Source organism: Nonomuraea sp. NPDC049637, assembly GCF_040675235.1.
Taxonomy (GTDB): Bacteria; Actinomycetota; Actinomycetes; order Streptosporangiales; family Streptosporangiaceae; genus Nonomuraea.
This window is the reverse complement of the sequence record NZ_JBFAOM010000002.1, coordinates 281770-488341: the sequence shown is the minus strand read 5'-3', so window position 1 is coordinate 488341 and position 206572 is coordinate 281770. Positions and strand designations below refer to the sequence as shown.

193 protein-coding genes, 4 tRNA genes and 1 riboswitch (1 of these 198 cut by a window edge) are annotated in these 206572 nt (G+C 72.0%); of the genes, 117 read left to right on the top strand and 80 right to left on the bottom strand.

Translation table 11 applies throughout. The features are described 5' to 3' along the window. Nucleotides 1-83: 83 nt before the first annotated feature. The 3 genes from AB0J71_RS04750 to AB0J71_RS04740 form a co-directional block, all read right to left on the bottom strand. Nucleotides 84-752: a rhomboid family intramembrane serine protease gene (locus tag AB0J71_RS04750; protein ID WP_364412742.1), complete on the bottom strand. Its 669-nt coding sequence runs from the start codon at nt 750-752 to the stop codon at nt 84-86. A 70-nt stretch (nt 753-822) separates the two neighbouring features. Further along, the gene (locus AB0J71_RS04745; RefSeq protein ID WP_364412739.1) at nt 823-2010 is read right to left on the bottom strand and encodes an MFS transporter; all 1188 of its coding nucleotides are present in this window, start codon (nt 2008-2010) and stop codon (nt 823-825) included. A gap of 772 nt (nt 2011-2782) precedes the next feature. Then, nucleotides 2783-3292 carry a TetR/AcrR family transcriptional regulator gene (locus tag AB0J71_RS04740; protein WP_352318933.1) on the bottom strand — a complete coding sequence of 170 codons (510 nt, stop codon included), beginning with the start codon at nt 3290-3292 and terminating at the stop codon, nt 2783-2785. A gap of 53 nt (nt 3293-3345) precedes the next feature. Between AB0J71_RS04740 and AB0J71_RS04735 the strand changes: the two genes are divergently transcribed. Continuing rightward, entirely contained in the window at nt 3346-4509 is a 1164-nt protein-coding gene (locus AB0J71_RS04735; RefSeq protein WP_352318935.1) for a cysteine desulfurase family protein, read from the top strand. Here the strand turns inward: AB0J71_RS04735 and AB0J71_RS04730 are convergent. After that, a complete protein-coding gene (locus tag AB0J71_RS04730) occupies nt 4502-5554 on the bottom strand; it encodes a DUF695 domain-containing protein (RefSeq protein WP_364412736.1) in 1053 nt (350 codons plus the stop codon). The genes AB0J71_RS04735 and AB0J71_RS04730 overlap by 8 nt on opposite strands. 67 nt (nt 5555-5621) lie before the next feature. On the opposite strand from AB0J71_RS04730, the gene mnmA reads away from it, so the two are divergent. After that, nucleotides 5622-6683: a tRNA 2-thiouridine(34) synthase MnmA gene (mnmA, locus tag AB0J71_RS04725; protein ID WP_352318938.1), complete on the top strand. Its 1062-nt coding sequence runs from the start codon at nt 5622-5624 to the stop codon at nt 6681-6683. Here mnmA and AB0J71_RS04720 read toward each other — a convergent pair. Further along, nucleotides 6680-7312, bottom strand: coding sequence for an MBL fold metallo-hydrolase (locus AB0J71_RS04720; RefSeq protein WP_352318940.1), 633 nt, complete (start codon nt 7310-7312; stop codon nt 6680-6682). The two genes, mnmA and AB0J71_RS04720, sit on opposite strands and share 4 nt — an antisense overlap. A 24-nt stretch (nt 7313-7336) precedes the next feature. Between AB0J71_RS04720 and AB0J71_RS04715 the strand changes: the two genes are divergently transcribed. The 8 genes from AB0J71_RS04715 to gatB all read left to right on the top strand — a co-directional run bounded on the left by AB0J71_RS04715 (nt 7337) and on the right by gatB (nt 18221). Continuing rightward, nucleotides 7337-8329 carry a methionine synthase gene (locus tag AB0J71_RS04715; protein ID WP_352318941.1) on the top strand — a complete coding sequence of 331 codons (993 nt, stop codon included), beginning with the start codon at nt 7337-7339 and terminating at the stop codon, nt 8327-8329. Between the two features lie 14 nt (nt 8330-8343). Further along, complete coding sequence (locus AB0J71_RS04710) at nt 8344-8763, top strand: hypothetical protein (protein WP_352318943.1); 420 nt, start codon at nt 8344-8346, stop codon at nt 8761-8763. Between the two features lie 73 nt (nt 8764-8836). Beyond that, nucleotides 8837-11029 carry an NAD-dependent DNA ligase LigA gene (ligA, locus tag AB0J71_RS04705; RefSeq protein ID WP_364412734.1) on the top strand — a complete coding sequence of 731 codons (2193 nt, stop codon included), beginning with the start codon at nt 8837-8839 and terminating at the stop codon, nt 11027-11029. A gap of 230 nt (nt 11030-11259) precedes the next feature. Continuing rightward, a complete protein-coding gene (locus AB0J71_RS04700) occupies nt 11260-13332 on the top strand; it encodes an EAL domain-containing protein (protein WP_364412731.1) in 2073 nt (690 codons plus the stop codon). Nucleotides 13333-13401: 69 nt separating this feature from the next. Then, complete coding sequence (locus AB0J71_RS04695) at nt 13402-14847, top strand: ATP-binding protein (RefSeq protein WP_352318949.1); 1446 nt, start codon at nt 13402-13404, stop codon at nt 14845-14847. 97 nt (nt 14848-14944) lie between these two features. Continuing rightward, the gene (gene gatC, locus AB0J71_RS04690) at nt 14945-15244 is read left to right on the top strand and encodes an Asp-tRNA(Asn)/Glu-tRNA(Gln) amidotransferase subunit GatC (protein ID WP_101787882.1); all 300 of its coding nucleotides are present in this window, start codon (nt 14945-14947) and stop codon (nt 15242-15244) included. Continuing rightward, the gene (gene gatA, locus AB0J71_RS04685) at nt 15241-16731 is read left to right on the top strand and encodes an Asp-tRNA(Asn)/Glu-tRNA(Gln) amidotransferase subunit GatA (RefSeq protein ID WP_364412728.1); all 1491 of its coding nucleotides are present in this window, start codon (nt 15241-15243) and stop codon (nt 16729-16731) included. The genes gatC and gatA overlap by 4 nt, the downstream gene beginning before the upstream one ends. A 2-nt stretch (nt 16732-16733) precedes the next feature. Continuing rightward, nucleotides 16734-18221 carry an Asp-tRNA(Asn)/Glu-tRNA(Gln) amidotransferase subunit GatB gene (gene gatB / locus AB0J71_RS04680; protein ID WP_364412750.1) on the top strand — a complete coding sequence of 496 codons (1488 nt, stop codon included), beginning with the start codon at nt 16734-16736 and terminating at the stop codon, nt 18219-18221. A 272-nt stretch (nt 18222-18493) separates the two neighbouring features. Here the strand turns inward: gatB and AB0J71_RS04675 are convergent, their stop codons facing one another. The 3 genes from AB0J71_RS04675 to AB0J71_RS04665 are packed head-to-tail and all read right to left on the bottom strand — an operon-like array spanning nt 18494 to nt 21475. Next, nucleotides 18494-20017 (bottom strand): tripartite tricarboxylate transporter permease, encoded by a 1524-nt coding sequence (locus AB0J71_RS04675; RefSeq protein ID WP_364412725.1) that lies wholly within the window; start codon nt 20015-20017, stop codon nt 18494-18496. A 1-nt stretch (nt 20018) separates the two neighbouring features. Further along, nucleotides 20019-20504 (bottom strand): tripartite tricarboxylate transporter TctB family protein, encoded by a 486-nt coding sequence (locus AB0J71_RS04670; RefSeq protein ID WP_352318955.1) that lies wholly within the window; start codon nt 20502-20504, stop codon nt 20019-20021. Further along, nucleotides 20504-21475, bottom strand: coding sequence for a tripartite tricarboxylate transporter substrate binding protein (locus AB0J71_RS04665; RefSeq protein ID WP_352318957.1), 972 nt, complete (start codon nt 21473-21475; stop codon nt 20504-20506). The genes AB0J71_RS04670 and AB0J71_RS04665 overlap by 1 nt, the downstream gene beginning before the upstream one ends. A 145-nt stretch (nt 21476-21620) precedes the next feature. Between AB0J71_RS04665 and AB0J71_RS04660 the strand changes: the two genes are divergently transcribed. The 3 genes from AB0J71_RS04660 to AB0J71_RS04650 all read left to right on the top strand — a co-directional run bounded on the left by AB0J71_RS04660 (nt 21621) and on the right by AB0J71_RS04650 (nt 25932). Further along, nucleotides 21621-23186 carry a sensor histidine kinase gene (locus tag AB0J71_RS04660; RefSeq protein ID WP_364412723.1) on the top strand — a complete coding sequence of 522 codons (1566 nt, stop codon included), beginning with the start codon at nt 21621-21623 and terminating at the stop codon, nt 23184-23186. After that, a complete protein-coding gene (locus AB0J71_RS04655; protein ID WP_352318960.1) occupies nt 23183-23845 on the top strand; it encodes a response regulator in 663 nt (220 codons plus the stop codon). Before AB0J71_RS04660 ends, AB0J71_RS04655 begins: the two co-directional genes overlap by 4 nt. A 200-nt stretch (nt 23846-24045) precedes the next feature. After that, complete coding sequence (locus AB0J71_RS04650; protein ID WP_364412720.1) at nt 24046-25932, top strand: VanW family protein; 1887 nt, start codon at nt 24046-24048, stop codon at nt 25930-25932. On the opposite strand, the gene AB0J71_RS04645 is transcribed toward AB0J71_RS04650, so the two are convergent. Beyond that, nucleotides 25929-27026, bottom strand: coding sequence for a PQQ-dependent sugar dehydrogenase (locus AB0J71_RS04645; protein ID WP_364412717.1), 1098 nt, complete (start codon nt 27024-27026; stop codon nt 25929-25931). The two genes, AB0J71_RS04650 and AB0J71_RS04645, sit on opposite strands and share 4 nt — an antisense overlap. Nucleotides 27027-27142: 116 nt before the next feature. On the opposite strand from AB0J71_RS04645, the gene AB0J71_RS04640 reads away from it, so the two are divergent. The 6 genes from AB0J71_RS04640 (at nt 27143) to AB0J71_RS04615 (ending at nt 35010) form a co-directional block, all read left to right on the top strand. Continuing rightward, nucleotides 27143-27961 (top strand): 2-hydroxyacid dehydrogenase, encoded by an 819-nt coding sequence (locus AB0J71_RS04640; protein ID WP_352318966.1) that lies wholly within the window; start codon nt 27143-27145, stop codon nt 27959-27961. Between the two features lie 235 nt (nt 27962-28196). Beyond that, entirely contained in the window at nt 28197-30812 is a 2616-nt protein-coding gene (locus tag AB0J71_RS04635; RefSeq protein ID WP_364412714.1) for a sensor domain-containing phosphodiesterase, read from the top strand. A gap of 207 nt (nt 30813-31019) precedes the next feature. Beyond that, complete coding sequence (locus AB0J71_RS04630; protein WP_352318970.1) at nt 31020-32759, top strand: acetolactate synthase large subunit; 1740 nt, start codon at nt 31020-31022, stop codon at nt 32757-32759. Further along, on the top strand, nt 32752-33276 hold the full coding sequence (gene ilvN / locus AB0J71_RS04625; protein WP_352318972.1) for an acetolactate synthase small subunit: 525 nt from the start codon (nt 32752-32754) through the stop codon (nt 33274-33276). The genes AB0J71_RS04630 and ilvN overlap by 8 nt, the downstream gene beginning before the upstream one ends. A 23-nt stretch (nt 33277-33299) precedes the next feature. Further along, nucleotides 33300-34283 carry a ketol-acid reductoisomerase gene (ilvC, locus tag AB0J71_RS04620; RefSeq protein WP_352319077.1) on the top strand — a complete coding sequence of 328 codons (984 nt, stop codon included), beginning with the start codon at nt 33300-33302 and terminating at the stop codon, nt 34281-34283. Nucleotides 34284-34386: 103 nt separating this feature from the next. Beyond that, nucleotides 34387-35010, top strand: a complete 624-nt coding sequence (locus tag AB0J71_RS04615; protein WP_352318974.1) for a class I SAM-dependent methyltransferase — start codon at nt 34387-34389, stop codon at nt 35008-35010. Nucleotides 35011-35111: 101 nt separating this feature from the next. On the opposite strand, the gene AB0J71_RS04610 is transcribed toward AB0J71_RS04615, so the two are convergent. Next, a complete protein-coding gene (locus AB0J71_RS04610; RefSeq protein WP_364412711.1) occupies nt 35112-35804 on the bottom strand; it encodes a YoaK family protein in 693 nt (230 codons plus the stop codon). Nucleotides 35805-35929: 125 nt separating this feature from the next. Between AB0J71_RS04610 and map the strand changes: the two genes are divergently transcribed. Both map and AB0J71_RS04600 read left to right on the top strand, forming a co-directional pair. Further along, nucleotides 35930-36697: a type I methionyl aminopeptidase gene (gene map / locus AB0J71_RS04605; RefSeq protein WP_352318978.1), complete on the top strand. Its 768-nt coding sequence runs from the start codon at nt 35930-35932 to the stop codon at nt 36695-36697. 214 nt (nt 36698-36911) lie between these two features. Continuing rightward, nucleotides 36912-37181 carry a hypothetical protein gene (locus AB0J71_RS04600; RefSeq protein WP_352318980.1) on the top strand — a complete coding sequence of 90 codons (270 nt, stop codon included), beginning with the start codon at nt 36912-36914 and terminating at the stop codon, nt 37179-37181. 492 nt (nt 37182-37673) lie between these two features. On the opposite strand, the gene dacB is transcribed toward AB0J71_RS04600, so the two are convergent. Together dacB and AB0J71_RS04590 are read right to left on the bottom strand one after the other, a co-directional pair. Then, nucleotides 37674-39218 carry a D-alanyl-D-alanine carboxypeptidase/D-alanyl-D-alanine-endopeptidase gene (gene dacB, locus AB0J71_RS04595; RefSeq protein ID WP_364412708.1) on the bottom strand — a complete coding sequence of 515 codons (1545 nt, stop codon included), beginning with the start codon at nt 39216-39218 and terminating at the stop codon, nt 37674-37676. 116 nt (nt 39219-39334) lie between these two features. Further along, nucleotides 39335-39886: a DUF1707 and FHA domain-containing protein gene (locus AB0J71_RS04590; protein ID WP_352318983.1), complete on the bottom strand. Its 552-nt coding sequence runs from the start codon at nt 39884-39886 to the stop codon at nt 39335-39337. Nucleotides 39887-39974: 88 nt separating this feature from the next. Here AB0J71_RS04590 and AB0J71_RS04585 point away from each other — a divergent pair, with 88 nt between their 5' ends. From AB0J71_RS04585 to AB0J71_RS04575, 3 genes are read left to right on the top strand one after another with little or no spacing between them, the layout of a single operon-like run. Continuing rightward, the gene (locus AB0J71_RS04585) at nt 39975-40487 is read left to right on the top strand and encodes a helix-turn-helix transcriptional regulator (RefSeq protein ID WP_364412705.1); all 513 of its coding nucleotides are present in this window, start codon (nt 39975-39977) and stop codon (nt 40485-40487) included. Further along, on the top strand, nt 40484-41164 hold the full coding sequence (locus AB0J71_RS04580; protein ID WP_364412702.1) for an ABC transporter ATP-binding protein: 681 nt from the start codon (nt 40484-40486) through the stop codon (nt 41162-41164). The genes AB0J71_RS04585 and AB0J71_RS04580 overlap by 4 nt, the downstream gene beginning before the upstream one ends. Next, entirely contained in the window at nt 41161-43716 is a 2556-nt protein-coding gene (locus AB0J71_RS04575) for an FtsX-like permease family protein (RefSeq protein WP_364412699.1), read from the top strand. The genes AB0J71_RS04580 and AB0J71_RS04575 overlap by 4 nt, the downstream gene beginning before the upstream one ends. On the opposite strand, the gene AB0J71_RS04570 is transcribed toward AB0J71_RS04575, so the two are convergent. Together AB0J71_RS04570 and AB0J71_RS04565 are read right to left on the bottom strand one after the other, a co-directional pair. After that, nucleotides 43676-45037 (bottom strand): MFS transporter, encoded by a 1362-nt coding sequence (locus AB0J71_RS04570; RefSeq protein ID WP_364412697.1) that lies wholly within the window; start codon nt 45035-45037, stop codon nt 43676-43678. The two genes, AB0J71_RS04575 and AB0J71_RS04570, sit on opposite strands and share 41 nt — an antisense overlap. Before the next feature lie 79 nt (nt 45038-45116). After that, a complete protein-coding gene (locus AB0J71_RS04565) occupies nt 45117-45941 on the bottom strand; it encodes a hypothetical protein (protein WP_352318993.1) in 825 nt (274 codons plus the stop codon). Between the two features lie 297 nt (nt 45942-46238). On the opposite strand from AB0J71_RS04565, the gene serA reads away from it, so the two are divergent. Next, nucleotides 46239-47828 (top strand): phosphoglycerate dehydrogenase, encoded by a 1590-nt coding sequence (gene serA / locus AB0J71_RS04560; protein ID WP_352318994.1) that lies wholly within the window; start codon nt 46239-46241, stop codon nt 47826-47828. A gap of 350 nt (nt 47829-48178) precedes the next feature. After that, nucleotides 48179-48307 carry a hypothetical protein gene (locus tag AB0J71_RS04555; RefSeq protein WP_352318996.1) on the top strand — a complete coding sequence of 43 codons (129 nt, stop codon included), beginning with the start codon at nt 48179-48181 and terminating at the stop codon, nt 48305-48307. An 8-nt stretch (nt 48308-48315) separates the two neighbouring features. On the opposite strand, the gene AB0J71_RS04550 is transcribed toward AB0J71_RS04555, so the two are convergent. Genes AB0J71_RS04550 through AB0J71_RS04535 form a run of 4 tightly spaced genes read right to left on the bottom strand, consistent with a single transcriptional unit; the run spans nt 48316 to nt 52147 of the window. Next, complete coding sequence (locus AB0J71_RS04550; RefSeq protein ID WP_352318998.1) at nt 48316-49176, bottom strand: ROK family protein; 861 nt, start codon at nt 49174-49176, stop codon at nt 48316-48318. Next, on the bottom strand, nt 49173-50336 hold the full coding sequence (locus AB0J71_RS04545; protein WP_352319000.1) for a sugar ABC transporter permease: 1164 nt from the start codon (nt 50334-50336) through the stop codon (nt 49173-49175). Before AB0J71_RS04545 ends, AB0J71_RS04550 begins: the two co-directional genes overlap by 4 nt. Beyond that, on the bottom strand, nt 50333-51052 hold the full coding sequence (locus AB0J71_RS04540) for an ATP-binding cassette domain-containing protein (protein WP_364412694.1): 720 nt from the start codon (nt 51050-51052) through the stop codon (nt 50333-50335). The genes AB0J71_RS04545 and AB0J71_RS04540 overlap by 4 nt, the downstream gene beginning before the upstream one ends. Continuing rightward, nucleotides 51053-52147: a sugar ABC transporter substrate-binding protein gene (locus tag AB0J71_RS04535; protein ID WP_364412691.1), complete on the bottom strand. Its 1095-nt coding sequence runs from the start codon at nt 52145-52147 to the stop codon at nt 51053-51055. A gap of 100 nt (nt 52148-52247) precedes the next feature. Here AB0J71_RS04535 and AB0J71_RS04530 point away from each other — a divergent pair, with 100 nt between their 5' ends. The 3 genes from AB0J71_RS04530 to AB0J71_RS04520 all read left to right on the top strand — a co-directional run bounded on the left by AB0J71_RS04530 (nt 52248) and on the right by AB0J71_RS04520 (nt 55444). Continuing rightward, the gene (locus AB0J71_RS04530; protein ID WP_352319006.1) at nt 52248-53465 is read left to right on the top strand and encodes an ROK family transcriptional regulator; all 1218 of its coding nucleotides are present in this window, start codon (nt 52248-52250) and stop codon (nt 53463-53465) included. Between the two features lie 109 nt (nt 53466-53574). Then, complete coding sequence (locus AB0J71_RS04525; protein ID WP_364412688.1) at nt 53575-54702, top strand: histidine kinase; 1128 nt, start codon at nt 53575-53577, stop codon at nt 54700-54702. A gap of 40 nt (nt 54703-54742) precedes the next feature. Next, on the top strand, nt 54743-55444 hold the full coding sequence (locus AB0J71_RS04520; protein ID WP_364412685.1) for a response regulator transcription factor: 702 nt from the start codon (nt 54743-54745) through the stop codon (nt 55442-55444). Here AB0J71_RS04520 and AB0J71_RS04515 read toward each other — a convergent pair. Then, nucleotides 55417-56079, bottom strand: coding sequence for a DUF2306 domain-containing protein (locus tag AB0J71_RS04515; RefSeq protein ID WP_364412683.1), 663 nt, complete (start codon nt 56077-56079; stop codon nt 55417-55419). The two genes, AB0J71_RS04520 and AB0J71_RS04515, sit on opposite strands and share 28 nt — an antisense overlap. A gap of 192 nt (nt 56080-56271) precedes the next feature. Here AB0J71_RS04515 and AB0J71_RS04510 point away from each other — a divergent pair, with 192 nt between their 5' ends. Next, complete coding sequence (locus tag AB0J71_RS04510) at nt 56272-57264, top strand: NAD(P)-dependent alcohol dehydrogenase (RefSeq protein WP_364412680.1); 993 nt, start codon at nt 56272-56274, stop codon at nt 57262-57264. Here AB0J71_RS04510 and AB0J71_RS04505 read toward each other — a convergent pair. Beyond that, nucleotides 57248-57811 carry a C40 family peptidase gene (locus tag AB0J71_RS04505; RefSeq protein WP_364412677.1) on the bottom strand — a complete coding sequence of 188 codons (564 nt, stop codon included), beginning with the start codon at nt 57809-57811 and terminating at the stop codon, nt 57248-57250. The genes AB0J71_RS04510 and AB0J71_RS04505 overlap by 17 nt on opposite strands. Before the next feature lie 30 nt (nt 57812-57841). Next, nucleotides 57842-58002, bottom strand: a riboswitch (cyclic di-AMP (ydaO/yuaA leader). Nucleotides 58003-58101: 99 nt separating this feature from the next. On the opposite strand from AB0J71_RS04505, the gene AB0J71_RS04500 reads away from it, so the two are divergent. Next, nucleotides 58102-59148 carry a 3-isopropylmalate dehydrogenase gene (locus AB0J71_RS04500; RefSeq protein WP_352319018.1) on the top strand — a complete coding sequence of 349 codons (1047 nt, stop codon included), beginning with the start codon at nt 58102-58104 and terminating at the stop codon, nt 59146-59148. Between the two features lie 200 nt (nt 59149-59348). After that, entirely contained in the window at nt 59349-60446 is a 1098-nt protein-coding gene (locus AB0J71_RS04495) for a branched-chain amino acid aminotransferase (protein ID WP_352319020.1), read from the top strand. A gap of 19 nt (nt 60447-60465) precedes the next feature. Here the strand turns inward: AB0J71_RS04495 and AB0J71_RS04490 are convergent, their stop codons facing one another. Next, nucleotides 60466-61017 carry a Uma2 family endonuclease gene (locus AB0J71_RS04490; protein WP_352319022.1) on the bottom strand — a complete coding sequence of 184 codons (552 nt, stop codon included), beginning with the start codon at nt 61015-61017 and terminating at the stop codon, nt 60466-60468. A 72-nt stretch (nt 61018-61089) separates the two neighbouring features. After that, a complete protein-coding gene (locus AB0J71_RS04485; RefSeq protein WP_352319024.1) occupies nt 61090-61737 on the bottom strand; it encodes an O-methyltransferase in 648 nt (215 codons plus the stop codon). A gap of 133 nt (nt 61738-61870) precedes the next feature. On the opposite strand from AB0J71_RS04485, the gene AB0J71_RS04480 reads away from it, so the two are divergent. Then, complete coding sequence (locus tag AB0J71_RS04480; RefSeq protein WP_352319026.1) at nt 61871-62515, top strand: thioredoxin domain-containing protein; 645 nt, start codon at nt 61871-61873, stop codon at nt 62513-62515. Between the two features lie 196 nt (nt 62516-62711). Next, complete coding sequence (gene cimA, locus AB0J71_RS04475) at nt 62712-64289, top strand: citramalate synthase (protein WP_352319028.1); 1578 nt, start codon at nt 62712-62714, stop codon at nt 64287-64289. Nucleotides 64290-64320: 31 nt separating this feature from the next. Here the strand turns inward: cimA and AB0J71_RS04470 are convergent, their stop codons facing one another. Genes AB0J71_RS04470 through AB0J71_RS04455 form a run of 4 tightly spaced genes read right to left on the bottom strand, consistent with a single transcriptional unit; the run spans nt 64321 to nt 66837 of the window. After that, a complete protein-coding gene (locus tag AB0J71_RS04470; RefSeq protein ID WP_352319030.1) occupies nt 64321-64728 on the bottom strand; it encodes a PIN domain-containing protein in 408 nt (135 codons plus the stop codon). Then, a complete protein-coding gene (locus AB0J71_RS04465; protein WP_364412674.1) occupies nt 64713-64973 on the bottom strand; it encodes a type II toxin-antitoxin system prevent-host-death family antitoxin in 261 nt (86 codons plus the stop codon). The genes AB0J71_RS04470 and AB0J71_RS04465 overlap by 16 nt, the downstream gene beginning before the upstream one ends. Continuing rightward, nucleotides 64970-65710 (bottom strand): response regulator transcription factor, encoded by a 741-nt coding sequence (locus AB0J71_RS04460; protein WP_364412672.1) that lies wholly within the window; start codon nt 65708-65710, stop codon nt 64970-64972. The genes AB0J71_RS04465 and AB0J71_RS04460 overlap by 4 nt, the downstream gene beginning before the upstream one ends. Beyond that, nucleotides 65707-66837, bottom strand: coding sequence for a sensor histidine kinase (locus AB0J71_RS04455; RefSeq protein ID WP_364412670.1), 1131 nt, complete (start codon nt 66835-66837; stop codon nt 65707-65709). The genes AB0J71_RS04460 and AB0J71_RS04455 overlap by 4 nt, the downstream gene beginning before the upstream one ends. Nucleotides 66838-67074: 237 nt before the next feature. On the opposite strand from AB0J71_RS04455, the gene AB0J71_RS04450 reads away from it, so the two are divergent. Continuing rightward, a complete protein-coding gene (locus AB0J71_RS04450) occupies nt 67075-67725 on the top strand; it encodes a hypothetical protein (RefSeq protein ID WP_364412667.1) in 651 nt (216 codons plus the stop codon). Here the strand turns inward: AB0J71_RS04450 and AB0J71_RS04445 are convergent. Continuing rightward, nucleotides 67722-68579, bottom strand: a complete 858-nt coding sequence (locus AB0J71_RS04445) for a phosphotransferase (RefSeq protein ID WP_364412664.1) — start codon at nt 68577-68579, stop codon at nt 67722-67724. The genes AB0J71_RS04450 and AB0J71_RS04445 overlap by 4 nt on opposite strands. Nucleotides 68580-68663: 84 nt before the next feature. On the opposite strand from AB0J71_RS04445, the gene AB0J71_RS04440 reads away from it, so the two are divergent. Then, nucleotides 68664-69395: a PIG-L family deacetylase gene (locus AB0J71_RS04440; RefSeq protein ID WP_352319042.1), complete on the top strand. Its 732-nt coding sequence runs from the start codon at nt 68664-68666 to the stop codon at nt 69393-69395. Between the two features lie 5 nt (nt 69396-69400). Here the strand turns inward: AB0J71_RS04440 and AB0J71_RS04435 are convergent, their stop codons facing one another. Beyond that, nucleotides 69401-71032: a heparinase II/III family protein gene (locus AB0J71_RS04435; RefSeq protein WP_352319044.1), complete on the bottom strand. Its 1632-nt coding sequence runs from the start codon at nt 71030-71032 to the stop codon at nt 69401-69403. A 139-nt stretch (nt 71033-71171) separates the two neighbouring features. Between AB0J71_RS04435 and AB0J71_RS04430 the strand changes: the two genes are divergently transcribed. Then, nucleotides 71172-71768 (top strand): HD domain-containing protein, encoded by a 597-nt coding sequence (locus AB0J71_RS04430; protein WP_352319046.1) that lies wholly within the window; start codon nt 71172-71174, stop codon nt 71766-71768. Here the strand turns inward: AB0J71_RS04430 and AB0J71_RS04425 are convergent. From AB0J71_RS04425 to AB0J71_RS04395, 7 genes are read right to left on the bottom strand one after another with little or no spacing between them, the layout of a single operon-like run. Beyond that, nucleotides 71765-72106, bottom strand: a complete 342-nt coding sequence (locus tag AB0J71_RS04425) for an antibiotic biosynthesis monooxygenase (RefSeq protein WP_352319047.1) — start codon at nt 72104-72106, stop codon at nt 71765-71767. The genes AB0J71_RS04430 and AB0J71_RS04425 overlap by 4 nt on opposite strands. 25 nt (nt 72107-72131) lie before the next feature. Then, nucleotides 72132-72698, bottom strand: a complete 567-nt coding sequence (locus tag AB0J71_RS04420; RefSeq protein WP_364412661.1) for an alkaline shock response membrane anchor protein AmaP — start codon at nt 72696-72698, stop codon at nt 72132-72134. Then, on the bottom strand, nt 72695-73342 hold the full coding sequence (locus tag AB0J71_RS04415; protein ID WP_364412658.1) for a DUF6286 domain-containing protein: 648 nt from the start codon (nt 73340-73342) through the stop codon (nt 72695-72697). The genes AB0J71_RS04420 and AB0J71_RS04415 overlap by 4 nt, the downstream gene beginning before the upstream one ends. Next, the gene (locus tag AB0J71_RS04410) at nt 73339-73707 is read right to left on the bottom strand and encodes an Asp23/Gls24 family envelope stress response protein (protein ID WP_352319052.1); all 369 of its coding nucleotides are present in this window, start codon (nt 73705-73707) and stop codon (nt 73339-73341) included. Before AB0J71_RS04410 ends, AB0J71_RS04415 begins: the two co-directional genes overlap by 4 nt. Then, nucleotides 73704-73892 carry a hypothetical protein gene (locus AB0J71_RS04405; protein WP_352319054.1) on the bottom strand — a complete coding sequence of 63 codons (189 nt, stop codon included), beginning with the start codon at nt 73890-73892 and terminating at the stop codon, nt 73704-73706. Before AB0J71_RS04405 ends, AB0J71_RS04410 begins: the two co-directional genes overlap by 4 nt. A 30-nt stretch (nt 73893-73922) precedes the next feature. Continuing rightward, a complete protein-coding gene (locus tag AB0J71_RS04400; RefSeq protein WP_364412655.1) occupies nt 73923-74246 on the bottom strand; it encodes a hypothetical protein in 324 nt (107 codons plus the stop codon). Then, a complete protein-coding gene (locus tag AB0J71_RS04395; protein ID WP_352319057.1) occupies nt 74243-74734 on the bottom strand; it encodes an Asp23/Gls24 family envelope stress response protein in 492 nt (163 codons plus the stop codon). Before AB0J71_RS04395 ends, AB0J71_RS04400 begins: the two co-directional genes overlap by 4 nt. A gap of 154 nt (nt 74735-74888) precedes the next feature. Here AB0J71_RS04395 and AB0J71_RS04390 point away from each other — a divergent pair, with 154 nt between their 5' ends. Together AB0J71_RS04390 and gltX are read left to right on the top strand one after the other, a co-directional pair. After that, nucleotides 74889-75665 carry a fumarylacetoacetate hydrolase family protein gene (locus AB0J71_RS04390; RefSeq protein WP_352319059.1) on the top strand — a complete coding sequence of 259 codons (777 nt, stop codon included), beginning with the start codon at nt 74889-74891 and terminating at the stop codon, nt 75663-75665. Further along, complete coding sequence (gene gltX / locus AB0J71_RS04385; RefSeq protein ID WP_364412652.1) at nt 75658-77031, top strand: glutamate--tRNA ligase; 1374 nt, start codon at nt 75658-75660, stop codon at nt 77029-77031. Before AB0J71_RS04390 ends, gltX begins: the two co-directional genes overlap by 8 nt. On the opposite strand, the gene AB0J71_RS04380 is transcribed toward gltX, so the two are convergent. After that, complete coding sequence (locus tag AB0J71_RS04380; RefSeq protein ID WP_364412650.1) at nt 76925-78175, bottom strand: MATE family efflux transporter; 1251 nt, start codon at nt 78173-78175, stop codon at nt 76925-76927. The genes gltX and AB0J71_RS04380 overlap by 107 nt on opposite strands. 54 nt (nt 78176-78229) lie before the next feature. Between AB0J71_RS04380 and AB0J71_RS04375 the strand changes: the two genes are divergently transcribed. Next, nucleotides 78230-78772, top strand: coding sequence for a PadR family transcriptional regulator (locus AB0J71_RS04375; protein ID WP_352319063.1), 543 nt, complete (start codon nt 78230-78232; stop codon nt 78770-78772). Nucleotides 78773-78842: 70 nt separating this feature from the next. On the opposite strand, the gene AB0J71_RS04370 is transcribed toward AB0J71_RS04375, so the two are convergent. Next, entirely contained in the window at nt 78843-80813 is a 1971-nt protein-coding gene (locus AB0J71_RS04370; RefSeq protein WP_364412647.1) for a M3 family metallopeptidase, read from the bottom strand. Between the two features lie 166 nt (nt 80814-80979). On the opposite strand from AB0J71_RS04370, the gene AB0J71_RS04365 reads away from it, so the two are divergent. The 4 genes from AB0J71_RS04365 to AB0J71_RS04350 all read left to right on the top strand — a co-directional run bounded on the left by AB0J71_RS04365 (nt 80980) and on the right by AB0J71_RS04350 (nt 82481). Further along, nucleotides 80980-81051: transfer RNA gene (locus tag AB0J71_RS04365), tRNA-Gln, on the top strand. Between the two features lie 601 nt (nt 81052-81652). Next, complete coding sequence (locus tag AB0J71_RS04360) at nt 81653-82231, top strand: hypothetical protein (protein ID WP_364412644.1); 579 nt, start codon at nt 81653-81655, stop codon at nt 82229-82231. A gap of 82 nt (nt 82232-82313) precedes the next feature. Next, nucleotides 82314-82389: transfer RNA gene (locus tag AB0J71_RS04355), tRNA-Glu, on the top strand. A gap of 19 nt (nt 82390-82408) precedes the next feature. Continuing rightward, nucleotides 82409-82481, top strand: a tRNA-Glu gene (locus tag AB0J71_RS04350). Between the two features lie 132 nt (nt 82482-82613). Here the strand turns inward: AB0J71_RS04350 and AB0J71_RS04345 are convergent. Next, nucleotides 82614-84329, bottom strand: coding sequence for a hypothetical protein (locus AB0J71_RS04345; protein ID WP_352319069.1), 1716 nt, complete (start codon nt 84327-84329; stop codon nt 82614-82616). 58 nt (nt 84330-84387) lie between these two features. Next, a complete protein-coding gene (locus AB0J71_RS04340) occupies nt 84388-85104 on the bottom strand; it encodes an IclR family transcriptional regulator (protein WP_352319070.1) in 717 nt (238 codons plus the stop codon). Nucleotides 85105-85167: 63 nt separating this feature from the next. Between AB0J71_RS04340 and leuC the strand changes: the two genes are divergently transcribed. The 4 genes from leuC to AB0J71_RS04320 all read left to right on the top strand — a co-directional run bounded on the left by leuC (nt 85168) and on the right by AB0J71_RS04320 (nt 87761). Further along, entirely contained in the window at nt 85168-86553 is a 1386-nt protein-coding gene (leuC, locus tag AB0J71_RS04335; protein WP_352319072.1) for a 3-isopropylmalate dehydratase large subunit, read from the top strand. A gap of 15 nt (nt 86554-86568) precedes the next feature. Further along, nucleotides 86569-87156, top strand: a complete 588-nt coding sequence (leuD, locus tag AB0J71_RS04330) for a 3-isopropylmalate dehydratase small subunit (RefSeq protein WP_364412641.1) — start codon at nt 86569-86571, stop codon at nt 87154-87156. Further along, the gene (locus tag AB0J71_RS04325) at nt 87135-87362 is read left to right on the top strand and encodes a hypothetical protein (protein WP_364391513.1); all 228 of its coding nucleotides are present in this window, start codon (nt 87135-87137) and stop codon (nt 87360-87362) included. The genes leuD and AB0J71_RS04325 overlap by 22 nt, the downstream gene beginning before the upstream one ends. A 99-nt stretch (nt 87363-87461) precedes the next feature. Further along, nucleotides 87462-87761 (top strand): HU family DNA-binding protein, encoded by a 300-nt coding sequence (locus AB0J71_RS04320; RefSeq protein ID WP_125637152.1) that lies wholly within the window; start codon nt 87462-87464, stop codon nt 87759-87761. Between the two features lie 65 nt (nt 87762-87826). Here AB0J71_RS04320 and AB0J71_RS04315 read toward each other — a convergent pair whose 3' ends face one another. Next, nucleotides 87827-88036, bottom strand: coding sequence for a hypothetical protein (locus tag AB0J71_RS04315; protein WP_352324833.1), 210 nt, complete (start codon nt 88034-88036; stop codon nt 87827-87829). A gap of 53 nt (nt 88037-88089) precedes the next feature. Continuing rightward, on the bottom strand, nt 88090-88725 hold the full coding sequence (gene cofC / locus AB0J71_RS04310) for a 2-phospho-L-lactate guanylyltransferase (RefSeq protein ID WP_364412638.1): 636 nt from the start codon (nt 88723-88725) through the stop codon (nt 88090-88092). Nucleotides 88726-88859: 134 nt separating this feature from the next. On the opposite strand from cofC, the gene AB0J71_RS04305 reads away from it, so the two are divergent. The 3 genes from AB0J71_RS04305 (at nt 88860) to AB0J71_RS04295 (ending at nt 91688) form a co-directional block, all read left to right on the top strand. Next, the gene (locus AB0J71_RS04305) at nt 88860-89516 is read left to right on the top strand and encodes a lysophospholipid acyltransferase family protein (protein ID WP_352324831.1); all 657 of its coding nucleotides are present in this window, start codon (nt 88860-88862) and stop codon (nt 89514-89516) included. A 4-nt stretch (nt 89517-89520) separates the two neighbouring features. Beyond that, nucleotides 89521-90531 carry an NAD(P)H-dependent glycerol-3-phosphate dehydrogenase gene (locus tag AB0J71_RS04300; RefSeq protein WP_352324830.1) on the top strand — a complete coding sequence of 337 codons (1011 nt, stop codon included), beginning with the start codon at nt 89521-89523 and terminating at the stop codon, nt 90529-90531. Between the two features lie 62 nt (nt 90532-90593). Next, nucleotides 90594-91688 (top strand): D-alanine--D-alanine ligase family protein, encoded by a 1095-nt coding sequence (locus AB0J71_RS04295; RefSeq protein ID WP_352324829.1) that lies wholly within the window; start codon nt 90594-90596, stop codon nt 91686-91688. Here the strand turns inward: AB0J71_RS04295 and AB0J71_RS04290 are convergent. Together AB0J71_RS04290 and AB0J71_RS04285 are read right to left on the bottom strand one after the other, a co-directional pair. After that, a complete protein-coding gene (locus AB0J71_RS04290) occupies nt 91671-92105 on the bottom strand; it encodes a DUF3515 domain-containing protein (RefSeq protein ID WP_352324828.1) in 435 nt (144 codons plus the stop codon). The genes AB0J71_RS04295 and AB0J71_RS04290 overlap by 18 nt on opposite strands. Nucleotides 92106-92126: 21 nt before the next feature. After that, nucleotides 92127-92360, bottom strand: a complete 234-nt coding sequence (locus AB0J71_RS04285) for an Lrp/AsnC ligand binding domain-containing protein (RefSeq protein ID WP_125637145.1) — start codon at nt 92358-92360, stop codon at nt 92127-92129. 47 nt (nt 92361-92407) lie between these two features. Here AB0J71_RS04285 and AB0J71_RS04280 point away from each other — a divergent pair, with 47 nt between their 5' ends. The 3 genes from AB0J71_RS04280 (at nt 92408) to thiD (ending at nt 96042) form a co-directional block, all read left to right on the top strand. Further along, complete coding sequence (locus AB0J71_RS04280) at nt 92408-93376, top strand: thiamine-phosphate kinase (RefSeq protein WP_352324827.1); 969 nt, start codon at nt 92408-92410, stop codon at nt 93374-93376. A 230-nt stretch (nt 93377-93606) separates the two neighbouring features. Further along, the gene (locus tag AB0J71_RS04275) at nt 93607-95214 is read left to right on the top strand and encodes a hypothetical protein (RefSeq protein WP_364412634.1); all 1608 of its coding nucleotides are present in this window, start codon (nt 93607-93609) and stop codon (nt 95212-95214) included. Between the two features lie 30 nt (nt 95215-95244). Continuing rightward, nucleotides 95245-96042 carry a bifunctional hydroxymethylpyrimidine kinase/phosphomethylpyrimidine kinase gene (gene thiD, locus AB0J71_RS04270; protein WP_364412631.1) on the top strand — a complete coding sequence of 266 codons (798 nt, stop codon included), beginning with the start codon at nt 95245-95247 and terminating at the stop codon, nt 96040-96042. Between the two features lie 99 nt (nt 96043-96141). Here the strand turns inward: thiD and rpmB are convergent, their stop codons facing one another. Further along, a complete protein-coding gene (rpmB, locus tag AB0J71_RS04265) occupies nt 96142-96327 on the bottom strand; it encodes a 50S ribosomal protein L28 (RefSeq protein WP_043618345.1) in 186 nt (61 codons plus the stop codon). A gap of 199 nt (nt 96328-96526) precedes the next feature. Between rpmB and AB0J71_RS04260 the strand changes: the two genes are divergently transcribed. The 8 genes from AB0J71_RS04260 to mutM all read left to right on the top strand — a co-directional run bounded on the left by AB0J71_RS04260 (nt 96527) and on the right by mutM (nt 104539). Beyond that, a complete protein-coding gene (locus AB0J71_RS04260) occupies nt 96527-98071 on the top strand; it encodes a DAK2 domain-containing protein (RefSeq protein ID WP_352324824.1) in 1545 nt (514 codons plus the stop codon). 101 nt (nt 98072-98172) lie between these two features. Then, nucleotides 98173-100353: an ATP-dependent DNA helicase RecG gene (gene recG / locus AB0J71_RS04255; RefSeq protein ID WP_352324823.1), complete on the top strand. Its 2181-nt coding sequence runs from the start codon at nt 98173-98175 to the stop codon at nt 100351-100353. Nucleotides 100354-100747: 394 nt separating this feature from the next. Then, on the top strand, nt 100748-101314 hold the full coding sequence (rsmD, locus tag AB0J71_RS04250) for a 16S rRNA (guanine(966)-N(2))-methyltransferase RsmD (protein ID WP_352324822.1): 567 nt from the start codon (nt 100748-100750) through the stop codon (nt 101312-101314). Between the two features lie 14 nt (nt 101315-101328). Next, nucleotides 101329-101805: a pantetheine-phosphate adenylyltransferase gene (gene coaD, locus AB0J71_RS04245; RefSeq protein WP_352324821.1), complete on the top strand. Its 477-nt coding sequence runs from the start codon at nt 101329-101331 to the stop codon at nt 101803-101805. 72 nt (nt 101806-101877) lie between these two features. Further along, complete coding sequence (locus tag AB0J71_RS04240) at nt 101878-102429, top strand: YceD family protein (protein WP_364412628.1); 552 nt, start codon at nt 101878-101880, stop codon at nt 102427-102429. A gap of 1 nt (nt 102430) precedes the next feature. Next, on the top strand, nt 102431-102610 hold the full coding sequence (gene rpmF / locus AB0J71_RS04235) for a 50S ribosomal protein L32 (RefSeq protein WP_033409409.1): 180 nt from the start codon (nt 102431-102433) through the stop codon (nt 102608-102610). Nucleotides 102611-102865: 255 nt separating this feature from the next. Then, nucleotides 102866-103585, top strand: a complete 720-nt coding sequence (rnc, locus tag AB0J71_RS04230) for a ribonuclease III (RefSeq protein ID WP_352324836.1) — start codon at nt 102866-102868, stop codon at nt 103583-103585. A gap of 108 nt (nt 103586-103693) precedes the next feature. Then, nucleotides 103694-104539 carry a bifunctional DNA-formamidopyrimidine glycosylase/DNA-(apurinic or apyrimidinic site) lyase gene (gene mutM / locus AB0J71_RS04225; RefSeq protein ID WP_364412625.1) on the top strand — a complete coding sequence of 282 codons (846 nt, stop codon included), beginning with the start codon at nt 103694-103696 and terminating at the stop codon, nt 104537-104539. On the opposite strand, the gene AB0J71_RS04220 is transcribed toward mutM, so the two are convergent. Beyond that, a complete protein-coding gene (locus AB0J71_RS04220) occupies nt 104487-105641 on the bottom strand; it encodes an MFS transporter (RefSeq protein ID WP_352324817.1) in 1155 nt (384 codons plus the stop codon). The genes mutM and AB0J71_RS04220 overlap by 53 nt on opposite strands. A gap of 94 nt (nt 105642-105735) precedes the next feature. Between AB0J71_RS04220 and AB0J71_RS04215 the strand changes: the two genes are divergently transcribed. The 6 genes from AB0J71_RS04215 to AB0J71_RS04190 all read left to right on the top strand — a co-directional run bounded on the left by AB0J71_RS04215 (nt 105736) and on the right by AB0J71_RS04190 (nt 114364). Then, nucleotides 105736-106638 carry a LysR family transcriptional regulator gene (locus tag AB0J71_RS04215; RefSeq protein ID WP_364412622.1) on the top strand — a complete coding sequence of 301 codons (903 nt, stop codon included), beginning with the start codon at nt 105736-105738 and terminating at the stop codon, nt 106636-106638. Continuing rightward, nucleotides 106635-106943: an acylphosphatase gene (locus AB0J71_RS04210; RefSeq protein WP_352324815.1), complete on the top strand. Its 309-nt coding sequence runs from the start codon at nt 106635-106637 to the stop codon at nt 106941-106943. Before AB0J71_RS04215 ends, AB0J71_RS04210 begins: the two co-directional genes overlap by 4 nt. A gap of 190 nt (nt 106944-107133) precedes the next feature. Then, nucleotides 107134-107328 carry a hypothetical protein gene (locus AB0J71_RS04205; RefSeq protein ID WP_026214481.1) on the top strand — a complete coding sequence of 65 codons (195 nt, stop codon included), beginning with the start codon at nt 107134-107136 and terminating at the stop codon, nt 107326-107328. A gap of 161 nt (nt 107329-107489) precedes the next feature. Then, on the top strand, nt 107490-111191 hold the full coding sequence (gene smc, locus AB0J71_RS04200; RefSeq protein ID WP_364412619.1) for a chromosome segregation protein SMC: 3702 nt from the start codon (nt 107490-107492) through the stop codon (nt 111189-111191). 67 nt (nt 111192-111258) lie between these two features. Continuing rightward, nucleotides 111259-112434, top strand: a complete 1176-nt coding sequence (gene ftsY / locus AB0J71_RS04195) for a signal recognition particle-docking protein FtsY (RefSeq protein ID WP_352324838.1) — start codon at nt 111259-111261, stop codon at nt 112432-112434. Between the two features lie 253 nt (nt 112435-112687). Then, nucleotides 112688-114364: a tetratricopeptide repeat protein gene (locus AB0J71_RS04190; RefSeq protein WP_364412616.1), complete on the top strand. Its 1677-nt coding sequence runs from the start codon at nt 112688-112690 to the stop codon at nt 114362-114364. Nucleotides 114365-114500: 136 nt separating this feature from the next. Here AB0J71_RS04190 and AB0J71_RS04185 read toward each other — a convergent pair whose 3' ends face one another. From AB0J71_RS04185 to AB0J71_RS04175, 3 genes are read right to left on the bottom strand one after another with little or no spacing between them, the layout of a single operon-like run. After that, entirely contained in the window at nt 114501-115295 is a 795-nt protein-coding gene (locus AB0J71_RS04185; RefSeq protein ID WP_352324840.1) for an ABC transporter ATP-binding protein, read from the bottom strand. Next, nucleotides 115292-116335, bottom strand: a complete 1044-nt coding sequence (locus AB0J71_RS04180) for an iron chelate uptake ABC transporter family permease subunit (RefSeq protein WP_364412613.1) — start codon at nt 116333-116335, stop codon at nt 115292-115294. The genes AB0J71_RS04185 and AB0J71_RS04180 overlap by 4 nt, the downstream gene beginning before the upstream one ends. Next, nucleotides 116332-117360, bottom strand: a complete 1029-nt coding sequence (locus AB0J71_RS04175) for an iron ABC transporter permease (protein ID WP_352324842.1) — start codon at nt 117358-117360, stop codon at nt 116332-116334. The genes AB0J71_RS04180 and AB0J71_RS04175 overlap by 4 nt, the downstream gene beginning before the upstream one ends. Nucleotides 117361-117457: 97 nt before the next feature. Between AB0J71_RS04175 and AB0J71_RS04170 the strand changes: the two genes are divergently transcribed. Further along, entirely contained in the window at nt 117458-118438 is a 981-nt protein-coding gene (locus tag AB0J71_RS04170; RefSeq protein ID WP_352324843.1) for an iron-siderophore ABC transporter substrate-binding protein, read from the top strand. Between the two features lie 5 nt (nt 118439-118443). Here AB0J71_RS04170 and AB0J71_RS04165 read toward each other — a convergent pair whose 3' ends face one another. After that, nucleotides 118444-119517 carry a PLP-dependent cysteine synthase family protein gene (locus AB0J71_RS04165; protein ID WP_352324844.1) on the bottom strand — a complete coding sequence of 358 codons (1074 nt, stop codon included), beginning with the start codon at nt 119515-119517 and terminating at the stop codon, nt 118444-118446. A 249-nt stretch (nt 119518-119766) separates the two neighbouring features. Between AB0J71_RS04165 and AB0J71_RS04160 the strand changes: the two genes are divergently transcribed. Beyond that, complete coding sequence (locus tag AB0J71_RS04160; RefSeq protein ID WP_352324845.1) at nt 119767-120354, top strand: sigma-70 family RNA polymerase sigma factor; 588 nt, start codon at nt 119767-119769, stop codon at nt 120352-120354. On the opposite strand, the gene AB0J71_RS04155 is transcribed toward AB0J71_RS04160, so the two are convergent. Continuing rightward, nucleotides 120351-121286 (bottom strand): sensor histidine kinase, encoded by a 936-nt coding sequence (locus AB0J71_RS04155; protein WP_364412610.1) that lies wholly within the window; start codon nt 121284-121286, stop codon nt 120351-120353. The two genes, AB0J71_RS04160 and AB0J71_RS04155, sit on opposite strands and share 4 nt — an antisense overlap. Before the next feature lie 172 nt (nt 121287-121458). On the opposite strand from AB0J71_RS04155, the gene AB0J71_RS04150 reads away from it, so the two are divergent. From AB0J71_RS04150 to AB0J71_RS04140, 3 genes are read left to right on the top strand one after another with little or no spacing between them, the layout of a single operon-like run. Beyond that, nucleotides 121459-121764, top strand: coding sequence for a hypothetical protein (locus tag AB0J71_RS04150; RefSeq protein WP_352324847.1), 306 nt, complete (start codon nt 121459-121461; stop codon nt 121762-121764). A gap of 46 nt (nt 121765-121810) precedes the next feature. After that, a complete protein-coding gene (locus AB0J71_RS04145; RefSeq protein WP_352324848.1) occupies nt 121811-122569 on the top strand; it encodes a polysaccharide deacetylase family protein in 759 nt (252 codons plus the stop codon). Between the two features lie 21 nt (nt 122570-122590). Then, entirely contained in the window at nt 122591-123241 is a 651-nt protein-coding gene (locus tag AB0J71_RS04140; RefSeq protein WP_352324849.1) for a DUF2461 domain-containing protein, read from the top strand. Between the two features lie 3 nt (nt 123242-123244). Here AB0J71_RS04140 and AB0J71_RS04135 read toward each other — a convergent pair whose 3' ends face one another. Together AB0J71_RS04135 and typA are read right to left on the bottom strand one after the other, a co-directional pair. Continuing rightward, a complete protein-coding gene (locus AB0J71_RS04135; protein ID WP_352324850.1) occupies nt 123245-125683 on the bottom strand; it encodes a hypothetical protein in 2439 nt (812 codons plus the stop codon). Nucleotides 125684-125982: 299 nt separating this feature from the next. Continuing rightward, entirely contained in the window at nt 125983-127833 is a 1851-nt protein-coding gene (gene typA, locus AB0J71_RS04130) for a translational GTPase TypA (protein WP_352324851.1), read from the bottom strand. Between the two features lie 278 nt (nt 127834-128111). Between typA and AB0J71_RS04125 the strand changes: the two genes are divergently transcribed. The 8 genes from AB0J71_RS04125 to AB0J71_RS04090 are packed head-to-tail and all read left to right on the top strand — an operon-like array spanning nt 128112 to nt 137505. Further along, nucleotides 128112-128519 carry a hypothetical protein gene (locus AB0J71_RS04125; RefSeq protein ID WP_352324852.1) on the top strand — a complete coding sequence of 136 codons (408 nt, stop codon included), beginning with the start codon at nt 128112-128114 and terminating at the stop codon, nt 128517-128519. Beyond that, nucleotides 128516-129739 carry a divalent metal cation transporter gene (locus AB0J71_RS04120; protein ID WP_352324853.1) on the top strand — a complete coding sequence of 408 codons (1224 nt, stop codon included), beginning with the start codon at nt 128516-128518 and terminating at the stop codon, nt 129737-129739. The genes AB0J71_RS04125 and AB0J71_RS04120 overlap by 4 nt, the downstream gene beginning before the upstream one ends. Further along, nucleotides 129736-130527 carry a hypothetical protein gene (locus AB0J71_RS04115; protein WP_352324854.1) on the top strand — a complete coding sequence of 264 codons (792 nt, stop codon included), beginning with the start codon at nt 129736-129738 and terminating at the stop codon, nt 130525-130527. The genes AB0J71_RS04120 and AB0J71_RS04115 overlap by 4 nt, the downstream gene beginning before the upstream one ends. A gap of 55 nt (nt 130528-130582) precedes the next feature. Next, on the top strand, nt 130583-131329 hold the full coding sequence (locus AB0J71_RS04110; RefSeq protein WP_352324855.1) for an AMP-binding protein: 747 nt from the start codon (nt 130583-130585) through the stop codon (nt 131327-131329). A gap of 52 nt (nt 131330-131381) precedes the next feature. Continuing rightward, entirely contained in the window at nt 131382-133796 is a 2415-nt protein-coding gene (locus AB0J71_RS04105; protein WP_364391541.1) for a LuxR C-terminal-related transcriptional regulator, read from the top strand. A 56-nt stretch (nt 133797-133852) separates the two neighbouring features. After that, on the top strand, nt 133853-134281 hold the full coding sequence (locus tag AB0J71_RS04100) for an AMP-binding protein (protein ID WP_352323973.1): 429 nt from the start codon (nt 133853-133855) through the stop codon (nt 134279-134281). 37 nt (nt 134282-134318) lie between these two features. Then, a complete protein-coding gene (locus AB0J71_RS04095) occupies nt 134319-136742 on the top strand; it encodes a LuxR C-terminal-related transcriptional regulator (RefSeq protein ID WP_364412607.1) in 2424 nt (807 codons plus the stop codon). A 37-nt stretch (nt 136743-136779) separates the two neighbouring features. Continuing rightward, entirely contained in the window at nt 136780-137505 is a 726-nt protein-coding gene (locus tag AB0J71_RS04090; protein ID WP_352323971.1) for an alpha/beta fold hydrolase, read from the top strand. 221 nt (nt 137506-137726) lie between these two features. On the opposite strand, the gene AB0J71_RS04085 is transcribed toward AB0J71_RS04090, so the two are convergent. Together AB0J71_RS04085 and AB0J71_RS04080 are read right to left on the bottom strand one after the other, a co-directional pair. After that, complete coding sequence (locus AB0J71_RS04085; protein ID WP_364412604.1) at nt 137727-139160, bottom strand: aldehyde dehydrogenase; 1434 nt, start codon at nt 139158-139160, stop codon at nt 137727-137729. 127 nt (nt 139161-139287) lie between these two features. Then, nucleotides 139288-142311 carry a M14 family zinc carboxypeptidase gene (locus AB0J71_RS04080; protein ID WP_352323969.1) on the bottom strand — a complete coding sequence of 1008 codons (3024 nt, stop codon included), beginning with the start codon at nt 142309-142311 and terminating at the stop codon, nt 139288-139290. Between the two features lie 203 nt (nt 142312-142514). Here AB0J71_RS04080 and AB0J71_RS04075 point away from each other — a divergent pair, with 203 nt between their 5' ends. Further along, nucleotides 142515-143411 carry a hypothetical protein gene (locus AB0J71_RS04075; RefSeq protein WP_352323968.1) on the top strand — a complete coding sequence of 299 codons (897 nt, stop codon included), beginning with the start codon at nt 142515-142517 and terminating at the stop codon, nt 143409-143411. Here AB0J71_RS04075 and AB0J71_RS04070 read toward each other — a convergent pair. Then, entirely contained in the window at nt 143393-144706 is a 1314-nt protein-coding gene (locus AB0J71_RS04070) for a GH1 family beta-glucosidase (protein WP_352323967.1), read from the bottom strand. The genes AB0J71_RS04075 and AB0J71_RS04070 overlap by 19 nt on opposite strands. A gap of 88 nt (nt 144707-144794) precedes the next feature. Here AB0J71_RS04070 and AB0J71_RS04065 point away from each other — a divergent pair, with 88 nt between their 5' ends. Continuing rightward, nucleotides 144795-145433 carry a TetR family transcriptional regulator gene (locus tag AB0J71_RS04065; RefSeq protein ID WP_352323966.1) on the top strand — a complete coding sequence of 213 codons (639 nt, stop codon included), beginning with the start codon at nt 144795-144797 and terminating at the stop codon, nt 145431-145433. Between the two features lie 5 nt (nt 145434-145438). Here AB0J71_RS04065 and AB0J71_RS04060 read toward each other — a convergent pair whose 3' ends face one another. After that, a complete protein-coding gene (locus tag AB0J71_RS04060; protein ID WP_364412601.1) occupies nt 145439-146362 on the bottom strand; it encodes an aldo/keto reductase in 924 nt (307 codons plus the stop codon). A gap of 80 nt (nt 146363-146442) precedes the next feature. Here AB0J71_RS04060 and AB0J71_RS04055 point away from each other — a divergent pair, with 80 nt between their 5' ends. The 7 genes from AB0J71_RS04055 to AB0J71_RS04025 all read left to right on the top strand — a co-directional run bounded on the left by AB0J71_RS04055 (nt 146443) and on the right by AB0J71_RS04025 (nt 155033). Then, a complete protein-coding gene (locus AB0J71_RS04055; RefSeq protein ID WP_352323964.1) occupies nt 146443-146802 on the top strand; it encodes a MerR family transcriptional regulator in 360 nt (119 codons plus the stop codon). 36 nt (nt 146803-146838) lie between these two features. After that, nucleotides 146839-148263, top strand: a complete 1425-nt coding sequence (locus tag AB0J71_RS04050; protein WP_352323963.1) for a penicillin-binding transpeptidase domain-containing protein — start codon at nt 146839-146841, stop codon at nt 148261-148263. A gap of 69 nt (nt 148264-148332) precedes the next feature. Next, on the top strand, nt 148333-150687 hold the full coding sequence (locus AB0J71_RS04045; RefSeq protein WP_364412598.1) for a LuxR C-terminal-related transcriptional regulator: 2355 nt from the start codon (nt 148333-148335) through the stop codon (nt 150685-150687). A gap of 358 nt (nt 150688-151045) precedes the next feature. After that, the gene (locus AB0J71_RS04040; RefSeq protein ID WP_352323961.1) at nt 151046-151819 is read left to right on the top strand and encodes an AMP-binding protein; all 774 of its coding nucleotides are present in this window, start codon (nt 151046-151048) and stop codon (nt 151817-151819) included. Between the two features lie 125 nt (nt 151820-151944). Further along, nucleotides 151945-153240, top strand: coding sequence for an ABC transporter substrate-binding protein (locus AB0J71_RS04035; RefSeq protein WP_352323960.1), 1296 nt, complete (start codon nt 151945-151947; stop codon nt 153238-153240). A 54-nt stretch (nt 153241-153294) separates the two neighbouring features. After that, nucleotides 153295-154176 (top strand): sugar ABC transporter permease, encoded by an 882-nt coding sequence (locus AB0J71_RS04030; protein ID WP_352323958.1) that lies wholly within the window; start codon nt 153295-153297, stop codon nt 154174-154176. Beyond that, the gene (locus tag AB0J71_RS04025) at nt 154173-155033 is read left to right on the top strand and encodes a carbohydrate ABC transporter permease (protein ID WP_352323956.1); all 861 of its coding nucleotides are present in this window, start codon (nt 154173-154175) and stop codon (nt 155031-155033) included. Before AB0J71_RS04030 ends, AB0J71_RS04025 begins: the two co-directional genes overlap by 4 nt. Nucleotides 155034-155047: 14 nt before the next feature. Here AB0J71_RS04025 and AB0J71_RS04020 read toward each other — a convergent pair whose 3' ends face one another. Beyond that, a complete protein-coding gene (locus AB0J71_RS04020) occupies nt 155048-156034 on the bottom strand; it encodes a winged helix-turn-helix domain-containing protein (protein ID WP_364412595.1) in 987 nt (328 codons plus the stop codon). A 59-nt stretch (nt 156035-156093) separates the two neighbouring features. Here AB0J71_RS04020 and AB0J71_RS04015 point away from each other — a divergent pair, with 59 nt between their 5' ends. Further along, the gene (locus AB0J71_RS04015) at nt 156094-157407 is read left to right on the top strand and encodes an MFS transporter (RefSeq protein WP_364412593.1); all 1314 of its coding nucleotides are present in this window, start codon (nt 156094-156096) and stop codon (nt 157405-157407) included. Here AB0J71_RS04015 and AB0J71_RS04010 read toward each other — a convergent pair. Beyond that, nucleotides 157370-158341 carry a LacI family DNA-binding transcriptional regulator gene (locus AB0J71_RS04010; protein ID WP_352323975.1) on the bottom strand — a complete coding sequence of 324 codons (972 nt, stop codon included), beginning with the start codon at nt 158339-158341 and terminating at the stop codon, nt 157370-157372. The two genes, AB0J71_RS04015 and AB0J71_RS04010, sit on opposite strands and share 38 nt — an antisense overlap. An 81-nt stretch (nt 158342-158422) precedes the next feature. On the opposite strand from AB0J71_RS04010, the gene AB0J71_RS04005 reads away from it, so the two are divergent. Continuing rightward, nucleotides 158423-159595 carry an MFS transporter gene (locus AB0J71_RS04005; protein WP_364412590.1) on the top strand — a complete coding sequence of 391 codons (1173 nt, stop codon included), beginning with the start codon at nt 158423-158425 and terminating at the stop codon, nt 159593-159595. Between the two features lie 14 nt (nt 159596-159609). Further along, nucleotides 159610-160275 carry a hypothetical protein gene (locus AB0J71_RS04000; protein ID WP_352323952.1) on the top strand — a complete coding sequence of 222 codons (666 nt, stop codon included), beginning with the start codon at nt 159610-159612 and terminating at the stop codon, nt 160273-160275. Here the strand turns inward: AB0J71_RS04000 and AB0J71_RS03995 are convergent. Together AB0J71_RS03995 and AB0J71_RS03990 are read right to left on the bottom strand one after the other, a co-directional pair. Beyond that, nucleotides 160247-160783: a cysteine dioxygenase family protein gene (locus AB0J71_RS03995; protein WP_352323951.1), complete on the bottom strand. Its 537-nt coding sequence runs from the start codon at nt 160781-160783 to the stop codon at nt 160247-160249. The genes AB0J71_RS04000 and AB0J71_RS03995 overlap by 29 nt on opposite strands. Nucleotides 160784-161160: 377 nt before the next feature. Then, nucleotides 161161-162021, bottom strand: coding sequence for an amidohydrolase (locus AB0J71_RS03990; RefSeq protein ID WP_352319460.1), 861 nt, complete (start codon nt 162019-162021; stop codon nt 161161-161163). Nucleotides 162022-162262: 241 nt separating this feature from the next. On the opposite strand from AB0J71_RS03990, the gene AB0J71_RS03985 reads away from it, so the two are divergent. Next, entirely contained in the window at nt 162263-163246 is a 984-nt protein-coding gene (locus tag AB0J71_RS03985; RefSeq protein WP_352319462.1) for a LacI family DNA-binding transcriptional regulator, read from the top strand. Here the strand turns inward: AB0J71_RS03985 and AB0J71_RS03980 are convergent. Both AB0J71_RS03980 and AB0J71_RS03975 read right to left on the bottom strand, forming a co-directional pair. Further along, nucleotides 163188-164519, bottom strand: coding sequence for an aromatic amino acid lyase (locus AB0J71_RS03980; protein WP_364412587.1), 1332 nt, complete (start codon nt 164517-164519; stop codon nt 163188-163190). The two genes, AB0J71_RS03985 and AB0J71_RS03980, sit on opposite strands and share 59 nt — an antisense overlap. 11 nt (nt 164520-164530) lie before the next feature. Next, nucleotides 164531-164911 carry a phage holin family protein gene (locus AB0J71_RS03975; RefSeq protein WP_352319465.1) on the bottom strand — a complete coding sequence of 127 codons (381 nt, stop codon included), beginning with the start codon at nt 164909-164911 and terminating at the stop codon, nt 164531-164533. A gap of 115 nt (nt 164912-165026) precedes the next feature. On the opposite strand from AB0J71_RS03975, the gene AB0J71_RS03970 reads away from it, so the two are divergent. Further along, nucleotides 165027-165302: a hypothetical protein gene (locus tag AB0J71_RS03970; protein WP_352319467.1), complete on the top strand. Its 276-nt coding sequence runs from the start codon at nt 165027-165029 to the stop codon at nt 165300-165302. A gap of 7 nt (nt 165303-165309) precedes the next feature. Here AB0J71_RS03970 and AB0J71_RS03965 read toward each other — a convergent pair whose 3' ends face one another. After that, nucleotides 165310-166083: an FAD:protein FMN transferase gene (locus AB0J71_RS03965; RefSeq protein WP_352319469.1), complete on the bottom strand. Its 774-nt coding sequence runs from the start codon at nt 166081-166083 to the stop codon at nt 165310-165312. A 50-nt stretch (nt 166084-166133) separates the two neighbouring features. Next, the gene (locus AB0J71_RS03960; protein WP_364412584.1) at nt 166134-166844 is read right to left on the bottom strand and encodes a hypothetical protein; all 711 of its coding nucleotides are present in this window, start codon (nt 166842-166844) and stop codon (nt 166134-166136) included. A 52-nt stretch (nt 166845-166896) separates the two neighbouring features. Between AB0J71_RS03960 and AB0J71_RS03955 the strand changes: the two genes are divergently transcribed. The 4 genes from AB0J71_RS03955 (at nt 166897) to AB0J71_RS03940 (ending at nt 171067) form a co-directional block, all read left to right on the top strand. After that, nucleotides 166897-167289 (top strand): OsmC family protein, encoded by a 393-nt coding sequence (locus AB0J71_RS03955; protein WP_352319472.1) that lies wholly within the window; start codon nt 166897-166899, stop codon nt 167287-167289. 286 nt (nt 167290-167575) lie between these two features. Beyond that, nucleotides 167576-168499, top strand: a complete 924-nt coding sequence (locus tag AB0J71_RS03950; RefSeq protein WP_364412581.1) for a nucleoside hydrolase — start codon at nt 167576-167578, stop codon at nt 168497-168499. A gap of 41 nt (nt 168500-168540) precedes the next feature. Continuing rightward, nucleotides 168541-168617, top strand: a tRNA-Lys gene (locus AB0J71_RS03945). An 80-nt stretch (nt 168618-168697) separates the two neighbouring features. Beyond that, nucleotides 168698-171067, top strand: coding sequence for a helicase-associated domain-containing protein (locus AB0J71_RS03940; protein ID WP_364412579.1), 2370 nt, complete (start codon nt 168698-168700; stop codon nt 171065-171067). On the opposite strand, the gene AB0J71_RS03935 is transcribed toward AB0J71_RS03940, so the two are convergent. Together AB0J71_RS03935 and AB0J71_RS03930 are read right to left on the bottom strand one after the other, a co-directional pair. Further along, nucleotides 171068-171628, bottom strand: a complete 561-nt coding sequence (locus AB0J71_RS03935; RefSeq protein WP_352319477.1) for an NADAR family protein — start codon at nt 171626-171628, stop codon at nt 171068-171070. A gap of 41 nt (nt 171629-171669) precedes the next feature. After that, nucleotides 171670-172518, bottom strand: coding sequence for a DUF4429 domain-containing protein (locus AB0J71_RS03930; protein ID WP_352319479.1), 849 nt, complete (start codon nt 172516-172518; stop codon nt 171670-171672). Nucleotides 172519-172549: 31 nt separating this feature from the next. On the opposite strand from AB0J71_RS03930, the gene AB0J71_RS03925 reads away from it, so the two are divergent. Further along, complete coding sequence (locus AB0J71_RS03925) at nt 172550-173134, top strand: HD domain-containing protein (protein WP_352319481.1); 585 nt, start codon at nt 172550-172552, stop codon at nt 173132-173134. On the opposite strand, the gene AB0J71_RS03920 is transcribed toward AB0J71_RS03925, so the two are convergent. Further along, nucleotides 173122-173841, bottom strand: coding sequence for a FadR/GntR family transcriptional regulator (locus AB0J71_RS03920; protein ID WP_352319483.1), 720 nt, complete (start codon nt 173839-173841; stop codon nt 173122-173124). The genes AB0J71_RS03925 and AB0J71_RS03920 overlap by 13 nt on opposite strands. Nucleotides 173842-173979: 138 nt before the next feature. Between AB0J71_RS03920 and AB0J71_RS03915 the strand changes: the two genes are divergently transcribed. Genes AB0J71_RS03915 through AB0J71_RS03895 form a run of 5 tightly spaced genes read left to right on the top strand, consistent with a single transcriptional unit; the run spans nt 173980 to nt 180385 of the window. Beyond that, nucleotides 173980-175584, top strand: a complete 1605-nt coding sequence (locus AB0J71_RS03915; RefSeq protein ID WP_364412576.1) for an ABC transporter substrate-binding protein — start codon at nt 173980-173982, stop codon at nt 175582-175584. After that, nucleotides 175581-176543, top strand: a complete 963-nt coding sequence (locus AB0J71_RS03910; RefSeq protein ID WP_352319486.1) for an ABC transporter permease — start codon at nt 175581-175583, stop codon at nt 176541-176543. The genes AB0J71_RS03915 and AB0J71_RS03910 overlap by 4 nt, the downstream gene beginning before the upstream one ends. Next, on the top strand, nt 176540-178471 hold the full coding sequence (locus AB0J71_RS03905) for a dipeptide/oligopeptide/nickel ABC transporter permease/ATP-binding protein (RefSeq protein ID WP_364412573.1): 1932 nt from the start codon (nt 176540-176542) through the stop codon (nt 178469-178471). The genes AB0J71_RS03910 and AB0J71_RS03905 overlap by 4 nt, the downstream gene beginning before the upstream one ends. Further along, nucleotides 178464-179456 (top strand): ABC transporter ATP-binding protein, encoded by a 993-nt coding sequence (locus tag AB0J71_RS03900; protein ID WP_364412570.1) that lies wholly within the window; start codon nt 178464-178466, stop codon nt 179454-179456. Before AB0J71_RS03905 ends, AB0J71_RS03900 begins: the two co-directional genes overlap by 8 nt. Then, on the top strand, nt 179453-180385 hold the full coding sequence (locus AB0J71_RS03895) for a dihydrodipicolinate synthase family protein (RefSeq protein WP_352319492.1): 933 nt from the start codon (nt 179453-179455) through the stop codon (nt 180383-180385). The genes AB0J71_RS03900 and AB0J71_RS03895 overlap by 4 nt, the downstream gene beginning before the upstream one ends. 7 nt (nt 180386-180392) lie before the next feature. On the opposite strand, the gene AB0J71_RS03890 is transcribed toward AB0J71_RS03895, so the two are convergent. The 3 genes from AB0J71_RS03890 to AB0J71_RS03880 form a co-directional block, all read right to left on the bottom strand. Next, a complete protein-coding gene (locus tag AB0J71_RS03890) occupies nt 180393-182057 on the bottom strand; it encodes a catalase (RefSeq protein WP_352319493.1) in 1665 nt (554 codons plus the stop codon). An 85-nt stretch (nt 182058-182142) separates the two neighbouring features. Next, nucleotides 182143-183087, bottom strand: coding sequence for a sugar kinase (locus tag AB0J71_RS03885; protein WP_352319495.1), 945 nt, complete (start codon nt 183085-183087; stop codon nt 182143-182145). Further along, nucleotides 183084-183839: an IclR family transcriptional regulator gene (locus tag AB0J71_RS03880; RefSeq protein ID WP_352319496.1), complete on the bottom strand. Its 756-nt coding sequence runs from the start codon at nt 183837-183839 to the stop codon at nt 183084-183086. The genes AB0J71_RS03885 and AB0J71_RS03880 overlap by 4 nt, the downstream gene beginning before the upstream one ends. A gap of 122 nt (nt 183840-183961) precedes the next feature. On the opposite strand from AB0J71_RS03880, the gene AB0J71_RS03875 reads away from it, so the two are divergent. From AB0J71_RS03875 to AB0J71_RS03865, 3 genes are read left to right on the top strand one after another with little or no spacing between them, the layout of a single operon-like run. Next, nucleotides 183962-185212 (top strand): extracellular solute-binding protein, encoded by a 1251-nt coding sequence (locus AB0J71_RS03875; protein WP_364412567.1) that lies wholly within the window; start codon nt 183962-183964, stop codon nt 185210-185212. Beyond that, nucleotides 185209-186099 carry a sugar ABC transporter permease gene (locus AB0J71_RS03870; protein ID WP_364412564.1) on the top strand — a complete coding sequence of 297 codons (891 nt, stop codon included), beginning with the start codon at nt 185209-185211 and terminating at the stop codon, nt 186097-186099. Before AB0J71_RS03875 ends, AB0J71_RS03870 begins: the two co-directional genes overlap by 4 nt. Continuing rightward, the gene (locus AB0J71_RS03865) at nt 186096-186917 is read left to right on the top strand and encodes a carbohydrate ABC transporter permease (RefSeq protein ID WP_364412561.1); all 822 of its coding nucleotides are present in this window, start codon (nt 186096-186098) and stop codon (nt 186915-186917) included. The genes AB0J71_RS03870 and AB0J71_RS03865 overlap by 4 nt, the downstream gene beginning before the upstream one ends. On the opposite strand, the gene AB0J71_RS03860 is transcribed toward AB0J71_RS03865, so the two are convergent. Beyond that, entirely contained in the window at nt 186888-187994 is a 1107-nt protein-coding gene (locus AB0J71_RS03860) for a winged helix DNA-binding domain-containing protein (protein WP_364412558.1), read from the bottom strand. The two genes, AB0J71_RS03865 and AB0J71_RS03860, sit on opposite strands and share 30 nt — an antisense overlap. A gap of 50 nt (nt 187995-188044) precedes the next feature. Further along, a complete protein-coding gene (locus tag AB0J71_RS03855) occupies nt 188045-189175 on the bottom strand; it encodes an alpha-hydroxy-acid oxidizing protein (RefSeq protein ID WP_352319504.1) in 1131 nt (376 codons plus the stop codon). A gap of 81 nt (nt 189176-189256) precedes the next feature. Between AB0J71_RS03855 and AB0J71_RS03850 the strand changes: the two genes are divergently transcribed. Beyond that, nucleotides 189257-190924: a protein kinase gene (locus AB0J71_RS03850; RefSeq protein ID WP_364412555.1), complete on the top strand. Its 1668-nt coding sequence runs from the start codon at nt 189257-189259 to the stop codon at nt 190922-190924. Between the two features lie 13 nt (nt 190925-190937). On the opposite strand, the gene AB0J71_RS03845 is transcribed toward AB0J71_RS03850, so the two are convergent. The 3 genes from AB0J71_RS03845 to AB0J71_RS03835 form a co-directional block, all read right to left on the bottom strand. Continuing rightward, on the bottom strand, nt 190938-194192 hold the full coding sequence (locus AB0J71_RS03845; RefSeq protein ID WP_364412552.1) for a serine/threonine-protein kinase: 3255 nt from the start codon (nt 194190-194192) through the stop codon (nt 190938-190940). A 105-nt stretch (nt 194193-194297) separates the two neighbouring features. After that, nucleotides 194298-194852: a GNAT family protein gene (locus tag AB0J71_RS03840; RefSeq protein ID WP_352319509.1), complete on the bottom strand. Its 555-nt coding sequence runs from the start codon at nt 194850-194852 to the stop codon at nt 194298-194300. A gap of 12 nt (nt 194853-194864) precedes the next feature. Beyond that, nucleotides 194865-195374: a shikimate kinase gene (locus tag AB0J71_RS03835; protein ID WP_364412549.1), complete on the bottom strand. Its 510-nt coding sequence runs from the start codon at nt 195372-195374 to the stop codon at nt 194865-194867. Nucleotides 195375-195412: 38 nt separating this feature from the next. Here AB0J71_RS03835 and AB0J71_RS03830 point away from each other — a divergent pair, with 38 nt between their 5' ends. Together AB0J71_RS03830 and AB0J71_RS03825 are read left to right on the top strand one after the other, a co-directional pair. After that, a complete protein-coding gene (locus AB0J71_RS03830; protein ID WP_352319513.1) occupies nt 195413-195694 on the top strand; it encodes a hypothetical protein in 282 nt (93 codons plus the stop codon). A 13-nt stretch (nt 195695-195707) separates the two neighbouring features. Then, nucleotides 195708-196091 (top strand): ChaB family protein, encoded by a 384-nt coding sequence (locus AB0J71_RS03825; protein WP_352319515.1) that lies wholly within the window; start codon nt 195708-195710, stop codon nt 196089-196091. A gap of 5 nt (nt 196092-196096) precedes the next feature. On the opposite strand, the gene AB0J71_RS03820 is transcribed toward AB0J71_RS03825, so the two are convergent. Together AB0J71_RS03820 and AB0J71_RS03815 are read right to left on the bottom strand one after the other, a co-directional pair. After that, nucleotides 196097-197923 carry a transketolase gene (locus tag AB0J71_RS03820; protein WP_364412547.1) on the bottom strand — a complete coding sequence of 609 codons (1827 nt, stop codon included), beginning with the start codon at nt 197921-197923 and terminating at the stop codon, nt 196097-196099. A 259-nt stretch (nt 197924-198182) separates the two neighbouring features. Further along, nucleotides 198183-198563 (bottom strand): helix-turn-helix domain-containing protein, encoded by a 381-nt coding sequence (locus tag AB0J71_RS03815; RefSeq protein WP_352319519.1) that lies wholly within the window; start codon nt 198561-198563, stop codon nt 198183-198185. Nucleotides 198564-198693: 130 nt separating this feature from the next. Between AB0J71_RS03815 and AB0J71_RS03810 the strand changes: the two genes are divergently transcribed. The 3 genes from AB0J71_RS03810 to AB0J71_RS03800 all read left to right on the top strand — a co-directional run bounded on the left by AB0J71_RS03810 (nt 198694) and on the right by AB0J71_RS03800 (nt 201576). Further along, a complete protein-coding gene (locus AB0J71_RS03810) occupies nt 198694-199101 on the top strand; it encodes a RidA family protein (RefSeq protein WP_352319520.1) in 408 nt (135 codons plus the stop codon). Nucleotides 199102-199173: 72 nt separating this feature from the next. Continuing rightward, complete coding sequence (locus tag AB0J71_RS03805; RefSeq protein WP_352319522.1) at nt 199174-200889, top strand: ATP-binding protein; 1716 nt, start codon at nt 199174-199176, stop codon at nt 200887-200889. A gap of 171 nt (nt 200890-201060) precedes the next feature. Further along, nucleotides 201061-201576, top strand: a complete 516-nt coding sequence (locus tag AB0J71_RS03800; protein ID WP_352319523.1) for a GNAT family N-acetyltransferase — start codon at nt 201061-201063, stop codon at nt 201574-201576. A gap of 232 nt (nt 201577-201808) precedes the next feature. On the opposite strand, the gene AB0J71_RS03795 is transcribed toward AB0J71_RS03800, so the two are convergent. Beyond that, nucleotides 201809-202813, bottom strand: coding sequence for an SDR family oxidoreductase (locus tag AB0J71_RS03795; protein WP_352319525.1), 1005 nt, complete (start codon nt 202811-202813; stop codon nt 201809-201811). A gap of 8 nt (nt 202814-202821) precedes the next feature. Further along, on the bottom strand, nt 202822-203088 hold the full coding sequence (locus AB0J71_RS03790) for a hypothetical protein (RefSeq protein ID WP_352319527.1): 267 nt from the start codon (nt 203086-203088) through the stop codon (nt 202822-202824). Between the two features lie 54 nt (nt 203089-203142). Between AB0J71_RS03790 and AB0J71_RS03785 the strand changes: the two genes are divergently transcribed. From AB0J71_RS03785 to AB0J71_RS03775, 3 genes are read left to right on the top strand one after another with little or no spacing between them, the layout of a single operon-like run. Further along, the gene (locus AB0J71_RS03785) at nt 203143-204150 is read left to right on the top strand and encodes a DNA topoisomerase IB (RefSeq protein ID WP_352319528.1); all 1008 of its coding nucleotides are present in this window, start codon (nt 203143-203145) and stop codon (nt 204148-204150) included. A gap of 45 nt (nt 204151-204195) precedes the next feature. Next, the gene (locus tag AB0J71_RS03780) at nt 204196-204444 is read left to right on the top strand and encodes a BON domain-containing protein (protein ID WP_352319530.1); all 249 of its coding nucleotides are present in this window, start codon (nt 204196-204198) and stop codon (nt 204442-204444) included. Then, complete coding sequence (locus tag AB0J71_RS03775; RefSeq protein WP_352319532.1) at nt 204437-205177, top strand: metallophosphoesterase; 741 nt, start codon at nt 204437-204439, stop codon at nt 205175-205177. Before AB0J71_RS03780 ends, AB0J71_RS03775 begins: the two co-directional genes overlap by 8 nt. 11 nt (nt 205178-205188) lie before the next feature. Here AB0J71_RS03775 and AB0J71_RS03770 read toward each other — a convergent pair whose 3' ends face one another. Then, nucleotides 205189-206572: the 3' portion of a SpoIIE family protein phosphatase gene (locus AB0J71_RS03770; RefSeq protein WP_364412544.1), read on the bottom strand. Its footprint extends 398 nt past the window's final position; only the last 1384 of its 1782 coding nucleotides appear in the window; the start codon falls outside the window, past its right edge — the gene reads right to left on this strand; its stop codon occupies nt 205189-205191.

The following is a 206572-nucleotide window of genomic DNA, read 5'->3' as shown; positions in this document are numbered from 1 at the left end:
TGTGTGGGTCGGGGGCGGGGCCGCCCCCGCGCCGCGGGGCGGGCCGCCCCCCCCCCGGCCCCCCCCCCCCCGCCTCCGCCGTCTCAGGCCGACGCGGCGGGCGCGGTCCGGGCGCCGGCCGCCTTCAGCGCCCATCCCGCGAGGACGCCCGCCAGCAGGGCGAAGCCGTGCAGGTCCAGCAGCGCGCACAGGACGACGGCGGCCACCGCGGCGACCGCGGGGAACAGCGGGGCGGGGACCCGGTCGCGGTGCGCCACGAGCTGGAAGCCGGCTCCGGCCAGGACGACCATCAGCACGACGCCGGCCGTGCCGGACGCCGACAAGGCCCAGGCCCCTGAGAGGACCGCGTAGAACGCGCCCAGCGAGCGTTCCAGGGGGCCGGCGGCGGCCACGGCGAGGCCGCCGGCCAGGCCGCAGAGGGCGACCGAGTTGCCCGCGCCGGGGTCGTTCATGAGGTAGCCGGCGGCCTCGCCCGCGACCGCGCCCGAGACGTACAGCAGGAGCCAGCGCCCGGGGCCGAGCGCGCGCTCGGCGACGTAGCCGAGCACCGCGAGGAACGCCAGGTTGAACAGGGTGCCGAACACGCCGCCGTCCTGGACGACGAGCGCCGTCCCCAGCCGCCACCACTCGCCGCCGGAGATCGCGGCCGGATCGCGCATCCACGCGGCCTCCAGCCCCGGGACGGCGAACTGCAGAAGACTCGGAACCGCCGTGCCGACGAGGACGACCGCGGTGACATATGGCTTGAACACCGCCTAAGCCTCGCACGCCCTCCATGAATCGGACATGGACGGATGTACGAGGCTTGGCATGACAAATGTCCTACGCGGCGACCTTCACCGGCTCCCGCACGGGAACGGCGTCGAACACCGGCACCTCCCGCCTGGGCAGGAACCGCGACGCCACGGCGATCAGCACGCCCAGGAGGACCGCGATGCCGAGCGCGCCGCGCAGCGAGGTGGCGTCCGACAGGAAGCCGATCACCACCGGGCCGAGCAGCAGGCCCGCGTAGCCCATGGCGCCCGCCTGGGCGATGGCCGGTCCGGGTGTGTCGGTCGCGGTGCCCGCCAGGGAGAGCGTCAGCGGCGCGATCGTCGCCACGCCGAGCCCGACGAAGAACATCGCCAGCACCGCCACCAGCGCCGCCGGCGCCATCAGCACGACCGTGAAGAACCCGGCCGTGGCCACGCCGGACACGCCCAGCATGCCGCGCACCCCGAACCGGGAGCGCAGCCGGTCACCGGTGAGCCTGGCCAGCAGCATGCCGGCCTCGAACACCGGGTAGCCGAGCGCGGCCAGCGCCTCCGGCGCGCCGAGCTCGTTGCGCATGTACAGGCCGTTCCAGTCGGCGACCACGCCCTCGACCATGAAGGCGAAGAACATGATCGCGCCGAGCAGGTAGACGATCGCCGGCATGCGGTGCCGGGCCGTGCGCGCCGACTCCGTCGCCGGGGTCTCCGGCAGGTACGTACGGCCGATCAGCAGCGCGACCGGCAGCGAGACCAGGGCGACCAGCGCCAGGTTGGCGGTGAACGACAGGCCGGCGGCGATCGACAGGCTGCCGAGCGCGCCCGCCGAGATGGCGCCCACGCACCAGCCGGCGTGCATGCCGTTCATCAGCGGCCGGCCGTACGCCTGCTCGACGGTGGAGCCCTGGGCGTTCATGGCGACGTCCACGGTGCCGAAGGCCATGCCGAAGAACGTGGCGGCCACGATCAGGAGGGGCAGGTTTGGGGCGAAGGCGACGGCCAGCAGGCCGACCGCGGTGAGTGGGGCGCCGATCCGCAGAACCGCCCTGCTGCCCGCGCGGGCCATGATCCGTCGCATGGACTGCATGGTCACGAGGGCCCCGAGGCCCCATGCGAGGAGCACCGCGCCGACCGTGGACTCGGACAGGCCGAGTTTGTCGGTCAGGGCGGGGATGCGCACGGTCATCGTGCCCACCATCAGGCCGCCGAGGACGAAGGTGAGGATCGCCCCGTAGCGGGCCGTCCTCAGGTCGCGGGTCATAAGGCACACCTCTCACAAACTCGTTATTGCGTCACAAATCAGGCGCTCCCCTGGTGGGGGCGCCCAGGAGATCTGGGGGGATGAACACTCGAAGGGACAAAGACCGCCGGTCGGCACCGGTCCGGCCCGCCGCCCCGGCTCACGGCCCGCCTCCCGAGTGCCCGGTTGTGCGGGGACAAAGCGACTTGGGCGGTCCATGGGCCTGCTGGGGCGTCGGCGGGCCGAGGTCTGGTCGACCGGCCTCGGCCGTTGGACGGGGTGGTTCGGGGCCCTGGGGTGCGTTGAGGCGCGGCTCAGGGCGGCGAGTGGTCGGTGTAGGTGAGCGGGTGGCCGGCCGGCGCCGGTCTGGGGCGGCTCGTGCTGCCTGGTGAGCGACCCGGGCGCTCGATCATCGCCCGCGTCATGGCCCCGCGGCGGGCCCTGACGGTCAGGACGGTCGGTTCCACCGCCCGGCCGCCGTCCGCGCCCTCCGGCCTACCGTCTGCCTGACGGGGGCCTGCGCGTCCGGCCTGCCCAGCCCGTACGGACCCGTCTGACGGGGACGGCGGGCGCCGCCGAGGCGCTCGGTCCGGACGGGAAACGGGCGAGGCCCCCGGGACAGGGGTCGTGGGAGCACGGGATCGTCATCGCGAGACCGCCCTCCCATCCGTTCCGGCCGACACAGCAGAGAACCGCGGAAGCTTCGTGATCGAAGCTCCGACACCTGAACCACGAGTGACCCCGGCACATTCCCGTGACCAGGGTGACTCGCGACACACGCGGGCCGGCCGGTTCAGCCGGGTTTGAGCAGCGCTCTCAGCCGGGCCTCGAGGGCGCGCAGGTCCGCTTCCGAGTTGAGCTGCGGGTCATGGCTGGCCACGTCCCACAACCCCTCGCAGGCCAGGCGGACGATCTGCGCGGCCAGCGGGTCGGGCTCGTCGCCCAACCCCTCCCGGTGCCATCGCGACATCGCCTCACGCAGCGGCGCGAGCAGGAAGAGGTTCCCCGACGCGCCCGTCACGACCGCCCATCGTCGCAGCCGCCCCGAGCGCACGGCGATCAGCGTGGCGCCGAGGTACCGCTCGGTGTACGTGCCGTCCGGCTGCGCGGCCATCAGGTCGTCGAACTCTTCGATCAGCCGTTCGACCATGCCCTTGATCAGGGCCTCTTTGGTGCCGAAGTGGTAAAGAAGGCCGCCCTTGCTCACTCCGGCCCGGTCGGCCACGGCGGACAGCGTCAGCGCGGCCGACCCCTGGTCGCACAGGAGGTCTTCCGCCGCGTCCAACAGCTCGTCCCTTCGCATGCCTCAACTGTACCGTCCGGACGGTACAGTGGCAAACGAGATACCCTGATCTGGTGACACGACCGTCGGCCTATCTTGATCATGCGGCGACCACGCCCATGCTGCCCGAAGCGATCGAGGCCATGACGGAGCAACTCAAACGCGTCGGCAACGCCTCCTCGCTGCACGCCGCGGGCCGTCAGGTGCGCAGGGTCGTCGAGGAGTCCCGCGAGAGCATCGCCGACGCCCTGGGGGCCCGGCCGAGCGAGGTCGTGTTCACCTCGGGCGGCACCGAGGCCGACAACCTGGCCATCAAGGGCCTCTACTGGGCGCGCAGGCCCCGGCGGCGCATCCTGCTCAGCTCCGTCGAGCACCACGCCGCGCTCGACCCGGCCGCGTGGCTGGCCGAGAGCCAGGGCGCCGAGGTGGAGCTGCTCGACGTCGACGAGTACGGCCGGGTGCATCCCGACACGCTGCGCGCCGCCATCGAGCGCGACCCCGACGACGTCGCCATGATCAGCGTCATGTGGGCCAACAACGAGGTGGGCACGGTCCAGCCGGTCCACGTGCTGGCGGCCGTCGCCCACGACCACGGCGTCCCGTTCCACACCGACGCGGTGCAGGCGATCGGGCAGCTCCCGGTGTCCTTCGCCGACTCCGGCGCCGACGCCCTCACGCTGACCGGCCACAAGGTCGGCGGCCCGATGGGCGTGGGCGCGCTGCTGCTGACCAGGGGGCTGACCCCGGTGTCGGTGCAGCACGGCGGAGGTCAGGAGCGCGACGTGCGCTCCGGCACCCTCGACGCGCCCGCCATCGCGGGCCTGGCCGCCGCCGTGCGGACCGCCGTGAAGGAGCAGGAGGCCCTGGGCCGCCGCCTGACGGCGCTGCGCGACGAGCTCATCCAGCGCGTCCGCCAGGCCGTCCCCGACGTCGTGCTCAACGGCGACCCGACCGGCCGGCTGCCCGGCAACGCCCACTTCTCCTTCCCCGGCTGCGAGGGCGACGCGCTGCTCATGCTGCTCGACGCCAAGGGCGTGGAGTGCTCGACCGGCTCGGCCTGCTCGGCGGGCGTGGCGCAGCCCTCGCACGTGCTGCTCGCGATGGGCGCCGACGCGGCGGCCGCACGCGGCTCGCTCAGGTTCACCCTGGGCCACACCTCGACCGCCGCCGACGTCGACCGCCTGATCGAGGTGCTGCCGGCGGCCGTCGAGCGGGCCCGCAGGGCCGGGCTCAGCTGAGGAAGGGGGAGACCGCGGCCCAGGCGGGGTCGTGGCCCACGTCGACCCGCGGCTCGCCCTCCTCCCAGCTCACGATCAGCTCCTTGGCGTGGATCGCCGCGTCGGAGGCCGGGTCGGCGTAGACGTGGACGACCCGCCGGCCGGCGGCGCTCAGGTGCGCGGCCAGCAGGGCGTCGTCGCGCAGTTTGAGCAGGCGGGCGGCCAGGCGCTCCTCGAAGTCGCGCAACGCCTTCAGCGAATCGCCGACGGGCAGGCCGTCGGCGTCGCGGTGGGCGTACGGAAGCGTGATCTCGATGTGCTGGTCGAGCAGCGGGTGGTCGACGGGCCGCAGCGGGAAGCGCGCGGTGGCCACCAGCGACGCGCCCTCGCCGGTCCGGCCTTCGAGCAGCAGCCACTCCTCGCCCTGGTGACCCGAGGCCAGGTCGGCGACCACGGCGGGCAGGTGGACGGCGGCGACCGCGTCGATCGGCTGGAAGGTGGCGGGTGTGATCTCGCCCACCCACCTGGCGACGTCGTCCTCGCCCAGCAGCCAGTCGAGGGCGAGCAGCGTCGCCTCCAGGCGGGTCTCCTCGTCGAGCTCGCCGAAGATCGGGTGGTGGGCGGTCACGTCGACGCGCGGCTGGTTGCGCGGCACGCGCAGCCCGAAGACCAGCTTGTCGAGCGCGAACTCGAACCCGCCCACGTCGAGCGTCAGCTCCAGCGCCTGCGGGTTGGCCTGCCGGGACGGATGAAACTCCCACAGCAGGTCGGCCGGCGGCGCGGCCCTGGCCCAGCGGTGGGCGAGCGAGCGCAGCTCGGCGTCGCCGGCCGCGGTCACCACCAGGGCGTGCGCGGCGTTCCTGCCGGGCGCCACCTCCCAGACCAGGCCGGGGTCGATCGCGGCCACGGCGGGGGCGACCAGCTCCTCGATGCCGTCGGCCGTGCCCGCCGCCACCAGCGAGTCGAGCCGCGGCCTGGCCTCCTGCCACCACGCCCAGAACGCGGCCACGCCGTCGCCGGGCCGGCCGGCCTCTTCCTCTTCGTCCTTGCGCCCGAACAGTCGCATGCGCTGAATCCTTCCAGACGGAGCCGATGGCCGCGCACTCCCCGCCGGACAGTACGCTGGAACGGTCATGGGACTGCGTGTGCTTGCCGCCATGTCGGGCGGCGTCGATTCCGCCGTGGCCGCCGCCCGGATCGCCGAGGCCGGTCACGACGTCACTGGTGTGCATCTGGCCCTGTCGGCCAACCCCCAATCCCACCGCACGGGCGCGCGGGGCTGCTGCACGATCGAGGACTCCCGCGACGCGCGGCGGGCCGCGGACGTGATCGGCATCCCGTTCTACATCTGGGACATGGCCGAGAGGTTCCAGCGCGACGTGGTGGAGGACTTCGTGGCCGAATACGCCGCGGGCCGCACACCCAACCCGTGCCTGCGCTGCAACGAGAAGATCAAGTTCGAGGCGGTGCTCGACCGGGCGCTCGCCCTCGGCTTCGACGCCGTCGCCACCGGCCACCACGCCAAGCTGTCCGACGGCGTGCTGTCCCGGAGCGTCGACCAGGGCAAGGACCAGTCGTACGTGCTGGGGGTGCTCACCCGTGAGCAGCTCAGCCACGCGATCTTCCCGCTCGGCGGCTCCACCAAGGCCGAGGTGCGCGAGGAGGCCGCGCGGCGCGGCCTGACCGTCGCCGACAAGCCCGACAGCCACGACATCTGCTTCATCGCCGACGGCGACACCCGCGGCTTCCTGGCCGGCCGGCTCGGCGCCGAGGAGGGCCCGATCGTCGACCAGGAGGGCGCGGTGGTGGGCACCCACCAGGGCGCCCACGGCTTCACGGTCGGCCAGCGCAAGGGCCTGCGCATCGACCGTCCGGCCGCCGACGGCAGGCCGCGCTACGTGTTGTCGATCGAGCCGGTCTCCAACACGGTCACGGTCGGCCCGCGCTCGGCGCTGGAGGTCACCTCGATCTCCTGCGTGCGCCCGGTCTGGAACGGCCCGTCCCGCCTCGACGACCTCACCGTGCAGCTCAGGGCCCACGGCGAGGTCTACGGCTGCCGCTTCGAGGAGGAGGCGGGCGGCGGCCTGCGCATCGACCTCGACCGCCCGGCCACCGGCGTCGCGGCGGGCCAGGCGGCCGTGCTCTACTCCGGCGACACGGTCATCGGCTCGGCCACCATCGTCTCGGCCGCCTAGGGGAGCGTCACCGACTCGCCGACCCTGAGCCGGCGCATGTCGGCGCCCTGCTTGTCCGACTCCAGCTCCAGGTAGGTGTCCACCAGCGACAGGCCGATGTCGTTGAGCAGGCCGTCGTGCGTGGAGAAGGCGCGGGCCGGGCGCAGCGTGCGCAGGTACTCGACCATCTCGCTGAGCTTCATCCAGGGGGCGTTGGTCGGCGCGAGGAGGGTGGGCACCTCGACGCCGGGCAGGGTGAGCGCGTCGCCGGGGTAGAACACCTCGTCGTCGAGCATGAACCCGACATTCTGCACGATGGGCGCATCGGGGTGGTTCTTGCTGTGCCACTCGCCGAACGCCTTCACCCGGAAACCGGCCGCGTCGAAGTCGTCGCCGTGCCGGACCACCTGGACCTTGACCGGCACGTCGGTCAGCTGGGCCGCGACGCCCTCGCACGTCCAGACCTCGACCCCGGCGGGCGCGGCCTTCAGCTTCTCGATGTCGAAGTGGTCGAAGTGCTGATGGGTGATCAGGACCGCGTCGACCCCGTCGAGCACCGGCTCCTGCGAGAAGGTGCCCGGATCGATGACCAGGACCTTGCCGTTCTTCTCAAGGCGTACGCAGGCGTGCGTGAGTTTGGTGAGCTCCATCCGGCAGAGCCTACGCTTGTGCCCATGTCTACGTGGGAAGCCACCGGGGTCGGGTCGCATCCGGGTGAGGATCATCTTGAGGCGATCCGTGTCGTGTTCGGCGAGTTGCCCGGCCTGCCGTACCTGCCGGAGCTGCCGGCCCGCGGGGTCGGCGCCGACATGGTCGGCAGGACGGCCGGGCTGCTCATCGACCTGCCGGTCGAGGTGCAGCCGTCCGGGTGGCGGCTGGCCGACCGGCCGGGCCGCGACCATCAGCGGGCCGTCGATCACCTGCGCCGCGACCTCGACGGGCTGGAGGAGGTCGCGCACGACTACTCAGGGCCGCTCAAGCTGCAGGTGTGCGGGCCGTGGACGCTGGCCGGGTCCCTTGAGCTGAAGTACGGCGACAAGATGCTCTCCGACGCCGGAGCCGTGCGCGACCTGGTCGCGTCGCTGGCCCAGGGGGTCGCCGACCACTGCGCCGAGGTGCGGCGGCGGCTGCCGGGCGTCACCGAGATCGTGCTGCAGCTCGACGAGCCGGGGCTGCCGGGCGTGCTGGCGGGCACGGTCCCGACCGCGTCCGGGTTCGGGCGGCTGGCGGCGGTCGAGGAGTGGCGGGTGGAGGAGTCGCTGCGGCTGTTCCCCGACCCGGTGGTCCACTGCTGCGCGCCCGGGGTGCCCTACGCGCTGCTGCGGCGGGCCGGGGCGCGCGCGGTGTCGGTCGACGCGTCGCTGCTGCGCCGCAGGGACGACGACCAGCTCGGCGAGCTCTTCGAGGCCGGGGCCGGCCTGCTGCTCGGCGTCGTGCCGGGCAGGGACGTCGCGCTGCCCGACACCGGGGTGGTCGCCAGGCCCGCGGTGGAGCTGTGGCGGCGGCTCGGGTTCGCCCCCGACGGGCTGGCCGCCAAAGTCACGCTGACGCCCGCCTGCGGCCTGGCCGGAGCCTCGCCCCGCTACGCGCGGGCCGCCCTGGCGGCGTGCAGGAAGGCCGCCCAGGTGCTCAAGGACGATCCGGCAAGCGGGCTGCAAGGCGGCTGAGTAGCGTCCTTGCCATGATTGCTCGCGTTCTGGCCGCCGGTGCCGCCATGCTGATCGCGTCCGCCTCGATCGCCGTCCCCGCCCGGGCCTCGGTCAACCCCGAGATCTGGAGCTGGGGGTCCATCTACTCCGCCGACCGGGCCGGGAAGGCCAAGGGCAAGGTCCTGCTCGACCGGCCGGGGTTCGTGGTCAGCGGCAGGCTGTACGACTTCCCCGGCCGTGCCGGCTGCTCGTGGCTGCAGCTGCGCTGGGTCAAGGACGGCGGCGGCGACGGGCGCAAGACGTACCGCAACTGCTCGGGCACCAAGCCGCTGGAGTTCTCGCTCAAGACCGGCTACATGCTCTCCGTCGAGGGCAGGGTCTGCCGGGGCACGGCAAGGAAGATCACCGGTAACTGCTCGGTCTGGGAAGGCGTCTGGGCCCAGGGCGGATGACCGGGGGAGTCGTTCCTGTCGGAGCCCGGCGGTAGCGTTTCCTCAGCGTGTCCGACGTGGAAGGAGACCCAGCGTGAGCGAGCGTGACACCGAGGTCGGGGGCGTGCCCGTGGCCGCGCTCAAGCGGCATGCGGAGCTGAGCGAGCTGGTCGAGGACGCGCGCTGGCGCTACTACGTGCTCGACCAGCCGACGGTCAGCGACGCGCAGTTCGACGAGTGGTTCCGCGAGCTGCTCACGCTGGAGCAGGCCCATCCTGAGCTGCAGACCCCCGACTCGCCCACCCAGAAGGTGGGCGCGCCGGTCTCGGGCGACTTCGCCAAGGTCAGCCACCTCAACCGCATGGAGAGCCTCGACAACGCCTTCAACCAGGCCGACATGGCCGCCTGGATGGCCCGCGTCGAGCGGCTGGCCGAGCGCGACCCGGGGCCCTACCTGTGCGAGCTGAAGATCGACGGGCTGGCCATCGCGCTCGTCTACCGCGACGGCAAGCTGGAGCGCGGCGCCACCCGGGGCGACGGCCGGATCGGCGACGACGTCACGGCCAACGTGCGCACGATCAAGGGCGTGCCCCACCGGCTCAAGGGCGAGGGCGTGCCGAGCCTGGTCGAGGTGCGCGGCGAGGTCTACATCCCGGTCGAGGGCTTCAAGCAGCTCAACGAGCAGCTCGTGGAGCAGGGCAAGCCGCCGTTCGCCAACCCGCGCAACTCGGCGGCGGGCACGCTGCGGCAGAAGGACGCGCGCGTCACCGCCCAGCGCCCGCTGCGCATGCTCGTCCACGGCATCGGCGTCTGGGAGGGCTCGGCCGTGCCGCGCGCCCAGTCGGAGGTCTACGAGCGGCTGCGGGAGTTCGGGCTGCCGGTCAGCGACCTGTTCAAGGTGGTGCCCGGCCTCACCGAGGTCGACGAGTTCATCGAGCACTACCGGGTGCACCGGCACGATCCGGCGTACGAGATCGACGGGGTCGTGGTCAAGGTCGACGACTTCCGCACGCAGCGGGAGCTCGGGTCCACCTCGCGGGCCCCGCGCTGGGCGATCGCCTACAAGTACCCGCCGGAGGAGGTCAACACCAAGCTGCTCGACATTCAGGTGGGGGTGGGCCGCACCGGCCGGGTCACGCCGTACGCGGTGATGGAGCCCATCGTGGTCGCGGGCTCGACCGTCGAGCGGGCCACCCTGCACAACGCGGCCACGGTGATCAAGAAGGGCGTGCTCATCGGCGACACCGTGGTGCTGCGCAAGGCGGGCGACGTCATCCCCGAGATCGTCGGCGCGGTCACGGCGTTGCGCGACGGCTCCGAGCGGGAGTTCGTCATGCCGACCCACTGCCCCGAGTGCGGCACTGAGCTGGCCTACGAGAAGGAGGGCGACGCCGACCTGCGCTGCCCCAACGCCCGCAGCTGCCCCGCCCAGATCCGTGAGCGCCTCTACTTCGCGGCCGGCCGGCGCGCGCTCGACATCGACGGGCTGGGTTACGTGGCGGCGACCGCGCTCACCCAGCCGGTGCCGCCGCAGGAGCCCGTCCTGCGCACCGAGGCCGACCTGTTCGACCTGACGATCGAGCAGCTCATGCCCATCCGGTCGGTCGTCCGCGACCAGGACACCGGCCTGCCCAAGCTCGACCCCGAGACCGGCGAGCAGAAGGTCGTCTCGCTGTTCGCCAACCTCGACGGCGGGCCCAGTCAGGCCGCCCGCACGCTGGTCGACGAGCTCGCCCGCGCCAAGTCGGCGCCGCTCGCGCAGGTGCTGGTCGCGCTGTCGATCCGGCACGTCGGCCCGCCGACGGCCCGCGACCTCGCCGACTCCATGCGGTCGATCGACGCCATCATGAACGCCTCGGAGGAGGAGCTGGCCTCGGTCAAGGGCATCGGGCCGCGGGTGGCGGCGACGATCCGGGAGTGGTTCGAGGTCGACTGGCACCGGGAGATCGTCGAGCGCTGGCGGCGGGCCGGGGTGCGGATGGACGACGGCCCCGCTCCGGAGAAGACGGAGCCCCAGATCCTGGAGGGGCTGACGTTCGTGGTCACCGGGACGCTGGAGTCCTACACTCGCGACACCGCGTCCGAGGCGCTGACCAGCCGGGGCGGGAAGGTGGCCGGATCGGTGTCGAAGAAGACGTCCTTCCTGGTGGCGGGGGAGAACGCCGGGTCGAAGTACGACAAGGCGGTCAGCCTGAAGGTGCCGATCCTCGACGAGCAGGGGTTCGAGCTGCTGCTGAAGGAGGGGCCGGAGGCCGCGGCGCGCGTGGCGGTGGTCGAGGAGACGTAGCGGGGCCCCGGCTCGCCCTTGCGGCGGGGCTGGTGTTCCGTGGCCCCGCGGATGCGCAGCCGGCGGGCTGGGGATCAGAGTCGTGTACGGACTGTCGATGGCCGCGCTACCCATAGTGGTTTTTGGGTATATGTCGGAAAGGAGAAGTGACGGAACGTACGCGCTTGGTTTCGCGAAGTGGGGTGAAGGTCGTACCCTCCCATAGTGACCTAATGGGGGTTCTGTTACCGATGACTGACCCAACCGACACCCGTGACACCGGTCCACGCGTCGGCACGCCGCTCTGGGCGTTCCTCGCGGGCATCACCGTGATCGGCTTCACCGCGCTGATCGTGGCCATGCTCAGGCTGGATCCGGCCGCGCTGGCGGAGCTCGCCCGTACCCCGTTGTTCTGGGTGCTGGCGGTGCTGGTGATGCTGGGCGAGCTGCGGCCCGTCATGGTGTCCTCGGCGACCGCGGTCGGCGGCACGTACCCGTCCACCATGTTCACCTTCGCGGTGCTGCTGCACTTCGGGCTGTCCACCGCCGTGCTGATGCAGGCCGTCGCCATCGCCATGAACGGCGTCGTGACGCGCAAGGCGTGGCACCGGGTCATGTTCAACGTCGCCCAGTCCACCCTCGCGCTCACCGCGGCCGCCGTGGTGCTCGGGCTGTTCGGCGTCGTGCCGGGCCCGGCCCTGCCGTGGACGCCCAGCGGGGGCGACCTGCCGGCGATCGCGCTGGCCGGGGTGGCCTACTTCGCCACCAGGGCCGCGCTCGTGTCCGGGGCGGTCGCCCTGCACGAGCGGCGTTCGATCGTCCGCGTGCTGCGGGTCACCGCCGGGCCGCAGGGGCTCGTCTACACCGCGCTGCTGGGCCTCGCGCCGCTGGTCGTCGTGGTGATGGACCATTCGCCCGGCCTGGTGCCGCTCTTCGTCGCCCCCCTCGCCGCCGTCTACTTCACCGCCACGCTGTCCATGCGCCGCGACCACCAGGCCATGCACGACGAGCTGACCGGCCTGCCCAACCGCAAGATGCTCATCGTCAGCACCGAAGAGGCGCTGGCCGAGTCCCGCCACGACGAGCGGGTCGGGCTGTTCCTCCTCGATCTCGACCGGTTCAAGGAGGTCAACGACACGATGGGCCATCCGGTGGGCGACCGCCTGCTGCAGATGGTGGCCCATCGGCTCACCCACTCCGTGCGTCCGGGCGACGTGGTGGCCAGGCTCGGCGGTGACGAGTTCGCCGTGCTGCTGCCCTCGATCCGCGACGCCAACGCCGCCAGGGAGGTGGCCGCCAGGCTGCGGGCCGCCCTGACCGAGCCCGTCCGCCTGGAGGGCATGAGCTTCGACCTCGACGGCTCGGTCGGCATCGCGCTCTTCCCCGACCACGCCCCCGACTTCGAGCTGCTGCTGCAACGCGCCGACGTGGCCATGTACCTGGCCAAGGAAGGGCGTACCGGGGTAGAGCTCTACCAGCCCGACAAAGACCGCAACTCGCCCGAACGGCTCAACCTGCTGGGCGACCTGCGCCGCGCCATCGACAACCGCGAGCTGCAACTGCACTACCAGCCCAAGGTCAGCCTGGCCGGCGGCGCGGTGACCGGGGTGGAGGCCCTGCTGCGCTGGTGCCATCCGGTGCACGGGCCGATCCCGCCGTCGGACTTCGTGCCGCTGGCCGAGCAGACGTACCTGATGCGCCAGCTCACCGAATACGTCATCGAGGCCGCGCTCGAACAGGCCGCCCGCTGGTGGCACACCGGCCTGCAGGTGCAGATCTCGGTCAACATCTCCGCCCGCGACCTGCTCGACGCGGCGCTGCCCGAGCAGCTGGAGGTCGGCCTGACCCGGTACGGCCTGCCGCCCGCGGCCATCCAGCTGGAGGTCACCGAGCGCATCCTGACCGGCGACCAGGCCTACACCCAGGAGACCATCAAGGCGCTGGCCGCGCTCGGCGTCCCGCTGTCCCTCGACGACTTCGGCACCGGCTACTCCTCGCTGATCAGGCTCCAGCGCCTGGCGGTCTCCGAGGTCAAGATCGACGCCTCGTTCGTCCGCCGCATCGCCGAGTCCGACGACGACGACCGCATCGTCCGTTCGATCGTCGACCTGGTGCGCTCGCTCGGCCTGCGCTCGGTGGCCGAGGGCGTGGAGTCCGACGACGTCGCGTTGCGGCTGGCCGAGATGGGCTGCGACCTGGGCCAGGGCTGGCTGTTCTGCCAGCCCATGCCGGCCGCCGAGGCCACCGCCTGGCTCAGGGGCCGCTGCGAGGCGGCGCCGGCCATCGAGTTCGGCTACCAGTCCGAGGTCACCCAGACGGCCTGAACGATTACAGGAGTCGACTTCGTCGAAGTACACTTCGTCGAAGTACACTTCGATGTCTCTGGGGGCGTCTTGATCCCGAAGCCTGAACGGATCTTCGCGCGCGACTTCGAGTGGGAGGCTCTGACCGACTTCGTCGAGCGTTCCGGTCCCCGGCCCCGGCCCCGGCTCGGCGTCGTCAGCGGCAGGCGCCGCCAGGGCAAGACGTTCCTGGTCGAGTCGCTCGCGCGCAAGACGGGCGGCTTCTATTTCGGCGCGACAGAGGGCACCCCGACGGAGTCGCTGAACCTCTTCGCCGCCGCTCTGGCCCGGTACGTGGGGGCCTCGGCGCCGTTCCGCTTCACGACCTGGGACGAGGCGATCGGCCAGCTCTTCGCCGTCAGCGCCGAGCGCCGCGCTCTCATGGTGATCGACGAGTTCCCCTACCTCAGCAAGGCGTCGCCGGCCCTGCCCTCGATCATCCAGCAGGCCATCGACCGGGCCGTCTTCGACGAAGTGCCGGCGTCCCTGCTGTTGTGCGGCTCGGCGATGTCGGTGATGGGCCGGCTCCTGGCAGGCGACGCGCCGTTGAGGGGGCGGGCTTCCATGGAACTCGTGGTCCGGCCGTTCGACTACCGCCTCGCCGCACGGTACTGGGGGATCACCGATCCGCAGCTGGCCGTGAAGGTGCACGCGATCGCCGGCGGGACGCCCGCGTACCTGCCCCTGGCCAATGACGACAGGCCGGACGGCCTGGCCGACTTCGACGCCTGGGTGCAGCGCACGGTGCTCTCGCCCTTGACCCCGCTCTTCAAGGAGGCCCGCTATCTCCTCGAAGAGGAGGCGGAGGTGCGGGACGCCGCCATGTACAAGTCCGTGCTGGCGGCCGTGGCCACCGGGAACGGCACCCGGGGCGGCATCGCGAGCTATGTGGGGCGCAAGGCGTCCGACATCGGCCATCACCTCAACGTGCTGGAGGACAGCAACCTGCTGCGCAGGGAGGTGGACGTCTTCCGCTCCTCGCGGTCGGTCTACCACGTGTGCGAGCCGCTCATCCACTTCTACGAGGTTGTGATGCGACCCCAGTGGGGGCCGCTGGAGAGCGGCCGGGCCGAGTTCGTGTGGCAGGACGGCCGGGCCGGTTTCACCGACCAGGTGCTCGGCCCGCACTTCGAGGAGATGTGCCGTCAGTTCCACCTGCTGGAACTCGACGCCCTGGGAAACTCGCCCGGCGAGATCGGCGCGGGAACCGTCGTCGATCCCGTACGGCACGAGCAGATCCAGATCGACGTTGCGGTCTTCGCGCCGGCGATGCGCGGCGAGCGCAGGCGGGTGTTGTCGCTGGGTGAGGTGAAATGGGGCAAGGTCATGGGGCCCCGGCACGTCGCCCGGCTCAGGAGGGCGCGAGACCTGCTCGACGCCAAGGGATTCGACGTGCGGGACGCCAAGCTGGTCTGCTACAGCGGGGCCGGATTCGAGGCCGCGCTGGCCCAGGAGAGCGACGTGCTGGCGATCGGCCTGGACGAGCTCTACGGATGAGTGTGTTTCCGCCGGGTTAAGGGTTCGGGCCTGCGGCGTCAAGCCCCCTAGGATGGCAGTGTCCCAAACTCCATCCACGAAACGGGTTCAACGACTCATGTCCGCCATAACCCGCGACGAGGTCGCGCACCTGGCCCGGTTGTCCAGGCTGGCGCTCACCGACGACGAGCTCGACCACTACGCCACCCAGCTCGATGCCATCATCGAGTCGGTCGCGAAGGTGGCTGAGGTCGCCGCCGAGGACGTGCCGCCTTCGTCGCACGCGCTTCCGCTGACCAATGTCTTCCGTGCCGACGAGGTGCGACAGTCCCTCACGCCCGAGCAGGCCCTTTCCGGCGCTCCCGCCGTCGAGGACGACCGCTTCCGTGTGCCGCGCATCCTCGGGGAGGAGGCATGAGTCTGATCCGCAAGACCGCCGCCGAGCTGGGCGCGATGATCGCCGCGGGTGAGGTGTCGGCCGCCGAGGTGGCCGAGGCGCACCTCGACCGCATGGCCGAGGTGGAGCCCAAGGTCCAGGCGTTCCTGCACGTCGACCGGGAGACGACCCTTGAGCAGGCACGGGCGGTCGACGCCCGGCTGCGTGCGGGCGAGAAGCTCGGGCCGCTGGCCGGGGTGCCGGTCGCGCACAAGGACATCTTCGCCACCCGCGACATGCCGACCACGGCCGGGTCCAAGATCCTCGAAGGGTGGCGGCCGCCGTACGACGCGACCGTGACCGCGCGCCTGCGCGAGGCCGGGCTGGTCATCCTCGGCAAGACGAACCTCGACGAGTTCGCCATGGGCTCCTCCACGGAGAACTCCGCCTACCACCCGACCCGCAACCCGTGGGACCTGGACAGGATCCCGGGCGGCTCGTCCGGCGGGTCCAGCGCGGCCGTCGCCGCGTACGAGGCGCCGCTGTCCACCGGCACCGACACCGGCGGCTCGATCCGGCAGCCCGCCGCCGTCACCGGCATCGTGGGCATGAAGCCCACCTACGGCGGTTCGTCCCGGTACGGGCTGATCGCGTTCGCGAGCTCGCTCGACACGCCGGGGCCGTTCGCGCGGAACGTGCTCGACGCGGCGCTGCTGCAGGAGGCGTTCTCCGGGCACGACCCGATGGACTCCACGTCGGTCGACGCGCCGGTCCCGAGCGTCGTCGAGGCGGCCAGGAACCCCGACGTGTCCGGCATGCGCATCGGCGTGGTCAAGGAGTTCGCCGGCGAGGGCTACCAGCCGGGCGTGCTGGCCCGCTACCACGAGGTCGTCAAGCTGCTGGAGTCGCTGGGCGCCACGGTCGTCGAGGTGTCCTGCCCGTCGTTCACGACCGCGCTGCCGGCGTACTACCTGATCGCGCCGTCGGAGTGCTCGTCCAACCTGGCCCGCTTCGACGCCATGCGTTACGGCCTGCGCGTCGGCGACGACGGCACCCGCAGCGCCGAGGAAATCATGGCGCTGACCAGGGCGGCCGGGTTCGGTCCCGAGGTCAAGCGGCGCATCATGCTGGGCACGTACGCGCTGTCCAGCGGCTACTACGACGCCTACTACGGCCAGGCGCAGAAGGTGCGCACGGTCATCTCGCGCGAGTTCGAGGCGGCCTACGAGCAGGTCGACGTGCTGGTCTCGCCGACCACGCCGACCACGGCGTTCCGGCTGGGCGAGCGCACCGACGACCCGATGGCGATGTACCTCGCCGACCTGTGCACCATCCCGTCCAACCTCGCGGGCAACGCGGCCATCTCGGTGCCGTGCGGCCTGGCCGACGAGGACAACCTGCCGGTCGGCCTGCAGATCATGGCCCCGGTTCTGGCCGACGACCGTTGTTACCGCGTCGGCGCCGCCGTCGAGAAGGCCCTGGAGAGCCGCTGGGGCGGCCCGCTGCTGAAGGAGGCCCCGTCGCTATGACCATGGTCTATGACGAAGCGCTCGACAGGTTCGAGCCGGTGCTCGGGCTGGAGACGCACGTCGAGCTCGGCACCAAGTCGAAGATGTTCTGCGGTTGCAAGACCACCTTCGGCGCCCCGGCCAACACCCAGGTCTGCCCGACCTGCCTGGCGCTGCCCGGCTCGCTGCCCGTGGCCAACGCCATGGCCATCGAGTCGACGATCCGCATCGGCCTGGCGCTGAACTGCTCGATCGCCGAATGGTGCCGCTTCGCCCGGAAGAACTACTTCTATCCGGACATGCCGAAGAACTACCAGATCTCCCAGTACGACGAGCCGCTCTGCTTCGACGGCTACGTCGACGTCGAGGTCAACGGCGAGACCGTGCGCATCGAGATCGAGCGCGTGCACCTGGAGGAGGACACCGGCAAGTCCACCCACGTGGGCGGCGCGACCGGCCGCATCCACGGGGCCGACTACTCGATCGTCGACTACAACCGCGCGGGCATCCCGCTGGTGGAGATCGTCACCAAGCCCATCCCGGGCACCGACCGGCTCGCGCCGGAGGTGGCCAAGGCGTACGTCACCGAGCTGCGCGAGATCATGCGCTCGCTCGGCGTGTCCGACGTGCGCATGGAGGAGGGCTCGCTGCGCTGCGACGTCAACGTCTCGCTCATGCCGCGCGGGTCGTCGGAGTGGGGCACCCGCACCGAGACCAAGAACGTCAACTCGCTGCGCAGCGTCGAGCGGGCGGTGCGCAGCGAGATCGAGCGCCAGGCGGGGGTCCTCGCCGAGGGCGGCAAGATCATCCAGGAGACGCGGCACTTCCACGAGGACACCGGCACCACCACGTCCGGGCGGTCCAAGGAGGAGGCCCAGGACTACCGGTACTTCCCGGAGCCCGACCTGGTGCCGATCGAGCCCGACCCGGCGTGGGTGGCCGAGCTGAAGGCGGCGCTGCCCGAGCTGCCGTCGGTCAAGCGCAAGCGGCTGCAGGCCGAGTGGGGTCTGTCCGACCTCGACATGCAGGCCATGCACAACGCCGACGCGATCGACCTGGTCGAGGCCACGGTCGCGGCCGGCGCCCCGGCGGCCGACGCGCGCAAGTGGTGGATGGGCGAGCTGGCGCGGCGCGCCAACGAGAGCGGCGTCGCGCTGGGCGAGCTGCCCATCACGCCGGCCCAGATCGCCAGGGTCACCGAGCTGGTGGCCTCGGGCGCGCTCAACGACAAGCTCGCCCGGGAGGTGCTCGAAGGCGTGCTGGCCGGTGAGGGCACGCCCGACGAGGTGGTCGCGGCGCGCGGTCTGCAGATCGTCAACGACGAGGGCGAGCTGTCGGCGATCATCGACCAGGTGCTGGCCGACAACGCGGACGCGGCCGAGAAGGTGCGGTCCGGGAAGATCGCCGCCGCCGGTGCGCTGGTGGGCGGCGTGATGAAGGCCAGCCGCGGCAAGGCCGACGCGGCCCGCGCCCGGCAGCTCATCCTGGAGAAGCTGGGCGTCTCGGAGTAGGTCCGGCACATCTGCGGGACCCTGGCGGTCCCGCGGATCCGTGCCCGTCGGCGGGGCCCGTGGTGGTCCCGCTGTCCCGGAGCCGTCGGCGGGGCCCGTGGTGGTCCCGCCGTCCCGGAGCCGTCGGCGGGACCCCTGGTGGCCCCGCCGATCCGGACATATCGGCGGGGCCACCGAGGAGGCGCGCTCGCGGGCGCCGTGCCTGCCGCGCGTCCTGCCGCGGAAGGCGGGTCCCAAGAACCACCGGGCGACGTTCCCGGTGGGCGGGCCGGTCAGTCCTCGCGTGACACGGGTGTGACCGCATCGACGCCCCGGCGTGCCATCAGCCGCCGAAACACCGGCGTGAGCAGCGCGAGCAGGGCCAGGGCGAGAAGCACGGCGGCGATCGGGCTGCGAACCAGCACGCTGACGTCGCCCGCGCCGATGGCGAGCGCGCGGCGGAGCTGGATCTCGGCCATCGGCCCGAGGATCATGCCGATCACCGCGGGCGCGACGGGCAGGCCGAAGCGGCGCATGGAGAACCCGAGCAGACCGAGGACGTACAGGACGAACAGGTCCACGACGGTGCCGTTCAGGGCGTAGACGCCGAGCGCGGCGAACAGCACGATCCCGGCGTACAGGTACGGCCGGGGGATGCGCAGGACGCGGGCCCACAGGGGAGCCAGCGGCAGGTTCAGCACCAGCAGCATCGTGTTGCCGACGAACAGCGAGGCGATCATCGCCCACACCAGGGCCGGGTTGTGGTCGAACAGCTGGGGGCCCGGCTGCAGCCCGTACTGCTGGAAGGCGGCCAGCAGGATGGCGGCCGTGGCCGACGTGGGCAGGCCCAGCGTGAGCAGCGGGACCAGGGTCCCGGCGGCCGAGGCGTTGTTGGCCGCCTCCGGGCCCGCGACGCCCTCGATGGCGCCCCTGCCGTACTCCTCCTTGGCCACGCCCTTGGCCAGGCGTTTCTCGGCCGCGTACGACAGGAACGTGGGGATCTCCGCGCCCCCGCCGGGCAGCGCGCCGAACGGGAACCCGAGCGCGGTCCCGCGCAGCCACGGCAACCAGGAGCGCCGCCAGTCGGCGCGGCCCATCCACGCCCGGCCCACGGGCACCACCTCGGGCGCGGCGTGGCGCAGCCGGGAGGCCACGTACAGGGCCTCGCCGACCGCGAACAGGCCGACCGCGACGATCACCACGTCGATGCCGTCGAGCAGCTGCGGGACGCCCAGCGTGAGCCGCGCCTGACCGGTCTGCTGGTCGATGCCGATCAGCCCGATCACCAGCCCCAGCCCCAGGGAGGCCAGCCCGCGCACGACCGAACGGGACAACACCGACGACACGGCGGTGAAGGCCAGGATCGCCAGCGCGAAGTAGTCCTCGGGGCCGAACGAGATCGCGAAGCTCACCACGGCGGGCGCGGCCACCACCAGCAGCGCGGTGGCGATCGTGCCCGCCACGAACGACCCGACGGCCGCCGTGGCCAGGGCCTGCGCCGCCCGTCCGCGCCTGGCCATCTTGTTGCCCTCCAGAGCAGTGATCATGGAGGACGACTCGCCCGGCGTGTTGAGCAGGATGGAGGTGGTCGAGCCGCCGTACATGCCGCCGTAGTAGATGCCGGCGAACATGATGAACGCGCTGGCCGGCGGCACGGTGAAGGTGATCGGCAACAACAGCGCCACGGTCATCGCGGGCCCGATGCCGGGCAGCACGCCGACCAGGGTGCCCAGGGTGACGCCGATCAGGGCGTACAGGAGGTTGACGGGGGTGAGGGCGGCGGCGAAGCCGTCCATGAGGAGGTCGATCGAGCCCATCTCAGATCACCCCGCCGAGCGGGCCGGCCGGCAGCGAGACGCCGAGGCCCTTGACGAACAGCAGGTACGTCGTCACGCCGAGGACCACGGCCACCACGGCGGCCCGCGCCTTGTGCTCGGCCCCGAGCACGACCGACAGGCCGAAGAACAGCAGGCTCGCGCCGATGACCCAGCCGAGCACGTCGAGCAGCGCGGCGAAGGCCAGGAAGACGCCGCTGACCAGGCCGACGCTGCGCCAGTCGGTGGGCGCGTCCGCGTCCACGTCCTCGCTCTCCTCGGGGTCGCCGGCGCCGCCGCGCAGCACGTCGATCACGTAGAACAGGCCGATCAGCACCATGGCCGCGCCGACCAGCATGGGGAAGAAGCGCGGCCCGAGGCCGAGCTGGGAGGCCGCGGCCGAGACGTCGAGCGTGCCGACCATCACGAGCACGCCCAGCCCGAGCACCACGACCGCCAGCCCGAGTTCGGGCCGCCACCGGCGAGCCATCAGGACACGAGCCCCATTTCGGCGATGATGCCCTTGACCTTGGTCTCCTCGGACTTCAGGTAGTCGGCGAACTGCTGCCCGGTCTGGAAGGAGTCGATCCAGCCGTTCTTGGCGACGGCGTCCTTCCACGGCTGGGAGTCGTGCATCTTGGTCACCAGGTCGGTGAGGGACTTCTTGGCGGCGTCGTCCAGGCCGCCGGGGGCGACGAAGCCGCGCCAGTTGGCCAGCTCGACGTCCAGGCCGCCCTCCTTCAGCGTCGGGGCGTCGAGGCCGGCGACGCGCGAGCCGCTGCTGACGGCCAGCGCCCGCAGCTTGCCGGACTTCACGTGCTCGGCGAACTCGCCGACGCCCGAGATGCCCGCGCTGACCTTGCTGCCCAGCAGCGCGTTGAGTGCCTCGCCGCCGCCGGAGTGGGCGATGTAGTTGACCTGCTTGGGGTCCACGCCCGCGGCCTTGGCCATCAGCCCGGCCACGATGTGGTCGGTGCCGCCCGCCGAGCCGCCCGCGACGGAGACCTTCGCCGGGTCGGCCTTCCACGCGGCGACCAGGTCGGCCAGCGTCTTGAACGGGGAGTCGGCCGGGACCACGACGATCTCGTACTCCTCGGTCAGCTTGGCGATGGGGGTGGTCTCGGCCAGGGTGACCTTCGACTTGTTCTGCTCGATCGCGCCCACCATGACCAGGCCCATGGTCATCAGCAGGTTGCCGTTGCCCTTCTCGCCGGCGAGCTGGGCCAGGCCGATCGTGCCGCCCGCGCCCGGCACGTTGTAGACCTCGACCTTGCGCTTGGGGTCGGCCGTCTTGAGCGCCTGCTCGGCGGTGCGGGCGGTCTGGTCCCAGCCGCCGCCGGCCGCCGCGGGGGCCATGATCCGCAGGGAGCCGTCGCCGCCGGAGGCGCCGGTCTCGGCGCAGCCGGACAGGGCGGCGACGGAGAGTGCCGCCAGGGCGGCGGCGAATACGCGCAAGCGCATGATCACTCCAGTGGGGGATTCGCACAGTCGTTGGCCTGCGATGGTGATGCCCGTTCCCCGACTGGTCGAGGCTTTGGGCGGTTGCCGTCATAGTGGTCGTATTGGTCGCGACCTGGCCGTGACCTGGCTTTGTTTCCATGTGGGCGTGCGCAGGGTTACCGACGCCCCCCTCGGCACCCAGTTGTTCGTGCTCCAGATGGTGATCGTGCTGCTCGCCGTCGGCGGCACGGCAGGCGTGTGGGCGGGGCACACGAGGGAGCAGCTCGACGCGCTGCACCAGCAGCGCGCCCTGGCCATCGCCCAGTCGGTGGCCGCCCTTCCGCAGGTCCGCGACGCCTTCCGGCTGGAGAACCCGGAGTCGGTGCTGCAACCGCTGGCGCTCAGCGTCCAGCACGAGACCGGAGCCGACTACGTGGCCATCGCCAACGCCGAGCAGAAGCGCTACGCCCACCCCAACGCCGCCCTGATCGGCAAGCGGCTGTCCACCGACGGCACCGCGGTCCTGCGTACGGGCCGCAGCTGGGTCGGCACCGAGACGGGCACGATCGGCACCACGGTCCGCGGCAAGACCCCCATCCGCGACGAATACGGCAACGTCATCGGCCTGGTGTCGGTCGGCGTGCTGCAGACCACGGTCACCGGCCAGCTCGGCGGCGCGCTGCCGCCGCTGATCTGGACCGCGCTGGCCGTGCTGCTGGCCGGTCTTGCGCTGGCCGCGCTGATCACCGCCCGGGTGCGCAGGCAGACGTTCGGGCTGGAGCCGCGCGAGATCGCCGCGCTGCTGGAGCAGCGCGAGGGCGTGCTGCACGGCGTGAAGGAGGGCGTGCTGGCCCTCGACCTGGCCGGGCGGGTCACGCTGGTCAACGACGCGGCCCGCGACCTGCTCGGCGACCTCGGGACCGACGTGACGCGCATGCCGGTCTCCGAGCGCATGCGCGACGTGCTGACCGGCGCCGACCCGGGCGAGGACCGCGTGGTGCTGCACGGCGAGCGCGTGCTGGTGCTCAACAGGACCCCGGTCGCGGTACGCGGCCGGCACCGCGGCTGGGTCGTCACCCTGCGCGACCGCACCGAGCTGGTCCGCCTGGCCCGCGAGCTGGACGACACCAGCAGCGCGACCGAGGCCCTGCGCGCCCAGGCCCACGAGTTCGCCAACCGCATGCACACCGTCGTCGGCCTGCTGGAGCTCGGCGAGCACGAGGCCGCGATCGGCTTCATCACCCGCACCACGGCCGGCGCGTACGCCACCGGCCTGCGCGAACGCGTCCAGGACGCCACGCTGGCCGCGCTGCTGCTGGCCAAGTCGGCCGAGGCGGCCGAGCGCGGGGCGCGGCTGGTGCTGGCGGAGGACTCCGCCGTGCCGGAGGGCGCGCTCGGCGACCCGCAGGATGCCGTCCTGGTGGTGGGGAACCTGGTCGCCAACGCGATCGACGCGCTCGACGGCGCGGGCGGCACGATCGAGGTCTCGGTCGTGGCCGACGCCGAGGGCCTGCACGTCCGCGTCGGCGACTCCGGGCCCGGCATCACGCCCGAGCTGGTGGAGGAGGTCTTCAGGGAGGGGTTCACGACGAAGGCCGCCCTGTCGGGGCCGCGCGGCCTGGGCCTGGCGCTGACCCGGCAGGCGTGCCTGCGCCGGGGCGGCTGGGTCCGGGTGCGCAACGCCGGCGGCGCCGTCTTCACCGCCCTGCTGCCCGCCGAGGCCCGCGCGTGAACGACGTACGGGTCCTGGTGGTGGACGACGACTTCATGGTCGCCCGCATCCACGGCGGTTACGTCTCGCGCGTGCCCGGCTTCGAGGTCGTCGCCGTGGCGCACACCGGGGCCGACGCGCTCGCCGCCGTGGCCGAGCTCCGGCCCGACCTGGTCCTGCTCGACATCTACCTGCCCGACATGTCGGGCCTGGAGGTGCTCAAGGCCATCGACGACGTGGACGTCCTGATGATCAGCGCGGCCCGCGACGTCGCCACGGTCCGGGAGGCCATGCGCGGCGGCGCGGTCAACTACCTGATCAAGCCGTTCACCGCCGCCGCGCTCACCGAACGCCTGCGCCAGTACGCCGACACCCGCAGACGGCTCACCGCCATCGGCCCCCAGGCCCGCCAGGACGACGTCGACCGGCTGTTCGGCGCGCCCAAGCAGCCCGTCCCGGTGCCCAAGGGCCTGTCGCCGGCCACCTGCGCGCTGGTGGCGCAGGCGCTGCGCGAGGCCGGAGGCGACCTGTCGGCGGCCGAGACGGCCGAGCTCACGGGCCTGTCGAGGGTGAGCGCGCGCCGGTACCTGGAGCACCTGTGCGCCTCGGGCCGGGCCGAGCTCCACCCCAGGTACGGCACCGCCGGACGGCCGGAACATCGCTACCGGTGGCTAGGTTGACACACTTCCGTATTCGTTTCTGGTGACATAGTCGGATACTCGTGCCTTACTGTTGCCTGAGACTTGGCTGCGGACCGGGAGGAGATTGAGGCGTGCGAAACGCCGGACCGATCGAATCACCGACCGACCCGTTCGCCTCGGTGCCGATGCCCACGTCGGGTGTCTCCAAGAAGCCGCGGATCGAAGGATTACCTCCGGGCGTGTCCCGTGACATCTTCGGCCCGCAGGACCAGCAGGAGCCCCGGCCGGCCCCAGGACCGAGCGCGCCCGGCGGTCAGACCGGCGGCGCGCTGCCACCGAAGGCGCCGCCCGCGCAGCCATGGCCCATGAAGGACAAGGACCCCGCCGGGCCCGCCCCCGTGTTCGGCGGGAGCGGCGGCGACCGGTCGCCCGCCTTCGAGCCGGAGCCCGTCCGCCGGCGCCGCCTGCTGCCCGGGGTGCTGGTGCTGGTGCTCGTCCTGGCCACGCTGGCGTACGTGGTGCCGGCCGTGATGATGTCGGGGGCCGTGCTGCGCGGCACCCGGGTGGGCGGCGTGGAGATCGGCGGCCTGACCGTCACCCAGGCGGCCGACAAGTTGCGCACCGAACTGGGCCCCAGGCTCAGCCGGCCGGTCACGGTGAACATCAACGGCAAGAAGGACACCGTCCAGCCCGACGAGGCCGGACTCGAACTCGACGTGGTCGGCACCATCGGGCAGGCCCCCAGCGGCTTCCCCGGCCCCGTCGAGGTCTGGCGCGGACTGACCGGCACGACCGACGTCCCGCCCAAGATCACTATCGACTCCTCCCAGCTCACCAGGACCGTCGAGGGCCTGGCCGAGGGCGTGGACAAGCAGGCCCGCGAGGGCAGGGTGACCTTCTCGGGGCTGGAGCCCAAGGCCCGCATGCCCGAGGACGGCGTGCTCCTCGACCGCGACGACGCCGTGCGCCGGATCGGCGAGGCGTTCCTGCGCGGTGGCGGCGCCGTGGTGCTCTCCATGCGCCCGGCCAAGCCCGTCACCTCGGCCGAGAGCGTCGAGTCGGCCCTGGCCGCGGCCAGGAAGGCCGTCTCCGCGCCCGTCACGCTGACCCTGGCCGGCAAGCAGGCCCAGCTCACCCCGGCCATGATCGCCGCCCACCTGACCTACGTGCCGGGCGACGACGGCGCGCTCGTCCCCCAGTTCGACGCGGAGGCCGCGCTCGCGCCGGTGGAGAACAGCCTCGTGGACGCCACCCAGCAGCCGCGCGACGCGACGTACCAGATCGTCGGCGACAAGCCGGTGCTGGTGCCCGCCCGCAAGGGCCGGGGCGTGAACGCCAAGCTGCTGGCCCGCGACGTCGAGAAGCTGCTCACCGCCGCGGGCCCGCGGACCGTGGAGGTCCAGCTGGGCGTGGTCACCCCCGAGGTCACCACGAGCCAGATCCGCGGCCTCGGCATCAAGGAGAACGTCGGCACGTTCACCACGTCCTTCGACTGCTGCCCGCCGCGCGTCACCAACATCCGCCGCATGGCCCAGCAGCTGGACGGCAGGCTGGTCAAGCCGGGCGAGACGCTCTCGCTCAACGAGGCGACCGGCGAGCGCACGGTCGAGGACGGCTACGTCCGGGCCGGCCAGATCGTCGGCGGCCGGATGGTCGACATCGTCGGCGGCGGTGTCTCCCAGTTCGCCACCACCATGTACAACGCGGTCTTCCTCGGCGGCTTCGACCTGGTCGAGCACGAGCCCATGGACTACTACGCGCCCTCCTACCCGGCCGGGCGCGACGTGGCGCTGCTCTACCCCGACCGCGACCTCAAGTGGCGCAACGACTCCGAGTACGGCGTGCTGATCAAGACCGCCACCACCGCCACGACGGTCAGCGTCACCCTGTGGAGCACCAAGCGGTACGACAAGGTCGAGGCGGTCGAGTCCGAGCGGCGCGACTTCAAGCCGTTCGGCCGGGCGACCAGCGACGAGCCGGGCTGCGTGCCCGCCGCCGGCCAGCAGGGCTTCACGATCGACGTCACCCGCGTGTTCCACAAGGGCGGCGAGATCGTGAAGAAGGACAAGAAGCTGGTCACCAAGTACCGGCCGCAGACCGCGCTCACCTGCGGCACGGCCGGCTAGGACGTGGCGACCGCCAGGATGCGGTCGTCACCCGGACGCGGTGAGCCCCGGCCGTCCTTGTTGCTGGTGCTCACCCACAGGCCGCCGCCGGGCGCCGCGGTGACCGCGCGCAGCCTGCCGTAGCGGCCGGCGTAGCGGGCCACGGGCGTGCCCGGCGCGCCGTCCCGGGCCAGCGGCACCTGCCACAGCCGCTGGCCGCGCAGCGTGCCCACCCACAGCGCGCCGTCCGCGTACGCCATGCCGGACGGCGACGCCTCACCGGTGGACCAGGTGACGATGGGGTTGACGAACCGGGCGTCGTTGCCCTTGCCCTCCACCACCGGCCAGCCGTAGTTGGCGCCCGGCCGGACCAGGTTGATCTCGTCGTAGGTGTTGGCGCCGAACTCGGAGGCGTACAGGCGGCCCGCGGTGTCCCAGGCCAGGCCCTGGACGTTGCGGTGGCCGTAGCTGTAGACGAGTGTGCCGAACGGGTTGCCGGGGGCGGGGGCGCCGTCCACGGTCAGGCGCAGGATCTTGCCGCCGAGCGAGTCGCGCCGCTGGGCCAGGCCGCGGTCGCCGGTCTCGCCGGTGGTGGCGTACAGGTAGCCGTCGGGGCCGAAGGCGAGCCGGCCGCCGTTGTGGATGCCGCCCTTGGGGATGCCCTGGACGAGGAGCCGCTCGTCGCCGAGGCCGTCGTCGCCGAGCCGGTAACGGACGATCCGGTTGTCCTGCTCGGCGGTGTAGTACAGGAAGACCTGCCGGTCCTTGACCGCCACGCCCAGCAGGCCGCCCTCGCCGCCGGGCCGCGCCGCGCCGATCCGGGCGACCTCGGTGACCTTGCCCGCGGGGGTGACGCGCAGCAGCCTGGCCGTGTCCCGCTCGGTGACCAGGGCGTCCCCGCCGGGCAGGAACGCGATCGCCCACGGCACGGCCAGGCCGGTCGCCACGTCCGCGGGAGCGCGGGGCGCCCTGGCCGCCGGGACCGAGGCCGTCGGGGGAGACGCCGTCGGGTCCGTGGCTGCCGGGTTCGTGGCCGGCGGCGCCTGGCCGCCGGCCGAGCAGGCGGCGAGCGCGGCCAGGAGCACGATCGTCCAGAGCTTCCTCATGTGTTCCATACTTCCCCGCGGGTCGTAAGGTTCTCGGCATGATGATCTGGGTTCCGTCCGAAGCGGCGGCGGATGTCCTGTCTGACATTCCGGGCGTCGAATGCGCTGTTTACGATGGTTCGGCCATGCCGGACGGCATCGAGGACGTCGAGGTCTGGATCCCGCCGCTGGTCGTGGTGCCCGACGTGCCGGGGACGCTGGCGCGGATGCGCTCGCTGCGGCTGGTGCAGACCGTCACCGCGGGGGTGGAGCCGTACCGGCCGCACCTGCCCGAGGGGGTGGTGCTGTGCAACGCCCGCGGTGTGCACGACGCCGGCACCGCCGAGTGGGCGGTCGGCGCGATGATCGCGGTGCTCAGGGAGTTCCCCGGGTTCGCCGACGCCCAGCGCCGCGGCGAGTGGACCTACCACCACACCGGCGTGCTGGCCGACTCCACCGTGCTCATCGTCGGCCACGGGTCCATCGGCGCGGCGGTCGAGCGGCGGCTGAGCGGCTTCGAGGTCGAGGTCGTCCGGGTGGCCAGGAGCGCGCGCGAGGGCGTGCACGCCATGGAGGAGCTGCCCGCGCTGCTGCCGTCGGCCGACGTCGTGGTCCTGCTCGTGCCCGCCACGCCCGACACCGCGGGCATGGTCGACGCCGCCTTCCTGGCCCGGATGAAGGACGGCGCCGTCCTGGTCAACGCGGCCAGGGGCGGCGTGGTCGACACCGAAGCCCTGATCGCCGAGCTCAAAACCGGTAGGCTACGCGCCGCGCTCGACGTCACCGCGCCCGAGCCGCTGCCGCAGGGCCACCCCCTTTGGAGCGCTCCGGGCGTGCTGATCACGCCGCACATCGCGGGCAGCACCCCCGCCTCCGTACGGCGCACGCTCCGGCTGATCCGCGAGCAGCTCGGGCGCTACCTCGCAGGTGAAGAGTTGATCAACGTCATTACCGACTCGTATTGAGAGGATCCCGGAACGTGGCTGGTCCGTGACCTTTCGTGCGTACGGTGGCGTCTGCAGGGAGTTCCTGACTCGCTGTCAAGGAACTCTTGGCGGAAATTGGTCTGTGTGGTTATCAGATCGGTGACGACATCGGCGTTGTCACCACCCGCGCATCCGCGACCGCACACACTGGCGATGTGAGCGCCGGGCTTCGGCGGTCACTGGTGCAGGGTTCAAGACAGGATGGGCAACGACTGTGATCCGCTGGCGTGATCCACGGGCGCCGCTGACCGCCGCAGGGGCGGCCGGAGTGGTGGCGTTCGCCGCCGCGCTCCTCGCGGGCGGGCCGGCCGTGCTGACCGGTGCCGTGGCCGGCGGCGTGGCGGCCCTGGCCGCCGCCGCCTCGCTGCTGGTGGCCTCGGTCAGGTCGGCCGAACACCGCTCGATGGCGATGGCCGCGCGCTGGATGGGCGGCGGCGCCGTCGTGTGGCTCGCCGGCGTGGCGCTCCGCGCGGTCGCCACCAGCTTCGTCGTCAGCTTCGCCGACCTGTTCGTCCTGCTCGGCACCGTGATCATCGCGGGCGGCGCGCTGATCGCCGCCGACCGCAGGTTCCCGGCCAAGGTCGTGTTGAGGCATCTCACGGACGCGTACCTGTGCGCGGCCTCGCTCTTCCTCATCGGCTGGGTGGTGGCGCTGCGCCACTATTACGAGGACGCGGGCGACGCGCCCACGTTCACCTTCGCCATGGTGCCGCCGATGATCGCGTTGCTCGTCTCCTGCGGGGTGATCCCCTCGGTGCTCACCAGCCGGGCCGGCTCCTGGCTGCTCGGCCTGGCCGGGGTGGGCGTGCTGGCCACCATGACCGTGGGCGGGCTGTCGGCCGCCATGGCCCGCCTGGCCGGCGACCCGCCGCCCATGTGGACCGTCATGCTCGTGCCCGTCGCGCTGCTGCTGCTGGCCGCCGTGCCCTGGGGGCCGCGGGCGCGGCCGGTCGCCGGTCCCGTCGTGCGCAACGTGGTCGCGATGATGCCGCTGGCGCTCGTCGCCGTGGCCGCCTGCACGCTGCTCGCCCACCTGGCCGGCTCCCGGGCCGCGCAGCCGGTGACCGGCGTCGTGGTGGTCGCGGTCTCCGTGGTGCTGCTCCTGCTCGTCCGCCTGTTCGTGCTCTCGGCGGCGTCCATCCGGCTGCGCGGCCTGGTCTCGCTGGGCGAGCGGCAGCTCAGGGAGCTGGCCGAGAGCACCGGCGACGTGGTGCTGCTGTGCGACTACGAGGGCGTCGTCCACGAGATCGGCGCCGGCGTCGAGGTCACGTACGGCTACCCGCCCGACGACCTGGTCGGCGGCTCGATCTTCGACTACATCCACCCCGAGGACGTCCCGGGCATCCAGGCCGCGATGCGCGCCATGACCACCGACGAGGAGGGCGCCGCGCCGGGCGCCTGCATGATCGCCTGCCGGGTGCGCGCCGCCGACGGCACCTGGCGGCCCACCGAGTCCGTCGCCACCCGCCACATCGGCGGCGACGACCTCATGCTCGTCACCACCCGCGACGTCAGCGACGAGGAGGCCCTGCGCAACCAGGTCGCCCACCTGACCTTCCACGACGGCGTCACCGGGCTGCCCAACCGCGCCTACTTCGAGGAGCGCACCCGCGAGGTGCTGTCCGGCCGCACGTCCGGCAACGTCGCGGTGATCTTCCTCGACCTCGACGGGTTCACCTCGGTCAACGACTCGGTGGGGCACGCCAGCGGCGACTACCTGCTCGGCCAGGCCGCCCGCCGGCTGCGCGGGGCCGTACGCGCCGACGACACGCTGGCCCGGTGGGGCGGCGACGAGTTCGCCGTGCTCGTGGAGACCGGCGGCGACGCCCAGATGGCCGTGGACATGGCCGAGCGCCTGGTACGCGCGGTCTCTCAGGAGCCGTTCCGGGTCGCCGACCGCGACGTGGCGCTGACCGCGAGCGTCGGCGTGGCCTTCACCGAGGACGGCCTGCCCGCCGGCGACCTGATGCGCAACGCCGATGTGGCCATGGCGCGTTCCAAGGAGCTGGGCGGGCGGCGGGTCGAGGTGTTCGCCGCGCAGATGCACGCCGACGTGGTGCGCCGCCTGGAGCTGGCCGCCGACCTGCAGCGGGCGCTCATCGAGCAGCAGTTCGCCATCGAGTACCAGCCCGTGGTCGACCTGGCCACGTCCCGGGTGACCGCGGTCGAGGCGCTGGTGCGGTGGTGGCGCGGCTCGGTGTTCGTGCCGCCCGAGCAGTTCCTCGGCCCGGCCGAGGACACCGGGCTGATCGTGCCGCTGAGCGAGTGGATCCTGCGCGAGGCGTGCCGCGAGGTGGCGTCCTGGCGGGCCTCGTCCTGGGACATCGGGCTGTCGCTCAACCTGTCGGCCCGGCAGATCACCGCGCCCCGCTTCGTCGAGACCGTCGAGCAGGCGCTGGCCGAGAGCGGCCTGCCCGCCTCCGCGCTCACCCTTGAGGTGATCGAGGAGATGCTCGTCGAGGACGCCGAGGAGACCATCAGGCGGCTGTCGGAGCTGCGCGCGCTGGGCGTGCGGCTGGCGATCGACGACTTCGGCACCGGCTACGCCTCGCTGGCCTTCCTCAGGCAGCTCCCGGTCGACATGATCAAGATCGACCCGTCGTTCGTGTCGGGCCTGGGCCGGGACGACACGCTGACCCTGCTCACCCGGACGATCGTGCGGCTCGGCCACGACCTCGGGCTCACCGTGGTGGCCGAGGGCATCGAACGGCCCGAGCAGCTGGAGCTGCTGCGCGAGATGGGCTGCACCAGGGGGCAGGGTTTCCTGGTGGCACGTCCCATGGCGGCCCGCGGCGTGGACAGCCTCATGCGGACGAGTCTCACCGTTTGAGACTCGCGTCCCGCCAAGTTGACATCGGGGCGTTCTGAGCGGCTATGGTGTAAGCCATGCTTCGCAGTGAGATTCTCGTAGTACTTCGCCGGCGCGCAGGCCGATAGCGAAGCACTCCGACCTGCGCGCCGCCCCAGACCCACCCCCGCCGGTGGGAAGGGGCATTTTTTATGTCCTTAAGTGAGTAGCCACGCAAGGAACGAGCCGATGACCGAACGGATGACAGGTGCACAGGCCCTGGTGAGGGCGCTGGAGCACGTGGGAGTCGACACCGTGTTCGGGATCCCGGGCGGCGCGATTCTGCCCGCCTACGATCCCCTTTACGACTCGACCAAGGTCCGGCACGTGCTTGTACGGCACGAGCAGGGCGCCGGCCACGCGGCCGAGGGTTACGCGCAGGCCACCGGCAAGGTCGGGGTCTGCATGGCGACCAGCGGTCCCGGGGCCACCAACCTGGTGACGCCGATCGCCGACGCCTTCATGGACTCGGTGCCGATCGTGGCGATCACCGGCCAGGTCGCCGCGCCGATGATCGGCACGGACGCGTTCCAGGAAGCCGACATCTCCGGCATCACCATGCCGATCACGAAGCACAACTTCCTGATCACCGATCCCGCGGACATCCCGCGCACGATCATGGAGGCGTTCCACATCGCCTCGACCGGCCGTCCCGGGCCGGTGCTGGTGGACATCTCCAAGGACGCGTTGCAGGCCCAGACCACCTTCAGCTGGCCGCCTGTCATGCAGCTGCCGGGCTACCGCCCGGTCACCAGGCCGCACTCCAAGCAGATCCGCGAGGCCGCCAAGCTGATCGCCGAGTCCCAGCGGCCCGTCCTGTACGTCGGCGGCGGCGTGCACAAGGCCGGCGCGTCGGCCGAGCTGCTGCAGCTCGCCGAGCTGACCGGCATCCCGGTCGTCACCACCCTGATGGCCCGTGGCACGTTCCCGGACAGCCACCCCCAGCACATGGGCATGCCGGGCATGCACGGTAGCGTCTCGGCCGTGGGCGCGCTGCAGAGATCCGATCTGATCATCGGGCTGGGCGTGCGCTTCGACGACCGGGTGACCGGCAACCTGGCCTCGTTCGCGCCGCACGCCAAGGTCGTGCACGCCGACATCGACCCGGCCGAGATCTCCAAGAACCGGCACGCCGACGTGCCCATCGTGGGCGACTGCAAGGAGGTCATCAGCGACCTGGTCGGCGCGATCCAGGCCTCCGGCCAGAAGGGCGACTACACCGACTGGTGGACCGTCCTGAACGGTTACAAGGAGACCTACCCGCTGGGCTACGAGACCTTCGAGGACGGCACGCTGGCCCCCCAGTACGTGATGGAGCGGCTGAGCGCCATCGCCGGGCCCGACGCCTACTACGTGTCCGGGGTCGGCCAGCACCAGATGTGGGCCGCGCAGTTCATCGACTACGAGAACCCCGGGACGTTCATCAACTCCGGCGGCCTCGGCACGATGGGCTTCGCCGTCCCGGCCGCCATGGGCGCGAAGATGGGCCGGCCGGAGGCCACGGTGTGGGCCATCGACGGCGACGGCTGCTTCCAGATGACCAACCAGGAGCTGGCCACCTGCGCCCTGGAGGGCGTGCCGGTCAAGATCGCCGTCATCAACAACGGCAACCTCGGCATGGTCCGCCAGTGGCAGACGCTCTTCTACGAGGAGCGGTACTCCAACACCGACCTGCAGACCGCGCGTCGCATCCCCGACTTCGTCAAGCTGGCGGAGGCCTATGGTTGTGTGGGCCTGAGGTGCGAGCGCGCCGAGGACGTCGACGCGACCATCAGGAAGGCCATGGAGATCAACGACGTGCCGGTCGTGATCGACTTCGTCGTCCACCAGGACGCCATGGTCTGGCCCATGGTCGCGGCCGGCACCAGCAACGACGACATCAAGATCGCCCGTGACATGGCGCCGAAGTGGGAGAACGAGGATGAGTAGACACACTCTGTCTGTGCTCGTCGAGAACAAGCCAGGTGTTCTCGCTCGGGTTTCGGCGCTGTTCAGCAGGCGGGGGTTCAACATCGACTCGCTCGCCGTCGGGCCCACCGAGCACGACGACATCTCGCGCATCACGATCGTGGTGAGCGTGGAGGAGCTGCCCCTTGAGCAGGTCACCAAGCAGCTCAACAAGCTGGTCAACGTCCTGAAGATCGTCGAACTGGATCCGTCACAGTCGGTCCAGCGCGAACTCATGCTGATCAAGGTCAAGGCGGACGCCGAGAACCGGTCGCACGTCCTCGAACTCGTCAACCTCTTCCGTGCCCGCTGCGTGGACGTCGCGGCCGACGCGGTGACCATAGAGGTCACCGGCACTCCCGACAAGCTCGAGGCCTTCGTCAAGGTCCTCGAGCCGTTCGGGATCAAAGAACTCGTCCAGTCGGGCATGGTGGCCATCGGCCGCGGCGCCCGTTCCATCACAGACCGGTCCCTCAGGGCACTGGACCGTACCGCCTGAAAGGTTTTATTCAAGTGACCGAGATCTACTACGACGACCAGGCCGACCTGTCGATCATCCAGGGGCGTCACGTGGCCGTGCTGGGGTACGGCAGCCAGGGCCACGCCCACGCGCTCTCCCTGCGTGACTCCGGCGTCGACGTGCGCGTCGGCCTTCCCGAGGGCTCCAAGAGCCGCGAGAAGGCGGAGAACGACGGGCTGCGGGTCGTCACCCCGGCCGAGGCGGTGGAGGAGGCCAACCTCACCATGATCCTCGCGCCGGACCACATCCAGCGCCACCTGTACGCCGAGCACGTCGCCCCCAACCTCGTCGAGGGCGACGCGCTGTTCTTCGGCCACGGCCTCAACATCCGCTACGGCCTCATCGAGGCGCCCGAGGGCGTCGACGTCTGCATGGTCGCCCCGAAGGGCCCGGGCCACCTGGTCCGCCGCCAGTTCGAGGCCGGCCGCGGCGTCCCGTGTCTGGTCGCGGTCGAGAAGGACGCCTCCGGCAAGGCCCTCGACCTGGCGCTGTCGTACGCCAAGGGCATCGGCGGCACCCGCGCCGGCGCGCTGCGCACCACCTTCACCGAGGAGACCGAGACCGACCTGTTCGGCGAGCAGGCCGTGCTGTGCGGCGGCGTCTCCGAGCTGATCAAGGCGGGCTTCGAGACCCTCATCGAGGCCGGCTACCAGCCCGAGGTCGCCTACTTCGAGTGCCTCCACGAGATGAAGCTCATCGTCGACCTCATGTACGAGGGCGGCATCTCCAAGATGTACTGGTCGGTCTCCGACACCGCCGAGTACGGCGGCTACACCCGCGGCCCGCGCGTCATCACCGACGAGACCCGTCAGGAGATGCGCCGCATCCTCGGCGAGATCCAGGACGGCACCTTCGCCCGGCAGCTCGTCGAGGAGTTCGACGGCGGCCAGAAGGAGTTCACGCGTCACCGCGAGGAGCTGGCCGAGAACCCGATCGAGAAGACGGGCGCGAAGCTGCGCCCGATGATGAGCTGGCTGAAGGGCTGACCCTTCGCCGTACGTCGCCCGCCCGCTGCACGCTCAGCGGGCGGGCGACGCTTTTCGCCCGTTTTTCTAGGGTTCGCCGGCGAGCCGATGGCATGATGCCGGGATGCCTTTCGATCACAACGACCACTACCACCCGGCGATGGCGCGGCTCGTGCCCAAGGGGGCCCGGACGGCGCTCGACGTCGGCTGCGGCACCGGGCGGTTCGCGCGGCGGCTGGCGGGCCTCGGGATCGAGGTCGACGCGGTCGACCCGGCGCCCGAGGTGATCGAGGCCGCCTCGTCGGCGCCGGTGAGCGGGGTGCGGTTCCTGTGCGCCGACGTCACGCGCATGGAGCTGCCCGCGGGGCGCTACGACTACATCTCCTGCCTGGCGAGCCTGCACCACATGCCGTTCGGGACCGTGGCCGCCTTCCGGGACGCGCTGGCGCCCGGCGGGGTGCTGGCCGTCCTCGGGTGCTACGCGGAGCGCACGGCCGTCGACTTCGCGTGGAGCCTGGCCGCCGTACCGGTGAACGCGGCGGCCCGGGTGGTGGTGGCGGCGGGGGAGCGCGTCGGCGGGCCGCGGGCCGGGTCCGTGCGCGCGCCGGTGCGGCCGCCGGACATGTCCTTCGCGGAGGTACGGCGGGAAGCGGCGTCCCTGCTGCCCGGCTTCTCCCTGCGCAGGCTGCTCTTCTGGCGCTACCTCCTGACCTACCGCAAACCCACCACCCCGGGGCTTCCCGGCTGACCTGTCGCAGGGCGCGCTGCCTCGCGGCTTCCGAGGTCTGTCGCAGGGCGGGCCGGCTGCGGGTTGCGGCGCTTGGCTGCCGTACGGCGCCTGCCTCTCCGTCACGGGGCCGACCGGCCGCGCGGGCGCGGTGCTGCGCGGTGGGTCGCGGTGAGGGCCCAGGCGGCGGTGGCCGCCGCGACCGTTGCCGGGGCGATGAACGGGGTGACGGCGGCGTGCACGCGCAGCGCCGAGGCAGCGACGACGGCGCCCGAGACCACGCACAGCACCACGGCCAGCGGGCGCAGCACCCCCGAGCGCGGGCCGACCGCCCGGCCCGCCAGGCTGGTCAGCGTGCCCGTGACGTACGTCGTGGACAGGCCGGGACCGCCCGCCCAGCGCGTGACGGCGCTCTGCAGGCCCATCGCCGTTCCCGAGGCGGCGATCAGCGCCGCATGCGGCAGTGCGCGGGCCGTCCATCCGGCCGCCACCACCACCAGCAGCGCCAGCTCCGCGAGCAACACCGCCAGCGGACGCGCGGGCACCCGGTCCGGCGCCCCCGTCGGCGGGGGAGCGCGGCCGGCTGGGTCGTTCAGCAGGGCGAAGCCGATCGTCAGGCCCAGGCAGAACGTGGTCAGGGCGATTCCCGAGCGGATGACGTGCGAGGTGTCGCCGGTGCCGAGCGCCAGGCCGAGCAGGACGATGTTGCCGGTCATGTTCGCGGTGAACACCTGCCCGAGCGCGAGGAAGCTCAGCGCGTCGACGGCCCCTGCCGCGAGCGCCAGAGCGAGCATGGAGAACCGTCCGAAACGCATACTCTGAGCACTATAACGATTACTCTGGGTGATTAGTCAACCGGGCGGCCGGGCGGCTGCGAGCTCACGGTGAAGCGTGATAATAATACCGGTATAGTTATCGCGCCGAGGGCTGGGAGGCCACTGTGATCACGCTCAAGACCGCCGGGGAGATCGACGCCATGCGGGAGGCGGGCCGCGTCGTGGCCGCCGTGCACGCCGCCGTCAAGGAGCGGGCCGCCGCCGGGGTGTCGCTGCTGCAGCTCGACGAGGTGGCCCGCGAGGTCATGCACGAGGCGGGGGCGCGGTCGTCGTTCCTCGGCTACCACCCGTCGTTCGGGGCCATGCCGTACCCGGGGGTGGTGTGCACGTCCGTGAACGGGGTCATGCTGCACGGGTTGCCCACGCCGTACCGGCTGCGCGAGGGCGACGTGCTGAGCGTGGACTTCGGCGCGCACGTCGACGGCTGGCACGCCGACGGCGCGGTCACCTTCACCGTCGGGCCCGGCCGGGCCGAGGACCTCAAGCTCATCCGGGTGGCCGAGGAGACGCTGGCGGCGGGCATCGCGGCCGCCGTGCCGGGCGGCCGGATGGGCGACATCGGGCACGCGATGTCGCTGGTCGGCCGCGGCGCCGGCTACGGCATGCAGAACGACTTCGGCGGCCACGGCATCGGCCGGGCCATGCACGAGTCGCCGTTCGTGCCCAACGAGGCCCGTCCCGGGCGCGGCCTGCGACTTCGCCCCGGACTGGTGATCGCCATCGAGCCGAGCCTGATGGCGGGCGGCGGCGACGAGTACGTCATGGCCGAGGACGGCTGGTCGGTGTGCTCGTCCGACGGCAGCAGGAGTGCGCACGTCGAGCACACGGTCGCCATCACCGCTGACGGCCCGGTGGTTCTCACCCTCCCCTGACGCCCGCCGTCAGCGCGGGGTCATGGCGGGCCCGGATATTCCTCTGCCGCGTACACCGATCGGTCAAGAAGGACCGGCTGCGTCCCCCCTTCGCTCAAGCGGCGTATTTTCGCTGGTAAAGACAGAAATGCAGGCGTTTGTTGAAAGAGGGCCTAGGGCAAATCTCCTCCCGATAGCTACGGAGAGTAGTCGATAGGTATCAAGGAGAATCGATATGTTCAGACAAGGGCTCATCCTGGCCGGGCTCGTCGGCGGGATGGTCATGGTCGGCGGCTCCGCTCTAGCGGCGACCCCTCACATGGCCTTCGTCCCTCACTCCGACGAGGACCCGGGCCGGGTTCTCTTCGTCTGCGGTGACGAGAACATCTTCGCCCGTGGCGAGGTCGACAACAGCACCAGCGGCGTGCTCGTCCTCGAGACCGGCGACATCCTGAGCCAGATCCTCGGCATCAAGAGCAAAGACACGAAGTGCGCCGTCAGCTGAAGTCATTCCTCAGCGGCTGAACTGCACGACTAAGGGGCCTGTCCGCAAGGACAGGCCCCTTTAGTCATGCCCTTTCTCGGGTCCCGGTGCGAAAAGCCGAAGGTGCGGGTCGTCCGCTGCCGAAGGGGGGCGGGCCCGGCCGCGGTCCGGTGTGCGGGGGGACGTGCGGCGCGGGCCCGCCGGGAGGGGAGCGTGCCGGGCATGTGGTGGGACGACCGGCTTGGGGGTGGGGCCGGCGACGGCCCGGCGCTCCCGGGATCAGGGGTCCGCCACGGCGTTGAACCGAAGTCTGGCGCGCCCATGTCGGCTATGTAGTGAAAATGCGAACCATATCTGGAGCTCCAGGTGATCAGATCGTGATGACCATCCTGTCGAGCCGGGTCGACCGCGGCGGCCCGCCGGACGCCCGGAGGCCGCCGCCCGTCGAAGGGTCAGTCCGTCCCGTGTCCGGAGGCCGCCGGGGTGGTCCACCGGTTCGTCAGCACCGGTTCGTCAGCACTGGGCCGGCTTCAGCCACGAGCACTCCAGGTCGCCCGCCGTGCCCTGGTCGGCGGCCTTGAGCTGGGCGGTGACGTCGGTCGCCGTCGCCCGCGAGAACTGGGCGAGCCGTACGGCGATCTTGTCCTCGATGTCCTTCGGCGAGCCGGACAGGTACTGGTTCAGCATGATCGAGAAGACCAGCGGCTCGCCCTCGGCGCTGGTCACGTAGCCGGACAACGAGGTCACGCCGGTCAGCGAGCCCGTCTTGGCGTGCACGTTGCCGGCCGCCGGGGTGTTCCGCATCCGGCTGCGCAGCGTGCCGCCGGTGAGACGGTCGGCGTTGCCGGCGATGGGCAGGGCCTCGTACCAGGTACTGAACCACGGCTTGGCCCGTACGGCGGTCAGGAGCTGGACGATCGAGTCCGGCGAGAAGCCGTCGCGGCGCGACAGGCCCGAGCCGTCCCGCATGTTGATCACCTTGACACCGTTGGCCTTGGCGAAGTCCGTGGCGACCTTCAGCCCGGCCGACCAGGTGCCCTGGTTCGCGGCCTTGCGGCCCATGGCCTTGGTGAGGATCTCGGCGTGCATGTTGTTGCTCAGCTTCAGGAACGGCACCAGCAGCTCGCTCAGCGGCATCGAGTCGTGCCTGGCCAGCTCGGCCGCCCCGGCGGGGGCCGCGCCCGCCGCCGTCGGGCCGAGCACCCGTACGCCGTGCGCGGCCAGCGCCTTGCGGAACAGCGCGGACACGTAGGCCGTGGGGTCGTCCACCGCGACCCACTCCTGGTACGGGTCGGCGACCGTGCCGGTGATCACGACCGTCCGCGTGCCGTGCTGCCGCTCGATGAGGACGTCGGTCTCGGCGCCCACGGTGGCCTTGTTGACGATCTTCAGGTAGTCGGTTTCCGGGGTCGTCGAGACCTTGACCTGGCCGCCGTCGGCCGCGACCGAGACGATCACCGAGCCGGCGTCGTAGTCGCGGTCGGGGGAGGCGGTCAGTGCGGAGATCGGCGCCGCGTAGTAGGCGGTCTCGTCGTCCCAGGCCCAGTCGGTGCCGAGCCGCTGGCCGTCGAACCACGTGTCGTCGGCGATCAGCTTGCCGGTGACGACCTTGACGCCGGCCGCCGCGACCTTGGCCGCCAGCGCGTCGTAGTCCTCGGCGAGCATGGTCGGGTCGCCGGTGCCGCGCAGCACGAGGTCGCCGGTGAGCACCGAGCCGACCTTGCGGCCGGCGTTCAGCACGGTGGTCGGGAAGCGGTAGTCCAGGCCGAGCGTCTCCACCGCCGCGGCCGAGGTGAACAGCTTGGTGTTGGACGCCGGGGTCAGCAGCTTGCCGGCGTCGGTGGCGTAGAGCTGCTCGCCGTTCGCGGCGCTCTTCACGACGACGCCCGCCCTGGCGATCGTGAGCCGGGAGTCGCCGAGGATCTGGTTGATGTCCTGGGTCAGGTCGGCCACGCCGGGTGAGGGGTCGAGGGCGACCGCCGGTGTGGAGGGGCCGGACGCCCACGCGAGTGCCGCGACGAGCGTGCCCGCGAGGAGGGAGGCTGAGGTGCGCCGCATGTGGTCTCCAAGGGACTGGGGGATCGCATGTGAGCATGAATCAGCGCAGTCGCCGTGTAATCCGCAAATATCCGTATTTCTGGAGCCGGCTCGGCGCGGGACGCGGGGGAGCAGGGTCAGGAGGAGGGGTGGCCCGAGGCGAGGAGGAAGCCGCAGTCGCCGAAGGAGATCTCGTCGCCCGACTTGACCCGGACGGGCCCCACCAGCCGCCACCCGTTGAGCCGGGTGCCGTTGAGCGAGCCGAGATCGACCAGCATCCAGCCGCCGTCGCCCTCCCGCCGCAGCTCGGCGTGCACGCGCGACACCGTCAGGTCCGACAGGACGAGGTCGCAGGCCGACCCCCGGCCCACGACGTAACGCAGCCGGTCGTCGTCCGGGAGCGCCAGCCGGGGCAGCCGCGGCCGCCGCCAGGCCGCCTGCAGCCGGGTGGTGAGCTCCGACACCGACGAGACCGCGTCCGTCAGGCGCTGCCTGATCGTGGGCCGGCGCGGCAGGTCGGCGACCAGCTCGTCGAGCTCGTGCTGGTTGCGCGCCCGCAGCGCCTGGTCGACCCGGCCGACGAAGGTGTCGTGGGAGATCCGGCCCTCCACGGCCCGGTGCTTGAGCTCGTCGATCGCGCGGTCGCGTTCCCCGTCGGAGGCGCGGAACGGCGGTTGGGTGGAGCTCATGTCCCGAGTATCGGCCTGAACGGCGTTCCATGTCCAGAATACGCGGATCAGTTGCGATGGCCATACTCAGTATGCATACTCAGTATTCATGTCGATCAGACACGGACTGCTCGCCCTGCTGAGCAGTGCGCCGCGTTACGGCTATCAGCTCCGGGTGGAATTCGAGGCGTCGACGGGGGCGACCTGGCCGCTCAACATCGGCCAGGTCTACACGACGCTCGCCCGCCTGGAGCGTGACGGCCTGGTGGCGCCCGGCGGAGCCGACGAGCAGGGCAGGACCGTCTACACGATCACCGAGGCCGGTCGGGAGGAACTGGAGCGATGGTTCAGCACCCCCGTCGACCACTCCGACCGGCCTCGGGACGAACTCGCCATCAAGATCGCGATGGCCGTCGCCGCCACCGACGTGGACGTGGGCGCGGTCATCCTGGCCCAGCGGATGGCGACCATGCGCACGCTCCAGGACCTGACCAGGGCCAAGAGGGCCGCCGGTGACGGCCTCGCCCAGCGGCTCGTCCTGGAATCAATGATCTTCAAGGCCGAGGCCGAGCAGCGCTGGCTCGACCACTGCGAGGCCGTTGTCAAGGAGAAGAACCGATGACTGTGGTGGAGCTGCGGGACGTGACCCGCGAGCACGGCCAGGTGCACGCCCTGCGCGGCGTGAGCCTGGAGGTGGCACAAGGGGAACTCGTCGCGGTCATGGGCCCGTCGGGCTCGGGGAAGTCGACGCTGCTCAACCTGGCCGGCGGCCTCGACCGGCCCACGTCGGGCACGGTCCGGATCGAGGGCCGCGACCTGGCCGGGGTCCGCGACCTGGCCGCGCTGCGCCGCGGCAGCGTCGGGTACGTCTTCCAGGACCTCAACCTGATCCCGTCCCTGACGGCCGCCGAGAACGTGATGCTGCCCAGGGAGCTGGACGGCGTCCGCGCCGGGCAGGCCCGCCGGGAGGCGCTGGCCGTCCTGGCCGACGTGGGCGTCGACCAGATTGCCGACCGGTTCCCCGAGGAGATGTCCGGCGGCCAGCGCCAGCGCGTGGCCATCGCCAGGGCGCTGGTCGGCGAGCGGCGGCTGCTGCTGGCCGACGAGCCGACCGGCGCGCTCGACACGGCCACCGGCGACGAGATCCTGCACCTGCTGCGCAACCGCTGCGACGAGGGCGCGGCGGTGCTGCTGGTCACCCACGAGCCGCGCTACGCGGCCTGGGCGGACCGGGTGGTCTACCTGCGGGACGGCCTGATCGCCGAGGCGTCGGCGGTGCGGATGGAGAGCTCGCGATGAGCGCCTTCCTGGCCGCCCTGCGCATCTCCCGCAGGGACGCGTGGCGCTTCAAGGGCCGCAGCGCCCTGATCATGGTGATGATCGGCCTGCCCGTCCTGGTGATCACGGCGGTGCTCACCGGCGCCGCCACGACCAGCGTCACTCCGAAGGAGCGGGCGGTCACGCGGTTAGGAGCGGCCGACGCCCGCCTGCTCACCTTCGCGTACCGCACCCCGGTCCGGCAGGACGACACCGGCGACTCCGCGTACCAGCCGAAGAGCGGCGGCGCGCAGCGGCCGTGGACGCCCGCGGAGATCAACACGCTGCTCCCCGGCCGCCTGCTGCGCTACCAGACGGGCCTGGCCAGCGTCCGGCTGCCCGACGGCTTCAACCAGGCGGACGTCGTGGAGGTCGACCTGCGCGACCCCATGACGGCCGGGATGCGCACCCTGGAGCAGGGCCGCTACGCCGCCGCGCCCGGCGAGGTGACGATCTCGCCGAAGATGGCCGGCCTGGGCGTCCGGGTGGGCGACACGCTCACCGTGCGGCGGCCGGACCGGACCGCGAAGGTGGTCGGCGTCGCCGAGCACCCCAACCGGCCCGGCAACCTGGAGCTGACCGCCCTGCCCGAGGGTCTGCTCAACCACCAGAACGACGGCAACAGCAGCGGCTGGCTGGTCGACACCGCCGGTCCGGTCCTGCGGTCGAAGATTTCGCAGCTCAATGAGGCGGGCCTCGGCGTCACCTCCCGCGCGGTGCTCGACGCCCAGAAGGACGACTCCCGCGGTAACCCGACCAACACCCGCGACCTGGTCCAGCTCGGCGTGATCATCGTGCTCGTCGTCATGGAGACCGTGCTGCTGGCCGGGCCGGCGTTCGCCGTGGGGCTGCGGCGGCGGCGCAGGGAGCTGGCGGTGATCTCGGCGCAGGGCGGCTCGCCCTGGCACCTGCGCCTGATCGTGCTGGCCGACGGCCTGGTGCTCGGCGGCGCGGCGGCCGTGCTCGGGGGCGCCCTGGGCATCGGCCCCGGCCTGCTCGTCGAGTCGATCGCGGCCAGGGAACTGGACTGGTCGCACGGGCCGGCCGACGTGCCGTGGCTGCCGGTGCTCGGCGTGGCGGCGCTCGGCCTGGTCAGCGGGCTGGTCGCGGCGATCGTGCCGGCGGTGCAGGCGAGCCGGCAGAACACCGCGCAGGTCCTGGCCGGCCGGGCCGCGCAGGTCCGGGGACGGGCCCGGCGTCCGGTGCTCGAAATCGTGCTGGTGGCGGCCGGGCTTGGCGCGATCGGCTACGCCATGACCAGGGGCACGGTGACGATGATCGCGGCCTTCGTGCCGTTCGTGTTCGGCATGGTGGCGTTGATGCCCTGGCTGGTCCAGGCCACCTCGCGGATCGCCGCCCGGCTGCCGCTCCCGCTGCGCCTGTCCGTGCGCGACGCCGCGCGCCACCGCGTCCGTACGGCCTCGGCCACGGCCGCGGTCATGGCGGCGACCATGGGGGCGGTCGCACTCGGCATCGGCAGCAGCAGCGCGTACGCCCAGCAGGAGGAGCAGAGCGTCAAGGTGTTCCCGCTGGGCACCACGGTGATCGGCGGCGCCACGTGGATGGACGGCCAGACGTGGGCCAGGCTGAAGGACGCCGTCCGCGCCCGCTTCCCCGGCACCGACGTCGTCGCCGGTCAGGAGGCGACGGACGCCAAGGGCAGAACCCTCTGGTTGACCGTGCCGCGGACGTGCGAGCCGGCATGCGCGCAGCGGTTCTACGACCGCCCCCCGATCGGCGGCGCGGACCTGCTCGCCTTCCTCCAGAAGCGCCGCGACCCGCAGGCGGCCGCCGCGCTGGCGGCGGGCAAGGCCGTGGCGTTCAGCGCGGACGTGGTGAGCGACGGCGTGATCGAGCTGACCGTGAGCGACTGGGACTCCGACACCATCAAGGAGCGCAAGCGGATCCGGATCCCGGCCGTGGTGTCCAGCGGCGCCGACCCCCGGCAGACAGGCGCCGTGATCCCGCCGCAGGCGCTGGCCAAGGCCGGGCTCGGCACAGTCGAGCGGGTGCTCTACACCGCGTCCCTGCCGCAGGACGACCGGCGCATGGAGGCCGACCTGCGGGGTGAGGTGAACGGCAACCTGTTCCTGAACGTCGAGCGGGGGAGGGCGGAGGACCGCGCCGTCACCCTGCTGGTGCTGCTCGGCGCGGCGCTGGTCCTGGTGCTCGGGGGCACGTTCGCGGCCACCGGGCTGGCGGCGGCGGACATGCGTCCCGACCTGAACAACCTGTCGGCGGTCGGCGCGGCGCCCCGGGTACGCAGGCTGGTGGTGGCCGCCCAGGCCGCCTACATCGCGGGCCTGGGCGCGGCGGCCGGCCTCGTCGCCGGCGCGGTGGCCGGTGTCGCGCTGACCTGGCCGATGACCAGGATGGGCGCCGGCGGCATGCGCACGCTGCTGGATGGGCCGGGCACGATCGACGTCCCCTGGTCGTTCCTGGCCGCGGTCGTGCTGGGGCTGCCGCTGGTGGCGGCCGTGGTGGCCGGGCTGTTCACCCGGACGCGACTGGTGCTGGCCCGCCGGGTGGCCTGAGCCGGTACCGCAGCGTCACCAGCACGGACAGGAAGATGATCAGCGCCGGGACCGCGGTCTGCCCGATGAGGACCGCGGTCACGGCGCTGTCCGGCTGCCGGACGGGCGTGCTCGCGTCGGACTCGACGAACCCGCCGATCGACAGGATGACCCCGAAGATCAGCGCCCCGAACGAGCTGACCCCGCTCTCGATGGCCGTCCACAGCCCGGTCAGCACGCCGGCCCGCCGCTTGCCCGACTCGGCGGCGTCCTGGGCGACCACGTCGGCCAGCATCGAGAACAGCATGAGCTCGACCCCGGCGATGCCGATGCCGACGAGCAGGATGGTCAGGTGGGCGTACAGGGGGCCGAACAGCGGGGTCGCCATGGCCGCCGCCGTGCCGCCGCCGAACAGCAGCGCGGCCAGGATCATCGCGCCGCGCTTGTCGAGGCGCCGGGCCAGCCACACCCACAGCGGCATGGTCAGCAGCATCGGCCCGACCAGCGCGGCGAAGAGCGTCTGCGTGCTCTTCGGCGACCCCAGCGTGTACGACGCGAAGTACGGCGCCGCGGCCAGCATCATGCTGACGGCGAGCATCTGCAGGCAGGCCATGACGGTCAGCCACAGGAACGCCCGGTTGCCCCTGATCGCCGCGAACTGCTCGCGCCACCCGCCGTGGTCGGCCTCCGGCGCGCCGGTCATGGGGGCGCGGGCGGTGCCGAAGAACGAGCCGAGCATCGAGGCCAGCAGGATGAGGGCGATCGTCAGGCCCATCAGCCGGTAGCTGCCGAGCGTGCCCTCGTCGCCCTGGCCGGTGGCGATCATCGGGGCCAGCACGCCGCTGATCGCGGTGGCCGCGCCGATGAAGACCATCCGCCACTGCAGCAGCGAGGTGCGCTCGTGGTAGTCGTCGGTCATCTCGCCGGGCATGGCCTTGTACGGCACCTCGTACAGCGCGTACGCGGTCGCCGTCGCCATGAAGCACAGCCCGACGTACAGGGCGGCCGGGACCCCGGTCAGCGGCGGTCCGGCGAAGACGAGGAAGAACGCGACGGGCAGCGTCAGCGACCCGGCCAGCAGCCAGGGGCGGCGCGGTCCCATCCGTGAGACGGTCCGGTCCGACCAGCGGCCGACCAGCGGGTTGATGATCAGGTCCCAGACCTTGGGCGCGGTGACCACCACGCCGGCCAGCCACGGGGGCACGGCCAGGAAGTTGGTCATGTAGTACAGCAGGAGCAGGCCGGGCACGGCGCTGACCGTGGCCGTGCAGAAGGAGCCCACGCCGTAGCCGAGGCGCACGCCCCTGGAGACCGTGGGCGCGCTCACCGGCGATGTGATCATGAGGCCCATTCAAGCCGAGCGAGGGCTTGTTCGGTAGGGCCCAGTTTCCCGGGCCCTGCCGATACGTCCCGCGCGACGGCTACTCGCGCACGTTGGCGCAGACCACGTGCGCGCCGATCTCGATCATGCGGCGTTCGCTGCGCGCGTCGGCGACCCTGGCCATGAGGATCGGCGCGCCGCTGGCCGCGAACTGCGGCAGACGGGCGCGTACCAGGCGGTGCAGGTCGCGGACGACGTCCTCGGCGGCCGACATGTGCACCTTGACGTGCAGCATGATCCCGGTCGCCCCGGACGCGGTGCCGGCCTCGGAGATCCACACGTGGTGCACGAGCGGGAAGTCGCCCAGCAGTTGCGCGATGGCCTGCCGCAGCGCCGGCAGGATCGGGTGCGTGCACCGGCGGTAGCCCGGGTCCACCTGCTGCATCGGCCCCGACAGGTGGGGCCGGGGAGCGGGGACCCACGGCAGCGCGGGCGCCTGCGGGGTGGGCGGGGCCACCTGCGCCAGCGCGGGCACGCGCGAGACGGTGGCCATGGCGCCGGTCGCGTAGGCGGCGGGCGCCGCCCCCGACAGCACGGGTGTGGGCCCCGAACGCGTGCCGGTGAGGAAGCGCTGGAGATCGTCGATGGGCACGGCCGCGGCTGCGGGGCCCGCGGCGTCGATCACGATCTCCGGCACGCCGGTGACGCGCTGGATGTCCAGGATGGTGTCGGCGTCGCACACCGACAGGGAATGACTGCCGCGGTGCCTGGCGTAGGTAGCAGGGCTGGTGTACCCGAGCAGAACCCGGTCACCCGCCTGGGTCGTCCCGAGGACGACCGATCGATCTGGTCGCACTGCCACCAGGACTCCACCGTCGGCGAGGGCCGCCAGCAGGCGATGGGGCGTGCCATGCTGTGCGAGCACGTCGGCAAGCGCAGGATTCCCGATGCTCATATGACGAACCATAGGTAGTCGGCCACGGCTTATCAGGCTAATGGCCAATAAATCCCCCGATCAAGACAAAGATGTGTGCAGAGTGGATGACTTTGCTGCCGGCCGGGTACCGGAGCCGCGTCCAGGGCGTGCGGGACGCCGAGCGGGCCGTCTCAAATCGTGGGTCCCTCGTGAACGCGTTCACAAGCGCGGATAGACTCTGGGGGATCCGAGGGGCCCAGCGACGTGTCCCTCCAGCCCGCCGCATGCCCCTAAGGATCCACGCCTGTGAACAAGCCCGTCGTTCTGGTCGCAGAGGAGCTGTCCGAGGCCGGCCTCGCCGTGCTCGGCGCCGATTTCGAGGTCCGCCACACCGACGGAGCGGACCGTTCCCAGCTTCTGCCCGCCCTCGCCGACGTGGACGCCCTGATCGTGCGCTCCGCCACGCAGGTCGACGCCGAGGCCATCGCCGCCGCGCCGAAGCTGCGCGTGGTCGCCCGCGCCGGCGTCGGCCTCGACAACGTCGACGTCGAGGCCGCCACCAAGGCCGGTGTCATGGTCGTCAACGCGCCGACCTCCAACATCACCAGCGCCGCCGAGCAGACCATCGCGCTCATCCTGGCCAGCGCCCGCAACACCGCCCAGGCCCACGCCGCGCTGAAGAACGGGGAGTGGAAGCGCTCCAAGTACACCGGCGTCGAGCTGGACGAGAAGGTCGTCGGCATCCTCGGCCTCGGCAAGATCGGCCAGCTCGTGGCCCAGCGGCTCCAGCCGTTCGGCGTCGAGCTGATCGCCTACGACCCCTACCTGCCGCCGGCCCGCGCCGCGCAGATGGGCGTCAAGCTGCTCAGCCTCGAAGAGGTGCTCAAGCAGGCCGACTTCATCACCGTGCACCTGCCGAAGTCGAAGGAGACCCTCGGGCTCATCGGCGACAAGGAGCTGCACGAGGTCAAGCCGTCCGTGCGGATCATCAACGTGGCCCGTGGCGGCATCGTGGACGAGGCCGCGCTCTACTCGGCGATCAAGGAGGGCCGCGTCGCGGGCGCCGGCCTCGACGTGTTCGCCAAGGAGCCGTGCACCGACAGCCCCCTGTTCGAGCTGGACCAGGTCGTCGCCACGCCGCACCTCGGCGCCTCCACGCACGAGGCCCAGGAGAAGGCCGGCACGCAGGTCGCGCGGAGCGTGAAGCTGGCGCTGGCGGGCGAGTTCGTGCCCGACGCGGTCAACGTCCAGGGCGGTGCGGTGGCCGAGGACGTCAAGCCGGGCCTGCCGCTGGCCGAGAAGCTGGGCCGGGTGTTCACCGCCCTGGCCGGCGAGGTCGCCACCAAGCTCGACGTCGAGGTCCGCGGCGAGATCGCCTCCCAGGACGTGCGGGTCATCGAGCTGGCCGCGCTCAAGGGCGTGTTCGCCGACGTGATCGAGGAGCAGGTCACGTACGTCAACGCGCCGCTGCTGGCCAAGGAGCGGGGCATCAGCGTGGAGCTGGTGACCAGCTCCGAGAGCCCCGACTGGCGCAACGTGGTGACCGTGCGCGGCGTGCTCGCCGACGGCCGTCAGATCTCGGTCTCCGGCACGCTGTCCGGCCCCCGGCAGATCACGAAGATCGTCGAGGTCAACGGCTACGAGATGGAGATCGAGCCGACGGCCCACCTGTCGTTCTTCGCCTACACCGACCGTCCCGGCGTCGTCGGCGTGGTCGGCCGGCTGCTCGGCGAGGCCGGCGTGAACATCGCCTCGATGCAGGTGGCCCGCGACGTCAAGGGCGGCAAGGCGCTCATCGCGCTGACCGTCGACTCGGCCATCCCGGCCGCCGTGATCGACCAGATCGCGGCCGAGATCGGCGCCGAGAGCGGCCGTTCGGTCGACCTGGAGGACTGACCTCGCGACCTGAGGACTGACTCCCCGATCGCGGGGAAGGCCGTCACCTGGACCGTTCCGGGTGGCGGCCTTTTCTTGTCTCAGAATGCGAGATAGTAGGACATCCAACGAGACAGCGAAACAGTCGCCGGGTACCGTGGGTGGAAATGCGCCAGGTTCTCGTACTCATTACCTGCCGCGGCGGGGCCTGTTAGGGCAGGCCGACGACCCGCCGCGGTGAGTGGTGATGCCGTCGGCCGGTCAGTCCCTTCCCTTCGCCCGGTCCGTGATCCGGACCCGCGAGAGCAGGCCCGGTCGGATTCGCGACCGGGGTCCGACGCCCCTTTTCTGGAACGCGCCAGCGAAACGAGATGAGCGACATGTACGAGATGTACGCCTGGAACCGTACCGAAGAGAACGAGAACGAGGCCGCCGAGGCCCTGCAGACCGCCCTCGACCGCAGGGACAACGGCGGCGCACCCCAGAACTCCGCCCGGTAGCGCCGCCCTCAGGCCCGCGCCGCGGCGTGGGCCAGGGCGAGCGCGCCGAGCAGCGGCGCGTCGTCCGTGAACCGGCCGGGCCGGATCTCCGGCGGGAACGGCACGGCGCGCCGCACCTCTTCGGCCAGCCTGGGCACGATCAGCCCGGCCGCGCCCATCATGCCGCCGCCCACGACCAGCACCTCGGGGTCGAGGGTGACGCACAGGTTCGCCACGGTCATGGTCAGCACCGACAGCGCCCGCGCCACCAGCTCCGCCAGCGGTCCGGAACGCGCGGCGAGCATCTCCTGCGCCGTGGTCGCGCGGCCGAGCAGCGCGCCGCCCCTGGCCGCCAGCCCCGCGCCGGAGACCAGTTCCTCCAGCGGCACCCGCCCGTCGGCGAAGGCCGCCTGTCCCGGCGTGACCTGGAGGTAGCCGATCTCGCCCGCCGCGCCGTGCGCGCCGGGCACCACCCGGCCGCCGACCACCAGGGCCGCCGCCAGGCCGGTGCCGAGGTTGAGGTAGACGCCCGTGGAGACGCCGCGCAGCGCGCCCCACCGCAGCTCGGCCGCCGCCGCCGCGTTCACGTCGTTGTCGATGGCCACCGGCGTCGCGCCGAACTCCTCGCGCAGCAGCCTGGGCAGCTCCAGCCCCTCCCAGCCGGGGACGTTCGGCGCCAGGCGCACCACGCCGTCCCTGATCACCCCGCAGGTGGAGAAGCCGACCGCGGCCGGCCGGCCGTCCAGGGCGCGGGCGGCGGCCAGGGCCCGGACGAGCGTGTCCGGGCCGGTCTCCAGCCGGGTGCGGCCGGCCACCACGGGCCCGTCGGAGCCCGAGACCCCGATCGCGACCTTGGTCCCGCCGACGTCGATGCCCAGGACCCGGCTCACCGGGCGGCGCCCCTGCGGGCCAGCGAGTCGATCGCCACCGCCAGGGCCAGCACGCCGGCCGTCACCATGAACCGGACGGAGGAGTCCACGCTCAGCAGGTACATGCCGTTGGTGATCGACTGGATGACCAGCACCCCGAGCAGCGCGGCGTAGGCCCGTCCCCGTCCGCCGAACAGGGACGTGCCGCCGATGACCGCCGTGGCGATGGCCATGAGCAGGATGTCGCTGCCGCCCGACCCCTGGTTGACCGCCGACAGCCGGCTGGCCGCCAGCACGCCGCCCGCCGCCGCCAGCGTCGAGGCCAGCACGAACGCCAGGATCCTGATCCTGGTCACGTTGATGCCCGCGCGCCTGGCGGCCTCGGCGTTGCCGCCGACGGCGTACAGGTGACGGCCGAACGCGGTGTGCCGCAGGACCAGGTCGAGCAGCACCACCAGCGCGCCGAAGAGCACCAGCAGCAGCGGCACGCCGCGGTCGGCCGACATGACCGCCACCGCCGCGCCGAGCACCACCGCCAGCCCGCCCGCCGTCACGGGAACCTGCCAGGCCGGCGCCACGGGCAGCCCGGCGGCCAGCCGCGCCCGCCTGGCCAGCGTGGCGATCCCGGCGTGACCGCCCGCCAGCCCGACCACCAGCGCCCAGGACAGCCATCCCGGCAGCCAGGTGTCGCTCAGGCCCGAGATGAACCCGTTGAACGGCAGGTTGATCGTCCCGCCCTGGCGCAGCAGGTAGAGCAGCAGCCCGAGCCAGCCCATCAGCCCGGCCAGCGTGACCACGAACGACGGCATCCGCAGCTTGGTCAGCATGAGGCCGTGCAGCAGCCCGATCGCCGCGCCGGCCGCCAGCGCCAGCAGGATGGCGAGCAGGGCGTTCCAGCCCTGCTTGACGTGCGCGATCGTCATGATCGTGGCGCACAGGCCGCTGACCGAGCCGGCCGACAGGTCGATCTCGCCCAGCAGCAGGACCATGATGACGCCGAGCGCGATCGTGCCCGTGGCGGCCATCTGGAGTGCCAGGTTGGTGAGGTTCTCGGGCGACAGGAAACGCTCGTTGAGCGTGCTGAACACGATCGTGATCGCCACCAGGCCGCCGACCACCGGCCAGGCGCCGGCCTCTCCCTGGCGCAGCCGTCCGGTCACCGTGATCGGCATCGCCGTCATTCGCCCGCTCCTGTGATCGCGGCCACGATCTCCTCGCGGGAGGCCTCGGCCGTACGGAACTCACCGGCGTTGCGTCCGAGACGCAGCACCACCACCCGGTCGCTCACCTCGCGCACGTCGGCGAGGTTGTGCGAGATGACCAGCACCGCGAGGCCGCGCTCGCGCAACCGCCGGATCAGCGCCAGCACCTGGGCCGTCTGCTCGACGCCGAGCGCGGCGGTCGGCTCGTCCAGGATGACCAGGCGGGGTTCGCCGAGCAGCGCCCTGGCGATGGCCACCGACTGCCGCTGGCCGCCCGACAACGTCGACACCGGCACCCTGATGTCGCCGATGCGCACGTCGAGCTGGGCGAGCAGGTCGCGGGTCGCGCGTTCCATGCTCAGGTGGCGCAGCACCGACCAGCGGCGGCGTTCGGCGCCGAGGAACAGGTTGGCCACGACGTCGAGGTTCTCGCAGAGCGCGAGGTCCTGGTAGACGGTCGAGATGCCGAGCGCCTGCGCGTCGTGCGGGGTGGCGACGCGCACCGGCACGCCGTCCACCGTGATCTCGCCCGCGTCCGGCACGACCGCGCCGGAGATGGTCTTGACCAGCGTCGACTTGCCCGCGCCGTTGTCGCCCATGAGCGCCACGACCTCGCCGGGACGCAGTTCCAGCCCTGCCCCGTCGAGCGCCCGCACCGCTCCGTACCGTTTGGAGATCCCGGTCGCCGCGATCATCTACTCGATGCCCGCCTTCGCGCAGGCGGCCTTGACCTCGGCCGTGCAGATCTGGTCGGCCCGGTAGAACCCGTCCTTCACGATGGTGTCCTTGATCTTGTCGGCGGTGACCGCGATGGGGTCGAGGAGGAAGGCCGGGATGTCGGCCGTGCCGTTGTTCACCTTGGAGGTGGCGGCGGGCTGCTCGCCCTTGGTCAGGGCGACGGCCAGCTCGGCGGCCTTCTCCGCCTCTCTCCTGATGTCCAGGTAGATGGTCATGTACTGCTCGCCGGTGAGGATGCGCTGCACGGCGGCCAGTTCGGCGTCCTGGCCGGTGATGGGCGGCAGCTCCTTGTAGCCGGCGCGCTTCATGGCCGCGATGGCGCCGCCCGCCATGCCGTCGTTGGCCGACAGCACGCCGACGATCTGGTCCCGGCCGATGGCGGTGATCGCCTGCTCCATCTGCTGCTGCGCCTTGTCGGGGCTCCAGTCGGGGGTGTCGAACTCCCTGCCGACCTTGACCCTGCCGTCCAGGACGCTCTTGGCGCCCTTCTTGTAGTCGGCCGAGCTGGGGTCGGTGGGCGAGCCGTGGATCATCACGATCTGGCCCTTGGCCGTGGTGCCCTTGGCGTTCATGGCGTCGAGCAGCGCCTGGCCCTGCATCTCGCCGACCCGTACGTTGTTGAACGAGACGTAGTAGGCGTAGTCGATGCCCGAGATCAGCCGGTCGTAGGCGACCACCGGGACCTTCTTCTGCCTGGCCTGGTTGACCAGGGGCGCGACCGCGTTGGCGTCCACGGCGTCCAGGACGAGCACGTCGGCGTCCTGGGTGAGCGCGGCCTCGACCTGTTGTTGTTGTTTGGCCGCGTCCTGCTCGGCGTTGCCGTAGATCACCTTGCAGGCGGGGCACAACGCCTTGACCTTGGCCTCGAAGAGGGGGCGGTCGAAGGCTTCGTACCGGGTGGTCTTGGATTCGGGCAGGAACAGGGCGATCGTCCCGCCCTGCCGCGGCCCGCCGGCCTGAGTGGCCGTCGTGCCGGTGGTGGTGCTGCTGTTCCCGCAGGCGGCGGCCAGCAGGACCGCCGCCGCGGGGATGAGTCGCCAAGCTCGGTGCATCGCACTTCGTCCTCTCAGAAGATGCCCGCCCCCGCTTGGTAAGAAAGGTAGTTTACTATCAGGCGTGTTGGCTAGAGTGCACCTCGGAGGGAGGCCGGACATGCGACGCGACCTGGCGAATCCACGGCTGCTGCGGGTGCTCAACGAGCGCCGTCTGCTCGACCAGCTGCACGAGCACGGCCCCGCCTCGCGCGCCGACCTGGCCAAGAGCACCGGCCTGTCCAAGCCCACGGTCTCGGCCGCCCTGGCGGGGCTGGCCGAGGACGGCCTGGTCCACCTGGTGGGCGAGGTCTCCGGGCGGCCCGGCCCGGTCTCCTCGCTCTACGACGTGAACGCCGCCTCCACCCACGTCGCCGGCATCGACATCGGCCGCGACTGGATCAGGGTCGCCGTGGCCGACCTGCGCGGCACGTTCGCCGGGCGTACCGACGGCCGCAACACGGCCCGCACCTCCGCCGAGCTGGCCGTGCTGGTCGGCGAGCTGGCCCGGGCGGCGGCCCGCGAGGCCGAGGTCGAGTGGCGCTCGATCACCTGCGCGGTGGTGGGCTCGCCCGGCGTGTACGACCCCGTGCGCGGCGGCCTCGACTTCGCCCCCAACCTGCCCGGCCCGCCCGACCTGGCCGACCGGTTGCACGCCGCCCTGGGCGTCGACCTCGTCATCGAGAACGACATCAACCTGGCCGCCGTCGGCGAGCACGTCCACGGGGCCGGGCGGGGCAAGGCCAACTTCGCCCTGGTGTCCATCGGCACCGGCGTCGGCATGGGCATCGTGATCAACGGCGAGCTGTACGTCGGGGCGCGGGGGGCGGCGGGCGAGGTCTCCTACATCCCGGCTGCCGAGGACCCTCCCGCCTCCGTCCCGCCCGCCGCCCCTTTCGCGCAGGACGCCGATTTCCTCGCGCACGACGGCGACCCCTTCACGCACGGGGCCACCGAGGCGGCCACCTCCGCGCCCGGTGTGGTGCGCGCCGCGCGGGCGGCCGGGCTGGAGCTGGAGACGGCGAGGGAGGTCTTCGCCGCCGCCGCCGAGGGGAACGAGGCGGCCAGGTCGGTGGTGGAGGCCGAGGGCCGCCGCATCGGCGGGCTGCTGGTGGCCGTGGCCGCCGTGCTCGATCCGGAGGTGATCGTGCTGAGCGGGGGAGTGGGGCGCAACCTCGACCTGCTGGGCGCGTCCGTGGAGCGGCGCATCGCCGAGCTCGGGCCGTTGCGCCCGCGGGTGGTGGCCAGCGCGCTGGGCGACAGCGGCGTGCTGCTGGGCGCGGTCGCCCACGCCAAGGCCCGCGCCTGGGACCTCATCTTCGACGCCCGCAAACACTGACCCCAGCCCCGCCCCCGCAGGGCCGGTGGCTCCGCGCCCTGGGGTCCCGACACCCAGCCTGGAGCACCTTTGGGGGGTTCGGGGCGATGCGGGGACTTACGATGAGGAGGTGGCCGGCCTCCTTCGTTCCGTGTGGCGCGAGCCTCGTCCTCCCGGCCCGCCGGTGCGGGTGTGGCGCGACTGGGCGCTCGTCGCGGCGCTCGTGCCGGCCGCGGTGATCGAGGGCGTGCTCCGGCCCGACCTGCGGTGGCCGGTGATCTCGACGGCCGTCACGGTCGCGCTGATCCCCACGCTGCTGTGGCGCAGGACCAGGCCGCTGCTCATGGTCGCGCTCGTGTTCGGCGCCACCGCCGTGGCCCCGCTGCTGACCGGTGGCCAGCCGGTGGAGACGTACACGCTGGCGTTCGTCACGATCGTGCTCTACGCGCTGTTCCGGTGGGGTTCGGGACGCGAGGCCGTGATCGGGATGGCGGCCGGGCTGGTCGCGGTCGGCCTGTCGCTGGCCTCCGGACGGATGGCGCCCGGCGACGTCGTCCCGGCGCTCGGCGTGCTGGTCGCGACCGTCGGGCTGGGCAGCGCCTTCCGCTACCGGGCCGGGGCGCGGCTGCGCGAGCTCGACCAGGTCAAACTGCTCGAACGCGAACAGCTCGCCCGCGACCTGCACGACACCGTCGCCCACCACGTCTCGGCCATGGCCATCCGCGCCCAGGCGGGCCTGGCCACCGCCGCCACCGAGCCGGGCGCGGCCACCGACGCGCTGCGGGTGATCGAGGCCGAGGCGTCGCGCACGCTCGCCGAGATGCGGGCCATGGTCCGCGTGCTGCGCAGGAACGAGCCGGCTGAGCTGACCCCGGGCCGCCACCTCGACGACCTGCGGCGGCTCGCCGGACGCCCGCGCGTCGGCCCGGCCGTCGAGGTGGAGATCGCGGACGGGCTCGGCGACCTGCCGCCCTCGGCCGGCGCGGCGCTCTACCGCATCGCCCAGGAGTCGATCACCAACGCCCGGCGGCACGCCCGCCACGCCACCCACATCACCGTCCGGGTCACCGCCGACGACGCCGCCGTACGCCTGACCGTGAGCGACGACGGCGACCACGCCGGCGGGGTCGCCGCCCCCGGCTACGGCCTGATCGGCATGATCGAACGCGCCGCCCTGCTCGGCGGCACCTGCGAGGCGGGCCCCAACCCCAACCGCGGCTGGACGGTCACCGCCGTCCTGCCGAAAGAGACCGCATGAACGCCCGGCGGGAGGCCGCGCGCGTGCGTGAGGAGGCGGCGTGAGCAAGCGGCCGGAGGCTGCGGGAAGTGGCCCGGAGGGGGCGGCGGCCATCCGGGTGCTGGTCGCCGACGACCAGGAGATCGCCCGCACCGGGCTCAGGATGATCCTCGACGCCCAGCCCGGCATCGAGGTCGTCGGCGAGGCCGGGGACGGCAGGCGGGCCGTCGAGCTGGCCCGCCGCCTGCGCCCCGACGTGTGCCTGTTCGACATCCGCATGCCCGGCCTCGACGGCATCGCGGCCACCCGCGAGCTGGCCGGGCCCGACGTCGCCGACCCCATGGCGGTCGTCGTGATCACCACGTTCGACCTCGACGAGTACGTCTACGCCGCCCTGCGCGCCGGGGCCAGGGGTTTCCTGCTCAAGGACGCCGGCCCGGCGCTGCTCGCCCAGGCGGTGACCGCGGCGGCCGGCGGCGAGGCGCTCATCGCCCCGAGCGTGACCGCGCGCCTGCTTGCCGCGTTCGCCGGAGCCGGGCGCACGGAGGCGCCCGCGCAGCCGGTCGAGGCGCTCACCGGCCGCGAGGAGGAGATCCTGCGCGCCGTGGCCCGCGGCCGGACCAACAGCGAGATCGCCCGCGAGCTGCACATCTCGCTCAGCACGGTCAAGAGCCACGTCGCGAGCCTGATGACCAAGCTCGGCGTGCGCAACCGCGTCGAGATCGCCATGTGGGCCTACGAGACCGACCGCGTACGCACCTGACCTCTGCGACCTCCGCGACCTCCCCGACCTCTGCGGGCTCTGTGGACGGCCCACTCGGCCACCGCCAGGTTGATCACCCAGCCCGCGCCGACGAGCAGGGCCCGCCCGAGCTCGCCGGGCGGCCCGAAGGCGGCAGCGCCGAACGCCAGGGTGAACGCCTGCGTGCCCGCGCCGAGCCCGATCGCGTACCCGCGGGTCATCCAGGTGCGATGCCGGGCCACGTCACGCCGCCGGATCGCGGCCAGGCCGAGCAGGAGGCAGACGGCCATGCCCGTCCCGAACAGCAGGCGGAAGGCGGCCAGCAGCGTCCCGTCGCCGGCGGGAAGGTCGGAGAAGAGCGTCAGCCACAACCCCGACAGCGCCGCGACCAGCCCGCACGCAACCAGCACCCGCCCGGCCGCGCGGTGCCACCCCGGCCGCCCGGCCCGGAACCGGGCCTGGAACTGGAACGTGCCGAGGACGCAGAACGCCAGCGAAGCCGGGATGTGCAGCAGCACCGGCACGGGCATGGCGAAGAAACGCGCGTTGTCCGCCGTGACCGGGGCGCCGGCGGCCAGTTCGGTCAGCCGGAGTGCGCCGGCGACCAGCGGGACGACGCTGAGCGCGAGCAGCCCGGCGGGTGCGATCCATCTCATGCCTGAGAGCGTGCCGCCCGCGCCCGTGCCCGGTCATCGCGCGGACGGCCCGTCCCGGTTCGCACCATCGGCGGGCGGGCGGTCGTACTTTCGGCCATCGAGCCGTCGCCTTTCGACCGTTGAGCGTCCGCGCAGGTCACGCCCACACTGGCGGCACATCAGCGGCACATCAGCGGCACGAGGGAGAAAACGATGAAGGCGTACGTCCTGCGCTCGTTCGGCTCGCCCGACCAGCTCGTCCTGACCGACGTCGAGCGGCCCGTGCCGCGCGACGACGAGGTGCTGGTCCGGGTGCGGGCCACGTCCGTGCAGCCCTACGACTGGCACTTCATGCGGGGGGAGCCGTACCTGGCCCGGATCATGGGCGGCGGGGTCGGGCTGCACCGGCCCCGTATCGCCGTCCTCGGGGCCGACGTGGCGGGGGAGGTCGAGGCGGCCGGCAAGGACGTCACGCTGTTCCGTCCCGGCGACGAGGTGTACGCCATGTCGCTGGGGGGCGGCTTCGGCGAGTACGTCTGCCTGCGGCAGGGCGAGGTGGCGCCCAAACCGGCGGGACTGTCGTTCGAGCAGGCGGCGGCGGTGCCGATGGCGGCCAACACCGCGCTGATCGCGCTGCGCGACGAGGGACGCCTCCAGCCGGGCCAGAAGGTGCTGGTCAACGGCGCGTCCGGCGGCGTGGGCACGTTCGCCGTGCAGCTCGCCAAGGCGCTGGGGGCGCACGTCACGGGCGTGTGCAGCGGGCGGAACGCGGACCTGGTGCGCTCGCTCGGCGCGGACGACGTCATCGACCACACCAAGGAGGACTTCGCGGCCTCGGGCCGGCGCTTCGACCTGCTGCTCGACGTGGCGGGCGGTCGCCGGCTCGCGGACTGCCGCCGGGTGCTGACCAGGAAGGGCACGTACGTGCTGGTCGGCGGGCCGGCCGGTCGCTGGGTGCAGCCGGCCGGCCACATGTTCGCCGCGCTCGCGTCGGGGCCCTTCGTCCCGCAGCGGATCGTCAGGGCGGACGTCGTCCGCTGCGGGAGCAACAGGGCGAACCTGCTGACGCTGACCGGGCTGATCGAGCGGGGCGCGGTCACCCCGGTCATCGACAGGACCTTCCCCTTCGGCGAGCTCCCGGCGGCCGTCCGCTACCAGGAGGAGGGGCACGCCCCGGGGAAGGTCGTCGTCACAGGGTCGCGGTGAGCATGGCGGGGGCGGGGGCCTTCTGGAGCTGCTTGTAGTCGGCCCAGCGCTTGACGCCCTTGGGGTCGGGGCGTACCGCGCCGACGAAGGCCTGCCTGCGCCACTGCGACAGGCGTTCCTCCTTCACCACGTCGCCGGTGTGGGGGGAGTGGACCATGTAGCCGGGTTTGGAGATCATGCCGACGTGGCCGAGGCCGCTGAAGAACACCAGGTCGCCTGGTTTGAGGTCCTTCCAGGAGATCTTCCTGGAGAAGGCGCCGTACTGCTCCGCGGCGGTTCTGGGGAGCTCGATGCCGGCGTCCTCGTAGGCCCGGAGCATGAGGCCCGAGCAGTCGTAGCCCCGTTCGCTGGCGCCGCCCCACACGTACGGGGTGCCGCGCTTGTCCATGGCGTATTCGAGGGCGACCTTCCAGGCCGGTTTCGGCACGTGCCGTTCCTGGACCTGTTTCACCTGGGGGCCGGTGAGGGTGACGGAGGGGGTGGGGGCGGCCGGAGCGGCGGGAGCCGCGGGGGCGGCAGGCGCGAGACCTGCGGCGCCCGCTGCCACCGCCAAAAAGATGGCGATGCTAGACAGGGGACTGTCCTTCCACGTGGCCGACCGGGTTAGCTGACGGGCTCGGGCCTGGAAGTAGCCCTACGGCGACGCTCTCGGGGGAGAGGCGCAGCCGATTCGCCCCGGGGGGAAAGATGGGTCCCCGGCTCCACGCAGCGGCTGCGTGGATTAGGCTCGTCGGACTCTAACGAAACGGTCAAAAGGTCGCAATCCCCCCAAAACGGGTTGTCCGGTTGTTGAGATGATGTGTTCGTCAGCCGAGACGAGCCGGTAAGGTACCGCCCATGGAGTCGCGTAACATCCGCCTGGCCGTCATCCCTGGGGATGGCATCGGCGCCGAGGTCGTAGCCGAAGGGCTCAAGGTCCTGGAGGCCGTGGGCACGAAGATCGAGCCCACCCACTACGACCTGGGCGCAGCCCGCTACCACCGCACGGGCGAGACGCTGCCCGACGCGGTGCTCGAAGAGCTGCGCGGCTACGACGCGATCCTGCTCGGCGCCGTGGGCGACCCCAGCGTGCCGCCCGGCATCCTGGAGCGCGACCTGCTGCTCAAGCTCCGGTTCGAGTTCGACCACTACGTCAACCTGCGGCCGGTCAAGCTGTTCCCCGGCGTCGAGACCGCGCTGGCCGGCGCCACCGCCGAGCACATCGACATGGTCGTCGTCCGCGAGGGCACCGAGGGCCTCTACGCGGGCACCGGCGGCGTCATGCGCCGCGGCACGCCGCACGAGATCGCCACCCAGGAGTCGCTGAACACCGCCCACGGCGTCGAGCGCGTCGTGCGTTACGCCTTCCAGAAGGCTCAGTCGCGGCCCCGCAAGAAGCTCACGCTCGTCCACAAGACGAACGTGCTCACCTTCGCCGGCGACCTGTGGCAGCGCACGGTCAACCGCGTGGCCGCGGAGTTCCCCGACGTCACCACCGACTACAGCCACATCGACGCGGCCTCGATGTTCTTCGTCACCCAGCCCGAGCGCTTCGACGTGATCGTCACCGACAACCTGTTCGGCGACATCATCACCGACCTCGGCGCCGCGATCGCCGGCGGCATCGGCCTGGCGGCCAGCGGCAACATCAACCCCGAGCGCACCTCGCCGAGCATGTTCGAGCCGGTGCACGGCAGCGCGCCCGACATCGCCGGTCAGGGTAAGGCCGACCCGACCGCCACCATCCTGTCCGTGGGCATGCTCCTCGACCACCTCGGCCTGCACGCCGAGGCCGCCAAGGTCGAGCAGGCCGTGGCCGCCGACATCGCCGAGCGGGTGACCGGCCGCGCCGGCCGCACGACCAGCGAGATCGGCGACGACATCGCCGCGCGAGTAGCCGGCTAGGACCGCCTAGCCCCGCACGCGCCTGGCGGTCCGAACGCGGACTGCCAGGCGCTTTTTCGCGTTCTTCGGGATTGAACCCCCCCAAGTGCCTCTTGCCATCCCAAATCGCGAGACACTAGGAAGTACGAATACTGCTCGCGGGCAGTAGCTACCAGAATCAGCTTTCGAGTCGCAGATTCGTAGAGAGAAGGACCGTCGTCATGACCATCGCTCAGAAGCTCAGCTTCGACGTGCAGCATTCCGACCACGCTCGCACCGCGGCCGAGCGGGAGCAGGTACTGGCGAACCCCGGGTTCGGGCAGGTCTTCACCGACCACATGATCTCGATCGACTACACCGACGGCGAGGGCTGGCACGACGCCAGGCTCATGCCGTACGGGCCGCTCTCGCTCGACCCCGCGACCTCGGTCTTCCACTATGCGCAGGAGCTGTTCGAGGGCCTGAAGGCGTACCGGCAGATCTCCGGTTCGATCGCGACCTTCCGCCCGTACGCGAACGCCGCCCGCTTCAACCGCTCGGCCGAGCGCATGGCCATGCCCGAACTGCCGGAGGAGGCGTTCGTCGAGTCGCTGGAGCTGCTGGTCTCGGCCGACAAGGAGTGGGTGCCGACCACCGAGGGCCACAGCCTCTACCTGCGCCCGTTCATGTTCGCCACGCAGGCCGGGCTCGGCGTCAACTATCCGTCGAAGACCTACAAGTACATGGTGATCGCCTCGCCGGCGGCCTCGTACTTCAGCGGCGGCATCAAGCCCGTCTCGGTCTGGCTGTCCACCGAGTACACGCGCGCCGCGCCCGGCGGCACCGGCTTCGCCAAGTGCGGCGGCAACTACGCCGCCGCCTTCGTCGCCCAGCGCCAGGCCGTCGACAACGGCTGCGACCAGGTCGTCTGGCTCGACGCCCACAAGCACGAGTACGTCGAGGAGATGGGCGGGATGAACCTGTTCTTCGTCTTCGGCAACAAGCTCGTCACCCCGGCGCTCACCGGCACCCTGCTGCCCGGCATCACCCGGGAGTCGATCCTGGAGATGGCCGGCGACCTCGGCCTGGAGGCCGAGGAGCGGCTGGTCTCGGTGGACGAGTGGGAGTCCGCCTGCGCCTCCGGCGAGCTGACCGAGGTGTTCGCGTGCGGCACCGCCGCCGTGGTCACGCCGGTGGGGTCGGTCAGGGGCGACGACCGTGCCTGGACCATCGCCGACGGCACCCCCGGCCCGGTGACGATGCGGGTGCGCGAGGAGCTCGTCGGCATCCAGTACGGCGCCCGTCCCGACACCCGCAACTGGATCCACAAGATCGGCTAGACGCGCGGACGGCCGGCGTTCAGGCGCCGGCCTCCGTCAGGGCCGCGGTGTCGACGTGGAGGTTCCACGGGTCGGGCAGGAACACCGGCTCGCCCAGGGAGACGACGTTCTCGCTGCGGTAGCGCCGCCCGCCCGGCCCGCCGAACAGCGTCACCAGCCGCTGGAACGGGTCGATCACCAGGTAGAGCGGCACCCCGCCGCGCGCGTAACCGCCCGTCTTGACGAAGTGCACGTCGTACGTCGTGGCCACCGAGACGACGTCCACGAGCAGGATCGTCGAGGCGCCGTGGACGGCGTGCTCCTCGTGCAGACGCGGCCGGGGCGGGACCACGGCCAGGTCGGGCACGTAGAGGTCGTGGCCGGGGCCCAGGTAGACGGTGATGTTCGGCCAGATCTCCCAGCCCCGGACCGCCGCCGCGGTGGCGAGCTGGAACAACGTCCGGGACAGGATCGTGTTGTGCTGCCAGGTGCCCGGCTCGTTCACCACGATCCGGCCCTGGACCGTCTCGATGCGGAACTCGGGGAACAGCTCGCGCACGGTGCGGTAGCGCTCTTCCAGGGGCCTGACCATGCCGCCGTCCTCATGCTTCGCCGGGGGGTTTCCGAAGGATCACTCAGAGTAACGGCGGCGGCGTCCCGCGATCTAGTGGTTCTTCCTGATCATCGTGATCCCGTCGGCGACCGGCAGCATGACCACGCTCACCCGCGGGTCCTCGATCACCAGGTCGTTGAACTCGCGGATCTGCACCGTCGTCGTCTCCGAGTGCGCCGGGTCGGCCACGTGCCCGCTGCGCAGCGTGTTGTCGGCCAGCAGCAGGCCGCCCGGCCGCAGCCGCTCGACCAGCAACTCGTAGTAACCGGGGTAGTTGCCCTTGTCGGCGTCGAGGAAGGCCAGGTCGATCGGCTCGTCGAACGCGGCCAGCGTCTCCAGGGCGGGCCCGAGCGTCAGCGAGACGCGGTCGGTCACGCCGGCCCGCTCCCAGTAGCGCCGGGCGATCGACGTCCACTCCTCGCTCACGTCGAAGCAGTGCAGCCGCCCGCCGGACAACCCCCGCGCGATGCACACCGACGAGTAGCCGGTGAACGTGCCCACCTCGACCGCCACGGCCGGGGCCGTGAGCTGGGTCAGCATGGTGAGGAACCGGCCCTGGTCGGCGGAGATCTGCATCCTGGCGGCGTCGCCCGTCGCCTCGGCGGTCTCCCGCGCCAGCTCGTCGAGCAGGGGGTCGGGCGGGGTGGAGTGGTCGAGGATGTACCGGCCCACCGCGGGGTCGAGGAGGTTCGCCTTCATGAAGGTCATTCTCCCCTCACAGCGTTCTCTCATCGTCATCAGGTACCAATGAGGGAGCCGCCCCGGCCGGCTGTCCGGAGAGGGGTTCCGGCGTTGGTAGGGTCTGCGCGATCGGTGAGCTGGAAGTGGGCGGATGATGAAGCGGTTGGTTGCGGTCGTGGTCGCGTGTGCGGCGCTGGTGGTGCTGGGTGTGCTGGCCTTCTCGGAGCCGGGTGAGACGGCCGGGTCGGTACGCCTGACCAGGCAGCTCGACGGTTCGATGGTGCTGGCCGACAGGTCCAGCCACGCACCCGTCCTCGACGTGTACGAGGACTTCGACTGCCCGATCTGCAAGGAGATGCACGCCAAGGTCGACGGCACGATCCAGAAGCTGGCCAGGGAGGGCAGGCTCAAGGTCGTCTTCCACCCCGTGACGATCTTCCAGGACGAGCCCATGCGCTCCAACTCCATCAGGGCCGCGGCCGCCGCCCGATGCGTGCCGGAGGAGAACTGGCTGGCCTTCAGGGACGAGCTCTACGCCATGCAGCCCGCCCCGCACGGCTCGGCCTCGGGCTTCACCGTCGCGGAGCTGGTGGCCGCCGCCAGGAAGGCCGGCGCCTCGGTGGACGAGTGCGTGACCTCGCAGTCGTACGCCAAGACCCACCTGGCGGAGACCTCGAAGATCCGCATCCAGGGCACGCCGACCGTCCTGCTCGACGGGCAGCAGCTCGGCAACGAGGTGTTCGACCCGGCGGCGCTCGAACGCGCCGTCACCGGGGGCGCGGGCGTGCAAGTGTAAAGCTCGTGTCCACAAGTTGAGACCGATGTGCCAGATGGTGAATCCCTGTGGCAGACTGACAGGCACCATGTTCTACGGTCTGCTCATTATCGGCAGGCGCGCTGGCTGACAAAGGGACACCGCCAGCGCGCAGACCTCTCACGTCCGTGAGGGGTCTTTTTGTTTTCCAGAACACGGATCCGAAAGAAGAGACTTCATGGCCGACGACCGCTTCCACGTCTACGACACGACCCTGCGCGACGGCGCGCAGCAGGAAGGACTCAACCTCACCGTCGTCGACAAGCTCGCCATCGCACGGCAGCTGGACAGCCTGGGCGTCGGTTTCATCGAGGGGGGCTGGCCGGGCGCCAACCCCAAGGACACAGAGTTCTTCAGGCGCGCTCGAACAGAGCTCGACCTGAAGCACGCGCAGCTCGCCGCGTTCGGCGCGACCCGCCGGGCCGGTGTGAAGGCCGCCGACGACCCATTGGTAGCCGCATTGCGCGAATCCGGCGCGCCGGTCGTGACCCTTGTCGCCAAGAGCCACGACCGGCACGTGGAGCTGGCCCTCCGCACGACTCTCCAGGAGAACCTCGCGATGATCCGCGACACGGTCTCTCACCTTCGTGCGGAGGGACAGCGAGTCTTCCTCGACGCCGAGCACTTCTTCGACGGCTACACCTCCAACCCAGCCTACGCGCTGGAGGTACTGCGGACCGCCGCCGAAGCCGGGGCCGACGTCATCGCCCTGTGCGACACGAACGGCGGCATGCTGCCCGACGAGCTGGCCGACACCGTGCACGCGGCCGTCCAGACCGGGGCCCGCGTCGGCATCCACTGCCACGACGACACCGGCTGCGCCGTCGCCAACACCCTCGCCGCGGTCAAGGCGGGCGCCACGCACGTCCAGGGCTGCGCCAACGGCTACGGCGAGCGCTCCGGCAACGCCAACCTCTTCACCGTCGTCGCCAACCTCCAGCTCAAGCGCGGCTTCGACCTCGTGCCGCGGGAGGCGCTGGCGGACATGACGCGCATCGCCCACGCGATCACCGAGGTCACCAACGTCACCCCCAACTCGCACGCCCCCTACGTCGGCATGTCCGCCTTCGCCCACAAGGCCGGCCTGCACGCCAGCGCCATCAAGGTCGACCCCAACCTCTACCAGCACATCGACCCGGCCGCCGTGGGCAACGACATGCGCATGCTCGTCTCCGACATGGCCGGCCGCGCCTCCGTCGAGCTCAAGGGCCGCGAGCTGGGCTACGAGCTGACCCCCGAGCACACCAAGACGCTCGTCGAGCGGGTCAAGGAGCTGGAGTCGCAGGGCTTCACCTTCGAGGCCGCGGACGCGTCGTTCGAGCTGCTGCTGCGCGACACCGTCCAGGGGGCGCGCCGGCGGCACTTCGAGGTGGAGTCGTGGCGGGTCATCGTCGAACGGACCAAGGGCGGCGAGCTGGTCAGCGAGGCCACCGTCAAGCTGCACGCCAAGGGCGAGCGCATCGTCGCCACCGGCGAGGGCAACGGCCCCGTGAACGCCCTGGACAAGGCCGTACGGCAGGGGCTCGAACAGCTCTACCCCGAGCTGGCCCGGCTGGAGCTGGTGGACTACAAGGTGCGCATCCTCGAAGGCACCCACGGCACGGACGCCGTCACCCGCGTCCTCATCACCTCCAGCGACGACACCGCCGAGTGGGCGACGGTGGGGGTGGCCGAGAACATCATCGACGCCTCCTGGCAGGCGCTGGAGCAGGCGGTCACGTACGGCCTGCTGCGCGCGGGCCGCGACTGCGGCTGACCCGGGCGGACCCACTGGGCGCTGCCGGGTGTCAGTGAGGAAGGACCACAGCCCGTACGCCGGGGAGATCGTCGAACGCGGCGGAGGCGTCCATGGTGACCACGACGCGCGCGGTGGCCGCCGCCGTCGCCGCGATGAGCAGGTCGTAGGCTCCTCGCTTCTTCCCCTGCCGCCGGACATGGGCCATGAGGCGCCCATGAACTCTGGCGACGTCCGTGGTGTACTCCTCGACCGGAATCAGGGCGAGGGTCTCGTCCACGAACGCCTGCCTGTGCGGGCGTCGGGTGTCGTCGGCCAGTTCGACGCCCACGAGCAGTTCGGCCACGGTGATCGCCGCGATCGCCACATCGTCGGTGTCCCCGACCACTGCGTCGATCGCGGCCCTGCCGCGTCCGGCTGCGATGAGCACTCCTGTGTCCAGGATCAGGCGTCGGGCCACGTGTCCCTCATCTCGTCGTCGAACGCCTCGCGGGCTGCGCCGACATCGGTTTCGAAGTCGGCGTCCAAGGAGGCCGCGCTTCTCGCCAGGAACGCCTTGACCATGCGGCCCGGCGCCGTGGGAGCCGGTCCGATCACGGCTATCTGCTTCCCGCCGCGCGTAACCACGATCGTCTCTCCGTGTTCGACCTCGTCGAGGACGGCGGCGAAGCTTCTGGACGCTTCGGTGGCGGTCATCACCTTCATGAAATCAGATTATCTGATCGATGGGACGTCGTCCGGGGGTCGCCGGGGCGGACGAGGCCGGATTCGTAGGCGTGGCGGACCATCTGGGCGCGGTCGCGGAGGGCGAGTTTGGTCAGCAGGCGGTTGATGTGGGTGCTGACGGTCGCCTCCGTGATGGACAGCGTGCCGGCGATCTCGGTGTTGGACAGGCCCTGCGCCACCAGCCGCAACACCTCCTCCTCCCGGGCGGTCACCCCCGTGGCCGACGGCGCCGGGGGCGGTGCCGTACGCCGGTAGGCCGCCACGACGCGGCCGGTGACCGCCGGGTCGAGCAGGACGTCGCCCCGCGCGGCGCTGCGGATGGCGGCGAACAGGTGCTCGGGCGGCGACACCTTGAGCAGGAAGCCGCTGACCCCGGCGTGCAGCGCGAGGTCGAGGTTCTCGTCGGTGTCGTAGGTGGTCAGCATGATCACTCGCGGGGGTGTCGGGGTCGCGAGGATGCGGCGGGCGGCCTCCAGCCCGTTCAGGCGGGGCATCGCGATGTCGAGCAGTACGACGTCGGGGCGCAGGTTGCGAGCCAGCTCCACGGCCCGCTCGCCGTCGGCCGCCTCGCCCAGCACGGACAGGTCCGGCTGGGTGCCGATCATCAGGCGCAGCCCGGCCCTGATCATCGCCTGGTCGTCGGCGATCACCACGCCGATCCCCCCGCCGCCGGGCTCGTCAGGGGTGGAGGGGGTGTTCGGGGAGGAGGGGGTCACAGGGGGAGCTCCGCCCGTACCGTGAAGCCGCCTTCGGGGAGGGGCGCCGCCGTCAGCGTGCCCTCGAAGAGGGCGGCGCGCTCGCGCATGCCGATCAGGCCGTGGCCGCCGCCCCCGCCCGACGGCGGCCGGGGGCCGAGCGGCCCCCGGTCCGTGATCTCCAGCCGGAGCTCCGCCGGCAGGTACGAGACGCGCACCGCCGCCCGCGTCGGCCCGGCGTGCTTGAGGGTGTTGGTCAGCGCCTCCTGGACGATCCGGTAGGCCGACAGATCCAGCCCGGCGGACAACGGCACCCGCTCGCCCGACACCGCCAGCGTGACGTCGAGCCCGGCCGACCTGAACTGCTCCAGCAGGTCCTCCAGCCGGTCCAGGCCGGCCTGCGGGAGCAGGTCGCCGGCCTGCGTGCCGCGCAGCAGCCCGAGCATGCGCCGCAGCTCCTCCATGGCCTCCCGGCCGGCCGCCTCCACCGTGGTGAGCGCCTGCCGCTCGGGCTCCTGGTCCGCGCGCAGGAGCAGCCGTACGGTGCCGGTGTGCATGGTCATCACGCTGACGCTGTGCGCGACGATGTCGTGCAGCTCGCGGGCGATGCGGGCACGTTCCTCCTGCACCGACTCGCGGGCCAGCAGCGCGCCGCGCTCGGCCGCCTGCACGGCCAGCACACGGTGGCGGCGTACGGCCAGGCCGGCTCCGGCGGCGATGGCGCACATCACCAGCGCCACGGCGACGTCCCCCCATCCCGACGGAGGGGAGGTCCTGGACAGCATGGCGGCCACGAACACGCCGGTCGCCGTCAGCCCGGCCACGGCCCGCGCGCTGTCGGGACGCACCTCGGCCAGCAGCGTGCACAGCAGCACGAGCTGGGTGTAGAACTGCCACGCCGCGGGGGAGCCGGGCGTCAGCGCGAACGTCGCGATGTTGGCGGCCGAGTAGACGGCCAGGATCGCGAACGGCGCGCGCGTCCTGAACAGCATCGCGACGGCCGTGACCAGCCCGGCGGCGATCCACAGGAGCAAATGGGAGCGGGGAGAGGCCATCGAGCGCACGCTGACCTCCTCCGCGACCGCGAACAGGGCCACGACCGCCGCTACGAGCCAGTCGACGGGGGAGGGGGAACGGCGGTGGAGCATGAGGCGAGAGTAGCCCGCCCGGATTGTCGCAATGCGCAGCGAAACCCAGCGAAAGGCAGCGGAGTCCACCGAAAGGCAGCGGATTCCACCGAAAGGCGGCGGACTCTACCGAAAGCAGCGCAATCCTGCGAAAGGCGGCGGACTCCAGCGAACGCAGTGGAATCCGCCGGAAGGGGGACGCCGAGTCCAAGCCTGCCTTGACGACGGCCCCGGCGAGTGACGCCTACCGTGCCCGGCATGTTCACCGACGCACTCTCCATCCGCCGCTTCCTGGCCGGCGCGAGCCTCGTCCTGGCCCCGGTCTGCCTGATCCTCGGCATGATCACCGACCCGTCCGAGCCAGGGGTCGAGGACCCGCTGGCCTACGCGCACAACCCGGGCGCCGTGGGCGTCAGCGCGACGCTCCTGCACTACAGCTGGGTGCTGTTCGTGCCAGGGGTGATCGGCATGGTCCTGCTCGTCCGGGGCAAGGGCAGGGCGCTGGCCACCGTCGCGGGCGCGCTCGCGGTGCTCGGCCTGACCAACTTCTCGTCGCTGATGATCTCGGACTTCTTCGACATCGTGCTCTTCGACGCCCTGCCCGCCGCGCAGGCCGAGCAGCTCATGCAGGACGCGGCGCAGCCCGCCCTCATCGCCGCCTGGCAGCTGCCCGGGATGATCGGGTCCTTCCTGGGCCTGGTCCTCGTCGCGGTCGCGTACGCGCGGGCGGGGCTGGCGGGCTGGTGGTTCCCGGCGGGCGTGCTGGTGGGCATCGTGGTGTGGCTGTTCGGCGCGAGCGCGTGGAATCTGGTCCTCGGCATCGGCGGCCCGGTCGTCCTGCTGGCCGCGTTCGGCACCGTCGGCGTGTCGATCATCCGCACGCCGGCGCGGCGCGAACGGGCGGCCTAGAGCCGGTCGGGGCCGCCGTCCTCGTCCAGCCAGGCCACGACGTGGGTGGTGAAGCTGTCCACGAGCGTCAGGGGTTCGCCGGCCAGCACGAGGAGGGCGACGAGCTGGTTGACGCCGAACGCGCGCTCCCACGTGACCGCCCGCCGGTAGGTGCCGGCGTCGACGGCGTCGCGCAGGTGCTCCCAGCCGTGCCAGCCCATGAAGGCCGCGTCGATCGCCGGGTCGAACAGGTGAGCCCGGTCCCAGTCGAGGACGCCGACCAGCTTGCCGTTCGCGTCCCAGTGGACGTTGTCGCCGACGAGGTCGCCGTGGACCAGCGTGTCGGGGACCTGTTCCAGGGCCAGGGCGTCGTCGAGGCGCCGGCGTCCCTCCTCCCGCCACCTGGCCGGGAAGCGCGGGATGACCTCTTCGGCCAGGATCGTGCTCCAGCTCGCCGGCCCGGCGTACGAGCGCGGGGCGGGCAGCAGGGCGCGCAGCTCCGGGGTGACGGGCAGCTCGCGCAGCGCGCCGAGCAGCTCGCCGATCAGCGCCGGATCGCCCTTGCCCGCGCCGAGACCGGCGCCGTCCAGCCAGGACACGGCCACGGCGGCGCGCTCGCCGAACGTCGTCACCGGCGTCAGCGGCTCGGGCACCGCGAACGGCAGCCCGGCGGCCGCGATCGCGCGCAGCAGCTCGGTCCGCCGCGGCAGCGCCGCGCTCACGCTCGGCCGCCGGCCGACCCGCACGGCCGCCACCCCGGGGAGCAGCACGACGTCGTGCATCCCGCCGGGGGCGAGCCGCGCACTGCGGAGGGGAGCGCCGGGCACGAGCGCGTCGGCGATCTCCAGCAGGTCAGGGGGCACGGGCTGGCTCATCGGCTCATCTCTTCGGAGGGGAGGGTTACGCGTAGAGCCTACGCGGGTCCCGGCCGGTGCCCGGCCTCCATACGATGGTGACCCATGAGCTTCAGTGTGCTCGGCGTGCACGCCCACCCGGACGACGAGGCGATCTGGACCGGCGGCACCCTCGCCAAATACGCCGACGAGGGCGCCACGACCGCCGTCGTCACCTGCACCTGGGCCGAGGGCACCCAGCGGGCGCGGGAGCTGGAACGGGCCCTCGACATCCTCGGCGCGGGCAAGCCCCGGCTGCTCGGCCTGGCCGACGCGGGCAAGCCCGAGTCCGCCCCCGGCCGTCCGCGCTTCCTCGACGTGCCGTTCGACGAGGCGGTGGGCCTGCTGGTCGAGCACATCAGGGCCGTCCGGCCCGACGTCGTGCTCACCTTCGACGGCTTCGGCGGCTACGGCCACCCCGACCACGTGCACGTGCACCGGGTCACCCTGGCCGCGGTCGAGGCGGCCGGCTACGACCAGCTCTACCCCGGCACGGGCGACCCCTGGCGGCCGCACGCCCTCTACCTGGCGACCGTCCCGCGCTCGGTCGTGACGGCCCACTGGCGGGCGGTCTTCGGCGCCGACCCGGAGCCGGGCCAGGCCCTGCCCGGGGTCCCCGACCACCAGGTCTCCGCCGCGATCGACGTCTCACGCTGGTCGGAGCGCAAGTGGGCGGCCATGCTCGCCCACGAGTCCGAGGTGGAGCGCGGCGCGTCGATGACCATGCTGACCGGGCTGCCGGAGCGGGCCCGCGCCCAGATGCTCGCCAACGAGTGGTACCGGCGGATCGCCTTCTAGACCGGCTAGAGCAGGCCCGCGGAGAGGGTCTCGCCCTCGACCTTGAGCTTGCCCCCCGAGCACGACACCTCGGGCGAGCCGGTGCCCGGCACGATCACCGTCAGCAGCGACTTCGCCGCCGGCGACACCACCACGTTGGTCGCGTCCTTGGCCAGGTAGGTGGGCGACACCCAGCCCAGCCTGCCGCCGCGCTCCACCTTCTGGCCGCCGACCCGCTCGCACGAGGAGAACTGCATCAGCGTCACCTTGAAGGCGCCGTCGGCCAGCACCACCTTGCCGCCGCCGTTCGAGACGACCTTGTACGAGGGCGCGAACCGCCACACGTTCCTGACCTTCTTGCCCCCGGAGGCCGTGTCGAGCACCGCCATCAGGTCCTGGCCGTGGTTCACCAGCACCGAACGCGTCCGGCTCACGCCGTAGGCCCGGTCCGTGAGGCGGAAGGCCTGCCGGTCCTTGCCGTAGGAGGTCTTGGTCAGCTTGGACGAGGTGCGCGGCCGGAACCGGGCCCCCTCGACCGTCGGCACGTTGTGCGCCTCGGGGGAGAGCGTCCAGTAGCGGTAGGCGCTCTTCTCGTAGGAGTGGAAGCCGCCGTCCATGAGGATGTCGCGGCCCTGCGCGTAGTACGTCACGCCCAGGTGGTCCTCGTGCCCGTGGAACTTCATGCCGGGCCCGAACCTGATCGAGTAGTACGACGAGTCCGGCTTGCCCCAGGCCGTCCGGCCGTAGACGTAACCGGCCTTGTAGACCTTGACCTTCTGCTTCGGGGTGCCGGTCTCCATCTTCGGCTCGGTCTCGGCGCTGCCGTCGCCGATCGGGACCATGTAGCCGTTGGGCATCGTGGAGTGGGCGATGAAGTCCTTCAGCGCCTCGGCCCGCCGGCTGATCTCGGCCGGCACCTTGCGGTCGCACGCCTTCATGTTGGCGATGGCGACCTGGAGGCGGCCGTACACGTAGACGGCGTAGCGGGGGGCCTGCTCCATGAGCGCGCCCTGGGAGTCGACGTCGAGCTTGACCGTGCCGGTGAGCCGCCTGGAGGCCAGGTTCGACCAGTCGGAGCGGCCGTACCGGCAGCCGATGCCCATGAGGGCGATGTCCTGGTCGATGCCGTGGTTGTGGCCCTTCTTGTACAGCCGCGCGTCCGACAGCAGCTTGGCGTGGTCGGCCAGGCTGTCCTTCAGCCAGCTCTCCTTGACGTGCATGCTCAGGCACAACAACGGCTGCGTGCGCAGCGAGACCGGGTGGTCCTTCCACACGTACGGCCTGGTGGCGGGGGCCCCGCGCCGGTTGTTCGCCACCCAGTCCTTGGTGATCTCGGTGGCACGATCCAGGTAACGCCGCTCGCCGGTGTTCTCGTAGGCCACGACCAGCGTGCCCATCCAGCGCAACGACTGGAAGACGAACTCCCACGACCGGTTCCGGTACGGGCTCGCCCCCCAGTCGACGTCCTTGCCCAGCTTGTACGCCGGCAGCCCGACCAGCGAGATCTCGCCCTTCATGACGTCCTCGGCCGTCGGCGTGCCCGGCAGCCAGTCGCCTTGGCACTGCGCGGTACGGGTCACCTTGTCGGCGGCCTGCGCCGGGCTCGTCAGCCCGCCGAGCGCGAGCGTGAGGGCAAGAGGTATCGCGAGCCGGCGCACGCCAGGGTTCCTTCCGGACAAGAAAGTGAGGGCGGGACATGCTTTCGGAATCACGATCAACCGGTCAAGTCGCGTACCGGATCGTTAACGGCCCGATGCCCGCCGGTGCCTGCGGCGGCGTGAATGTCATGCTGGAGCCGTGAGATTCGACGACATCGTGCTGCCCGACACGCCCGCCTGCCGCGGCGCGCTGGAGGTGGCCACCCGCTACCAGACACCCTCGCTGCTCAACCACTCGCTGCGTGCGTACCTGTGGGCCGCCGCGTACGCCCAGAGCAGGGCGATCGACTTCGACGCCGAGCTGCTCTACGTGTCGTCCATGCTGCACGACATCGGCCTGGTCGCCGAGTTCGACAGCCACACAGTGCCGTACGAGGAGGCCGGCGGCCACGTGGCCTGGGCCTTCTGCGCGGGGGCCGGCTGGTCGCCCGAGCGCCGGCTGCGCGCCGCCGAGGTGATCATCAGGCACATGTGGGAGGAGGTGCCGGTGGAGGAGGACCCGGAGGGCCACCTGCTGGAGCTCTCCACCGGCATGGACATCTCCGGCCGGCGTACCGAGGACATCCCCGACGGCGTGCGGCGTGAGGTGCTGGAGCGCTACCCGCGGCTGGAGATCGCCAAGGAGTTCGCCGCCTGCATCGCCGACCAGGGCGCGCGCAAGCCGTCGAGCTACGCGGGCCGGTTCGTGCGCGGCGGGATCGCCGACCGCATCGCCGCCAACCCCCTCGACGCCTAGCCCTTGGGCCCGGCGCTCTGCACGACGTCGAAGCTCCACACCTGGGAGTCCGTCGCCGCCGGGCCCTGCCCGTGACCGTGCCCCTGACCCTGCCCCGCGGCGGCCTGGGCGTGGCCGCGCTGGAACGCCTGGCCCTGCTGCCAGGCCTGGAAGTCCTCCTCGCTGCGCCAGCGCGTGTAGACGAGGTACTGGTCGGTGCCCTCGACCGGCCGCAGCAGCTCGAACCACTCGAACCCGTCGGCCGACTCGACCATCCCGGCCCGGCCGGAGAACCGCCGCTCCAGCTCCTCCCGCATCTCGGCGGGCACGGTCAGGACGTTGATCTTCACGATGGACAACGGAGGACCCCTCTCGGCGAAAGCCTTAGCGCACGACCCGCTGCGTCGCAGGTGAGGGCTCCAGGCTAACGCGGGCCACCGCCGGCACGTGATCCCTGTCCAGCGCGTCCCGCAGGTTCGGCAGGGTGACCCGGGACAGGTGCTCGCTCAGCTCGCTCATCGGGGCGGCCTCGTCGGCGGCCACGCGCAGCCGCACCTCCGGTTGGCCGCGCGGGCCGACCAGGTCGGCGTCGGCGTTCAGGACGGCGGGGCTGGCCGCGACGTCGGCGGCGACCGCATGGGCCATCCCGCCCGCGGCGATCTCGGTGACGCCGTCCGGGCCGGCCTCCAGGCGCAGCCGGGTGCGGGCGTCCCTGCGGCCCTGCGCGACCAGCCAGCGCAGGGCCAGCAGCGCGACCAGGACCGACACGGCGGCCACGGCCCACCACACGGGCGGGCTGTTGCGGGCGAAGAACCCGCGCACGCCCGCGTCCACGATCGGGGTGGACGGCCCCAGCAGCCCGCGGGCCAGCGCCAGCCCGCCGAGCACGGCCAGCACCAGCCCCACCAGGGCCAGCCCCCACCGGTTGCCGCGGCCGGTCTTCCTGTTCATCGGCGCTCCTTGACGTTGACCGCCACCCGGTACGGCTCCACCGGGTCCAGCCCGGCGAGCCTGGTGAGGACGGCTTCGCGCACCGCCCGGCCGAAGCCCTCATCGTCCCAGCCGGACGTGGCGGGGGTGACGGCGACCGTGTGGCCGCGCAGGCTGGCGTGCGCCGAGCGCACCCCGGGCACCTCCTCGGCGGCGTGCTCCAGAGCCCTGGTGAAGCTCTTGGGACGCACGCCGATGATCAGGTCGGGGTCGCCGGTCCGCACGGGGACCATCCGCGGCCGTCCCGGCACCAGGGCCGTGACCAGCAGCGCCAGGCCCACCAGCGCCACGATCGCGGCCCCGGTCAGGAACAGCGGGTCGGACCACGGCGTCGTGGTCGCCCACGCCAGCATCCGGTCGTAGGGCAGCCATCGCAACGGGCTGCCGGCCAGCGCGGAGATCGTCTCGGCGGCGACCAGCAGCCCCAGCAGCGTGAGCAGGACGGCGACCACGATGGCGGGCACCCGGCGCTGCGGCCGGAACGCGCGCACCGCGGCCCGGTCGGCGCCCTTGTCCCGCGGCGGCGCGGCCCCCGGCTCCCCCGCTCCCACCGGGACGGCCCCCCGCGCCTCCTCGGGCTCCTCGGACGGGAGAGGGCGGGTCATGCCGGGCCTCCCGCCAGATCGGTCATGATCACGTCGAGGCGGGTGACGTCGAGGCCGGTCTGCATGGCCACCCGGTTGCGCACGTGCTCCCGCAGCCGCGCGGCCACGGCGTGCAGCGGGGCCGGGTAGGCGACGGTCACGTCCAGCTTCAGGGTGGCCCGCTCGCCGCGCACCTCGGCGCTGGACGAATGCGTCCACGGCGCCCCGCCCAGCCGCACGTCGAGCACCTCGGGCACCTCCCGCGCCGCGCAGCAGGCGATCTTGGCGACCACCCGCTCGGCAACCTCCGTACGGCCCCGCCGCTCGGGCTCGGCCGCCGGCGCGAGCCGCTGCCGGGGAACCGTGACGTGGGGAGTGGTGGTCATCGCCGCCTCGCGGTCAGGCCGGACAGGTTCACCTCGCCGGTCTCGGCGACCTTGCCGACCAGGAAGCCGACCGCGCCGAGCACGAGGACGAGCAGGAATGCGCCGAGGCCGCCGAAGGCCCCCGCGAGTCCGAGGATGATGCCGACCGCCATGCCGATGACCGGCAGCCAAGGGACGTTGCTCATGATTCCTCCACGTCGTCGATCACGTGTCGATCACGTGTCGATCACGTCGTCGATGCGTACGTTGACGGGACGCCCGCCGCCCGGCTCCCACACCGCCTGGCGGACGTCCTCGGCGGTCTCGGGCAGCGGCCGTTCCAGGGTCGCCACGATGGCGATCTCCACCGTGTCCCCGTCGGCCGAGACGCCCATCACCCGGGCCCCGGGCAGGTACGTCGCCACCGTCCCGAACGGGCCGCCGGACAGCCCCGCCACCCCCGGGCAGGCCCGTACGAGCTCGGCCAGCGTCTCGGCCTCCGCCTTGGCGTCGGCGTCGGCGTCGTCCCGCGTGTAGGCGGTGGCGCCGGGCCCGGTCATTGGACCCGGGGCTCCGGCTGCTCGGCGTCCTCGCCCCTGCCGCGGTCCCTGTCGCGGTCCTGGCCGGGCAGGTGCACGTCGTCCACCCTGATGTTGACCTCGGTCACCTCCAGGCCGCACATGCGCTCGACCGCCGCGATGACGTTCCTGCGCACGGCCGCGGCCAGGTCGGGGATGGCGGTGCCGTACTCGGCGACCAGGTCCATGTCCACGGCCGCCTGGCGCTCGCCGACCTCGACCGAGACGCCCTGAGCGACGCTGCGCTCACCGCCGACCATCCCGCGCACGTTGCCGAGCGCCCTGGCGGCGCCGCCGCCCATGGCGTACACGCCGGAGACCTCGCGTGCGGCCAGTCCGGCGATCTTGGCGACGACGACGTCGTCGATGCTCGTCGTGCCCTTGTCGGTGACCAGCGAAGTCGCCGGCCCGCCCTCCTGCGTTCTGGCCCGCGGTACGGCAGAAGTCTGGTTGACCATCGTGTCCGGCACGTTCCGTCACCCCCGTAGAAGTCTCTGATAAGCAGAGATATCCGCCCAACAACCGCCGATGCGCTACAAAACGGACTCTGGGGCCATTTATGGAGAGTTCCTGACTTTTTTGGCGGTGGGCGGACCCCTCCGGCGGCGGCGATAGCCTTGTCAGGTGCGTATAGCGAGGTTCTCCACAGGCGAAGGCGTGTCGTTCGGCGTGGTCGAAGGCGGCCCTGGAGAGGAGTTCGTCTCCACGGTCTCCGGCCATCCGTTCGGCCAGGTGCAGTTCACCGGCGAGCGCTTCCCGCTGTCCCAGGTGAAGCTGCTGGCCCCGATGCTGCCGAGCAAGGTCGTCGCCATCGGCAGGAACTACGCCGAGCACGCCCGCGAGATGGGCAACGAGGTGCCCGACGAGCCGCTCATCTTCATGAAGCCGTCCACGTCGGTGATCGGCCACGGCGAGGCCATCGCCTACCCGACCTCGCTGTCCGACCGGGTCGACTACGAGGGCGAGCTGGCCGTGGTGATCGGCAGGCTCTGCCGCGACGTGCCCGTCGACCGGGTCAAGGACGTCATCTTCGGCTACACCTGCGCCAACGACGTCACCGCCCGCGACCTGCAGAAGAAGGACGTGCAGTTCACCCGGGCCAAGAGCTTCGACACGTTCTGCCCGCTCGGGCCCTGGATCCAGACCGATCTCGACGCGAGCGACCTCGCGCTGACCACCACGGTCAACGGCGAGATCCGGCAGAGCGGCCGCACCAGCCAGCTCATCAACGACATCCCCGCGCTGGTCGCCTACGTCAGCGCCGTCATGACGCTGATCCCCGGCGACGTCATCCTGACCGGCACCCCGGCGGGCATCGGCCCGCTGGAGATCGGCGACGAGGTCAGCGTCGGCATCGAAGGCATCGGCACTCTCACGAACAAGGTGGTCTCCCGTGACTGATCTACGGGTGCGTTTCGCCCCGTCCCCGACCGGCATGTTCCACGTCGGCGGCGCCCGCACGGCGCTGTTCAACTGGGCCCTCGCCGAACAGTCCGGCGGCCGCTTCGTCCTGCGCGTCGAGGACACCGACGCCACGCGCAACCGTCCGGAGTGGACCGAGGGCATCATCTCGGCGCTCGACTGGATCGGCATCAACGGCACCAACCCGGTGTTCGAGGGCCCCTACTTCCAGTCGGCCTACGAGCCGCAGCACCGCGAGGCCGTGGCCAAGCTGCTGGCCGACGGCAGGGCGTACCACTGCGACTGCACCCGCGAGACCCTGGTGGCCCGCACCGGCTCCGAGCACAAGGGCTACGACGGGTTCTGCCGCGAGCGCGGCCTGAGCGAGGGCGCGGTGCGCTTCCGCACCCCCGACGAGGGCGTCACCCTCGTCGAAGACCTGATCAGGGGCAACGTCGAGTTCCCCAACGAGGCCCAGGAAGACTTCGTGATCGCCCGCACCGACGGCTCGCCGCTCTACGTGCTGGCCAACGCCGTCGACGACATCACCCAGGGCATCACGCACGTCGTGCGCGGCGAGGAGCACCTGGGCAACGCCGCCAAGCAGGTGCTGCTGTGGCCGGCGCTCGGCGCCAACCCGCCGGTCTGGGCCCACCTGCCGGTGATCGTCAACGAGCAGCGCAAGAAGTTGTCCAAGCGCCGCGACAAGGTGGCCCTGGAGGACTACCGCGACGAGGGCTACCTCGCCGAGGCCATGGTCAACTACCTGATGCTGCTCGGCTGGGGCCCCGGCGAGGACCGCGAGATCATGCCGTGGGCGGAGATGGTCCCGCTGTTCAGGCTGGAGGACGTCAACTCCGCCAGCGCCTTCTTCGACGAGAAGAAGCTGCGGGCCTTCAACGGCGAGTACATCAGGGCCCTGCCGCTGGAGACCTTCGAGGAGCGCTGCTCGCCCTACCTCGACCCCACCTGGGACCGCGAGCTGTTCAGCAAGGTCGCGGCGCTGGCCCAGACCCGCATCGGCGTGCTGTCGGAGATCCGGCAGAACGTCGACTTCCTCTTCCTCGACGAGCCCGTCTTCGACCAGCCGTCCTGGGACAAGGCGATGAAGAACTCCCCGGTGGAGATCCTCGACGGCTATCTCGACCGCCTCCGGACGGTCGCCTGGGACCCTGAGTCGCTCAAGGAGGCCCTGGAGGAGGTCGGCGCGCCGCTCGGGCTCAAGCTGGGCAAGACCCAGGCCCCCGTGCGCGTGGCGATCACCGGCCGGACGGTGGGCCTGCCGCTGTTCGAGTCGATCGAGGTGCTCGGGCGCGAGCGCTCCATGGAGCGGATCCGAGCGGCGCTAGCGCGCCTGCGAGGCTGAGCGACGACCCGACGGCCATCGACAGCCACACCCCCGTGACACCGAGCCACGAGCTCAGCAGATAGGCGAGGGGCAGCTGCACCGCGAAGCCCGCCAGCGTGGCGGCGAGCAGGCGGCTGCCCCTTCCGCTCGCCTGGAGCACCCCGCCGACGGCGATCAGCCCGCCGAACGGCACCAGGTAGAGCGCCATCCAGCGCAGGAAGCCCACGGCCACCGCCGGGTCGTCGGTGAACAGCCCGGCCGCGGGCACGGCCACCAGGTTGAGCACGACCGCGACCGCCGCCCCCGTCACCAGCCCGAGCCGCAGCGGTGACCCGACCGGCTCCGACCGCGCGGTACGGATCATCGCCGCCTGGCGCAGCGCGTAGAAGACCATGACCCCGGCCAGCATGATCTTCTGGCCGATGCCGTACCCGGCGACCTCGGCCGTGCCGAACCCGGCCACGATCTCCACCAGCGCCATCCCCACCAGGGAGCGGGCCAGGAAGTCGCCCGACATGGGCAGGCCCGTCCGCAGCACCTCGCCGGCGAGCAGGCCGTCGCCGCCGGCGGCGCGGAGCCGTACGAGGGAGGTCGCGGCCACCCCGAGCGTGACCAGCCGCGCCGCCACGGTGGCCAGCGCGGCCCCCTGGACGCCCAGGTCGAGGCCGTAGATGAACAGCGGGTCCAGGACGACCACCAGGGCGTTGCAGATCAGCGCGTTCCGCATGGGGGTCTTCGTGTTGCCCAGCCCCTTGAGGATGCCGTCCACGACGGTCTGGGCGAAGAACACCGGCAGCCCGGCCAGGGAGACCAGGAAGAAGCCGGCCGTCAGCCCGGGATCGTCGGTGAACAGGGCCGCCAGCGGCTCGCGCAGCAACACGCCGGGGACGGCGACGGCGACCGAGAACGCGGCCCACAACACCCAGCCCGTCCTGATCACCGGCCCGATCGGCGCGTGCCCGTCCCGCCGCCCGATCAGCACGGTCACCCCCGTCGGGACGGCCAGGAACAGCCCGTAGGCCAGGTATTCGGCCGTGGTGCCCACGGTGACGGCCGCGAGGGCGCCCTCCCCGAGCCCCGAGACCCACAGCAGGTCGATCACCCCCACCGCGACCACGGCGGTGAGCAGCTCCACGTAGATGGGGAGAGCCAGCCTGAACATGCGTACCTCGTTTCGTTGTACCTCGTTTAGAGGTATAGCGTTACGATGCACGACATGGCAAGCGGCGGGGATCTGTCCCTCACCATCCTGGGATTCCTGAACGAACGTCCGATGCACGGCTACGAGCTCAAGGCCCGCCTGACCGCGCTCACCGGCCACCTCCGCCCGGTCAGCGACGGAGCCCTCTACCCCGCCATATCGAGACTGGAGAGCAAGGGCCTGGTCGAGCGGCACGAGGAGGCGGGCGCGGCGGCGGCCCGCAGGCAGGTGCTCACGCTCACCGGCAAGGGCCGCGAGGAGCTGCTGCGGCGGCTGCGCGAGCCGAGCGAGCTCGACGTCAGCGACCAGACGCGCTTCTTCGCCCTGCTGACGTTCCTGTCGGCGCTGCCCGACCCCGCCGACCGGTCACGGGTGCTGCGCCGCCGCCTGGCCTTCCTGGAGGCCCCGGCGAGCTTCTTCTACGAGGACGGCCGGCCGGTCCGGATCAAGGACGAGCCCGACCCGTACCGGCGGGGGATGCTGGAGATCGCCCGCGCGTCGAGCCGGGCGGAGAAGGAATGGCTCCGGCAGCGCATCGAGGAGCTGCCGGAGCCGTAGGGAAAGCCTCATCGAGGGAGGCGGGGGAGGCGGGGGAGGCGGGGGAGTCTGGGGGGCGGGGGAGCGGCGGTCAGTCGAGGCCGCGGCGGGCCAGCAGCGGCCCGATGCCCGGCTCGCGCCCGCGGAAGTTGCGGAAGGCGGTCAGCGGGTCGATGCTGCCGCCCCTGGAGAGCAGCTCGCGGCGGAAGTGGTCGCCGTTCGCCCTGGTCAGGCCGCCGTTCTCCTTGAACCACTCCACGCTCTCCGCGTCGAGCACCTCGCTCCAGATGTAGGAGTAGTAGCCGGCGCTGTAGCCGCCCGAGAAGATGTGGGCGAAGTAGTTCGTCCGGTAACGCGGGCGCACGAGCCGCACGTCGATCCCGGCCGCCTCCAGGGCCCGCTGCTCGAACGCCTGCGCGTCGGCCACCTGCTCGCCGGGCGCCAGCCGGTGCCAGGCCCAGTCGAGCAGCGTGGCCGCCAGGTACTCCACCGTCGCGAAGCCCTGGTTGAACTTCTCAGCCGCGTTGAGCTTGTCCACCAGCTCGGCGGGCATCGGCTCGCCCGTCTCGTGGTGCTTGGCGTAGTTGGCCAGGACCTCCGGCCAGGTCACCCACATCTCGTTGACCTGCGAGGGGTACTCGACGAAGTCGCGCGGCACGCTGGTGCCCGACACGCGCGGGAAGCGCACCTGCGAGAACAGCCCGTGCAGCGCGTGGCCGAACTCGTGGAAGGCGGTGTTCACCTCGTCGTACGTCAGCAGCGTCGGCCCCGAGGCCGGCTTGGTGATGTTGAGGTTGTTCATGACCACCGGCAGCTCGCCGAACAGGTGCGACTGGTCGACCAGGTTGTTCATCCACGCCCCGCCGCGCTTGTTCGCCCTGGCGTAGGGGTCGAGCAGGAACAGGCCGAGCGCGCCGCCGTCCTCGTCGAACACCTCGAAGACGGTCACGTCGGGGTGGTAGCCGCGCAGGTCGGGCCGCTCGGTGAAGGTGATGCCGTAGAGCTTGGTGGCGGCGAAGAAGACGCCGTCCCTGATGACCCGGTTCAGCTCGAAGTAGGGGCGCATGGCGTCGGCGTCGAAGTCGTAGCGGGCCAGCCGCACCTTCTCCGAGTAGTACGACCAGTCCCACGGCTCGATCTCGAACCCGGCCTGCTCGGTCAGCGCCTCGGCCTCCTTGCCGGCGTTGCGCACCGCCGGGCCGACGAGCTGGCCGAGCATCTCCTCGACCGCCTCGACGGTCTTGGCCGTCTGGTCGGCCACCGAGTAGGCGGCGTGGTCGGGGAAGCCGAGCAGCGCGGCCCGCTCGGCCCGCAGCGTGGCCATCCTGGCGGCCCGGTCGAAGTTGCCGGGGGCGCGGCCGACGCTCCGCTCGTACAGGCGGCGGCGCACGTCCCGGTCGGTGAGCTGGGCCAGGCCGGGCTGGTTGGTGAAGTTCAGCAGCGGCAGGACGTACGTGCCGTCGTCCTGGCGCAGGGACTCGATCCTCGCCTCGTCGAAGCCGTCGAGCTCCTTGGGGTCGGTGAGGACCAGGGCCTCCTCGGTGGACGCCTTGAGCAGGGTCTGCGCGAACTCGGTCGACAGCTTCGACAGCTCGCCGTTGAGCTCGCGCAGCCGGTCCTGCTCCGGCTCCGACAGGTCGGCGCCGGCCCGGACGAAGTCCTCCCGGTACTTCTCCAGCAGCCACGCCTCCTCGGCGTCGGACGTGCCGACCTGCTTGATCCGCGCCCACAGCGCCCGGTTGAGGCGGATCGCGTCGTTGTGCGCGGTCAGCTTCGGGGAGATCTCCTTCTCGATCTCCATGATCCCGTCGCTGGAGTTGGACGCGGCCATGCTGAAGAAGACCGTGGCCGTGCGGTCGAGGATCCGCCCCGAACGCTCCAGGGCCGCGATCGTGTTGTCGAAGGTGGGCGGCTCGGTGTTGTTCGCGATCGCGTCGACCTCGGCCAGGTGCTCGGCCATGCCGCGCTCGAACGCGGGCAGGTAGTGCTCCTCGCGGACGTTCGCGAACGGCGGCAGCTGGTACGGCAGGCTACTAGGGGCGAAGAACGGGTTCTCGGCCAACGCTTGGGCTCCTCCACGTGGTGTTTTGTCCTCTTCAGCTTGGCACGTCAGAGCCCGTGCCGCAGGCGGCCGGACGCCGCTTCGGCAATCGTTTTGGTCTTACCCCCCGAGCTGGGCTATTCTTTCGGACGTCGCCAAGCGCGCTCCGAGAAGGGGTTCGCAGCGGTGGGGTATGGTGTAATTGGCAGCACGACTGATTCTGGTTCAGTTAGTCTAGGTTCGAGTCCTGGTACCCCAGCAAGTCAACGAAACGGATGTCTCTCTGAGAGACATCCGTTTTTTCGTGTCGGCGGTCAGTCGGATCGCCAGGCCGTCCAGGATCTCGCTGATCCTCCGGCGGTCCGCGACCGTGTTGCCCGGGGTGGCCACGGCCGCCTTCCTGATCAGATGGTCCCATGTGCCTGATGTGCGTCCGCGCGTCCGCGTCGGACACGCCGATGTCCCCAGGACGGCCCTGACCCTGTCGTACGCGGACGAAGTCATCATGCTGGACATCCGTGTGACGGCGGGTGCGGTTTCGTTCCGCAGGAGGCTGTTGAGGGCTTCGGGGCGGAGGGCGTGTCCGGAGGCCGGCGGGCTGGACGGAGATCGCGGGCGAGGCGGCCGACGTCATGCCCGCGCTCGACGTGGGGCCGGCCGGCTGCACGCCCGCTGGGAGGAGCCGGCACGTGCGATGCGGGCCACGAATGAGCGGTGCGGGTCGCGTATGAGCGGTGCGGGCCGCGTACGAGGGGAGGCCGCGCCCCCGTGGCCTTCCGTCGCGGGCTGCTCGGCGGGAGGTCGCGCCGCCGTCGTGGCCTTCCGTTGCCAGGTGCTCGGCGGGTAGCCTCCCTCGCCTCATGGAGGAATTCCGCATGCGCGAGGGCGGCCTCGCTCGTTTCGTCGCGCCGTTCGCCGCGCCGCTGGCGCTCTTCTTCGCCGTCTGCCTGCTGCTCGGGGCCGTCTTCACCGGCAGCTCGGCGCTGGGCGTCCTGGTCGGCGCGCTCGCCACGGCGGCGCTGACCGGCGTGCTCGTCGTCAAGCACCGCCGTCTGGTCGCGGGCACGGTGGTGCGCTTCTCGCCGGAGGGCGTGGAGCTGGCCGACGCCCGGGGCTTCCGGGTGCGCCTGCGCTGGCCCGACATCACCCGGATCGGCGTGGTGGACACCCAGCCGGCCGACCCGCGGCTCCTTGGCCGGTCCGGCGGCGTACGCGTACGCGTCCAGGCGCTGCGGTCGGTGGGGCTGGTCGGGTGGGGCGAACGCGCGCTCCCGCCGCAGGCGCCGCGGTGGATGCGCGAGCGCCTGGCTCGGGTGCCCGCCGACCCCGTCACCGGACGGCCCGAGGTCGCGATCCCGCTCGGCGAGATCGACCCGCTGTGGGAACGGGGGCCGATGGGCGACTGGGTCCGCCGCCACAGGCCCGATCTCATGCGCTGATAAGCGGTTTGGTTGTGGTCTGCGGGGTGCGGTAGAGTTACCTGCGTCGCCGGGGAGACCCGGCACACCAGCTTGTGGACAAGGTCCCGTCGTCTAGTGGCCCAGGACGCCGCCCTCTCAAGGCGGTAGCGCCGGTTCGAATCCGGTCGGGACTACCACGATCACAAGCTGTGCGAAGGTCCCGTCGTCTAGTGGCCCAGGACGCCGCCCTCTCAAGGCGGTAGCGCCGGTTCGAATCCGGTCGGGACTACGTTCACCCAAACGCTCCGGTGCGTCAAGCACCGGGGCGTTTTTCGCGTTCTACGGGCTGCCGCGGCCGAGAATGGCCTGCGCACGGAACAGGGCCCCGCGCGGTTCGCGCGGGGCCCTGGCCGGGGTGCGATCAGGCCGAGGAGCGGGCCTTGAACAGGGCGCGGCGGGCCGCCTTGGCGATCTGCTTGTCGGGGTGGACCTGGGAGATCAGATCCAGCAGCTCCTCGACGTGCGCGTGCGGGATCTTCCAGATCACCTCGAGAAGCCCGCTGACCATGTCGGGCCCGATGTCCTGCAAACTGCTGACGAACTCCGAACGCCCCAGGCCGGCCGAGATCGTCCACATGTCGAGGATCAGCCAGTGGGTGTCGTCCTGGGTGGGCTCGGGCGCCCCCTCGACCCCGAGCTGGCTCAGGTGCGTCGCCGCGTACGGCCGCAGGGACGGCTGCTTGAGCGCCGCCTGCCAGGCTGGGACGGCGGCCTCGCCCAGCGTGCCCACCACGCTGGCCGCCTGCACCCGGATCAGGGCGTCGCTCTCGTCCTCGGCCGCCGCTTCGAGCAGCTCCTCGGCGGCCTTGGCCGGCTCCCTGAGCCGCATCCAGGCGGCGAACTCGGCGTCGGCCTCGTCCTCGGGCAGCTCGGCGCTCAGCGCGAGCAGCTCGTGGGCGCTCATCGACTCGATCGCGGGCCGGGCGTCGACCTCGATGTCGGCGTCGTCCACCAGGTGGACGACGCCCTCGGTGCCCAGCGGGGTGAGGCGCACGGTCGTGCCCTCGACCTCGACCATGCCGTAGCCGGTCAGCCAGTCGATGGCGGGGGCCAGCGGGTCGCCGGCCGCCTCCCAGGCGTCGCCGCCCAGCTCGTCGAGGTCGGCGGCGGCCTCGGCCAGGTCGCGGGCCAGGTCGTCGCGCTCGCGCGAGCCGCCGGCCAGCAGCAGCCTGACCAGCAGGCCCCGGGTGAGGCCGGCCAGCGCCATCGTCAGGTCGTCGTCGTCGAGCTCGGGGTCGCCGTAGTCGACCGAGTGCAGGCCGAGCATCCAGGCGTCGAGGACGTCCTCGTCGTCGTCGAACGGCCACTCGGAGGTGTCGTCCTGGACGGCCACGGTATTGCCCTCGCCCGGTTCGAGGAACTCCAGGTCGACGGCGAGGTTCCAGATGTTCCAGAGCTGCGGGACCGCCTCGGCCACCGGGCCGTCGGTCTCGGGCCTGGGCAGGCCGACGGCGGCCAGCGCCTCCTCCACCTCGGCGTCGGTGAGCAGGGTGTCCTCGCCGACGCGGCGGCCGGAGCCGACCCACAGCGCCAGGTCGCGGGCCTTGGCGACCAGCGGGGCCTGGCGGGCGGCCGCGGCCAGCTCGGAGTCGGGGCGCAGCCTGATCGTGTCGAGCTCGGCCAGCTCGTCGGCGAACGCCTCGAAGTCGCCGAGGTCGCCGGTCTCGTCCTCCTCGTCGTCACCCGCGCCGTCGTCGTCGAGCAGGTCTTCCATGAGTTCGACGAACTCGTCCTCGACGTCGTCGAGCTCGGCCTGCAGGTCGGCGAGGGAGTCGGAGCCCTTGGCGAGCCTGCCGGTCTGGGAGAGGAACGTCAGGTACGCGTCGACGGCGGGCAGCATGCCGTCGGCGGCGGCGTCGGGATCCTCCACGACCTTCGGCATGCGGTCGAGCAGCAGGTTGCGCAGGTCGGCACGCTTCCACGTGCCGAGGTCCTGCGAGAAGGCGAGACGGTGCCAGAGTGCGGCAGGCCCCACGAGCTCGGGGTCGCTGTCGGGCGCGTTGGAACGCGCCCACATGATGAACTCTTCGAGCAGGGGTCGCAGCTCAGTGGCGGCTACCTCGATGCGATCTGTCACGCACTCAGGCTAGTGCGCCCGCGAGGCAGTCGGCCCCCGAAATACGAGCTTTCGCCGATCATGACGTGCGGCGCATGGCCTCGGTGATGCGTTCGGCGGCCGCCATGACGGGCACGGCGTGCAACCGGCCGGGCGCCCGGGTGAGCCGCTCGATGGGCCCGGAGACAGAGACGGACGCGATCACCTTGCCTCCGCTGCCCCTTATGGGGGCGGACACGCTGGCCACGCCCTGCTCGCGCTCGCCGACGCTGTGGGCCCACCCGCGGCGGCGCACGGAGGCGAGGGTGGCGGCGGTGAACTTGGCGCCGCGCAGGCCCCTGTGCAGCCGGTCGGGCTCCTCCCAGGCCAGCAGGATCTGGGCCGCCGAGCCCGCCGTCATGGGCAGCGCCGAGCCCACCGGGACGGTGTCGCGCAGGCCGCTGGCCCGCTCGGCCGCCGCCACGCACACCCGTTCGTCACCCTGGCGCCGGTAGAGTTGCGCGCTCTCGCCGGTCAGGTCGCGCAGCTGCATCAGCACGGGCGAGGCCACCGCGAGCAGCCGGTCCTCGCCGGCCGCCGTGGACAACTCCGCGAGCCGCGGCCCGAGCACGAATCTGCCCTGGGTGTCGCGGCTCACGATGCGGTGGTGCTCAAGTGCGACGGCCAGCCGGTGGGCCGTGGGGCGGGCCAGGCCGGTGGCCTGGACGAGCTGAGCCAGGGAAGCGGGACCCGCTTCGAGGGCATTGAGTACAAGAACGGCCTTGTCGAGTACTCCGACTCCGCTAGAGTTGTCCATACACCGATACTGCCGTCTCGACATATGAGAAAGCAAGTCGGAGGCAATCTCAAGGAGGAGATCATGGGCCGCACACTGGCCGAGAAGGTCTGGGAGCAGCACGTCGTCCGCCGTGCGGAGGGCGAACCCGACCTGCTCTACATCGACCTGCACCTCATTCACGAGGTGACCAGTCCGCAGGCGTTCGACGGGCTCCGTCTCGCCGGCCGGAAGGTGCGCAGGCCCGATCTCACCATCGCCACCGAGGACCACAACGTCCCGACCGTGCTCGGCCCGATCTCCGACCCCGTCTCCAAGGCCCAGGTCGAGACGCTGCGCAAGAACGCCGCCGAGTTCGGCATCAGGCTGCACCCGATGGGCGACGCCGGCCAGGGCGTGGTGCACATCATCGGCCCGCAGTTCGGCCTGACCCAGCCGGGCATGACGATCGTGTGCGGCGACTCCCACACCTCCACCCACGGCGCCTTCGGCGGCATCGCGTTCGGCATCGGCACCTCCGAGGTCGAGCACGTGCTGGCCACCCAGACGCTGCCCGCCTACCGGCCGAAGACGATGGCCATCGAGGTCTCGGGCGAGCTGCCCGCCGGCGTCACGGCCAAAGACCTGATCCTGGCGATCATCGCCAAGATCGGCACCGGCGGCGGCCAGGGCTACATCGTCGAGTACCGCGGCGAGGCCGTGCGCAAGCTCTCCATGGAGGGCCGCATGACCGTCTGCAACATGTCCATCGAGGCGGGCGCCCGCGCCGGCGTGATCGCCCCGGACGAGACCACGTTCGCCTACCTCAAGGGCCGCCCGCACGCCCCCGAGGGCGAGCTGTGGGACCAGGCCGTCGAGTACTGGAAGTCGCTGCGCACCGACGACGACGCCGTGTTCGACAAGGTCGTGGAGATCGACGCCTCGACGCTGACCCCGTACGTCACGTGGGGCACCAACCCCGGCCAGGGCCTGCCGCTGGGCGAGTCCGTGCCGAGCCCCGACAGCTTCGCCGACCCGGTCGAGCGCTCGGCCGCCGAGCGCGCGCTGGAGTACATGGGCCTGACCGCGGGCACGCCGCTGCGCGAGATCGAGGTCGACACCGTGTTCGTCGGCTCGTGCACCAACGGCCGCATCGAAGACCTGCGCTCGGCCGCCGAGATCCTGCGCGGCCGCCAGGTCCGCACCCGCACGCTGATCGTGCCCGGGTCGATGCTGGTCAAGCTCCAGGCCGAGCAGGAGGGCCTGCACGAGGTGTTCAAGGCCGCCGGCGCCGAGTGGCGCGAGGCCGGCTGCTCGATGTGCCTGGGCATGAACCCCGACACGCTCAAGCCCGGCGAGCGCAGCGCCTCCACCTCCAACCGCAACTTCGAGGGCCGCCAGGGCAAGGGCGGCCGCACCCACCTGGTGTCGCCGCAGGTCGCCGCCGCGACCGCGGTCACCGGCCGCCTGACCGCCCCCGCCGACCTGTAAGGGAGAACCAGACCGATGGACGCCTTCACCACCCACACCGGTACGGCGGTGCCGCTGCGCCGCAGCAACGTCGACACCGACCAGATCATCCCGGCCGTCTGGCTCAAGCAGGTCAGCCGCACCGGCTTCGAGAAGGGCCTGTTCGCCGCCTGGCGCGAGGACCCGACGTTCGTCCTGAACGACCCCTCCTACGAGGGCGGCTCGATCCTGGTCTCCGGCCCCGACTTCGGCACCGGCTCCTCCCGCGAGCACGCCGTGTGGGCCCTGCAGCAGTACGGCTTCCGCGCCGTGATCGCCGCCCGGTTCGGCGACATCTTCCGCAACAACTCCACCAAGATGGGCCTGCTGCCGGTCGTCCTGCCCGCCGAGAAGGTCGAGGCCCTGCAGGCGGCCGTCGAGGCCGACCCGAAGCTGCAGGTGACCGTCGACCTGCTGGAACGCCAGGTCCGCTGGGCCGATGAGGTCGTGCTGTTCGAGATCGACGACTACACCCGCTGGCGCCTCACCGAGGGCCTGGACGACATCGGCCTGACCCTGCGTCACGCCGACGACGTGGCCGCGTACGAGAATGGTCGGCAGCCATGGCTGCCGACGACCGTCTAGAGGACGACGAACTGGCGCGGCGGTTGCGCGAGGCGCACCGCCGCGTCCGCCTGCTCCCCGCCGCCGACAAGGAACGGGCGGCCCGCCGATACCTGTCCATCTGCGATCTCGCCAAGCGCGATCCGGAAAGGGCGGCCGCCCGGCTCGACGCCTTTCTGGGCGCTCTCGACACGCCACGCGAGGGGGAAAACACGCAGGGTGATTGAGTTCCCCCGCGATCCCGCCTACTTTCGAGCGCGTAAGGGGTTTCTACGTCGAACTCGAGAGCTGGAACCCCGAGCCGTCACTGGGGGAGCAGGACTTTCATGAACAAGCGAGAGCTCGTCGACGCCATCACCGATCGGGTGGGCGACAAAAGGACGGCCACCGAGGCCGTCAACGCGGTCATCGAGGCCATCCAGAAGGCCGTGGCGAGCGGGGACAAGGTCTCCATCACGGGCTTCGGCGCGTTCGAGATGGTGAACAAGCCCGCCCGCACTGCCAGGAACCCGTCGACCGGCGCCGAGATCAAGGTCGCCGAGAGCTGGGCGCCCAAGTTCCGTCCCGGCTCCGAATTCAAGGACCTGGTGAACGAGGGCGGCAAGCAGGTCGGCAAGAAGAAATAGTCTCAGCGGACATCACGCCCGGGCGGCCCACGCCCGGGCGTTCGCTGTTTTCCGGGACCGCGTCGTCATTCGGGCGCGGGAATGGGGAACGTCGACAGCGTGATGTAGGTGATCTGCCCGCCGTCGGTCGCCAGGTTCACCCGCTGCCCCGTGCGCAGCAGCAGCAGCGGCCCCGCGTCGAAGGCGCGCGTGCCGAACTCCAGCACCGTCCCGTCGTCGAGGAAGACCGAGCCGGAACGGGTGACCTCGTCGAAGCTGCGTACCGTCGCCTGCACGCCCTCCAGCCTAAGCCGACCGCCGCCCGGCGGGCGAGAGGCGGCCCGCGGGGTCACGCCCCCGGCCACAGGTTGGCGACCACCGCCGCCGTGTGCCGCCCCAGGCCCAGGGCGAGCGCCGCGCGCAGGTCGTCGGGGGTGTCCACGTCCCGCCGCAGCGAGTCGATGCCCGGCACGCACAGCTCCTTCGCGCCGCCGGCCAGGTGCCTGGCCCGCGACTCGCCGCCGAACCGCGGCGTGAACGGCCGCCCGGCGAGCACGCCGTAGAACGTCGTGCCGACCTCCTGGGCGTCCGGCACGAACGACTGGTCGAACTCGGCCGCCGCGGCCAGCGCCGTCGCCAGCTCGGCCGGTCGCAGGGCCGGCAGATCGGCCTGGAGGGCGCCCACCGCCTCACCGGGCGCGACGCGTACGGCATGGGCCGCGCCCGTGCGCAACGCGGTGTTGAGCCCGCGATCGGGATCGTGCACCACCTGCGCGCCCAGCGCCCCCAGCGGCCCCGCCGCAGCCGGATCGGCGGTCACCACGATCACCCGTGCCACCGCCGGGCAGGCCAGCGCCGCGGCCACGGTGTCGCAGGCCACGGCCACGGCCAGCCGCGTACGGTGGGGACCCGTCGCGGCCGCCAGCCGGGTCTTCGCCGCGACCAGCGTCTTCACCGGAATGACCAGAGACCAGCGGTTGCTCATAGGCTTAAGCATCTCGCCTCGACATCCCACGCGGCCAACCGGGAGACTTGGGGCGCAAACCGTACGGGTTGGAGGAGACCATGAGCCGCCCCACGCGACCTTCGCGTTTCTGGGAGTCATTCGCCGTAGCGGTGGTGAAGCCGCTGTCGTGGCTCCTGGTCAAGAAGGACTGGCGCAACGGCGAGCGCCTTCCGCGCACCGGCGGCATCATCATCGCGGCCAACCACCTGTCCTGGAGCGATCCCGTCCTGCTGTCGCACTTCCTGTTCAACAACGGGCGCTGGCCGGTCATCCTGGCCAAGGCCGCGCTGTTCAAGGTGCCCTTCCTGGGCCGGGCGCTCAACGGCCTGCTGGTCATCCCGGTCGAGCGGGGCAGCAGCGAGGCGGCCAGGTCGCTCAGCTCGTCGGCCCAGCGGCTGCGCGACGGCGCGGCCATCCTGTTCTACCCCGAGGGCACCTGCACCCGCGATCCCGAGCTGTGGCCCATGGTGGGCAAGACCGGCGCCGCCCGGCTGGCGCTGGAGAGCGGCGCGCAGGTCATCCCCATCGCCCACTGGGGCGCCCACGAGCTGCTCCCGTACGGCGCCAAGAGACCCAGGCTGTTCCCGCGCAAGACCTTCCACGTCACCGTCGGCCCGCCGGTCGACCTGTCCAAGTACGAGGGGCAGCCCCTGCGCGCGAGCGTGCTGCGCGAGGCGACCGCCGACATCATGGCCGCCATCACCGAGCAGCTGACCGAGCTGCGCGGCGAGAAGGCCCCGGAAACTCCCTACGATCCCGCCAGGCGGTGATGGCATGACAAAGGCAGCCGTTCTCGGCACGGGCTCGTGGGGCACCACGTTCGCCATGGTCCTCGCCGAGGCGGGCAACGAGGTCACGCTGTGGGGGCGCAGGCCGGAGCTGGTCGAGGCGATCGACAAGGACCACGCCAACCCCGACTACCTGCCCGGCGTGCGGCTGCCCGAGGCGCTGCGCGCCACCACCGACCCCGTGCGCGCGCTCGACGGCGCCGACTTCGTGGTGCTGGCCGTGCCCTCGCAGATGTTGCGGCCGAACCTGACCGCCTGGCGCGAGCACATCCCGCCGGACGCGGTCCTGGTCAGCCTCATGAAGGGCGTCGAGCTGGGCACGACCAAGCGCATGAGCGAGGTGATCCGCGAGGTCGCCGAGGTGCCCGAGGAGCGGGTCGCGGTGGTGTCCGGGCCCAACCTGGCCAAGGAGATCGCCCACCGCCAGCCCGCCGCCACGGTCGTCGCCTGCACCGACGAGTCGGTCGCCGAACGCCTCCAGGCCGCCTGCCACCTGCCGCCGTGGTTCCGGCCGTACACCAACACCGACGTGGTCGGCGTCGAGCTGGGCGGCGCGGTGAAGAACGTGATCGCGCTGGCCGTGGGCGTCTCGGCGGGCATGGGCATGGGCGACAACGTCAGCGCCATGCTCATCACCAGGGGCCTGGCCGAGATCTCCCGCCTGGGCGCCGCGCTCGGGGCCGACCCCCACACCTTCGCCGGGCTGGCCGGCATGGGCGACCTGGTGGCCACCTGCACCTCGCCGCTGTCGCGCAACCGCACCTTCGGCGAGAACCTGGGCCGCGGCATGACCCTCGCCGAGGTCGTCGCCGCCACCAAGCAGACCGCCGAGGGCGTGAAGTCCTGCGAGTCCGTCCTCGAGCTGGCCAGGAAGCACGACGTCGAGATGCCGATCACCGAGGTGGTCGTCGGGGTCGTGCACGACGGCATGTCGCCGTCGGAGGCGGGCATGCTGCTCATGTCCCGCTCGCCCAAACCCGAACGGTACGGCTTGTGAATCCGGACGCCACCGCGTGCTCGACTCGCTGTCAGGGGGACACCCCGGTAGATTCGGACGTCATGAGCAAGCCACGCGTCGCCGTCGTTTTCGGAGGTCGCAATTCTGAGCATGCCGTGTCCCTCATGGGCGCGGGCAGCGTGCTGGATGTGATCGACAGGAGTAAGTACGAGGTGATCCCGGTCGGGATCGCCCAGGACGGCAGGTGGGTGCTCGCCGCGTCCGACCAGCGGTTCGCCATCGAGGGCGGGGAACTGCCCGCGGTCGACACCTCGGGAGCCGCGCTCGCGCTGCCCAGCGGCGGCGCCGGGCTGGTGGCCTACGACCCGGGCAGCATCCCGGTCGAGCTCGGCACGGTCGACGTCGTCTTCCCCGTCATGCACGGCCCGTTCGCCGAGGACGGCACCATCCAGGGCCTGCTGGAGATGGCCGGCGTCCGCTACGTCGGCTCCGGCGTGCTGGCCAGCGCGGTCGGCATGGACAAGGCCCACATGAAGACCGTGATGGCCGCCGCCGGGCTGCCGATCGGCCGTTACGTCGTCGTCCGCGACCGCGACTGGCGGCTCAACCGCGAGTGCGTGCTGAAGGAGGCCGAGGAGCTCGGCTTCCCGGTGTTCGTCAAGCCCGCCAGGGCCGGCTCCTCGCAGGGCATCTCCAAGGCCCACGACCGCGCCGAGCTGGAGGCGGCCGTCGAGTCGGCCCGGCTGCACGACCCCAAGGTGCTGATCGAGGCCGCGATCGAGGGCCGCGAGATCGAGTGCGCGGTGCTGGAGTCGCTCGGCGACGAGCCCGCCGCCGCGTCGATCCCGGGCGAGGTCAAGGTCGAGGGCGGCCAGGAGTTCTTCGACTTCGAGGCCAAGTACTACCCCGACCAGATGTCGCTCACCGTGCCCGCCGACATCCCGGCCGAGACCGCGGAGGAGCTGCGGGCGATGGCCGTGCGGGCCTTCGAGGCGCTCGACTGCGAGGGCCTGTCCAGGGTCGACTTCTTCTACACGCCCGACGGCCGGCTGGTCTTCAACGAGATCAACACGATGCCCGGGTTCACCTCGTTGTCGGTCGCGCCGCAGCTCTGGGCGGCCTCGGGACTGTCCTACCCGCAGCTTGTCGACCGGCTGATCCAGCTCGCGCTGTCGCGCTCACCCGGACTGCGTTGACACGGCCCGCCCGATCGGCCCCGACAGCTCGGCCAGCACGTCGGACGCCGTGTGGTCGCCGCCGACCGTGACCTCCACGTACGTGGGCGCGGCCACCGCGGTGAACAGGATGGGCTTGTCCGGATCGGCGAACCAGCCCACCCCGTCGATCTCCTGGAGCTGGTCGGTCGGCGCCATCCGGGCAGGCCGCGGCACGCCGCAGCGCAACGCGATGGACGCCTCCCCCCAGACCGCCACGTACGGCGAGGCCGGCTCCGAGGTGCCGCGCTCGGCGCCGTCGAGCGTCTTGGGCAGCAGGGACGCGAGCCGGTCACAGGCCGCCGCCGCCTCCCCCGCAGGCTTGGGCGGATCGACCTGCACCACGCCGCCGCAGCCGGCGAGTGCGAGAAGAAGGAGCAGGACGGCGGCGGCGCGCATGGAACCCGGACCTCGAATGTGTCAGATATGAACGATCGGACACGTAAGAGTACGCGTGATCCCCTCCACCGCCTGAATCTGCGCCACGACGAGCTTGCCGAGCTCGTCGACGTTGCGCGCCTCAGCGCGGACGATCACGTCGTAGGGCCCCGTCACGTCTTCCGCCTGGGTGACCCCCGGAATTCCGGAGATCTCCTCGGCAACGGCGGCGGCCTTGCCGACCTCGGTCTGAATAAGGATGTAGGCCTGCACCATCACGTCCTCCCGGGCGATTGGATCACGCCGAAGGGCCACCGTACCCTGTGAGCGTCAGGAGGTGCGTCATCACAGTCGGAGATCTCGGCGAATTCGGTGTCGTCAATCGTATTGCCGGACGTCTGCCCCAGGGAGAGGGGGTCATGCTCGGCCCGGGTGACGACGCCGCCATGGTCGCCGCGCCCGACGGGCGGGTGGTCGTCTCGACCGATCTGCTGGTCGAGCGCAGGCACTTCCGGCTCGACTGGTCCGGCGGGCGCGACGTGGGCCGCAAGGCCGCCGCCCAGAACCTGGCCGACATCGCCGCCATGGGGGCCGTCCCGACGTCCATCGTGGTCGGGCTCGGCATCCCCGCCGAGCTGCCGGTGGCCTGGCTCGACGCCCTGACCGACGGGTTCCGCGAGGAGTGCGCGGTGGTCGGCGCGAGCGTGGTCGGCGGCGACATCACCCGGTCCGACCTGGTGGTCATCGGGGTGACCGCGCTGGGCGACCTGCGCGGGCGGGCGCCGGTGACGCGGTCCGGGGCGCGGCCGGGGCACGTGGTGGCCGTGGCCGGGCGGCTGGGGTACGCCGCCGCGGGGCTGGCGCTGCTGGCCGCCGGGGTCGCCGCGGGTTCCGGCGTGCTGGCGGAGGCGGTGACCGCCCACCGGCGGCCGTGCCCGCCGTACGCGGAGGGGCCGCGGGCGGCCGCGCTGGGCGCGAGCGCGATGCTCGACGTCAGCGACGGCCTGGTGCAGGACCTCGGGCACGTGGCCGCGGCCAGTGGCGTACGCGTCGAGCTCGATCCCGGGTCGTTCGCCGTGGGGGAGCCGGTGGCGGCGGCGGCCGGGGAGCTGGGGCAGGATCCGCTCGAATGGGTGCTCACGGGTGGCGAGGATCACGCGCTCGCCGCGGTCTTCCCTCCTGACGTACGGCTGCCGCCGTCGTGGCAGGTCGTCGGCCGGGTGGTCGAGGGCGAGGGTGTCCTGGTGCACGGCCGCCAGGTGGGACAGGGCGGTTGGGATCACTTTCGGTGATGACTTGTCCCGATTTACGTGAAATTTTGCCGGTTTAGGGTAGGACTAGCGGGATTGTTGTGACAAGGACGTAGTAAAGGTGTTATGAAGATTGGCGGCCACTGTAACCGCGAGAAAGGGCAGCCATGGGCCGCCACGGCACCGGTGGATCCGACGATGGGGATGAACGGGGGAACGGCAGCGCTTTCTGGGGTCCCGACGAGCCGGCCGAGGCGCCGGGCTGGCCGGCGTTGCCGGACCAGGTCGAGGTGACGGGGCAGTGGGCCCCGATGCCGCGCCGCGAGGACGGCCCGCCGCAGCGCGGCAGGCAGCCCGAGCCGTTCGAGACCACGGGGGCCTTCGCCGTGCCCGCCGACGCCGCCCCGAAGGTCCCGCCGTCCGACGCCCCCTCCGGCCCCTTTCCGCCGCCGAACGGCCCCCAGTTCTCCGGGTCCCCCTACCCTGAGCCCAACGGGGCCGGGCCGTTCGAGGTGACGGGCGCGTTCGCCCGTCCGGCCGACTGGGACGCCGTCGGCCCCTCTGCCCAGCCCGACGCCACGTCCGCCTTCGGACCGCCGCCGAGCTTCGACGCCTCCGGCCGCACCACGGGCCCCTTCGACGCCCCCCGGCGCAACACCGGCCCGTTCGACGCGCAGGAACCGGGCGGCACGGCCAGGTTCGACGTGCCGGGTCCTGGTGGCACCGCCAGGTTCGACGTGCCGGAGTCCGGGAGCACCGCCAGGTTCGACGTGCCGGAGTCCGGGAGCACCGCCAGGTTCGACGTGCCCGCCGGGTCCGACACCGCCTTCCACGGCAGGCCGCCGGAGCCCGGTGACGTGAAGGTGGCCGGGGAGCCGACCGCCGCGCACACGCCCGCCTGGGCGGAGGCCGAGACCGGCTTCCTGCGTTCGGGCTGGTCCTCCGACCAGGACCTCGACGACCTGGACGAGTCCGACGAGTCCCGTGGCCGTCGCCGCGGCGGCCGGCGCAAGTCGTCCGGTGGCGGTGGCGGTGGCGACGACGACGGCCTGAACGCGCCCGCCGGCGGCGGCAGCGGCAAGGGCAGGGCCCGCATGGCGCTGCTGTCGGTCGCCGCCGTGGCCGTCGTGCTCGGCGGCACGGTCGCCGGGGTGAAGCTCATGAGCTCCTCCGGCGACTCCGGCAAGTGCGCGGGCGCGAGCTGCGCCGCCGTCCACACCAGCACCAGCCCCTCGACCGCCGCGGTCTCCGACCCCGGCACGGAGGAGGAAGAGCCCTCCGAGGAGCCGACGGAGGACGAGGAGTCGAGCACGCCCTCCGACGCCCCGACCACCACCGCCCCCACGGTCGGCAACCGCGCCCCGCGCCGCAGCACGGCCCCCACCCCCACGCCCACCAGGACGCGGACGAAGGCCTCGGCCAAGCCGACACGGCAGCCGGAGCCGCCGCCCCAGGAGACGATCTCCGAGGCCCCGACCGACGACGGCACGCCGCTGGGCAACTCCGACACCGGCGTCGTCCCCACGGTGGGCAGCAGCCCCGCCCCCGCGGCCACCTCCACCTCCGGGAACGGCGGCAGCGGCGGCTCGGTCAACGTGCGGCAGACGGTCAAGCAGCGGCTCGCCTCCTACTCGGCCACGCTGCGCGTCACCAACCAGTCGCCGGCCCCGCTGGCGAACGCCACCTTCTCCGTCCCGGTCGAGGGCCGCGTCACGGACGTGAACGGCGGCTCCTGGACCCAGGACGGCGACCTGCTGATCATCGACCTGTCGGGCTCGCTGGCCGCCGGGGACTCGGTGGACGTGACGTACTCGGCGACGGGCAAGGCGCAGGAGCCCGGCGCGTGCGGGCTGGTCGGCGGGGAGTGCGCGATCGGCTGAGTGCCTGGCGAGTGCCGGTCGGGTGGTTGGATGGGGTTCATGACGACCCCTCCACGTGTGCTGACCGTCGCGGGCTCCGATTCCGGAGGCGGCGCGGGCATCCAGGCCGACCTGAAGACCATGATGGCGATGGGCGTGCACGGCATGAGCGTGATCGCCGCCGTCACGGCCCAGAACTCGCTGGGCGTCCAGGGCTACTGGGAGCTGCCGCCCGAGGCCGTGCGGGCGCAGCTCGACTCCGTGCTGGGCGACATCGGGGCGCAGGCCGTCAAGACCGGCATGCTGGCCTCGCCGGTGCTGGTGGAGACGGTGGCCGAGGTGCTGGGGGCCTATGACGCGCCGGTGGTGGTCGATCCCGTCGGGGTGTCCAAGCACGGCGACTCGCTGCTCGCCCCCGAGGCCGTCGACACGCTGCGCACGCGCCTGCTGCCCGTGGCCACGGTGGTGACGCCGAACCTGTGGGAGGTGGAGCAGCTCACCTCCGTCAAGGTCGAGGACGAGGACGATCTGCGCCGGGCCGCCGACGCCGTGCTCGCGCTGGGCCCGTCCTGGGCCCTCATCAAGGGCGGCCATCTGCCCGGCGCCCCCGTCGACCTCCTGACCGACGGCACGACCGAGCACCGCTTCGCCGCCGAACGCCTCGACAACCGGCACACCCACGGCACGGGCTGCACCCTCGCCTCGGCCCTGGCCTCCCGGCTCGCGCTCGGCGACGACGTCCCGACGGCCGTGGGGAGGGCCAAGGAGTACGTGACGGGCGCGATCGCCCGCGGCTTCCCCCTGGGCTCCGGCATCGGCCCGGTGGACCACGCCTGGCGCTGGCGCTGACCGCGCCTATCTGAGCCCGCCCCCCGAGCGGGGCGGCGGGCACGACGAAAGCCCGTCGCTCCCATGATCAGGAGCGACGGGCTTCGCGAAAGACGAGAACTAGCGGGTGACCTTGCCCGCCTTGATGCACGACGTGCACACGTTCAGCTTCTTCGGCGTGCCGCCGACGACCGCGCGCACCGTCTGGATGTTGGGGTTCCAACGACGACGGGTACGGCGGTGCGAGTGGGACACGTTGTTGCCGAAGGTCGGCCCCTTGCGGCAGACATCGCAGACGGAAGCCACGGTATCGCTCCTTAAAACAGTCGATGTAGCCCTGTCCGCTGATGCTTTCCGGGCGGAGGGCATGCCGGGACAACCGGCCAGCCAGACGAGAATATCTGATCCACACCATTGGGCGCGAACCAGAGCACTGGACGGTGGCCGGTGCGGGGATATTCTCCTCCAACAAGGTAGCGCATGCGGGGAGGTCGAAGGAGCGCAGATGAAGGCCCTCGACCCGCCCGCGGTGCGCCGCTGGGCCCGCCTGGCCGCCGACGCCCTCGGCCGGGCGAGACCGGAGATCGACGCACTCAACGTGTTCCCCGTGGCCGACGGCGACACCGGCACGAACCTGCACCTCACCATGCTGTCGGCGGCCGAGGCCGTCGAGTCCCTGCCCGACGACGTCGACGCGGCCGTGGTGTGGCAGACGCTCGCCTACGGGGCGCTGGTCGGGGCGCACGGCAACTCGGGGGTCATCGTCAGCCAGGCGCTGCGCGGGCTGGCCGAGGTGCTCAAGGACGGTTCCGACCTGCGGGCCGGCCTGCTCAGGGCGGCCACGCTGGCCAGGCAGGCCGTGGCCAGGCCGGTCGAGGGCACCGTGCTGACCGTGCTGGAGTCGGCCGCCCGGGCCGCCCAGGACGCCGACGGCGACGCGTGCGAGGTGGCGCGGCAGGCGGCGCGGGAGGCACGGGCGGCGGTGCGCCGCACGCCGGGGCAGCTCGACGTGCTGGCCCGCAGCGGGGTCGTGGACGCGGGCGGCGCGGGGGCGGCGATCGTGCTGGAGACCCTGGCCGCCGTGCTCACCGACTCCTACAGCGACCATTACGACGTGCCGGCGCCGACCGGACGGGTCACGCCGATGACCGAGGTGGGCGCCGGCTACGAGGTGATGTACCTGCTGGACGCCGACGAGCGCGCGGTGGCCGGGCTGCGCGACGAGCTCGACGCCATGGGCGAGTCGCTGGTCGTGGTGGGCGGCGAGGGCCTGTGGAACGTGCACGTGCACGTGGCCGACGCGGGGGCGGCCGTGGAGGCGGGGCTGCGGGCGGGGCGTCCGCACCGGGTCAGGATCACCTACCTGGCCGAGCGCACGCACCGGGGCAGGGCGGGCAGGGGCGTGGTGGCGGTGGCGGCCGGCGACGGGATCGCGGCCCTGTTCGAGGAGAGCGGCGCGGTCGTGGTGCGCCGCGATCCCGGCACCCGGCCCGCGCTGCCGGAGCTGCTGGCCGCGATCAGGCAGGCGGGCGCCGAGGTGGCCGTGCTGCCGAACGACGAGGGGGTGCTCGCGGTCGCCGTCGCGGCGGCGGAGATCGCCCGCGAGGACGGCGTGGTCGTCAGCGTCCTGCCGACCAGGGCGACCGTGCAGGGGTTGTCGGCGCTGGCCGTGCACGACCCGCTGCGCCGGTTCGACGACGACGTGGTCGCCATGACGGACGCCGCCGGCCACACCAGGTACGGACATCTGGCGGTGGCGGACAGGGAGGCGTTCACCAGCGCGGGCGTGTGCCGGCCGGGCGACGTGCTGGGCCTGATCGACGGGGACGTGGCGGTGATCGGCGGCGACCTGGAGCGCGTGGCCAGGCTGATCATCGACAGGATGGTGGCCGGCGGCGGCGAGCTGGTGACCCTGGTCACCGGCTCCGGCCTGCCCGAACGGCTGGCCGTCCGGCTGGAGGACCACCTGCGGCGCACGCGGCCGGACGTCGATCTGGTCGTCTACGACGGCGAGCAGGGCGGCTACCCGCTGCTGATCGGCGTCGAGTAGCGGCGCGGCCCCCTTCCGCGGGCGGCTCGGGGCCCGGCACGGGCCTGCTCCGGGGCCCGGTGCGGGATTCCTGTCGGCCGCAGGCGGTAGAACTGGATCCCGTGAGCCGTTTCGACGAGCCCCTGACCAAAGCGCTCGACCCGAAGACCGCCAAGCTGCTGCACAGCGTGCTCGGCCTGGAGACGGTCGGCGACCTGCTGCGCCACTACCCGCGCCGCTACGCCGAGCGCGGCGAGCTGACCTCGCTCGACGCCCTGGAGGTCGACGAGCACGTCACCGTGGTCGGCGAGGTGACCAGGCTGATGCGCAAGCCCATGCGCAACCGCGGCGGCACGTGGCTGGAGGCCGAGGTCGTCGACGGCAACGGCAACCGCATCTACCTGGCGTTCTTCGGCAAGGGCTCCCATGTGGCCGAGTCGCGGCTCAAGCCGGGGCGGCGCGGCATGTTCGCCGGCAAGGTGGGCCTGTTCGGGGCGCGCTCCAAGCCGCGCTGGCAGCTCTCGCACCCCGAGTTCGAGCTGTTCGAGGAGGAGGCCGAGGCGAGCGCCGAGGAGTTCGCGTCCGCGCCGGTGCCGATCTACCCGGCGGGCAAGGACGTGACGCCGTGGGCGATCCGCCGGGCGGTCGGCGTGGTGCTCGACACGCTGGGCCCGCTCGACGACCCGCTGCCCGCCGACCTGCGGGCCAGGCACGGCCTCCAGCCGCTCGCCGACGCGCTGATGGCCATCCACCGGCCCAAAGACCTCGCCGAGGTGGGCCGGGCGCGCAAGCGGCTGAAGTTCGACGAGGCGTTCGTGCTGCAGGCGGTGCTGCTCCAGCGCCGCCAGGCGGCCACGGCCTGGCCGGCCAAGCCGCGTCCGAGGCGTTCCGACGGCATGCTGGCCGACTTCGACGGGCGGCTGCCGTTCTCGCTCACCGAGGGGCAGGCGCAGGTGGGGGAGGAGATCGCGGCCGACCTGGCGCTGGAGCACCCGATGCACCGGCTGCTGCAGGGCGAGGTGGGCGCGGGCAAGACCGTCGTGGCGCTGCGCGCGATGCTCCAGGTGGTCGACGCGGGCGGCCAGGCCGCGCTGCTGGCCCCGACGGAGGTGCTGGCCCAGCAGCACCACCGCTCGATCACCAACATGCTGGGCGAGCTGGCCCAGGGCGGCATGTTCGGCGGCACGGCCGTCACGCTGCTGACGGGCTCGATGGGCGCGGCGGCGCGGCGCGCGGCGCTGCTCGACGCGGCCTCGGGCACGGCGGGCATCGTGGTCGGCACGCACGCCCTGCTCCAGGAGCACGTGCAGTTCGCCGACCTGGGGCTGGTCGTGGTCGACGAGCAGCACCGCTTCGGCGTGGAGCAGCGTGACGCGTTGCGCGAGAAGGCGGGCGGGGGCCGTCCGCACGTGCTGGTGATGACCGCGACCCCGATCCCGCGCACGGTCGCCATGACGGTCTTCGGCGACCTTGAGGTCTCGACGCTGTCGCAGCTCCCGTCGGGGCGCGCGCCCATCACCACGCACGTCGTGCCGGCCGCCGAGAAGCCCCACTATCTGGAACGCACCTGGCAGCGGGTGCGCGAGGAGGTGGAGCTGGGCAGGCAGGCGTACATCGTGTGCCCGCGGATCGGCGACCTGGAGGGCGACGAGGGCGACCTGGCGGCGGCCGGGGGCGACGACGACCGCCGTCCGCCGCTGGCCGTGCTGGAGGTCGCCGAGCTGCTCACCCAGGGCCCGTTCCAGGACCTGCGGGTCGGCACCCTGCACGGCAAGCTCCCGCCGGAGGAGAAGGACGCGATCATGCGGTCCTTCACCAGGGGCGAGCTCGACGTGCTGATCGCCACCACCGTCATCGAGGTGGGCGTCGACGTGCCCAACTCCTCGGTGATGATCATCATGGACGCCGACCGGTTCGGCGTCTCCCAGCTCCACCAGTTGCGCGGGCGGGTGGGCCGGGGCGGCCTGCCCGGCCTGTGCCTGCTGGTCTCCGACTTCCCCGAGGGCACCCCGGCCCGCGCCCGCCTCGACGCGGTGGCCGCCACGCTCGACGGCTTCGAGCTGTCCCGCGTCGACCTGGAGCAGCGCCGCGAGGGCGACGTCCTGGGGGCGGCCCAGTCGGGCAAGCGCAGCTCGCTGAAGCTCCTGCAGCTCCTGAGAGACGAAGACGTCATCACAACAGCGCGGGACGAAGCCGCAAAGCTCCTGTCGGACGACCCCGAACTGGCCCACCATGAGGGCTTGCGCGCCGAGATAGCCCGCCTCCTGGAGGACGAGAAGGCGGAATACTTGGAGAAGACGTGAAGGCCCGGCAGAACCACGGAGCCGGTCAACGAAGGCTCGCGTGACGGCGGCGAGCCGGTGAAGGGTCAGAGGCCGTTACATGGAGGGCCATCAGCCGGAGTAAGGCGGGTGGGAAGACCACGCGAAGCCGTAAAAAGAAGAAGTCAAAGGCCCAGCCGCGGGGACGGCCTCCCCCCGAATGCCGTCCCCGGCTGGGCCCACCCTCGGGTCAGGTGCCGAGGGAACCGGCGTGCGGAAGGGCTCACGATCACGCCGGTCGGCCTTCATGTGGGTCACCTTGAAGGCCGCAGACTCATCATGCGGGCCGATCCGGCCGATGTGAATCACCCTTGCGCAGTCGAGGCCGACACTTGTCCACTCTTGACCTGGGCGAACATGCGGAACAATGGGCCTTATGACTCGGATCATCGCGGGGAGCGCGGGTGGGCGGCGGTTGGCCGTGCCGCCGGGGCGGGGCACGAGGCCGACCAGCGACAGGGCCAGGGAAGGCATCTTCTTGACCCTCGACTCCCTGTACGGCCTGCGCGAGGCCCGCGTGCTCGACCTGTACGCCGGTTCCGGCGCCGTGGGCCTGGAGTCGCTGTCCAGAGGCGCGGCCCACGCGCTGCTCGTCGAGTCCGACGCCAAGGCGATCCGGACGATCAGGGCCAACATCCAGTCGCTCGGCCTGGAAGGCGCCGAGCTGGTGGCCGACAAGGTCGAGCGGGTCCTGGCCAGGCCGCCGGAGGAGCCGTACGACATCGTCTTCGCCGATCCGCCGTACGCGCTGGGTGACGGCGAGGTCACGCGGGTCCTGGAGCTGCTGCGCGACAACGGCTGGCTGGTGGGGGAGGGGCTTGTGGCATTCGAGCGGGAAACGAGGGGAAAGTCCTTGATGTGGCCGGAAGGTTATGTTGAGGAGAGGGTCCGTAGATACGGCGAAGCATCCGTTTGGTACGGTCGCGCCGCCGGGAACCCGTAGACCTGGGAGGCGTCTTGCGCCGCGTTGTCTGCCCGGGGTCGTTCGACCCCATCACCAATGGCCATCTCGACATCATCGGCCGGTCGGCCCGCCTGTACGACGAGGTGGTCGTGGCGGTCCTCATCAACATCGAGAAGAGCAGCCTGTTCACGGTCGACGAACGGATCGAGATCCTTCAGACCGTGACGAAGGAGTACCCCAACGTCAAGGTGCAGAAGTTCCACGGCCTGCTGGTGGACTTCTGCAAGCACAACGACATCCCCGCCATCGTCAAGGGCATCAGGGTCGTCAGCGACTTCGACTACGAGCTGCAGATGGCCCAGCTCAACTACCGTCTCTCGGGCGTCGAGACGCTCTTCATGCCCACCAATCCCGAGTACTCCTTCCTGTCCTCCAGCCGGGTCAAGGAGATCGCGCGGTATGGTGGCGACGTGTCCGGCCTGGTCCCTGACCTGGTGCACAAGCTGCTCATCGAGCGTCTCAGGGGCTGACCGCGACCTGGTATCCTTTCATTTCGGCCTTGTACGACGGCGAGCATCTTCGCCATGCCTAGCGAGAGCAGGATGACTCAGCACCTCGACCCCCGCTCCCCTTGGGTGCTCTCCACTCATGACCTGGGGAAGCGACCGGGCACGATGCGGCAGATGATCCTGTCCCTTCCGGCACCGGCTAACCTCGGCGTCGACATGATCGGTGTCCCCAAGGACGCCGAAGTCGAGCTGGACCTCCGGCTCGAAGCAGTGATGGAAGGCGTGCTCGTCTCGGGCACGGCGCACGCCCCGCTCGCCGGGGAGTGCGCGCGGTGCCTTGACCCGATCACCTCGGACATCGAGGTCGATCTGCAGGAGCTGTTCTTCTACTCCGACGAGGACGCCTCGGAGGACGACTCACTGCTCGACGGGGAGCTGCTCGACCTCGAGCCGACGTTCCGTGACGCGGTGGTGCTCGCACTGCCGCTGAGCCCCGTGTGCCGCGAGGACTGCGAGGGGCTCTGCACGGAGTGCGGGATCAAGCTGGCCGAGGCCGGCGCCGATCACCGGCACGAGAAGATCGATGCCCGCTGGGCGTCGTTGCAAGGTCTGATTTCCGAGAACGATAACGATCAGGAGAAGTGACGTGGCCGTCCCGAAGCGAAAGATGTCGCGGAGCAACACCCGCGCCCGTCGCTCCCAGTGGAAGACGACTGCTGTCGCCCTGGTGAGCTGCCCGCAGTGCCGTTCGCCCAAGCAGCCGCACATCGCGTGCCCCACCTGCGGCACCTACAACCGTCGTCAGGTCATCGAGCCGTCCGCCTGATCACACTGACAGCAGGCCCGCCCGTCATGCCGGCGGCGGGTTTCACCGTCAGCAGTTGACGTGATGCCGACCGGGTGCCATTGTGCCTCGGTCGGCGTTAACGTCTGTAGATGCGTACGGCGGCGGTTCGCCCGCGGCCGTGGTGGACGCCGGGGCTACCCGTTACCCCGACGCCCACCACGTTTTCGGGCATCTTCCGCGGCCGCCTTGTGAAGATGTCCGAGGAGGAAACACGTGGGAGCAGGTCCTAAGCCGGTGGCCGTGGAGGTCGCCAGGGAAGAGCTGCAGCGGGTCCTGGTCGTCGGCCTCGACCCCGACATCCTCGAGCGGGCCCTGACGCACCGCTCCTACGCCTACGAGAACGGCGGCCTGCCCACCAACGAGCGCCTGGAGTTCCTCGGCGACTCGGTGCTGGGTCTCGTGGTCACCGACACCCTCTACCGCAACCACCCCGACCTGCCCGAGGGGCAGCTCGCCAAGCTGCGCGCCGCCGTGGTCAACATGCGCGCGCTGGCCGACGTCGCCCGCAACCTGGGGCTCGGCCGGTTCCTGCGGCTCGGCAGGGGCGAGGAGGGCACCGGCGGGCGCGACAAGTCCTCGATCCTGGCCGACACGCTGGAGGCGCTGATCGGCGCGATCTACGTGGACAAGGGCCTCGACGAGGCGTTCCGGGTCGTCCACCTGCTGTTCGACCCGCTGATCGTGCGCTCGGCCTCGCTGGGCGCGGGGCTCGACTGGAAGACGTCCCTGCAGGAGCTCACCGCCTCCGAGGCGCTCGGCGTGCCCGAGTACCACGTCGAGGAGAGCGGCCCCGACCACGCCAAGTCGTTCACGGCCATGGTGCGGGTGGGCGGCGAGTCCTACGGCTCGGGCAGCGGGCGCAGCAAGAAGGAGGCCGAGCAGCAGGCGGCCGAGGCGGCCTGGACGCGCATCCGGGCCCGCCGCGAGCAGCGCGAGAGCCAGCCCGCGAGCTGACCCCGGCCTACGGGAAGCCCCGGCCCGCGTCCGGCGTTGTGACTGCGGATCCGTCCCCGCCGCGGCATGCCCCGCGGCCGGGGAAGTCGAGAGGACGGTTGGTGCACGGTGCCTGAGCTGCCAGAGGTCGAGGTCGTCAGGCGCGGCCTGGCGCAATGGGTCGTCGGCCGCGAGATCGCCGCCGCGGAGGTGCTCCACCCGCGCGCGATCAGGCGGCACGTCCCCGGGGCCGACGAGTTCACCGCCCGCCTGAAGGGCCGTACGGTGTTGTCGGCCGAGCGCCGCGGCAAATACCTGTGGCTGCCCCTGTCGGGCGGCGAGGAGGCCCTGCTGGCCCATCTGGGCATGAGCGGCCAGCTGCTCGTCGTCGATCCGCAGACGCCCCCCGAGAAACATTTGCGCGTCCGCCTCCGCTTCGAGGACGGCGGCCCCGACCTGCGCTTCGTCGACCAGCGCACGTTCGGCCACGTCATGCTGACCCCGCTCGTCGGCGGTGTGCCCGCGCCGATCGCGCACATCGCGCCCGATCCGTTCGAGGCGTCGTTCGACGAGGCGGAGTTCACCCGCCGGCTCAGGGCCAGACGCACCGAGATCAAACGGGCGCTGCTGGACCAGTCGCTGATCAGCGGCGTCGGCAACATCTACGCCGACGAGGCGTTGTGGATCGCCCGGCTCCACTGGGCCCGTCCCACCGAGACGCTCACCCGTCCGAAGATCGCCGAGCTGCTGGCCGGCGTGCGCACGGTGATGGGCGCCGCCCTCCAGCAGGGCGGCACCTCCTTCGACAGCCTCTACGTCAACGTCAACGGCGAGAGCGGCTACTTCGACCGTTCGCTGGAGGTCTACGGCCGCCGCGACCTGCCGTGCTCGCGTTGCGGCACGCCCATCAGGCGGGAGGCGTTCATGAACCGGTCGTCGTACTCCTGCCCCAAATGCCAGCGAAAGCCGCGGTGAGCAGGGCCAGCGCGGCGCCCAGCCACATCACCGACGAGATCGACACGCCGTCCACCACCCGGCCGCCGACGAACGAGCCGAGCGCGATGGAGACGTTGAACGCCCCCACGAACAGCGCGGTGCCCAGCTCGCCGCCGCCCGAACGCATGATCCACAGCTGCAGCGCCACGCCGACGCCGCCGTAGCCGAGACCCCACACGACGAGCATGACCAGCGGCAGCCCGACCAGCGCCAGCGCCGCCGTGGAAGCCGCGATGAGCAGAGCCAGGACGATCAGCACCGGCTTGGGGTCCCGGGCCGCCCTGGCGCCCGCGACGAAGTTGCCGACGACGCCGGCCGCGCCGTACACCAGCAGGGCGACGCTGACCAGGCCGGGGCCGGCGTCCGCGACCTGCTCCAGGAACGGCCGGACGTAGGTGTAGGCCGCGAAGTGCCCGGTGATGATCAGCACGGTCGCCGCCAGCACGACCCGCAGCGCCCCCGGCAGCGGCGCGCGGGAGCCGCCGGAGGCGTCCTCGCCCGGCATCGGCGGCAGCACGACGGCCAGCAGCCCGAGCAGCACCAGCGCCAGCCCGCCCATGACCGCGAACGACGTGCGCCACCCCGCCGCCGAGGCGATGAGCGTGCCCGCCGGCACGCCGAGCACCGAGGCCACCGACACGCCGCCGAGGATCACCGACGTGGCCCTGCCCACCGAGCGCTCGGGCACCAGCCGCAGGCCCAGCCCGGCCGCGAAGGCCCAGAACCCGCCGATGCTGATGCCGGTCAGCACCCGCGCGCCCAGCATGACGGGGAAGCTCGTCGCGAACGCCGCCGCCAGGTTGGCCACCGCGAGCAACGCCATCAGGCCGAGCAGGGGGACGCGCCGGTCCAGCCGCCGGGTGGCCAGGGCCAGCACGGGGGCCGAGACGGCCGCGACCAGCCCCGGCAGCGACACCATCAGCCCGGCCGTGCCGTCGGACACCCCCAGACTGGCGGCGATCGAGGTCAACAGGCCGACGGGCAGCATCTCGCTGGTCACGATGGTGAAGGTGCCCACCGCGACCGCGAGGACGGCGAGCCAGCGGGCCCGCGCGACGGTGGAGGTCTCAAGAGTCGTCATGCCGTTCAGCCTCCTCATCGGCCGGGAGGGGAACAATGACGAAGCTCGAAGCCTTGCTTTAGGCAGGCTAAGTGATCGCGTCCGGGGGAGTGGCATGGAGTTCAGGGAACTGGAGTGCTTCGTCGTGCTGAGCGAGGAGCTGCACTTCGCGCGTACGGCCGAGCGCCTCTATCTGTCGCCCGGCCGGGTGAGCCAGCTCATCGGGTCGCTGGAGACCCGGATCGGCGGCCGCCTGTTCGACCGCACCAGCAGGCGGGTGCGCCTGACGCCGCTCGGCCGGCGCTTCCTGGCCGACCTGCGGCCCGCCTACGACGGCATGGCGGCGGCCGTGTCGCGGGCCACGGCCTCGGCGCGGGAGGTCGCGGGCCTGCTGCGGGTGGGGTTCCTGGCCACGCCGACCGAGATCGTCACCGGCAGCGTGGCGGCGTTCGAGCGGCGGTATCCCGGCTGCATGGTGGAGCTGGTCGAGGTGCCGCTCTCCGACCCGTTCAGCAAGCTGCGCGAGGGGCGGGTGGATCTGACGTTCACGCTGCTCCCGCTTGAGGAGCCCGACCTGGAGGGCGGCGCCGAGCTGAACCACTGCCCGGTCGAGCTGGGGGTGTCGGTACGCCATCCGCTGGCCGGCCGCGCCGTCCTCGACGCCGAGGAGCTGGCCTCGGTGGCCCTGTTCGGCCTCGACGACCCCGCGCCGCGCCGCTGGCAGGAGCACATCGCCCCCACCCTCACCCCGTCCGGACGGCCGATCGCGCGGGCCGGCTCGGTGGCCACCACCCAGGAGGGCCTGACGCAGGTCGCGCTGAACCGCGGCGGCATGCTCTTCTGCAAGCCGAGCGCCGACCACCATCGCCGTCCCGACATCGCGTTCGTGCCGGTCGACGGCCTGCCTCCGTCGATCCTGGGCCTGGCCTGGCTGCGCGCCGGACGTACGGCCTCGATCCTGGCCTTCAACGAGTTGGCCATGGAAGTCGTACGACGGCATGAGACGGTGGCGGCATGACGGATACGAAGAGTAATGGCGACAAAGGTTCGGAAAACGTCCGAGTAACCGCCTGGGTGCGGGGGAGGGTCCAGGGGGTGGGCTTCCGGTGGTGGACGCGCGCGAGGGCGTTGGAGCTCGGCCTGACCGGCTGGGCGCGGAACACCGACGACGGCCGGGTCGAGGTCGTCGCCGAGGGCCCGCGGGAGGCGTGCGTCAAGCTGTTGGAGCTGCTCAAAGGTTGCGACACGCCGGGAAGGGTCGATGGAGTAGTGGAACGATGGAGTGAACCCCGAGGTAGTTTGGGCGGTTTTGTAGAGCGGTAGTCGCTTTTGCTAAACGGCCCAAATAGGGTATAGTTGTATGTCGGGAGTGCCTATCAGTAGGGCGTTGCGGTTGGATCGACTTGACCGCCCACACTGCCGGTGCGACTCTTGTTAAGTACCACGCGCACCCCTCCCGCGGAATAGAAGTGCGCGAACCAGTCTGGTCACTCAGCGTGGAGGACCCTTTACCATGGCGAAGGCTCTACTCGGCCACGTCGGCGGTCCTGACCCTCGGATGGTCTCGGAGATGCGCCGCTTGCAGCAGCGTATCCGGGATCTGGAGGCAGAACTCATCCGACTTCAGGCCACGAATGACGCTCTTGCGGCGCAAACCCGCGACGAAGCGCTCAGTCGCTTGCAGGAGCGCGAGCCGGCACTCACCTGAGAGTGATCGGAGCGCAAGACCCAGGGACGTCTCGAAGAGGCGTCCCTTGTTATTTTCCCTGGTGAAAAAGCGCTGGTCATCGACATGCCCACGAGCGGCGGCCAGGACCAGTAGGCTTTTCCGAAGCCCGTTCAGCCGAGGCCGGGGAGGAGGGTCGGCGTTTGTACCTGAAGAGCCTCACCCTGCGCGGCTTCAAGTCCTTCGCCTCCGCGACCGCCCTGCGCCTCGAACCCGGCATCACGTGCGTCGTCGGCCCCAACGGCTCGGGCAAGTCCAACGTCGTCGACGCCCTGGCCTGGGTCATGGGCGAGCACAGCGCCAAGTCGCTGCGCGGCGGCAAGATGGAGGACGTCATCTTCGCCGGCACCTCCTCCAGGCCGCCCCTGGGCCGGGCCGAGGTGACGCTGACGATCGACAACTCCGACGGCGCGCTGCCGATCGACTACACCGAGGTCACGATCAGCCGGCTGATGTTCCGCTCGGGGCAGAGCGAATACGCCATCAACGGCGACACCTGCCGCCTGCTCGACATCCAGGAGCTGCTGTCCGACTCGGGCATCGGCCGCGAGATGCACGTCATCGTCGGCCAGGGCCAGCTCGACGCCGTGCTGCACGCCGGGCCCGAAGACCGCCGCGCCTTCATCGAAGAGGCCGCGGGCGTGCTCAAACACCGCAAGCGCAAGGAAAAGGCGCTGCGCAAGCTCGACTCCATGCAGGCCAACCTCACCCGCGTCCAGGACCTCGCCACCGAGCTGCGCCGCCAGCTCAAGCCGCTCGGCCGCCAGGCGGAGATCGCCCGCAAGGCCGCCGTCATCCAGGCCGACCTGCGCGACGCCCGGCTGCGGCTGCTCGCCGACGACCTGTGCATCCTGCGCGCCACGCTCGAACGCGAGGCCGCCGACGAGGCCGCCGTCACCGCCCGGCGCAACCAGGTCGAGGCCGAGCTGGCCGAGGGCCAGCAGCGCGAGGCCGCCCTGGAGGCCGCCGAGGCCGAGACCCAGCCCCGGCTGAGCGCCGCCCAGGAGACCTTCTTCCGGCTCTCCTCCCTGCGCGAGCGCATCACCGGCCTGGAACAGCTCGCCGCCGAACGCCACCGCCACGCCCTCGACGCCGCCGCCATCGAACGCCGCGGCCGCGACCCGGAAGACCTCGAACGCGAGGCGGGCGAGGCGCGCGAGCAGGAGCACATCCTGCGGGCCGAGCTCGAACACGCCCAGGAGCTGCTGGCCGAGGCCGTCGAGCGGCGGGCCGCGGCCGAGGCCGAGCTGGGCGCGGAGGAGCGGCGCCTGGCGATGGCCGCCCGCGCCGCCGCCGACCGCCGCGAGGGCCTGGCCAAGCTGCGCGGCCAGGTCGACTCCGTGCGCAGCAGGGCACGCGCGGCCGAGGAGGAGATCGGGCGGCTGGAGAAGGCCGTGGCCGACGCCGCCGAGCGCGAGCGGCAGGCCCTGGCCGACCTGGAGAACGAGCGGGCCGAGGAGCCCGCGGCCGATCCGGCGCTGGCCGAGGAGCTGGCCACCGCCCAGGCCGTGGTCGAGGAGGCCAGGGCCGCCGCCGAGGAGGCCCGCGTGGCCGCCGACGAGGCCAAGGCCGGGCTCGGCGCGCCGCGGGCCGCCGTCCAGGCCGCCAAGGCTGGGGTCGCCACGGCCCGCGCCGCCGACCAGGAGGCCCAGCGCTCGGTGGCCGCGCTGCGGGCCCGCCGCGACGCCCTGGAGCTGGGCCTGGCCAAGGGCGACGGCGGCGCCGCGCTGCTCGACGCCGACCTGGCCGGGGTGCTGGGCCCGCTGGCCGCCTCGATGCAGGTCACGCCGGGCGCGGAGCTGGCCGTCGCCGCCGTGCTCGGCCCGGTCGCCGAGTCCGTCGCGGTCAAGACGCTCGACACCGCCGTCGAGGCGCTCGGCCTGCTGCGCGGCGCCGACGCCGGGCAGGTCACGCTGCTGGTCGCCGAGACCGGGGTTTCGGACACCGCGCATCACTCCCAGGTTGCGCGATCCCGGCCCGCCGCGCCCGAGGGCGGGCGGTGGGCCGCCGATCTGGTCACCGTGCCCGACGAGCTGCGGCCGGCGCTCGACCACGTCCTGGCGAAGGTCGTCGTGGTCGCCGACCTCGAAGCGGCCCGTGAGCTGGTGGGGCGGCGTCCCGAGCTGCGGGTGGTGACCGAGGACGGCGACGTGCTCGGGGCCCATGTGGCCGGTGGCGGGTCGGCCGGCGGCACCTCCGTCCTGCAGGTGCGGGCGGCGCTCGACGAGGCCGTCCGCGACCTGCGGGTGGCCGAGGCCACGGCGGAGGCGACGGCCGAGGCGCTCGACCAGGCGATCGAGGCCGAGCAGGCGGCCCAGACGGCCGTCGAGGCGGCCCAGGCGCACGTCAACGAGGCCCAGAGCGCGGTCACCGCGGCCCAGGCCCGGGTGAGCGCCGCGCAGGGCGTCCTCGACCAGGTCAGGGCCCGCCAGCGGGAGGCCGACCAGCGCAGCGCGGCGGCGGCCAGGCGGCTGGCCCAGCTGGAGGCCGCCGCGCACGCCGCCCACGCCGAGGCCGAACGCCTGGCCCGCAGCGTCACCGCAGCCCAGGGCTCCCGTACCGAAGGGCTGGCGGAGCTGGCCGAGCTGGAGATCCGGCTGGCCGAGGCCGAATACGCCCAGGAGCTGGAGACCGAGCCCACCACCGACCTGCGCGACGACCTGGCCGCCACGTGCGAGACGGCCCGGCAGCGCGAGATGGACACCCGCCTGCAGGTGCGCACCGCCGAGGAGCGCGTCAAGGGCATCGAGGGCCGCGCCGACGGCCTGCTGCGGGCCGCCCAGCGCGAGCGCCAGGAACGCGCCCAGGCCGCCGCTCAGCGGGCCAGGCGCCGGCGGCAGGCCGTGCTGGCCGAGGCGGTCAGCAAGGGCGCCAGGCAGGTGCTCGAGGCGCTCGCCTCCTCGATCCGGCTCGCCTCCCGCGAGCGTGACGACGCCGACCTCGCCCGCGTCGCCGTCGACGCCGAGCTCAAGCAGGTCCGCGTGCGCGTGCGTGAGCTGGGCCAGGAGCTCGACAAGCTGGTCAACCGGGTCCACGGGAGCGAGGTGGCCCGCACCGAGCAGCGCCTGCGGCTGGAGCAGCTCCAGGAGCGGGCGATGGAGGAGTTCGGCGTCGAGGTCGAGGCGCTGGTCTCCGAGTACGGCCCCGACGCGCCCGTCCCCGGCGACCCGCCGGTCCCGTACGTCCGGGAGGAGCAGGAGAAGCGGGCCAGGGCCGCCGAGCGGCAGATGACCCAGCTCGGCAAGGTCAACCCGCTGGCGCTGGAGGAGTTCGCCGCGCTGGAGGAGCGCCACGCCTTCCTGACCTCGCAGCTGGAGGATCTCAAGAAGACCCGGCGCGACCTGCTGACCGTGGTCAAGGAGGTCGACGACCGCGTCGAGCAGATGTTCGCCTCGGCCTACGAGGACGTCGCCCGCGAGTTCGAGCAGATCTTCGGCCGGGTCTTCCCCGGCGGTGACGGGCGGCTCGTGCTCACCGACCCCACCGACATGCTCACCACGGGCATCGAGGTCGAGGCCAGGCCGCCAGGCAAGAAGGTCAAGCGGCTGTCCCTGCTGTCGGGTGGCGAGCGCTCGCTGACCGCGGTGGCGTTCCTGATCTCCATCTTCAAGGCGCGGCCCTCGCCCTTCTACGTGATGGACGAGGTCGAGGCCGCCCTCGACGACACCAACACCCAGCGGCTGCTGACCCTGTTCGAGGAGTTGCGGCAGAGCTCCCAGCTCATCGTCATCACCCACAACAAGCGCACGATGGAGATCGCCGACGCCCTCTACGGCGTGTCGATGCGCGGCGACGGCGTGACCCAGGTGGTCAGCCAGCGCCTGCGGGAGCGCGAATCCGCCTGATCCGGCCTGTCATCATCCGTGTGCCTTGGGCATGACCATGCCGGTCGATCTGGAAAACTGACATCTTGTGGATGGTTACCTCGGCGTCATAGTGATCGTGGCCGTCGTCGCCCTGCTGGCGGCCGGCGGCCTCTTCCTGCTGTTCAGGCCGGGTGGCAAGGCGGCGCCGCCCGTGCCGCCGCCGGAGGCGCCGCCGCTTCCGGAGGAGGAGAAGCGGCCCGCCGGCCCGGTCGAGGAGGCCGACGGCGCGGTCACCACGGTGCCGCCGCCGGTCCAGCCGGCCGAGCCGATGGTCATCGCGCCCGAGGTCGAGGTGCCGCCGCCGTCCGCCGGGCGGATGGTGCGGCTGCGCTCGCGCCTGGCGCGTTCGCAGAGCGCCCTCGGCCGCGGCCTGCTGGAGCTGCTGTCCCGCGACCGGCTCGACGACGACGTCTGGGACGAGATCGAGGAGAGCCTGATCACCGCCGACGTGGGCGTCGCCCCGACCCGCGCGATGGTCGAGGAGCTGCGTACCAAGGTCAAGGTGCTGGGCAGCCGCACGCCCGCGGAGGTCAGGGCCCTGCTGCGCGAGCAGCTTCTCGCCCAGGTCAACCCCGACCTCGACCGCAGCCTGCACGTGCAGAAGCACGGCGAGCGGCCCGCCGTGGTCCTGGTCGTGGGCGTCAACGGCACGGGCAAGACCACCACCACCGGCAAGCTCGCCCGCTCGCTCATCGGCGACGGCAAGACGGTCGTGCTCGGCGCGGCCGACACCTTCCGCGCGGCGGCGGCCGACCAGCTCCAGACGTGGGGTGAGCGGGTCGGCGCCGAGACCGTGCGCGGGCCGGAGGGCGGCGACCCGGCCTCGGTGGCCTTCGACGCCACGGCCAAGGGCATCGAGGACAAGGTCGACGTCGTCATCGTCGACACCGCGGGCCGCCTGCACACCAAGACCGGCCTGATGGACGAGCTGGGCAAGGTCAAGCGGGTCATCGAGAAGAAGGCCACGGTCGACGAGGTGCTGCTCGTCCTCGACGCCACCACCGGCCAGAACGGCATGCGCCAGGCCCAGGTGTTCGCCGAGGTGGTCAACATCACCGGCATCGCGCTCACCAAGCTCGACGGCACCGCCAAGGGCGGCATCGTGATCTCCGTGCAGCGCGAGCTGGGCGTGCCGGTCAAGCTCGTGGGGCTCGGCGAGGGGCCCGACGATCTGGCGCCTTTCGACCCGGATGTCTTCGTGGACGCGATTCTGGGCGACTGACCCCGTTTATCGGCCATGTCCTAATTCATGCCGAAATAGCCATTACCAGAAAAGTCTTGAGTCGTTAGTTAGCTTTGTGCTGACATGTTCGGGTTATCCGCGATCACGTAAGGGATGCCCATGAAGAAGATCGTCGTCCATCGCCCCGGGACTGTCAGGCCCTCCACGCTCGCCTCGCCGCGGCACAGCGTTTGACCTGTCTCTGGGTCGGCGTTTCCACGCGGGAACGCCGACCGTTGGGAAGGGGGCGGTCGTGAGGACGATCGCCCTGGACGCCGACCGCCGGGCAGCCGGGCCGTACACGCTGGCCGCCGGGCTGCTCGACTTTCTGGTCCCCGAGGCGCTCGACCGGCGGCCCGACCTGGTCGCCGCCCATGACGTGGAGCTCCGGGTCGCGGCGCCCCGCCTGCGGCCGCTCGTGCCGGCGCGCAGGCGCTCGCTCGCCGACGACCTGCCGAGGGGGCAGCGCATCCTCATCCCGGGGGCGCGGCGCAGCCTCAGGATCGCCAACGGGCTGGCCGAGTTCGTCCGCGAGCTGCTGGCCGTCACGGGGCCGCTCACGCTCGTCGTGTCGAACCTGGGCGAGGCCGACCACACCGACCGCGAGCTGGTCGAGGTGCTGCGCCGCCGGCTCGACCCCGGGCTGCTGCGCGTCGAGGAGGGCCCGTCGTCGCCGGGCGAGGGCCCGCTGTGCGCCGACTTCGACCGCTACCGCGACGAGGGCTTCCATCACGCGATGGTGGAGTCGGGCACCGAGGCGCTGCGCGGCATGGCCTACGAGGACGACCCCGAAGGGTGGCGGACCCTCGTGCAGCGCGTCGCCGCGGCCCTGGAGGCGGTGGAGCGCGAGGAGGAGGCCCGCGCGCTCTACGACCGCGCCAGGCGCCTCAGCACCGACCCCAAGCATCGGGCCACCATCGCCTACGCCACCGCGATGATCCTGGTACGCCACCACGACCCCGCCCGCCGCGACCCCGGCGAGGCGATGGCGTGGATCAACGAGGCCGTCACGATCACATCGTTGCTGCCCGACCCGCGCGAACGCGCCTTCCACCTCGGCTTCGACCTCAACGGCAAGGCCCTGGTGGAGCTGCGCGCCGGCCGTCCGGACGCCGCGCTGCGGCTGGTCGAGCAGGCCATCGCCCTGGCCGACGAGCACCTGGCGGACGAGCACCCGATCCACCGGCTCGTGCTGCGCGCCAACAGGGCCCAGCTGCTGGCCGGCGCCGGCCGGCACGAGGAGGCGCTGGCCGACTACACGGCGGCGATCGACGCCGACCCCGGCTATCCGGACTACTACCTCGACCGGGGCAACCTGCTGAACAAGCTGGGCAGACCGGAGGAGGCGCTGGCCGACTACGAGGCCGTCATGCGGCTCAGCCCGCCCTTCCCCGAGGCGTACTACAACCGCTCGGAGCTGCGGTTCGCGGCCGGCGACCTGGACGGCGCCCGCGCCGACCTCGACCGCACGCTGGAGCTCGACCCCGACTTCGCCCCCGCGTACGTGAACAGGTGCGGCCTGCTCGCCCTCCACGGCGAGTACGAGCAGGCCAGGCAGGACGTGCGGCGCGGCCTCGCGCTCCGGCCGCGCGACGCCCACCTGCTCTGCGTGCTGGGCCAGGTGGAGACGGCCCAGGGCCGCCACCCGGAGGCGTACGCGGCCTTCGACGCCGCGCTGGAGATCGACCCCGACCTGGCCGCCGCGTGGGGGAACCGGGCCGTGCTCGCCTTCGAACGCGGCGACCCCGACGGCGCGCTGTCCGACCTGACCCGCGCGCTGAAGCTGACCGAGACGGCCGAGCTGCTGTTCAACCGGGCGATGGTCCACCGCGAGCTGGGACGGGCGAAGGAGGCCAGGCAGGACCTGCTCAGAGCCGCCGAACTGGCCCCCGGCGACCCGGACGTCGGGCGGGCGCTGGCCGAGGGGTGACCGGGACGGGCGGCGGGCCGGTGTCCGGGTGCGGGCACCGAAGGGTGACCGAGACGGGCAGCGGGCCGGTGTCCGGATGCCGGCCCGGTCCGCCGAGCTGCCGGGCCGCCGCAGCGGGCGTGGCGTCGTCGCCGGGTCAGGCTCGCGTGGCCGCGAGCGGCCCGATCGGCACCACGAGAGGGGTGCCCGCGACCGGATCCTCGATGACCTTCGCGTCCAGCTCGAACACCTCGCGCAGCAGCTCCTCGGTCAGCACCTCGTGCGGGGCGCCGGCGGCCACGACCTTGCCGGCGCGCATGGCCACCAGCCGGTCGGCGTAGCGCGCGGCCAGGTTGAGGTCGTGCAGGACCATGACGACCGTGCGGCCGGCCTCCTCGTGCAGGTGCCGGACGAGCTCCAGCACCTCCACCTGGTGGGCCAGGTCGAGGAACGTGGTGGGCTCGTCGAGCAGCAGCAGGTCGGTGCCCTGGGCCAGGGCCATGGAGATCCACGCCCGCTGCCGCTGGCCGCCCGACAGCTCGTCGAGCGGGCGTTCGGCGAGGTCGGCCAGGCCGGTCATGGTCAGCGCCGCGGCGACGGCCGACTCGTCGTCGGAGGACCACTGCCGATACCACGTCTGGTGCGGATGCCGGCCCCTGGCGACCAGGTCGGCCACGGTGAGCCCTTCGGGGGCGGAGGGCGCCTGCGGCAGCACGCCGAGGATCTTGGCCACCTCGCGGGTGGGGATGGCGTCGATGCGCTTGCCGTCCAGCAGCACCTGGCCGCCCTGGGGCTTGAGCAGGCGGCCGAGCGCGCGCAGGAGGGTGGACTTGCCGCAGCCGTTCGGGCCGATGATGGTGGTCACCGTGCCCGCCTCGACGCCCAGGTCGAGGCCGTCCACGATGGTCCGGTCGCCGTAGCCGAGCTTGACGCCCGCGGCCTGCAGCCTCATTTGCGTGCCCTCCAGATCAGGTGGATCAGGTACGGTGCGCCCAGCACGGCCGTGACGATGCCGACGGGCAGTTCGATCGGGGAGAAGACGGTCCGGGCGATCAGGTCGGCGCCCGCGGTGAGCACGGCCCCGGTGACCGCCGAGCACAGCAGCGGCGGCCGGGCCGAGCGGGCCAGCCGGAGCGCGATCTGCGGCGCGGCCAGGGCCACGAACGCGATCGGCCCGGCCGAGGCGGTGGCCACCGCGGCCAGCAGCACGGCGGCCAGGATCAGCAGGGCGCGGGCCGCGTTCACCCGCACGCCGAGGGCGGTGACCATGTCGTCGCCGAAGCGCAGCGCGTCGAGCGAGCGGGTGCCGAGCAGGGTGGCCGGGACGAGCACCGCCAGCGCGAGCGCCACGGGCACCACGTGCTCCCAGCCGCGGCCGTTGAGCGAGCCGCTGATCCAGACCATGGCCCGGCCGGTGTCGTTGACGTCGCCGACGGTCAGCAGCCAGAACTTCACGTTCGTGAACACGGCGGCCACGCCGATGCCGACCAGGACCAGGCGGTAGCCGTCCAGGCCGCGCCGCCAGGCCAGGCCGTAGACGACGGACGCCCCGAGCAGGCCGCCGAGCAGGGCGAGCGCGGGGATGCCCAGGTCGGCCAGCAGGCCGCTGGCGCCGCCGTAGGCGCTGCCGCTGGCCACCACGCCGGCCACGACGGTGACCGAGGCGCCGGTCGTGACGCCGAGGATCTCGGGGCTGGCCAGCGGGTTGCGGGCGATGGACTGGATGATCGCGCCGGACAGCGCGAGCGCGGCGCCGACCAGGGCGCCGGTCAGGGCGCGCGGCAGGCGTAGCTCCATGATGACGAAGTGGGCCGGGCTGTCGACGTCGAAGGTGCCCCGGAGCACCTCCGCCAGGCTCATCGGCAGGTCGCCGATGCGCATGTTCAGCGCCATGAGCACGACCAGGAGCGCCAGGCCGGTCACGCCGACGCCGACGGCGCGCAGGCGCAGCCGCCAGGACAGGGCGCCGAGGCGCAGGGGGAGCGCGGTCATAGCCGTACCGGCTTTCTGCGGCGGACCAGGGCGACGAAGAAGGGCGCGCCGATCAGCGCGAGGACCACGCCGACCTCCAGCTCGCCCGGCGGGGCGACCACGCGGCCGATCACGTCGGCGACCAGCAGCAACGCCGCCCCGACCAGCCCCGAGTACGGCAGCAGCCACCGGTGGTCGGTGCCCGACAGCGGCCGGGCCAGGTGCGGCACGATCAGGCCCACGAACGCCAGCGAGCCGCAGGCCGCCACCGCCGCGCCCGACAGCAGGGTGACGGCGGCGACGCCGACCGTCCTGGTCAGCGCGATGTTCTGGCCGAGCGAGCGGGCGACGTCCTCGCCGAGCGACAGGGCGTTCAGGCCCGGGGCGTTGACCAGGGCCAGCAGCAGGCCGGCGACGATGAACGGGAGCACCTGCCAGACCACGTCGGGGCCCCTGGCGGCGATGGAGCCGGACTGCCAGAAGCGGAAGACGTCCATGGCCTGCTCGTCGAGGAGCACGATGGCCGAGGTCATGGCGTACAGCAGGGCGCTGACCGCGGTGCCGGCCAGGGCCAGCGTGACCGGCGTCGGGCCGCCCCTGCCGCCCGTCATGCCGAGCGCGAACACCGCCACGCTGGCCACCAGCGCGCCCGCCAGGCCGAACCAGATGTAGGCGAGCAGGCTGGAGGCGCCGAGCAGGATGATCGAGGCCACCATGGCGAACGCCGCGCCCTGCGTGACGCCCAGCAGGCCGGGGTCGGCGAGCGGGTTGCGCGTGTGGCCCTGCATGAGGGCGCCCGCGACGCCGAGCGCGATCCCGGCCAGCACCCCGAGCACGGTACGCGGTACGCGCAGCGAGCGGATGATGATGTCGTTCTCGCTGCCCGTGGGCGCGGTGAGAGCCTGCCAGGCGTCGCCCGGCGGCACGGACTTCGAGCCGACCGTGATGCTCAGCACCACCCCGGCCGCGACGGCGGCGAGGAGGAGGAGCAGGAGGACGAGCCGCCGGCGCCGGATGCCGTGGAGGCGGGGCGCGAGCGCGGTCACCAGTTTCCTCCCCTTGTTTGCCCGATCGTGGTGAAGTATGCCAGGTTAGGCAGGGCTAACCTAATTTAGGTTCGCCTTACTTCGAGAAAGGGTTCCGATGAGAGCGTGGCGGGTGCTGGCCGGTGTGCTGCTGGTGGCGGGGGTGGCCGCGTGCGGCTCGACGGAGCCGGCGGCCACGCCGTCGGCAGACTCGTCGGCAGACCCGGCGGCCAGGACGATCGAGCACGCGATGGGCTCGACCAAGATCTCCGGGCAGCCCAAGCGGGTCGTCGCGCTCGACCAGAGCTTCGTGGACGCGGTGCTCACGCTGGAGACCCCCGTGATCGGCTACACCACCTACCGGTCGATCGACGCCAAGCTGCCCGACTACCTCGGCCCGCTCGTCGCCCGGTACGGCAAGGAGGCGACCCCGGTCGGCACGCTGGAGCAGCCCAGCCTGGAGAAGATCGCCGCGCTCAAGCCCGACCTGATCGTCTCGGCCAAGGTCCGCCACGAGGCCCTGTACGACAAGCTGTCGAAGATCGCGCCGACCGTCTTCAGCGAGACGACCGGCGCCATCTGGAAGGAGAACCTGCGGCTCATGGGCCGCGCCCTGGGCAAGGAGGAGCTGGCCGACTCCCGGATCAAGGCGTTCGAGGAGCGCGCGGGCACGATCGGGGCCGCGATCAAGGAGAAGGCGGGCGGGAAGCTGCCGACCGTCTCGATCGTGCGCTTCGCCGGTGAGCCCACCGTCCGGCTCTACGTCGAGAAGTCCTACTCCGGGGTGGTGCTGAAGGACGTCGGCTTCCCCCGCCCGCAGGGCCAGCCGACCAAGGACGACGCCATCGCCGTGGACGTCAGCCAGGAGCGCATCGCCGACCTCGACGCCGACCACATCTTCGTCGCCACCTACCCCGACCCGGCCAGCGACGGCCCCAAGGAGAAGTTCGTCGGCAACCCGCTGTGGGGGCGGCTCAAGGGGGACAAGCACGAGGTCAGCGACCTGACCTGGATGAGCGCCGTGGGCATCCAGGGCGCCCACGCCATCCTGGACGACCTGGCCAAGACCTTCTCGGTCGACCCCGCCAAGGCGGCCTAGGGCGCTCAGCGCGGCAGGAACGCCCGCAGGCCGGCCAGGTGGGGTTCGAGGTCGAGCCCCTGGCCGGCCAGCCACTCCGGGTTGTCGTAGGTGCCCTTGTAGCGGTCGCCGCGGTCGCAGATCAGGGTGACGACGCTGCCCTGGACGCCCGCTTCGCGCATCTCCCCGACGAGCTCGACGCACGCCGCCATGTTCGTCCCGGTGGAGCCGCCGACGTCCAGGCCGGTGACCTCGCGGGTCCAGTGCATGGCGGCGATCGAGCGGGCGTCCGGGACGGCGATCATGCGGTCGATCACGCTGGGCAGGAACGACGGCTCCACCCGGGGACGCCCGATGCCCTCGATCCGCGACCCCGAGGCCGTCACCGTGGGGTCGCCGGAGACCCAGCCGGGGTAGAACGCCGAGCCCTCCGGGTCGACCACGGCCAGGCGGGTGGGGTGGCGGCGGTAGCGGATGTAGCGGCCGATGGTGGACGACGTGCCGCCGGTGCCGGCGCCGACGACGATCCAGGCGGGCTCGGGATGCGGCTCCATGGACATCTGGGAATAGATCGACTCGGCGATGTTGTTGTTGCCACGCCAGTCGGTCGCGCGTTCGGCGTAGGTGAACTGGTCCATGAAGTGGCCCCCGGTCTCGGCGGCCAGCCGGTGAGATTCGTCATAGATCGCCCCGGGGTCGGCGACGAGGTGACATTTCCCGCCGTAGAACTCGATGAGATGGCACTTCTCGGGCGACGTGGACGCGGGCATGACGGCGATGAACGGCAGCCCGAGCAACCGGGCGAAATACGCCTCGCTGACCGCGGTCGAGCCGCTGGACGCCTCCACGATCGTGGTGGCCGGGCCGATCCAGCCGTTGGCGAGGCCGTACAGGAACAGGGACCGCGCGAGCCGGTGCTTGAGTGAACCGGTCGGGTGCACCGATTCGTCTTTCAGGTAGAGGTTTACGCCCCAGTGCGAGGGAAGCGGAAAGACGTGCAGGTGAGTGTCACAACTTCGGTTGGCGTCGGCCTCCACCTTGCGGATGGCCTCCGCCACCCACCGACGTGTCCCCGTGTCGTGACGGTCCACAGATTCCATGTCCATACGCTATCCCCTGTGACTCTAACCACTATTCCTACGAAATTGGGTGGGTAGTGTTATGATAATGAGACTTGTCCGGCCGTGGACGTGACCACGCACGCCGCGAGCCAGATGGACGACAAACCCCTTCTGACCTATGCGGACTCTCCTAACGCGTCCCTTACCCGGGAGTTGCGAGGATGAGGAACGCTGTCAGGCGGCTTGTGCCGAACGGGGGATAGCGCAAGGGGGAATGAATTGATCACTATGACCGATGAGCAGCGCCAGGACTGGTTCGAGCGCGATGTCGTGCCCGTGACGTCGCAGCTGTTCGCTTCCGCCATGCGCCTGACCCGTAACGCCGCCGACGCCGAGGACCTGGTGCAGGAGACGGTCGCCAAGGCGTACACGTCCTACCACCAGTTCCGCGAGGGCACCAACCTCAAGGCGTGGCTGCACCGCATCCTCACCAACAACTTCATCAACGACTACCGCAAGAAGCAGCGCTCGCCGAAGTTGTCGGCCGCCGAGGACATCGAGGACTGGCAGCTGCACGCCGCCGAGTCCCACACCTCGACGGGTCTGCGCTCGGCCGAGACCGAGGCGCTCGACCGGCTGCCCGACAGCGTCGTGATGAACGCTCTGCGCTCCCTGCCCGAGGACTTCCGCGTGGCCGTCTACCTGGCCGACGTCGAGGGGTTCGCGTACAAGGAGATCGCCGAGCGCATGGGGACGCCCATCGGCACCGTGATGTCCCGTCTGCACCGTGGCCGCCGCCAGCTCCGCGGCATGCTGGAGGACTACGCGCGGGAGGAGGGCGCCGTGCGCCTTCCCGCCCCCCGCGCCGCGGCCTAGGGCGAGTTCAGGGACAGGCGAAGGCGGACGCGTAACACGCCTGCTTCGTCGCGCAGCTGCACCCGGTCGCAGAGCTGCCGGCTGATCCAGAGCCCGTACCCCCGCGGGGACTCGGGCTCCGGCGGTATGTAGCCCGGCAGGGGGTCGTCGAGCACCCCGCCGGGATCGGCGATCTCGCAGACGAGGTCGCGCTTCTCCACCCACATCGTGATGGTGCCGAACCCGGCGCCGTGCTCGACGCAGTTCGCGGCGATCTCCGAGACGCTGAGCACCAGCGAGGAGATGAGGTTGCGGTCCATGCCGGCCGTCCTGGCGTAGTCGCCGACGGTCTGGCGCAGGCGCTTGAGCTCGCGGGCCGTGAACCGCACCAGGCAGGCCCCGGGGCCCGGCTCGGGGAACGGCTCGTCGTCGCCGTCGAGCACCAGCTCGTGGGGCGGCACGAATCGCCCGCTGGCCGCCTCGCCCCCCGCCTCCAGCACCAGGGGATGGACGACCGGGGTGAGCTCGCGGACGGGCTCGGGCACGTCGCGCAGGTCGTACAGGCACATCATGACGGACGGGGCCGCGGCCAGGGCGGCGTTGACGACCGAGTCGTAGCGGATGAGGTCCTGGATCCGCGGCTCGCTCAGCTCCGCCCAGACGGGCTCCCCGACGACCAGGGTGGGCCGGCCGCGGGTGTACTCGTGGTAGGCGGCCAGCATCCGGTGGGGGTGGCCGTACCAGGCGCCGGCCGGGCGGCTGTCGATGCGCCGCGCGTCGCCGTCGAGGGCCTCGGCCAGCAGCGCCAGCCGGTCGGGGCGGTTGACGACCAGCACGCGCCGGTCTTCGTCCAGCGCGGTTCGCACGCGCGGCACGACGAGGTCGAGGAAGGCCCGATCGGAGTCGTACGGTACCGCGACGTGCTTCAGCGACTGTGCCCGCTCCCGGCGCACGGCCGAAACGTAACAAGGGCGGCCCGGCCGCGCAACGGCGGAAGCCGACCAATAACGTCGAACGGCCTGCGCGTGACTCCCCGGAGTTTCATGATTACTCCATGTCTTGGACGGCTGATGCCCGTTGCTGGGTACATCTGTTGTGTACGGAAACGTCGGCAGGGGGTGGCGTGTGACCGAAGCCCGCGCGGCGGCGGAGAAACTCCAGGCGGAGCTGCACGGGCTGGGAGTCACCAGCGCGTACGAGGTGGGGGACGGAGCGACCATCTCGGTCTGGATAGGTCTCGTCGTGCACTACAGGGACGGTTTTTACCGTTGGCAGGAAGGTCCGGTTAAACGTCGTCATCTGGGTACGGATCCGGTTGGATGTGCCATGCGCGTGGCGCGCCGCTACAAGGAGCTGCACGCGGATATCCCACTCTGGTGGGACGACCTGGCCAGGGAACTACGGGGGAGACCGGTCCAGGACTATCCGTAAGGCCCCCGCGTGCGGTGTTTCGGGGGAAAACATGCGCATTTGGGCTTTGCCATTCGTCCTGATCGTTCTCGTGGGCTGCGCCGCCCAGCCGGTGCCGCGCCGACATTCCGCCATGATCCGGCCGCAGGTCAGTCCTGAGGTCCTGGCCAAGCGGCTGATCGCGCAGCAGGCCGACTGGCCGCGCAGCCGCAGGTTCGACTGCGGAAAGATCAAGTGTGTGGCCCTGACCTTCGACGACGGTCCAGGGCCCTACACCGGCAAGCTGCTCGACCTGTTGCACCAGCGCCACGTCAGGGCCACGTTCTTCGTGCTGGGGGAGATGGTGGCCGCCGACAGCGGCGGCCGGATCACCCGCCGCATCGTGGACGAGGGTCACGAGATCGGCAACCACTCCTGGTCCCATCCGTCGCTGACCGGCCTGTCCCGCGAGGGCGTGCGCAACGAGCTGGGGCACACCGACGAGCTCGTCCACCGGCTGACCGGGGTCAAGATGCGGGTGATGCGCCCGCCGTACGGCAGCACCGACGACGCCGTCGCCGCCGAGACCCGCCGCGAGGGCCTGGCCCAGATCCTGTGGGACGTCGACACCCTCGACTGGCTGCACCGCGAGCCCGCCGCCGTGGTCAGGCGGGCCGACACCGCCAAGGCGGGGTCGATCGTGCTCATGCACGACATCCACCCCACCACGGTCGAGGCCGTGCCGAAGGTGATCGACACCCTCGCCAGGAAGGGCTACACGTTCGTCACGATCTCGGAGCTGTACGGCCGCCCGCCCACGCCGGGCCGCACGTACACCGCACGGTGAGCGGCATGGCACCCTTGGGCCATGGCTTTCACCGGCTTCCCCGACGAGGCGTTCATCTTCTATGAGGGCCTGGAGGCGGACAACTCCAAGCATTACTTCACCCGCCACAAGCACCTCTACGAGGACGCGGTGCGCGGGCCCATGACGGAGCTCACCGACGAGCTGGCCGCCGAGTTCGGCCCGGCCCAGCTCTTCCGGCCCTACCGTGACGTGCGCTTCTCCAAGGACAAGACGCCGTACAAGACCCATCAGGGCGCCTTCGTCGACCTGATGCCCGGCATCGGCTACTACGTCGAGATCAGCGCCGCCGGCCTGTACGTCGCCGGCGGCCGCTACACCCAGGCCGCCGACCAGATCGCCCGCTACCGCGCGGCCGTGGACGAGGACGTCACCGGCAAGCCGCTGGAGTCGATCACGGCCCGGCTCGCCGACGCCGGCTACACGATCGGCGGCGACCGGCTGAAGACCAGGCCGCGCGGCTTCGACGAGGACCACCCGCGCATCGAGCTGCTGCGCCACAGGTCCCTGTACGCGGGCGTCCGCCACGAGCCGGAGCCGTGGGTGCACACGGCCGAGGTGCGCGGCCGCGTCGAGCGGGCCTGGCGCGACTTCGCCGCGCTGGTCGACTGGCAGTGCGCGCACGTCAGGGGCAGCGAGCTGCCGCGCCGCTGAGCCTCACCGCTGGCTCGTGGTGACCTGGTCGCCCTTCAGGATGCGGTCGACCGTCTGGCCGGCCGCCGAGCTGGCCGCCGTCGTGCCCACGGCCAGCGCCAGGGCCAGGGTCGGCGCGGCCAGGCTGCGCACGCTGCGCAGGTTGCGCACCCTGGCCCACGGCTCGCCGGCCAGGTGCATGATCCGCCACTCCCAGAACAGCCCGAGCCCGACGCAGACCATCATCACCTGCCCCACCACGATGGCCACGACCTGCGCCTTGTCCAGGGCGCCGATGTCCGGCTCGACCAGCGTCGACAGGTAGCCGGCCAGGCTGGTCAGCAGGGCCGCGACGGCCAGGTGCAGGGCCTTGGTCATCGGCTGGGTGCCCCTGACACATGGGTAGAAGTAGCCGAACAGGAAGCCGAACGCGGGCAGGGTGAGCAGGTAGCGGCCGTCGAACAGGAAGCTGGTCAGGTCCGCGCCCTCCGGCCGGCCGTAGACCAGCGCGAAGGGCAGGCTGAGCAGCAGGCTGACGGTGAACGCCGACACGCCGTTGTGCCAGGGCGTGCAGCCGGCCGCCGTGGCGAAGGCGGTCTCGGGATGGCGGCCGTGCTCGCGCAGCGCCGACTCCAGCGACTGCCGCCGCTGGTCGAACTCGGCCATCGACATGTCCGCGGCCAGCCTGGTCCGTCCCGCGCGGTACAGCTCCTGCTCGGCGAGCAGCAGCAGGCGCCGGTGCAGGGCCGCGCGGACGAACTGCCGGTGCTCCTCCTGCGTGTCCGGCTCCACGACGGACGCGGGCGGCCCGGCCAGCAGCCAGCGCGCGGTCAGCCAGGCCACGATCGAGGTGATGGCCAGCAGCGGCAGCGGCACGTCGATGTCGGCCAGCGTCGTGCTGCCGCCGGGCGTGATGTAGAGCACCATCAGCACGACGACCATCGTCGACTCGGCGGCGGGGTCGCGCATCGCCGCCGGCCGGCAGCCCAGCCGCCACAGCCGCAGCACCAGCATCACGAACCCGAGCAGCAGCAGCCCGAGCACCCCGCGGACCAGCGGGTCCAGCGGCAGGCTCCCGATCGTCGGGACGGCCGCCCGCGGCACGGCCAGGCTCCACGATCCCGCGTCCAGCCATTCCGTGGGCCAGCCCTGCACGAGCAGGCTCACCACGACCGCGCCCACCACCGCGCCCCGGCTCCACCGCCTGGTCGCCACGGTGACCGCCGCCACGGGGATCATCGCCCAGCTCAGCGCCAGCAGCAGCCGGACGCTGTCGGGCGGGTACACGCCGTCCAGGAGCGCCCGCAGCCACAGGGCCAGCGCCAGCAGCCCGACCGCGGCCTCGGCCCACAGCGCGGCCAGGCGCACGACCACCGGCCTGACCCCGAGGTCCACGCTGAAGCCGACCGCCGCGCCCGCCGCCGCCAGGGCCGCGACGGCTCCGCCGGTCAGCAGCACGCGTCCGGGGAGCTGGCCGTGCAGCCACGACCAGCTCAGCATGCCGAGCCCGACCAGCAGGCCGAGCCCGGTCACCGTGAGCAGGTCGCGGCCGGTCCACGGCGGGCTGGTGGGCAGCACCCGTCCGGCGTGCCGCAGGGCCATCACCGGCACGGCGACGAACAGGATCACGTACCCGACCGGCGACCACTCCGCGGCGACCAGCGGGATCAGCAGGGCCGGCGCGGCGATGGCCAGGCCGACGACCAGCTCCCTGTTGGGCACCCGCTGCCACCACCGCCGGCCGAGCGAGCGCACCAGGAACACCGCCAGTGCGCACGCCGTGAGCACGCCGAGCGCGGTGGCCCAGGAGAAGTCGTCCTCCTCGGCGACGTCGGGGAAGCCGTAGGAGCCGGGGGCCAGCGTCAGGCTCACCGGGTAGGCGCCGACGGAGAAGCGCAGCAGGCCGCGCTCCTGCCGTTCCGGCTGGATGCCCTCGACGCGCAGCACGGTCCACTCGCCGGGCAGGACGGTGACCGTGCGCACCACGACGATCAGCGGGAGCGCGGTCGGCGAGGTGAAGTCGAGCCGGAGCAGCCCGTCGACCTTGACCTGACGCAGCAGCGTCACGGTGAACTCGGCCGTGACGTGCCCCGGCGAGGAGACGATGAGCGGCGCGAGCCGGGTGGTGGGCGCCAGGCTCTGGCCGTCCGCCTTGAGCGCGCCGAACCCGGAGTCGGTCACCTGCGGCAGCGTGCCGGGGAAGCCGCCGCCCTGGCGCAGCGCCTCGGCCAGCGGGTCGTCGGGACGCAGGCCCAGCCGGTGCCTGACGGTGATCCTGACCTGACGCTGCCGGGGATCGATCCGCCCCTCGGGGACGGCGCCGAGGTCGGCCGCGCGGGCCGGGGCGACCGAGACCTCGGTGGCGGCCGTACGGGCCCATCCGGCGGCCGGGTCGGCGCGGGCGGCGGCGGCCGCCCAGGGGTTGGTCACGACGGTGCTCTTGGGCCTGTCGGACCCGGTCACGGGTCTGGCTGCGATGGTGCACCAAACAATCGCCCCGAACGACACCAGAGCCAGCCCGAATGAAATCGCCATCCGGAGCTTTCCCACAATGGGGATGATTCTCCGGCATGCCGAAATGTTCTATGGCATAGGGTCACGGTGTTATCACAGATGGTCTCATGACCGCGTTTCTTTACACCGTGACCCGGGAGAGGCGTTCCATCGCGCGTGCTCGGGCCATCCGTTGACAGGATCTGCTGACACGAAAGCCGCGTGTCACCGGGAAAAGTGACACGCGGCCGTGGTGCGGGGAGAACGAATCAGGCGCGCTTGGCGCGGGCGGCGGCGCGGCCGCGGGCGGCGGCGTCGAGCACGACCTTGCGGATGCGGACCGCGTCGGGCGTGATCTCCACGCACTCGTCCTCGCGGATGAACTCCAGCGCCTGCTCCAGCGAGAGCGTCCGCGGCGGGATGACCTTCTCGGTCTCCTCGCTCGTGGACGAGCGCATGTTCGTGAGCTTCTTCTCCTTGGTGATGTTCACGTCCATGTCGTCGGAACGCGAGTTCTCACCGATGATCATGCCCTCGTAGACCTCGGTGGTCGGCGAGACGAACAGCGTGCCGCGCTCCTGGAGGTTGAGCATGGCGAACGCGGTCACCGGGCCCGACCGGTCGGCCACCAGCGAGCCGTTGTTGCGGGTGCGCAGCTCGCCGAACCAGGGCTCGTAGGAGTCGAAGACGTGGTGGACCAGGCCGGTGCCGCGGGTCTCGGTCAGGAACTCGGTGCGGAAGCCGATCAGGCCGCGGGCCGGGACCACGAACTCCATGCGGATCCAGCCGGTGCCGTGGTTGGTCATGTGCTCCATGCGGCCCTTGCGGACGGCCAGGAGCTGGGTGACCGCGCCGAGGTACTCCTCCGGGCAGTCGACCGTCAGGCGCTCGACCGGCTCGTGCACCTTGCCGTCGATGGTCTTGGTGACCACCTGCGGCTTGCCGACGGTCAGCTCGTAGCCCTCGCGGCGCATCTGCTCGACGAGGATGGCCAGCGCCAGCTCACCGCGGCCCTGCACCTCCCAGGCGTCGGGACGGTCGGTGGGCAGCACGCGCAGCGACACGTTGCCGACCAGCTCCTTGTCGAGCCGGTCCTTGACCATGCGGGCGGTGACCTTCGAGCCCTTGACCTTGCCGACCAGCGGCGAGGTGTTGGTGCCGATCGTCATCGAGATCGCCGGCTCGTCGACCGTGATCAGCGGCAGCGGGCGCGGGTCCTCCGGGTCGGCCAGCGTCTCGCCGATCATGATCTCGGGGATGCCGGCGATGGCGATGATGTCGCCGGGGCCGGCCTCCTCGGCCGGCTTGCGCTCCAGCGCCTCCGTCATCAGCAGCTCGGTGATCTTCACCTTCTGGATCGTGCCGTCGGTACGGCACCAGGCGACCTGCTGGCCCTTGCGCATGATGCCCTGGTGGATCCGGCACAGCGCGATGCGGCCCAGGTAGGAGGAGGCGTCGAGGTTGGTGACGTGCGCCTGCAGCGGGGCGTTGGGGTCGTACGTGGGCGCCGGGATCGTCGACTTGATGATGTCGAACAGCGGCTCCAGGTCCTCCGAGTCGGGCATGCCGCCGTCGTCGGGACGGTTCATGGAGGCGCGGCCGGCCTTGGCCGAGGCGTAGACGATCGGGAAGTCGATCTGCTCCTCGGTGGCGTCGAGGTCCATGAAGAGCTCGTAGACCTCGTCGACGACCTCCTTGATGCGGGCGTCGGGGCGGTCGACCTTGTTGATGCACAGGATGACCGGCATCTTGGCGGCGAACGCCTTGCGCAGCACGAACCGGGTCTGCGGCAGCGGGCCCTCGGAGGCGTCGACCAGCAGCACCACACCGTCGACCATGGACAGGCCGCGCTCGACCTCGCCGCCGAAGTCGGCGTGGCCGGGGGTGTCGATGATGTTCAGGGTCATGCCGCCGTGCTTGACGGCGGTGTTCTTGGCGAGAATGGTGATGCCCTTCTCGCGCTCCAAATCGTTGGAGTCCATGACCCGGTCGTCGACGTCCTGGTTCGCGCGGAAGGCCCCGGACTGCCAGAGCATGGCGTCGACCAGTGTGGTCTTGCCATGGTCGACGTGCGCGATGATCGCGATGTTCCGCAGGTCGTCGCGGCTGTTCAAAGGCATGATGACTTCTCGCTCTGTGTCGTGGGGGCGGCCGCGCGAAGTCGCGACCCACCAAGTCTAGTTGATCCCCTCTCGTGACAAGAGCGGGACAAGGCGTCTGCGGCGCTGTAGGGGTGAACGCATCGGCCGGCGCGTCTGATTCCCGGCGTCCCGCATGGATCATGGGGAGCAGGGCAGGGAGCGACCGTGAGGGACGAAGGGCTGGTGCTGCTCGTCGCGTGGGGGCAGTTCGCGCTGCTCCTGGGGCTGCTGGCCTACTTCCTGCTGCGAGGCCGCACGTGAGGCGGACAGCGGCCCTGCTCGTGCTGCTCGTGCTGCTCGTGGGGGCGGCCGGCTGCGTGAGCCCCGCCTGGGACGACCACGACTACGCCCTCAAGGCCGAGCAGTCGGACGAGAGCGTCTCCTCCACCATCCGGATCGTCCGCCTGGCGGTCCAGAACTCCCACCGGCTGACCAGGCCGTACCTCAAGGTCGTGCTCACCGACGCGGCCGGCGAGCTGGACGCGGTCGGCGACCAGTTCGGCGGGGTCCAGCCGCCGTCCGAGCGGTCCGACCAGCTGCGCGAGCGGCTGCTCGACCGGATCCAGCGGGCCGAGGAGCTGGTGGACGACCTGCTCATCCAGGTACGCCGGGACCGGATCAAGGACCCCGCCCGGGCGGTGCGGGAGCTGGAGGCGCTGGGGTGAAGAAGCTCTTCGCCGTCACGCTCGGCATCCTCAGCGCCGTCGGCGGCTTCGTGGACATCGGCGACCTCGTGGCCAACTCGCTGGTCGGAGCCCGGTTCGGGATGTCGCTGGCGTGGGTCGTGGTGGTCGGCGTGGTGGGCATCTGCCTGTTCGCCGAGATGTCCGGCAGGATCGCCGCGGTCTCCGGCCGGCCGGTGTTCGACCTCGTCCGCGAGCGGCTCGGACCGCGGGCCGGCCTGCTCAACCTGGGGGCGTCGTTCCTCATCAACCTGCTCACGCTGGCCGCGGAGATCGGCGGCGCGTCGCTCGCCCTGGAGCTGGCCACCGGCGTCAACTACCTGCTGTGGGTGCCGGGGGTGGCGCTGGTCGCCTGGCTGGTGATGTGGCGCGTCAAGTTCGAGACCATGGAACGGGTGTTCGGGCTGGCCGGGCTCGCGCTGGTGGTCTTCGGGGTGGCGGCCTGGCAGCTCGGCCCCGACTGGGGGCAGCTGGGCAGCCAGCTCGCCGCGCCGCCGCAGGCCGAAGGGGCGGCGACCTACTGGTACTACGCGGTCGCGCTGCTCGGCGGCGCGATGACCCCGTACGAGGTGTTCTTCTTCTCCTCCGGCGGCGTCGAGGAGCGGTGGACGCGCGGGGACCTGGTGACCGCCCGCGCCAACGTGTTCGTCGGCTTCCCGCTCGGCGGCCTGTTGTCGCTGACCATCATGGTCTGCGCCGCCGCGGTGTTCCTGCCCGCGCAGATCCAGGTGGACTCGCTGGCGCAGATGGTGCTGCCGGTGGGCGTCGGGCTGGGCAGGATCGGGCTGGCGATGGCGATCATCGGGGTGTTCGCGGCCACGTTCGGCGCGACGCTGGAGACCGCGCTGTCGTCGGGGTACACGCTCAGCCAGTACTTCGGCTGGCGGTGGGGCAAGCGGGTGCGGCCGAGGGACGCCGCCCGGTTCCACGTCGTGGTGCTGGTCGCGGTCGTGCTGGCCGCGGCGCTCATCCTGACGACCGTCGATCCGGTCATGGTGACGGAGTACTCGCTGGTCTTCTCGGCCGCCGCGCTGCCGTTGACGTACCTGCCCGTGCTGATGATCGCCAACGATCCCGACTACATGAACGACCAGGTCAACAGCCGGTTCACCAACGCCGTCGGCACCGCGTACATGATCCTGCTGTCGGTGGTCGCGGTGGCGGCGATCCCGCTGCTGCTCGCCACGAAGGCGGGCCAATGAGGGCCCGGGAGCTCCACGCCGACCTGCACCTGCTCGACCGGCAGGTGGTCGGCGCCGACGACGGCGAGCCCGTGTGCAAGGTGGACGACCTGGAGCTGGCCGGCGACCCGCCGTACGTGGCGGCCCTGCTCGCCGGGCCGCTCGCGCTCGCCCCCCGCATCGGCGGCCTGCCCGGCTGGCTGATGAGCTCGGTGACCACGCTGTTCCGGCCGGAGGAGCACCCGCAGCCCCGGCGCGTCCCCATGCACCTGGTCACCGAGATCGGCAGCGCGATCAAGGTGAGCGGCGAGCTGGCCGAGCCCGCCCTCGAACGCTGGGCGCGGGAGAACGTGATCGCCCGGATCCCCGGCAGCGGCGGCGAGCGCCGGCCCGCAGGAGAGGTCGTGCACGCCGCCGGCTCCGCCCCGAGGATCAGCTGGTTCAAGGGCCGCACGGTGACCGACGCGGCCGGCGAGGTGGTCGGCAGGGTCGCCGACGTGCGGCTGTGCCAGGACGGCCCGCTGCTGATGGGCGTGCAGAACGCGTTCCGGGTCAGCGGGCTCATCGTCGTGCCGCGCCGCACCGGCAAGCTCTTCGGGTACGAGCGCGGCCCCGGCGGCCGGGCCCCCTGGCTGGTCGAGGCCCTGATCAGGCGCCGCCTCAAGGGCAGCAGGCTGGTGGCCTGGGAGCAGCTGGCCTGGGCGGGCTCCTGGTCGGAGGAGCCCGGCGCCGGCCTGCGCCTGAACGTGCCCGCCGACCGGCTCGCCCCCCTCACCGAGCTGTACGAGCGCGAGCCGGGACGTACATAGCAGGTTGCACATTTGTGTGCATGGCAGGAGCCGTCGCGGTCCCTACATTGTCGTCATGACGTGGACAGAGCTGGTTATGGGCTCGGCACCGAGCAAGGGCGACCAGCCGGCGGTGAGCGACGTCAGGACCGGCGAGGTGCTGTCGTACGCGCAGTTCGCCAGGCGGGTCACCCGCGCGGCGGGCGGGCTGCGGCGCGACGGGCTCGGCTACGGCGACCGCGTCCTCATCGACCTGCCGCTCGGCGCGTCGCTGGCGGTGGCGGTCCACGCGGTGGCCTGGGCGGGCGGCGTCGCCGTGCTGGGCGGCCCCGGCCCGGTCCGCATGGTGATCACCCGCGGTCCCCGCGAACCCGGGGGCGCCGCCGCTGACCGGGTCTACGCCTTCCGTCCCTCGCCCGGCGCGCTGCCGTTCGCCGGGCTGCTCAACGCGAGCCCGGTGGAGTTCGGCCCGCTGGCGGGCGCGGCGCTGGCGCCGGGCGGCGGCCGGGTGCTCGACCACGACGAGCTCGCCGCCGACCTGCGCAACCTGGCCGCCCGCCTGGTGGTCGGCAAGGACGATGTCGTGGTCAACGCGGCCGGCGACCTGCTCAAGGGGCTGCGGGTGCTCGACCTGGCGCTGATGTCGGGCGCCCACGTGGTGATCGCCGCCAACGAGCCGACCGTCATCGGCTGCCGGGTGCTGGCCGCCGAGCGCAGGGCCACCATGGTCGTGGCGCCCTATGACGTCGCCAGGCGGCTGGTGGGAAACCCCATTCTGCGCGTTGTGGACGAAAGGGCGATCGTCAGCTCGCTTGGCCTGTGAAAAGTGCGACACTGTGCAAGAGTGTGATCCTTCGGCGACGCAGGGTGAACACATGCCAGAGGCCCCCCGGCACAATCTTCCAGCAGAGCCCAACAGGTTCGTGGGCCGCGAACGCGACCTCGACGACCTGCGCGGGCTGTTCGGCGAGACGCGCGTGGTCACGTTGTGCGGCGTCGGCGGCATCGGCAAGACCCGGCTGGCCCTGCGGGTGGCCGCCGGGCTGGTGGACGGCTATCCGGGCGGGGTGTGGCTGGTCGAGCTGGCCCGGGTCAGCCGTCCTGAGCAGATCGTCCAGGAGATCGCCCGGGTGCTGCGGGTGCGCGAGGAGAGCGGGCGGCCGCTGCTCGACACCGTCACCGCCCGGCTGCGCGAGCTGCGCTGCCTGCTGCTGCTCGACAACTGCGAGCACCTGGTCGACGGGTGCGCCGAGCTGGCCGCCGAGCTGGTCGCCTGCTGCCCCCGGCTGAGCATCCTGGCCACCAGCCGGGAGCCGCTGCGCATCGCCAGCGAGCTGATCTGGCGGGTGCCGCCGCTCGACCTGCCCGAGATGGGATACGCCGACGCCGAGTCGGTGCAGCTGTTCATGGACCGGGCCGCCGCCGCCGGCACCCGGCTCGGCCCCGACAGCCTGCCCGACGTGGTCCGCCTGTGCCAGGCGCTCGACGGGCTGCCGCTGGCCCTGGAGCTGGCGGCGGCCCGTACGAGCCTGCTCAGCCCCGGGCAGATCGCCGACCGGCTCGACGACCGTTTCTCGCTGCTGACCACGGGCGGCCGTACGGCCCCGGCGCGGCAGCGCACGCTGCTGGCCACCGTCGACTGGAGCTACGACCTGCTGTCGGCCAAGGAGCAGGTGCTGCTGCGCCGGCTGTCGGTCTTCGCCCGCGACTTCGACCTCGACCTGGCCGAGCAGGTCTGCGCCGAGCGGCCCATCGCCCGGGACGAGATCGTCGACCTCCTCGGCGGCCTGGTCGACAAGTCCCTCGTGCTGTGCGACGAGGAACGCAGGCGCTACCGCATGCTGGAGACGATCAAGCGGTACGCGATGAAGCGGCTGGAGCGGGCCGGCGAGCGCGAGGACGTCCGCGAGCGGCACCTCACCGTCCTGTGCGACCTGCAGGAACGCCACTTCACGACCGAGATGGTCCGGCCCGGCGTGCCCTGGCCGGAGCGGCTGGAGTGCCTGACGGCCAGCAAACAGCTCCTCGACGACCAGCGGGCCGCCCTCGACTGGGCCGCCGAGTCCGGCAACGCGCGGCTGGGCCTGCGCCTGTGCGCTGCCAGCACCGCCCTGCTGCCCATCTCCGGCAACCTGACCGAGATCGTCGGCTGGATCGAGCGGCTGCTCTCGCTCGACCTCGAACCCGTGCCCGACGCGCAGGTCGCGCAGGGCAAGGCGTACCTCGCCTACGGGCTGGAGGCCCGCGACGAGCTCAGCCGGTCGCTGGAGGTGGCCACGGAGAGCCTGGCCGGCCTGGGCGAGGAGAACGTGTTCACCCGCTGCGTCATGCACAGCCTCGTGGTGGTGGTCCTGCTCCGCATGGGCCGCATCGACGAGGCGCTGCACCACGCCGAGCGGGGGCTGGCCGAGGCCACCGCGTCGGGCGACGCCTGGAACCAGGCGGCGGGGCTGGCCGGGCTGTCGGCGGTGGCGCTGACCAGGGGCCGGCTGCGCGAGGCCCAGCGGCTGGGCGACGAGGCCCTGGCGCGGGCGCGCGAGCACGGCCACCGCTGGCTCATGGCCAGGATGGCCGCCCAGCTCGGCGCCGTGGCCGAGGCCCGCGGCGACCTGGAGACCGCCAAGTCCCGTTACGAGCTGGCCGTCCCGTGGTTGTGCGAGCTGGGCAGCGACTCCGATCTGGCGCGCTGCCTGGCCAGGGTGGGCCGGGTCGCGGCCATGCTGGGGGAGTTCGCCCCGGCCAGGGAGCGGCTGGCCGACAGCCTCGCGCTGAGCCGGCAGACCGGCCAGCGGCAGGGGGTGGCCCGGTGCCTGGCCGGCCTGTCGGTGCTGGCCGAGCACGAGGGCGACCTCGACGGCGCGGTGCTGGCCGCCGCCGCCGCGGCCACGCTGCGCGAGTCGATCGGCCAGCACTCGGCCACGATCCGGATCGAGGAGCTGCTCTCGCGCGCCCGCGCCAAGCTCGGCGAGGGCCGTACGGCCTCCCTGTGGTCACGCGGCCGGGCGATGAGCCCCGACGCCGCCGCCCGCCAGGTGCTGGCGGGGGAGCGGCCCGCGGCGCCGCCGCCCGCGCCGGCCGAGCCGGTCAGGCACTCGCTGCTGACCGTGCGCGAGCTGGAGATCGCCGGCCTGCTCACCCGCGGCCTGTCCAACCGGGCCATCGCCGAGGAGCTGGTGATCAGCCCGGCGACGGTCGCCCGGCACATCGCCAACATCATGGAGAAGCTGGGGTACACCTCGCGCGCGCAGATCGCGGTGTGGGCCGCCGAGCACCCCAGCGCTTCTGCATAGGGATCTGCATATTCCGCCCCATGTAGGCACGTGACCCCCTCCCTACCGTGGACGCCATGGATGAGCACATCGTCATGGTGGACTCCGGCACGGGCGTGGAGCTCACCGAGAAGCAGCTGGACGAGCGGTCGTCGATCGCGACCGCCCAGTTGCGGCGCAGAGGGGTGCGCGCGGGCGACACGGTGCTCGTCTGCCTGCCCGTGGGGCCCGACCTGCTGGTGGCGGCGGACGCGGTGATGGCGGCGGGCGGCGTCGTCTGGCCGGTGCCCGCCGATCTGGACCGGGCCGGGCTGGGGGAGCGCATCCGGGCCAGCGGCGCGCGGGTGATGATCTCCGACGTGCCGGAGGCGCTGGAGGCGGCCGAGGAGTCGCGGGTGCGGATCGTGATGAGCGTGGCCGAGCTGGGCGGGCGGCATCCGTATCCGCGCAGTCGCGGACAGTCCACGGAAAGTGATCGCACGAGGTCGGCCGGAGGGGGAGACTGAGCGCACCTGTGATCCTCCGCTGACCCTGGGCGCCGACATGACCTCGCCAGTTCCGCACAACCTGCCCGCAGAGCCCAACCGTTTCGTCGGCCGCGGGCGCGACCTGACCGAGCTGAGCACGCTGGTCCACGACGAACGCGTGGTCACGCTGAGCGGCGTCGGCGGCATCGGCAAGACCCGCCTGTCGCTGCGGGTGGCGGCCAGGGCCGCGCCGGGCTTCGCCGACGGCGTCTGGCTGGTCGAGCTGGCCCGCCTCGCCGACCCCGCGCTGATCGTCAACGAGATGGCCGGGGTGCTCGGCGTCCGCGACGAGGCCCCGGGGCGGCTGCTCGACGGCCTGCGCGTACGGCTGCGCGAGGCCAGGGCGCTGATCGTGCTCGACAACTGCGAGCATCTGGTCGACCGCTGCGCCGAGCTGGTCGCCGGCCTGATCGCCGACTGCCCCCAGCTGCGTTTCCTGCTGACCAGCAGGGAGCCGCTGCGCATCCCCGGCGAGCTGGTCTGGCGGGTGCCGCCGCTGGAGCTGCCCGACGACCACCATCCCGACGCCGAGTCCGTGCTGCTGTTCGTCGAGCGGGCGCTGGCGGCGGGCGCCCGGTCCGTGACCGGCAGCATGGACGACGTCGTGCGCCTGTGCCGGGCGCTCGACGGCGTGCCGCTGGCGCTGGAGCTGGCCGCGGCCCGTACGAGCCTGATGAGCCCCGGCCGCATCGCCGACCGCATCGGCGACCGGTTCACCCTGCTGACCAGGGGCGACCGCACCGCGCCCGCCCGGCAGCGCACCCTGCTGGCCACCGTCGAGTGGAGCCACGACCTGCTGCGGCCCAAGGAGCGCGTGCTGCTGCGCCGGTTGTCGGTGTTCGCCGGGCTGTTCGACCTGGCCGTGGCCGAACGGGTGTGCGCCGACGGCGGCATCGTGCCCAGGGCCGAGCTGCTCGACCTGCTCAACGGCCTGGTGAACAAGTCGCTGGTGCTCCACCACGACGGGCGTTACCGCCTGCTGGAGACCATCAGACAGTACGCCGCCGAGCGGCTGGCCGAGGCCGGCGAGCTGACCCTGCTGCGCGACCGGCACCTGCGGGTGATCTGCGAGGAGATGGAAGACTGCTACCAGGCCGGCACGCTCGACCCGCGCATGCCCTGGTCCGCCCGCGTCCCGCACTTCGTCAGGGGCCGCGCGCTGATGGACGACTGCCGGGCCGCGGTGGAGCGGGCGGTGGAGTCGCCCGACCCGGTGCTCGGGCTGCGCCTGGCCCGCGCCGCCCTGGCGATCCTGGCCGTACGGGGCGAGCTGGGCGAGACCGTCGGCTGGCACCAGCGGCTGCTCGCCCTCGACCTGTCCCGGGTGCCCTCCGACGTGGTCGCGGTGGCCAAGGGCGGCCTGGCGTACGGGCTGGAGATCTGCGACGAGCTGGCCCGCGCCGAGGAGCTGGTCGTGCGGGGGGTGGAGGAGCAGAAGAGGCACCCGTACACCCACTGGCTGGGCGTCACCTACAGCGTGGCGCTGGCCGTGTTCTTCCGCACCGGCCAGAGCGAGAAGGCGCTGCGTTACCTGGAGGAGCTGGAGGCGGCGGCCACCGCCCACGACGACCTGTTCAACCTGGCCACGGTCCGCGTCGCCCAGCTCAACCTGGCGTTGTTCCGCGGCCAGCTCCGCCAGGCCCGCCGGCGCGGCGAGCAGGCGCTGGCCCTGGCCAGGGAGGCCGGCCACCACTGGACGCTGGCCAGGGCGCTGACCCACCTGGGCGCGGTGGCCGAGGCGGCGGGCGACCTGGAGGCCGCCATGACCTGCCACACCTCGGCCCTGCCGCTGCTGGAGGACATGGGCAACCGGGTGGAGCTGGCCCGCTGCCAGGCCAAGCTGGGCCGGGTGGCGGCCCGGATGCACGACTATCCGGCCGCCCGGCTGCACCTGGCCGCCAGCCTGGCGCTGAGCACCCGCACCGGCCAGCGCAGGGGCGTGGTGCGGGCGCTGACGGCCATGTCGGCGCTGGCGGCCGAGCAGGGCGACCTGGAGGGCGCGGTGCTGGCCGCCGCCGCCGCGACCGCGCTGCGCGAGGCCATCGGCCAGTACGGCGTCCCCGGCCCGGTGCAGGAGTTGCTCACGCGGGCCAGGGCCGGGCTCGGCGAGGGCCGGGTGTCGCTGCTGTGGGCCAAGGGGGCCCGGCAGTCGCCCGACGAGGTCGCCGCGCGCGTGCTCGACGCCGGCCAAGCCGTTCCCGCGGGGCCGTCCGGGCCGCCGCCGGGGACCTGGCAGGGCGGGCTGACCGGCCGGGAGCTGGAGATCGCCGCGCTGCTCACGGGCGGGCTGAGCAACCGGGCCATCGCGCTGAAGCTGGTGATCAGCCCGGCCACGGTGGCCCGGCACGTCGCCAACATCATGGAGAAGCTGGGCTTCGCCTCCCGGGCCCAGATCGCGGTGTGGGCCACCGGGCACGGCCTGGAAACGGACCACGAATAAGCTGGTATTCATGCCTTTCGCGCCACATTTCCCGGTGATGCTCAGAACCGAGGACGGTGTCCGCATCGACGCCGCCCACACCCCCTCGGCGGCCGGGGACGTCGGGATCGTCATGGCGCACGGCTTCACCGGATCCTGGCGCGAGCGCACCGCCCGCCGCATCGCGCACGTGCTCAGCGGCTACGGCGGCGTGCTCGCGTTCGACTTCCGCGGCCACGGGCGCTCGGGCGGCGAGACGACGGTCGGCGACCTGGAGATCCTCGACGTGGAGGCCGCCGTACGGCATGCCCGCGTGGTCGGCTACCGGCGGATCGCGGTCGTGGGCTTCTCCATGGGGGCGGCGGTGGCCGTCCGGCACGCGGCGCTGCGCCGGGGCGTGGACGCGGTGGCGGCGGTCAGCGGCCCGGCGCGCTGGTACTACCGGGGCACCAAGCCCATGCGCCAGGTCCACTGGGCCATCGAGCAGCCGTTCGGCAGGTTCGCCGCCCGGCTGGCCAAGCGCACCAGGATCGCGAGCGGCCAGTGGGACCCGATCCCGATGCCGCCGCACGAGGCCGCCGCCCTGGTCTCGCCCGCCCCGCTGCTGGTCGTGCACGGCGACGCCGACGCCTTCTTCCCGCTGGACCACGCCCACCAGCTCTACGACGGCGCCCGCGAGCCCAAGGAGCTGTGGATCGAGCCGGGCTACGGGCACGCGGAGTCGGCCGCCAGCCCCGAACTCATCCGGCGTATCGGTAAATGGATCACCTCGAACCTTTCGTGAGTAATACCCGTCTATCTAAGACGGATGGAAAGGATCCGCCGGGAGAAAAGTCCTCGGGGAAGGAAACTGCCTTCGCGGTGACCTGGGACATACTTCAGTAGCCGGGCAGTCGCCGACTGTAGGCGGCGGATCCGGCACCTAGCGTCGCGGGGGCACGCTGGGTGCCTTTCCCCGGCCCGCGAGAGGGGCCCCGCGGCGCGCGGGGCCCCTCTTCGCCGCCGCTAGCCCAGCCGGGCGATCGTCTTGTACTCCAGGTAGCCGTTCAGGCCCTCGGGGCCGAGCTCGCGGCCGATGCCGCTGGCCTTGAAGCCGCCGAAGGGCGCGTTCGACTCCAGCATGAAGCAGTTGACGCCGTAGGTCCCGGTGCGCACCTGGCGGGCGACGTTCATGCCGCGCTCGGGGTCGGCCGTCCAGACCGTGCCGGCCAGGCCGTAGTCGCTGTCGTTGGCGATGCGCAGGGCGTCGGCCTCGTCCTCGTACGGGATCACCGCCAGGACCGGGCCGAAGATCTCCTCGCGGGCGATGCGCATGTCGTTGCTGACGTTGGCGAAGACCGTCGGGGCGACGTACCAGCCGCGGTCGCGGGGACGGTCGAGGCCGCCGACGACGACCTTGGCGCCCTCGTCCATGCCGATCTTGATGTAGCCCTCGACGCGCTCCTGCTGGCGCTTGGCCACCAGCGGGCCGATGCCGGTCGCCGGGTCGGCCGGGTCGCCGACGGGCTGGGAGTTGACCATGTTCGCCACGGCGTCCACGACCTCGTCGTACCGGCTGCGGGAGGCCAGGATGCGGGTCTGGGCGACGCACGCCTGGCCGTTGTTCATCAGCGTGGCCATGGCCAGGAAGCCCATGCCGGCCTGCAGGTCGGCGTCGTCCAGGATGATCGCGGCGGACTTGCCGCCGAGCTCCAGGCTGACCCGCTTGAGCTGCTCGCCGCAGATGGAGGCGATGCGGCGGCCGGCGGCGGTGGAACCGGTGAAGGCCACCTTGTCGACGCCGGGGTGGGAGATCAGGTGCTCGCTCACCTCGCGCCCGGCGGGCACGACGTTGAGCACGCCCGCCGGGATCCCGGCCTCGGCGGCCCACTCGGCCAGCAGGTAGGCGTCCAGCGGCGTCTCGGGCGCGGGCTTGAGCACGATCGTGCACCCGGCCAGCAGCGCGGGCGCGACCTTGGTCATGGTCACGAACTGGGGCACGTTCCACGGGACGACGGCCGCCACGACGCCGACCGGCTCGCGCCGCACGGTGATCGGCCCGAACAGCCCGGGACGCTCCTCCTCCTGGGCGAACTCCCTGCCCAGCCCGGCGTAGAACTGCAGCATGCCGAGCGGCTGCGGCGCCTGCGCGAGGTTGGAGAAGGTGATCGGCGAGCCCATCTCCTCGGTGATCAGGGCGGCCATCTCGCCCTGCCGCTCGTTGTAGATCGCGGCCAGCCGCTCGATCACGGCGGCCCGCTCGGCGAACGTCATGCGCGGCCACGGCCCGTGGTCGAACGCCTGGCGGGCGGCGGCCACCGCGCGTTCCACGTCCTCGGCGGCGCCGTCGGGGACGCGGCCCACGACCTCCTCGGTGTGGGGGGAGATGACGTCGATCGTCCCGGTGCCCGCGGGGGTCACCCATTCGCCCCCGATGAACAGCTTGTCGTGCTGGCGCATGTCGTGAGCCCTCCTGCTTGACCGAATGCTTGCTTGCTAGGCGTACGCCTCAAGGCGACCGAACCATGTTCTGTCCGGGCGCGCAAGAGGGGCGCGGCAGCGGCGTGCCGCGCCCCTCGGGGCGTCGCTAGCGGGGGTCGCCCAGCAGGTGCCGCATCGACCGCTTGACCAGGTCCGTACGCGTGGCCTGGCCGGTCAGGCTCTCCACGCCGAAGCCCAGATAGACGGTGTCCGCGGTGACGATGCCGCCGCCCTCCTCGAAGACCTGGTCGGTGCGGAACCAGTTGTTGATCGAGGGGGCCGAGCCGGCCGGCGGCGCGGCGACGGCCCAGCCGCCGAGGTCGGACTCGAAGGAGGTGTCACCGGCCGCCGCGCCGTCCAGGGTGACCTTGGCGTCGTCGAGGAAGACACCCGCGCCCTGGGTGGACCAGTCGCTGACGTAGGAGATCGACAGCTCGACCCGCTTGCCCGCGTACGGGGTCAGGTCCACCTTCCACTGCTGCCAGCCGCCGGAGTTGCCCGAGGCCGCGTGCCACGCGCCGGTGGACCCGGCCGGCTCGCAGGCCGCGCCCTGGTAGTGCCGGGTGAACGGGTGGATCACCCGCCAGCCGCCGCTGTTGGCGGCCTTGCAGCTCTCGCCGGTGCTCTGCGAGGTGTGGCCGTTGACGTCGGGGAGGGTGGTCCAGTCGTCGGCGCCCGCGGTGTGCGCCTCGACCGTCAGGAAGTCCCAGTCGGCCTCGGTGTCGTAGGAGGTCCAGAACGACAGGTCGCCTGAGCTCCTGCCGGTCAGGTCCACGGTCGTGGTCAGCCGTTTCCAGGAGACGTCGGCGATGCCGCTGTAGACGTCCCAGGAGCCGGTGTGGGGGTCGAACGGGCCGCCGGGGCGTACCCACTTGACCTGGGCCGAGCTCGCGAACAGCGGGAACTGCGCCGGGGGCAGGATGGCCGAGGTGGCCACGAACGAGTTGGTGTGGCTCGGCTGCAGCGTGCCGGTGAAGCCCTCGAACGTGCCGCCGTTGCCCTTCAGCGCGAATGGCTGCCCGCTCGCCGGGTCGGCGCCCCCGTCGTCGAAGAAGACGTAGGCGCCCAGCCAGTACTGCTGGAAGTCGTTGAACACCTGGATGCACGGCGGGTCGTCGGGGACCGTGCACTCGGGGTGGCCGGGCTGGTCGGGCTCGTAGTAGTAGGCGCCGTTGTTGTTGGCCGCGTACGAGGGGTACTTGCCGGCGTGCAGCAGCTTGCCGCCCTCGTTCAGGTAGTCGCGCACCGCCAGCTCGGTGTCCACGCCGCCCTTCGACGTGGTGCCGGCGACCTGGCCGGGGGAGCGGGGGATGACGTCGTCGCCGGTCTCCCAGACCACCGCCTTGTAGTGGCTGAGCACGCCGAGCGGGTGCGGGGCCTTGCGGCCCATCTTGTCCATGTCGTAGACGTCGGTCGTGTAGCCGGCGTCCTGGAGCGCCTTGACGTAGTCGGCGGCGTACTTGGCCTCGGTCCCGCCCTGGGCCGGGCTGAGGCCGGTGACGTCCTCGGTGGCCAGCACCAGCACCTTGCCGCCGATGTCGTCCTGCACGGTGTAGGTGAAGTCGCCGCTCTTCCTGCCGATCGCGCTGAACCAGACCTTGACCTTGTCGCCCGGCCGGGTGCCGGTGATCCTTCCGCGCAGCCGGTGGTAGTAGCGGTCGTAGCCCTTGCCGTACCGCTCGCCGCCCTTCCACTCGGCGGTCGGCGCGATCCTCGTCCGGCCGCCGTTGACCTGGTAGTTGAGCAGGACGGGGCCGATCTTCCGCTTGGCGGTGACCTGGACGGCCTGCTCGGCGCCGTAGCTGAACTCGAACGGGTCGAGCACGAAGTCGGGCGTCCTGTTGCCCAGGTGGCTGACCGGCTCGGCCGGGTCGACAGCGGACCTGGCGACGTCGAGCGCGAACGGCAGGTTCTTCTCGAACTCCGCCTGCACCGCCGCCTCGTCGTCGGGGAAGACGAACCCGCAGCCGTCGCAGCCCTCGTCGAGCTCCGGCGTCCAGGACAGGGTGCCGTACCTGGCGTGGGCGTGGTCGTTGGTGTCGCCGTTCGTGGTGTAGAGCTCCGCGCCGAGGTCGGGGTCGAACCCGGGGACGGCCGGGGCGTCGTCGTCGCCGGTCAGGGCCTCGTAGATCGGGTTGTCCGCGGTCTTCGTGGCGATCTGGAACCCGCTCGGGTAGAGCAGCAGCGGGCCGAAGGAGTGGTAGTTCAGGTTCATCTCGAACCTGACCCGGTTGAGCAGGCCGTCCATGGCCCTGGTCTCCGGCTCGCTGGCCGGGCCGGTGCCGCGGTAGGTCTCGCTGCTCGGGATGCTCGACGAGCCCTCCTCGTCGTAGCGGAAGTTCGTGGGGAAGTTCCGGTTCGGGTCCACGCCGTCGCCGTTGGTGATCTTCCCGTCGCCGTCGTTGTCGCGCAGGTTCTTGCGCCACAGGCGGTTGCCCTCGGTGAAGGTGAAGTCGTAGCCGTCGGGGTTGGCCACCGGCACGAACCACAGCTCGGTCCGGTTGAGCAGGTCCCGCAGCGCCGACCTGTTGGCGATCACGTACTTCAGCAGCCGCAGGTCCACCTCGGCGGCGATCCACTCGCGGGCGTGCTGGGTGGCCGAGTACAGCGTGGCGGGCTTGAGGCCGTCGGGCAGCAGCCGGGCTCCGGTGGAGACCTTGACGGCGAGGATGTCCTGGCCCTTGAGCGTCCTGCCGATGGACTGCAGCTTGACGATGTCCCTGTTGGCGTTCGCGATCGCCCTCAGCTGGTCGGCGATGCCGCCGCGTTCGGAGTACGACCGCCACACGGTGTAGCCGCCGGCCGCCTGGGCCCTGGCGGCCTGGAGGTTGCTCTGGCCCTGCGGGTTGCGCACGGGCTCGGGCCGCAGGCCCAGCTTGGCCAGCCCGGCCAGGTCGGCCTGGGCGGCGGTCAGCTCGACGTGCTCCTTGTCGCCGCCGTTCTCGTGCTGGACGACGTCGAAGCCCTTCTCCCGCAGGAACTGGGCGGTGCCCGGCTTGCCGTCCACCTGGTAGAGGTCGATGCGGTCGCCGGGCGGCAGCGGATCGACCGACGCCTCGGCGGTGAGGGGGACGAGGGAGGCGCCCAGGCCGACGAGCACGGCCGCGGCGATGGTGATGATTCGAGACACGATCTGCCCCTTCGCAGAGACGAGTTCGATCGCCATCTCAGACCGGGATCAAGCCCTCCACAAGGCCCAATCTTTTAGATCTTCCTTATTTCCGACAAAGGACTATGTACCTCGCCAAAGGTGCGTCAGTTGGCTGGTTCGGATGACAGCCATCAAGATCATCTTCTATAGTTTCGGTCCGTCTATGCGAGGAGGGGACGGGTGTGAGGATCTGGCGGCTCGCCGCGGTCTTCGTCGTCCTCTCCGGGCTGCTCGGGCTCGCCTCCCCGCAACCGGCGTCGGCCGATCCCAACATCGACGAGCTGCGCAGGCTCACCAGGCAGGCGTCCCGGCTCAACGACCTCTACCGCGGCCAGATCCAGAGCCTGGAGGAGATCAGGATCCAGGCCAAGAACGCCACCGACACCTCCGGCGACCTGGCGGCCCGCCTGGCCGCGGCCCAGGCCGGCGTGGCCGAGATCGCGCGCCAGGCGTACGTCAACGGCCCCCTCGACGGCATGCAGCTGTTCGGTCTCAGCGTCGACCCGGCCATCGCGCTCGGGCAGGCCGCGAACATGTCGTACATGGCCGCCGAGCGGACCGAGCGCGTCCGGAGCATCCAGAATCTCATCGCGAAGTCCAAAGAGGCCAAGCTCAACGCCAACGACAAGATCAACAAGCTGAAGAAGGAGATCAGGACCCTGCAGGGCAAGCGGCGCGAGATCGAGCGCCTGCTCGCCAAGTACGGCTTCCAGCAGCCCGGCGGCGCCGAGGGCCTGACCCCGCGCATGATCGCGGTACGCGCCGAGATCATGCAGAACTTCCCGATGAAGTACGGCGTGGGCTGCCTGCGCCCCGGCGACCCCGGCGAGCACGGCAAGGGCCGGGCCTGCGACTTCATGATGTCCCGCGGCGGCACCATGGCCTCCGGGGCCGACGCCGACCGCGGGGACGCCCTGGCCGAATGGCTCATCAAGAACGGCGCGCGGATCGGCGTCATGTACATCATCTGGAAGCAGCGCTACTACGACATCCGGTCAGGCGGAGGCTGGGACCCCATGTCCGACCGGGGCGGCGTGACCGCCAACCACTACGACCACGTTCACGTCTCGGTGTTCTGAGCGACGCGCTCCCGGTACCACGCGTAGGACGCCTTCGGGGTGCGGCGGCCCGTGGCGAAGTCCACGTGCACCAGGCCGAAGCGCTGGTGGTAGCCCTCGGCCCACTCGAAGTTGTCCAGCAGCGACCAGACGAAGTAGCCGCGCACGTCCACGCCCTCGGCCCGCGCGGCCATGACGGCGTCGATGTGGCCGCGCAGGTAGTCGATGCGGGCCTGGTCCTCGACCGTGCCCCGCGGGGTGAGCTCGTCGGGCTGGGAGCAGCCGTTCTCGGTGACGTGGATCGGCGGGAGCGCGCTGCCGTACCGGGCCTTGAGGCCGGTCAGGAGCTCGCGCAGGCCGTCGGGGACGACCGGCCAGCCGAACGCGGTGGTGGGATACCCGGTGACGCCGGTGTCGGTGAACGGGAGCAGCTCGCCCGGCGGCGGGGCGGCGATCCGGGTGGGGTTGTAGTAGTTGATGCCGAGGGCGTCCAGGGGGGCGGAGATGGTCTCCAGGTCGCCGTCATGGACGAAGTCGAGACCGGCGGCGTAGGCCGACAGATCCGGATACTTCCCGAGCAGCACCGGGTCGTTGAACAGCCGGTTGTGCAGGACATCGTAGGCGTCGGCGGCCTTGACGTCCGCCTCCTCCCGCGAGGCGGGCCAGACCGGCGTGCAGTTGTTGGTGATGGCCACCTGCCCCGCGCCGGCCGCGCGCAGGGCCGCGACCGCCAGGCCGTGGCCGAGGAGCTGGTGGTGCGCGACGGGCAGGGCGTCGAGCAGCAGGGCCTGGCCGGGGGCGTGGACGCCCATGGCGTGGCCGAAGGCCATGTGGACGAACGGCTCGTTCAGGGTGATCCACAGCGGGATGCGGTCGGCCAGGCGCTCGGCGACGATCGCGGCGTAGTCGGCGAAGCGGCCGGCCGTGTCGCGGGCCGTCCAGCCGCCGCGGTCCTGGAGGGCCTGGGGCAGGTCCCAGTGGAAGAGCGTCGGCACGGGCTGGATGCCGGCCGCCAGCAGGCCGTCGGTGAGGCGATCGTAGAAGTCGAGGCCCGCGGGGTTGACCTCGCCCGTGCCGAGCGGCTGCACCCGCGGCCAGGCGATGGAGAAGCGGTAGGCGTTCACGCCGAGGCCGGACATGAGGGCGATGTCCTCGCGCCAGCGGTGGTAGTGGTCGCAGGCCACGTCGCCGGTGTGGCCGTCCCTGGTGCGGCCGGGCTCGTGGGCGAAGGTGTCCCAGATGGACGCGCCCCGGCCGTCCTCGGCCACCGCGCCCTCGATCTGGTAGGCGGCGGTCGCCGTACCCCATAAGAACATCTCGGCTCCTTTATGCGAGTATGGCTCATGTTAACGGACGGCAAAGAGGCCGGTCTGTACCTGCTGGTAATAAGCCAGGATGGGGAGCATGACGAGTACCTTGCGCCGCCGTCCCGCCCAGCGCCGGAGCGTGGAGCGGGTGGAGCGGATGCTCGACGAGTGCGCGCTCCTGCTCGACGAGGTGGGCTACGAGGCGTTGACCACGAAGGAGGTCGCGCGCCGCGCCGAGGTCCCCATCGGCACCTTCTACCAGTTCTTCCACGACAAGCAGGGCCTGGTGCGCGCCCTCGCGCTGCGCAACCTGGAGGCGTTCCTCCAGCGGGTCACCCAGTGCATCGCCGAGGCCGACCTCGGCCACTGGACCGACCTGGTCGACCTGGCCATCGACGAGTTCGTCGACATGAAGCGCACCACCCCCGGGTTCGCGGTGGTCGACTTCGGCGAGGTCCTGCCCACCCCGGGCGGGCCGCCGCTGGAGGGCACCAAACGCACGCTCGACAGCGCCCTCGACAACAACGTCATCGTGGCCGACCGGTTGCGCGCCCTCACCCTCGCCCTGCTCGACGCGCCCGCGGGCCCCGGGCTCGACCGGGCGCTCGTGGTGGCCGTCGAGGCCACCGACGCCGTGCTCAAGCTCGCCTTCCGGGCCGATCCCGGCGGCGACCCCGACCTGATCGCCGAGTGCAAGCAGCTCGTCCGCCGCTACCTCGCCGACCACCTGCCCTGATCCCCCTAGGCGACGGCGTTCAGGCGGGCGCGCAGCTCGGCGTCCAGCTTGACGTCCGCCGCGCCGACGACCTCGTCGAGCTGGGCCGTCGTGGACACGCCGACCACGGGCACGTGACCGTCGGCCATCAGCCAGGCCAGCACCACCTGGTTGGGCGTCGCGCCCAGCTCACCGGCGACCTCCCGCAGCGCGGCCAGGCGGCGGGCGGTGCCCGGGTGGTCGTAGACCTCCGGCATCGGCCGGTCGGCCCGCGTGTAGGCCCCCGCCATCAGCGTGTTGTAGGCCCACAGCGTCACGTCCGGCTCGGCGGCGACGTAGTCGAGGGCGTCGTCCGAGGCCAGCGTGTGGCCGCCCTCCGGGAGCCGGGTGAAGGGCCGCGGGCGCAGGTAGGTGTGGCGCAGCTGGAGGTGGCCGTACGGCAGCCAGCCACGCGCGCCCGACAGGTTCCTGGCCCGCTCCAGCCGCCAGGCGGCGATGTTGCTGGCCCCCAGCGCGCGGACCTTGCCCTGCTCGGCCAGCGTGTTCAGGGCGCCGAGCGTCTCGTGCAGCGGCACCGAACGGTCCTCGATGTGCGACCAGTACAGGTCGACGTAGTCGGTCCGCAGCCTGCGCAGGCTGCCCTCGGCGGCCCGCGCCACGGCCGCCGCCGACAGGCCCTCGGCCGAGTCGAGGGTGCGGTCGCCGGGCACGGTCGGCCGGGCCCCGCCCTTGGTGCCGATGAAGATCCGGTCCCGGTTGCCGCGCGCGGCCAGCCAGGCGCCGATGGCCTCCTCGCTCTCGTCGCCGGTGCGGCCCTCGTTCCAGAAGGGGTAATTGTTGGCGGTGTCCAGCATGGTGCCGCCGGCGTCCTGGAAGCGGTCGAGGATGGCGAAGGTCTCCCGCAGGCCGACGGTGGTGCCGAACGGGATGGTGCCGAGTGCGATGTTCATGGGGCAGACCCTCGGACCTGGAGCGCACTCCATGTCAAGCCATTGACCTGGAGTGCGCTCCAGGTGAAAGACTGGGAGGCGTGAGCGTGTACACCCCCGCCGAGGTCGTCGAGGAGACCGGCTTCAGCATCGACACCCTCCGCTACTACGAGAAGATCGGCCTGCTGGAGCGCGTGGAGCGCAACGCGGCCGGTCAGCGCAGGTTCAGCGAGGAGGACGTCGGCTGGCTCGGCATGATCCGCTGCCTGCGCGACACCGGCATGCCCATCGCCATGCTGCTGCGCTTCGCCGAGCTCGTCCGCGGCGGCGACGAGACGATCCCCGACCGCATCAGGCTCCTGGAGGAGCACGACCGGCAGGTCCAGGCCCAGATCGCCAACCTGGCCGAGCGCCAGGACTACATCCACCGCAAGATTTCCTACTACCGCAGCGTCCTGTAGCCCTGCCTTGGTGGTCCGGTTGTTAGACCAAGGACCATGGCGGGAACCAGGGCGAAGCGGATCGACGTCCCGCTGGGCCGCATGGCCGTGCTCTGCGCGGCCCTGCTGTTCGTGCTGCTGGCCCACCTCACGGTCGTCCAGGCGTTCGGGACGCGGGGGCTCAACGCCGACCGCCGCAACGAGCGCTCGCTCATCGCCCGGTTCGCCCGTCCGCGCGGCGACATCCTGACCTACGACGGCGCGACCGTGGCCAGGAGCCGCCCGACGCCCGGCGGCGGCCCGTACCGGTTCCAGCGGGTCTACACCGACGGCGAGCTCTACGCCCCCGTGACCGGCTACCTGTCCCTCTACCGTTCCACCGGCGTGGAGGAGGCCGAGGACGGCGTCCTGTCCGGCGACGACGCCAAGGTCAAGGTGCGCTCGATGGTCAGCGACGGCGACGTGGCCGGCGCCGACGTGCGGCTGACCATCGGCCAGCGCACCCAGTGGGCCGCCTACCACGCCCTGGAGGCCACCGGCGTGCCCGGCGCGGCCGTGGCCATCGACCCGGCCACCGGCGCGATCCTCGCCCTGGCCAGCTACCCGTCCTACGACCCCAACACGCTGGCCACCTTCGACCCCGTCCGGCTCGACGGCGCCCTCGCCCGGCTGCGCGACGCCCCCGGCCGGCCCCTGCTGAACCGGGCGCTGGACCAGGTCTATCCGCCGGGGGCCACGTTCAAGGTGGTGACCACGGCCGCGGCGCTGGCCTCGGGCGAGTACACGCCCACGGCCCCCGTGGACGCCGCCGTCCGCCCGCGGCTGCCCGCCTCGCTCGCCGGTTCGTGCGGCCGGCCCCGGCCCACGCTGCTGCGCGCCTTCCAGACCTCGTGCGACACCGCGTTCGCGGGCATCGGGGTGCAGCTCGGCCAGGACAGCCTCCGCGACCAGGCCGAGGCGTTCGGGTTCGGCGACGGCGACCTGCGCGTGCCGATGGCCCCGGCGGCCAGCACGTACCCGCAGGGCATGGACCGGGCGCGGACCGCCCTGTCGGCCGTCGGCCGGGACCAGGACCGGGCGACGCCGCTGATGGTGGCGATGTTGTCGGCGGCCGTGGCCAACAACGGCGTGCTGATGCGGCCGTACCTGGTGGAGGAGGTGAGTCTGCCGGACGGCTCGCTGCTCGGCCAGGCGGGGCCGCAGCCGTACCGCACCACCATGACGACCGTCCAGGCCCGCTACCTGGCCGCGATGATGACCGCGGGGACGCACCCGGGCGGGCCGGGCGCGGCCGTGGCCGTCCCCGGCGTCGAGGTGGCCGCCAAGATCGCCACGATGGGCGGCGAGCACGCGCTGGCCACGGCGTTCGCCCCGGCGACCGCGCCGGAGGTGGCCGTCGGCGTGGTGCTGGAGCACCCCGGCCCCCGGGCCGGCGCGGTGGCGCAGGTGGCCCGCGCGGTGCTGGAGGCCGCCCTGGCCTGACCGCGGGCCGCCGAGTTCGCCACCGATGGAGTCTGGGCGCGAACGGTAGTTGATGCCACACTCACAGTGATGCTGCGAACCGCCGATTTCCGCAACCTGCCCGCCGAGCCCAACCTGTTCGTGGGCCGGGAGTCCGATCTCGATGAGCTGGCCCACCTCGGCCGCGTCTCGCGGGTGGTGACGCTGTGCGGCGCGGGGGGCATCGGCAAGACGCGCCTGGCCCTGCGCCTGGCCGCCCGGGTCGCCGCCGAGCACCCCGACGGCGTGTGGCTGGTCGAGCTGGCCGACGTCGAGAAGGGCGAGCTGCGGGAGCGGGTCCGCGCCGCGCTCGGCATCGCCGACGACCTGGCCGACACCATCGGCGGCCGCCGCGTGCTGCTCGTCCTGGACAACTGCGAGCCGGTGGTCGCGGAGTGCGCCGAGCTCTGCCGCGACCTGCTCGGCGCCTGCCCGCGGCTCACCGTGCTGGCCACCAGCCGCGAGCCGCTGCGGGTGCCGGGCGAGACGGTCTGGCGGGTGCCGCCGCTCTCGCTCGTCGGCGAGGAGAGCGAGGCCGTGCGCCTGTTCGTGACCAGGGCCACCGCCGCGCGTCCCGGCTTCGAGCTGACCGAGGAGACGCTGCCGCTGGCGATCGAGCTGTGCCAGGCGCTCGACGGGCTGCCGCTGGCGATCGAGCTGGCCGCCGCCATGGTGCGGGTGTTGTCGGTCAGGCAGCTCGTCGAGCGGCTCGACGACCGGTTCAGGGTGCTGGCGGGCGGCGCCCGTACGGCCCACGCCAGGCACCGTACGCTGCGTGCCGCCGTCGACTGGAGCTACCGGCTGCTCAGCCCCCAGGAACGCCTGCTGCTGCGCCGCGTGGCGGCCTTCCGCTCCTGCTGGACGCTCGACCTGGCCGAAGCGGTGTGCGCCGGCTCCGGCCTGCCGGAGGAGGACGTGCTGCCGCGCCTGTGCGACCTGGTGGACAAGTCGCTGGTCGTGCTCGACGGCGAGGTCGCCGGCCAGGCGCGCTACCGGCTGCTGGAGACCGTCCGCGAATACGCGCTGGAGCGGCTCGCCGAGTCCGGCGAGGAGGCGGCGCTGCGCCGCGCGCACCTGGCCGCGCTCGCCGGCCTGGCCGGGCGGTTCAAGGACGTCCTCGCGCCGGGGGTGCGCACGTCGTGGCCCGTGGTCGAGCGCTTCGTCAACCTGTTCGACGGGCTCAAGGCCGAGGTGGGCGCGGCCTGCGACTGGGCCGTGGCGAGCGGGTCGCCGCAGACCGCCCTGCAACTGCTCACCGACGTGCGCTACCTGCTGATGGCCAGCGGGCGGCGGCTGGACATCGCCGACCGGCTCGACCGGCTGCTCGCGCTCGACGCCCCCGACGTGCCCGAGGGCTTACGCGGGCAGGCGATGATCCTGCGCGGTGAGCTGGCGCTCGCGGCCGGCGAGACGGGGCTCGCGGCGCGGTGCGTACAGATCGGGCTGGCGCTGTGCGTCGACGCCCGGGACGCCTACGGCGAGGCCGTGGGCCTGATCATGCTGGCCCAGGCGACCGGCGACCAGGAGTCCCTGACCCCGGCCCTGGAGGCGGCGCGGCGGCGCGGCGACCCGATCCTGGAGTCGCTCGCCCAGGGCACCCGGGCCGACTTCGGCCTGCGGGCCGGCCGCCTGCACGAGGCGCGGCGCGCGTTCGAGGAGGTCCTGTCGCTGAGCGAACGGCTGGACAACCACCTCGGCCAGTCCTACGGGCACATCGGCCTGGCCCAGATCGCCCGGCGCACCGGCGACCGGCCGGCCGCCCGGCGGCACTACGAGGCCGGCCTGCGCCTGCTGCGGCACATCGACGCCCGGCAGCAGATCGTGAGCTGCCTGGCCGGGCTCGGCCGTGTCGCGCTGGACGAGGGCGACCTGGCCGAGGCCCGCGCGCGGCTCACCGAGGCGCTGGTGCTCAGCCGCGACGCGGGCCTGCGCGACAGCATCGCCCGGCGGCTGGCGGCCTGGGCGCGCCTGGGGGCCGCCGAGGGCGACGACCGGCGCGCGGTCCTGCTGGCGGCCGCCTCCCTGGGGCTGCGCGAGCGCCGCCCCGACGCCCGCACCGAGGAGCTGCTGGCGCCCGCCCGCGAACGGCTCGGCGAGGCCGCGGTGGCGCTGCTGTGGGCCGAGGGCCTGGCGATGACGGCCGACCAGGCGGTCTCGTGCGCGCTCGGCGGGCCGTTGCCCGACCTGCCGGCCGTGCCGGTCGCCCCGGCGGCCCAGGACAGCAGGCTGACGGCCAGGGAACGCGAGATCGCCGAGCTGGTGGCCCGCGGGCTGAGCAACCGGGCCATCGCCGACGAACTGGTGATCAGCCCGGCCACCGCCGCGCGGCACGTCGCCAACATCCTCGGCAAGCTGGGCTTCTCCACACGTACACAGATTGCCGCATGGATGATCGGCGGACGCTGATCCCGGCGGGTTCTCTACACATCGCCGCCGCCCGGCGCTTACATCGTCGAATGGCCATGTCAGCGCATGTGCCGCCCCGGTCGGAACGCCTACCGTTCTGCGTGTGATCGACCGCGCCCCGCGCTCCCCGTCCTCGCGCCGGGGGCCGCGACGGCCGATCGACCGAGGGACGTCACGCGTCCCGACGGAGCCGGGCCTTCTCGGAGGGGTGGGGGCCCGGTTCCAGGGCGCGTGACAGCGGGCTCGAGTCGCGCAGGGCTCGGGCCCGCCCACCTCGGCCCTGGGCTGCGGAAATGCACACCGCTCTACATACATCGGTGGATGCGGCCGGCGCGCGGGCGACCGTACGTTGACGGGCATGACGCCGTCCGCCTCGTCCTCCGGCACCGTGATCCACGAGGTGTTCCGCCGGGCCTACGAGCGGGGCGAGCGGCCGGCGCTCATCGATCTGCGCGGCGGCCACGTCTACGGCTACCGCAGCCTGGTGACCGAGGTGACCAGGGCGGCGTCCGGGCTGGTGCGCAGGGGAGCGCGCCGCGACCAGGTGGTGGGGGTGCACGTCTCCACGACCGGCACCCAGACCGTGGCCGTGCACACCGTGCTGGCGGCCGGCGGGGTGGCCGCGCCGATCGGCCCGGGGCTCGGCGCCGAGGAGGTGGCGGCGCTGCTGCGCGAGTGCGACGCCCGCATGCTGATCACCACCCCCGACCTGGCGGAGACGGCGATCGCGGCGGCCGACGGCTCCCGGGTGCGCCAGGTGGTCTCGCTCGGCCCGGCGCTCGACACGATCGACTTCCGCGGCCTGCTCGTGCTGGAGCCCACCGCGCTGCCCGCCCTCGACGCCGAGCGCCAGGACGCGCTGGCGCTCCCCGGCGGCGCCCGGCTCACCCACGCCGACCTGCTGGCCAGGATGGCCGAGCTCGACGTGCCCGTCGGCCTGACGGAGTCCGACGTCGTGCTGTGCACGTGGCCGCCCGGCGCCGGCGCCGACCTGCCCGCCCTGGTCGGCCTGGCCGTGTCCAAGGGCGCGCTCGTCGTGGCCGCGGCCCGCGGCGACCTGCCCGGATCCGGCTACGACGCGGGCGTCACCGTGCTCACCGGGCCCGCCGGCACGCTGCGGCGCGTGGGCTGAGTATGCGGACCTGTTACCTGCTCCGCCCTTGACGTCGGCGCGCGCGAAGTGGGTTGATAGCCGTTGTTGACAACGTTGTCAAAGGTCACCAACTTTCGGGGGGATCGCGAAGGGAATGGTGTGCGATGCGACGGTGGTTAGCGGCCGTCTCGATCACGATGGCGGGCGTCCTGGGCCTGGCGGGCTGCGGCGGAGGCAGCGGCGGCGGCCAGACTTCCGAGCCGGGCTCGTCGAGCGGCGGCAAGCAGCAGGTGGAGGTCTTCTCCTGGTGGACGGGACCCGGTGAGGCCGACGGCCTCGCGGCGATGAAGAAGATATTCGAGGACAAGAACCCCAACTACACGTTCTTCGACGCCGCCGTGGCGGGCGGCTCGGGTGACAAGGCCAAGGCGCTGTTGCAGTCGAAGTTGCAGGCCGGGACGCCGCCCGACACCTTCCAGGGCCACGCCGGCGCCGAATTGCAGGGCTACATCAAGGCGGGCAACCTGGAGGACCTGACGTTCCTGTACGACGAGCTGAAGCTGAAGGACGTCTTCCCCGCCCAGCTCGTCGAGCAGATCAGCGTCGAGGGCAAGATCTACTCGGTGCCGGTCAACATCCACCGGTCCAACGTCCTGTGGTTCAACCCCAAGGTGCTCAAGGACGCCGGCATCGCGGCCGCGCCCAAGACGATCGAGGAGTTCATCGCCGACCTGGAGAAGGTCAAGGCCAAGGGCAAGATCCCGATCTCGGTCGGCTCGGAGTGGACGGCCACCCACCTGCTGGAGAACGTGCTGCTCGGCTCGCTCGGCACCGACGCCTACAACGCGCTGTTCAAGCCGGGCGCCGACTGGAGCGGCCCGCAGATGACGAAGGCGCTGGAGAACTACGCCAAGATCATGTCGTACGCGGGCGATCCGCAGGACGACTGGCAGCCCGCCGCCAAGCAGGTGGCCGACGGCGAGGCGGCGTTCAACATCATGGGCGACTGGGCCTACGGCTACTTCCACAACCCGCCGGAGGGCGGCCTCGGCAAGACGTCCAAGTCGGACTTCGACTGGGCGCCCGCGCCCGGCACCGCGGGCACCTACCTGTGGCTGTCGGACAGCTTCACGCTGCCCAAGGGCGCCAAGAACCGGGACGGGGCCGTCGCCTGGCTGAAGGTCGCGGCGAGCAAGGAGGGCCAGGACGCCTTCAACCCCAAGAAGGGCTCCATCCCCGCCCGCAAGGACGCCGACCAGTCGCTCTACACCGACTACCTGGCCGACGCGCTGAAGGACTGGTCGGGGAACAAGCTGGCCGGTTCCATCCAGCACGGCGTCTCGGTGAGCCAGCCGTGGCTGGCCTCGATCAACGAGGCGGTCGGGCTGTTCATCGGCAGCAAGGACGTCAAGGGCCTGCAGCAGGGCCTGGCCGACGCGGCCAAGGCCAACGCTCAGTGACGCAGGCGGGTACGGCGGGGCGCTCCCGCCGTACCCGCGCGAAGGGAAACGGTTGTGAGGCGGGCACGCACCTGGCTGCCCGGACTCCTCCTCGTCGCGCCGTCGATCGTGGCGATCGGCGTGTTCGTGTACGGCATGCTGGGCTGGAACTTCCGCCTGGCCATGACGGACCAGCACGATGAGGTGTCCGAGGGCACGTTCGTGGGGCTGAAGAACTTCGTCGACATCTGGGACCAGGCGCGCTGGCGCCTGTCGGTCGACCACGCGATCGTGTTCACGATCGTGTTCGTGGCGGGGGCGCTGGTGCTGGGCTGGTTCCTGGCGTTCCTCATGGAGAAGGGGATCTGGGGGGAGGGCACGTTCCGGGCGATCTACCTGTTCCCGATGGCCGTGTCGTTCGTCGCGACCGGCATCGTGTGGCGGTGGCTGATGAACTCCGGGACGGGCGAGCGGGCGGTCGGCCTGAACCGGCTGTTCGACGCGATCGGGCTGCCGCAGTGGCAGTGGTTCAGGGATCCGGACTGGGGGATGGCCGCGATGGCGCTCCCAGCGATCTGGCAGATGTCCGGATATGTCATGGCGTTGTTCCTGGCGGGCTTCCGCGGCGTCCCCGAGGAGCTGCGCGAGGCCGCGCGGGTGGACGGCGCCGGCGAGTGGGGCGTCTACCGGCACGTGGTGCTGCCCATGCTCAGGCCGGTCACCCTGTCGGCGCTGATCATCCTGGGACACATCTCGCTCAAGGTCTTCGACCTCATCGTGGCGGTGTCCGGCAAGCAGATCATCACCGACGTGCCCGCGGTGTTCATGTGGGTGGCGGTCTACGACTCGCACGACCCGGCGAAGGGGGCCACGATCGCCTCGTACATCGTGCTCAGCGTGGCGGTCTTCGTGATCCCGTACCTGATCTGGTCGGTGCGCAGGGAGCGCAGGCCATGACGGCCGTCGCCGCCCGGCGCAGGACCGGGTTCGGGATCGTGCGGTTCTGCCTGCTGCTCGCCCTGGTGGTCGTCGTCCTCGTCCCGATCTACGTGCTGCTGGCCACCAGCTTCAAGCCGCTCACCGAGGCCGACCCCGGCCAGGCGTGGAACCTGCCCAGGACGTGGACCACCGAGGCGTGGCGGGTGGCCTGGGAGAAGCTGGCCCCCGGCCTGTGGAACAGCGTGCTGCTGGCCGTCCCGGGCTCGCTGCTGTCGTGCGCGTTCGGGTCGATGAACGGCTACGTGCTGTCCAAATGGCGCTTCCCCGGCGCGGACGTGCTGTTCACGCTGTTCCTGTTCGGCATGTTCATCCCCTACCAGGGCGTGATGATCCCGCTGGTCAAGCTCATGGTCTGGCTGAACGAGCAGACCGGGCTGCAGGGCGTCTTCTACGGCGGCATCCCGGGCCTGGTGCTCGCGCACGTCGTGTACGGCATCCCCATCTGCACGCTGATCTTCCGCAACTACTACGTCACCATCCCCGACGAGCTGATCGAGGCCTCGCGGGTGGACGGCGCCGGCATGCTGCGCGCGTACTGGTCGGTCGTGCTGCCGGTGTCGTGGCCCGCGATCGCGGTGGTGATCATCTGGCAGTTCACCTCCCTGTGGAACGACTTCCTGTTCGCCGTCTTCATCACCGGGCCGCAGAGCTGGCCGACCACCGTCATGCTCAACAACATCGCCGGGGCCCAGGCCACCCCCTACAGCCAGCAGATGGCCGCGGCCGTCCTGGCCTCGATCCCGACGATGCTGATCTACGTGCTGCTCGGCCGGTTCTTCATGCGCGGCCTGATGGCGGGCGCGCTGAAGGGCTGACGCCGCACGGCCCGCTACGCCGGTGAGCGGGTGACCAGCGCGTCGCCCAGCGGCGTACGGGCATACAGGACGGAACGGCCGGTGCGGGTGCCCACGACCAGGCCCGTCCTGCGCAGGACGGCCAGGTGCCCGCCGGTCGCGCCGAGGCTCTGGCCGAGCAGGGCGGCCAGGTGGGTGGTCGTCGCCGGCACGGCCAGCTCGGTGAGCAGGCGCGCCCTGGTGCGGCCGATCAGCAGCGCCAGGTCGCCGTCCGGCACGCCGACCCCGGCGCCGGTGCCGCGGGCCGGGTAGACCAGCGCGTTGGGCCAGGCCGCCTCCAGGTACACGCCGACCGAGCCGGCGAAGGCGGTCGGCACGAACAGCAGGCCGCCGCCGCCCAGCACGTGCAGGCCGTGGCGGGCGTGCAGGCGCACCTCGATGTGCCCGTCCGGACGCCAGCGCACCTGGTCGCTCAGGTCGTCGAGCGCGGCGGCCCAGCCGTAGGCGGCCAGGCGTCCGGCCCGCTGGATCACGTCGCGTTCGAGGATCGTGTGGAGTCGTGGCCAGCCGACCGAGATGATCTCCCGCCACAGCGCCTCGTACGCGTCGGCCAGCACCTCCACCACCCGCGGCGAGAACAGCAGGTCCCGGACCGGCCCCGGCACCGGCGGCAGCCCCGCCAGCACCCCGGCGATCTCCTTGTGCGCCTGGTGGACCGGGGTCCTGCGCATCGAGGCCAGCTCGGTCTCGAACGGCACGCTCATCCCGGCCGGCGGCGGGGCGATGAAGTCGACGTTCGCGTCGCCCTTGTTGCCGCTGATCGCCGCCAGCGCGCGCAGCGCCGGATGCCGTCGCACCAGGTCGAGGTACGGGCCGCGCCAGCGCTCCACCCACCGGCGGTGCACGCCGGGCTCGTTCCTGCCGTCGAGCGTCCAGTGGGCGTGCATGGTCTCGATCAGCGGCGAGATCGCGAACCTGCTGGCCACCAGGTCCTGCGGGGTCACCTGGATCTTCAGCGCCATCTTTCGGTTATATCCGAAACCATGGCCGGGCCGGGCGCCGGTTCCGCAGCATCGGGGGTGTGAGAGCGGCGACGTACGGCGACGTGTTCGCGGTCAAGGAGTTCCGGGTGCTGTTCGGCAGCTTCGCGCTGCTGGTCACCGGGGACTCGATCAAGATGCTGGCCCTGTCCGTGCTGGTGTACGCGCGGACGGGCTCGCCGGGGTTGTCGGCGGCGGCGTACATGGCGGGGTGGCTGCCGTACATCGTGGGCGGGATGTTCCTGCTGTCGCTGGCCGACCGGGTGCGGCCCCGCGCGCTGATGGTGACCGGCGAGCTGGTCAGGGCGGCGGTGTGCCTGCTGCTCGCCTACGCCGGGCTGCCGGTGTGGGGCATGCTGGCGCTGGTGCTGGTCAGCGGGCTGTTCTCGCCGGTGTTCGGCGCGGCCAGGTCGGCGGCGCTGCCGGACGTCCTGCCCGGGGACGCGTTCGTGCTCGGCCGGTCGGTGCTCGGGGTCGCCTCGGCGGCCTCCCAGGTCGGCGGGCTCGCGGCCGGAGGCGCGTTCCTGGCCTTCGCCGGGGCGCCCGGCGCGCTGGCCGCCACCGCCGCGCTGTCGGCGGCCGGCGCGGTGGTCCTGCGCTTCGGCCTGCCCGACCGGCCCGCCCGCGCCGCCGCCGGGAACGGCGGGACGGGGGCCGTGCGGCAGACGTTGCGGGTGAACCGGTCGCTGCTGGCCGATCGGCGGGTGCGCGGGCTGCTGCTGGCCGGATGGCTGCCGACGATGTGCCTGGCCGGGGCGGAGGCGATGATCGTGCCGTACCTGGGCGGTGAGGGGCGGGCGGGCGTGGTGCTCGCCGCGGCGGCGGCCGGGATGGCGGTGGGGGAGTTCACCGTGGGCAGGTTCGCCGCGCCGCCGCTGCGGGAGCGGTTGTCGGCGCCGCTCGCCGTGCTGCTCGGGGTGCCGTGGCTGGGGTTCGCGCTCGGACCGGGCGTGGGATGGGCCGCGGTGCTGGCCGCGTGCGCGGCCGCGGGGCTCTCCTACCAGCTCGGGTTGCAGCGGCGGTTCGTGGACGCGGTGCCCGAGGAGGGGCGCGGGCAGGCGTTCGGGCTGCAGTCGGCGGGGCTGATGACGGGGCAGGCGGCGGGGGCGGCGGTGGTCGGCGCGCTGGGTGAGGCGATCGGGCCGGGGGTCGCGATCGTCGCGGCGGGCGCGGCCGGTGTTCTGGTCGCCCTGGCCCTGATCGGGCCCCTGCGCCCTTCCACGCCCTCCGGCGCCGACGGTTCCACCGCTTATTCCGCTTCTTCCGGTTCCTCCGGCACGGTCGGTTCCTCCGGCACGGTCGCGGCGCCCGGGGCGGTCACGTCGGCGGAAGCTCGCCGGAGCCCCGCGGGATGAGGCGCACCGGCAGCTCGACGTGCTCCGGCGGGCCGCCGTCACCGCGCAGGCGGCGGAACAGCAGCTCGGCGGCCACCCGGCCCATCCACGCCGGATCCTGGGCCACCACGCTCACCCCCGGTCGCAGCAGATCGGCCAGCTCGAAGTCGTCGAACCCCACCAGCGCGAGCCGCCGTCCCTCCAGCGCCCGCAGCGCGGTCACCGTGAGCCGCCCGTTCCCGGTGAACACCGCGGTCGGCGGCGCGTCCAGGGCGAGCATGCGCCGCAGGTCGGCCCGTACGTCGTCGAGCGACGGCGGGCGCATCGCCACCAGCCGCGGGTCGAACAGCCCGCCGAGCGCCCGCCGGTAGCCCGCCAGCCGCCGCGCCGCGGTGTAGATCGCCGGATCGTCGCCCAGGAAGGCGATCCTGTGGTGCCCGTGCGTGAGCAGGTGCCGGACGGCCTGTTCGGCCCCGCCCGCGTTGTCGGCGAGCACGGTGTCCACCTCGATCCCCGGCTCGGGCGGCCGGTCGGCGAACACCACGGGCGTGCCGGCCTCCAGCTCGCCCCGCAGGTAGGCGTGGTCGTCGCCGGCCGGGACGACGATCAGCCCGTCCACCCGGCGCGCGCAGAACGTCTCGACCAGCTCGCGCTCCCGGCCCGGCTGCTCGCCCGAGGACCCGCTGAGCAGCAGGCAGCCGTGGTCGATGACGACGTCCTCGACGGCTCGGCTGAGACCGGCGTAGAAGGGGTCGGCGACGTCCTCGATGACCAGCCCGATGGTGGCGGTCATGCCCGTGCGCAGGACCCGGGCGCTCTCGTTGCGGCTGTAGCCCAGCCGGTCGATGGCCGCCCGCACCCGCTCGGCGGTGGCCGGATGGACGCCGGGCTCGCCGTTGACCACGCGCGAGACGGTCTTGAGCGCCACGCCCGCCGCCGCCGCGACGTCCTTCATCGTCGGTCTCACGCATGGATCATGTCCTACCGGACCCGGGCGGACAACGTTGTCAGACGTCTGTGCCAGAGTAGGTGCCCTATGCCGTTGCGACACGCCTTGCTGGTGGCCGGGTTCGTGCTGGCCGCGCTCAACCTGAGGCCCGCCATCGCGGGCCTGTCACCGCTCCTCGACGAGATCATGAAGGACCTGGGGCTGTCGCCGTCCGGCGGCGGCGCGATCACCACCGTCATGGTGGTCTGCCTGGGCGTGTTCGGCCCGGTGGCCCCGCTGCTCGCCCGGCGCATCGGCCTGGACAGGACGCTGCTGGCCGGCCTGCTCGTGGTCGCGGCGGGCGAGTGCCTGCGCGGGCTCGACGGCGTGCCCATGCTCTACCTGGGCTCGGCGCTGGCCGCGACCGCCATCGCCGTCATGAACGTCTCCATGCCCGGCATCGTCAAGCAGCACTTCCCCGACCGCGTCAACCTGCTCACCGGCGTCTACGTCGCGGCCGTGGTGGCCGGCGCGGCCGGGGCCTCGGCCCTGGTGATCCCGCTGGAGCGGGCCACCGGCTTCGACTGGCGCGGCGTCTCGGCGCTGCTCGCCGTGCCCGCCGTGCTCGCGGCCCTGCTCTGGCTGCCGCAGGCGGTCCGCGGCGGCCCCGCCGAGCAGGGCGGCCCGCGACCGTTCGGCGCCGTCCTGCGCAGCCGCGTCACCTGGTACGTGACCGCCCTCATGGGCCTGCAGTCGCTCACCTTCTACGTCATGCTGGCCTGGCTGCCGACCATCTTCCTCGACGCCGGCCTGCCCGCCGACCAGGCCGGCTACCTGCTCAGCCTGACGAACCTGGTCCAGGTCGCGACCTCGCTCGCGGTGCCGGTGCTGGCCGGCCGCCGGGCCTCGCAGGTGCCGTACGTGGTGGGCGCCGGCGTGCTGACCGTGCTCGGCTACCTCGGCGTGCTGCTGGCCCCGGCCACCGTGCCGTGGGTGTGGATGATCGTGCTCGGCATCGGCCAGGGGGCCTCGTTCGCGCTGGCGCTGCTGATCATCGCCCTGCGCCCGGCCGATCCGGCCGGCGTGACGGCGCTGTCGGCCGTCGCCCAGTCGGTGGGGTACGTCGTGGCCGCGCTGGGCCCACTGCTGTTCGGCTACCTGCGGGAGGTGTCGGGCGGCTGGACCGTTCCGCTGACGGTCGGCCTGGGGGTTCTGGGGGCCCAGCTGGTGGCTGGATGGTTCGCCGGACGCCCTGCTACCTTAGGTAAGGCTAACCTGTAGAAGGGATCCGCAGCGTGCTGACCGAGGCTCTCCAGCGTCTGGCCGACGGCCGGGGCGGTGTCATCGGGGTCGAGCCAGGGCTCGTCATCGACCCCGACGAGAGCTGGACGGCCGCCGCCGACCTGGCGCGGGAGCCGTACACGCTGCTGGAGGGCCTGGTCGCGCAGACGGCAGCACGCTGGAACGCGCCGCGGCACGTCGGCGCGGCGCTGTTCTGGAAGACCTTCGGCTACTGGCACAGCCTGCCCATGGCGCTCGGCTGGGCCCTCGACGGCCGCATCCCCGTCATGCGGCTGGCCGACACCTACTTCAAGGTCTCCGACGCCGGCGTGACGATCGCCGCCAGCCGCGTGAGCTGGGGCACCGGCGTCGAACCCATCCGCGAATCGCTGGCCGAGGCGCAGCAGCCGCTGGTCAAGGCCATCAGCGCGCTCGCCAAGGTCGGCGAGCGCACCTTGTGGGGCTCGACCGCCGAGGCGTTCGCCCACCCGCTGACCAGCATCGTCAAGGGCGACTACATGGCCCTGCTCGCCGAGCTCGGCAGCCCGGTCGACGGGCTGGTCGAGCCCGCCGACGACGGCTACTTCCGCAGGACGTGCTGCCTGTGGATCACCCTGCCCGACGTCGAGGCGTGCGGGAGCTGCTGCGTGCTCAGGCCACAGCGACCGGCTCGTCCATAGGACGCAACTCGTCGGCGTAGCTCACCGACACCCGGCGCATGACGCCGCTGTCGTCGATGGAGTACTGGCCGAGCCGCCACAACGGCGGCGAGTACGCGTGGATCGAGACGCTCTCGCCCTCCGCGCCGCCGAGCCGGTGGATGTGGTCGGGCCCGAACGAGAACGACTGTCCGGCCGGCACCACGGTCTCCAGGTGCTCGCCGCCGATGCGCGGGTTGCACTCCTGCAACGCCCCCTGCACGACGTGCACCGCGCCCGAGGAGATGTCGTGGTCGTGCCAGCCCGTGTCGTCCTCAGGACGCCAGCACAGCACCCAGACGTCCACATAGGCGTCCCGGTACAGGGAGGCGTAGTGCCGTCCGCCGTCGGCCGGGAAGTCGACCATGTCACGCCACTCCTGCGGGTTGGCGGCCAGCTCGTCGACCAGGTCGCGCAGCTCACGCCGGTCGAGCGTCCGCTCCGGCAGCCCGGCACACACGCCCCCGCCCTGGATCTGGATGTCACTCACGTACGAGTCTCCTTTCTGTATCTAATTGCCTCACTCCGTGAGGCGGCTCGGTCGCCATACGCCGGCGCCTTCCCCCGCTCTGGTCGCTTCGCTCCCGCCGCTCCTCCAGGCGCCGGCACTCCCTCGCGGATCTAATTGCCTCACTGCGTGAGGCGGGCTCGGTCGCCATATGCCGGCGCCTTCCCCCGCTCTGGTCGCTTCGCTCCCGCCGCTCCTCCAGGCGCCGGCACTCCCTCGCGGATCTAATTGCCTCACTGCGTGAGGCGGGCTCGGTCGCCATATGCCGGCGCCTTCCCCCGCTCTGGTCGCTTCGCTCCCGCCGCTCCTCCAGGCGCCGGCACTCCCTCGCGCGTCCAATGGCCTGCTTGGTCGCGGGGTCATGGTTGGGGGAGGCCCAGGAGGCGGCGGGGGTTGGTGGACTGGATGGCGTGGCGGGCGGCGGTGCCGAGGCCGGGGTCGGGGGCGGTGGCGTACGGGGCGTCGGAGCCGTTGACGACGACGTCCACGCCCAGCTCGCGGACGATCGCGTCGATGGCACGCGGCCCGTACGACGACGTCTCCACGTAGAAACCGGGATCGACCAGGCCGCGCCCGGTGCCGCCACGGGCGATGAGCCGTTCGGAGTGCAGCGGCGCCAGCCCGGCCAGCAGCGCGAAGCACACCCGCAGCCGAGGGTGCCGGGGCCGGACCACGGCGTGGAAGTGGTGCCAGGCCGCGTGCATCTGCTGCACGTACGGCACCAGCGCCGGCCACCACGGCGGCGTCCCCGGCGGCGGCGGCACGGCGGCCGGCCCGGGATGCACGAACAGCGGCAGGTCCCGCTCGGTGAGCACGTCGAGCAGCCGGTCGTCCGGTACGGCGGTGGCCGGGATCTGCAGCCCGGCCAGCCCCCGGTCGAGGTCCTTGGCCAGCCGCTCCGGATCGGGCTCGCTGTGACAGGTCGCCGCCCACACCCCGAACGGCTCGCCCAGCCCGAGCGCGCCCTCGTGGTAGGCGTCGATCAGCGGCCACGCCTCCTCCGGCGGCAGGAACTCCACGCCCAGCGGGCTCGACATCGACACCAGCGCCAGGTCGAGCCCGGTCGTGTCGCGGTGCTCGTGGTCGGCCGGGTTCACCTCGTACGGCGGCTCGCCGTCGAGCAGCAGCGTCCAGCCGTCGAGCCGGGGCGGGACGGTGCGAGCGCGCAGCGCGGCGACGAACGAACCCGTCCACAGGTGCTGGTGCACGTCGATGCTCACGATCACACCTCCCTCTATTTCCTACTGAGATTACAGGTAAACGAAGTGTACTGCGAAATCAAGCAGGTGAACCGTTTCAGTGATACGGTTCAGTGAACCGCTTCACTGTCCTGTTTGTCAACGGTTCGCACGTCGAGGACGGGCCGAGAAGAAACCGGCGAGCCCGTGCGGGAGTCCGGCTTCTGTCGGTGGCAGGCAATAGGCTGGCGGGATGCCGCGGAAGAGAGCGACGATTCGGGAAGTGGCCCGCGCGACCGGCCTGTCTCCGGCGGCCGTCTCCTATGCGCTGCGTGGCATGCAGGTCTCGGAGGAGACGATGGAGCGCGTGCGCGCCGCCGCCGCCGAGCTCGGCTACGAGGCCGACCCCATCGCCAGGGCCCTGGCCAGCGGCCGCACGGGCATGATCGGCCTGCTCTGCGGCTCGCTCGAAGACCTGTGGCAGCAGTCGCTGGCGGTCGGCATCAGCAGGGGCCTGCGGGAGAAGGACCGCTACGCCCTGATCCTCGACGCGGTCGGCGACCCCGACCGCGAGCGCGCGCTCGCCCAGCAGCTCCGCGACCAGCGCGTCGACGGCATGATCGTGCAGCCGGTCGACCCGGCCGCGCCGTTCTGGGCCGAGCTGTGCGAGTCGCTGCCGGTCGTCGCGATCGGCGACTCACTGGCGGGCACGGCGGGCGAGGTCGTCTTCGACAACCGCCGGGGCGTCACGCTGGCCCTGGAACACCTGGCCGGCCTCGGTCACCGCCGGGTGGCCGTGCTCACGCCCACCCAGGCCAGCACCCCCGACCGTCCGGCCGACGTGCACGTCCTGGCCGAGGCCGACCGGCTGGGGCTCGACATCCAGGTCGTCACGGCCCCCCACGACCTGGCGGCGGCCACCTCGGCGGCCCACGAGATCCTCTCCACGTCCAGGCCGGGCGCGGTCTTCTGCTTCGCCGACTCCATCGCCTACGGCGTCTACGCCGCGGCCAAGGAGCTGGGCCTGTCCATCCCGGGCGACGTGTCGGTCATGGGCTACGACGACCACCCCATGTCGGGGCTGCTCACCCCCGGCCTGACCACCGTCGACTGGGACATCGACGGCATCGTCAGGGCCGCGGTGCGGCTCATCGCGGCCGCGGCCGACGGCGGCACCCGCCGCCGCCGGGTGGTTCAGGAGCCGACGCTCAGGGAGCGCGGCTCGGTCGCGCAAGCGCCGCCCGCGCCTCGTCCAGCTCGTCGGTGAGCTGCCCGTCGGGCTGTGCCCCCTTGCGGGCCCGCACGGCGGCGACGCGCTCGCAGGCCAGCACGATCTCCAGCGGTTCGAGGCAGCGCAGCGCGTGGCGGGCGGCCTGGGTGGCGAAACCGGCGTGGTCCTCGGTGCCCAGCGAGATCACCGCGGTCCCGGTCGTCACGGGCGCCGCGAGGTGGCGCAGCTCGGCCAGGGCGTCCTGGGCCACGTACTCCAGGATCATCAGCCCGGAGGCGCCCGGCCGGTCGGCCAGGAACGGCAGCTGCCCGGTGTAGGCGGGGTTCATGAGGGTGGCCAGGCGGGCGGTGCTGAGCTGGGCGGTCTGGGCCAGCGCGGCGCGCAGCGCGTCGAGGGCCAGGGCCACCGGGGCCGAGTGGAAGTTGCCGTTGTGCCAGGCCAGGGTGCCGGTGATGAGCGGGTTCTCGGTGGCGGCGTTCAGGTCGGTCTCGACGGTGGCGGTGGCACGCTCCAACGCGTCCACGGCCGCGCCGTGCACCTGCGCGAAGGCGCGGTAGCCGTACGGGTCCTGGACGCGGGTGGCCAGCTCGTGGGTGAGCAGTCCGCGCAGGCGTCCGGCCACGCGCGACTGGCCCGGATGCGGCCTGGCCTCCTGGACGGCGGCGGCCAGCGGCTCGGCGGAGGCGTCCACAGCGGTGAAGGACAGGGCGGCCACGTCGACGGCGGCCGCCAGCAGAGCGCCCAGCCGGTGGCAGGCCAGCGCGGCGTCGGCGAGCGTGGCCGCGCCCGAGCTGATGAAGGGCAGCGCGTCGCCGGAGTCGAGCGCGAAGCGCGGCCCGGCCGTCTCCTCGCCCGCCCGCCGCCAGGGCACCTCGCCCAGCAGGCACAGGGCCGTGGTGGCGAGCGCGGTCAGGTCGCCGGTGCCGATCGCGCCGTACGTGCGGACCGGCGGCGTGAACCCGCCCGCGACCGCCTCGGCCAGGACGGGCAGCACGGCCGGGTCGATGCCCGAGCCGCCCGCCATGAGCTGGTTGAGCCGTACGACGAGCATGGCCCGCGCGCGTTCGTCGGCCACCAGGGGGCCCGCTCCGCAGGCGTGGCTGCGCAGCAGGTCGAGGCCGGGGGAGTCGAGCCGGACGTCCCGGTTGGCGCCCACGCCCGTGCTGCGGCCGTAGACCGGGCCGGTCAGCCCCTGGGCGGTGGCCCACGAGGCCCGGGCCCGATCGAGGGGACCGATCGTGACCCGGGCCCGGCCGTGGGCGGCTTCGTGCACCTGGGCGCAGGTCAGGCCGGCGCCGTTGAGCTGCATGGGGAGGGGGATCAGTCGTTGTCGGGGATGAACAGGCCGAGCAGCCAGCTGACCACGCTGATGATGATCGCGCCCCAGAAGGCGGCCGGGTAGAAGTTGTCGACGTGGAAGGGGATGTCGAACTGGCCGGCGATCCAGCTCGTCAGCAGCAGCATGGCCGCGTTGATGACGAGGAGGAACAACCCGAGGGTCAGCACGATGACCGCGCAGCCCAGCGCCTTGACGATCGGCTTCACGATGGCGTTGACGACACCGAAGATCAGGGCCACGAGGAGCAGGACGCCCCAGTACTTGGCCGAGTTCTCCGGGGCGGTGATCTTGATGCCGTCGAGGAGCTGGATGGCGACCCAGAGGGCGGCGGCCGCGGCCACGGTTCTGATGATGAATCTCACGCTGGTTGATCCTCCCACTTCGCGATCGCCGGCGCGATACATCGACGGTGCGAAGCCGATCGATCGCGCACGGTGGCGGCGGTTACCTGTGACTCATGTCGGGAAAGGGAGCGGGATGGACGCTAATGGTCTTGATTCGTTGCCCGCGGCGGAGTTGCACGACCGAGCGGTGCGGTACGCCGTACGCCATGGGGATCTGGGCTTCCTGTGGAACCTGCTGAAGGTGATCCCGGCCGCCGAGGCCGCGAGCGGTCACGAGAGTGAGACCGCCAACGACCTCAGCCGGGTGTCCGCGCTGCTCAGCGACGCGCTCGCGGCGGGCGAGGGTGAGCTGGGCGAGGCGTTGCGCCCGATCTACCTGGAATATCTGCGCGATCACCCCGACGCCTGAGCCGCGCTCAGCCCGCCAGGCGCGCCCCCGCGGCGATGCCAGAGATGCCCGGCGTGCTGACCTCCTGGCCGTCCCGGAGCACGATCATGGTGTCGTACGCGCCGGCCTGGGCCAGGTCGGTCGCGAAACGCCTGGCCAGGGTGGGGCCCATGGCGTACATGGCGGTGGCGTAGGCGTCGGCCACGCCGAGGTCGGGGCCGATCACGGTGACCGAGCCGAGCGTCTGCTGGCGTTCCCCGGTGCGCGGGTCCACCACGGCCGCGCCGCCCGAGGTGGCGATGCCGAGGTCGTGGGCGAACAGCGCCTTCCTGACGACGTCGGTGTGCGGGTCGCGGATGCCGACGCGCCACGGCTTGCCCGGGGCGGCCGAGCCGCGCACCCTGATGTCGCCGCCCGCGTTGATGCGGTGGTCGCCGGCGCCGGCGTTGCACAGCGCCCGCGACAGGCGTTCCAGGGCCCAGCCCTTGATGTAGCCGGACGGGTCGATCACGCCGTTGATCCGGTGCTCGAACCAGCCGCCGGTGGCCTCGCTCAGTTCCTCGCAGCGGTGCAGGACCTCGACGAGCTCGGGGATCTGCCTGATGGTCAGGCCGTGGTTGAGTCGCCAGATCTGGCTGTCCTCCTTGGCCGGGCTGAAGGTGTCTGCCACCCAGCGCAACCAGGAGAAGGCGTCGTCGAGCAGGGGGGTGAGCTCTCGGGCCGGCAGAGCCGTGCGGATGTCGACGCTGACGGGCATGCCCATGACCGTGTCGACACGGGCGCTTCCGGGGAAAATCGTCACCTGGCCTCCTTGTCCGCTGCCCACGCTCTCACGTCGGCCGTAACGTGGGCCTAAGCCTTTTGCGCTGATTTGAAATGAACCTGTGACCTCGGGATCGCGAGGCGTGACAACGCGCCGCCGACGTACCGGGTGAACGGGCGCGGGCCCTCGACGACCACCTCGCGTTCGGCGATGTCGGGGATCTCGCGGCTGAGCCCGGAGGCGCTGATGCGCTCCTTGGCCCTCGGGTCGTGCTCGGCGCCGGTGACGAGGATGAGACCGTACCTGGCCTCCAGGTCGCGCAGCTCGCTGGTGGCGCGCTCGGCCCGGTAGACGGCCACGGTGTCCGTCCTGGTGCTCGCGCCGGCCAGCCGGGTGCGCAGGGTGTCCGGGTCCAGGCCGGACGCGATCAGCACCCGGCCCCTGGCCTGCTGGACGACGGTGTGGCTGCGGACCGCCATGACGGCCGCCATCGCGTACAGCAGGAGCGAGCCGACGCGGCTGAGTTCCGTCACGTACGCGGTGGAGCTCAGCTCGTGGGCCACCAGCAGCGCGCCGGCCAGGTAGCCGCCGAGCCGCAGCCGCTGCCGGGCCTGCTCGGTGCGGAGCAGGTCGGCGGCCTTGACGGTGGCGAAACCGAGCGCGACGAGCAACGCCGCGGCGGCGTAGGCGGTGGGCCGCCAGGGGTAGCCGAACCCCGGCTGGATCGCGCCGAACTCGGCGACCGCGACCCCGCACCAGAAGAGGATGGGACCGTGACTCGCATTCACCTCACTAGCCATGTCTACGACGATGCTGAAGGAACATGAGAGCTTTCTGAGTAAGGTCTGAAACATGGCTAACGTGCGTGTTGAGCGGACAGAAGACGGCGGTTTCCGGGCCACGAACGCCCGCGGCGCCGAGGTGAAGATCGGCGGCGGCGACGACGAGGGCGTGTTCACCCCGGTCGAGCTGCTGCTCGCGGCGGTGGGCGGCTGCAACATCGTGACCGTCGAGCCGCTCACGGCCAAGCGCGGGCACCGGCTGGTGCGCCTGGCCATGACGGTGGAGTCGGAGAAGGTCGAGCCGAACAAGCTCGGGCCGGTGACGGTCACCTACGACGTGGAGCTGCCCTCGGAGGAGGCCGACGAGGTCTTCAGGGCGGTGGCCGGGCGGGTGCACGACAAGTACTGCACGGTGAGCAGATCGTTGCAGGACGGTACAGAGGTTCGATTGGAGCTTCCCTAGTCGGATTAAACGCTTATTCGACCCCGTTATGACGCGACCGTTGCATTCGTCTCGGTAGCGTTGTAGCAGGTCGAGAGGCCACAACAGACCTTCACCGATGCGGACGCGGAGGGGGACCGCGGTCCGCGAGTGCGGGACCGCCGACGTTTTTGGGGGAAGACGTCGGCCTGGACCGCCACCGATCGGGGCCGGGCAGATTTGGGGGAACTGCCCGGCCCCGATCCATGCCCGCAGCCGGCCACGGGGCTGTCCCGCCTGTCGTCGGCCATGCGTATTGTCCTGTGGTGTGAAGAAAGTTCTCATCGACTGCGACCCCGGCATCGACGACGCGCTCGCCCTGGCCCTCGCCGCCGGCTCCCCCGACCTCGACGTCGTGGGCGTCACCACCGTGGGCGGCAACGTCGACCTGGAGCTGACCACCGCGAACGCGCTGGCGCTGCGGGAGTTCCTCGACCTCGGCGACGTGCCGGTCACGGCCGGCAGCGCGAGCGCCCTGCTGCACCGCACGGTCCGCGCCGGCCACGTGCACGGCGACACCGGTCTCGGCGACGTCGTCCTGCCCGCCCCCGTGCGTCCCCTGTCCGAGGGGCACGCGGTGGACTTCATCGTGGACGCCCTGCGTGCCGCCCCGGGGGAGATCACGCTGGTCGCGGTGGGCCCGCTGACCAACATCGCCCTCGCCGTACGCCGGGAGCCCCGCGTCGTGGAGTGGGCCAGGGAGCTGGTGATCATGGGTGGCTCGTACACCCGGGGGAACCACAACCCGGCGGCCGAGTTCAACATGCTGGCCGACCCCGAGGCCGCCGCGATCGTCTTCGAGGCCGGCTGGCAGGTACGCCAGCTCGGCCTTGACGTGACCCTGTCCGCCCTGGTCACCGCGGACGTGCTCGACCGCATGCGGCCGCTCGGCCGGCTGTCGGAGCTGCTGGTGCCCGCCGCGCAGTTCTACGGCGTGGTGACGGCCGAAGGCGGCCCGGCCATCCACGACGCCTGCGCCGTGGCGTACGTGCTGGACCCGACGCTGTTCACCTGCGTGCCGGCCGTGGTCAACGTGGAGACCGCCGGGACGTACACGCGGGGGATGACCGTCACCGACTTCGACCTGCGCGGACGGCCGTCGAACGCGCTGGTGGCGACGTCCGTGGACGTGAAGGGCTTCTGGGACCTGGTGCTGGGGGCGTACGGGCGGCTGGGGGAGCGGCTCGGCTGATGTGCGGGCACCGTCCGGCGGCTGATACAGTTAACCCTGTTGCGCCGCTAGCTCAGTTGGTTAGAGCAGCTGACTCTTAATCAGCGGGTCCGGGGTTCGAGTCCCTGGCGGCGCACCACACCGAAACCGCCTGGTTCACCAGGCGGTTTCGCTGCTTTCCGGGCCTCTTCGCTCTCCGCGGCTTGCGACAATCGGTCGGTGGACGAGACGTTTCCGGGGTGGCTGGCGGGGCTGGGGCGCGAGCGGCTGGCCGAGCTGCTGGCGGCGCGGCCCGACGTGTTGCGGCCCGTGCCGCCGCGGCGGCTGGCCGAGCTGGCCGAGCGGCTCGACGCGCCGGAGTCGGTGCACCTGGCGCTGTCCCGGACCCCGCTGCCCTGCCTGCTGCTGGTGGAGGCGATCCTGGTGGCGGCCCGCAGCGGCCGGCCGCTGGCCGGCCTGGTGGCCGCCGGCGACGAGCTGCCGGGGCTGATCGACCGGCTCGAACGCGTGGCGCTCGTACGGCGGGGTGAGGGCGGGGCGCTGCACCCGGCCGCCGGGTTGCCCGCGGTGCTGCCGACGCCCCTGGGGCTGGGTCCCGACCTGTCCGGGGTGGTCGCGCACGTCACCGTGGCCGAGCTGATCGACGTGCACCGGCGGCTGGGCGGCACGGGCACACCGCGCAGATTGGCGCTGGTCGAGTCGATCACGGCGGCCCTCGGCGATCCCGGCAGGCTGGCCCGGCTGGTCGCCCGCGCCCCGGCGGGCACCCGCGAGCTGCTGGACGACTTCCTCGATCGCGGGCCCGCGCGGGTGCTCGACGAGTTCCCGCCGCGCGGCCAGCCCCAGCCGCGGCGGCCGGCGACGCCGGCGCGGTGGGCCCGCGACCACGGTCTCGTCTGGAGCGTCGACTGGGAGCGCACCTACGTCATGCCCATGGAGGTCGGGCTCGCGCTGCGCGGGGCCGGCCACCGGATCGACCTGCCGGTCGAGCAGCCGGCCGTCCGTACCCGGCCGGTCGCCGCCGACCTGGTCGCGCACGAGGCGTCCGTGGCCGCCCTCCGCCTCCTGGACCGGGCCGCGGCCCTGCTGCAGGACGCGGCGGCGCAGCCGTTGGCCGAGCTGCAGGGCGGCGGCGTCGGGGTGAAGGAGGTGCGCCGCCTGGCGAACCGGCTGGGCTGCGACGAGGACGAGGTCCGCCTGCTGCTGGACGTCACGCACGCCGCCGGGCTGCTGGCCGCCAACCCGCCCACGCAGGTGCGCAACCGGCGCGCGACCGAGACCCGGCGTGCCGGCATCTCGCCGACCAGGGGTTACGATGCCTGGTTGCGCCTGTCACCGGCCGACCGCTACGCCGCGCTGGTCGAGGCGTGGTGGCGGCTGCCGATCAGCCCCACCCGCCGGTACGACGGCAAACCGCGCACCCCGCTGGCCCCCGCCGGGACCGGGACACCGTCCAGCGTCATCAGGGAGGTGGTGTTCGGGCTGCTCCCGGGCGCCACGGAAACGGGAGAGACGGCGACGGGAGGGACGGCGACGGGGGAGGCGGCGGCCGTGCCGGACGCGGAGGAGGTGGCGGCGGCCGCGAGCTGGCACCTTCCGCTGCTGCAGCGGGCGAGCTGCCGCGAGGTCGTGCTCGCCGTGCTGGCCGAGTCGAGGCTGCTGGGCCTGGTCGGCGCGGACGCCCTCAGCCCGCCCGGCCTGGCCCTCCGGACGCCGTCCGGCCCGCGGGTGGGCGAGGCCGCCGCCGGGCTGCTGGCGCAGGCCCGGCGGCAGGCGTTGTTCGGGACCGACCTGACCGCCGTGGTCACCGGCCCGCCCGCCGCCGCCCTGACGGAGGTGCTCGACCGGGCCGCCGACCGCGAGCCCGGCGGTTCGTGGCGGTTCGGCGCGTCCTCGGTGCGCCGCGCCCTGGACGCCGGTCACACCGCCGCCGGCCTCCTGTCCGCCCTGGCCGAGGTGGCCGCCGGCCCGCTGCCGCAGCCCCTGACGTACCTGATCCACGACGTCGCCCGGCGGCACGGGGAGATCGAGGTGGTCCCGGTGGGCTGCTGCGTGGTGGGCGACGACGAGGCCCTGCTGGCCGAGCTGGCCGCGCATCGCGGGCTGGCCAAGCTGCGTCCGCGCCTGCTGGCCCCCACCGTCCTGGCCAGCGCGCTCGACCCGGCGCAGACCCTGGCCCTGCTCAGGGAGGCCGGGTACGCGCCGGTCGCCCGCGCGGACGACGGCTCGCTCACCGTGACCGGCCGCACGCCCCGGCGCGCCCCGGCCCGTCCGGCCGGCCGCGAGCGGGCGGTCCTCAGCCCGGAACGCGCCGCCGCCTGGCTGGTCGCCACCGCCGGCGAGCCGCCGCCGAGCCGGCACGGCCTGCGCGACGTCTTCGCCCGGTACGCCACCGCCCTGCCCCCCAAGGCCCGCGAACGGGTGGCGATGGAGCTGGAGTACCACGGCACGGCCCGGATCGTCCACGACGGCGAGGAGCTCACCGTCAGCGGTCCGGAGCTGCGCGGTGCCGACCTCGACGTGTGGTGCCACGAGCCCGCCGAGTTCCGGCTGCTGGACCTGGCGAAGATCACCGACGTGCTGACCTGATCAGGCGTCCAGCTCGTCGCGGGCCGCCATCAGGGCGAAACCGAGCAGGTTCAGCCCCCGCCAGGTCGCCGCGGACGCGGCGCGCTCGTCGTCGGCGGCCAGGCCGATGCCCCAGACCCGGTCCAGCGGGCTGGCCTCGACCAGCACGTGCGCGCGGGTGCCGACCAGGAACTCCCGCAGGTCCTGGTGGGCCCCGAACTTGGCGAGGGAGGCCCGGGTGACGATGTCGAGCCGGTGGGCCGCCCACACCGCCTCGTCGAAGCCGCGCACGGTGCGGCCGAGCTTCTTGGCCTCGCCCGGGGTCGCGGCCAGGAGGATCCGGCCGGCGCTGTCGTGGTCGCCGAACAGCCACGCCTTGTGGGCCATCATGTAGTGCTCGGCCGAGGCGAAGGTGTGGCCGCCCTCGGTGAAGGTGACCGGCCACCACTGCGACAGGCAGCCGCGGCCGGGGCCGCCGTCGCGGGCCGGGCGGTGGCCCCAGAAGTAGAGGTAGCGCGGGCGGCGGCCGTTCCGCTCCGCCTCGACGGCCTCGTCCACGGTACGGGGAAGCTGGTCGGACACCGCTCAACCGTCCCACAGGGGACGGACGCCGGCCAAGCCGATTAAAGCCGGCGGATCATGGCCTGCTTGGCCGCCGCGAACTCCTCGTCGGTCAGCACCCCGGACCGGTGCAGCTCGCCCAGCTCGGCCAGGCGGCGCAGCACCGCGTCGTGGGCGTCGCCGACGGAGGCCGCCGGCTCCAGCTCCTCGGGCTGCTCGCGCGGCAGCCGGGCCAGCACCGCGGCCCCCACCAGCGCGGTCGCGCCGCCGAAGCGCTGGATGCCCCAGGAGACGCAGTGGGGGTCCTTCTGCGGGGACGCGCCCGGCCCGTCGCCCTTGAGCCGGAAGCGGAGGGTGCCGTAGCCGAGGCCGGACTGCGGTTTCCACTCCACGCCCGTCAGTTCGGCCAGCGGGAACTCCTGCGACCCTGCTTGTTCCTTCTCCGTGCTGGCGAAACCCGTCCATTCCAGGCGGACGCGCTCGCCGTCGAAGATGGCCGTGCCGTCGCCGGCCGTGGCCGAGACGGGGATGGCGGGGCCGGGGAGCAGGTAGTGCTCGCAGGGGCCGCCAGGCGTCTGGTTGATCTCCAGGGTGTCGCGGACCTCGTCGGCGAAGTACTGGGCCGCACCGGCGCGCTCCTTGGGCACCGCCAGCCGGTACGGGTCGGCGGGCGCGGCCAGCGAGCCGGCGACGAGGTCGGACAGGGGATCGGCGCCGTAGCGCAGGCGCAGGCGGAGCTGGCCGCCCTTGCGGCCGGGCTCGAACGCGCACGTCGCGATGGCCTCCAGCGGCACGGCCACCTCGCCGAGCACCTTGCGGAGCTCGTGGACGTTCTTGTCCCCGCCGGGGACGACGCGCAGCATCTCTCCGTTGAACGTCCACGAGCCGTCGGGAACGGCGATCTCGGTCATATTCTCAGCCTAGGACGTCGAGAGGAGCCCGATGAAGATCTTCACGAGCTGGATGTCGTGGGGCCAGGCCGCCGGCCCCCTGGCCGAGGCGCTCCCGTCGCAGACCGTCACGGGGTTGCGCGAGGCGGTGCGCTTCGCCCGGACGCAGCACGGCGTGCAGCAGCGTCCCACCGGGCGGCCGTACGTGGAGCATCTGCTGGAGGCGCTGGAGGTGGCGGTGGCCGGGGCGCAGGTGCGCGACCCCGACGTGCTGACCGCGATCGTGCTGCACGACGTCCTGGAGGACACCGCGTGCACCGAGCGGGAGCTCGCCCGGCGGTTCGGCGCGGAGGTGACCGGGCTCGTCCGCTGGGTGACCAGGCCCGCCGGGCGCGCGAAGGCCGACCACCTGGCCGCGCTGGCCAAGGCCCCGGCGCAGGCGGTGCTGGTGAAGCTGGCCGACCGGGTCAGCAACGTGCAGGAGTTGCAGCGCCTCCACTGGCGGTTCCAGAAGCGCTACTACCACGAGACCGTCGCCCACATCGTGCCGCTGGCCGCGCCCCACCCCTGGTTCGCCGAGTGGTACGAGGAGTGGCGGCGGCCGTGGGCCAGGCGCGTGGCCCGCTACCCCGACTGATCCCCCAGCCGCGCCAGCCGGTTGCGCACGCCGTCGAAGTGCGCGTAGACGGCCGACACCGCGGCGGCCCGGTCGCCGGCCAGCACCGCGGCGTAGATGTCGCGGTGCCGCCTGGCCACGTCGCCGGGCGGCTCGTCGGGGGCGCCGAGGTGGTCGCGGAGCTGGTGGTAGACGTCCCAGAAGGCGCCGAGGAGCTGGCTGACCAGCGGGTTGCCGAGCGGCCGGTAGAGCAGGTCGTGGAAGAGCCGGTCGGTCTCGGGGGAGACCTCGCCGACCTGCGACTCGTGGTCCATGCGGGCCATGACGTCGGCCACCGGGGCGAGGTCGGCCTCCGGGCCGAGGTCGATGAGCCGCTGGACGAGCCCGCTCTCCAGGATCTCGCGGATCTCGATGAGGTGCGCCAGGTGGTTGCGGCCGTTCTGCAGGGTGATGCGGCTGTGGAAGGCCAGCTCGTCCACCAGGCCGGACAGCGACATCCGGCCGACGAACATGCCGAAGCCGTGGCGGATGTCCACGATGCCGACCGCCTGCAGAGCCTTCAGCGCCTCCCGTACGGAGTTGCGGCTGACCTGGAGCTCCTCCATGAGCTCCGACTCCGTGGGCAGCGGGTCGCCCGCGACCAGCCCGCGCCTGACGATCAGGTCTTTGACGCCCTCCTGGGCCTCGACGGCCCGGCTGGGACGTGCCGGACGCGGGACTGCGGCCATGAAGCTTCCTTTCGTCGTAGGTAACATTCCGGAAATCCTCTGTTGACCTCAAGACGCTCTGGCGTTTAGCGTCCACGTTACGCACAAGATAGGACATGGGATGTCCTACGTTCTACCTGTTCCCCCCAGGAGGCATCCGTGAGCTCTGAGTTCAGCCGCCGTGACTTCCTGCGCTACAGCGGGGCCACGGGTGCGGCGGCGTTCATCGCGGCCACCCTCTCCGCCTGTTCCGGAGGCCCGGCCTCGACCGGCTCGGTCGGCGCCGGATCGAACAAAGACCTGATCACCGCTGTCATCGGCTACGGCAACGACCAGAGCTGGGACCCGACGCAGACCGCGTCGGCGTTCGCGATGGCCGGGATCAGCCACGTCTACGAAGGGCTGCTCGACACCGACCCGGTCACCCGGGAGCCGTACCCGGCCCTGGCGGCGGCGCTGCCCGCCGACGCGAACGCCACGTCGTGGACGTTCGCGCTGCGCGAGGGCGCCAAGTGGCACGACGGACAGCCGGTCACCGCGGACGACGTGGTCTTCACCTTCGAGCGCATCCTCGGCCCCGACAACGTGCTGACCGGCAACTTCTTCAAGCCCTGGCTCCAGGAGGTGAAGAAGGTGGACGACCGGACCGTGGAGCTGGTCCTGAAGTTCCCCTTCCCCGAGGCCGCGCCCCGGCTGACCATCGCCAAGATCATGCCGAAGCACGTGTTCAGCCAGGCGGGCGCGTGGGACAAGGCCAAGAGCGGCATGACGGTCGGCTCCGGGCCGTACAGGCAGACGGCGCACAACCCCAAATCCAACACCTCCTTCGAGGCGTTCGACGGCTACAACGGCCCCCGCCCGGCCACCGTCAGGAAGATGAACTGGCTGACCATCGTGGACGCCTCCGCCCGGGTCGCCAAGATCTCCGGCGGCTCGGCCGAGGCGCAGATCGCCGACAACATCCCGTACGCCAACGTCGACCAGCTCAAGCAGCAGGGCCTCACGGTCGAGGGCGGCAAGGGCATGAACCACATGTTCCTGATGTTCAACACCGCCGCCAAGCCCTTCGACGACGTACGCGTCCGCCAGGCGCTGCACTACGCCATCGACAAGCAGAAGATGATCGACGTGGCGCTCAAGGGCCACGGCACGGCCGCCAGCTCCTTCCTCAACGAGGGCCACCCCGACCACCGGCGCGCCTCGGTCGTCTACGACCACGACCCCGACAAGGCCAGGGCGCTGCTGAAGGAGGCGGGCGTGACGAACCTGACGGTCAACCTCATGGCCGTCAACGTGAGCTGGATCGTCGACTGCCTGCCCACCATCGCCGCCTCCTGGGAGGCGGTCGGGATCAAGACCACGCTGGAGCCGCAGGACACGGCCGCGCTGTTCACCAAGATGGACCAGTTCCAGGACTACCAGGTGGTCGCGGCGGCCTCGAACCCCAACCAGTTCGGCATGGACGCCGATCTGATCCTGCACTACAACTACGTGCCCGGTGGCCTGTGGATGAAGTACAGCCACTGGGACGGCAGCAAGGACGCCGAGAAGCTGTTCGCCATGATGGACGCGGCCGGCAAGGAGACGGACAAGGCCAAGAAGAGCGAGCAGATCCACAGATATCTGGACCTGGTCGCCGAGCAGGCCGTGCTCTATCCCGTCGTCCACAACGAGCTGATGACCGCCTGGGACCCGAAGAAGCTCTCCGGCATCCGCGCCCAGCCGTACCCCGGCATCAACCTGCTGCAGGCCAAGAGGACATGACGCTCGTACTCAGGATGCTGCTGCGGCGGCTCCTCATCCTGATCCCGCTGGTCCTGGGCGTGGTCGCGTTCGTGTTCGTCGTGATGCGCTTCTCGGGCGTCAAGCCCGAGTACGCCTACTTCCAGGGCGCGAACCCCACGGCGGAGCAGATCCACCGTTTCCAGGAGGAGAACGGCCTGCTGGACCCGCTGCCGCTGCGGTACGTGCGCTTCGTCGCCGACCTCGCCCAGGGCGACATGGGCACCAGCGTGCTCACCAAGAAGCCGGTCGTCGAGTCGGTGACGACCGCCCTGCCGCTGACCCTGCAGCTCACGTTCCTCGGCCTGGCCGTGGCGATCGTGCTCTCGCTGGTGTTCGGCGTGACCGCGGCGCTGTTCCGCGACCGCTGGCCCGACCAGGCGATCCGGGTGGTATCGCTGGTCGGCGTGGCGGCCCCGGCGTTCTGGCTGGCGCTGCTGATGATCCAGTGGCTGGCGGTCGGCGAGGGGCTGTTCCCGACCGGCGGCTACATCAACCCCGCCGACTCCCTCACCGGCTGGCTGCAGTCGATGACGCTGCCCGCGCTGTCGTTGTCGCTGCCGATCGCCGCCCAGCTCACCCGCATCATCCGCACGTCGATGGTCGAGGAACTGGACCGGGACTACGTGCGCACCGCGATCGGCAGCGGCCTGCCGATGATCGTCGTGGTCGGCCGCAACGTGCTGCGCAACGCGCTGATCAACCCGCTGACCGTGCTCGGCCTGCGCATCGGCTACCTGATCGGCGGCACGGTGGTCATCGAGACGATCTACGGCCTGCCCGGCATGGGCCAGCTCATGATCAACGCGGTGCGCGACGGTGACCCGGCCGTGGTGCAGGGCGTCGTGCTCACCATCGCGATCGGCTTCATGGTGGTCAACCTGGTCGTCGACATCCTCTACCTGCTGGTCAACCCCCGCCTGAGGAGTGCCGCCCGATGAGAAGCGGACTCGCCGAACGCCTGTCCAGGCCCGGCGTCGCCTTCCGGCGGCTGCCCGCGGCGTCGTGGCCGGCGGTCGCCGTCGTCGTCCTGGTGGTGCTGGCCGCCCTGTTCGCGCCGCTGATCGCGCCGCATTCGCCGTACTTCCAGGAGGCCGCCGGCGGCGGCCCGTCGGCCGCGCACTGGATGGGCCTGGACAGCGCCAACCGCGACATCCTGTCCAGGCTCCTGTACGGCGCCCGCTGGTCGCTGATCATCGGCCTCGGCGCCACCGGCCTCGCCCTGGTCGCCGGGGCGGTCGTCGGCGCGGTCGCGGCCACCTCCCGCCGGGTCGTGGACGAGACCGTCATGCGCGTGCTCGACGTGATCATGGCCTTCCCCGGCATCGCGCTGGCCGCCGTGCTGGTCGCGGTGTTCGGCGGCAGCATCCCGGTGCTGGTCATGGCCATGGCCTTCCTCTACATGCCGTCCGTGGCCAGGGTCGTGCGGGCCAACGTGATCGCCCAGTACGGCGAGGACTACGTGGCGGCCGAGCGCGTCATCGGCGCGCGCACGCCGTACATCGTGCTCAGGCACGTCGCGGTCAACTGCGCGGCGCCGGTGCTGGTGTTCTGCACGGTGATGGTGGCCGACGCGATCGTGTTCGAGGCGTCGTTGTCGTTCATCGGCGCCGGCGTACGGCCGCCGAACCCGTCGTGGGGCAGCGTCATCGCCGACGGCAAGAACCTGGTGCTGCTCGGCGGGTGGTGGGCCACGGTCTTCCCCGGGCTGCTGATCCTGGTCACCGTGCTGGCCCTGAACATCCTGTCCGAGGGCATCTCCGACGCCTGGGCCGCCCCGGTACGCAGGGCCGCCCCCCGCAAGGACGACGCCTACGAGCAGGCCGTCCCCGGAGCCGGCCAGGTCGTCGAGCTGCCCGGCCTGGCCGAGGCCGCCCGCCGGCTGGCCGAACGCGCCCGCCCGCTGCCGGACGGGCAGCCGATCCTCAGCGTCGAACGCCTGAGAATCGGCTTCGACCCCGGCGTGGACATCGTGGACGGCGTCGGCTTCGAGGTGTGGCCCGGCGAGGTCGTCGGCCTGGTCGGGGAGTCCGGCTGCGGCAAGTCGCTGACCGCCCTGACCGTCATGGGCCTGCAACCGCGCCAGGCCCGGGTCGGCGGCCACGTGCGCTTCGACCAGAAGGAGCTGCTCGCGCTGCCGCGCCGGGCCCGCCGCCGCCTGCTCGGCCACGAGATGGCGATGATCTACCAGGACGCGCTGTCCTCGCTCAACCCGGCCATGACCATCAGGGCCCAGCTCAGGCAGCTCACCCGCAGGGGCGGCCGGCGCACCCCGGCCGAGCTGCTGGAACTGGTCGGCCTCGACGCCCGCCGCACCCTGTCCGCCTATCCGCACGAGCTCTCGGGCGGCCAGCGGCAGCGGGTGCTGATCGCGATGGCGCTCTCGCGCGACCCGAAGCTGATCGTCGCCGACGAGCCGACGACCGCGCTCGACGTGACCGTCCAGGCGCAGGTCATCGAGCTGCTGCTGCGGCTGCGCGAGGAGCTGGGGTTCGCGCTGATCCTGGTCTCGCACGACCTGGCGCTGGTCGCCGACGTCACCGACCGCGTCGTCGTCATGTACGGCGGCCAGATCGTCGAGACCGGCGCCACCGCCGCCCTGGTCGGCGAGCCCGCCCACCACTACGCGCGGGGGCTGCTCGGCTCGGTGTTGTCGCTGGAGTCGGGGGCCGAGCGGCTGACCCAGATCCCCGGCGTGGTGCCCGCGCCCGCCGACTTCCCGGCCGGGTGCAGGTTCGCCGACCGGTGCCCGATGGCCACCGGCGTGTGCCGTACGCAGACCCCGGTGCTGGCCGGAGAGGCCAGGCGGCACGCGGTGGCCTGCCACCATCCGGCGATCGGACTCGCAGGGAGTGAGACACGTGCTTGAGCTGAACGACGTGCACGTCGTGCACAGGGCCCGCTCGGGAGGGCTGTTCGCGCGGGACCGCGTGCACGCCCTGACCGCCGCCTCGATGACCGTCGCGCCCGGCGAGACCGTCGGGATCGTGGGGGAGTCGGGCTGCGGGAAGTCCACGCTGGCCAAGGTGCTGGTCGGGCTGCAGCGGCCGACCTCGGGCAACGTGCGACTGAACGGCCGCGACCTGTGGACGCTGAAGCAGGACGAGCGGCGCGCGCTCGTCGGCGGCGGCGTCGGGCTGATCTTCCAGGACCCGTCCACGGCGCTCAACCGGCGGCTGCCGGTCGGGCGGATCCTGCGCGACCCGCTCGACGTGCACCGCCGGGGCACCGCCGGCGAGCGCGAGGCCCGCGTGCGCGAGCTGCTGGACCTGGTGGGCCTGCCCGCGGGCGTCGCCGGCGCGCTGCCCGGCCAGCTCTCCGGCGGGCAGCGGCAGCGGGTGGCCGTGGCCAGGGCGCTCGCCCTCGAACCGCGGCTGGTCGTCGCCGACGAGCCCACCAGCGCCCTGGACGTGTCGGTCCGCGCCCAGATCCTCAACCTGCTGCTCGACCTCAAGGACCGGCTCGGGCTGGCGATGGTGTTCATCTCGCACGACATCCAGACCGTGCGCCGGATGAGCGACCGCGTGGTCACCATGTACCTGGGCAGGATCGTCGAGCAGACGCCCGCGCGGTCGGTGCCGGGGCGGGCCAGGCATCCGTACACGCGGGCGCTGTTCTCGGCCACCCCCGGGCTGATCTCGCCCATCACCCCGATCCCGCTGGTCGGCGCGGTGCCGTCGGCCACCAGGCCGCCGAGCGGCTGCCCGTTCCGCACCCGGTGCTGGCGGGCCGACGACCTGTGCGCGGCCGAGATGCCCGCCGCCACGCGGGCCGGGGACGACCACCTCTTCCACTGCCACCACCCGGTGGCGGCCGGAGCCACCGACCTAGAGCTGATCCAGGAGCACTCATGACAGATCCCGATGTCGCCGGGGCCGCGACGGTGACCGGCGTGATCCCCCCGGTCTGCACCCCGTTCACCCCCGGCCACGAGGTGGACGCCGCCTCCCTGACCCGGCTGGTGGACCACCTGCTGGCGGGCGGGGTGGACGCGCTGTTCGTGCTCGGCTCCTCCTCCGAGGTGGCCTACCTGACCGACGCGCAGCGGCGGGTGGTCCTGGACACGGTCGTCGGGCACGTCGCCGGTCAGGTGCCGGTGCTGGCCGGGGTGATCGACATGACCACGCCGCGGGTGCTCGAACACGCCCGCGTCGCGGCGGCGGCCGGGGCGTCCGGGCTGGTGGCGACCGCGCCGTTCTACACGCGCACCCACCCCGAGGAGATCCGCACCCACTTCCGCACGATCGCCGCCCGCGCCGGCCTGCCGGTCTACGCCTACGACCTGCCGGTCAGCGTGCACACCAAGCTGAGCGCGGACCTGCTGCTCGACCTGGCCGCCGAGGGCGCGCTCGCCGGGGTCAAGGACTCCAGCGGCGACGACGGCGGGCTGCGCCAGGTCATCCTGGGCCGCCGGGCGCCGTTCAGCGTGCTCACCGGGTCGGAGGTGACCGTGGACTCCGCGCTGTGGATGGGCGCCGACGGCGTCGTGCCCGGCCTCGGCAACGTGGACCCCCACGGGTACGCCGCGCTGTACCGGGCCGCCTCCCGCGGCGACTGGGCGGCGGCCAGGGCCGAGCAGGAACGCCTGGTCAGGCTTTTCGAGATCGTCCGGGTCGGCGCGGGCCGCATGGGCGGCAGCTCGGCGGGGCTGGGCGCGTTCAAGGCCGCCCTGCACCTGCGGGGCGTCATCGACTGCCCGCTCACCGCGCTGCCGCAGATCCCGCTGAACGACGACGAGACCGGCCGGGTCGGCAAGCTGCTGGCCGCCGCCGGGCTGCTGTAGCCGTCGTTCAGAGGCCGTCGGCGTGGGCGGCCCGCTCGTTGGGCACGCAATGGGTCATCTTCAGGCCCTCCACGTCGCGCGGGCCGTTGCGCCCGAGCTTGACCAGGCGCTCCCGGTCCTCGTCGGTGAGGTCCTGGCTCGCCAGCGGCTCCAGGTGGGCGACGTCGTCCGGGGTGATGCCGAGGCCCTCGCCGACGCGCAGGCCGAGGTCGTCCTCCACGAGCAGGAAGTGCCAGACCATGCGCTCCTGGATGCGCCGGTCGCACTGGCTGAGCGCGTCGACGAAGTTGTGCACCAGGTCGTCGCGCTCCCACTGCTCCATGAGCAGGTAGCGCTGGCCGGCCTGCTTGTAGTCGTTGGTCCGCGGGATGCGCCTGCGCATGACCCGGCCGCTGATGACCGGGCCCTCCTCGTCCAGGGTCGGGTACTCGGCCTCGCGCAGGCCGCCGCGCAGCGAGGGCTCGTAGTTGATGTGCGGGTCCTCGCCGCCGGTGTCGACGAAGTACGCCATCTGGCCGTCGCGCTGGTTGGTCCTGATGGGCGCGTTCCTGGCCTGGTTGACCGGGAGTTGCAGGTAGTTCGGGCCGACCCGGTAGCGCTGGGTGTCGCTGTAGGAGAACGTCCGGCCGACCAGCATCTTGTCGTCGGAGAAGTCGAGGCCGTCCACCAGGACGCCGGTGCCGAAGGCGGCCTGCTCGTTCTCGGCGAACTGGTTCTCGACGTTGCGGTTGAGCACCAGGCGGCCGACCGGCCTGGCCGGGAACTCGTTCTCCGGCCACACCTTGGTGTCGTCGAGCGGGTCGAAGTCCAGCTCGGGGTGCTCGTCGTCGCTCATGAGCTGGACCAGCAGCTCCCACTCGGGGTAGTCGCCGCGCTCGATGGCGTCGTGCAGGTCCTTCGTCGCGTGCCCGAGGTCGCCCGCCTGGACGACCGCCGCGTCCGCCGCGGTCATGCTGCGCACGCCCTGCTTGGGCATCCAGTGGTACTTGACCAGGAACGTCTCGCCCTGCTGGTTGACCCACTTGTAGGTGTTCACGCCGAACCCCTGCATGTGCCGGTAGTCGGCGGGGATGCCGCGCGGGCTGAACAGGTTGACCAGCATGTGCATCGACTCGGGCGTCTGGGACATGAAGTCGAAGATGCGGTTCGGGTCCTGCCGGAAGGTCACCGGGTCGGGCTTGAGCGAGTGGATGACGTCGGGGAACTTGATGGCGTCCCTGATGAAGAAGACGGCCAGGTTGTTGCCCACGAGGTCCCAGTTGCCGTCCTCGGTGTAGAACTTGATGGCGAAACCGCGCGGGTCGCGGGCGGTCTCGGCGGAGTCCCGGCCGCCGATCACGGTGGAGAAGCGCAGCGCGACGTCGGTGCGCTTGCCGGCCTCCTGGAACAGCTTGGCCCTGGTGTAGCGGCTGACCGGCTCGTCGCCGATCTTGCCGTACGCCTCGAAGTAGCCGTAGCTCAGCGCGCCCCTGGCGTGCACCACCCGTTCGGGGATGCGTTCGCGGTCGAAGTGACTGATCTTCTCCAGGAACTGGTAGTTCTCCAGCGTCGCCGGTCCGCGCGGGCCGACCGTCCGCTGGTTCTGGTTGTCGTAGACGGGATGCCCTTGTCGGTTGGTGAGCACCTCGCGCTCGTCGTTCGACTGCGGACCCTTGCTGGAGACGTCTGTCATCGCACTGTTCCTCTCCCCGGACGAGATCTTCCCCGGCTGCCCTCAAGAACGGGTCGAAAACGGGCAAAACCTCGTCCTTGGGCGGCTACCTGCTCACGTCGTCGGCGGTCCGGCCGAGCAGGCCCAGGTCGGAGCGGCGGGGCAGGCTCTCCCAGTCGCCCTGCGAGGTCACCGCGAACGCGCCCGCCGCGCAGGCGGTGTCCAGCCGCCGCTCGGGAGCCGCCCCGGCCAGCCAGTCCGCCAGCCAGCCGGCCGCGAACGCGTCCCCGGCACCCACGGGGTCCACCTCGGTCACCCGGTACGGCCGCGCCTGCCGCAACACCCCGCCGGACAGCTCCAGCGCGCCCGCCGACCCCGACTTGACCAGCACGGACGAGGGCCCGAGCGAGGCCAGCGCCTTGGCCAGCTCCGCCGGGTCGTCCACGTCGGCGACCAGGCGGCCCTCCGGCACGGTCGCGAACAGCACGTCCACGCCGCCGACCGTCTCCCGCAACCAGGAACCCGCCTCCTCGGCCGTCCACAGGGCCCGGCGGTAGTTGACGTCCAGCGAGACGAGCACGCCGGCCGCCCGCGCCACGGCGATCGCGTGCGCCACGGTCTCCCGGGCCGACGCCGACAACGCCGGGGTGATCGCGGAGACGTGCAGCACGCGGGCCGAGGCGATCAGCGCCGGATCGAGGTCGGCCGGCCGCAGCCGCGACCCGGCGCTGCCCTTGCGGTAGTACCGCACGTCCACGAGGTCGGCCGTGCGCCGGCCCTTGATCATCAGGCCGGTGGGGGCGTCCGGGTCGGTGACCGCGCGCACGTCCACCCCCTCGCCGGCGAGCGTGGCCCGGATCAGGTCGCCGAACTCGTCGTCGCCCACCCGCCCGGCCCACGTCGCCCGGCGGCCGAGCCGGGCCACGCCGATCGCCACGTTCGACTCGGCGCCGCCGAGGCCCAGGTCGAAGTCGCGGGCGAAGCGCAGCGGCCCGGTGCGCCGGGCGGCGAACAGCGCCATGGTCTCGCCGAAGGTCACCAGTTCGGTCATGTGGTGGGCCTGCCCAGCTTTCTGGAGATCCGCGACGCCGCCCCGGCCACCAGCGGCCCGAGCTCCCGCACCCGCGCCGCGGTGATCCGCGAGGTGAGCCCGGAGACCGAGACGGCGGCGACGACGGCGTCGTTGTGGTTGAAGATCGGCGCGGCGACGCAGCGCACCTCGGGCTCGTTCTCGCGGTCGTCCACCGCGTAGCCGCGCCGCCGGATGTGGCTCAGTTCGGCGCGCAGCCGGTCGGGGTCGGTGATGGTGTGCTTGGTGATCGGGTCGAGCGCCAGCCCGGCCAGCGCCTCCTCCGGCTGCCAGGCCAGGATCGCCTTGCCGACCGCCGTGGCGTGCACCGGGCCGCGGCTGCCGATGCGCGAGGCCATGCGCACGTTCGTCGCGTTCTCCACCTTGTCGATGTAGACGACGTGCGGGTGGTCGTAGACGACCAGGTGCACGGTCTCGCGCACCTCGCTCATCAGCCGGTGCGACTCCTCGGCGGCGACCGCGCGCAGGTCCAGCGTGGCCAGGTACGCCTGCCCGAGCCGGAGGGTGCCGTGCCCCAGCCGGTACGCCCCGGTCCTGCGGTCGCGTTCGAGCAGCCTGGCCTCCACGAGCGGGACGGTCAGCCGCAGCACCGTGCTCTTGGACAGGCCCACGGCCTCGGCGAGCTGGGTGAGCGACAGGCCGCTGTGGCCGCGTACGTGGTCCAGGACGGCCAGGGCGCGCCGGAGCGAGGCGGACTGGTTGCGGTCAGGCACGCAAGTCACCATATTCGATGAAATTTCGCGAAATGCAGCACCCTGTTGTGCACTGCACAACATCTCCTGACAGGTCTTCTCGACTCCGGAGCGAATTCCTAGTGTCTGCGCAGGAGGTAATAGTGAAGTTTCTTTACTTTGCCGCGGCCGGAACGGCCCTGCTCACGCTGGCCGCCTGCGCGCCCTCGACCGCTCCCGCCTCCGGCGGCGGCGACGAGCGGACGGGGACGCTGCGCGTCTGGCTCTTCGACGAGCCCAACCGGGCCCCCAAGGACAAGGTCGTCAACGAGGCGATCAAGGAGTTCACCGCCGCGCACGCGGACGTCAAGGTCGAGGTCACCTACATCCCCACCACGCCCGCCCGGCACGAGAAGTTCAAGGGCGCCTTCAACGACCCGGCCAGTTCCCCGGACGTCGCCGAGTACGGCAACACCGACCTGGCCGAGTACGCCGCCGCCGGCGGATTCGCCGACCTCACCGCCGATCTGAAGGGCCTGGACCTGGCCCCCGACCTGGTCAGGTCGGCCTCCGTCCAGGGCAAGCAGTACGGCCTGCCGTGGTTCATCGGCATCCGGGCCCTCTACTACCGCACCGACGTCTTCGACGAGCTGGGCCTGAAACCGCCCACGTCCATCGCCGCCCTGACCGAGACCGCCCGCACGATCCGCAAGAAGAAGCCCGACCTGTACGGCATCGCCGTCGGCGGCGAGTACACCTTCGGCGCCCTGCCCTTCGTCTGGGACGCCGGCGGCGACATCACCTCGCTCGACTCGCCGCAGTCGCGCAAGGGCGTCAAGGCGTACACGGACCTGCTGACCGACGAGATCTGCCCGCCGCAGGCGTGCGTCTCGCTGACCGGCGGCAAGACGGTCGAGCTGTTCGCCGGCGGCAAGGCCGCGATGGGCATACTCGGCAACTTCAGCCGCTCGGCCGTGGACGCCGGCGCGGCGGCCGGCAAGTACGCCGTCGTCCCGCTGCCCGGCGCGGCCGAGGGCTCGATCGCGCCCGCCTTCGCCGGCGGCAACAACCTGGGCGTGCTGAAGAACGCCGGTCACCGCACCCTGGCCGCGGACTTCGTCAAGCTCCTGGGCGGCAAGGCGTACCAGGCCAAGATGTACGACGCGATGGGCAACCTGCCGACGCTCACCTCGGCCCGCGACGAGCTGGCGGCCAAGGACCCGTTCGTCAAGCCGTTCCTGGACACGGTGGCCAAGGGCACCCGGTTCGTGCCGGTCGACCCCGCCTGGGTGAAGATCGACAACGGCAAGGTCATCCCCACGATGCTGCAGAAGGTCGCGACCGGTCAGTCCACCGTCGAGCAGGCCACCACCGAGGCGTCCGCGGCCGTCAAGACCGCCTTCGGCCGCTCGTGAGCCGAGGTGCGACCGTCCGCCGCGGGCGCCCCTGGCTCTACCTGCTGCCCGCGGCGGCCGTGCTGGTCCCCATGTTCGGCTACCCGGTCTACATGCTGGGCCTGCTGTCGGTCTTCGACTACCGGCAGGCGCAGGTCAGCGGCGGGCAGCCGAGCACGTTCGTCGGGTTCGGCAACTACGCCGCGCTGCTCGGCGACCGGCGGTTCTGGGAGGTGCTGGCCCAGACCGTGGGGTTCGCGGCGGCGCTGGTCGTCGCGACGCTGGCGGTCGGCGCGGCCCTGGCCGTGCTGCTGACAAGAACCGGGCCGCTGCCGAGGGCGGCCCTGTCGCTGGCCGCGCTCGGCGCGTGGGCGGCCCCCGCGATGACCGGCTCCACCGTGTGGATGTTCCTGTTCGACGCCGACCTCGGCCTGGTCAACCAGGTGCTCGGGATCGACGGGTTCAACTGGTTCTACGACCGGTGGGTCACCTTCGGCGTGGTCGGCGCGACGGTCGTGTGGCACTCGTTCCCGCTGGTGATGATCACCCTCTTCGCGGGCATCCGGGCCATCCCCGCCTCGGTGCTGGAGGCGGCCGCGCTCGACGGCGCCTCGGCCTGGCAGGGGTTCTGGCGGATCATCGTGCCGATGTTGCGGCCGCTGGTCACGATCGTGGTCATCCAGTCGGTCATCTGGGACTTCAAGCTCTTCACCCAGATCTACGTGATGACCAACGGCGGCGGCGTGGCCGGGCAGAACACCGTGCTCAACGTCTACGCCTACCAGATCGCCTTCGGCTCCTCCGAGTACGGGCTCGGCTCGGCCGTCGCGGTCGTCATGACGCTGATCCTGCTGGTGATCACCCTGTTCTACATCCGGGCGCTGCGGCGCAGTGGGGAACGCCTGTGAACCGACGACGTCTTCTGCCCGACGCGGTCGCGCTGGTGGTCGCCCTGCTCACCGCGTTCCCGCTCTACTGGATGGTCCTGTCGGCGCTCAAGCCCGCCGGGGAGATCCAGTCGCTGGAGGTCAGGCCCTGGACGTCGCACCCGACGCTGGACAACTTCGTCCGGGTGCTGACCGGGGAGAACTTCGCCCGTTACCTGCTCAACAGCGCGATCGTGGCGCTCGTCGTGGTCGTGTTGTCGGCCGGGGCCGCCTTCCTCGCGGCGGTGGCCGTGACCAGGTTCGCCTTCCGGTTCAGGACGACCGTGCTGATCATGTTCCTGGTCGCGCAGATGGTGCCGGTCGAGGCGCTGACGATCCCGCTGTTCTTCGTGGTCCGGGACCTGGGCCTGCTCAACACGCTGGCCTCGCTGGTGGTGGTGCAGCTCGCCTTCACGCTGCCGTTCGCGATCTGGATGTTGCGCGGGTTCGTCGCCGGGGTGCCGGAGGCGCTGGAGGAGGCGGCGATGATCGACGGCGCCGGACGCGCGACCGTGCTGTGGCGCATCCTGTTCCCGCTGGCCGCGCCCGGCCTGGTGGCGACCAGCGTGTTCTCCTTCATCACCGCCTGGAACGACTTCGTCTTCGCGCGCACCTTCATCGTCTCGGCCAAGGACAACCAGACCCTGCCCGCGGCGCTGCTCGTCTTCTTCAAGCCCGACGAGAACGACTGGGGCGGGATCATGGCGGCCTCGACGCTGATGACGATCCCGGTGCTGATCTTCTTCGTGGCGGTGCAGCGGCGGCTCGTGTCAGGGCTTGGAGGGGCGGTCAAGGATTGAGACGTCGTGCCTGTCATCGGGGGCGAGGAACTCCAGCAGCAGCCGCGCCTCCCGCTCGACCTCGTCCAGCTCGGCGATCGGCGTCCACTGGTGCACGTTCAGCGTGGAGACGCCCTTGGCCCTGGTCACCGTCCAGTCGCCGGCGGTGACGCCGTCCACCAGGATGATCCGGGGGATCACGTTCGTGCCCATGAACGACCCCTGCATGACGGCCGCGCCGCGCTCGCTGATCACCCGCGAGCGGTCGGCGTGCGACAGGAACAGGTTGTCGAAGTCGTACATCAGCCGCACCGGGGCCGGCACGTCCTCGGCCAGCCGGACGGCCTCCGGCAGGTCGTACAGGGTGCGGCCGGCGGCGTCCCTGAAGCGGACCAGGTCCATGGACTCGACGACCTCGCCCAGCCTGGTCAGGCCCGACCAGGTCTGCGCGTCCTGCACCGAGGCCGGGCCGAAGGCGGCCAGGTAGCGCCGGACCAGCTCGGCGGGCGTCATCGGCGGCACCTCGGCCGGGCCCAGCCACGACTCGGCGGTGGTGTGCGCGACCGGCCCGCTCCTGCCCCACAGCCCGCGCGGCGGCACCTGGACCAGCGGCAGCAGCCAGCGCACGCCCTGGCCGAGCGCGTGCTGGTCGTGCTCCGGCCACCGCTCGGCCAGCGCCCGCCCGAGGTCGGCGAAGGTCATCGGCCGCTCCTCCAGCAGCGCCCGGCCGGTCGCGGCCAGCTCGTCCAGGTCGACGCCCGCCAGCCGCCGGCCGAACGTCGTACGGGTCATGCGCTCGGTGACGGCCTGCAGCAGCGGCCGCATGGCCAGGCAGTCGCGGGCGGTGACCAGGTGGATGGTGGAGCGCTGCAACGCGATCCGCACCAGCTCCCGGCCGGCCAGCAGGCCCGAGACGTCCTCGGGCTTGAGCCCCTCGATGCGGTTCCACAGGCCGACGTACCAGGTGTGGGGGGTCTGCGCCTGGAGGCCGCCGAGCCGCTCGACGACCTCCTGCACGCTGCCGTCGCCGCGGCGCAGCAGCAGTTGCCGGTCAAGCGTGGCCCGGTTGAGCGCGCGCTGGGAGATGAGGGGATCCATGCGGACAAAGGTAGGGGCAATCGCGGTCACTTCCGGACCTCGATGCGCGCTCAGGCGAGCGCGCCGGGGCCCAGCTCGTCCGGCGCGGAGTAGCCGGACAGGGCGAGCGTGATGTCCAGCTCGCCCAGCAGGCAGCGCAGCACGTGCTCGACGCCCGCCTGCCCGCCCAGCGCCAGCCCGTACAGCACGGGACGGCCGACCAGCACGGCCCGCGCGCCCAGCGCGAGCGCCTTGACCACGTCGGCCCCGGTGCGCACGCCCGAGTCGAACAGCACCGTCAGCCGGTCGCCGACCGCCTCGGCGATGCCCGGCAACGCGTCGAGCGCGGCCAGGGCGCCGTCGACCTGCCGGCCGCCGTGGTTGGACACCACGATCCCGTCGACGCCGTGCTCGGCGGCCAGGCGCGCGTCCTCGGTGCTCATGATGCCCTTGAGCACGATCGGGCCGTCCCAGTGGTCGCGCAGGAACGGCAGGTCGTCCCAGCTCAGGCCCGGGTTGGGGAACATGCCGGCCCAGTGGGCGACCGGGTTCTCGACCCCGGCGAAGTGGGGGTCGCTCAGGTAGTTGGCGATGCCCGTGCCGGCCAGGAACGGCAGGTAGCCGCGGTCGAGGTCGGCCGGACGCCAGCCGAGCAGCGTCGTGTCCAGCGTGACCACCAGCACCGAGTGGCCGGTCGCCCTGGCCCGGCGCAGGAAGCTCAGGCACACGTCCCGGTCGGTCGGGTAGTAGAGCTGGTACCAGCGCGGCGCGTCCCCGCCGGCCGCCGCCACCTGCTCGAAGTCGTGGGCGGCGGCCGTCGAGTGCACGTACGGGACGCCGACCGCGGCCGCGGCCCGCACGGTGGCGAGCTCGCCCTCCTCGTGGGCCAGCGTCTGCACCCCCATGGGCGCCACCAGCACCGGCGCCGCCATCCGGGTGCCCAGCACCTCGCACGACAGGTCACGCTGCCGCGCGACGCCGCGCAGCATCCTCGGCACGATCCGGCGCCGCTGGAACGCCTCCAGGTTGGCCCGCGCGGTCGAGCCGCTGCCCGCGCTCGGCACGATGTAGCCCAGCGCCTCGGGCGACAGCACCCGCCCGGCCGCGGCCTCCAGGGCCGACAGGTCGGTGGTCAGCTCCGGCGTACGGCCTTCGAGCATGCCCGTCAGGTAGATGCCGAGCTGGTGATCGCCTGCGTTCATGGCGCCCATCCAACCAGCCCGCCCGTCCCCGCCGCGACACCCTGATGACGGCGACCACGACGCGGCCCTACGCTGCTTCCCATGCACAAACGCGTGATCGACAACCGCTTCGAGCTGACCGAGAGGCTCGGCGGCGGTGGCATGGGCCTGGTGTGGCGCGCCTGGGACACCGCCCTCCACCGCGAGGTCGCGCTGAAGGAGGTCCGGCCGCCCGATCCCGCGTTCGAGGAGCACGACCCCGAGGCCGCCCGCGAGCTGCGGGCCAGGGTGCTGCGCGAGGCCCGCGCGCTGGCCCGGCTGAACCATCCGCACGTCGCCACCATCCACCACATCGTCGATCCGGGCGGCGAGGGCTACCCGTGGATCGTCATGGAGCTGGTCACCGGCGGCTCGCTCGCCGACCGCCTCGCGCGCGGGCCGATGACGCCCTGGGAGACCGCCCGCCTGGGCCGCGAGGTGCTGTCCGCGCTGCGCGCCGCGCACGCCGTCGGCATCCTGCACCGCGACGTCAAGCCCGCCAACGTGCTGCTGCGCGAGGACGGCCGCTCGGTGCTCACCGACTTCGGCATCGCCGCCGTGCGCGAGTCGACCAGCCTGACGGCGACCGGGTCGTTCATCGGCTCGCCCGAGTACATGGCGCCCGAGCGCATCAACGGGCACGAGGGCGACCCCGCCTCCGACCTGTGGTCGCTCGGCATGCTGCTGTACGTGGCCGTCGAGGGCCGCCACCCGCTGCGCAGGAGCACCACGCTGGCGACGCTGGCCGCCGTGCTCAACCAGGAGGTGCCGCCGCCGGAGCGGGCCGGGCCGCTCGGGCCGGTGCTCGGCGCGCTGTTGCGCCGCGACCCGGCCGGACGTCCCGACGCCGAGACCCTCGACCGCATGCTCGCCGCCGCCGCCGACCCCGGCTCGGCCCCGCCCGCCTACCCGCCCATCGCCCCGGGCCCGTTCCAGCAAGCCCCCTCGTCGCCGGGCCCGTTCCAGCATGGCGCGCCGTCCGGGGCCACGGTGCCGCCCGGGGCGCGGCAGGGGGCCACCGTGCCGCCCGGGGCGCCGCAGCCCTGGGGGCCGCAGCCGTCGTTCTCGCAGCCCGGCACCGTGGCCTCGCGCCGCGCCCGCCGGTCGCCGGTCGCCGCCGTGACGGCCTCCGTGGGCGCGCTGGCGGTGACCGGCGTGCTGGTCTACACGCTGCTGCCCGGCGTGCGCGGCGCGGAGGAGCCGACCCAGCCGGACACGCCGCAGATCACCCCGGTGGAGACCACCGACGTCGAGGAGCCGAAGGCGAGCGAGGAGCCGGAGCCGCAGCCGGAGAACCTGCTCACCGCCGACGGCATCCGCGCCGCGATCAAGGCGCTCAAGCCGGTCATGGGCGGCACCAAGGTCGTCCGGATGGTCGTCTACCCGACGCACATCTCCGCCGACGCCCCGGTCAAGGGCGACCCGGCCGTCTACGACCGCTACGCCTACCGCGACGGCAGGGCCACCCGCGAGGGCACCGGCTCCACCATCCGCACCCCGGCCGTCGACCTGGCCAAGTACAACTGGGACGCCCTGCCCGGCCTGTTCAAGAAGGCCGAGAGCGTCCTCGGCGTGCGCAAGCCCACCGCGCGCTACCTCATCGTCGATCCGAACTTCGTCTTCACCAGCACCAAGCAGGTGCTGCTCGTCTACCTCAGCGACGCCTACCGCACGGGCTACCTGGTGGCCGACCCCCAGGGCAGGGTGCTCAAGACCTACCCCGCCTCCTGACCGGCCGCCCGGCTCAGCAGCCGCCCTGGTAGCCGCTCTCCGGGATCAGCCGGCTCCACTCGTCCTGGCTGAGCGGCCCGCCCGCGCGGGCGCACACCTCCTGGGCCGTCAGCGCCGGGTCCACCGGGCTCTCGCGGACGCTGCCGTCCGCCGCCACGCCGCGCAGCCTGCGGCCGTCCTGGCTGAAGGCCAGACCCTCGGCCCACGACCCGACCTGGCCGACCTCGCGCAGCGTGCCGGCGTCCCACAGGGAGGTGCGTTCCGCGTCGATCGCGAGCAGGTCACCGCCGGGGGAGAAGCGCAGGTCGCGTACCGGGGCCGGGCCGGTCTCGACCGAGCCGGCCCGCTCGCGCCGGCGGACGTCCCACAGCTCGACGCGTCCGCCGCCGAGCCCGATCGCCAGCGTGCGGCCGTCGGGGGAGAAGGCGAGCGCGGTGGGCCGGACGGCGACCGGGGCGAGCGGGGTTACCTGGCCGGTGCGCAGGTCGAGCAGGTTCGTGCCGGAGGCGAGCGTCGAGCCGTCGGGGCTGAAGGCCATCGCCAGGTCGCCCGCGCCCTCGTAGGCCCTGATCCGGCGGCCGGCGCGCACGTCCCAGGTCTCCAGCAGCCGGCCGCGCGCGGTGGCCAGCGTGTCGCCGCCGGGGGACAGGGCCACGGCCGGCACGTCGCCGCCCGCGTCGATCACCGCCACCCTCCTGCCGCCCGACGCCTCCCAGACGGTGACCGGGTCGCCCGCCACGGCCAGCAGCCTGCCCGCCGCGTCGAAGGCCACGTCGCCGGTGGCGGCGATCTCGGCCAGCGGCTTGCGCGCCACCACGTCGGTGAGCCGGATGGCGTTCCCGACGTCCTTGGCCGCCACCCGGCCGTCGCTCGACAGCGCGGCGGTGCGGACGCCGGAGGAGGGCGCGGGCAGGCCGGAGACGTCGAGCGAGACGACCGAGCCCAGGCCGCTCAGGTAGCGCAGGGTGCGGCCGTCGGCGGAGAAGGCCAGGTCGCCGTGCTGGTCGCCGCGGAAGCGGTAGGCGCCGGCCAGCCGCCGCTCGGCCACGCTCCACAGGCGCACCTCGTCCCGGCCGGGGAGGGCGAGCAGGCTGCCGTCGGGGCTGAACACGGGCGTGCCGGCGGGGCCGTCCGCCGGCAGCTTCCCGTCGTCCGCGTCCGTCTGCGCGTCCGTCTCCGCGTCCGCCGCGAACGCGGTGGCGGCGGTGCCGGTCGTGGCGTCCTGCGCCGGCTCGGCGCCGGGCCTGAGGAGGGTGACGCCGTCGCGGCCCGCGACGGCCAGGGTGCGGCCGTCGGGGCTGAACGACAGGGGCGGCGCCGACCGGTCCGGCCCGGTCTGCGGCCGGACGGTGAACTCCCGCTCCTTGGCCCGGCCGGTCAGCGACCAGAGCTCGACCCGGCCGCCCAGGTCGGAGACCGCGGCCCGGCTCCCGTCGCGCGACACCGCCACCCGGCGGTCGAGCACGTCGAGCAGCACCTCGGCGCCCCGGTAGACCCGGGTGCGGTTGCCGCTGGTGATCGTGTACGTCCCGGTCGCGGGGGGCCGGCCGGTGGCCACCTCGACGGGCTGCCCGCCGGGGCCCTCGGCGTACCGGCCGTCGTCGCTCAGCGCGGCGCTGCCCTCGGGGAGCGTGTGCGCGGCCAGCTGCCGGCCGCCGCGGACGTCCCAGACGGTCAGCGTGCGGTCGCGCCACCTGACCAGCTCGTCGCCGCGCAGCAGGTAGCCGGCCCGCTCGTCGGCCGCGGGGTCGGTGAACACGCCCAGCTCCGGCTGCGCGAGCGAGGCCTGCAACGCCACCCGCGCCTCGAACACCGGCGACATCCGCCAGGCCGCCACGCTCAGCCGCATCGCCGTACGCGGGTCGGAGGAGCGCAGCGCCTCGGCGCGGGCCGCCACGGCCCGCGCGTTGGCCTCCAGGAGGTGCCCGCGCAGCTCGCGCTCCCCGTTGAGCGTGACGGCGGACATCGACACCGCGACGGCCAGGGCGGCGGCCAGGGTCGCCATCGAGGGCCGCAGCAGCCGCCTGCGCTGCTTGGACATGGCCACGCTCGCGCCGATGAAGTCGCGTTCGAGCTGGTTGAGCCGCAGGTGGCGGCGCTTGGCCGCGGCCCAGCCGAGCGCCGTGTCGAGCCGGTCGCCCCGGTAGAGGTAGGTGTGCCCGCGCCGGTGGCGCGACCACCGGTCGGCCGCCAGGCGCAGCTCCCGGTGGACGGCCAGGCCGTCGCGCTCGTCGGCCACCCAGCCGCGCAGGCGTGGCCAGGCCCGGTAGAGCGCGGCGCTGGCCGGCGCCACCCGGTCGTCGCGCACGGCCACGAGCTTGCCGACCGCGGTCTCGGTCGGCGGCACCCGAACGCTGCGGCGTACGAGCAGCCCGGCGTCCATCAGCGGGGCCAGCACGCCGCCCTCGTCGTGGGGGTCGTCGCCGTCCATCAGGCGCAGCAGCAGGCCCGGCACCGCCTCCTGCTGGCGCGGCGTGAGCCCGGCGTAGACGCGCTCGGCCAGCTCGCCGAGCGACCTGTGCCCGGCCAGGCCCGCCGGCGGGCGCAACGCGGCGGGGTCGGCCTCGACCAGCAGCTCGTCCGCAGAGGGGCGGGCGGCGGGGTCCTTGGCCAGCGCCCGCCCGACCAGCTCGCGCAGCCCGTCGGGCAGGGCGCTCAGGTCGGGGTCGACGGTCAGCAGCCGGTGCAGCACCGCGCCGAGACTGCGCCCGGAGAACGGATCGCCGCCCGTGGCCGCGTAGAGCACCACGGCCCCCCAGGAGAAGACGTCCGTCGCCGTCTCGTGGCCGCTGCCGGTCAGGATCTCGGGGGCCAGGTACGTGCACGTCGCCCCAAGCGACCCGCCGACCGCCACCCCCATGTCGATCACCTTGGGGCCGCCCGCCGCCAGCAGCACGCTCTCCGGCCGCAGGTCGCGATGGGTGAGCCCGGCCGCGTGCAGCGCGCGGAGCGCCCCGGCCAGCGCGCCCGCCAGCGCCGCCAGCTCCTCGCCCCGGTACGGCCCGTGCCGCTCGACCGCCTGCCGCAGGTCGGGCCCGTCGACGAACTCGCTCACCACGTAGGGGATGCCGTGATCGACCCCGGAGGCGACCACCTCCGCCAGGTGCGGGCAGCTCACCCGCGCGACCGGCTCGACCTCGACCCTGGGCACCTTCACCGCGTAGCGGCGGCCCTCGTCGTCGTAGGCGTCGTAGACCACCCCGCGCGCGCCCGCGCCGAGCCGGGCGGCCAGCCAGAAGCCGCCCAGCCTCTCGGGATCACCAGGCACCAAGCGCATCGTCACTGATGCTTAGATGCGCCGGACCGGCCGTTGGTTGTCGGTGAACGACCACAGGTCCCCCGCGCGCCTCGGGGGACCCATGCGTCATGATCATTATGCCAGGCTTCTGGATCTTGACTGCCACTCCGGCCGCAGCACCGACATCGTCACGGAGTCGTGCCACTCGCCCTCCCACAGCAGGGTGTCGCGCTGCACGCCCTCCTCCACGAACCCGATCCTCTTGTAGACGTGCCGCGCCCGGTCGTTGAAGGCGAAGACGCCGAGGCCGATGCGGTGCAGCGGCGTGGTGGCGAAGGCGTGGTCGAGGACCAGCTCGATCGCCTCGGTGCCGTAGCCCCTGCCGAAGACCCGGGCGCCGATCAGCGCGATGCGCAGGTTGCACGACAGGTTGTGCCGGTCGAGCTCGTTGAGCACGACCTCGCCGACGTACTCGTCGCCGGCCATGATGGCCAGGTCGAGCCGGTCGGCGTGCTCGCCCCTCGTGCTGTACCACTGGCGGGCCACCTCGTGGTCGACCTCGCCGTGCGAGCCCGTCAGCCGCTGCACCTCCGGATCGCTGATCAACGTGATCAGGCCCTCGACGTGCTCGGGGCCGACGGGGAGCAACCTGACGCGCTCACCCGTCAAAGTGGGTTTCTCGGCGAACATCCCCTCTGGGTATCAGTCCTGCTCATCGGCGGGCAAACCCATTTTCCGCAGGGCCGCGTCGCGCACCTCCTCGGGGGTCAGCACGCCGACGTCGCACGTCAGGTCCGCCACCTGCCGGAAGTAGCCCTCGCGCCGGGCCCGCATCACGGCCGGCTGGAACTCGGGACGGTGCGCGCCCGAGCTCATGCGCCGGGCCAGGACGGCGTCGGCGGCGTCCACCCAGACCACGAACGCCTCGCGCAGCGCCTCGCGCACCCGGGGGTCCTCCACGGTGCTGGCCGCCGCCGCGATCACCTTCGGCTCGCCCGCCAGCGCCGCCAGCACGTGCTCGGCCTCGTACCGGTGCAGCGCCTCGGCCCCTTCGCGGACGGCGATCTGCGCCGCCGTGCCGCCGTGCTCCTTCTCCAGGAACGGGTCGCTGTCCGTGAACGGCATCCCCAGCGCGGTGGCGAGGAGGCGGCCCGCGGTCGTCTTACCCGATCCCATCAGCCCGATCACCACGACTGGTTTGTTTTTCGACATGTGGATAGAGGTTCCTTCGTGTCAAGGAGGTAAATCTGATGACCATCGCCGGAAGCATCATCCTCATCATGCTCGGTGCGATCCTCACGTGGGCCGTCGAGTTCGACCTCGCCGGCCTCGACATCAACGTCGTCGGCGTCATCCTCATGCTCGGTGGCCTGGCGGGGCTGCTGTTCGGCATCTACCGGATCAGCGTCACCCGCAGGGCGGTCGGCCCGATCGACGAGCCGGTTCACCGGCACGAGATCTACGAGGAGCCGGAGACCCGCAGGACCACGGTGTACGAGGAGCGCCGCCACTACGACGAGCCGCCGCTGTAGGAGGTGAATCGACATGCCAGCCGTTGACGAGCTGCCGTCGACCATCAAGCGTTCGCCGAAGAAGGCACAGAACACGTGGATCAAGGCGCACGACTCCGCCGTGAAGGAGTACGGAGAGGGGCGGCGAGCGCACATGACCGCGTTCGCCGCACTCAAGCACTCCTTCGAGAAGGTCGGAGACCACTGGGAGCCCAAGGGGCAGAAGGGACCGTCCGACAAGGGCGCGACCGACCGCTCCGGCAGGACCGACGAGGGCGTGGACGCCAACGCCAGCAAGGAGCACTTGCAGGGCGTGGCGTCCAGGCTCGGGGTGCGCGGCCGATCCAGGATGACCAAGAAGGAGCTGGTGGACGCCATCAAGAAGGCCAACAGGAAGGCCACGGCGAAAGCCCGCTAGTTCCTTCACAACAACCGCTTGACCGCCTCGGCAATCGCGTGGCGGTCTATGCGGGCGTCCGCGAGCTGTTCCTCAGGCGTCGCCGACCCGGGCAACCCGGTCACGGCGAGCTTCACCACCCGCGGGCCGAGCTCGCTGACGGCGTCCAGCACGGCGTCGCCGAGCCCGCCCTCCAGCCGGTGATCCTCGACCGTGATCAGGTTGCCCGTCGTCGTGGCGGCCTCCACCAGCACCGCCGCGTCCACCGGCTTGACCGAGTACAGGTCGATCACGCCGACCGGCACGCCGGCCGCCGTCAGCTCGTCGGCAGCGGCCAGCGCCTCGTGCACCGTGATCCCGGCCGCCACGATCGTGGCCCGGTCGTCGGGCGAGCGCCGCAGCACCCGCGAGCCGCCCACCGGGAAACGTTCGCCGGGCGGGTAGATGACCGGCGTCTCGCCGCGGGTGGTGCGCAGGTAGGAAACCCCTGACACGTCCGCCAGCTCGACGGTCAGCGCCGCCGCCTGGTTGGCGTCGCACGGGTACAGCACCGTGCTGCCGTACACCGTCCGCATCATGGCCAGGTCCTCCAGGCCCATCTGCGAGGGGCCGTCCTCGCCGATCGAGACGCCGGCGTGCGAGCCGACCAGCCGGATCGACGCCTGGCTCACGCCGGCCATCCTGATGAAGTCGTGCGCCCTGGTCAGGAACGCCGCGAAGGTCGCCGCGTACGGGGTCCAGCCGCGCACCGACAGCCCGACGGCCGCCGCCACCAGCTGCTGCTCGGCGATGTACATCTCGAAGAAGCGCTCGGGGAACGCCTGGCCGAACTCCTCGGTCTTGGTCGAGTCGGCCACCTCGCCGTCCAGCGCCACCACGTCGCCGCGGGCCGCGCCGAGCGCCGTCAGCGCCGCGCCGAACGCCGCTCTGGTCGCCGCCTTCGCGCCGACCTCGTACTCCGGCAACGTCGCCGGGCGCGGGTCGAAGTGGAACGGCTCGGCCTCGCCCTCCGGACGGTGCACGTCCACATGGACGCTGCGCGGCCCGCCCAGCTCGTCGATGGCCTTGTCGGGGTCCTTGAGCGCCTTGCCGTGCGCGCCCTCCCGGTTCTCGACCTCGACGACCCCCTCGCCCTTGCGCGTCTTGGCCAGGATCACGGTGGGACGCCGGCGGGTGTTGCAGGCGTCGCCCAGCGCGAAGTCGATCTGGCCGGGGTCGTGGCCGTCGATCTCGATCGTGTGCCAGCCGAAGGCGCCGAACCGGCGCGCGTACGCCCCCGTGTCCCAGCCGTGCCGGGTCGGGCCGCGTTGCCCCAGCCGGTTCACGTCCACGATCACGACCAGGTTGGCCAGCCCCTCGGCCCCGGCGTGCTCGGCCGCCTCCCAGATGGACCCCTCGGCCAGCTCACTGTCACCGCACAGCACCCACACCCGGTACGGCAGCCGTTCCAGCCGTCCCGCCATGGCCACGCCCACGCCCACCGGCAGTCCCTGACCGAGCGAGCCGGTCGCGACGTCCACCCAGGGCAGCCGGGGGGTGGGGTGCCCCTCCAGCCGGCTTCCCCGGCGCCGGAACGACAGCAGCTCCTCGTCGTCGATGACCTTCGCCGCCTTGTAGAGCGAGTAGAGAAGGGGGGAGGCGTGGCCCTTGGAGAAGATCAGGTGGTCGTTGCCGGGGTTGTCGGGGCGGTCGAAGTCGTACCTGAGGTGACAGGCGAACAGCACGGCCATCAGGTCCGCCGCCGACATCGACGAGGTGGGGTGCCCGGAACCGGCCGCCGCGGCGGCGCGTACGGAGTCGACGCGCAGCTGCGCGGCCAGTTCGGTCAAGTACTGGAGATCGCGTTCAGGCATCAAGACCCTCCCTCGTGAGTTTCACGCCGCCTACCCCCTGGGCGGCGCTTAACTCGGGCCTGACGTCACCTGACCCCATTTGTCGGCAGTTGAAACCTCCCTCGCGTGGGCGGTCTCGGCCTGCCGTGCCTGTCCGGTGCCTGTCCGGTGCCTGTCCGGTGCCTGTCCGGTGTCTGTCCGTGACTGGGCGGTGCCTGAGCGGTCCTGGCGGTCCTGGTCTGTCCTGGTCTGTCCGTGACTGGACGGTCCGCGGCCGGTGTCAGGCGTCGAAGCGGCGGCGGGCGGCCTCGATGTCGCCGAGGTGGCGTTGCGTCCACGCGCACATCGCGTCGACCGTCGCGCGCAGGGCCCGTCCCGGCTCGGTGAGGGTGTACTCCACCCGCGGCGGCACGGTGGGATACACCGTCCGCTCGACCAGCCCGTTGCGCTCCAGCATGCGCAGGTTCTGGGTGAGCATCTTGTGGCTGATGCCCTCCACCTGGTCGCGCAGCTCGCCGAACCGCAGGGTGCCCTCGCCGATGGCCTCGATGATCAGGAACGCCCACTTGTTGGCGACGTCCGTGAAGATCTCCCGCGCCAGGGAGTCGGCCCGCCTCAGGTCCGCCTCGCCGGCCGAGCCCTTGAACTGCTTGGTCACCATGAGGTTCCCCAGTCACTGAAAAGTGCGTTCTTCCACGTCAGCTGACACTCTCCTACAGTTCCTCAGTAACCACAAGAGAGTCTTGGGCGGCCGTACGCATCCCGGCCGCCCCCGTCAGGAGGCCCACACCATGCCCGTCACCCTGCTGAACCCCGAGGGCCTGCCCGAGATCGACGTCTACCACCAGACGGCGGTCGCGTCGGGCACGAGGCTGGTCTTCGTCGCCGGCCAGGTCTCCTGGGACGCCGAGGGCGCCACCGTCGGCGCGGGCGACCTCGCCGCACAGGTCGAACAGTGCTACCTCAACGTCGCCACCGCCGTCGCGGGGGCCGGCGGGTCGTTCGACGACGTGGCGAAACTGACCGTCCACGTCGTGGACTGGACCCCCGACAAGATGCCCGCACTCCTGGACGGGATCTCCCGGGCGAAGGCGAAACTGGGCACGACGACGACCCCACCGGCAACCCTGCTCGGCGTGGCGGCCCTGTCCGTCCCGGACCACCTGGTCGAGGTCGAAGCCACCGCGATCCTCCCGTAAGGGAACGCGCGCTGTACTGAGCCCAACTGAGAAACGTCGTTGAAAACCCACTTCTCAGTTATCCTCAGTGAAGTGAAGCATGACGAGGTGGACGCGGCGCTCGCTGTGGTGGGGGAGGGCGTCAAGGCGGACTCCCTGGAGTCGGAGACGCTTGACTTCAAGCTGGTGGCCGAGTCGCTGAAGGCCACGTTCAATCTCATCTCCGACGCCCTGGTCTGCTTCGTCAACGCCCACGGCGGCACCCTCGTCCTGGGGGTCGACGACAAGGCGACCGACCGTGTCCAGGCACTTCGCGGTGTGCCCGAGAGCTACACGGTGGAGGGCATCCGGAAGGGGATCTTCGACCGGACGAGCCCACCGATCACCGCCTTCGTGGAAGAGCGGGTCGTCGAAGGCGTGCGGCTGATTCTGATCACGGTCCCGCAGGGGGCGATGCCGCACAGCAACGCCGCGGGCCTCGCCACCCGTCGTCTCGGCAAGGAGTGCCTGCCGTTCCCTCCGCACCAGCAGCGCGAGGTCATGATCGCTCGCGGCCAGGTCGACTGGTCGGCCGACGCCTCCAGCCTCGGCATCGGCCAACTGAGCGCGGTGGAGTTCGAGAGGCTCCGGCGACTGCTGATCGCCAGCGGACGGGATCATCTGGCTGAGCTGGCGGACCGTGCCCTCCTTGAGTCGCTTCGCCTGATCGCGCCCAACGGAAGCGTCACGAATGCGGCAGTACTGCTGTTGGCCGATGAAGAGCTGATTCCGCGAGTAGTCCCGAGTTATGGCTACTCCTACCAGTTCCGCCCCACCTCGGGCAGCGAGGCCACCGGGCGGACTAGAGGAACCAGGCCGTTGATCGCGGCGATCCAAGCCATGACCGACGCCATGGAGAGCCGTAGAGAGGTGTGGCCGCTCAATCTGGCAGGTGGCGTGCAACTCCAGCTCACCGACTATCCCAGCGAAGCCGCACGAGAGCTGGTCATCAACGCCTTCATCCATCGGTCCTACGAGACCGGCGGAACCGTCGACATCGAGCACTCTCCCGAGCGGATGATCATCACGAGCCCCGGCGGCCTGGTGTCGGGGGTAACCCCCGCCAACATCCTCACCCATCCGTCCACTCCCAGGAACCGGCTCCTCACGGAGACCGTGTCCGTCCTGCAACTCGCCGAGCGGACAGGACAAGGGGTGGACCGCGCCTACCGGGAGATGCTCCGAATCGGCAAGGAGCCGCCGCTCTTCGAGGACCACGGAACGTTGGTTCGGGCGACCCTCGCGGGCGGCATCGGGAACGCGGCCTTCGTGCGGTTCATCAGTGATCTGCCCCTGAGGGCGAGCAGGGACATCAACATCCTGCTCTCCTTGACGCACCTGCGTCACAGCAGAAGCATCGACGCGTTCGAGCTGGCTGAGATCATTCAGCGGGCGCCCGTCGAAGCGCAGCAAGTACTGCGCATGATGCTTGACGACTACAACCTGATCGCGCCCACCAAGCGAAGCGCCTCCAAGCAGTTCCCCACCTATCGGCTGCGGGCAGAGGTGCTCGCCTCCATGTCCCGCTCGGTTTCGTATCGGCATGTCGACGTGGACGACATGGATCGCAAGGTGATCGAGCACGTCCGGGAGTACGGCTTCGTCACCAACCAGACGATACGCCGCCTCTTCGATCTACATGTCTACGCGGCCCGGGACCTGCTCAACAGTCTGCGGGAGCGCGAGATCATCGACAAGATCGGTGACGCGCGAGGGGGAGCGGGCGTGAAGTACGGGCCGGGGCCCAGATTTCCGAAGTCCAAATCCTGAAAGCCGGGGTGAGCGGACGGGCCTGCGTCCGGGTGTCGTCGGTGCGTCACCTTCTGCGAATGCGTTCTCGTGAACTCGTTGCAGGGGTGCGGTGGCTGACCGTGGGGCTGAGGGATCGACCCTTCAGCCCCGGTCGAGTCGGCAACAGTAGCCGGCACTAGTGTTCAGGTCATGCCTGACGTGATCACGGTCCACCCCGCGCAACCCGGTGACGGGGACGTCCTCGGTGAGATCCACGCCCTGTCCTGGGGTGTCTCGCACGGCCCGCTGTGCGCGCCGAAGGTCGCCGCGGCCGGGATCGAGGAGCGGCGCGGCAAGTGGCACGGCATCCTGGCCGAGGGCGGGGACTCGATCCTCCTGGCGCGCCTCAACGAGCGGCCCGGGGCCTTCGCCCGGTTCGGGGCCTCCACCTCCCGTCCCGGCTCCGCGGAGATCTATACCTTCTTCGCCCATCCGGACGTCTGGGGGAGCGGCATCGCCGGCGTTCTGCTGACGGCCGTCCTGGACGCGGCACGCGACGCCGGGTACGACGACGTGCACCTGTGGACGATCCGGGACTCCGCCCAGGCCCGCCGCTTCTACGCCAAGAACGGCTTCACCGAGACCGGCAGGACGCACGACCACGAGTTCGAAGAGGGGCCCGCGCTGGCCTTGATCGAGCTGGAACGAGCCTTGCCGGGACGCTGAGCCCAACTGTCTTGATCGGTTCGGACGGTAGGGGCATGGCCGGTACATCGGCAGAGGGCACTTCGTTGCGCACCTGGTCCGGGGCGGGCTCCCGATGCCCAGCCGGCAATCGGGTGCCGGGCGGGCAACCATGGCGAGCGTAGCGAGCTTCCCGCGGCCCACCCGGTAACCGGGTGCCGGGCGGGGGCCAGAGAAGTAGGCCCGTTGCCCGGTCAGAGGCAACGGGCGTCGGTCAGCGGGTGAACCGGCGGGCCGCCGCGGCCGCCGCGGCCACACCCCCCGCCGCCAGCAGCACCGCGCGCCGGTGCTGGGAGAGCCACACCTGCGGGCTGTGACCGTGTGAGCGCCGGTCGAACGTGCCGTGCGCGCCGTAGTCCTTGTCGTCGTCGGCCGGTTCCCAGAGGTTCGACACCCCGCTCGGCTGCTTCTCGTCCGTCTGCTGGGACTGGATGCCGGTCCTGGCGAGGTACCGGTCCACGAGGGCGGGGGCGACGCGCTGGGCCATGAGGGTGGCCGCGGTGCTGGCGCCCACCCAGTATTCCTTGCGTCCGGGGTGCTCGGCGGCGTACACGATGGCGCGCGCCGCGACCTCCGGCTGGTAGATCGGGGGTACGGGCTGGGGGTGCCGCCGCAGCTTGGACAGGACCCACTCGAACTGAGGGGTGTTGACCGCGGGGAGCTGGACCAGCGTGACGTCGATGCCGCTCCGGTCGGCCAGGAGCTCGGTGCGCAGCGACTCGGTGAAGCCCTTGATGGCGTGCTTGGCCCCGCAGTACGCCGACTGGAGGGGGATGCCGCGATGGCTCAGGGCCGAGCCGACCTGGACGATGGTCCCGGCATTGCGGGGGCCCATGAGGTCGAGGGCGACCTTGGTGCCCCACACGTAGCCGAGGTACGTCACCGAAGTGGTACGAGCGTACTCATCTGGCGAAATATCGGTGAACTTGGCGAAGACTGAGGAAAAGGCGGTGTTGATCCAGGCCGAGATCGGTCCCATCTCCGCCTCGACGCGCTCCGCCGCCGCCTTCACCTGCTCGTACTCGGCCACGTCCGCCTCGTAGACCTTCGCGTCCCCGCCCGCGGTTCCCACGTCCACGGCGGCCGCGCCCAGGCCCGCCGTGCCGCGGGCGATCAGGGCCACCCGCGCGCCGCGAGCGCCCAGCTCGCGCACCACCGCCCGTCCGACCCCGCCGCTCGCGCCCGTCACCACTACCACGCGTCCTCGAAGGGATGCCATGTCGGTTGTCAGCCTGCCTCTCCCGTGTTTCGGTCCTTCTGCCGCCGGATCGCCAGGGCGATGTCGACGATCGTGATGATGAACAACACGATCGCGATCCCTGCCATCACCGGCGCGCCTGCTATGAGTCCCAGCACCGTGAACGCGAAGAGGAACACCAGAATGAACGATCCCACCCTGATGTGCACCACGTCGCGCGGTGTGGCGGGCACCATGGGGTGGCCCTTCCGGTCACCCTCTTCGTGCCATCTACCGTCATCCGTGTTCTCAGGCATGCCGCTCACCTGCCCGTCCTGTTTGCTGCCTAACGTGCTGGGTAGCCGCCCGGCGTGCCCGAGCTACATCCCAGTGACCAGAGTGAGCCGGGGATCGTCAGGCGCCGTCGCGGGCGCGGGTTCAGCTACGAAGGACCGGACGGGCGGCCGGTGCGCGACAAGGCGACGCTGGAGCGCATCAGGTCGCTCGTCATCCCCCCGGCGTGGAAGGACGTGTGGATCTGCCCGTCCCCGTACGGCCACCTCCAGGCCGTCGGCGTGGACGCGGCCGGACGCCGGCAGTACCGCTACCACGACCTCTGGCGCGAGCAGCAGGACAAGGCGAAGTTCGACCACGTGCTGGAGGTGGCCGAGCGCCTGCCCGCGTTCCGCAAGGCCGTGGACGACCGCCTCAAGGGCCGCGGCCTGACCAGGGACCGGGTGCTGGCCGCCGCCGCCCGCCTGCTGGACGTCGGCTTCTTCAGGATCGGCGGCGAGAGTTACGACACCTACGGCCTGGCCACCCTGCGCATGGAGCACGTGACCTGCAGCAACGGCGTCGTGACCTGCGCCTACCAGGCCAAGGGCGACATCTCCCGCGAGGTCGTGGTGGCCGATCCCGGAGCCTGCACGGTGCTGCGTTCGCTCAAGGCGCTCGGCGCGGAGGGCGAGCTGCTCCGCTACCGCCGCCCGGAAGGCGGCTGGGGCGATGTCAGGAGCGAGGACATCAACGACTACCTGCGCGAACTGGTCGGCTGCGAGGTCACCGCCAAGGACTTCCGCACCTGGCACGCGACCGTCCTGGCGGCCGTGGGCCTGGCGGTCTCCAAGCACGCCCGGGGGAACGGCACCGCCAGGAAGCGGGCGGTCACCCGGGTGATGCGGGAGGTGGCCGAATACCTGGGCAACACGCCGACCGTGGCGCGGGCGTCGTACGTGGACCCGCGGGTGGTGGAGGCGTACGACCAGGACAGGACGATCGCCGCGGCCCTCACCGAACTCGGGGCGGACGCCGATTACGGGCAGCTCGCCACCCACGGGACGGTGGAACGGGCCGTTATAGACCTTATTCGCGCCGTTTGAGCCGTTAATCCCCGGGCATGCGGCGACAATAGAAGGAGGCAAGCGATGGAAGCTCCGCAGTACGTCGCGGCCCGCGTCCAACAGGCGCTGGCCGAGGACGGACGCACGCACGAGCTGGGCATCAAGGTCGACGTCCGCGGCGACCAGTTGTTCCTGCGTGGTCAGGTGAGCGGAGCCGAGCAGCGCGACAGGCTCGGCCAGGTGGCGCGGGAGATCGCGCCCCAGCTGCACCTGCACAACGAGATACGCGTGGTCGACGTCTCGGCGCCGGGGGAGGATGAGCATCTTGACTGACCTGCGAATCGCGGCGGTGGGCGACATCCACCTGGGCGAGGACGTCAGAGGCCAGTACCGGCGCAGGCTTGAGGGCATCGAGGAACGTGCCGACGTGTTCATGGTCGCGGGAGACCTCACCCGGCACGGCACGCTGGAGGAGGGCCGGGTCGTGGCCGACGAGCTGCGCGACCTGCCCATCCCCACCGTGGCGGTCCTGGGCAACCACGACTACCACTCCGACCTGCAGTACGAGATCGCCGCCGAGCTGCGCGACGCCGGCGTCATCGTGCTCGACGACGACGGCGCGGTGATCCAGTGCGGTGACCGGAAGCTGGGCGTGGTCGGCGGCAAGGGGTTCGGCGGCGGGTTCGCCGGCAAGAGCGCCAGCGAGTTCGGCGAGCGCGAGATCAAGAACTTCATCTCCCACACGCGCTACATCGCCGAGGCGTGGAAGGTCGCGCTCAAGGAGCTCGTGGCCGACCAGCGCGTGGTGTTGTCCCACTACTCCCCGATCAAGGAGACGCTGGAGGGCGAGCCGCTGGAGATCTACCCCTTCCTCGGCAGCTACCTGCTGGCCGAGGCGGTGGACACGGCGGGCGCCGACCTCATCCTGCACGGGCACGCCCACAAGGGCACGGAGAAGGGCATGACCTCGGGCGGCATCCGGGTGCGCAACGTCGCCCTGCCCGTCCTCGGCAGGGCGTACGGTGTCTACTGCCTGGAGGAGCCGGGCAACAACTACGACGACTGACCCCGAGGGCGTCACAACACGCGTGCGGCGATCACGCACACGTCGTCGGTGGACTCGTCGGCGCCGAGCCGCCGCAGCAGGCAGTCGATCATCTGCTCGGGATCGTCCCCCACGCAGGAGCGCGAGGCCCGCAGGAGCGCGGCGATGCCGGTGTCCAGGTCCTGCCCGCGCCGCTCCACGACGCCGTCGGTGTACAGGACCAGGGTGTCGCCGGGTTCGAGCTGGGTGACGGTCATGTCGTACTCGGCCGCGTCGAACGCCCCGAGCAGCGTGCCGGTGATCCCGTCGACGGCCTGCCCGCGCCCGTCCCTGATCAGGACGGGCGCGAGGTGCCCGGCGTTGGTCCAGGCGAACGTGCGGCGCTCGGGGTCGAAGTGGCCGATGATCGCGGTGCCGGTGACGGTGACGTCCTCGTTGGAGTGCACGATGAGGTCGTTCAGCCAGGTGGCGAGCTGACCGGCGGGAGCGCCGGTGTAGGCCAGGCCGGCCAGCCCCGAGCGCATCTGCAGCATGATGCTCGCGGCGGTCAGGCCGTGGCCCATGGCGTCGCCGATGGCCAGCAGCACCCGGCCGTCGGTGATCAGCCGGGCCTTGAACCAGTCGCCGCCCAGCCTGGCCAGATCCTCGCTCGGCAGGTAGCGCACGCCGACGGCGAGCCCCGGCAGCGGGATGAGGCCCCGGCGGATCGGCAGGATCGTGTTCTGCAGCTGGACGGTGATCCGGTGCTCCTGCTCGGCCCGTTCCTTCTCCTTGGTCGCCTGCTCGTGCGCCACGGCCAGCGCGCGTTCCCTGCGGCGGTTCTTGGTGACGTCCTGCACCAGGCACCGGACCTTGACCGGCACGCCGTCCCCGTCGAGGATCGGTTCGCTGTAGACGCACAGGTGGCGCACGCCGTGCCGGTGCTGGATGCGGAACTCGTTCTCCACGGCCTCGCGGAACTCCAGCAGCGTGCGCATCTGCTCGTCCATGACGGGGAGGTCCTCGGCGACCACCACGCCGGGCAGCTCCTCCAGCGGCATCGGGCCGTCGGCGCGGGCGCGGCCGAACATCTCGTACATCTGCGGCGTCCACAGGGTGCGCTCGGTCGCCAGGTTCCACTCGCCCCAGCCCAGCTCGGCCAGGCGCTGGGCGCGTTCCCAGCCGGAGACCAGCAGCTCCTCGTCGTCGAGGATGCGCCAGCTCACCAGCAGGCCCTCGTCCACGCGCGCGGCGCGCACGGCCAGGGTCGCCGGCCACAGCCGGTAGTCCATGGCCTCGACGAACTCCAGCGGCATGTGGTGCAGCGACTCGCCCGACTCGTAGACGGCGATGTAGTCGTCCAGCAGGCCCGAACTGGCCACGCCGGGGCTGACCGACAGCAGACGGCGCCCGGCCAGGTCGTCGGCCGTGCGTCCG

Bases quoted from the DNA above. Each gene is read 5' to 3' on its own strand.
- AB0J71_RS04180 (WP_364412613.1), bottom strand. From the start codon at position 116,335: ATGACCGCGCTCCCCCTGCGCCTCGGCGCCCTGTCCTGGCGGCTGCGC.
- AB0J71_RS04240 (WP_364412628.1), top strand. From the start codon at position 101,878: ATGACTCAGCACCTCGACCCCCGCTCCCCTTGGGTGCTCTCCACTCAT.
- AB0J71_RS04455 (WP_364412670.1), bottom strand. From the start codon at position 66,837: ATGCTCCACCGCCGTTCCCCCTCCCCCGTCGACTGGCTCGTAGCGGCG.
- AB0J71_RS04485 (WP_352319024.1), bottom strand. From the start codon at position 61,737: ATGAAGGCGAACCTCCTCGACCCCGCGGTGGGCCGGTACATCCTCGAC.
- AB0J71_RS04010 (WP_352323975.1), bottom strand. From the start codon at position 158,341: ATGAAGGACGTCGCGGCGGCGGCGGGCGTGGCGCTCAAGACCGTCTCG.
- AB0J71_RS04375 (WP_352319063.1), top strand. From the start codon at position 78,230: ATGGCAAGCGGCGGGGATCTGTCCCTCACCATCCTGGGATTCCTGAAC.
- AB0J71_RS04570 (WP_364412697.1), bottom strand. From the start codon at position 45,037: ATGATCACATCGCCGGTGAGCGCGCCCACGGTCTCCAGGGGCGTGCGC.
- AB0J71_RS04085 (WP_364412604.1), bottom strand. From the start codon at position 139,160: ATGCGCCAGCACGACAAGCTGTTCATCGGGGGCGAATGGGTGACCCCC.
- AB0J71_RS04740 (WP_352318933.1), bottom strand. From the start codon at position 3,292: ATGCGAAGGGACGAGCTGTTGGACGCGGCGGAAGACCTCCTGTGCGAC.
- AB0J71_RS04420 (WP_364412661.1), bottom strand. From the start codon at position 72,698: ATGAACAGGAAGACCGGCCGCGGCAACCGGTGGGGGCTGGCCCTGGTG.
- AB0J71_RS04300 (WP_352324830.1), top strand. From the start codon at position 89,521: ATGACAAAGGCAGCCGTTCTCGGCACGGGCTCGTGGGGCACCACGTTC.
- AB0J71_RS03850 (WP_364412555.1), top strand. From the start codon at position 189,257: ATGCACAAACGCGTGATCGACAACCGCTTCGAGCTGACCGAGAGGCTC.
- AB0J71_RS04675 (WP_364412725.1), bottom strand. From the start codon at position 20,017: ATGGGCTCGATCGACCTCCTCATGGACGGCTTCGCCGCCGCCCTCACC.
- AB0J71_RS04665 (WP_352318957.1), bottom strand. From the start codon at position 21,475: ATGCGCTTGCGCGTATTCGCCGCCGCCCTGGCGGCACTCTCCGTCGCC.
- dacB (WP_364412708.1), bottom strand. From the start codon at position 39,218: ATGCGGCGCACCTCAGCCTCCCTCCTCGCGGGCACGCTCGTCGCGGCA.
- AB0J71_RS04415 (WP_364412658.1), bottom strand. From the start codon at position 73,342: ATGACCCGCCCTCTCCCGTCCGAGGAGCCCGAGGAGGCGCGGGGGGCC.
- AB0J71_RS04670 (WP_352318955.1), bottom strand. From the start codon at position 20,504: ATGGCTCGCCGGTGGCGGCCCGAACTCGGGCTGGCGGTCGTGGTGCTC.
- rsmD (WP_352324822.1), top strand. From the start codon at position 100,748: ATGACTCGGATCATCGCGGGGAGCGCGGGTGGGCGGCGGTTGGCCGTG.
- AB0J71_RS04710 (WP_352318943.1), top strand. From the start codon at position 8,344: ATGATTGCTCGCGTTCTGGCCGCCGGTGCCGCCATGCTGATCGCGTCC.
- AB0J71_RS04325 (WP_364391513.1), top strand. From the start codon at position 87,135: ATGGCTGCCGACGACCGTCTAGAGGACGACGAACTGGCGCGGCGGTTG.
- AB0J71_RS04285 (WP_125637145.1), bottom strand. From the start codon at position 92,360: ATGGTGCAGGCCTACATCCTTATTCAGACCGAGGTCGGCAAGGCCGCC.
- AB0J71_RS04100 (WP_352323973.1), top strand. From the start codon at position 133,853: ATGGATGAGCACATCGTCATGGTGGACTCCGGCACGGGCGTGGAGCTC.
- AB0J71_RS03925 (WP_352319481.1), top strand. From the start codon at position 172,550: ATGAAGATCTTCACGAGCTGGATGTCGTGGGGCCAGGCCGCCGGCCCC.
- AB0J71_RS04320 (WP_125637152.1), top strand. From the start codon at position 87,462: ATGAACAAGCGAGAGCTCGTCGACGCCATCACCGATCGGGTGGGCGAC.
- AB0J71_RS04115 (WP_352324854.1), top strand. From the start codon at position 129,736: ATGAGGGCCCGGGAGCTCCACGCCGACCTGCACCTGCTCGACCGGCAG.
- AB0J71_RS04170 (WP_352324843.1), top strand. From the start codon at position 117,458: ATGAGAGCGTGGCGGGTGCTGGCCGGTGTGCTGCTGGTGGCGGGGGTG.
- AB0J71_RS04095 (WP_364412607.1), top strand. From the start codon at position 134,319: ATGACCTCGCCAGTTCCGCACAACCTGCCCGCAGAGCCCAACCGTTTC.
- AB0J71_RS04450 (WP_364412667.1), top strand. From the start codon at position 67,075: ATGTTCACCGACGCACTCTCCATCCGCCGCTTCCTGGCCGGCGCGAGC.
- AB0J71_RS03920 (WP_352319483.1), bottom strand. From the start codon at position 173,841: ATGGCCGCAGTCCCGCGTCCGGCACGTCCCAGCCGGGCCGTCGAGGCC.
- AB0J71_RS04700 (WP_364412731.1), top strand. From the start codon at position 11,260: ATGACTGACCCAACCGACACCCGTGACACCGGTCCACGCGTCGGCACG.
- AB0J71_RS03860 (WP_364412558.1), bottom strand. From the start codon at position 187,994: ATGGATCCCCTCATCTCCCAGCGCGCGCTCAACCGGGCCACGCTTGAC.
- AB0J71_RS04640 (WP_352318966.1), top strand. From the start codon at position 27,143: ATGCCGGACGGCATCGAGGACGTCGAGGTCTGGATCCCGCCGCTGGTC.
- AB0J71_RS03970 (WP_352319467.1), top strand. From the start codon at position 165,027: ATGGACGCTAATGGTCTTGATTCGTTGCCCGCGGCGGAGTTGCACGAC.
- AB0J71_RS04140 (WP_352324849.1), top strand. From the start codon at position 122,591: ATGGCTTTCACCGGCTTCCCCGACGAGGCGTTCATCTTCTATGAGGGC.
- AB0J71_RS04495 (WP_352319020.1), top strand. From the start codon at position 59,349: ATGACCATCGCTCAGAAGCTCAGCTTCGACGTGCAGCATTCCGACCAC.
- leuD (WP_364412641.1), top strand. From the start codon at position 86,569: ATGGACGCCTTCACCACCCACACCGGTACGGCGGTGCCGCTGCGCCGC.
- AB0J71_RS04715 (WP_352318941.1), top strand. From the start codon at position 7,337: ATGTCTACGTGGGAAGCCACCGGGGTCGGGTCGCATCCGGGTGAGGAT.
- AB0J71_RS04215 (WP_364412622.1), top strand. From the start codon at position 105,736: ATGGAGTTCAGGGAACTGGAGTGCTTCGTCGTGCTGAGCGAGGAGCTG.
- AB0J71_RS03890 (WP_352319493.1), bottom strand. From the start codon at position 182,057: ATGACAGACGTCTCCAGCAAGGGTCCGCAGTCGAACGACGAGCGCGAG.
- AB0J71_RS04405 (WP_352319054.1), bottom strand. From the start codon at position 73,892: ATGAGCAACGTCCCTTGGCTGCCGGTCATCGGCATGGCGGTCGGCATC.
- AB0J71_RS03930 (WP_352319479.1), bottom strand. From the start codon at position 172,518: ATGACCGAGATCGCCGTTCCCGACGGCTCGTGGACGTTCAACGGAGAG.
- AB0J71_RS04630 (WP_352318970.1), top strand. From the start codon at position 31,020: ATGACCGAACGGATGACAGGTGCACAGGCCCTGGTGAGGGCGCTGGAG.
- AB0J71_RS04045 (WP_364412598.1), top strand. From the start codon at position 148,333: ATGCTGCGAACCGCCGATTTCCGCAACCTGCCCGCCGAGCCCAACCTG.
- AB0J71_RS04615 (WP_352318974.1), top strand. From the start codon at position 34,387: ATGCCTTTCGATCACAACGACCACTACCACCCGGCGATGGCGCGGCTC.
- AB0J71_RS03790 (WP_352319527.1), bottom strand. From the start codon at position 203,088: ATGCCTGAGAACACGGATGACGGTAGATGGCACGAAGAGGGTGACCGG.
- AB0J71_RS04340 (WP_352319070.1), bottom strand. From the start codon at position 85,104: ATGGACAACTCTAGCGGAGTCGGAGTACTCGACAAGGCCGTTCTTGTA.
- gatA (WP_364412728.1), top strand. From the start codon at position 15,241: ATGAGTCTGATCCGCAAGACCGCCGCCGAGCTGGGCGCGATGATCGCC.
- AB0J71_RS04490 (WP_352319022.1), bottom strand. From the start codon at position 61,017: ATGGTCAGGCCCCTGGAAGAGCGCTACCGCACCGTGCGCGAGCTGTTC.
- AB0J71_RS04445 (WP_364412664.1), bottom strand. From the start codon at position 68,579: ATGAGCCAGCCCGTGCCCCCTGACCTGCTGGAGATCGCCGACGCGCTC.
- AB0J71_RS04260 (WP_352324824.1), top strand. From the start codon at position 96,527: ATGAAGGCCCTCGACCCGCCCGCGGTGCGCCGCTGGGCCCGCCTGGCC.
- AB0J71_RS04585 (WP_364412705.1), top strand. From the start codon at position 39,975: ATGTCGATCAGACACGGACTGCTCGCCCTGCTGAGCAGTGCGCCGCGT.
- AB0J71_RS03800 (WP_352319523.1), top strand. From the start codon at position 201,061: ATGCCTGACGTGATCACGGTCCACCCCGCGCAACCCGGTGACGGGGAC.
- AB0J71_RS04530 (WP_352319006.1), top strand. From the start codon at position 52,248: ATGCGACGCGACCTGGCGAATCCACGGCTGCTGCGGGTGCTCAACGAG.
- AB0J71_RS04220 (WP_352324817.1), bottom strand. From the start codon at position 105,641: ATGACGACTCTTGAGACCTCCACCGTCGCGCGGGCCCGCTGGCTCGCC.
- AB0J71_RS03910 (WP_352319486.1), top strand. From the start codon at position 175,581: ATGACGCTCGTACTCAGGATGCTGCTGCGGCGGCTCCTCATCCTGATC.
- AB0J71_RS04575 (WP_364412699.1), top strand. From the start codon at position 41,161: ATGAGCGCCTTCCTGGCCGCCCTGCGCATCTCCCGCAGGGACGCGTGG.
- AB0J71_RS04610 (WP_364412711.1), bottom strand. From the start codon at position 35,804: ATGCGTTTCGGACGGTTCTCCATGCTCGCTCTGGCGCTCGCGGCAGGG.
- AB0J71_RS04025 (WP_352323956.1), top strand. From the start codon at position 154,173: ATGACGGCCGTCGCCGCCCGGCGCAGGACCGGGTTCGGGATCGTGCGG.
- AB0J71_RS04295 (WP_352324829.1), top strand. From the start codon at position 90,594: ATGAGCAAGCCACGCGTCGCCGTCGTTTTCGGAGGTCGCAATTCTGAG.
- AB0J71_RS04410 (WP_352319052.1), bottom strand. From the start codon at position 73,707: ATGACCACCACTCCCCACGTCACGGTTCCCCGGCAGCGGCTCGCGCCG.
- AB0J71_RS03830 (WP_352319513.1), top strand. From the start codon at position 195,413: ATGACCATCGCCGGAAGCATCATCCTCATCATGCTCGGTGCGATCCTC.
- AB0J71_RS04480 (WP_352319026.1), top strand. From the start codon at position 61,871: ATGATGAAGCGGTTGGTTGCGGTCGTGGTCGCGTGTGCGGCGCTGGTG.
- AB0J71_RS04540 (WP_364412694.1), bottom strand. From the start codon at position 51,052: ATGATCGCGGCGACCGGGATCTCCAAACGGTACGGAGCGGTGCGGGCG.
- AB0J71_RS04290 (WP_352324828.1), bottom strand. From the start codon at position 92,105: ATGCGCGCCGCCGCCGTCCTGCTCCTTCTTCTCGCACTCGCCGGCTGC.
- AB0J71_RS04600 (WP_352318980.1), top strand. From the start codon at position 36,912: ATGTTCAGACAAGGGCTCATCCTGGCCGGGCTCGTCGGCGGGATGGTC.
- AB0J71_RS03810 (WP_352319520.1), top strand. From the start codon at position 198,694: ATGCCCGTCACCCTGCTGAACCCCGAGGGCCTGCCCGAGATCGACGTC.
- AB0J71_RS04110 (WP_352324855.1), top strand. From the start codon at position 130,583: ATGACGTGGACAGAGCTGGTTATGGGCTCGGCACCGAGCAAGGGCGAC.
- AB0J71_RS04165 (WP_352324844.1), bottom strand. From the start codon at position 119,517: ATGGAATCTGTGGACCGTCACGACACGGGGACACGTCGGTGGGTGGCG.
- AB0J71_RS04545 (WP_352319000.1), bottom strand. From the start codon at position 50,336: ATGACGGCGATGCCGATCACGGTGACCGGACGGCTGCGCCAGGGAGAG.
- AB0J71_RS04090 (WP_352323971.1), top strand. From the start codon at position 136,780: ATGCTCAGAACCGAGGACGGTGTCCGCATCGACGCCGCCCACACCCCC.
- AB0J71_RS03895 (WP_352319492.1), top strand. From the start codon at position 179,453: ATGACAGATCCCGATGTCGCCGGGGCCGCGACGGTGACCGGCGTGATC.
- AB0J71_RS03820 (WP_364412547.1), bottom strand. From the start codon at position 197,923: ATGCCTGAACGCGATCTCCAGTACTTGACCGAACTGGCCGCGCAGCTG.
- ilvN (WP_352318972.1), top strand. From the start codon at position 32,752: ATGAGTAGACACACTCTGTCTGTGCTCGTCGAGAACAAGCCAGGTGTT.
- AB0J71_RS03885 (WP_352319495.1), bottom strand. From the start codon at position 183,087: ATGACCGAACTGGTGACCTTCGGCGAGACCATGGCGCTGTTCGCCGCC.
- AB0J71_RS03835 (WP_364412549.1), bottom strand. From the start codon at position 195,374: ATGTCGAAAAACAAACCAGTCGTGGTGATCGGGCTGATGGGATCGGGT.
- AB0J71_RS04730 (WP_364412736.1), bottom strand. From the start codon at position 5,554: ATGCGACTGTTCGGGCGCAAGGACGAAGAGGAAGAGGCCGGCCGGCCC.
- AB0J71_RS03780 (WP_352319530.1), top strand. From the start codon at position 204,196: ATGGAAGCTCCGCAGTACGTCGCGGCCCGCGTCCAACAGGCGCTGGCC.
- AB0J71_RS04160 (WP_352324845.1), top strand. From the start codon at position 119,767: ATGACCGATGAGCAGCGCCAGGACTGGTTCGAGCGCGATGTCGTGCCC.
- cofC (WP_364412638.1), bottom strand. From the start codon at position 88,725: ATGAGCAACCGCTGGTCTCTGGTCATTCCGGTGAAGACGCTGGTCGCG.
- AB0J71_RS04105 (WP_364391541.1), top strand. From the start codon at position 131,382: ATGCCAGAGGCCCCCCGGCACAATCTTCCAGCAGAGCCCAACAGGTTC.
- AB0J71_RS04185 (WP_352324840.1), bottom strand. From the start codon at position 115,295: ATGAGGCTGCAGGCCGCGGGCGTCAAGCTCGGCTACGGCGACCGGACC.
- AB0J71_RS04050 (WP_352323963.1), top strand. From the start codon at position 146,839: ATGGCGGGAACCAGGGCGAAGCGGATCGACGTCCCGCTGGGCCGCATG.
- AB0J71_RS04500 (WP_352319018.1), top strand. From the start codon at position 58,102: ATGGAGTCGCGTAACATCCGCCTGGCCGTCATCCCTGGGGATGGCATC.
- AB0J71_RS04065 (WP_352323966.1), top strand. From the start codon at position 144,795: ATGACGAGTACCTTGCGCCGCCGTCCCGCCCAGCGCCGGAGCGTGGAG.
- AB0J71_RS03825 (WP_352319515.1), top strand. From the start codon at position 195,708: ATGCCAGCCGTTGACGAGCTGCCGTCGACCATCAAGCGTTCGCCGAAG.
- AB0J71_RS04720 (WP_352318940.1), bottom strand. From the start codon at position 7,312: ATGGAGCTCACCAAACTCACGCACGCCTGCGTACGCCTTGAGAAGAAC.
- AB0J71_RS03960 (WP_364412584.1), bottom strand. From the start codon at position 166,844: ATGGCTAGTGAGGTGAATGCGAGTCACGGTCCCATCCTCTTCTGGTGC.
- AB0J71_RS04465 (WP_364412674.1), bottom strand. From the start codon at position 64,973: ATGAAGGTGATGACCGCCACCGAAGCGTCCAGAAGCTTCGCCGCCGTC.
- AB0J71_RS04515 (WP_364412683.1), bottom strand. From the start codon at position 56,079: ATGAGATGGATCGCACCCGCCGGGCTGCTCGCGCTCAGCGTCGTCCCG.
- AB0J71_RS04400 (WP_364412655.1), bottom strand. From the start codon at position 74,246: ATGACCGGGCCCGGCGCCACCGCCTACACGCGGGACGACGCCGACGCC.
- typA (WP_352324851.1), bottom strand. From the start codon at position 127,833: ATGCCTTTGAACAGCCGCGACGACCTGCGGAACATCGCGATCATCGCG.
- AB0J71_RS04060 (WP_364412601.1), bottom strand. From the start codon at position 146,362: ATGAACATCGCACTCGGCACCATCCCGTTCGGCACCACCGTCGGCCTG.
- AB0J71_RS04380 (WP_364412650.1), bottom strand. From the start codon at position 78,175: ATGTTCAGGCTGGCTCTCCCCATCTACGTGGAGCTGCTCACCGCCGTG.
- mnmA (WP_352318938.1), top strand. From the start codon at position 5,622: ATGGGACTGCGTGTGCTTGCCGCCATGTCGGGCGGCGTCGATTCCGCC.
- AB0J71_RS03795 (WP_352319525.1), bottom strand. From the start codon at position 202,813: ATGGCATCCCTTCGAGGACGCGTGGTAGTGGTGACGGGCGCGAGCGGC.
- leuC (WP_352319072.1), top strand. From the start codon at position 85,168: ATGGGCCGCACACTGGCCGAGAAGGTCTGGGAGCAGCACGTCGTCCGC.
- AB0J71_RS04535 (WP_364412691.1), bottom strand. From the start codon at position 52,147: ATGCACCGAGCTTGGCGACTCATCCCCGCGGCGGCGGTCCTGCTGGCC.
- AB0J71_RS04040 (WP_352323961.1), top strand. From the start codon at position 151,046: ATGACGCCGTCCGCCTCGTCCTCCGGCACCGTGATCCACGAGGTGTTC.
- AB0J71_RS04360 (WP_364412644.1), top strand. From the start codon at position 81,653: ATGGAGGAATTCCGCATGCGCGAGGGCGGCCTCGCTCGTTTCGTCGCG.
- AB0J71_RS04555 (WP_352318996.1), top strand. From the start codon at position 48,179: ATGAGCGACATGTACGAGATGTACGCCTGGAACCGTACCGAAGAGAAC.
- AB0J71_RS04745 (WP_364412739.1), bottom strand. From the start codon at position 2,010: ATGACCCGCGACCTGAGGACGGCCCGCTACGGGGCGATCCTCACCTTC.
- AB0J71_RS03855 (WP_352319504.1), bottom strand. From the start codon at position 189,175: ATGAACGCAGGCGATCACCAGCTCGGCATCTACCTGACGGGCATGCTC.
- AB0J71_RS03905 (WP_364412573.1), top strand. From the start codon at position 176,540: ATGAGAAGCGGACTCGCCGAACGCCTGTCCAGGCCCGGCGTCGCCTTC.
- AB0J71_RS04020 (WP_364412595.1), bottom strand. From the start codon at position 156,034: ATGGCGCTGAAGATCCAGGTGACCCCGCAGGACCTGGTGGCCAGCAGG.
- AB0J71_RS04210 (WP_352324815.1), top strand. From the start codon at position 106,635: ATGACGGATACGAAGAGTAATGGCGACAAAGGTTCGGAAAACGTCCGA.
- AB0J71_RS04440 (WP_352319042.1), top strand. From the start codon at position 68,664: ATGAGCTTCAGTGTGCTCGGCGTGCACGCCCACCCGGACGACGAGGCG.
- thiD (WP_364412631.1), top strand. From the start codon at position 95,245: ATGGGGTTCATGACGACCCCTCCACGTGTGCTGACCGTCGCGGGCTCC.
- AB0J71_RS04510 (WP_364412680.1), top strand. From the start codon at position 56,272: ATGAAGGCGTACGTCCTGCGCTCGTTCGGCTCGCCCGACCAGCTCGTC.
- AB0J71_RS04580 (WP_364412702.1), top strand. From the start codon at position 40,484: ATGACTGTGGTGGAGCTGCGGGACGTGACCCGCGAGCACGGCCAGGTG.
- gatC (WP_101787882.1), top strand. From the start codon at position 14,945: ATGTCCGCCATAACCCGCGACGAGGTCGCGCACCTGGCCCGGTTGTCC.
- AB0J71_RS03980 (WP_364412587.1), bottom strand. From the start codon at position 164,519: ATGCAGCTCAACGGCGCCGGCCTGACCTGCGCCCAGGTGCACGAAGCC.
- AB0J71_RS04035 (WP_352323960.1), top strand. From the start codon at position 151,945: ATGCGACGGTGGTTAGCGGCCGTCTCGATCACGATGGCGGGCGTCCTG.
- AB0J71_RS04205 (WP_026214481.1), top strand. From the start codon at position 107,134: ATGGCGAAGGCTCTACTCGGCCACGTCGGCGGTCCTGACCCTCGGATG.
- AB0J71_RS04645 (WP_364412717.1), bottom strand. From the start codon at position 27,026: ATGGAACACATGAGGAAGCTCTGGACGATCGTGCTCCTGGCCGCGCTC.
- AB0J71_RS04590 (WP_352318983.1), bottom strand. From the start codon at position 39,886: ATGAGCTCCACCCAACCGCCGTTCCGCGCCTCCGACGGGGAACGCGAC.
- AB0J71_RS04005 (WP_364412590.1), top strand. From the start codon at position 158,423: ATGCCGTTGCGACACGCCTTGCTGGTGGCCGGGTTCGTGCTGGCCGCG.
- AB0J71_RS04070 (WP_352323967.1), bottom strand. From the start codon at position 144,706: ATGTTCTTATGGGGTACGGCGACCGCCGCCTACCAGATCGAGGGCGCG.
- AB0J71_RS03840 (WP_352319509.1), bottom strand. From the start codon at position 194,852: ATGTTCGCCGAGAAACCCACTTTGACGGGTGAGCGCGTCAGGTTGCTC.
- AB0J71_RS03815 (WP_352319519.1), bottom strand. From the start codon at position 198,563: ATGGTGACCAAGCAGTTCAAGGGCTCGGCCGGCGAGGCGGACCTGAGG.
- cimA (WP_352319028.1), top strand. From the start codon at position 62,712: ATGGCCGACGACCGCTTCCACGTCTACGACACGACCCTGCGCGACGGC.
- AB0J71_RS03955 (WP_352319472.1), top strand. From the start codon at position 166,897: ATGGCTAACGTGCGTGTTGAGCGGACAGAAGACGGCGGTTTCCGGGCC.
- gatB (WP_364412750.1), top strand. From the start codon at position 16,734: ATGGTCTATGACGAAGCGCTCGACAGGTTCGAGCCGGTGCTCGGGCTG.